The 230,686-nt window shown below is 59.6% G+C and carries 209 protein-coding genes, 3 tRNA genes, 1 other RNA gene and 3 pseudogenes (2 of these 216 running past the window's edge); 97 read left to right on the top strand and 119 right to left on the bottom strand.

Features of this window, described 5'->3' with window-relative positions:
- Positions 1-66: the start of an MFS transporter gene (locus ACEN83_RS04025; RefSeq protein WP_495579553.1), read on the bottom strand. 1,035 nt of this gene lie to the left of the window's left edge; only the first 66 of its 1,101 coding nucleotides appear in the window; it begins with the start codon at positions 64-66; its stop codon lies beyond the left edge, outside the window.
- A gap of 148 nt (positions 67-214) precedes the next feature.
- Between ACEN83_RS04025 and ACEN83_RS04020 the strand changes: the two genes are divergently transcribed.
- Both ACEN83_RS04020 and ACEN83_RS04015 read left to right on the top strand, forming a co-directional pair.
- Entirely contained in the window at positions 215-1,633 is a 1,419-nt protein-coding gene (locus ACEN83_RS04020; RefSeq protein ID WP_495579552.1) for an aminotransferase-like domain-containing protein, read from the top strand.
- A gap of 620 nt (positions 1,634-2,253) precedes the next feature.
- Positions 2,254-2,532 carry a DUF3077 domain-containing protein gene (locus ACEN83_RS04015; protein ID WP_218480042.1) on the top strand — a complete coding sequence of 93 codons (279 nt, stop codon included), beginning with the start codon at positions 2,254-2,256 and terminating at the stop codon, positions 2,530-2,532.
- Between the two features lie 278 nt (positions 2,533-2,810).
- On the opposite strand, the gene ACEN83_RS04010 is transcribed toward ACEN83_RS04015, so the two are convergent.
- The 6 genes from ACEN83_RS04010 to cyoA form a co-directional block, all read right to left on the bottom strand.
- Complete coding sequence (locus tag ACEN83_RS04010; protein ID WP_495579551.1) at positions 2,811-3,020, bottom strand: hypothetical protein; 210 nt, start codon at positions 3,018-3,020, stop codon at positions 2,811-2,813.
- Positions 3,021-3,182: 162 nt separating this feature from the next.
- Positions 3,183-4,070, bottom strand: coding sequence for a heme o synthase (gene cyoE, locus ACEN83_RS04005; protein ID WP_007970374.1), 888 nt, complete (start codon positions 4,068-4,070; stop codon positions 3,183-3,185).
- Positions 4,071-4,081: 11 nt separating this feature from the next.
- Complete coding sequence (gene cyoD / locus ACEN83_RS04000; protein WP_007970373.1) at positions 4,082-4,429, bottom strand: cytochrome o ubiquinol oxidase subunit IV; 348 nt, start codon at positions 4,427-4,429, stop codon at positions 4,082-4,084.
- On the bottom strand, positions 4,430-5,056 hold the full coding sequence (locus ACEN83_RS03995) for a cytochrome o ubiquinol oxidase subunit III (protein WP_007970372.1): 627 nt from the start codon (positions 5,054-5,056) through the stop codon (positions 4,430-4,432).
- Between the two features lie 3 nt (positions 5,057-5,059).
- Positions 5,060-7,090, bottom strand: a complete 2,031-nt coding sequence (cyoB, locus tag ACEN83_RS03990; RefSeq protein WP_008000699.1) for a cytochrome o ubiquinol oxidase subunit I — start codon at positions 7,088-7,090, stop codon at positions 5,060-5,062.
- Between the two features lie 3 nt (positions 7,091-7,093).
- Entirely contained in the window at positions 7,094-8,029 is a 936-nt protein-coding gene (gene cyoA, locus ACEN83_RS03985; protein ID WP_007970370.1) for a ubiquinol oxidase subunit II, read from the bottom strand.
- Positions 8,030-8,056: 27 nt separating this feature from the next.
- Here cyoA and ACEN83_RS03980 point away from each other — a divergent pair, with 27 nt between their 5' ends.
- A complete protein-coding gene (locus ACEN83_RS03980) occupies positions 8,057-8,317 on the top strand; it encodes a hypothetical protein (RefSeq protein ID WP_007970369.1) in 261 nt (86 codons plus the stop codon).
- A gap of 551 nt (positions 8,318-8,868) precedes the next feature.
- On the opposite strand, the gene ACEN83_RS03975 is transcribed toward ACEN83_RS03980, so the two are convergent.
- The gene (locus tag ACEN83_RS03975; RefSeq protein WP_007970367.1) at positions 8,869-9,378 is read right to left on the bottom strand and encodes a disulfide bond formation protein B; all 510 of its coding nucleotides are present in this window, start codon (positions 9,376-9,378) and stop codon (positions 8,869-8,871) included.
- 204 nt (positions 9,379-9,582) lie between these two features.
- Positions 9,583-10,764: an NO-inducible flavohemoprotein gene (gene hmpA, locus ACEN83_RS03970; protein ID WP_495579550.1), complete on the bottom strand. Its 1,182-nt coding sequence runs from the start codon at positions 10,762-10,764 to the stop codon at positions 9,583-9,585.
- A 156-nt stretch (positions 10,765-10,920) separates the two neighbouring features.
- On the opposite strand from hmpA, the gene norR reads away from it, so the two are divergent.
- From norR to ACEN83_RS03940, 6 genes are all read left to right on the top strand, one after another.
- Positions 10,921-12,471, top strand: coding sequence for a nitric oxide reductase transcriptional regulator NorR (gene norR / locus ACEN83_RS03965; RefSeq protein WP_495579549.1), 1,551 nt, complete (start codon positions 10,921-10,923; stop codon positions 12,469-12,471).
- 270 nt (positions 12,472-12,741) lie between these two features.
- Complete coding sequence (locus tag ACEN83_RS03960) at positions 12,742-13,644, top strand: chemotaxis protein CheV (protein WP_007970363.1); 903 nt, start codon at positions 12,742-12,744, stop codon at positions 13,642-13,644.
- A gap of 3 nt (positions 13,645-13,647) precedes the next feature.
- A complete protein-coding gene (locus ACEN83_RS03955) occupies positions 13,648-14,130 on the top strand; it encodes a GNAT family N-acetyltransferase (protein ID WP_007970362.1) in 483 nt (160 codons plus the stop codon).
- Positions 14,131-14,231: 101 nt separating this feature from the next.
- Positions 14,232-14,558, top strand: a complete 327-nt coding sequence (locus tag ACEN83_RS03950; protein WP_495579548.1) for a hypothetical protein — start codon at positions 14,232-14,234, stop codon at positions 14,556-14,558.
- An 83-nt stretch (positions 14,559-14,641) separates the two neighbouring features.
- Positions 14,642-15,391, top strand: a complete 750-nt coding sequence (locus ACEN83_RS03945; RefSeq protein ID WP_495579547.1) for a YkgJ family cysteine cluster protein — start codon at positions 14,642-14,644, stop codon at positions 15,389-15,391.
- Between the two features lie 256 nt (positions 15,392-15,647).
- The gene (locus tag ACEN83_RS03940) at positions 15,648-16,610 is read left to right on the top strand and encodes an IS110 family RNA-guided transposase (RefSeq protein WP_495580838.1); all 963 of its coding nucleotides are present in this window, start codon (positions 15,648-15,650) and stop codon (positions 16,608-16,610) included.
- A gap of 111 nt (positions 16,611-16,721) precedes the next feature.
- Here the strand turns inward: ACEN83_RS03940 and ACEN83_RS03935 are convergent, their stop codons facing one another.
- Complete coding sequence (locus tag ACEN83_RS03935) at positions 16,722-16,979, bottom strand: hypothetical protein (RefSeq protein ID WP_495579546.1); 258 nt, start codon at positions 16,977-16,979, stop codon at positions 16,722-16,724.
- A gap of 213 nt (positions 16,980-17,192) precedes the next feature.
- Between ACEN83_RS03935 and ACEN83_RS03930 the strand changes: the two genes are divergently transcribed.
- The gene (locus tag ACEN83_RS03930) at positions 17,193-18,167 is read left to right on the top strand and encodes a 2-hydroxyacid dehydrogenase (RefSeq protein WP_007970359.1); all 975 of its coding nucleotides are present in this window, start codon (positions 17,193-17,195) and stop codon (positions 18,165-18,167) included.
- A 178-nt stretch (positions 18,168-18,345) separates the two neighbouring features.
- Entirely contained in the window at positions 18,346-18,855 is a 510-nt protein-coding gene (locus ACEN83_RS03925) for a DUF2165 family protein (protein WP_495579545.1), read from the top strand.
- A gap of 23 nt (positions 18,856-18,878) precedes the next feature.
- Here the strand turns inward: ACEN83_RS03925 and ACEN83_RS03920 are convergent, their stop codons facing one another.
- Entirely contained in the window at positions 18,879-19,781 is a 903-nt protein-coding gene (locus ACEN83_RS03920) for a DMT family transporter (protein ID WP_495579544.1), read from the bottom strand.
- Positions 19,782-19,932: 151 nt separating this feature from the next.
- Between ACEN83_RS03920 and ACEN83_RS03915 the strand changes: the two genes are divergently transcribed.
- Positions 19,933-20,808, top strand: coding sequence for a helix-turn-helix domain-containing protein (locus tag ACEN83_RS03915; protein WP_116581010.1), 876 nt, complete (start codon positions 19,933-19,935; stop codon positions 20,806-20,808).
- A 364-nt stretch (positions 20,809-21,172) separates the two neighbouring features.
- On the opposite strand, the gene ACEN83_RS03910 is transcribed toward ACEN83_RS03915, so the two are convergent.
- From ACEN83_RS03910 to ACEN83_RS03890, 5 genes are all read right to left on the bottom strand, one after another.
- Positions 21,173-23,602, bottom strand: a complete 2,430-nt coding sequence (locus ACEN83_RS03910) for a TonB-dependent siderophore receptor (protein ID WP_495579543.1) — start codon at positions 23,600-23,602, stop codon at positions 21,173-21,175.
- Positions 23,603-23,842: 240 nt separating this feature from the next.
- Positions 23,843-24,832: a FecR family protein gene (locus tag ACEN83_RS03905; protein WP_495579542.1), complete on the bottom strand. Its 990-nt coding sequence runs from the start codon at positions 24,830-24,832 to the stop codon at positions 23,843-23,845.
- Positions 24,829-25,401, bottom strand: coding sequence for an RNA polymerase sigma factor (locus ACEN83_RS03900; protein WP_495579541.1), 573 nt, complete (start codon positions 25,399-25,401; stop codon positions 24,829-24,831). Before ACEN83_RS03900 ends, ACEN83_RS03905 begins: the two co-directional genes overlap by 4 nt.
- Before the next feature lie 226 nt (positions 25,402-25,627).
- A complete protein-coding gene (locus ACEN83_RS03895; RefSeq protein WP_007970346.1) occupies positions 25,628-26,035 on the bottom strand; it encodes an HPF/RaiA family ribosome-associated protein in 408 nt (135 codons plus the stop codon).
- Between the two features lie 214 nt (positions 26,036-26,249).
- Entirely contained in the window at positions 26,250-27,197 is a 948-nt protein-coding gene (locus tag ACEN83_RS03890; RefSeq protein WP_056728454.1) for a LysR substrate-binding domain-containing protein, read from the bottom strand.
- Positions 27,198-27,332: 135 nt separating this feature from the next.
- Here ACEN83_RS03890 and ACEN83_RS03885 point away from each other — a divergent pair, with 135 nt between their 5' ends.
- Both ACEN83_RS03885 and ACEN83_RS03880 read left to right on the top strand, forming a co-directional pair.
- Positions 27,333-28,709, top strand: coding sequence for an L-serine ammonia-lyase (locus tag ACEN83_RS03885; protein ID WP_495579540.1), 1,377 nt, complete (start codon positions 27,333-27,335; stop codon positions 28,707-28,709).
- 310 nt (positions 28,710-29,019) lie between these two features.
- Positions 29,020-29,337, top strand: a complete 318-nt coding sequence (locus ACEN83_RS03880) for a DUF3509 domain-containing protein (protein WP_007970339.1) — start codon at positions 29,020-29,022, stop codon at positions 29,335-29,337.
- On the opposite strand, the gene ACEN83_RS03875 is transcribed toward ACEN83_RS03880, so the two are convergent.
- Positions 29,334-29,834, bottom strand: a complete 501-nt coding sequence (locus tag ACEN83_RS03875; protein ID WP_007970338.1) for a phosphate-starvation-inducible protein PsiE — start codon at positions 29,832-29,834, stop codon at positions 29,334-29,336. The two genes, ACEN83_RS03880 and ACEN83_RS03875, sit on opposite strands and share 4 nt — an antisense overlap.
- 276 nt (positions 29,835-30,110) lie before the next feature.
- On the opposite strand from ACEN83_RS03875, the pseudogene ACEN83_RS03870 reads away from it, so the two are divergent.
- Positions 30,111-30,350 (top strand): annotated as a pseudogene (locus tag ACEN83_RS03870) (YebG family protein); the annotation flags it as partial.
- A gap of 246 nt (positions 30,351-30,596) precedes the next feature.
- On the opposite strand, the gene ACEN83_RS03865 reads toward ACEN83_RS03870, so the two are convergent.
- The gene (locus tag ACEN83_RS03865) at positions 30,597-31,616 is read right to left on the bottom strand and encodes a Glu/Leu/Phe/Val dehydrogenase family protein (protein ID WP_007970336.1); all 1,020 of its coding nucleotides are present in this window, start codon (positions 31,614-31,616) and stop codon (positions 30,597-30,599) included.
- Positions 31,617-31,799: 183 nt separating this feature from the next.
- Here ACEN83_RS03865 and ACEN83_RS03860 point away from each other — a divergent pair, with 183 nt between their 5' ends.
- A complete protein-coding gene (locus tag ACEN83_RS03860; RefSeq protein ID WP_495579539.1) occupies positions 31,800-32,603 on the top strand; it encodes a SirB1 family protein in 804 nt (267 codons plus the stop codon).
- Positions 32,604-32,690: 87 nt separating this feature from the next.
- Here ACEN83_RS03860 and maiA read toward each other — a convergent pair whose 3' ends face one another.
- Genes maiA through hmgA form a run of 3 tightly spaced genes read right to left on the bottom strand, consistent with a single transcriptional unit; the run spans position 32,691 to position 35,951 of the window.
- On the bottom strand, positions 32,691-33,326 hold the full coding sequence (gene maiA, locus ACEN83_RS03855) for a maleylacetoacetate isomerase (protein ID WP_495579538.1): 636 nt from the start codon (positions 33,324-33,326) through the stop codon (positions 32,691-32,693).
- A 12-nt stretch (positions 33,327-33,338) separates the two neighbouring features.
- The gene (fahA, locus tag ACEN83_RS03850) at positions 33,339-34,643 is read right to left on the bottom strand and encodes a fumarylacetoacetase (RefSeq protein WP_495579537.1); all 1,305 of its coding nucleotides are present in this window, start codon (positions 34,641-34,643) and stop codon (positions 33,339-33,341) included.
- Positions 34,644-34,646: 3 nt separating this feature from the next.
- The gene (gene hmgA, locus ACEN83_RS03845; protein WP_495579536.1) at positions 34,647-35,951 is read right to left on the bottom strand and encodes a homogentisate 1,2-dioxygenase; all 1,305 of its coding nucleotides are present in this window, start codon (positions 35,949-35,951) and stop codon (positions 34,647-34,649) included.
- Positions 35,952-36,114: 163 nt separating this feature from the next.
- Here hmgA and ACEN83_RS03840 point away from each other — a divergent pair, with 163 nt between their 5' ends.
- Positions 36,115-36,912 (top strand): IclR family transcriptional regulator, encoded by a 798-nt coding sequence (locus tag ACEN83_RS03840; protein WP_495579535.1) that lies wholly within the window; start codon positions 36,115-36,117, stop codon positions 36,910-36,912.
- Positions 36,913-36,969: 57 nt separating this feature from the next.
- Here the strand turns inward: ACEN83_RS03840 and ACEN83_RS03835 are convergent, their stop codons facing one another.
- The 5 genes from ACEN83_RS03835 to ACEN83_RS03815 form a co-directional block, all read right to left on the bottom strand.
- Complete coding sequence (locus ACEN83_RS03835) at positions 36,970-37,281, bottom strand: hypothetical protein (protein ID WP_007970328.1); 312 nt, start codon at positions 37,279-37,281, stop codon at positions 36,970-36,972.
- A gap of 64 nt (positions 37,282-37,345) precedes the next feature.
- Positions 37,346-38,035, bottom strand: coding sequence for a hypothetical protein (locus ACEN83_RS03830; RefSeq protein ID WP_495579534.1), 690 nt, complete (start codon positions 38,033-38,035; stop codon positions 37,346-37,348).
- Positions 38,036-38,204: 169 nt separating this feature from the next.
- Positions 38,205-40,751, bottom strand: coding sequence for a LuxR C-terminal-related transcriptional regulator (locus ACEN83_RS03825; protein WP_495579533.1), 2,547 nt, complete (start codon positions 40,749-40,751; stop codon positions 38,205-38,207).
- 142 nt (positions 40,752-40,893) lie between these two features.
- Complete coding sequence (locus ACEN83_RS03820; RefSeq protein WP_495579532.1) at positions 40,894-42,264, bottom strand: DUF1329 domain-containing protein; 1,371 nt, start codon at positions 42,262-42,264, stop codon at positions 40,894-40,896.
- A 23-nt stretch (positions 42,265-42,287) separates the two neighbouring features.
- Positions 42,288-44,081, bottom strand: a complete 1,794-nt coding sequence (locus ACEN83_RS03815; protein ID WP_495579531.1) for a DUF1302 domain-containing protein — start codon at positions 44,079-44,081, stop codon at positions 42,288-42,290.
- A gap of 638 nt (positions 44,082-44,719) precedes the next feature.
- Here ACEN83_RS03815 and ACEN83_RS03810 point away from each other — a divergent pair.
- Complete coding sequence (locus ACEN83_RS03810; protein WP_495579530.1) at positions 44,720-45,490, top strand: N-acetylmuramoyl-L-alanine amidase; 771 nt, start codon at positions 44,720-44,722, stop codon at positions 45,488-45,490.
- A gap of 74 nt (positions 45,491-45,564) precedes the next feature.
- Here ACEN83_RS03810 and ACEN83_RS03805 read toward each other — a convergent pair whose 3' ends face one another.
- The 4 genes from ACEN83_RS03805 to ACEN83_RS03790 all read right to left on the bottom strand — a co-directional run bounded on the left by ACEN83_RS03805 (position 45,565) and on the right by ACEN83_RS03790 (position 49,145).
- The gene (locus ACEN83_RS03805) at positions 45,565-46,476 is read right to left on the bottom strand and encodes an SDR family oxidoreductase (RefSeq protein ID WP_495579529.1); all 912 of its coding nucleotides are present in this window, start codon (positions 46,474-46,476) and stop codon (positions 45,565-45,567) included.
- A gap of 301 nt (positions 46,477-46,777) precedes the next feature.
- Positions 46,778-47,680: an alpha/beta fold hydrolase gene (locus tag ACEN83_RS03800; protein ID WP_116580989.1), complete on the bottom strand. Its 903-nt coding sequence runs from the start codon at positions 47,678-47,680 to the stop codon at positions 46,778-46,780.
- The gene (locus ACEN83_RS03795) at positions 47,680-48,462 is read right to left on the bottom strand and encodes a class II aldolase/adducin family protein (protein WP_007970317.1); all 783 of its coding nucleotides are present in this window, start codon (positions 48,460-48,462) and stop codon (positions 47,680-47,682) included. The genes ACEN83_RS03800 and ACEN83_RS03795 overlap by 1 nt, the downstream gene beginning before the upstream one ends.
- Positions 48,463-48,689: 227 nt before the next feature.
- Positions 48,690-49,145, bottom strand: coding sequence for a flavodoxin (locus ACEN83_RS03790; protein ID WP_116580988.1), 456 nt, complete (start codon positions 49,143-49,145; stop codon positions 48,690-48,692).
- 102 nt (positions 49,146-49,247) lie between these two features.
- On the opposite strand from ACEN83_RS03790, the gene ACEN83_RS03785 reads away from it, so the two are divergent.
- Positions 49,248-49,724: a PAS domain-containing protein gene (locus ACEN83_RS03785; protein WP_116580987.1), complete on the top strand. Its 477-nt coding sequence runs from the start codon at positions 49,248-49,250 to the stop codon at positions 49,722-49,724.
- Positions 49,725-49,778: 54 nt separating this feature from the next.
- Positions 49,779-50,384, top strand: coding sequence for a hypothetical protein (locus tag ACEN83_RS03780; RefSeq protein ID WP_007970311.1), 606 nt, complete (start codon positions 49,779-49,781; stop codon positions 50,382-50,384).
- 3 nt (positions 50,385-50,387) lie between these two features.
- Here the strand turns inward: ACEN83_RS03780 and ACEN83_RS03775 are convergent, their stop codons facing one another.
- Positions 50,388-51,347: a MerR family transcriptional regulator gene (locus ACEN83_RS03775; RefSeq protein WP_495579528.1), complete on the bottom strand. Its 960-nt coding sequence runs from the start codon at positions 51,345-51,347 to the stop codon at positions 50,388-50,390.
- A 223-nt stretch (positions 51,348-51,570) separates the two neighbouring features.
- Between ACEN83_RS03775 and ACEN83_RS03770 the strand changes: the two genes are divergently transcribed.
- The 7 genes from ACEN83_RS03770 to ACEN83_RS03740 all read left to right on the top strand — a co-directional run bounded on the left by ACEN83_RS03770 (position 51,571) and on the right by ACEN83_RS03740 (position 56,170).
- On the top strand, positions 51,571-52,140 hold the full coding sequence (locus ACEN83_RS03770; RefSeq protein ID WP_495579527.1) for an antibiotic biosynthesis monooxygenase: 570 nt from the start codon (positions 51,571-51,573) through the stop codon (positions 52,138-52,140).
- Between the two features lie 132 nt (positions 52,141-52,272).
- On the top strand, positions 52,273-52,983 hold the full coding sequence (gene folM / locus ACEN83_RS03765; RefSeq protein ID WP_007970306.1) for a dihydromonapterin reductase: 711 nt from the start codon (positions 52,273-52,275) through the stop codon (positions 52,981-52,983).
- A 20-nt stretch (positions 52,984-53,003) separates the two neighbouring features.
- Positions 53,004-53,564, top strand: a complete 561-nt coding sequence (gene folE, locus ACEN83_RS03760; RefSeq protein ID WP_102701473.1) for a GTP cyclohydrolase I FolE — start codon at positions 53,004-53,006, stop codon at positions 53,562-53,564.
- A 2-nt stretch (positions 53,565-53,566) separates the two neighbouring features.
- The gene (gene folX, locus ACEN83_RS03755; RefSeq protein ID WP_007970304.1) at positions 53,567-53,938 is read left to right on the top strand and encodes a dihydroneopterin triphosphate 2'-epimerase; all 372 of its coding nucleotides are present in this window, start codon (positions 53,567-53,569) and stop codon (positions 53,936-53,938) included.
- A 99-nt stretch (positions 53,939-54,037) separates the two neighbouring features.
- On the top strand, positions 54,038-54,334 hold the full coding sequence (locus tag ACEN83_RS03750) for a DUF1244 domain-containing protein (RefSeq protein WP_116580982.1): 297 nt from the start codon (positions 54,038-54,040) through the stop codon (positions 54,332-54,334).
- Entirely contained in the window at positions 54,327-54,665 is a 339-nt protein-coding gene (locus tag ACEN83_RS03745) for a HopJ type III effector protein (RefSeq protein WP_429384128.1), read from the top strand. Before ACEN83_RS03750 ends, ACEN83_RS03745 begins: the two co-directional genes overlap by 8 nt.
- A gap of 248 nt (positions 54,666-54,913) precedes the next feature.
- Positions 54,914-56,170 carry a 2-aminoadipate transaminase gene (locus ACEN83_RS03740; protein WP_495579526.1) on the top strand — a complete coding sequence of 419 codons (1,257 nt, stop codon included), beginning with the start codon at positions 54,914-54,916 and terminating at the stop codon, positions 56,168-56,170.
- A 163-nt stretch (positions 56,171-56,333) separates the two neighbouring features.
- On the opposite strand, the gene trxB is transcribed toward ACEN83_RS03740, so the two are convergent.
- Complete coding sequence (trxB, locus tag ACEN83_RS03735) at positions 56,334-57,290, bottom strand: thioredoxin-disulfide reductase (RefSeq protein WP_007970300.1); 957 nt, start codon at positions 57,288-57,290, stop codon at positions 56,334-56,336.
- 315 nt (positions 57,291-57,605) lie between these two features.
- On the opposite strand from trxB, the gene cysZ reads away from it, so the two are divergent.
- Entirely contained in the window at positions 57,606-58,361 is a 756-nt protein-coding gene (gene cysZ / locus ACEN83_RS03730; protein ID WP_116580979.1) for a sulfate transporter CysZ, read from the top strand.
- A 215-nt stretch (positions 58,362-58,576) separates the two neighbouring features.
- On the opposite strand, the gene ACEN83_RS03725 is transcribed toward cysZ, so the two are convergent.
- The gene (locus tag ACEN83_RS03725) at positions 58,577-59,374 is read right to left on the bottom strand and encodes a hypothetical protein (protein WP_495579525.1); all 798 of its coding nucleotides are present in this window, start codon (positions 59,372-59,374) and stop codon (positions 58,577-58,579) included.
- A gap of 31 nt (positions 59,375-59,405) precedes the next feature.
- On the opposite strand from ACEN83_RS03725, the gene ACEN83_RS03720 reads away from it, so the two are divergent.
- Positions 59,406-60,605 carry a glycosyltransferase family 4 protein gene (locus ACEN83_RS03720; RefSeq protein WP_495580843.1) on the top strand — a complete coding sequence of 400 codons (1,200 nt, stop codon included), beginning with the start codon at positions 59,406-59,408 and terminating at the stop codon, positions 60,603-60,605.
- 119 nt (positions 60,606-60,724) lie between these two features.
- On the opposite strand, the gene ACEN83_RS03715 is transcribed toward ACEN83_RS03720, so the two are convergent.
- The 3 genes from ACEN83_RS03715 to ACEN83_RS03705 all read right to left on the bottom strand — a co-directional run bounded on the left by ACEN83_RS03715 (position 60,725) and on the right by ACEN83_RS03705 (position 63,107).
- On the bottom strand, positions 60,725-61,828 hold the full coding sequence (locus tag ACEN83_RS03715) for an NADH:flavin oxidoreductase (RefSeq protein WP_007970295.1): 1,104 nt from the start codon (positions 61,826-61,828) through the stop codon (positions 60,725-60,727).
- A 188-nt stretch (positions 61,829-62,016) separates the two neighbouring features.
- Positions 62,017-62,499, bottom strand: a complete 483-nt coding sequence (locus ACEN83_RS03710; protein ID WP_008046206.1) for a glutathione peroxidase — start codon at positions 62,497-62,499, stop codon at positions 62,017-62,019.
- Between the two features lie 122 nt (positions 62,500-62,621).
- Positions 62,622-63,107: an FKBP-type peptidyl-prolyl cis-trans isomerase gene (locus tag ACEN83_RS03705; protein WP_007942189.1), complete on the bottom strand. Its 486-nt coding sequence runs from the start codon at positions 63,105-63,107 to the stop codon at positions 62,622-62,624.
- Between ACEN83_RS03705 and ACEN83_RS03700 the strand changes: the two genes are divergently transcribed.
- The 3 genes from ACEN83_RS03700 to yihG all read left to right on the top strand — a co-directional run bounded on the left by ACEN83_RS03700 (position 63,076) and on the right by yihG (position 66,466).
- On the top strand, positions 63,076-63,402 hold the full coding sequence (locus tag ACEN83_RS03700) for a DUF3565 domain-containing protein (RefSeq protein WP_102675406.1): 327 nt from the start codon (positions 63,076-63,078) through the stop codon (positions 63,400-63,402). The genes ACEN83_RS03705 and ACEN83_RS03700 overlap by 32 nt on opposite strands.
- Positions 63,403-63,463: 61 nt before the next feature.
- Complete coding sequence (gene pta, locus ACEN83_RS03695; RefSeq protein ID WP_007970292.1) at positions 63,464-65,563, top strand: phosphate acetyltransferase; 2,100 nt, start codon at positions 63,464-63,466, stop codon at positions 65,561-65,563.
- Positions 65,564-66,466: a 1-acylglycerol-3-phosphate O-acyltransferase, YihG family gene (gene yihG, locus ACEN83_RS03690; protein WP_495579524.1), complete on the top strand. Its 903-nt coding sequence runs from the start codon at positions 65,564-65,566 to the stop codon at positions 66,464-66,466.
- 154 nt (positions 66,467-66,620) lie between these two features.
- Here yihG and cysN read toward each other — a convergent pair whose 3' ends face one another.
- The 4 genes from cysN to ACEN83_RS03670 form a co-directional block, all read right to left on the bottom strand.
- The gene (gene cysN, locus ACEN83_RS03685) at positions 66,621-68,519 is read right to left on the bottom strand and encodes a sulfate adenylyltransferase subunit CysN (RefSeq protein ID WP_007970287.1); all 1,899 of its coding nucleotides are present in this window, start codon (positions 68,517-68,519) and stop codon (positions 66,621-66,623) included.
- A 53-nt stretch (positions 68,520-68,572) separates the two neighbouring features.
- Positions 68,573-68,914 carry a four helix bundle protein gene (locus tag ACEN83_RS03680; RefSeq protein ID WP_116580975.1) on the bottom strand — a complete coding sequence of 114 codons (342 nt, stop codon included), beginning with the start codon at positions 68,912-68,914 and terminating at the stop codon, positions 68,573-68,575.
- A 104-nt stretch (positions 68,915-69,018) separates the two neighbouring features.
- Complete coding sequence (gene cysD / locus ACEN83_RS03675) at positions 69,019-69,936, bottom strand: sulfate adenylyltransferase subunit CysD (protein WP_116580974.1); 918 nt, start codon at positions 69,934-69,936, stop codon at positions 69,019-69,021.
- Between the two features lie 258 nt (positions 69,937-70,194).
- Positions 70,195-70,953: a Nif3-like dinuclear metal center hexameric protein gene (locus tag ACEN83_RS03670; RefSeq protein ID WP_495579523.1), complete on the bottom strand. Its 759-nt coding sequence runs from the start codon at positions 70,951-70,953 to the stop codon at positions 70,195-70,197.
- Positions 70,954-71,056: 103 nt separating this feature from the next.
- Here ACEN83_RS03670 and algW point away from each other — a divergent pair, with 103 nt between their 5' ends.
- The gene (gene algW / locus ACEN83_RS03665) at positions 71,057-72,217 is read left to right on the top strand and encodes a Do family serine endopeptidase AlgW (RefSeq protein ID WP_007970284.1); all 1,161 of its coding nucleotides are present in this window, start codon (positions 71,057-71,059) and stop codon (positions 72,215-72,217) included.
- Positions 72,218-72,338: 121 nt separating this feature from the next.
- Here the strand turns inward: algW and hisC are convergent, their stop codons facing one another.
- The 10 genes from hisC to ACEN83_RS03615 form a co-directional block, all read right to left on the bottom strand.
- Complete coding sequence (hisC, locus tag ACEN83_RS03660) at positions 72,339-73,391, bottom strand: histidinol-phosphate transaminase (RefSeq protein WP_116580972.1); 1,053 nt, start codon at positions 73,389-73,391, stop codon at positions 72,339-72,341.
- Between the two features lie 2 nt (positions 73,392-73,393).
- Positions 73,394-74,719, bottom strand: coding sequence for a histidinol dehydrogenase (gene hisD / locus ACEN83_RS03655; protein ID WP_007970280.1), 1,326 nt, complete (start codon positions 74,717-74,719; stop codon positions 73,394-73,396).
- 125 nt (positions 74,720-74,844) lie between these two features.
- Positions 74,845-75,480, bottom strand: a complete 636-nt coding sequence (gene hisG, locus ACEN83_RS03650) for an ATP phosphoribosyltransferase (RefSeq protein WP_007970278.1) — start codon at positions 75,478-75,480, stop codon at positions 74,845-74,847.
- Between the two features lie 127 nt (positions 75,481-75,607).
- Entirely contained in the window at positions 75,608-76,873 is a 1,266-nt protein-coding gene (murA, locus tag ACEN83_RS03645) for a UDP-N-acetylglucosamine 1-carboxyvinyltransferase (protein WP_007970276.1), read from the bottom strand.
- 22 nt (positions 76,874-76,895) lie between these two features.
- Positions 76,896-77,135 carry a BolA family protein gene (locus ACEN83_RS03640; protein ID WP_015093504.1) on the bottom strand — a complete coding sequence of 80 codons (240 nt, stop codon included), beginning with the start codon at positions 77,133-77,135 and terminating at the stop codon, positions 76,896-76,898.
- 114 nt (positions 77,136-77,249) lie between these two features.
- A complete protein-coding gene (locus ACEN83_RS03635; protein WP_007970274.1) occupies positions 77,250-77,555 on the bottom strand; it encodes an STAS domain-containing protein in 306 nt (101 codons plus the stop codon).
- Positions 77,552-78,193, bottom strand: a complete 642-nt coding sequence (locus ACEN83_RS03630) for an MlaC/ttg2D family ABC transporter substrate-binding protein (RefSeq protein WP_116580971.1) — start codon at positions 78,191-78,193, stop codon at positions 77,552-77,554. The genes ACEN83_RS03635 and ACEN83_RS03630 overlap by 4 nt, the downstream gene beginning before the upstream one ends.
- Positions 78,194-78,204: 11 nt before the next feature.
- The gene (mlaD, locus tag ACEN83_RS03625; protein ID WP_007970271.1) at positions 78,205-78,672 is read right to left on the bottom strand and encodes an outer membrane lipid asymmetry maintenance protein MlaD; all 468 of its coding nucleotides are present in this window, start codon (positions 78,670-78,672) and stop codon (positions 78,205-78,207) included.
- Positions 78,672-79,469, bottom strand: a complete 798-nt coding sequence (gene mlaE, locus ACEN83_RS03620) for a lipid asymmetry maintenance ABC transporter permease subunit MlaE (RefSeq protein ID WP_095965888.1) — start codon at positions 79,467-79,469, stop codon at positions 78,672-78,674. The genes mlaD and mlaE overlap by 1 nt, the downstream gene beginning before the upstream one ends.
- Positions 79,469-80,278, bottom strand: a complete 810-nt coding sequence (locus ACEN83_RS03615) for an ATP-binding cassette domain-containing protein (RefSeq protein WP_116580970.1) — start codon at positions 80,276-80,278, stop codon at positions 79,469-79,471. Before ACEN83_RS03615 ends, mlaE begins: the two co-directional genes overlap by 1 nt.
- Before the next feature lie 276 nt (positions 80,279-80,554).
- On the opposite strand from ACEN83_RS03615, the gene ACEN83_RS03610 reads away from it, so the two are divergent.
- The 10 genes from ACEN83_RS03610 (at position 80,555) to ACEN83_RS03565 (ending at position 87,640) form a co-directional block, all read left to right on the top strand.
- Complete coding sequence (locus ACEN83_RS03610) at positions 80,555-81,529, top strand: KpsF/GutQ family sugar-phosphate isomerase (RefSeq protein ID WP_116580969.1); 975 nt, start codon at positions 80,555-80,557, stop codon at positions 81,527-81,529.
- Entirely contained in the window at positions 81,529-82,053 is a 525-nt protein-coding gene (locus ACEN83_RS03605) for a KdsC family phosphatase (protein ID WP_495579522.1), read from the top strand. Before ACEN83_RS03610 ends, ACEN83_RS03605 begins: the two co-directional genes overlap by 1 nt.
- Before the next feature lie 7 nt (positions 82,054-82,060).
- Positions 82,061-82,633: an LPS export ABC transporter periplasmic protein LptC gene (gene lptC / locus ACEN83_RS03600; RefSeq protein WP_104450947.1), complete on the top strand. Its 573-nt coding sequence runs from the start codon at positions 82,061-82,063 to the stop codon at positions 82,631-82,633.
- Positions 82,620-83,168 carry a lipopolysaccharide transport periplasmic protein LptA gene (lptA, locus tag ACEN83_RS03595; RefSeq protein WP_104450946.1) on the top strand — a complete coding sequence of 183 codons (549 nt, stop codon included), beginning with the start codon at positions 82,620-82,622 and terminating at the stop codon, positions 83,166-83,168. Before lptC ends, lptA begins: the two co-directional genes overlap by 14 nt.
- Complete coding sequence (lptB, locus tag ACEN83_RS03590) at positions 83,168-83,893, top strand: LPS export ABC transporter ATP-binding protein (RefSeq protein ID WP_007970262.1); 726 nt, start codon at positions 83,168-83,170, stop codon at positions 83,891-83,893. Before lptA ends, lptB begins: the two co-directional genes overlap by 1 nt.
- Positions 83,894-84,138: 245 nt before the next feature.
- The gene (locus tag ACEN83_RS03585) at positions 84,139-85,632 is read left to right on the top strand and encodes an RNA polymerase factor sigma-54 (protein WP_095944267.1); all 1,494 of its coding nucleotides are present in this window, start codon (positions 84,139-84,141) and stop codon (positions 85,630-85,632) included.
- A gap of 74 nt (positions 85,633-85,706) precedes the next feature.
- Positions 85,707-86,015 (top strand): ribosome hibernation-promoting factor, HPF/YfiA family, encoded by a 309-nt coding sequence (gene hpf / locus ACEN83_RS03580; protein ID WP_007941242.1) that lies wholly within the window; start codon positions 85,707-85,709, stop codon positions 86,013-86,015.
- A gap of 12 nt (positions 86,016-86,027) precedes the next feature.
- Positions 86,028-86,492: a PTS IIA-like nitrogen regulatory protein PtsN gene (gene ptsN / locus ACEN83_RS03575; protein ID WP_116580967.1), complete on the top strand. Its 465-nt coding sequence runs from the start codon at positions 86,028-86,030 to the stop codon at positions 86,490-86,492.
- A 2-nt stretch (positions 86,493-86,494) separates the two neighbouring features.
- Positions 86,495-87,352: an RNase adapter RapZ gene (rapZ, locus tag ACEN83_RS03570; RefSeq protein WP_116580966.1), complete on the top strand. Its 858-nt coding sequence runs from the start codon at positions 86,495-86,497 to the stop codon at positions 87,350-87,352.
- Between the two features lie 15 nt (positions 87,353-87,367).
- On the top strand, positions 87,368-87,640 hold the full coding sequence (locus tag ACEN83_RS03565; RefSeq protein ID WP_116580965.1) for an HPr family phosphocarrier protein: 273 nt from the start codon (positions 87,368-87,370) through the stop codon (positions 87,638-87,640).
- A 79-nt stretch (positions 87,641-87,719) separates the two neighbouring features.
- Here ACEN83_RS03565 and pmbA read toward each other — a convergent pair whose 3' ends face one another.
- Positions 87,720-89,066 (bottom strand): metalloprotease PmbA, encoded by a 1,347-nt coding sequence (gene pmbA / locus ACEN83_RS03560; protein WP_495579521.1) that lies wholly within the window; start codon positions 89,064-89,066, stop codon positions 87,720-87,722.
- 108 nt (positions 89,067-89,174) lie between these two features.
- Here pmbA and yjgA point away from each other — a divergent pair, with 108 nt between their 5' ends.
- Complete coding sequence (yjgA, locus tag ACEN83_RS03555) at positions 89,175-89,699, top strand: ribosome biogenesis factor YjgA (protein ID WP_007970253.1); 525 nt, start codon at positions 89,175-89,177, stop codon at positions 89,697-89,699.
- 103 nt (positions 89,700-89,802) lie between these two features.
- On the opposite strand, the gene tldD is transcribed toward yjgA, so the two are convergent.
- The 8 genes from tldD to mreB form a co-directional block, all read right to left on the bottom strand.
- Positions 89,803-91,245, bottom strand: coding sequence for a metalloprotease TldD (tldD, locus tag ACEN83_RS03550; protein ID WP_007970251.1), 1,443 nt, complete (start codon positions 91,243-91,245; stop codon positions 89,803-89,805).
- A gap of 12 nt (positions 91,246-91,257) precedes the next feature.
- A complete protein-coding gene (locus ACEN83_RS03545) occupies positions 91,258-92,112 on the bottom strand; it encodes a carbon-nitrogen hydrolase family protein (RefSeq protein ID WP_495579520.1) in 855 nt (284 codons plus the stop codon).
- Positions 92,113-92,269: 157 nt separating this feature from the next.
- Entirely contained in the window at positions 92,270-96,073 is a 3,804-nt protein-coding gene (locus ACEN83_RS03540) for a YhdP family protein (RefSeq protein ID WP_495579519.1), read from the bottom strand.
- A gap of 75 nt (positions 96,074-96,148) precedes the next feature.
- Entirely contained in the window at positions 96,149-97,606 is a 1,458-nt protein-coding gene (gene rng / locus ACEN83_RS03535; RefSeq protein WP_007970246.1) for a ribonuclease G, read from the bottom strand.
- 57 nt (positions 97,607-97,663) lie between these two features.
- On the bottom strand, positions 97,664-98,260 hold the full coding sequence (locus tag ACEN83_RS03530) for a Maf family protein (protein ID WP_495579518.1): 597 nt from the start codon (positions 98,258-98,260) through the stop codon (positions 97,664-97,666).
- 32 nt (positions 98,261-98,292) lie between these two features.
- Positions 98,293-98,784 carry a rod shape-determining protein MreD gene (gene mreD / locus ACEN83_RS03525; RefSeq protein WP_007970244.1) on the bottom strand — a complete coding sequence of 164 codons (492 nt, stop codon included), beginning with the start codon at positions 98,782-98,784 and terminating at the stop codon, positions 98,293-98,295.
- Positions 98,784-99,920, bottom strand: coding sequence for a rod shape-determining protein MreC (mreC, locus tag ACEN83_RS03520; RefSeq protein WP_116580961.1), 1,137 nt, complete (start codon positions 99,918-99,920; stop codon positions 98,784-98,786). Before mreC ends, mreD begins: the two co-directional genes overlap by 1 nt.
- Before the next feature lie 143 nt (positions 99,921-100,063).
- On the bottom strand, positions 100,064-101,101 hold the full coding sequence (gene mreB / locus ACEN83_RS03515) for a rod shape-determining protein MreB (RefSeq protein ID WP_002555108.1): 1,038 nt from the start codon (positions 101,099-101,101) through the stop codon (positions 100,064-100,066).
- A 211-nt stretch (positions 101,102-101,312) separates the two neighbouring features.
- Between mreB and gatC the strand changes: the two genes are divergently transcribed.
- The 6 genes from gatC (at position 101,313) to ACEN83_RS03485 (ending at position 106,609) form a co-directional block, all read left to right on the top strand.
- A complete protein-coding gene (gatC, locus tag ACEN83_RS03510) occupies positions 101,313-101,600 on the top strand; it encodes an Asp-tRNA(Asn)/Glu-tRNA(Gln) amidotransferase subunit GatC (protein ID WP_007976465.1) in 288 nt (95 codons plus the stop codon).
- Positions 101,601-101,616: 16 nt separating this feature from the next.
- Positions 101,617-103,068 (top strand): Asp-tRNA(Asn)/Glu-tRNA(Gln) amidotransferase subunit GatA, encoded by a 1,452-nt coding sequence (gene gatA, locus ACEN83_RS03505; protein WP_495579517.1) that lies wholly within the window; start codon positions 101,617-101,619, stop codon positions 103,066-103,068.
- A gap of 10 nt (positions 103,069-103,078) precedes the next feature.
- Entirely contained in the window at positions 103,079-104,524 is a 1,446-nt protein-coding gene (gatB, locus tag ACEN83_RS03500; RefSeq protein ID WP_116580960.1) for an Asp-tRNA(Asn)/Glu-tRNA(Gln) amidotransferase subunit GatB, read from the top strand.
- Positions 104,525-104,745: 221 nt separating this feature from the next.
- Positions 104,746-105,120, top strand: coding sequence for a septal ring lytic transglycosylase RlpA family protein (locus ACEN83_RS03495; RefSeq protein WP_218482346.1), 375 nt, complete (start codon positions 104,746-104,748; stop codon positions 105,118-105,120).
- A 50-nt stretch (positions 105,121-105,170) separates the two neighbouring features.
- Complete coding sequence (locus tag ACEN83_RS03490; RefSeq protein WP_495579516.1) at positions 105,171-106,232, top strand: calcium/sodium antiporter; 1,062 nt, start codon at positions 105,171-105,173, stop codon at positions 106,230-106,232.
- Positions 106,229-106,609: a carboxymuconolactone decarboxylase family protein gene (locus ACEN83_RS03485; RefSeq protein ID WP_007976475.1), complete on the top strand. Its 381-nt coding sequence runs from the start codon at positions 106,229-106,231 to the stop codon at positions 106,607-106,609. Before ACEN83_RS03490 ends, ACEN83_RS03485 begins: the two co-directional genes overlap by 4 nt.
- A 99-nt stretch (positions 106,610-106,708) precedes the next feature.
- On the opposite strand, the gene ACEN83_RS03480 is transcribed toward ACEN83_RS03485, so the two are convergent.
- The 9 genes from ACEN83_RS03480 to ACEN83_RS03440 form a co-directional block, all read right to left on the bottom strand.
- Positions 106,709-107,650: an AEC family transporter gene (locus ACEN83_RS03480; protein ID WP_218482343.1), complete on the bottom strand. Its 942-nt coding sequence runs from the start codon at positions 107,648-107,650 to the stop codon at positions 106,709-106,711.
- A gap of 159 nt (positions 107,651-107,809) precedes the next feature.
- A complete protein-coding gene (garD, locus tag ACEN83_RS03475) occupies positions 107,810-109,363 on the bottom strand; it encodes a galactarate dehydratase (RefSeq protein WP_429394004.1) in 1,554 nt (517 codons plus the stop codon).
- A gap of 11 nt (positions 109,364-109,374) precedes the next feature.
- Positions 109,375-110,856: an MFS transporter gene (locus ACEN83_RS03470; RefSeq protein WP_495580842.1), complete on the bottom strand. Its 1,482-nt coding sequence runs from the start codon at positions 110,854-110,856 to the stop codon at positions 109,375-109,377.
- A gap of 46 nt (positions 110,857-110,902) precedes the next feature.
- Positions 110,903-112,348 (bottom strand): aldehyde dehydrogenase family protein, encoded by a 1,446-nt coding sequence (locus ACEN83_RS03465; RefSeq protein ID WP_495579515.1) that lies wholly within the window; start codon positions 112,346-112,348, stop codon positions 110,903-110,905.
- A 61-nt stretch (positions 112,349-112,409) separates the two neighbouring features.
- On the bottom strand, positions 112,410-113,321 hold the full coding sequence (kdgD, locus tag ACEN83_RS03460) for a 5-dehydro-4-deoxyglucarate dehydratase (protein WP_007976489.1): 912 nt from the start codon (positions 113,319-113,321) through the stop codon (positions 112,410-112,412).
- A 413-nt stretch (positions 113,322-113,734) separates the two neighbouring features.
- Positions 113,735-114,484, bottom strand: coding sequence for a FadR/GntR family transcriptional regulator (locus ACEN83_RS03455; RefSeq protein ID WP_492585643.1), 750 nt, complete (start codon positions 114,482-114,484; stop codon positions 113,735-113,737).
- 183 nt (positions 114,485-114,667) lie between these two features.
- Positions 114,668-116,395 carry an ABC transporter ATP-binding protein/permease gene (locus ACEN83_RS03450; RefSeq protein WP_495579514.1) on the bottom strand — a complete coding sequence of 576 codons (1,728 nt, stop codon included), beginning with the start codon at positions 116,393-116,395 and terminating at the stop codon, positions 114,668-114,670.
- A gap of 97 nt (positions 116,396-116,492) precedes the next feature.
- Positions 116,493-117,053, bottom strand: coding sequence for a response regulator transcription factor (locus ACEN83_RS03445; protein WP_007973041.1), 561 nt, complete (start codon positions 117,051-117,053; stop codon positions 116,493-116,495).
- Positions 117,046-118,308 carry an ATP-binding protein gene (locus ACEN83_RS03440; RefSeq protein WP_102698840.1) on the bottom strand — a complete coding sequence of 421 codons (1,263 nt, stop codon included), beginning with the start codon at positions 118,306-118,308 and terminating at the stop codon, positions 117,046-117,048. Before ACEN83_RS03440 ends, ACEN83_RS03445 begins: the two co-directional genes overlap by 8 nt.
- Before the next feature lie 230 nt (positions 118,309-118,538).
- On the opposite strand from ACEN83_RS03440, the gene ACEN83_RS03435 reads away from it, so the two are divergent.
- From ACEN83_RS03435 to ACEN83_RS03390, 10 genes are all read left to right on the top strand, one after another.
- Positions 118,539-119,255 (top strand): SIMPL domain-containing protein, encoded by a 717-nt coding sequence (locus ACEN83_RS03435; RefSeq protein WP_495579513.1) that lies wholly within the window; start codon positions 118,539-118,541, stop codon positions 119,253-119,255.
- Positions 119,256-119,702: 447 nt separating this feature from the next.
- Positions 119,703-121,328, top strand: a complete 1,626-nt coding sequence (locus ACEN83_RS03430; RefSeq protein ID WP_007973045.1) for an ABC transporter substrate-binding protein — start codon at positions 119,703-119,705, stop codon at positions 121,326-121,328.
- A 303-nt stretch (positions 121,329-121,631) separates the two neighbouring features.
- Entirely contained in the window at positions 121,632-123,233 is a 1,602-nt protein-coding gene (locus tag ACEN83_RS03425; RefSeq protein WP_495579512.1) for an ABC transporter substrate-binding protein, read from the top strand.
- Between the two features lie 174 nt (positions 123,234-123,407).
- Positions 123,408-124,841 carry an OprD family porin gene (locus tag ACEN83_RS03420; RefSeq protein WP_116580950.1) on the top strand — a complete coding sequence of 478 codons (1,434 nt, stop codon included), beginning with the start codon at positions 123,408-123,410 and terminating at the stop codon, positions 124,839-124,841.
- 78 nt (positions 124,842-124,919) lie between these two features.
- A complete protein-coding gene (locus ACEN83_RS03415) occupies positions 124,920-126,515 on the top strand; it encodes an ABC transporter substrate-binding protein (RefSeq protein WP_007973048.1) in 1,596 nt (531 codons plus the stop codon).
- A gap of 73 nt (positions 126,516-126,588) precedes the next feature.
- Entirely contained in the window at positions 126,589-127,599 is a 1,011-nt protein-coding gene (locus ACEN83_RS03410; protein WP_007973049.1) for an ABC transporter permease subunit, read from the top strand.
- Positions 127,600-127,609: 10 nt separating this feature from the next.
- Positions 127,610-128,521 (top strand): ABC transporter permease subunit, encoded by a 912-nt coding sequence (locus ACEN83_RS03405; protein WP_007973050.1) that lies wholly within the window; start codon positions 127,610-127,612, stop codon positions 128,519-128,521.
- A 10-nt stretch (positions 128,522-128,531) separates the two neighbouring features.
- Complete coding sequence (locus ACEN83_RS03400; RefSeq protein WP_007973051.1) at positions 128,532-129,500, top strand: ABC transporter ATP-binding protein; 969 nt, start codon at positions 128,532-128,534, stop codon at positions 129,498-129,500.
- Positions 129,500-130,480 carry a peptide ABC transporter ATP-binding protein gene (locus ACEN83_RS03395; protein WP_007973052.1) on the top strand — a complete coding sequence of 327 codons (981 nt, stop codon included), beginning with the start codon at positions 129,500-129,502 and terminating at the stop codon, positions 130,478-130,480. The genes ACEN83_RS03400 and ACEN83_RS03395 overlap by 1 nt, the downstream gene beginning before the upstream one ends.
- Positions 130,481-130,710: 230 nt before the next feature.
- A complete protein-coding gene (locus ACEN83_RS03390; protein WP_495579511.1) occupies positions 130,711-131,898 on the top strand; it encodes a hypothetical protein in 1,188 nt (395 codons plus the stop codon).
- 166 nt (positions 131,899-132,064) lie between these two features.
- On the opposite strand, the gene ACEN83_RS03385 is transcribed toward ACEN83_RS03390, so the two are convergent.
- From ACEN83_RS03385 to ACEN83_RS03375, 3 genes are all read right to left on the bottom strand, one after another.
- Positions 132,065-132,319: a hypothetical protein gene (locus tag ACEN83_RS03385; RefSeq protein ID WP_495579510.1), complete on the bottom strand. Its 255-nt coding sequence runs from the start codon at positions 132,317-132,319 to the stop codon at positions 132,065-132,067.
- Between the two features lie 146 nt (positions 132,320-132,465).
- Entirely contained in the window at positions 132,466-133,701 is a 1,236-nt protein-coding gene (locus ACEN83_RS03380) for an MFS transporter (RefSeq protein ID WP_495579509.1), read from the bottom strand.
- A gap of 367 nt (positions 133,702-134,068) precedes the next feature.
- Positions 134,069-135,652 carry a peptide chain release factor 3 gene (locus ACEN83_RS03375; protein ID WP_007973058.1) on the bottom strand — a complete coding sequence of 528 codons (1,584 nt, stop codon included), beginning with the start codon at positions 135,650-135,652 and terminating at the stop codon, positions 134,069-134,071.
- A gap of 446 nt (positions 135,653-136,098) precedes the next feature.
- Here ACEN83_RS03375 and ACEN83_RS03370 point away from each other — a divergent pair, with 446 nt between their 5' ends.
- The 7 genes from ACEN83_RS03370 to ACEN83_RS03340 all read left to right on the top strand — a co-directional run bounded on the left by ACEN83_RS03370 (position 136,099) and on the right by ACEN83_RS03340 (position 144,130).
- Positions 136,099-136,788, top strand: a complete 690-nt coding sequence (locus ACEN83_RS03370; RefSeq protein ID WP_495580841.1) for an ABC transporter permease — start codon at positions 136,099-136,101, stop codon at positions 136,786-136,788.
- 20 nt (positions 136,789-136,808) lie between these two features.
- Positions 136,809-137,702, top strand: coding sequence for a glycine betaine ABC transporter substrate-binding protein (locus ACEN83_RS03365; protein WP_495579508.1), 894 nt, complete (start codon positions 136,809-136,811; stop codon positions 137,700-137,702).
- A 12-nt stretch (positions 137,703-137,714) separates the two neighbouring features.
- Positions 137,715-138,368: an ABC transporter permease gene (locus tag ACEN83_RS03360; protein WP_104450913.1), complete on the top strand. Its 654-nt coding sequence runs from the start codon at positions 137,715-137,717 to the stop codon at positions 138,366-138,368.
- Positions 138,365-139,522: an osmoprotectant ABC transporter ATP-binding protein OsmV gene (locus tag ACEN83_RS03355; RefSeq protein WP_495579507.1), complete on the top strand. Its 1,158-nt coding sequence runs from the start codon at positions 138,365-138,367 to the stop codon at positions 139,520-139,522. Before ACEN83_RS03360 ends, ACEN83_RS03355 begins: the two co-directional genes overlap by 4 nt.
- Positions 139,523-140,443: 921 nt before the next feature.
- Positions 140,444-141,607, top strand: a complete 1,164-nt coding sequence (locus tag ACEN83_RS03350) for a type III PLP-dependent enzyme (RefSeq protein WP_429384226.1) — start codon at positions 140,444-140,446, stop codon at positions 141,605-141,607.
- A gap of 271 nt (positions 141,608-141,878) precedes the next feature.
- Positions 141,879-143,057 (top strand): alpha-xenorhabdolysin family binary toxin subunit A, encoded by a 1,179-nt coding sequence (locus ACEN83_RS03345; protein ID WP_495579506.1) that lies wholly within the window; start codon positions 141,879-141,881, stop codon positions 143,055-143,057.
- A gap of 59 nt (positions 143,058-143,116) precedes the next feature.
- Positions 143,117-144,130: an alpha-xenorhabdolysin family binary toxin subunit B gene (locus ACEN83_RS03340; protein ID WP_495579505.1), complete on the top strand. Its 1,014-nt coding sequence runs from the start codon at positions 143,117-143,119 to the stop codon at positions 144,128-144,130.
- Positions 144,131-144,214: 84 nt separating this feature from the next.
- Here the strand turns inward: ACEN83_RS03340 and ACEN83_RS03335 are convergent, their stop codons facing one another.
- Together ACEN83_RS03335 and ACEN83_RS03330 are read right to left on the bottom strand one after the other, a co-directional pair.
- The gene (locus ACEN83_RS03335) at positions 144,215-144,985 is read right to left on the bottom strand and encodes a tetratricopeptide repeat protein (RefSeq protein WP_495579504.1); all 771 of its coding nucleotides are present in this window, start codon (positions 144,983-144,985) and stop codon (positions 144,215-144,217) included.
- The gene (locus ACEN83_RS03330; RefSeq protein ID WP_102674681.1) at positions 144,986-145,666 is read right to left on the bottom strand and encodes a Fe2+-dependent dioxygenase; all 681 of its coding nucleotides are present in this window, start codon (positions 145,664-145,666) and stop codon (positions 144,986-144,988) included.
- A 206-nt stretch (positions 145,667-145,872) separates the two neighbouring features.
- Between ACEN83_RS03330 and ACEN83_RS03325 the strand changes: the two genes are divergently transcribed.
- On the top strand, positions 145,873-148,197 hold the full coding sequence (locus tag ACEN83_RS03325; protein ID WP_495579503.1) for a TonB-dependent receptor: 2,325 nt from the start codon (positions 145,873-145,875) through the stop codon (positions 148,195-148,197).
- Between the two features lie 238 nt (positions 148,198-148,435).
- On the top strand, positions 148,436-150,964 hold the full coding sequence (locus ACEN83_RS03320) for a PepSY domain-containing protein (protein ID WP_495579502.1): 2,529 nt from the start codon (positions 148,436-148,438) through the stop codon (positions 150,962-150,964).
- 119 nt (positions 150,965-151,083) lie between these two features.
- On the opposite strand, the gene ACEN83_RS03315 is transcribed toward ACEN83_RS03320, so the two are convergent.
- From ACEN83_RS03315 to ptsP, 4 genes are all read right to left on the bottom strand, one after another.
- Complete coding sequence (locus ACEN83_RS03315; protein ID WP_495579501.1) at positions 151,084-152,625, bottom strand: alkaline phosphatase D family protein; 1,542 nt, start codon at positions 152,623-152,625, stop codon at positions 151,084-151,086.
- Positions 152,626-152,726: 101 nt separating this feature from the next.
- Complete coding sequence (locus ACEN83_RS03310) at positions 152,727-154,466, bottom strand: PTS fructose-like transporter subunit IIB (protein ID WP_495579500.1); 1,740 nt, start codon at positions 154,464-154,466, stop codon at positions 152,727-152,729.
- An 11-nt stretch (positions 154,467-154,477) separates the two neighbouring features.
- Positions 154,478-155,419, bottom strand: a complete 942-nt coding sequence (gene pfkB / locus ACEN83_RS03305; RefSeq protein WP_495579499.1) for a 1-phosphofructokinase — start codon at positions 155,417-155,419, stop codon at positions 154,478-154,480.
- Positions 155,419-158,280 carry a phosphoenolpyruvate--protein phosphotransferase gene (gene ptsP, locus ACEN83_RS03300; protein ID WP_495579498.1) on the bottom strand — a complete coding sequence of 954 codons (2,862 nt, stop codon included), beginning with the start codon at positions 158,278-158,280 and terminating at the stop codon, positions 155,419-155,421. The genes pfkB and ptsP overlap by 1 nt, the downstream gene beginning before the upstream one ends.
- Positions 158,281-158,570: 290 nt before the next feature.
- Between ptsP and cra the strand changes: the two genes are divergently transcribed.
- Together cra and ACEN83_RS03290 are read left to right on the top strand one after the other, a co-directional pair.
- Positions 158,571-159,566, top strand: a complete 996-nt coding sequence (gene cra, locus ACEN83_RS03295; protein WP_218482324.1) for a catabolite repressor/activator — start codon at positions 158,571-158,573, stop codon at positions 159,564-159,566.
- Positions 159,567-159,569: 3 nt separating this feature from the next.
- Complete coding sequence (locus tag ACEN83_RS03290) at positions 159,570-160,346, top strand: TatD family hydrolase (protein ID WP_495579497.1); 777 nt, start codon at positions 159,570-159,572, stop codon at positions 160,344-160,346.
- On the opposite strand, the gene ACEN83_RS03285 is transcribed toward ACEN83_RS03290, so the two are convergent.
- From ACEN83_RS03285 to ACEN83_RS03265, 5 genes are all read right to left on the bottom strand, one after another.
- Positions 160,347-160,736 carry a hypothetical protein gene (locus ACEN83_RS03285; RefSeq protein WP_495579496.1) on the bottom strand — a complete coding sequence of 130 codons (390 nt, stop codon included), beginning with the start codon at positions 160,734-160,736 and terminating at the stop codon, positions 160,347-160,349.
- A 244-nt stretch (positions 160,737-160,980) separates the two neighbouring features.
- Positions 160,981-161,685, bottom strand: a complete 705-nt coding sequence (locus ACEN83_RS03280) for a methyl-accepting chemotaxis protein (RefSeq protein WP_495580840.1) — start codon at positions 161,683-161,685, stop codon at positions 160,981-160,983.
- Positions 161,686-163,215: 1,530 nt separating this feature from the next.
- Positions 163,216-164,052: a regulatory signaling modulator protein AmpE gene (gene ampE, locus ACEN83_RS03275; protein ID WP_495579495.1), complete on the bottom strand. Its 837-nt coding sequence runs from the start codon at positions 164,050-164,052 to the stop codon at positions 163,216-163,218.
- On the bottom strand, positions 164,049-164,609 hold the full coding sequence (gene ampD, locus ACEN83_RS03270) for a 1,6-anhydro-N-acetylmuramyl-L-alanine amidase AmpD (RefSeq protein ID WP_495579494.1): 561 nt from the start codon (positions 164,607-164,609) through the stop codon (positions 164,049-164,051). Before ampD ends, ampE begins: the two co-directional genes overlap by 4 nt.
- Positions 164,610-164,671: 62 nt before the next feature.
- On the bottom strand, positions 164,672-166,858 hold the full coding sequence (locus ACEN83_RS03265; protein WP_495579493.1) for a DUF1631 domain-containing protein: 2,187 nt from the start codon (positions 166,856-166,858) through the stop codon (positions 164,672-164,674).
- A 263-nt stretch (positions 166,859-167,121) separates the two neighbouring features.
- Between ACEN83_RS03265 and nadC the strand changes: the two genes are divergently transcribed.
- Complete coding sequence (gene nadC / locus ACEN83_RS03260) at positions 167,122-167,970, top strand: carboxylating nicotinate-nucleotide diphosphorylase (RefSeq protein ID WP_218480126.1); 849 nt, start codon at positions 167,122-167,124, stop codon at positions 167,968-167,970.
- 83 nt (positions 167,971-168,053) lie between these two features.
- On the opposite strand, the gene ACEN83_RS03255 is transcribed toward nadC, so the two are convergent.
- On the bottom strand, positions 168,054-168,359 hold the full coding sequence (locus ACEN83_RS03255) for a DUF6388 family protein (RefSeq protein ID WP_015093442.1): 306 nt from the start codon (positions 168,357-168,359) through the stop codon (positions 168,054-168,056).
- Positions 168,360-168,661: 302 nt separating this feature from the next.
- On the opposite strand from ACEN83_RS03255, the gene ACEN83_RS03250 reads away from it, so the two are divergent.
- Positions 168,662-169,201, top strand: a complete 540-nt coding sequence (locus ACEN83_RS03250) for a hypothetical protein (RefSeq protein WP_495579492.1) — start codon at positions 168,662-168,664, stop codon at positions 169,199-169,201.
- A gap of 12 nt (positions 169,202-169,213) precedes the next feature.
- On the opposite strand, the gene ACEN83_RS03245 is transcribed toward ACEN83_RS03250, so the two are convergent.
- The 16 genes from ACEN83_RS03245 to rlmE form a co-directional block, all read right to left on the bottom strand.
- Positions 169,214-169,289, bottom strand: a tRNA-Thr gene (locus ACEN83_RS03245).
- 139 nt (positions 169,290-169,428) lie between these two features.
- Positions 169,429-171,534, bottom strand: coding sequence for a polyribonucleotide nucleotidyltransferase (pnp, locus tag ACEN83_RS03240; protein ID WP_007973102.1), 2,106 nt, complete (start codon positions 171,532-171,534; stop codon positions 169,429-169,431).
- Between the two features lie 206 nt (positions 171,535-171,740).
- A complete protein-coding gene (gene rpsO / locus ACEN83_RS03235) occupies positions 171,741-172,010 on the bottom strand; it encodes a 30S ribosomal protein S15 (protein WP_015093441.1) in 270 nt (89 codons plus the stop codon).
- 118 nt (positions 172,011-172,128) lie between these two features.
- Complete coding sequence (gene truB, locus ACEN83_RS03230) at positions 172,129-173,046, bottom strand: tRNA pseudouridine(55) synthase TruB (protein WP_007973105.1); 918 nt, start codon at positions 173,044-173,046, stop codon at positions 172,129-172,131.
- 3 nt (positions 173,047-173,049) lie between these two features.
- A complete protein-coding gene (gene rbfA, locus ACEN83_RS03225; RefSeq protein WP_007973108.1) occupies positions 173,050-173,451 on the bottom strand; it encodes a 30S ribosome-binding factor RbfA in 402 nt (133 codons plus the stop codon).
- 159 nt (positions 173,452-173,610) lie between these two features.
- The gene (gene infB, locus ACEN83_RS03220) at positions 173,611-176,136 is read right to left on the bottom strand and encodes a translation initiation factor IF-2 (protein WP_007973110.1); all 2,526 of its coding nucleotides are present in this window, start codon (positions 176,134-176,136) and stop codon (positions 173,611-173,613) included.
- A 27-nt stretch (positions 176,137-176,163) separates the two neighbouring features.
- Positions 176,164-177,645 carry a transcription termination factor NusA gene (nusA, locus tag ACEN83_RS03215; protein ID WP_007973112.1) on the bottom strand — a complete coding sequence of 494 codons (1,482 nt, stop codon included), beginning with the start codon at positions 177,643-177,645 and terminating at the stop codon, positions 176,164-176,166.
- A gap of 59 nt (positions 177,646-177,704) precedes the next feature.
- On the bottom strand, positions 177,705-178,163 hold the full coding sequence (gene rimP, locus ACEN83_RS03210) for a ribosome maturation factor RimP (protein WP_007973115.1): 459 nt from the start codon (positions 178,161-178,163) through the stop codon (positions 177,705-177,707).
- Between the two features lie 138 nt (positions 178,164-178,301).
- Positions 178,302-178,378: transfer RNA gene (locus tag ACEN83_RS03205), tRNA-Met, on the bottom strand.
- A gap of 97 nt (positions 178,379-178,475) precedes the next feature.
- A tRNA-Leu gene (locus ACEN83_RS03200) sits at positions 178,476-178,561 on the bottom strand.
- 22 nt (positions 178,562-178,583) lie between these two features.
- Complete coding sequence (gene secG, locus ACEN83_RS03195; protein ID WP_017336473.1) at positions 178,584-178,967, bottom strand: preprotein translocase subunit SecG; 384 nt, start codon at positions 178,965-178,967, stop codon at positions 178,584-178,586.
- A 4-nt stretch (positions 178,968-178,971) separates the two neighbouring features.
- Positions 178,972-179,727: a triose-phosphate isomerase gene (gene tpiA, locus ACEN83_RS03190; protein WP_007988681.1), complete on the bottom strand. Its 756-nt coding sequence runs from the start codon at positions 179,725-179,727 to the stop codon at positions 178,972-178,974.
- Positions 179,728-179,793: 66 nt separating this feature from the next.
- A complete protein-coding gene (gene glmM / locus ACEN83_RS03185; protein ID WP_495579491.1) occupies positions 179,794-181,131 on the bottom strand; it encodes a phosphoglucosamine mutase in 1,338 nt (445 codons plus the stop codon).
- A gap of 16 nt (positions 181,132-181,147) precedes the next feature.
- Positions 181,148-181,999 carry a dihydropteroate synthase gene (gene folP / locus ACEN83_RS03180; RefSeq protein ID WP_102698876.1) on the bottom strand — a complete coding sequence of 284 codons (852 nt, stop codon included), beginning with the start codon at positions 181,997-181,999 and terminating at the stop codon, positions 181,148-181,150.
- 8 nt (positions 182,000-182,007) lie between these two features.
- A complete protein-coding gene (ftsH, locus tag ACEN83_RS03175) occupies positions 182,008-183,918 on the bottom strand; it encodes an ATP-dependent zinc metalloprotease FtsH (RefSeq protein WP_033047686.1) in 1,911 nt (636 codons plus the stop codon).
- 199 nt (positions 183,919-184,117) lie between these two features.
- A complete protein-coding gene (gene rlmE / locus ACEN83_RS03170; protein ID WP_495579490.1) occupies positions 184,118-184,750 on the bottom strand; it encodes a 23S rRNA (uridine(2552)-2'-O)-methyltransferase RlmE in 633 nt (210 codons plus the stop codon).
- 105 nt (positions 184,751-184,855) lie between these two features.
- On the opposite strand from rlmE, the gene ACEN83_RS03165 reads away from it, so the two are divergent.
- Positions 184,856-185,164 carry a YhbY family RNA-binding protein gene (locus ACEN83_RS03165; RefSeq protein ID WP_007942889.1) on the top strand — a complete coding sequence of 103 codons (309 nt, stop codon included), beginning with the start codon at positions 184,856-184,858 and terminating at the stop codon, positions 185,162-185,164.
- Positions 185,165-185,173: 9 nt separating this feature from the next.
- Here ACEN83_RS03165 and ACEN83_RS03160 read toward each other — a convergent pair whose 3' ends face one another.
- The 8 genes from ACEN83_RS03160 to grpE all read right to left on the bottom strand — a co-directional run bounded on the left by ACEN83_RS03160 (position 185,174) and on the right by grpE (position 195,641).
- Positions 185,174-185,578 (bottom strand): MFS transporter, encoded by a 405-nt coding sequence (locus tag ACEN83_RS03160; RefSeq protein ID WP_407800888.1) that lies wholly within the window; start codon positions 185,576-185,578, stop codon positions 185,174-185,176.
- 28 nt (positions 185,579-185,606) lie between these two features.
- Positions 185,607-186,083, bottom strand: a complete 477-nt coding sequence (gene greA / locus ACEN83_RS03155) for a transcription elongation factor GreA (protein ID WP_093230733.1) — start codon at positions 186,081-186,083, stop codon at positions 185,607-185,609.
- Between the two features lie 2 nt (positions 186,084-186,085).
- Positions 186,086-189,307: a carbamoyl-phosphate synthase large subunit gene (gene carB / locus ACEN83_RS03150; protein ID WP_007973129.1), complete on the bottom strand. Its 3,222-nt coding sequence runs from the start codon at positions 189,305-189,307 to the stop codon at positions 186,086-186,088.
- A 117-nt stretch (positions 189,308-189,424) separates the two neighbouring features.
- On the bottom strand, positions 189,425-190,561 hold the full coding sequence (gene carA / locus ACEN83_RS03145; RefSeq protein WP_007973130.1) for a glutamine-hydrolyzing carbamoyl-phosphate synthase small subunit: 1,137 nt from the start codon (positions 190,559-190,561) through the stop codon (positions 189,425-189,427).
- Between the two features lie 259 nt (positions 190,562-190,820).
- Positions 190,821-191,624, bottom strand: coding sequence for a 4-hydroxy-tetrahydrodipicolinate reductase (gene dapB / locus ACEN83_RS03140; protein ID WP_007973131.1), 804 nt, complete (start codon positions 191,622-191,624; stop codon positions 190,821-190,823).
- A gap of 10 nt (positions 191,625-191,634) precedes the next feature.
- Positions 191,635-192,759 carry a molecular chaperone DnaJ gene (dnaJ, locus tag ACEN83_RS03135; protein ID WP_007973132.1) on the bottom strand — a complete coding sequence of 375 codons (1,125 nt, stop codon included), beginning with the start codon at positions 192,757-192,759 and terminating at the stop codon, positions 191,635-191,637.
- Positions 192,760-193,055: 296 nt separating this feature from the next.
- Positions 193,056-194,972 (bottom strand): molecular chaperone DnaK, encoded by a 1,917-nt coding sequence (gene dnaK / locus ACEN83_RS03130; protein ID WP_007973133.1) that lies wholly within the window; start codon positions 194,970-194,972, stop codon positions 193,056-193,058.
- A 102-nt stretch (positions 194,973-195,074) separates the two neighbouring features.
- Complete coding sequence (gene grpE, locus ACEN83_RS03125) at positions 195,075-195,641, bottom strand: nucleotide exchange factor GrpE (RefSeq protein WP_007973134.1); 567 nt, start codon at positions 195,639-195,641, stop codon at positions 195,075-195,077.
- 240 nt (positions 195,642-195,881) lie between these two features.
- Here grpE and recN point away from each other — a divergent pair, with 240 nt between their 5' ends.
- Positions 195,882-197,555 carry a DNA repair protein RecN gene (gene recN / locus ACEN83_RS03120; protein WP_116580922.1) on the top strand — a complete coding sequence of 558 codons (1,674 nt, stop codon included), beginning with the start codon at positions 195,882-195,884 and terminating at the stop codon, positions 197,553-197,555.
- A gap of 181 nt (positions 197,556-197,736) precedes the next feature.
- Here the strand turns inward: recN and fur are convergent, their stop codons facing one another.
- The gene (gene fur, locus ACEN83_RS03115; RefSeq protein WP_003197684.1) at positions 197,737-198,141 is read right to left on the bottom strand and encodes a ferric iron uptake transcriptional regulator; all 405 of its coding nucleotides are present in this window, start codon (positions 198,139-198,141) and stop codon (positions 197,737-197,739) included.
- A gap of 97 nt (positions 198,142-198,238) precedes the next feature.
- Between fur and ACEN83_RS03110 the strand changes: the two genes are divergently transcribed.
- Positions 198,239-198,766 carry an outer membrane protein assembly factor BamE gene (locus ACEN83_RS03110; protein WP_007973139.1) on the top strand — a complete coding sequence of 176 codons (528 nt, stop codon included), beginning with the start codon at positions 198,239-198,241 and terminating at the stop codon, positions 198,764-198,766.
- A 61-nt stretch (positions 198,767-198,827) separates the two neighbouring features.
- Here ACEN83_RS03110 and ACEN83_RS03105 read toward each other — a convergent pair whose 3' ends face one another.
- Genes ACEN83_RS03105 through ACEN83_RS03095 form a run of 3 tightly spaced genes read right to left on the bottom strand, consistent with a single transcriptional unit; the run spans position 198,828 to position 200,980 of the window.
- Positions 198,828-199,142 carry an RnfH family protein gene (locus ACEN83_RS03105; protein WP_218482313.1) on the bottom strand — a complete coding sequence of 105 codons (315 nt, stop codon included), beginning with the start codon at positions 199,140-199,142 and terminating at the stop codon, positions 198,828-198,830.
- The gene (locus ACEN83_RS03100; RefSeq protein ID WP_015093428.1) at positions 199,135-199,569 is read right to left on the bottom strand and encodes a type II toxin-antitoxin system RatA family toxin; all 435 of its coding nucleotides are present in this window, start codon (positions 199,567-199,569) and stop codon (positions 199,135-199,137) included. Before ACEN83_RS03100 ends, ACEN83_RS03105 begins: the two co-directional genes overlap by 8 nt.
- 7 nt (positions 199,570-199,576) lie before the next feature.
- Complete coding sequence (locus tag ACEN83_RS03095; RefSeq protein ID WP_495579489.1) at positions 199,577-200,980, bottom strand: sodium-dependent transporter; 1,404 nt, start codon at positions 200,978-200,980, stop codon at positions 199,577-199,579.
- Between the two features lie 118 nt (positions 200,981-201,098).
- Here ACEN83_RS03095 and smpB point away from each other — a divergent pair, with 118 nt between their 5' ends.
- Positions 201,099-201,581 carry an SsrA-binding protein SmpB gene (gene smpB, locus ACEN83_RS03090; protein ID WP_007973144.1) on the top strand — a complete coding sequence of 161 codons (483 nt, stop codon included), beginning with the start codon at positions 201,099-201,101 and terminating at the stop codon, positions 201,579-201,581.
- 116 nt (positions 201,582-201,697) lie between these two features.
- Here smpB and ACEN83_RS03085 read toward each other — a convergent pair whose 3' ends face one another.
- Entirely contained in the window at positions 201,698-202,465 is a 768-nt protein-coding gene (locus tag ACEN83_RS03085; RefSeq protein WP_007973145.1) for a GntR family transcriptional regulator, read from the bottom strand.
- A 261-nt stretch (positions 202,466-202,726) separates the two neighbouring features.
- Between ACEN83_RS03085 and ACEN83_RS03080 the strand changes: the two genes are divergently transcribed.
- The 8 genes from ACEN83_RS03080 to ssrA all read left to right on the top strand — a co-directional run bounded on the left by ACEN83_RS03080 (position 202,727) and on the right by ssrA (position 211,731).
- Complete coding sequence (locus ACEN83_RS03080) at positions 202,727-204,421, top strand: lactate permease LctP family transporter (RefSeq protein ID WP_495579488.1); 1,695 nt, start codon at positions 202,727-202,729, stop codon at positions 204,419-204,421.
- Positions 204,422-204,572: 151 nt separating this feature from the next.
- Positions 204,573-205,397 carry a (Fe-S)-binding protein gene (locus tag ACEN83_RS03075; RefSeq protein ID WP_495579487.1) on the top strand — a complete coding sequence of 275 codons (825 nt, stop codon included), beginning with the start codon at positions 204,573-204,575 and terminating at the stop codon, positions 205,395-205,397.
- Entirely contained in the window at positions 205,394-206,848 is a 1,455-nt protein-coding gene (locus ACEN83_RS03070; RefSeq protein WP_104450878.1) for a LutB/LldF family L-lactate oxidation iron-sulfur protein, read from the top strand. The genes ACEN83_RS03075 and ACEN83_RS03070 overlap by 4 nt, the downstream gene beginning before the upstream one ends.
- Complete coding sequence (locus tag ACEN83_RS03065) at positions 206,848-207,519, top strand: LutC/YkgG family protein (RefSeq protein ID WP_495579486.1); 672 nt, start codon at positions 206,848-206,850, stop codon at positions 207,517-207,519. Before ACEN83_RS03070 ends, ACEN83_RS03065 begins: the two co-directional genes overlap by 1 nt.
- Complete coding sequence (locus tag ACEN83_RS03060) at positions 207,516-210,326, top strand: FAD-binding and (Fe-S)-binding domain-containing protein (protein ID WP_495579485.1); 2,811 nt, start codon at positions 207,516-207,518, stop codon at positions 210,324-210,326. The genes ACEN83_RS03065 and ACEN83_RS03060 overlap by 4 nt, the downstream gene beginning before the upstream one ends.
- Before the next feature lie 189 nt (positions 210,327-210,515).
- Complete coding sequence (locus ACEN83_RS03055) at positions 210,516-210,791, top strand: PA2433 domain-containing protein (RefSeq protein WP_116580916.1); 276 nt, start codon at positions 210,516-210,518, stop codon at positions 210,789-210,791.
- A 173-nt stretch (positions 210,792-210,964) separates the two neighbouring features.
- A complete protein-coding gene (locus ACEN83_RS03050) occupies positions 210,965-211,243 on the top strand; it encodes a PA2433 domain-containing protein (RefSeq protein ID WP_495579484.1) in 279 nt (92 codons plus the stop codon).
- Positions 211,244-211,337: 94 nt separating this feature from the next.
- Positions 211,338-211,731, top strand: a transfer-messenger RNA (tmRNA) gene (gene ssrA / locus ACEN83_RS03045).
- Between the two features lie 238 nt (positions 211,732-211,969).
- On the opposite strand, the gene ehuA is transcribed toward ssrA, so the two are convergent.
- The 4 genes from ehuA to ehuB form a co-directional block, all read right to left on the bottom strand.
- Positions 211,970-212,845, bottom strand: coding sequence for an ectoine/hydroxyectoine ABC transporter ATP-binding protein EhuA (gene ehuA / locus ACEN83_RS03040; protein ID WP_495579483.1), 876 nt, complete (start codon positions 212,843-212,845; stop codon positions 211,970-211,972).
- A complete protein-coding gene (ehuD, locus tag ACEN83_RS03035; protein WP_495579482.1) occupies positions 212,845-213,501 on the bottom strand; it encodes an ectoine/hydroxyectoine ABC transporter permease subunit EhuD in 657 nt (218 codons plus the stop codon). The genes ehuA and ehuD overlap by 1 nt, the downstream gene beginning before the upstream one ends.
- Positions 213,498-214,157: an ectoine/hydroxyectoine ABC transporter permease subunit EhuC gene (gene ehuC / locus ACEN83_RS03030; protein ID WP_495579481.1), complete on the bottom strand. Its 660-nt coding sequence runs from the start codon at positions 214,155-214,157 to the stop codon at positions 213,498-213,500. The genes ehuD and ehuC overlap by 4 nt, the downstream gene beginning before the upstream one ends.
- Before the next feature lie 77 nt (positions 214,158-214,234).
- A complete protein-coding gene (ehuB, locus tag ACEN83_RS03025) occupies positions 214,235-215,089 on the bottom strand; it encodes an ectoine/hydroxyectoine ABC transporter substrate-binding protein EhuB (protein ID WP_495579480.1) in 855 nt (284 codons plus the stop codon).
- 292 nt (positions 215,090-215,381) lie between these two features.
- Between ehuB and ehuR the strand changes: the two genes are divergently transcribed.
- The 8 genes from ehuR to ACEN83_RS02985 all read left to right on the top strand — a co-directional run bounded on the left by ehuR (position 215,382) and on the right by ACEN83_RS02985 (position 224,759).
- Positions 215,382-216,776 carry a MocR-like ectoine utilization transcription factor EhuR gene (gene ehuR, locus ACEN83_RS03020; protein ID WP_495579479.1) on the top strand — a complete coding sequence of 465 codons (1,395 nt, stop codon included), beginning with the start codon at positions 215,382-215,384 and terminating at the stop codon, positions 216,774-216,776.
- 107 nt (positions 216,777-216,883) lie between these two features.
- Positions 216,884-217,855, top strand: a complete 972-nt coding sequence (gene eutB / locus ACEN83_RS03015; RefSeq protein WP_495579478.1) for a hydroxyectoine utilization dehydratase EutB — start codon at positions 216,884-216,886, stop codon at positions 217,853-217,855.
- Positions 217,856-217,889: 34 nt separating this feature from the next.
- Entirely contained in the window at positions 217,890-218,882 is a 993-nt protein-coding gene (gene eutC, locus ACEN83_RS03010; protein WP_495579477.1) for an ectoine utilization protein EutC, read from the top strand.
- A gap of 42 nt (positions 218,883-218,924) precedes the next feature.
- The gene (doeA, locus tag ACEN83_RS03005; RefSeq protein WP_495579476.1) at positions 218,925-220,115 is read left to right on the top strand and encodes an ectoine hydrolase DoeA; all 1,191 of its coding nucleotides are present in this window, start codon (positions 218,925-218,927) and stop codon (positions 220,113-220,115) included.
- Between the two features lie 3 nt (positions 220,116-220,118).
- A complete protein-coding gene (gene doeB / locus ACEN83_RS03000) occupies positions 220,119-221,120 on the top strand; it encodes a N(2)-acetyl-L-2,4-diaminobutanoate deacetylase DoeB (protein ID WP_495579475.1) in 1,002 nt (333 codons plus the stop codon).
- A 131-nt stretch (positions 221,121-221,251) separates the two neighbouring features.
- Positions 221,252-221,731, top strand: coding sequence for an Lrp/AsnC family transcriptional regulator (locus ACEN83_RS02995; protein ID WP_495579474.1), 480 nt, complete (start codon positions 221,252-221,254; stop codon positions 221,729-221,731).
- A gap of 146 nt (positions 221,732-221,877) precedes the next feature.
- Complete coding sequence (locus ACEN83_RS02990; protein ID WP_495579473.1) at positions 221,878-223,350, top strand: NAD-dependent succinate-semialdehyde dehydrogenase; 1,473 nt, start codon at positions 221,878-221,880, stop codon at positions 223,348-223,350.
- Positions 223,351-223,373: 23 nt separating this feature from the next.
- Positions 223,374-224,759 (top strand): aspartate aminotransferase family protein, encoded by a 1,386-nt coding sequence (locus tag ACEN83_RS02985; protein ID WP_495579472.1) that lies wholly within the window; start codon positions 223,374-223,376, stop codon positions 224,757-224,759.
- 255 nt (positions 224,760-225,014) lie between these two features.
- Here the strand turns inward: ACEN83_RS02985 and ACEN83_RS02980 are convergent.
- Positions 225,015-225,248, bottom strand: a pseudogene (locus ACEN83_RS02980) (N-acetyltransferase); the annotation flags it as partial.
- Positions 225,249-225,544: 296 nt separating this feature from the next.
- Here ACEN83_RS02980 and ACEN83_RS02975 point away from each other — a divergent pair.
- Genes ACEN83_RS02975 through ACEN83_RS02960 form a run of 4 tightly spaced genes read left to right on the top strand, consistent with a single transcriptional unit; the run spans position 225,545 to position 229,865 of the window.
- Positions 225,545-226,813, top strand: coding sequence for a 2-hydroxycarboxylate transporter family protein (locus ACEN83_RS02975; RefSeq protein ID WP_495579471.1), 1,269 nt, complete (start codon positions 225,545-225,547; stop codon positions 226,811-226,813).
- Positions 226,814-226,870: 57 nt separating this feature from the next.
- On the top strand, positions 226,871-228,076 hold the full coding sequence (locus tag ACEN83_RS02970) for a CaiB/BaiF CoA transferase family protein (protein WP_495579470.1): 1,206 nt from the start codon (positions 226,871-226,873) through the stop codon (positions 228,074-228,076).
- A complete protein-coding gene (locus ACEN83_RS02965) occupies positions 228,073-228,897 on the top strand; it encodes an HpcH/HpaI aldolase/citrate lyase family protein (RefSeq protein ID WP_495579469.1) in 825 nt (274 codons plus the stop codon). Before ACEN83_RS02970 ends, ACEN83_RS02965 begins: the two co-directional genes overlap by 4 nt.
- Before the next feature lie 29 nt (positions 228,898-228,926).
- Positions 228,927-229,865 carry a LysR substrate-binding domain-containing protein gene (locus ACEN83_RS02960; RefSeq protein ID WP_495579468.1) on the top strand — a complete coding sequence of 313 codons (939 nt, stop codon included), beginning with the start codon at positions 228,927-228,929 and terminating at the stop codon, positions 229,863-229,865.
- Between the two features lie 441 nt (positions 229,866-230,306).
- Here ACEN83_RS02960 and ACEN83_RS02955 read toward each other — a convergent pair.
- Both ACEN83_RS02955 and ACEN83_RS02950 read right to left on the bottom strand, forming a co-directional pair.
- A pseudogene (locus ACEN83_RS02955) lies at positions 230,307-230,456 on the bottom strand (transposase); the annotation flags it as partial.
- Positions 230,457-230,649: 193 nt separating this feature from the next.
- Positions 230,650-230,686 carry the 3' portion of an agmatinase gene (locus ACEN83_RS02950; protein ID WP_495579467.1) on the bottom strand. The gene runs 935 nt beyond the window's last position, so 37 of the gene's 972 nt are visible here — the last part of the coding sequence; its start codon lies beyond the right edge, outside the window; the stop codon is at positions 230,650-230,652.

Below are 230,686 nucleotides of genomic sequence, written 5' to 3'. Positions count from 1 at the left end.
CCGGATCGTGAATAACCGCAGGTTAATGACCGGCTTGGCCACCGCGACCGTTGTTTCGACACTCATGCAGCACCTCAGGAACCGGATGAACGCCCGCCAACAAAGGCCGACATTCAGAAAAGTCTGTAAGGGCATGGTAGAGAGAGAGGCTTGTCCTGATCAGGGCAAGTTCGTATAGAATCCAACGAACTTTACTGCCGGAGAGACCAGTAAAATGCAGGTTCAACGTGCAGTCATCAAAGCCATTGAATTCCAGCCCGGCGCGCCGCTGGTGCAGCAGATCGTCGATCAGCTGACCCAGGCGATCAGCACCGGTGGCCTGCCCCACGGCGCCAAGCTGCCGCCGATTCGCGAACTCTCCGACTTGATGAACGTGGGCAAGTCCACGGTGGTCGATGCGCTGGACCGCTTGCGCGCCAAGGGGCTGGTGGTGTCGCGCCAGGGCTCGGGGCATTACGTGCATCGCTCCGAAGCGGCGCTGAAAAGTGGCACCGGCCCGGACCTGCAACCCCAGGACACCCTCAGCGTGGTACGCCGCGCACTGCTGCTGGACAACGGCGCACTGCGCCCCGGCTGCGGTTTTCTGCCGACCTCCTGGCTGCCCGCCGAAGAATTGCAGAAAGCCGTGCGCGGCACCCTGCGAGCGACCTCGTTGCGCATGGGCGAGTACGGCGTGGCCGGCGGTTACGTGCCGTTGCGCCAGGCCTTGCGGGTCAAACTGGCGACCTTCGGCATCGAAGCGCCGGTGGACCAGATCATCACCACCGCCAACACCATGCAGGCCATCGACCTGCTGATGCGCCTGCTGGTCAAACCCGGCGACACCGTACTGCTCGACGATCCGTGCTACTTCAACATGCACGCCAACCTGGCGCTGCACGGGGCCAAAGTCATCACCATCGCCCGGGATTGCGACGGCATGGACCTCGACGCGCTCGAGCAACTGCTGATCGCCCACAAACCCGTGCTGTACATGACCAACAGCACACTGCATAACCCCACCGGCCACTCGTTCACCCCGGCCCAGGTCTACCGCTTGCTGGAGCTGAGCCACCGCCATGGCTTCCACATCGTCGAAGACGATCTGTACTGCGACATCCAGCAACGCCGCACCCCGCGCCTGGCGGCCAGCGGACTGGACAATGTGAGTTATGTCTCCGGCTTCTCCAAGACCCTGACTGCCAACAGCCGCGTCAGCTACACCGTGCTCTCACCACAACTGGCGGCGCGGATGATTGCACTGAAAATGGCCTGCGGCGGAGTGACGTCGGAGCTGGCAGAGCAGATCACCTGCACCATGCTCAGCGACGGCAGCTACGCCAAACATGCGCGGCGCACGGTGGACCGGTTGTATGAGTCCAACAGCCGGGTAGCGAGTTGGCTGGCGGAAGCCGGGTGTTCGCTTTCCTCGTTGCCGGGCGAAGGCGTGTTTATCTGGGCGCGGTTGCCGGAGGGCCTGCACGCCGAGAACCTGGCTCGACAAGGGCTGGAGAACAACATGGTGTTGGCGCCGGGGACCTTGCTGAGCAAAGCGCCGAATGCCAGTCAATTCCTGCGGTTCAATGTGGCGCATAGCGATAGTCTGCAGGTGCGGGAGCGGTTTTTCCGGTTGCTCAACACACAAAATAAATAACTGAGCCCCCAATCCTGTGGGAGCGGGCTTGCCCGCGATGAGGCCATCACATTCAACATTGATGTTGCCTGTCAGTCCGCCATCGCGAGCAAGCTCGCTCCCACAGGGGGCCGCGTCATGCTCGATATCAGCGATAACGCTAGTCCAATGTGGGAGCGGGCTTGCCCGCGAAGAGGCCGTCACATCCAGCATCAATGTTGCCTGGCACACCGCCTTCGCGAGCAAGCCCGCTCCCACAGGGGTTGTGGTGTCCCGGCCATCCCCCGGCCAGCAGATCGCTACGATTGCCGACTCCATCCTTGCCGGCTAACTTCGCCCGGTCGCTGCCAATTCAGCGACCGGGCCTGAGAACCCGAGTAAGATGCCACGCAGCTACGCCCCACGATTGTTGGCGTTTTTTTACGCCTGAATTTTCGTGCTATGGCGGCTGTGTGTGGGAGACCTTAGGGTCTGCCGGGTCCTGCATCTCCGGTTTCTCAGCCTGCGCACAGCTGCCACCCATTCGCCTGAGAACGAACGGGACAGCTTCACTTATGCAGGAGTTACAAATGAACGCTATCGATCCGTCTGCTACACCAGTCATGCCCCTCCACCCCCAGCCCAGCAGGAGGTGAAGCCCAATGACCAACCCTCAAGACCTGAAAACCATCGGCCTCACCCCCTTCTCCTACCACGCCAACGAACCGCTGTTCCGCATCAACGCCGGTGTCCCGGTGATCCAAGCCCTCTACCACGCCTCCGACCTGCTCCACCTCGCCAAACTGCTCGCCTCAGACGCCGCCATGGTTCGCGACTCCGACCGGCACGCCTGGGCCTCGCACTTTTTGCAGGACATGAGCAAGGCAATCATCGATGACGTGGTGAAGGTGCTCGATGCGCCGTGTAACAACCGCGCATAAACAGAAAGCCCCGCATTTCGTTTGAAACGCGGGGCTTTTCAGTGCATAGGCACGCATATCGCTAAAATCAGCGTCAAGCAAATACCCCCCTGTAGGAGCTGCCGCAGGCTGCGATCTTTTGATTTTCAGCGATCTCAATTCCGCCAAAGATCAAGATCAAAAGATCGCAGCCTGCGGCAGCTCCTACAGGGGGGGGCGTAGAACTCAAAATTGGCGGTAGCACCTGAATTACCCCCGAAAAAAAATCCCGCCCTTCTCTCAAAGGGCGGGATTTTTGCTTAACCAAAATCGTACGAATGGATCACCAAATCTTCATTGAAGTTCAGACTCACACGTTCTGGCCGTAAATCCGCCGTACCGGCGAAACCAAAACCCATTGGGCGAACAGGGCGCCCAGTGAGCTGCGACAATGCCTCACGCAGTGACTCGCTGTATGGTTTACCGATAGCGGCATTCAAGATGGTTTTGGTTTGCTCGAGATTTAACATGGTGCCTCCTGGCATCTATGGGTTATGCGCGTTGTTCCTCAATGCGCCACTCCACTATCGAGCACCCAAACAATTTAGTGCGGTACATATGTATCGCTTTTCCAAAAAGCAAAAAAAAACCGCCCTTCTCTCGAAGGACGGTTTCTTTACAGCATCCGACGCTTACGGCGCGTACGTCAGCAGCAACTCGGTCGGCACTTTGAAGTCCAGGGACATCATCACGCTCAACGCGGTAATGGTGAAGATCGAGAACACGAACAGCTTGCGTGCCCAGACCGTGTCATCCACTGCCTTGTAGCCGGTCCAGGCCATGTACAGCCAGTACATGCCCATGGCCGCGGCGACGGCGAGGTAGCTCATGCCGGCGTAGCCGCTGAAGGTCAGCATCAAGGTCGCCACGAGGAAGGCCAGGATGTAGATCAGGATGTGCTTCTTGGCCACTTCGATGCCGCGCTTCACTGGCAGCACCGGAATCGATGCGGCCAGGTAATCGTTGAAGCGGAAGATCGCGATGGCATAGGAATGCGGCATCTGCCACAGGCTGAACATCACCAGCAGGGTCAGCGCGGCCATGTCGAAAGTGTTGCTCACTGCGACGTAGCCGATGACCGGCGGCATGGCGCCCGACAGGCTGCCCACCAGCGTGCCGTGAACCGACTTGCGCTTGAGGTACAGGCTGTAGAAGCCGACGTAGATCACGAAGCCGATAACCGCGAACAGCGCAGCCAACGGGTTGGCCACCTTGTACAACAGGGCAACGCCGGCGACACCCAGGACGGTCGCATAAACCAGGGCCAGTTTCAGGGAAATCAAGCCCTGGACCAGCACCCGGTTCTTGGTGCGTTCCATCTTCAGGTCGATGTCGCGGTCGATGCAGTTGTTGAACACGCAACCGGAGGCAACCACCAGGGACGTGCCGATCATGGCGGCCAGGAAGATGGCCAGATCGACATGCCCTTTGGAGGCCAGGAAAAATCCGCCTGCCACAGAAAGCACGTTACCGAAAATGATCCCCGGTTTGGTGATTTGGATAAAGTGCTTAAGGGACATGCGGATCTACCTCACTTCGCCATCATGAACGTGTGGATGCTGAACATGATCCACAGCGACAAGCCAACCAGCAGGACAATCACGATCGCGGCAAAGACAAACGCAATCACGTTGTTACGCTGCGCGGCCGAACGGTCCAGGTGCAGGAAGTACACCAGGTGCACCAGCACCTGGATAACTGCGAACGCGACGACGATCATCAGGGTGATCGACTTCGGCAGCGTCGGGTACATCACCAGACCGAACGGGATCAGGGTCAGGATCACCGACAGGATGAAGCCGATGGCGTAGGACTTGACGCTGCCGTGACCGGCGTCGTGGCTGTCATGGCCATTGTGGGAATGAGCTGCGTTAGCCATTTACATAGTCCCCATCAGATAAACAACGGTGAATACGCAGATCCACACTACGTCCAGGAAGTGCCAGAACAGGCTCAGGCAGCTCAGACGGGTCCGGTTGGTCGCCGTCAGGCCTTTTTTCTGCACCTGGTACATCATGATCGCCATCCAGATCAGACCGCTGGTCACGTGCAGACCGTGGGTGCCGACCAGGGTGAAGAACCCGGACAGGAAGCCGCTGCGGTTCGGGCCGTAGCCTTCGGAGATCAGCATGTGGAACTCGTTGATCTCCATGCCGATGAAGCCGGCACCGAACAGGAAGGTCATGGCCAGCCAGCCCAGGACCTGCTTCTTGTTGCCACGGAAGAACGCCAGCATGGCGAAGCCGTAGGTGATCGAACTGAACAGCAGCAGAGCGGTTTCGCCCAGTACGTATGGCAGTTCGAAGATGTCGTGGCCCGACGGGCCACCCGCTACGTTGTTAACCAGTACCGCGTACGCCGCGAAGATCGACGCAAACAGAATGCAGTCGGTCATCAGGTAGAGCCAGAAACCGTATACGGTCATCTCGCCCGAGTCGTGGTGATGGTCATCATGCCCATGTCCATCGACATGGGTGTGTCCAGCATTGGTCACTAAGTTCGACATGGTTTAAGCCTGTTCCAACGAGGTTTCAACACGGGTGGCGGTGGCCGGGATTTTCCCTGCCGCAACCAGACGCTTGTGCTGCTCGGCTTCGATGCGCTCGATCACGTCGACCGGCACCATATAGCCTTGATCATCACGGGCCGCGTGGATCGCGAAGTAGATCACGGTGCCAGCCAGGCTCGCGATCGCCAGCCACCAGATGTGCCAGATCATCGCGAAACCGAACACGGTCAACAGCGCGCCCATCACCACACCGGTCGCGGTGTTGTTTGGCATGTGGATCGGCTCGTACTTGGCCGGAACCTTGTACGCGGTGCCGTTTTCCTTGGCTTCGGTGAACGGGTCGACAACGTCGGCTTTAGGCAGCACAGCGAAGTTGTAGAACGGAGGTGGCGACGAGGTCGACCATTCCAGGGTGTGTGCATTCCACGGGTCGCCGTGTTCGCACATGTTTTCCGGCTTGTTGCGGTCACGCACGCTGACGTACAGCTGGATCAGCTGGCAAGCGATACCCACGGCGATCATCACCGCACCGAACATGGCGACGTACAGGTACGGCACCCACTCAGGATTGGTGGTGGCGTTCAGACGACGGGTCATGCCCATGAAGCCCAGTGCATAGAGCGGCATGAACGCGACGAAGAAGCCCGAGATCCAGAACCAGAATGCAGCCTTGCCCCAGCCTTCGTGCAGCTTGAAGCCGAACGCTTTAGGGAAGTAGAAGCCGAAACCGGCGATGTAACCGAATACCGCACCGCCGATGATCACGTTGTGGAAGTGCGCGATCACGAACAGGCTGTTGTGCAGAACGAAGTCGGCACCCGGGATGGCCAGCAGTACGCCGGTCATGCCGCCGATGGCGAAGGTCACCATGAAGCCCAGGGTCCACAGCACCTGGCTGGTGAAACGCAGACGGCCCTGGTAGATGGTGAACAGCCAGTTGAACAGTTTCACACCCGTCGGGATGGAAATCAGCATCGTCGCCAGACCGAAGAAGGCGTTGACGCTGGCACCCGACCCCATGGTGAAGAAGTGGTGCAGCCAAACCATGAAGCCCAGGATCGAGATTGCGCCCGATGCGTAGATCATCGAGTGGTGGCCGAACAGTTTCTTGCCGGTGAAGGTCGAGATGACTTCGGAGAAGATACCGAACGCCGGCAGGATCAGGATGTACACCTCAGGGTGACCCCAGGCCCAGAACAGGTTCACGTACATCATCGGATTGCCACCAAGTTCGTTGGTGAAAATGTGGAAATCCATGTAACGGTCGAGGGTCAGCAGTGCCAGGGTAGCGGTCAGGATCGGGAACGAAGCCACGATCAGGACGTTGGCCCAGGTGCAGGTCCAGGTGAAGATCGGCATGTCCATCAGCTTCATGCCAGGGGTACGCATTTTCAGCACGGTAGCGAGGAAGTTAACCCCCGTCAGCGTTGTCCCCAAACCGGATAGCTGTAGCGCCCAGATGTAGTAGTCCATCCCCACGCCAGGGCTGTATTGCAGGCCCGACAGCGGCGGATAGGCAACCCAGCCGGTCTTGGCGAATTCGCCGACGCCCAGGGACAGGTTGATCAGCACCACGCCGGAAACCAGCAGCCAGAAGCTCAGGGAGTTCAGGAACGGGAAGGCAACGTCACGCGCGCCGATCTGCAGCGGCACTGCAAGGTTCATCAGGCCGGTGAAGAATGGCATCGCCATGAAGATGATCATGATCACACCGTGAGCGGTGAAGATCTGGTCATAGTGTTCAGGTGGCAGGTAGCCAGGCGAACCCTCGGTGGCCATGGCCAGTTGGGTACGCATCATGATGGCGTCGGCAAAGCCGCGCAGCAGCATGACCATGGCGACGATGATGTACATCACGCCGATTTTCTTGTGGTCGACCGACGTCAGCCACTCGGTCCACAGGTAGGTCCACTTCTTGAAGTAGGTGATTGCAGCGAACAACGCCAGACCACCGAGCGCGATCATGGAGATGGTCACCATGACGATCGGCTCGTGGAACGGGATCGCTTCCCAACTTAATTTACCAAACATCGTTTACTCCTCTGCCCCGGCAGCTGAATGCGAGTTCATGTCCGTAGCGGCCACTTCTTTCTCTTTCTTCTCGTGGTGCACCTTAGGCCCTGGTTTCATGCCTTCGTACTTGTCGACGATGGTCTGGAACAGGTTCGGTGTCACCGAGGAGTAGAGCTCGACTGGGTTGTTCTGGCTTGGCTTGGCAAGGGCTGCGTATTCAGCTTGTTCAAGCTGTTTAGGTGCCTTTTTGACTTCACTTACCCAGGCGTCGAAATCTTCCTGGGAAGTTGCGATCGCTTTGAATTTCATGCCGGTGAAACCAGCGCCGCTGTAGTTGGCGGAGATACCGTCCATTTCAGCGTTTTCGTTGGCGATCAGGTGCAGCTTGGTCTGCATGCCCGCCATCGCGTAGATCTGGCCACCCAGCGCAGGGATGAAGAACGAGTTCATCACGGCGTCAGAGGTAATGCGGAAGTTGATCGGGGTGTGCGCCGGGAACACGATCTTGTTGACCGTGGCGATGCCTTGTTCCGGGTAGATGAACAGCCACTTCCAGTCCAGCGCGACCACTTCGATGGTCACCGGCTTCACGTCCGATTCCAACGGCTTGTACGGGTCCAGAGCGTGGGTCGACTTGTAGGTGACGTAACCCAGGGCAATGATGATCAGCACTGGAACGGCCCACACCGCGATCTCGATCTTGGTGGAGTGGTTCCATTTCGGGGTGTAGGTGGCGTTGGTGTTGGACGCGCGGTATTTCCAGGCGAACAGGAAGGTCATGACGATGACCGGAATCACGACCAACAGCATCAGCAGCGTTGCGGTGATGATCAGGTTTCGCTCGTCCAGACCGACCTGGCCCTTGGGATTGAGCAAGGTCATGTTGCAGCCTGACAGCAGCAACGTGCCGATCAGCGGCAATAAGCCTAGTAGTCTGGGGTACCTGTTTTTACTCATCTCACGACCTCTAAAGCAGCTTGCGCAATGCAGTTGGGTTTTGATCGCCAACACTTCACCCTGCCAAGGGTTGGCATTTTTCTTGGATTGAATAAGGGCATGCCCGTCGTGCGTCAGACGCTGTACGACAAATCCCGGGCCTGCGGTGAGTTCTTATTCGAATTCGTGGTCAAAGGCCTTGTTACAGACCAATTCCATTTGGTGCGGGTAGTTGGAGGCTCCGACACCTGGGCATCGCATGAAGCCACCAGACCTCTCGACACCCTGTTCCTGCTCACACCTGGTTAAGATTTGAGCAGCGTCGGGAATTCAGTGCGGGCGATTGTAGATATGTAGCGTTTTATAAACCATGTCTCATCCCGAAATAATTTTTATCCGAACCGGCAACAATCATTCACCAATTTCGCAAAAGTGGCGCATCTTATCGAAATTGATTCTCAACAAAAACACCAAAATAAGTAGGTCTTCCACCCACAGTTCAGACAGTATCGGGTGCCTCCCTGCTGCCCTTGATCCTGCCAGAGGCCCGATATGACGGGGACTGCGGCCATTCGCCAGGCCCTGTTAAAACTGCCTGTTCGGGTTCGGAACGGGAAAAAACGGGAGCCGGCAAAACAGCCCAATTTAGTTACGATTCCATGTGCCAATCCGGCTTCCATGAACGCCCTGCGACACTGACTCTGTGACAACATGTCGCACATGTGTCGCACCCTTGGCTGCCCCACATCACGGTCTTTTTACCAGGCCTCCGGAATGCGCCCCCCAACACAAAAAAAGCCCCGCTCCTCTGTGCAAGGAACGGGGCTTTTTTGTCCGACAATGTGCGGCGGCAGATGACCTCAGCGCAGCGCTTTGCGGTTACGCGACGTCAACAGCGGCACCAGCACCACGATCAGTACGAACGCCACCAGCGCCCACTGCGCCAGCGACAAACCGAGGATCGGCGGGTATGGCGTGGAGCAGAAACCATCGACCTGGAAACCCAGCGGGAAGATCTTCGCCAGCGGCAAGTCATCGACAATCGGTTGCAGCACATCGATGCCGCAGCTGACCGCCGGGTAGAACTGCGTATAGACGTGATGCCCGGCAACGCCTGCGCCGGCCAGCGCGCAGATCACCACCAGGGTTTCGAACACCGTGATGCTGCGACGGTTGCGCATGGCCGCGCCGATGAAGGCGAAGATCGCGATCAGCAGCAACGCATAACGTTGCAGGATGCACAGCGGGCAAGGCGCCTCACCCAGGACAATTTGCATGTACAGCGCGCCGCCGATCAACGCCAGGCAAATGATGCCCAACAACACCAGGTAGCGCCGTTCACGCCCCAACCGCATGGATTCATCGCTCATCGCGTTTCCCTTCAAGATTCGAGTGCCCGCCAGTCTACACGCTGGCCCGGACCTTTGAGAGTCTGGAGCATGTCCGGGGGATTCGGGGAGGAATAGACGACAAAGCGGTTAAGGAGGGATTAACTTTTAAAAGATCGCAGCCTCCGGCAGCTCCTACATCGGAATGGATTGCATCCTGTAGGAGCTGCCGAAGGCTGCGATCTTTTACTCCAGCGCCGCTGCCGGCCCGAAGAACTCATAGCGGCTTTGCTTCTCCGGCACACCCAGTGCCTTGAGATGGCGCTTGATGGACGCCATGAAACCTTTCGGCCCCAGGAAGTAAACATCCAGGTCACGCTGCTCCGGCAGCCACGCATTCAACTGCTGCTGGCTCAACAAACCGACCTTGTGCGCCGCCGGGCTCACGCCGTCGTCCTCGGAATAGCAGTAGAAACGCTTGAGTTGCGGGTGACGTTCGGCCAGGCCATCGATCCAGTCGCGGAAAGCATGCACACTGCCGTTGCGCGCGCAGTGGATGAAATGCACCGGCCGCTGGGTCTCCAGCGCCGCTTCGAGCATCGCCAGGGTCGGGGTGATGCCGACACCGCCACTGATCAGCACCAGCGGTTTGTCGCTGGCGGTCAGGGTGAACTCGCCCGATGGCGGGAACAACTGGATGCTGTCGCCGACATGCATCTGGTCATGCAGGTAGTTGGACGCGCGACCACCGGCTTCACGCTTGACGCTGATGCGGTACTGGCCTTTGTTTGCCCGCGCCGACAGCGAGTAGTTGCGACGGATCTCTTCACCGTCGAGGATCAGTTTCATGCCGATGTACTGGCCGGGCTCTGCCTCGAGGATCGGGCCTTTGTCCGCCGGTTCGAAGTAGAACGACGTGATCTCGGCGCTCTCCTGGACCTTGTCCACCACGATGAACTCCCGCGCCCCGCGCCAGCCGCCGTGGGCCTGTTCTTTTTGGTCGTAAACGCTGGCTTCGGCGCCGATCAGGATGTCCGCCAGTTGACCGTAGGCCGCGCCCCAGGCCGCGATCACTTCCGGGGTGGCGATCTCTTCGCCCAACACTTCGGCGATGGCCCGCAGCAGGCAGCTGCCGACAATCGGATAGTGCTCAGGCAGGATCTGCAGGGCCACGTGCTTGTTGATGATCTTGGCCACCAGGTCGCCCAACTGGTCGAGCTGGTCGATATGGCGCGCGTACATCAATACGCCGTTGGCCAAGGCACGCGGCTGGTCACCGCTGGCCTGGTGGGCCTGGTTGAACAGCGGGCGGACTTGCGGGTATTCGGAGAGCATCATGCGATAGAAGTGCGTGATCAGCGCCTCGCCACCGCTTTCGAGCAACGGTACGGTGGATTTGACGATGGCACGGTCTTGAGCGCTCAGCATAAGGTGACTCCTGGTCTTCTTGGGTTGCTAACGGATTGCCCTATGCGTATCAGCTTTCATGCCAACTATTTAATCGTTAAAAATCAATACGTTAATAACTTAATAGTCATTTCGACACTGCCTGTTTTATAGTCATACCGACTACATGGAGTCACTATGACTGCAAAACCACTGCTCACCGCCTTGCTGCCCCTGGTCTCCGACCTGTCCCGCGAACTGCCCGAGGGCGAGCGTTATCGCCGCCTGCTGGAAGCCATGCGCGCCCTGCTCCCGTGCGATGCCGCCGCCCTGCTGCGCCTCGATGGCGAATGGCTGGTGCCACTGGCCGTCGACGGCTTGAGCACCGACACCCTCGGTCGGCGCTTCAAGGTCAGTGAGCACCCGCGCTTCGCAGCGCTGCTCAGTGGCTCCGGCCCGACCCGTTTCGCTGCCGACAGTGACTTGCCCGACCCCTATGACGGTCTGGTCGATGGCCTGGATGATCATCTGGAAGTCCACGACTGCATGGGTTGCCCCTTGTTCATCGACGAGCGCCCCTGGGGTCTGCTGACCCTCGACGCCCTCGATCCGGAGCGCTTCGAACCGATCGAACTGGATGCCCTGCAAGCCTTCGCCAGCCTCGCGGCCGCCACGGTCAACGCCGCCGAACGCATCGAGCGGTTGAACAACCGGGTCGAAGATGAGCATCAGCGCGCCGAGGTCTACCGCCAGGCCAGCGGCCAGCAGAACCGCGAGATGATTGGCCAGAGCAAGGCCCACAAGCGTCTGGTGGAAGAAATCAGCCTGGTCGGCGGCAGCGACCTGACCGTGCTGATCACCGGCGAAACCGGGGTCGGCAAGGAGTTGGTGGCCCAGGCCATCCATGCCGCCTCGCCCCGCGCCGACAAGCCGATCATCAGCCTCAACTGTGCCGCGTTGCCCGATACCTTGGTGGAAAGCGAGTTGTTCGGCCATGTCCGCGGCGCCTTTACCGGGGCGATGAATGACCGCCGTGGCAAGTTCGAACTGGCCAATGGCGGCACGCTGTTTCTCGATGAAGTCGGTGAGTTGTCGCTGACCGTGCAGGCCAAGCTGTTGCGCGTGTTGCAGAGCGGTCAGCTGCAGCGACTGGGCTCGGACCAGGAGCATCAGGTCGACGTGCGCCTGATCGCGGCGACCAACCGCGACCTCGCCGAGGAAGTGCGCAGCGGTCGTTACCGTGCCGACTTCTACCATCGCCTCAGTGTTTACCCACTGCTGGTGCCGGCCCTGCGCGATCGCGGGCGCGATGTGCTGCTGCTCAGCGGTTACTTCCTCGAGCAGAACCGTTCGCGCATGGGCCTCAACAGCCTACGCCTGAACAGCGACGCCCAGGCCGCACTATTGGCCTACGACTGGCCCGGCAACGTGCGCGAGCTTGAACATTTGATCGGCCGTAGCGCCTTGAAAGCCCTGGGCAATTGCAAGGAACGGCCGAAGATTCTCAGCCTGAGCGCCGCCGACCTCGACTTGCCCAACGCCAGCGTTGAAACCGCTGCCGAGCAACCAGTCGCCACCGTCATCCAAGCGCCGACCGGCGATTTGCGTGAGGCCACCGAGCGTTATCAGCGTCAAATGATCGGTGCCTGCCTGGAACGGCACAACAACAACTGGGCAAGCGCGGCCCGTGAGCTAGGCTTGGATCGGGCGAACCTTGGGCGAATGGCCAAGCGGTTGGGGATGAAATAGTGTTTTTCAGTGTCGAGTGAAATCTTGTGGCGAGGGGGCTTGCCCCCGTTGGGTCGCGAAGCGGCCCCAGCTTTCCACCAATCAAACCGAGTCGCTGGATTTACGACCGCTGCGCGACCGAACGGGGGCAAGCCCCCTCGCCACAATGGTCCTGTGTTTGGTCCCAGATAGGTATTCCCCCTAAAGACTGCCCCCGACAAGTCGATAACCCGGCATCGAAGTCATGGCGATCCCGGGATTGCCCGTCACCTTTTTCCAGAGAAGGTTCATATGTCCTCCACCAAAGCCCGCGCAGACTCACTTTCGCTTCTGCTGTTTACCCTGCGCAGCGGCAAGCTGATGGCGATCAACCTGCTCAAGGTCAGTGAGATCATTCCCTGCCCGCCGCTGACCCGGTTGCCGGAGTCACACCCCCACGTCAAAGGCATCGCCACCCTGCGCGGCGCATCCCTGTCGGTGATCGACCTCAGCCGCGCCATTGGCGAGCGCCCACTGGAAGACCCGAACGGCGGCTGCCTGATCGTCACGGATGTCAGCCGTTCAAAGCAGGGCCTGCACGTGCAGGCCGTGAGCAAGATCGTCCATTGCCTGACCACCGACATCCGCCCGCCGCCCTTCGGCTCCGGTGGTTTGCGCGCCTACATCACTGGCGTGACGTCGGTCGATGGCACCCTGGTACAGGTACTGGACATCGAAAAAGTCATCCACGGCATCGCCCCGGCACAAATCGAAATGGCGCCGACCGAACTGAGCATGGAAGACGCCGAACTGCTTGGCAATGCGCGCATCCTGGTGGTCGACGACAGCCAGGTCGCCCTGCAGCAATCGGTGCACACCTTGCGTAACCTTGGCCTGCAATGCCATACGGCCCGCAGCGCCAAGGAAGCCATCGACTGCCTGCTGGATCTGCAAGGCACCGCGCAGCAGATCAACCTGATCGTCTCGGACATCGAAATGTCCGAGATGGACGGCTACGCCTTCACCCGCACCCTGCGGGAAACCCCGGACTTCGCGCATCTTTATGTCTTGCTGCACACCTCGCTGGACAGTGCGATGAACGCCGAGAAAGCACGACTGGCGGGGGCGAACGCGGTGCTGACCAAGTTCTCTTCGCCGGAATTGACCCAGTGCCTGATCACTGCAGCCAAGGCTGTCGCCGAACAGGGATATTGAGCCTTGGCCGAGGACTTTTGCTGGCTGATGCGGCGCGACCTCACTGAAGTCGTGCCGTCACCCGATTGGCCAGCCGGCCTGCAACTGAGCGAATACCATCCCGAAATCGGCGCAGCCGTGCACCGGTTGATGGAATTCGGTTACCTCGAAGGTGGCGGTCGCGTGGCAGCGCTGGACATGTGGCAATGGCAGTTCGAGAACGACCCGGAGTATGACCCGGCGCTGTGCTTCATCGCCCGGGATGCCGAAGGCATTGTCGGCGTGTGCCAGTGCTGGACCAGCGCCTACATCAAGAACCTGGTGGTGCATCCACGGTTTCAGGGCCGAGGATTGGGACGTGCCTTGTTGTTGCAGGCGTTCAAGGTGTTCCAGCAACGTCGCGAAGGATTTGTGGACTTGAAGGTGCTGGAAGACAACCACCGGGCGCGGCGATTGTATGAAAGTGTCGGGATGCGTGCCGTTCGCCGGGAGCCGGTTCCAGACTGATACGCCGCAATCGCGAGCAGGCTCGCGATGAGGCCCACATAATCTGCGCCAAATCTTCAGGCATACTCACCTTTCGGTCACAGCCCAAGGACGCCTGAACCATGAAAGCAGCAACACTGACTTTTCTCTGCCTCACTGCCCTCGCCTCTCAGGCCCACGCCTCCAGCCCCGACGCCTGGGCCGCCTACGACAAGGCCGTACTCGCCAGTTGCACCAAGGCCAGCGGCCTGACGAACAGTAAACCGGTCGGCAACGCCGCACAGTTCGATGACCGGGTTGGCTATACCGCGCTCCTGCTCCAGGGTCAGTACCCGCAAAAGCACATGAAAGGCGCACAAGGCACCGAGCTGTGCCTCTACAACAAAAAGAGCAAGACCGCGTACGTCACCGAATGGGACTCCATCCGCACTGCCGCCAAGGCCAATTGAGTGGCGCATAACTTGCTTCGACAGCGACCTCTGCGGTGGCATTCTGTCGCCGTTTCGTGCCCTGTGATGCGAATGAACGCTCAATGAATACAAAGTTTTCCTGCGTAGGCTGCGGTAAATGCTGCAACGACCACCATGTGAGCCTGACCCTGAGCGAAACCCGGATGTGGGCCGCAGACGGCGGTCAGGTGATCGTGCTGGTTGAAGCGTTTCTGGACAACGGCCTGGGTCTGCCTATGCAACAACGGGAACACGCCGAACGCCGATCGGCAGTGGTGCGCAGCGGCGAATCCGAGGCGTACGTAGCCATCACCTTCGCCGCCTACAATGTCGGCCCCTGCCGGAATCTTGACGAAGACAACCTCTGCCGCATCTACGAACGCCGGCCGCTGGTGTGCCGTATCTATCCGATGGAAATCAACCCTCACATACCGCTCAACACCGCGGTGAAGGAATGCCCGCCCGAGTCGTGGAAAAATGGACCGGACCTGATTGTCGGTGGTGAGTTGGTCGACCGGGAGCTATCGGAACTGATCCAGCGCTCCCGTCAGGCCGATCGTGATGACATTCTGATGAAGGATGCGATTTGCGCCTTGCTGGGCATTCGCACGACGGCCCTGAAGGGCGACGGGTTCACCGCTTATCTGCCGGATATGGCGGAGCTTTCTGCGATCATTGACGAGCTGGCGGGGCAAACGTTGCCGGAGTGGGGCAGTGAATGGCAGTTTCATGTGTCGGGCGATGAAATCGCCGGGCAAGTGCTGGCCGCAGGTGCACAAGTGGCGATGGATGCGCCGGCAAATTACTCGTTTATTTCGTTGCGGGCGGATTGATCCGAGACTTGATGTGCTTGTACCGGCCCCTTCGCGAGCAGGCTCGCTTGTATGGTAGGACTTGAAGGGAGGAGGAGGGACAAGGCTCGATTCTGACTGTTGACGCAGTACAGACCGTGGGAGATATCGCCCCTCCTCCTTTCACCCAAGCGCCGATAAAGAATGCATCTGGCTAGACCGACGATAGGAACAAGCCTGCGCCTCTGGGTGAGCCCTTCAAGTGCTCAAACCTTATCCCGGAGGAAATCCTGTGGCAATGCCGGTCTCTCTATCAAAACCGATCGTGGGTGTGGATGTCGCCAAGAATGAACTGGTGATTTATCAGTCTGATGGTGATTTTCTTGAAGAGATTGCCAACACCAAAACATCCATCAAGCAGTGGCTGAAGGCGTTGTCGGGGACGGTGGCTATTGCCATTGAGGCGACCAACATCTACCACCTGGACTTCGCTGATCTGGCCTATGAGGCCGGTTGCACGATTTACATGGTGGGAGGCTATGAACTCAAACATTATCGCGAAGGCGTGAAAATCCGCGCCAAAACCGACGCGCTGGATGCCAAGCTACTGGCTCGTTACCTGAAGAACGAAGCCGAGGAGTTGCGTCCTTGGACCCCGCCCTCACCGCTGTACCGCCAGCTCCTGAGCCTTTTCCGCCGTCGCGCAGCCTTGGTCCAGGCCAGGGTCGGCCTGGTGCAGAGCTGGTCGAATGAGCCGCTGCTCAAGGCGGCTTTTGCCGAGCAAGTGAAGTCCATGCAGCAGCTTGAGACGCTGATCGAAAAGACGATCAACGATCAGCTCAAAGAAGCCGGTTTGCTCGGTCAATTGAAGCGCTGCCTGAAAGTTGAGGGTATTGGTTTTTTGACTGGGGCCCGCTTGATAACCGCATTTCAGCGAGGGGATTTTAGAAACGCGGATGCATTTATCGCCTTCCTGGGCATGGATTTACGGGTGGCGAAATCAGGACAGAAAGACGCTCGCCGCAGTTTGACCAAGCGCGGTGACCCCGAGGCCCGCCGACTTCTGCACAATGCAGCGATGTCGGCTAGCCGTACGAAAGCCTGGAAAGGGTATTACGAAGAACAAAGAACTCGGGGGTTCAGCACCACTCAGGCGTTGGTGATGCTGGCTCGCAAGCTTGCTCGGGTGGTATTCGCCTTGCTGAAAGGGCAAAGCGAATATCAACCAAAAAGCCAGTTGAGGGCTTTCCCTCAACCATAGAATCTCCCACAAGGGATCTTCAGTGAACATAAAATTTGTGCACGACATAGATCCACTGTGGGAGCGAGCCTGCTCGCGATGAGGCCAGGTCAAGCACCTCAGGGTGAAGGCCTAGCGCTTGCCCATCGACCGACGAGTCCCCGGCGGTGCCATGCCCGGCGTCTTGGTGTGGCCGTTCTTGGCGCCGTTCTTGTACCAAGGCTGGTTCGAGCCTTTGGCTGCCGTCAGTTCGCCCGGCTTGAACGGGAACTTGAATGCCGGGATTTCGGCTTTGGTTTCGCTGTCCGCGCTGGAGTCGACGCTGTCTGGCAGCTCTGCCTGCACGTCGCTCTGGGCGTCGGCGACCGGCGGTTGTTTCGGGGAAGTCATGAAAGCTCCGGGTGATGCGTGAAATGTCGGGCCCGGTGAGTGAGCCGCATGCCGCAGTATAAGAAGTACGGCAGTATAACGGAACGGCAGCGACAAGCTTCAATCGACAAGCTTCAAGTTAAAAACCATGAGGGCGGCTTTTAGACTTGCAGCTTGCCGCGTGAAACTTGTAGCTTGCTAAGCATTCTTCACCGCCCGACGAGCCCGCCTCTCATGAAAAAGACTGTCCTGGCCTTCAGCCGCGTCACTCCGGCAATGGTCGAACGCCTGCAACAGGATTTCGATGTCATCGTACCGAATCCGAAAAACGGCGATATCAACGCCCAGTTCAACGAAGCCCTGCCCCATGCCCACGGCCTGATCGGCGTTGGTCGCAAACTCGGCCGCGCCCAATTGGAAAACGCCGCCAGGCTGGAAGTGGTGTCCAGCGTCTCGGTGGGCTACGACAACTATGACCTGGCCTACTTCAACGAACGCGGGATCATGCTGACCAACACGCCGGACGTGCTCACCGAAAGCACCGCCGACCTGGCGTTCGCGCTATTGATGAGCAGCGCGCGCCGCGTCGCCGAACTGGATGCCTGGACCAAGGCCGGGCAATGGCAGGCCACTGTCGGTGCGCAGCTATTCGGTTGCGATGTGCATGGCAAGACCCTGGGCATCGTCGGCATGGGCAACATCGGTGCCGCTATCGCCCGACGCGGTCGACTGGGATTCAACATGCCGATCATCTATAGCGGTAACAGTCGCAAGACCGCGCTGGAACAGGAACTCGGAGCACAGTACCGCAGCCTTGATCAATTGCTGGCCGAAGCTGATTTCGTCTGCCTGGTGGTGCCGCTCAGCGAGAAAACCAGACACTTGATCAGCCATCGTGAACTGGCGCTGATGAAGCCGAGCGCCATACTGGTGAACATCGCCCGTGGCCCGGTGGTGGATGAACCGGCGCTGATCGAAGCGCTGCAAAACAAGCGCATTCGTGGAGCCGGGCTGGACGTCTACGAAAAAGAACCGCTGGCCGAGTCGCCGCTGTTCCAACTGAACAATGCCGTGACCTTGCCGCACATCGGCTCGGCCACCCATGAGACCCGCGATGCCATGGCCAACCGTGCCTTGGCCAACTTGCGCAGCGCCCTGTTGGGCGAGCGCCCGCAGGATCTGGTCAACCCGCAAGTCTGGAAGGGTTGAACCAAACGGGCAGGCGTTACAAGCGCCTGCCCGCTTAACTAATAACGCACACTCAATTAACTAAACAACTTTCCGAATACACACTCTGCAACTCAGTCAGCAGCCAAACAACAAAACCTCGAGATAGACTCTCCTTGTTTACCCTGACACTACGGGATCAACAACGGAGATCACCAACTTGAACCCACTCACAACCAGTCACGTCATTCGACTCAGCAAAGTCTTACTGACGCTGTTTATCAGTATCTTCGGACTACTGATGCTGTATAACAATTTCACCGACTACTCGACCAACTATGAATACATCAGCCACATCCTGAGCATGGACACTACCAATGATCAAAGCAAATACAGACACAGGGCTATTACTTCCACCCTGCTTCACCACCGCATTTACTGGCTGATCATCACACTGGAAGTGGTCTACACCCTAAGCTGTCTGCTCGGAACCTATTATCTTTACAAAAACATCAACGCCAGCCAAGAACAGTTTCACGAAGCTAAAAAACCTGCACTCATCGGATTACTGATTGCCATCTTTCTTTATTACATCGGCTTTCAAACAATCGGCACCGAATGGTTCAATATGGATGAGTCGAAAACCTGGAACTACAATGACAGGGCTGGGCACATTGTTGATTTCATCTTTCCGTTATTGATATACATCGCGATAAAAATCGAGCACTGAATTACTCAGCACTCGATTCGCCCTCAGGCCAGCTTGCCGCTTCCCAATACCTGCGGCACTTTCGGTTTGCGAAACACCAGTACGTTCCCCGACATCACCAACACCAGCCCCAATAACGCCGGTACTGTCCATTGATAGCCCTCGGCAAACGCCGACACGTTGAGCGCCACCACCGGAAACAGCACGGTGCAGTACGCCGCCCGTTCAGGCCCCATACGGCCGACCAGTGTGAGATAGGCGGTGAAACCGATCACCGACCCGGGAATCACCAGGTACAACAGTGAGCCGATGTAACGCGCGCTCATTTCAATATCGAAGGGAATGCCTTTGACCAGGCACCACACCGAGAGCATCGCCGCCCCGTAGGCCATGCCCCAGGCATTGGTGGTCAGCGGCTTGAGACCGGCCTTCTGTTGCAGGCTTGAGAGCATGTTGCCCGCCGAGAAACACAAGGTGCCGCACAAGGCCAGACCAAGGCCGAGCAAGGTTTCCGGGCTGGCGGTATGCCCGGCCAGCTCCGGCCAGAACAGCAAGCCCAGCCCAAGCAGACCCAGCGCACCGCCCATCAGCACGTTGCGGGCGATTCTTTGACCGAAGAACACTCGCGCGTTGAGGGCATTCCATAGGGTGGCAGTGGAAAACACGACGGCCACCAGACCGCTGGGGATCCACTGGCTCGCGGTGAGGAAGCACATGAAGTTGACGCAGAACAGGCACAGGCCCTGAGCCAGGCAAATCAAGTGCCCGCGACGGTTCATCACTTGCAGGCGCCGACTGAGCAACAGGATCACGAACAGCACCAGCGCGGCGAGGCCGAAGCGATAGACAATCGACACGGGAATCGCCACCACGCCCAGTTGCCATTTCAAGGCAATCCAGGTGGTGCCCCAGATCAGCACGGTCAGCAGGTACAAAGAAAGGTTCATGGCAAAGGCTCCTCGATAGGCGCCCAGTGTCCGGCGTCACGCCTTGGGGTACTTGCATAAACTTGCGCTTTTGTCTGGCGACAGGCTGGCAGGCGCACGTCTACGGAGTAGGATGCAGGGCGTTGGATGCTGGTGTTAGAGAGCAACGATCATGGCTGCACTGGATACCCTACAAGTCTTTCAAGCCCTCAACAGCTCGCCGAATGCTCGTCTGGAGCACAGCGCCGAGCTGGGTGACGGCATGTCTGCCGCCTTGTGGAGCAATCACCACGACGCCCGGGAATACGAGGCGCCCAGCCACCACACGTTGTCCTGTTACATAGCTGGCGGCACCGGCACCTTCCGTCGCGGTCAGCCCGGCAACAAGGGCGGCCCGGACAAACTGTGCATCCTGCCGGCCGACCACCAGTCAGGCTGGGTGATCAACGGCGACATCCGTCTGGCACACCTGTACTTCAGCCCCGAACAATTTGCCCTCGGCTGCGTCACCCTGCTTGATCGCGAGCCACGGGAAATGCAGCTGCACGAGCAGACCTTTCTCGATGACCCGCAGCAGGCGCTGCGCTTTCGGCAGTTGATCCGCTTGAACTGGGACGAGCCGGGCGAGCGCCTGCTGACCAGCAGCCTGGCCCACGAACTGCTCAGCCATGCCCTGCTCAGCCAGGTCAACGCCCGGCAAGGCCTGCGCCTCAAAGGTGGATTGGCCGCACATCAGCGCCGGCATCTGGTGGAGTACATCGACAGCCATCTGGACCAGGCCATCAGCCTGGGTCAATTGGCGGCTTTGTGCGCGTTGTCGGAGTACCACTTCGCGCGGATGTTCCGCGAGAGCTTCGGTTTGCCGCCCCACCAGTACCTGCTGGCGCGGCGCCTGAACCGGGCGCGGGAATTGCTGCGCACGACCTCGCAGCCACTGGGGGAGATTGCGCTGGCTTGCGGCTTCTCCAGTGCCAGCCATTTCACCAATCGCTTTCGCCAGGCATTGGGCGCAACACCCGGCGAGTATCGACAGGCGTTTTTGCGCTAGAGCATTGCAATCCCTCTGGCTGCGATCGTTCAACCCGCCACAGATCCCCTGTAGGAGCTGCCGCAGGCTGCGATCTTTACCTGCCACAGCAAGATCAAAAGATCGCAGCCTTCGGCAGCTCCTACATTAGAACACCAGCTGCGATCTTTTAACCCTCCACAGATCTCCTGTAAGAGCTGCCGCAGGCTGCGATCTTTATCTGCCACAGCAAGATCAAAAGATCGCAGCCTTCGGCAGCTCCTACATTAAAACTCCAGCTGCGATCTTTTAACCCTCCACAGATCGCCTGTAGGAGCTGCCGCAGGCTGCGATCTTTACCTGCCACAGCAAGATCAAAGGATCGCAGCCTTCGGCAGCTCCTGCATTAGAACTCCAGGGTGCTGGACAGCGTCACCTGCCGCGAATCGCCCATGGACACAAATAACCGGCTCGCCGCCGAGGTGTAGTAGGTGCGGTCGAACAGGTTCTTCACGTTGAGCTGGAACTTGACCCTCTGCCCGTCGACCTGGGTGTCGTAGGTGGCGAACGCATCGGCCACGGTGTAGCTCGGCAGGTCGAAATCGTTCACCGCGTTGCCCGCGCGCTCCCCCACATAACGCGCCCCGGCGCCGACCCGCAGCTGATCACCGCCAATGACGGTGCCGAAGTCATAGACCGCCGACAACGAGCCGCTGTTCTTCGCCACATTTTGCAGTTGATTACCCTTGTAAACCGGGTCTTCGGTGACTTCGGCATCGGTGTAGGCGTAGCTGCCGATCATGCTCCAGCGATCGGTGAGCTGACCGCTCAAGTCCACTTCCAGGCCACGGGAACGAACTTCGCCGGCGGCGCTGTAGATCGTGGTCGGGCCTTCGGCATTGGCCACCAGCACATTGCGTTTCTTGATGTCGAACAGCGCGATGTTGCCGGTGACGCGGCCCGGCAGATCAAGCTTGGCCCCCAACTCCCACGACTTGGCTTCTTCCGGCGCGATGCCGCCGTCAAGCACGGTACTGCTGCCGCTCAACGGCGCGATGGTCGAGTTGGGTTTGAACGATTCGGTGTAACTGCCGTAGAACGACAAGGCATCGGTGTACTTGTACACCAGGCCCGCGCGCGGCACCCATTTCTGCCCGTTGCCGTCGGTGTTGGCGTGGAACGGCACGCCTTTGCCGGCGTACTGGTCGTACATCTGGAAACGCGCGCCGGCCACCAGAATCCATTGCTCGTTGAGGTGGATGGAATCCTGCAGGAAGGCCGAATCGCTGCGCAGCTCATCGGTCTGCGCGCTGTCGGCCGGGCTGACAGTGGTGCCCGGCACTTCCTGGCCATAGATCGGGTTCACGTAGCTGAAGTTGGTACGGCTTTTCTGGCGGATCAGGTCTTCGCGATAGATCTTGCGGTATTCGTCGTCGATGCCGAACAGCAGGTCGTGCTGCAGGCCGAGCACATTCACGTTGCCTTCGAGGCTGGCGGTGGTGAATCGGTCGGTGCTGATCGCGTTCTGCGTGCCGTCCATGCTGCGGGTCAGGGTGCCCTTTTTAGTGTCGATGGCGGTCACGCGCACCTGGCTGGCGTCGTAGGTTTCGCGGTTCCAGCTGTAGCCGAAATGGGCTTTCCAGTTGTCGTTGAGTTCGTGATCGGCCTCGAAGTGATAGAGGTCCGAACGCCCTTCCATGTTGTTGAACGGCTCGTCGAGACGCTCGTTGCGCGAGATGTCCAGCGGGTGGTTGGTCCGTGGGTCGATCAGCGTGCCACGGTCGAACGGCGTGAGGAATTCGCGGTGCTCATAGGCGAACAACAGCTGGGTGCTTTCGCCGTACCAGGCCACCGACGGCGCAATCAGGCTTTCGCGATGCACGCCGAAGTTGCGCCAGTAATCTTCGTCTTCGTAGTCCAGCACCATGCGGTAGGCCAGCCCGGAATCGCCGAGGGCGCCGGTGCTGTCGAGAGTACCGCCGCTGCCGTTCTTGCCGTCGCCATAGCTCGAACCGCGCGCGGTCAGTGCGTTGAATTGCTCAAGTTCGGGCTTCTTGCTGACCATGTTGACCACACCGCCCGGATCCTGGATGCCATAGAGCAACGAAGCCGGGCCCTTGAGCACTTCGACCCGGTCCACACTGGCGTTGAGGCCACGGCCCTGCACGATCGGCATGCCGTCGCGCATGATCGAGCCGTTACGGTTGTCGCCAAAACCGCGGACCATCACCGAGTCCTGGGTGCTGCCCAGGGTATTGGCCTGAGTGATGCCGCTGACGTTGGCCAGGGCGTCATCGAGATTGCGCGGTGCCTGATCGCGGATCACCTGGGCCGGGACGACATTGATAGTCTGCGGGATGTCCTGAATCGGGGCCGAAGAGCGCATCACCGAAGAGGTCGGTGGCGGCTGGTAGCTCATGGACTCATCCAGCACCGAGGTGATAGTGGTCGCGCCCAGTGTCAACGCACCTTCAGTCGGTCGCGGTTCCAGCGCCATGGTATGGCCGTCGGTGCGGCGGAACGTCAATCCCGAGCCGGTGAGCAGACGTTGCAGGGCCTGTTCGGCGCTCATCTGGCCATTGACCGCCGGCGCATTGAGGCCGTACGGCGCTTCATCGGTGTAGACGACGCTGATACCGGTTACCCGGCTGAAATCGCTCAGGGCCTGGGGCAGCGGTTTGGCGGCCAGCGAGAAACTGAACTGCGCACGCGACTGACTGCTGCCCGTCTCTGCGGCCAGTGCCAGGCCCAGCGGCAACAACGCCGATGCCGAAAAGCTCAATGCAGACACACCCAACCATTGTTTGACCGAACCCGATTTTGCCCTGGACTTCATGACTCATGACCTGTGTAGAACCGCAACGGATGCGAATGACTCGCAGTTTCAGTCAATACACGGATGGCGATCGGGTTTACCTCACAACAATTTGAAAATATTTTTACTCAGGGTGATGCAGTGTTTGAACTGGCCCCTTCGCGGGCAAGCCCGCTCTCACAGGGTTCTATGTTGTCCCCCAATTTGGTGGTCGACTCAAAACCTGTGGGAGCGGGCTTGCTCGCGAAATGGCCAGTCGCTTCAACGCAAAATAATCAGATGCCCCAACACCTGATGCTGCTCAAACCCCATCACTCCCTGCAACGAACTCAACACCGCCTGCGGATTCCTGCTCGGGAAGCTGCCACTGACCCGGCGTGCCGCCAGTTCATCGTTGAGCAACACGATCCGTCCGGGGTAATAGCGCCCCAGATCCCGCACCACATCGGCCAGCGTCGCCTTGTAGTAATTGAGCCAGCCCTGGCGCCAGGCCAACTGCGCTTCGCTATCCACCGCGTGGAGCTTTTGCGCCGTGCCATCGCCGTAGGTGACTTGCTGTCCGGCGGTGAGGATTTGCTGTTCGGCGTCCTGGTCCGCCGTCACCCCGACTCGCCCGGACAGCACCGTGACCTGTGCACCGTGGGGTTGCAAACGGATTTCGAACTGCGTGCCCAGGACGCGCGCCTGGCCTTTCTCGGCGTCCACCACAAACGGCTCACCGGTGTGAGTAACGCTGAAAAACCCGGCGCCACGACGCAGTTGCACATGCCGCTCGCCGCGACTGAAATCCACGGCGATGGCACTGTCGGCATCCAGTGTCACCTGCGACTGATCGGCCAGAGTGACGGTGCGGATTTCCCCCGGTGCCGAGACGAAGTCCGCGCCCAAGTCATCGATCCAGCGCGATGGCTGCCAGCCTGTACCGACACAGACCATCAGCAGCAGACACGCCGCCATCGCCAGCGAACCGGACCAGCGCCCGACCACGCTGCGCCGAGACTTGTCCATGGCGTCGAGATAACTCTGCAAGGCCAGGGCATCTTCATCGGCCAGCGTGCGCGCCGGTCCTTCGCTCAGCTCCCACAAGACCTGCGCCCGGGCATAGGCCTCGGCATGGGCGGGATCGGCCTGCAACCAATGACTGAAAGTCGCCTGATCAGCACTGCTGGGCTGGTCATGCAACAGACTCAGCCAGGCCAGCGCTGCCTGTTCCTGAGCGGGCGTCGGGGTGACGCGTTCGAAGTGGTTCACGGTGCTTTCCCTGGCGTACGCGGTTCGGGTTCCCGAAGGCTGGCCTTGCAAGCTTCGAGGGCGCGCATCATATGTTTTTCCACGGCACTCTGGGACAAGCCCATGGCCTTGGCGATCTCGGCGTATTTACGGCCGTGAATGCGATTGAGCAGAAAGATCTGCCGCGTGCGCTGCGGTAACGCGCGCAATGCGCTTTCGACGTGGCGCAGATCATTGCCCGCCTCCAGCGCCGCTTGTGGTCCGCTGCCATGGCTGTCCGAAGATTCCACCAGCATGCCTTCGCTGGCCCGCACCCGGGTGCCTTCACTGCGCAAATGATCGATGGCGATGTTGCCGGCGCAGCGCAACAGGTAGGTACTGAGTTCCTCGACTTGCACCAACGGCCGCCGCCAGAAACGCAGGAACAAGTCCTGAACCAGGTCCGCCGCCGTCGCGCTGCAGCCGACACGCCGACTTACCAGCGCTTCCATTTGCGAACGCTGGGAGAGAAACACCTGGAGAAAATGCGCGCGGTCGCCGCGCTGTTGATCACGCTCGATATCGTGGGAGTCGGGTGGGAGAGTCATCATCGTTCATGTTTCGACCTGAAAACCGGGGAGGCCACGACAGCGTCAGGGGTCCGGCAAGGCCGCAATATTAATGATAAATATTCTCATATGCAAAAAGATTGGCTCATCGCAAACCTGGCTGTCCCATAGCCCATGCCAATGACCATGGCATCCAAAAGCCACCTAAACAAAAACGGGCCTGCAATGCAGGCCCGTTCTGATGGGAAGGTAAAAAGTGAATCAGGTATCAGCCGTTAAGCGCCGCCTGTTCGTTTTCCAGAAACTCTTCTTCCAGCAGCTGGTCGGCATGGGCGCCACTCTCGATGGGCACCACATTTGCTCGTTTGCCGCGTAATTTGCCGAACATATGCTCCAGCGCATGTTCAAGTTTGGTGGCTGCTCCGTCGATCGCCTGCTCCATGGTGGAGGCCTTATGGGTGACGGAAACCGGTTGATGGCCTTTTGGCCGCGCCTCCAGCTGGCAGCGCATGTCGTGGGGACCCGGCTTGTCGCCGTTCTCGTCCCGCAGGTGAACCTCGACGCGTGTCAGGTCCTCTTCGTAGCGTTCGAGCGTGCTCTCAATGGTCGTACGTACCCACTCCTCCAGTCGTTTACTGCCTTGAATATGGTTATCGCTATTGACTTGGATTTGCATAGTTCATCCCTTATTTCAGCTAGCTCGCGAGAGGCCGGTCAGCTAAGCCCTTGGGCGTCATCACCGTGACCTCTTGGTTACACAATCGGTCTGTACGCTGAACAATTCAACCCCTAAAAAAAGATAAATTTTCAATCGCAAAAAAAGCCGGACAACGGGTAAAAGCGCTGTTAAGGTCGGGAGTTGGGTCGCCCTGCTCTTGCGTAACAATTGCTCACATTTGCTGCTCCCCCAACGGGTGCAGGCTGCGAAAAGCCCCCGCCTCCTCCACCAACCAATCGTGCACCGCGCGCACACCCGGATGGCTCAATGCCCCCGGTGCGTAAAGCAGCATGTAGCGCTTGTGATTGGGCACCGCCAGGCCAAACGGCACGATCAACGCCCCCCGTTCCAGTTCATCATTGAGCAGCGTTCGTCGGGCAATCGCCACGCCCATCCCGGCGATGGCCGCTTCGATGGTCAGGTGATTGCGATTGAAGGTATGCCCGCGTCGAACATCCGCCCCTTCGAAGCCGATGGCGTTGAGATAAAACTCCCATTCCGCATATTCGTAGCTGCCGCGCCAGGCGGTGATGTCGTGCAACAACGGAAAATGCATCAGGTCTGCCGGACCGTGCAGCGGCGGACGGCCACGCAACAGGCTCGGCGCACACACCGGAAAAATCTGTTCATCGAGCAAGGCTGTGGATAACAGGCCCGGGTAGCTGCCGTCGTTCAGGTCGATTGCCAGGTCGAAGTCGCCTTCATGCAACGGCACGCTGCTGTCCTCGGCCACCAGGCGCAACTGGATGTCCGGAAAGCGCTGCTGCAAGCGCGGCAGGCGCGGCGTCAGCCATTTACTCAGGAATGACGGAATCGAACGCACCCGCAGAATCCCGCTGATCATGCCCGCATCCAGTCGCCGCAACTCCGCGTCGATGCTGCCAAAGGCCTCGTTGACGGTAATGGCCAGGCGCTGGCCCTCGGCGCTCAGCTCCACGCCACGGGCACGGCGGTGAAACAGGCGAAAGCCCAGGCGCTCTTCCAGCTGGCGGATCTGCTGGCTGACCGCCCCCGGTGTGATGTGCAGTTCTTCAGCGCAGCGGGTGAACGACAGGTGCCGCGCGGCACAGGCAAACACGTTCAGCCAGACATAGGTCTGGGCATGTAATTGACGGCTCATCGTTTAGTCCTGCTAAAGGATGTCTTAGGAAATTTCGTTGGTCACGTAGAACCTTGGCGGGCAGTATCGCCGACATAGCGCTTGTCCTACAAAAATGGCGGCGATTCCTCTTCCATTGCTTGTACAGGCTTTAGCATGGCTATCAGTGTTTTCGATCTCTTCAAAGTCGGCATCGGCCCGTCCAGCTCCCATACCGTCGGTCCGATGCGCGCCGCCGCGACCTTCGCTCAACAACTGCTCGAACAGGGTTTTCTGACGGACGTGCGACGCGTGGAGATTCGCCTTTACGGCTCTCTGTCGGCGACCGGCGTCGGTCACGCGACGGACCGCGCCTGCATCATGGGCCTGATGGGCGAATGGCCCGACAGCATCGATCCGACCACCATCGACAGTCGCATTCACACCCTGCGCGAAACCGGAAATTTGAGTCTGGCAGGCGTTGTGGACATTGCCTTCGACTGGCGACGCGATCTCCTGCTGCTTGACGAGAGCCTGCCCTACCACCCCAATGCCATGTCCCTGACGGCATTCAGTGAAACCGGCGAGCTGTTCGAGCAAACCTATTACTCGGTGGGCGGCGGTTTCATCATCGAAGCGGCCGAAGCCGAGTCCGGGATCGCACCGGCCGGCGATGTGGTGCTGCCTTACGATTTCTCCAGCGCCGCCGAACTGCTCAAGCTGTGCAACAAACACGGGCTGCGGGTCAGTGAACTGATGATGGCCAACGAACGGGCATGGCGTGGGGATGCCGAGATCCGCGAGGGCCTGTTGCACATCTGGTCGGTGATGCGCGAATGCGTCGAGCAGGGCTTGCGTCACGAAGGCATCCTGCCCGGCGGCCTGAATGTTCCACGTCGAGCAGCGAAACTGCATCGCAGCCTGCAGGAAATCGGCAAGCCGAATGTCATCACCTCCACCTTGTCGGCGATGGAATGGGTCAACCTGTACGCCCTTGCCGTGAACGAAGAAAACGCGGCAGGCGGGCGCATGGTCACGGCGCCGACCAACGGCGCAGCGGGCATCATCCCGGCGGTGCTGCACTACTACATGAAATTCAATGCCGATGCGTCTGACGACGACGTGGTCGCGTTCTTCCTGGGTGCAGCCGCTGTTGGCATCCTGTGCAAGAAAAACGCATCGATCTCGGGGGCCGAAGTCGGTTGCCAGGGCGAAGTCGGTTCCGCCTGCGCCATGGCCGCCGCGGGCCTGGCAGAGGTACTGGGCGCCAGCCCGGAACAGTTGGAAAACGCCGCTGAAATCGGTCTGGAACACAACCTTGGCCTCACTTGCGACCCGGTGGGCGGACTGGTGCAAGTGCCGTGCATCGAACGCAACGCCATCGCCGCCGTGAAAGCCATCAACGCCACGCAAATGGCCCTGCGCGGTGACGGCAAGCACTTCATTTCCCTGGACCGGGTGATCCGCACCATGCGCGATACCGGAGCCGACATGCACGACAAGTACAAGGAGACGTCACGGGGCGGTCTGGCGGTGAACTGGGTGGAGTGTTGACCCTTTTGGTTGCACGCCCGCCGTTATTGCCCTGAAACGTGCAGAAAACGCGGCTCCCTGTAGGAGCGAGCTTGCTCGCGAAAAACCAAAAGGCACCGTGGGGTGTCTGGGTTTACGCGTTATCGTTGACGACCATCGCGAGCAGGCTCGCTCCTACAGAACCTGTTTTTTGTCCGACAATTTTTCCGGCATGGGCCTTGCTACTTCCCTGCTGGAACAATGATGGCGAGATGGCCGATGGTCTGGCAGTGCGAACCAACCTGATCACGGCCGGTCAACAACTGCACGTTCAATCAGGCGGTGACGCATCATGGACAACCCTTTCCAGCTCATAACCGATGCCTTTGCAGCGGATTACCAGATCAACCTGAGCATTCAGGGCCTGGACGGCAGCATCATGCTGACCCTATCCAACAATGGCCGCGTGGTGGCCAAACGCATGATCAGCGCCGAACAACGCAATGACCCCCAGCGCCTCAAGCGCCTGGTTCAAAGCATTCAGTTCGGCATTGCCATCGAACAGGGCGACAGCGCCGTGGCCATCCTCGAAGCCATGACCACCGGCAGCGGACCGGCCTTGCCGCCCCCTCCCCTCAAAGGGCGGCTGCGCCCCACGCTCGGGCTCTAGATTTCGCCCTTCTCGACCTCTGGATGTTCACTGGAACCCGCGCCGGTCTTGCGTTGCGGGTTTTCGATCTTCACCGAGGGAAACTGCGACGAAGCGTAACGCACCACCAGAATCGCAAACGCCAACAGCAGGATCCCGCCGCACAGGTAAATAATCCCCAGGTCCGGCGGGTTGTGGTGCGAAACGTTGGAAATCAGCAACCGCGTCAGCGCGGTGATCGCCACGTAGATCAGGAAGCGCACGGGCATGTGGTTGGTCTTGAAGTAAATCCCGACCATCGCCCCCAGCTCCAGGTAGATGAACAGCAGCAGGATGTCATCGATCTTGATGTGCCCCTCTTCGATCATCCCGAGAAATTCCATCACCGCCGCCCACGCGGTCACCGCACCGATGGCGAACAGCGCCAGGTAATGAAAGGTCTCGACGAACAGATTGCCCAGGGACTCGGCCAGTTCATGCACGCTCTGCCGCAGTTTTTCGGCCCAGTTGATTTTCACGATGATGCTTCCTTAGGTCGGTTCGACCGGATGATGCGGGTTGGACGTGACGGTTTTTCTGCATGCAGAAAAAAGGCCAGCCCATGATGGCTAGCCGTTCCGGATTACGCGCCGTGGCGTTTGGTCGCACCTGTGCGGGGGCTCGCCTGACAAATGTCGAAACCGGTCTACATTAAAAAGCCACTACCCAAAAGACAGGGTTTCGCTTATCCTTTAGCTGTATATAGATACAGTAGTCGAAACCGACAACCAATGTGAAGGCATGTGAGGTGGTGAATGGCCGTCGAAGTGGTATACCGCAGCAGCCGAGATCTGGAGCGCTTGTTCATGGATAAAGCCGAAGCTGACCGTCATGACAAAATGCTCGAACTGGCCGAATTGCTGGCTGAAGTGTTGCAAAAAGCCGTTCCGTCCCTGACCGAGCAGCAAGTGGAAGAAGCCGGGATCTACATGGCGAAGAATCGCGATGTGTTCGCCAAGGCGTTCAAGAGCCAGCCGGACGCCCTGTCCGAACTGCTTGTGGCACCTGTTGAAGTCGCCGCGCCGGTTGCAGTGGCCGCTCCTGTGGAAGAGGCAAACGCTGAGCCGGTTGCCCCGGCCAAGCCAGCCAAGGCTGCGAAAACAGCAAAATAAGCGACACCCGAATTGAATAGGCCCTGAGTCCGATGGAGTCAGGGCCTTTTTCATGTCCGAAGATCAAAAGATCGCAGCCTTCGGCAGCTCCTACAGGGAGCTGCCGAAGGCTGCGATCTTTTGATCTTATTATCGATACAGCACCTTTTCCGCCAACTCGTCCGCCACCCGAGCCGGCGAACGTTTTTCCGCCTGGGCGTGGGCAAACACCTCGGTCAGGCGCGAGCTGATTTTCGACAGGTGTGCGGTGATGGTCGACAGTTCTTCGCCACGGTGCTTGAGCGACACGTAGATCAGCCCGCCAGCGTTGATCACGTAATCCGGAGCGTACAGGATGCCGCGACGTTCCAATTGGTCGGCAACATCCAGATGCGTCAGCTGATTGTTCGCCGAGCCGGCCACTGCCGAGCAGCGCAATTGCGTCACGCTGTGGCTGTTCAGCACCCCGCCCAACCCGCATGGCGCCAGAATATCGCAAGGCGTGCTGAGCAGTGCGTCGTTGGCAATGGGGTGAGCCCCGAGTTGTTCCATCGCCAGTTGTACCTTGCCGTGATCGATATCGCTGACCAGTAGTTCGGCCCCAGCGGCGTGCAACTGTTCTGCCAGGGCATAACCGACGTTGCCCAGGCCTTGAATGGCGACGCGCAGGCCTTCGAGGTTATCGCTGCCCAGTCTCGCCATCGCAGTGGCGCGAATGCCGGTGAATACGCCCATCGCCGCGTGCGGCGCCGGGTCACCTGCCGAGGTGGTGCTGGTGACGTGTTGGGTCTGTTGGGCGATGCAATCCATGTCCGCCACTGAGGTGCCGCTGTCGATGGCCGTGATGTAGCGCCCGTCCAGCTGATTGATACAGCGCCCGAAGGCTTCGAACAGTGCGGCGCGGTTGGCCACATGAACGGGGCGAATGATCACCGCCACGCCGCCGCCCTGGGCCAGGCCGGCCAGTGCCGCCTTGTAACTCATGCCTTGGGCCAGGCGCACCGCATCCTCGACCGCAGACTCGTCGCTGGGATAGGCAAGATAACGACAACCACCCAGGGCAGGCCCCAGTCGGCTGTTATGAATGGCAATGACCGCCTTTAACCCGGTGACCGGGTCAACGCTCAGATGCAGCGATTCAAGGCGAGTGCTTTGCATGAGAGCGAACATCGTAAGGCTCCCGAATCACTTCTTGTAGACGCCAGTATAGGCTTGCGCCCGAAAATTGCAGAAGCGCACCGGAATAAGCGCGACCGCAATGCAGGCTTTCGGAAATAACCGGAATTCGCGCTTGTACGGCACTGGACGAATGCCGGAGAGGGGACTAAAACGAGGCATTGCCCGGAGATTTTGATGACCCCGCGCCAATCGTTCTTCGCCTGCCTGCAACGTTCACCGCCCGCGCTGTTCGAGGCGGCGCTATGGATTGCGGTCGAGCATGACGGCGAAGTGAACCCACAAGCGGTACTGGCCGATTTCCAGGAGTTGCAGCAACGGATCAGCGCTGGCTTGCCGATGCTGCCGGTCAGTGAACTGGCCCAACCGCTATTGCGGCGCATGAACGACCTGGGCTTTGCCCAGGACGACTTCACACCCTTGCGCCCGCAGGTGGCACTGCTCGACAAGGTACTGGAACGCCGACGAGGGCAACCCTTGACGCTGGGGTTGATTGCACTGGAGTTGGCCAGGGGCCTGGAGATCCCCATGGTCGGGGTCAACTTTCCCGGGCATTTCCTGCTGCGGGTGCCGGGCGCCGATCATTTGCTCGATCCCTGCGGCGGTCGTCGACTTTATCCGAACGATTGCCGAGAGTTGTTGCACCGCCAGTATGGCCCGAACATGAAGCTCAGCGCCGACCATCTGGTCACCGCCGAACCGGTGCAGATGCTGCAACGGCTGTCGCGCAACCTGCGCCAGTTGTACCTGTCCCACGACGACTTCATCAATGCCCTGATCGACGCCGGGCGCGTCCTGGAACTGGGCAATGCCAGTAGCGCCGACTATCTGGCCCGGGCCAGCCTGTATCAACGGCTGGACTGCCCCAACGCCGAGCGTTTTGACCTGGAACACGCACTGCTGCTCAGCGACGATCCCATCCAGCGGATTCGCCTCACGGAACGGCTGGGGCATCTGCCGCCGAATGCCGTCGTCCATTAAACGCAAAAGATCGCAGCCTGCGGCAGCTCCTACGAGGATCGGGGTAGGAGCTGCCGCAGGCTGCGATCTTTTAACGCCGCTTCTGATTCAAGGCGTGTCTGGCTGATTCGCCGGATGCGCCTGGATGAACGCCGGGTGCGTCGCCGCCAACGCCGCCACGCGACGAATCCGAGGATAAGCCTCAAGAGAAACATTGAAACGCTCGGCCGCGTACAACTGCGGGATCAGGTAGACGTCCGCCAGCCCCGGCTCGTGGCCGAAGCAGTAACCGTCATCGCCGATCAACTGCTCTACCGTGGCCAGGCCCTGGCCGACCCAGTGACCGATCCACTCCACCACCTGCGGTTCGTCGTGGCCCGACTGGCGCAGCCGGTTGAGCACGCTGACGTTGTGCAGCGGGTGAACATCGCAGCCGATCACTGCCGCCACGCCACGCTCATGTGCGCGGGTGACGAGGTCTTTGGACAGCAGTGGTACCTGTGGATAACGTTCCTCCAGGTATTCGATGATCGCGGGAGACTGGATCAGCAACTCGCCTTCATCGGTACGCAAGGCCGGCACGCGGCCCTGTGGGTTGATGCCCAGATAAGGCTGCTGTCGATGTTCACCGCCCTGGGGTGCGATCAGGTTGACCGGCAAGGATTGATAATCCAGGCCCTTGAGCGCCAGCGCGATACGCACCCGGTACGAGGACGTCGAACGGTAGTAAGTATAGAGTTCCATGCCCCGCTCCTCTCAGCGCGCCGGCAGCACTTTGCCGCGGCACTCACCGAAACCGATGGACGCGAAACCGTCGCGACGGCAACGGCCACGCAGGATGATTTCGTCACCGTCTTCAAGGAACTTGCGTACCTCGCCCGAGGCCAGTTCGATCGGTTTCTTACCGCCTTCGGTGATTTCCAGCAGGCTGCCGAACTGACCGTTCTCCGGCCCCGACAAGGTGCCCGAACCGAACAGGTCACCGGCCTGCAATTGGCAGCCGTTGACGCTGTGGTGCGCAACCATTTGCGCCACGGTCCAGTACATGTGCTGTGTGTTGCTCAGGGTCAGGCGATGGGCCGGCAGGTTCTGCTCGCGCATGGCCTCGGTGAGCAGCAGCACTTCCAGCTCGATGTCGAACCCGCCGGCGGCCTGATCGCGCTTGTCGAGCAGGTACGGCAGCGGCTGCGGATCGCCTTGCGGACGCGCAGGCTGGGCACGACGGAACGGCTCCAGCGCTTCGGCGGTGACGACCCACGGCGAGATGCTGGTGATGAAGCTTTTCGACAGGAACGGCCCCAAAGGCTGGTATTCCCAGGCCTGGATGTCCCGTGCCGACCAGTCGTTGAGCAGGCAGAAACCGGCGATGTGATCGGCGGCGTCGCCGATGGCAATCGAGTCGCCCATGTCGTTGCCCTGGCCGATCCAGATGCCCAGCTCCAGTTCGTAGTCCAGGCGCGCACAAGGGCCGAACGTCGGCTCGCTCTGACCGGCCGGCAAAGTCTGGCCTTTCGGGCGGCGGACGTCGGTACCGGACGGGCGAATGGTCGACGCACGACCGTGGTAGCCGATTGGCACGTATTTGTAGTTCGGCAGCAAGGGGTTGTCGGGACGGAACAGTTTGCCGACGTTCTGCGCGTGCTCGATGCCGACGTAGAAGTCGGTGTAATCATTGATTTTTGCCGGCAGGTGCATCTCGCAATCCGCCGCCAGCGGCAGCAGTCTTGCGCCCTGGGCTTCGATCTTGCCGTGCAGGGTGCTGCCCTCGGCGAACAGTTCCAGCAAACGCTCGCGCAACGCGACGCGAGCCTCACGCCCCAGTTCGAAGAAGGCATTCAACTGACCGCCAAGGGTCGCTTCGACCGCAGCTTTCGCAGCGCCATCGAACAACCCGGCCTCCAGGGCCGCTTGCAGGTCAAAGATGTGTTCGCCGATGGCCACGCCACTGCGCGGTGCCGAGCCGTTGAGGCTGAACACGCCCAGCGGCAGGTTTTGCAGGGGGAAATCCGCATGGTCGTTGGCGGATGCAACCCAGCTGCGAGTGATGGAAGTCTGCGTCATGGGTTATCTCCGGGTCGGGTCGAAAGTGGCGGGCAGCGTTGCCCAGCAGGCATCGTAAGTGTTTTGCAGTTGTGGGCAATCGAGGGCGAAACGGCTCGGACGCAATACCTGGCTGGTCTCGAACATGAATGCCATGGTGTTGTCGATTTTCGCCGGTTTGAGGTCTGCGTTGACGGCTTTGGTGCACGTCTCTCCGTCGGGACCGTGGGCGCTCATGCAGCTGTGCAAGGACGCACCGCCGGGCACAAAGCCTTCGGCCTTGGCGTCGTATTCGCCCTGGATCAAACCCATGAATTCGTTCATCAGGTTGCGGTGGAACCACGGTGGACGGAAGGTTTTCTCGGCCACCATCCAGCGCGGCGGGAAGATCACGAAGTCGAGGTTGGCCAGGCCATGGACGCTGGTCGGCGAAGTCAGCACGGTGAAGATCGACGGATCGGGGTGATCGAAACTGACGGTGCCAATGGTGTTGAAACGGCGCAGGTCATATTTGTACGGCACGTTGTTACCGTGCCAGGCAACCACGTTGAGCGGCGAATGATTGAGCTCGCACGCCCACATCTGGCCAAGGAATTTCTGCACCAGCGTGGTGGGTTGTTGCAGGTTCTCGTAGGCCGCCACCGGGGTCAGGAAGTCCCGCGGATTGGCCAGGCCATTGCTGCCAATCGGCCCCAGGTCCGGCAGACGCAGCGGCGCGCCATGGTTTTCGGCGACATAACCACGGGCCTGCGGGTCGAGCAGTTCGATGCGGAATTTAAGACCGCGTGGCAGCACGGCAATTTCCAGCGGTTCCAGTTCAAGCACGCCCAGTTCGGTGGCAATGCGCAGGCGCCCCAGTTCAGGCACCAGCAACATCTCGCCGTCGGCATTGAAGAACACACGCTCCATGGAACGGTTCGCACGGTAATTGTAGATGCTGATACCGGCCGGTTTTTCCGCGCCTGAGTTGGCGGCCATGCTCACCAGGCCGTCGATGAAATCGGTCGGCTCGGCGGGAATGTCCAGCGGGTTCCAGCGCAGGCGGTTGGGGGTTACCTCACCCAGCGGGCCGCCGGCCAGTTGCCGGTCCAGCTTGACGAATGCCGGGTGATTGGCCGACGGCTGAATGCGGTACATCCACGTCCGCCGCGCCTCGCTGCGCGGCATGGTGAACGCCGTGCCGGAGAACAGTTCGGTGTAGAGACCGTACGGGGCTTTTTGCGGGGAGTTCTGGCCAACAGGCAGTGCGCCGGGCAAGGCTTCGCTGCTGAATTCGTTGCCGAAGCCTGACAGGTAGGCCAGCGCTGGCATCGTTGAATCGGGGTTCATGGAGCCTCCTGAACAGGGAGTCGGCAGTGGCCGCTCACTCTGTTGCAGAGGTCGAGGCACGCCTGGGTTATTTTTATCGTAATTTGATTACGCATAACGTAATTTGATTGGTATTGACCGTCAAGCTATAAAGACGCCCATTCGTCCCGGGATCCCAGCCACCATGGAAAAAACCAGCGACAACAACGGTAAACAGAAAGTCCGCTCGGCCGAGGTGGGCACTGACATCCTCAAGGCTCTTGCCGAGTTGTCGCCTTCGACTTCGCTGTCGCGCCTGGCCGAACACGTGCAGATGCCGGCGAGCAAGGTCCATCGCTATTTGCAGGCGCTGATCGCCAGCGGGTTTGCCGAACAGAATGCAGCGACCAACCATTACGGCCTGGGCCGTGAAGCCTTGCGCGTGGGGTTGGCAGCACTCAACAGTATGGACGTGTTGAAAGTCGCCGCCCTGCCCCTGGCCGAGCTGCGCGATGACTTGAACGAAACCTGCTTTCTGGCGGTATGGGGCAATCAGGGCGCGACCGTGGTGCACATCGAACCGGCAGTGCGTGCGGTGACGGTGGTGACACAGCTGGGCTCGGTGTTGCCGCTGCTCAGCTCTTCGACAGGACTGGTATTTGGCGCCTACCTGCCGAAACGCGAGACCGAGGATCTGCGCGTGCAGGAATTGCAGGCCCACGCAGCCCATGTGCTGGCAGACGATCAGGCCTACGCAGCCCAGTGCGAGCAGATCCGCGCACGCGGTTTGCACCATGTACACGGTTTGCTGCTGCCAGGGGTGGATGCCTTGTCGGCACCGGTGTTCAACGCGATGGGCAGAGTGGTTGCCGTGCTGACGGTGGTGGGGCCGACATCCTTGTTCCATGCCGATGAAAACGGGCCGGCGGCGCGACGCCTGTTATCCGCCAGCCGTGCGGTCAGCTGGCGCATGGGGTATGAACCCGCCACCTCCGCAACCTGACTGCCAAAGCTGTGCCAACCAAGCGGGGGGTTGGCACAACTGCTTTTATGAAAACAATCAGCTCAAAAAGTCCCGGGCAATGGCTGCACCCATTTCATTGAGCTCATCAATTTTTACACCATCGAATCGATATTCCTGGTCAAACGTATACGGCTCGGAAAAGATCCCCAAATCCTCACTGTCAAACTTTGGAACTTCCCCATCCTGCAACTTAAGAAAAAACGCCGACACCAGTGACTCAGAGTAAATAACCGTCAAATCCTCAGCTGACACAACGGCATTTATATAGACCTTATCGACATCAATACCACGACCACTGAGCCTTGCGTGCAGCTTGGCCCGAACCAATTCTTTTGTCAGTTGTTCCATATCCTAAAACTCCATAATTAATAATTATAATTTTTTTGCCATAGCCAGCGCTTTTACCAAACACTCAGACCAGAAAGTCCGGGGCGATTTCGATCACCAGATCACTGACATCCTTGATTGTAAGCTGCGGATGCAAATCAGATTCCTGGGCACTGTAAGCGACCGTATAAACACCAACTCCTTCACCGTGATAGTAAGGAATCTCATTCTTTTGAAAATGAGCAAAGACATCTTCGGCCAGGCTTCGGGATTGAAGTATCTTTCGCCCGCCCGCGTCTGCGACAAAGTGGGTCAAGTACAGGGTATCGATATTGATTTCCGGGAGCTGATACTTCAACGCCGCATGGACCTCTTCGAAGCCGGATACTTTGATCGAACGTTTTGAAAGGTTGATTGAGGGCGCTTCGGTCAACCAACGGACAACATCAATTACGATGCGTTCAAACGCTATCAGGTCCAACCCTTCAGCCCGATGCTCCGGTTCGAAAGAATACTGCCGATTGAAAATCCCGGTGATACCCTGGATATAATTAGGCAGTGCCTCTTTTTCAACCCACTCCAGTGTCTCATCGAATAACGTCCTGGATTCGCTGACGTCAGTGCCAACAATATCAACCAACGTATTCAAATAGGTCTTGAACGGGTTGACCCCGAGTTCCCCCAAGCGCGAAACCAACAGCACTTTGACTGCGAAATCCGCGCGAATGCGCTTCAAAAGCAAAATCTTACTGTAAGAAAAAAAACTGTCGCCCATACAGACTTCCTGTCTTGAATAGCCGAACATCCTGCTCGGCGAATCGAATCAATGTACTGACAGCACAACCAACTTCCAACCTGTCAGCGCCGGCAATCATACTAATCAACACGATTATTTATGCACGCGACAGTATGTTTTAATTCATGTCCAGACTAAAAACCAACCCTTACAAAACTTGCATTATCAATCCCAACTTCTTCGCCATGGCAACTGCCTGCGTGCGTCGTTCCACACCCAACTTGCTGTGAATGCGCCGGGCATGGGTTTTCACCGTATGCAACGAAATGAACAGTTGTTCGGCGATTTGCTGATTGGAGTTGCCTTGGGCAATCAGGTCCAGTACTTCAAGCTCTCGCCCACTCAGCAAACTGACATCGGTGTCCCTGGCGACCACTGCCGCCGCTCCCTGTAGACGACAGATCAGACTTGGCTGGCGCAAACTCAAATCACGCAATGCCTGTTGCCCATGACAACGCTTCACCAAGGCCAGGCCGGCATCCAGTGCGGCATGAGCCATGTCCGGCTCGCCCGTCAGGTCCGCCACTTCGCAGATTGCCAATTGCAACTCCGTTTCCAGCGCCAGCATGGCCTTTTGTTGCGCCTGCTTGAGTAACACCTTGAGACGATCCAATGGACTTTGCGCCAATTGAAGTTGAGTCTCGGCCAACACCAACTGGTATTCGATACGCGCAATCAGTTGCAGTGTGGCGGGTGGTGCCTGGCGTGCATGAGCCCCCCGATAATGACGCAAGACTCGGGTCAGCGCTTCCCGGACCAACTCCGGGCGCCCTTGTTGCAGCCAGAAATGACTGCTGATTTGCAGCAGTACGCTGCGATAAACCGTGTCAGGGATCTGCCGTTGCTGCATCAACCGCTCGGCTTCGCGCAGACGATCAAACGCATGGGCATAATCGCGTTGGTTGGCGGCCATCTGCGCTTGCCCGAGAAAGCCATACAGCACGTGCTTGTCCTGGCTTTGCAGGCAGTCCTCCAGGCCGGACTGGAAGAAACCGGCGGCCAGCTCATCTTGTCCCTGACAGAGGGCCAACCGTCCTCGCCGCAGGGCAATTCGCCCCAATAGCGGCGTCGGTCGATCAGCCTCTTGAGACAACAGCGCAACAGTATCAGCCAACAAGCTCTCGGCACGTCGGGGCGCTCCGCGCATCTCCAGCAACTGTGCGTGATCGAGTTCAAGCAGTCCTTCGAACAATAGCGAGCCATGGGCGCGCGCCAGGCACAGCGCCTCACGATTTAACGTCTGTGCCACATCGAGTTCGCCGTTGAGCAACGCCTGCTGGGTCAGCCCTGACAGGCACAACACGCGCGCCGGCCAGGCATCGACGCCCAGCTCGGCCAGCGCATCGAGAAAGTGCGTACGGGCCGCCTCCATACGGCCTTGCAAATGCAGCAGGCAGCCCTGTTGCGCCTGCCAGCGTGCCAGCAGTTGCCGTTGCAGCGCCTGCGTGGGCTGCGGGGTAAAACGCGCCAGTTGCTCGATGCACGCGGCGGCCGAATCGAAACGTCCGGCAAACAACAACGCCGCACTGACCAGCCCCACCACTTGCGGTGTAACAAGAGTCAGCTCAGCCTGTTGACGCTCATGGAGCTTCAACAACAGACAGATATTTTCACGCCGGAACAAATGTTCGAGGCTGAAGTGCTGCAACAGACTGACCGCCACTTCGAACTCCTGCGCCAACAGCGCCTGCTCGAACGCACCTTGCCAGTCCTCTTCGGCGCTGAACCATTGGCACGCGCGGCGATGCCAGGATCGCCCGGCCGGGGTCGGCTCTTCAGCCATTGCCCGGGCCAGTGGCTCGAAGATCCGCAACCACTCGACGGAGTCCTCCCAAGGCTCAATGAAGCAGCCCATGTCCTGCAACGCGTGCAGCCACTGCGCGCCCTCTCCCGCACCGAAAAGATGCTCGCACAAGCTGGCGTTGAAGCGTGGCAGATGAACCAACACCTGCCAGACCTCAATCAACTCCGGCGGCAAGGTGTTGAACAACTCGTGCTGCAGATAATCAAGCAACGTTGCCGAACGCCCCTGCTCACTCGACCACGGGCAACCATTGAGTAAAGCGATCCGCACACCCGCGCACCAGCCACCACTGCGCTCAACCACCCTCTTGGCCGTCTGGGCCGCCAGGGTCGGCTCGACATGACCGAGCAACTGCCCGACCTCGGCCTCGGTAAACGCCAGCGCCCGGCCTTCGCACTCGTACACTTCATCATCGAGCAGCAGCCGCGGCCAGTTGCAGGAGGGTCGACGACGGGTACCCAGCCACCAGGTCAGCACCGGGTTGGCGACGGCCAACAGGCGATCGAGCATGCGGTCGAGTTCCGGGTTGGGTGCGCGGCAGTAATCATCCAGAAACAGCCAGGTCGGCGTCTGTAATCGGGCCAGATGCGCCAGCAGCCCGGACTCATCCGCCGAGGGCAGATCCAGCGCTTGCGTCAGGCGCAACAGAAAATCGGCAGCACTCAACGACGCCCCCGCCAGCGGCAGCCAACAGACCCGACAGTGCTCCGGCGCCCGCAACAGGCACTCAGTGAGCAACGCGCTCTTGCCACTGCCAGGCGGTGCGCAAAGCAACTTCACCCTCGCGGTCGATACCAGCATGGGCTCGATCAACCGCTCGCGTGACAGATGATGGGACGACAGTCGGGGCACAAGGCCTGGGCGGTCCGGACAGTGCGTCATTGCAGTCATTGTGATGCGCCTTTTTTTATAATTCTGGCGCCACCCTAGACCCCTCCCGAGCGCTTGTTGAAGAAGTATTCAACACACTGATCGCCCCCTATAAAAAAGGTGACCGCAAAGTCACCCTTTTGTGTAGGAACCTGTAGGAAACCTACCTGACCCCCGTGCTGCGCAAGGCTGCTGGTGTGTAGTCCCCCGCTTTTGCATCGATGTTGAATTCGAAGCTGCGCTTTTCTTCGTTCTTCATGCCCAGTGCGATGTAGCGACCGGCAATCAGGTCATACAGCGCTTCGACGGTATAGGCCGGCACCTGGTGATCGTAGTAGAACTGGGCATGCCCTTCGGCGACGCGCCAAAGCTGGCCACGCCCATCGTAGTGGTCGGCCAGTGCCACTTGCCAGCTGTCTTCGTCGATGTACATGTGGCGCTTGGCGTACACGTGCCGTTCGCTCGGCTTGACCGTGGCGACGACTTCCCAGACCCGGTGCAGCTCATAGCGAGTCAGGTCCTGGTTGATGTGCCCGGCCTTGATCACATCCGTGTACTTGAGGTCTGGCGAGTCGAGCTTGTAGCTGTTGTAGGGAATGTACATCTCCTTCTTGCCGATCAGTTTCCAGTCGTAGCGATCCGGCGCACCGGAAAACATGTCGAAGTTGTCGGTGGTGCGCAGGCCATCGGATGAGGTGCCGACACCGTCATAGGCGACCTGCGGCGCACGCCGTACCCGACGCTGGCCGGCGTTGTAGATCCAGGCCTTGCGCGGCTCCTTGACTTGATCGAGCGTCTCGTGGACCAGCAGCACGTTGCCCGCCAGCCGCGCCGGCGCGGTCACTTCCTGCTTGAAGTAGTTGAGGACGTTATCGTCGCTGCCCGGTTTCAGATCACTGAGCAACGACGGCACGGCGACTTCGTCCTTGAAGCGGATCACCGTGAAATCACCATTGGATTGCGGTGTCGCCTGGGTGATGGTGCGACGCAGATTGCCGCCGTGGTAACGGGTGACGTGGTTCCAGATCACTTCCACGCCATTCTTCGGAATCGGGAACGCGTAATAGCGATTGCCGGTAAAATTGGCCAGACCGTTACCGTCGTTGATCGGTGTTACGTTCAGTGCACTGCGCTTGGCCGACTCATAGATTTCTGCCGGTAACGCCACGGTACGATGGCTGGGATAGACCGGAATCCTGTAAGTCTCGGGGTAACGCTTGAACATCGCTATCTGGCCGTCGGAAAGCTTGTCCTTGTACTTGTCGACGGTCGCTGCGGTGATCACGAACAAGGGCTTTTCGTTGGCGAACGGATCGGCCAGGAAACCCTTGCTGTCCACCGCGCCAGCGTTTTTCGGGATGCCACCGGTCCAGGCCGGAATCGAACCATCGGCATTGCCGGCTTTCTCGCCACCGAGTGGGGTCAGGCTGGTGCCAAGCTTGTTGGCTTCCTCTGGCGACACCGCGGCCATCACGTTGGCGGCCAGCAGACTCAGAGCCAGAACGGTGCCCAATTGCAGAATCATCTTGCGCATTGAATTCATCCTTTTCAGCCAGATCAGAAGTTCACACCAAAGCTCAACGCCACGAAGTCACGGTCGGTGAGGACGTTGTAGTCGCCGCCGAAAAAATCGGTGTAACTGAGGCTTGCGGTATAGGTGTTGCGATAGTCCGCATCGACACCGAGGCTGATGGCCTTGGCGCCTTCGTTGAACAGGCCGTTGGGGCCATAACCGGAGACGTCGTGGGACCACGAGAGATTGGGCCTGACGTTGATCCCGGCGATGAGGTTGTTGTAGTCGAGGATGGCCCGAGCGCGATAACCCCATGAAGTCGAGGTCACGAAGCCGTCGGTATCGCCGCCGAAACCATACTGGCCATATACCGAGTCGCGGCCGTAGCGCAACTTCGTACGTGCTTCCAGGCCACCGACCCGAACCACCGCCGCCTCACCCACCAGCGTCAGGCGATCCGCACCGGCGACCTGATCGATGAAGTGCGTCAGGGTGCTCTGGATCTGCGTCACTTCCTTGCGGCGGTAACCCTTGTTGTCAGCCCCCGGTGACGTGGCGATGGGCGATGCCGCACCGCCTGCTATCGGATTGAGCATGGCCAGGGTCAGGTCATTGGTGTTGACCTGCACCGGGAGGTTGGGGCGGTAGCTGATTTCCCCGCTCCACGCAGTGCCGGTAGACAAGGTGGTGGCGAAGCTGGCGCCGTAGAGGCGGATGTCCTCCGGGTATTCGAGGTAATACTGGCCGCGACCGAGCATCACACTCTGGGCCAGGCCTGAACCGCTACCGGGGGCGATTCGGTTGGCGGCGGCTACGATTCCCGGAAGGCTTGCCAGCGTGCTGAGCCCGGCGGTGGTGGTCCCGACGTTGGGGCCGCGGCTGTGGTAGTTCATGAAGTACAGGCCGTACTCGGTGTCGTCCCCCAGCCAGCGCAACGCCGTACCCCACTGTCCGGAATCCCGGGCATCACGGTCGCCGCCACGGGGAACGATCACCCCCTCTTTGCTGACCTCGAAGCCCTGGCCAAAGGCAGCCGCAATCGGTTGCAAGGGTGCAATGGCCGGGTTGGCGACGGTGTAGCCCTTGTTGCAGCCATCGGCCACCACATCGACTCCAAAGAAGGTGCCGCAGTTATCGACGACCGTCTGGTCCCATTCCAGTTGATAGAAGCCTTCCACGGTCAACTTCTCCGTCAGGCCCTGGGAGGCGAACAGCATGTTGACCGGGATCAGGCCCTCCTTGATCTCCGCTCCAGGGCGACGGAACGCGGACACGTCGACCGGATTGATGCTGTTGATCGAGTTGCCGATGAAGGTGCTCTCGCCCCAACTGACCACCTGCTTGCCGGCACGCACCGTGCCCGGCAAATCGGCGAGGGAGTAGTTGTGATAAACGAACGCGTCGAGGATTTGTCCACCTGAAGACTTGGCGCCTTCTTTGCGATTGTGATCGCTGATGTCCTTGAATGGGCGGCTCTCATCCTTGAGCTCGAAGTCGTACCAGTACTTGCCACGCACAAACGCGCCGGTGTCGCCGTACTTCAGTTCGAGGTCGTGAATACCCTTGAAGATCTTCGAGAAGGTTTCGCCTTTCTTGAAATTCAGGCGCCCGTCGTCACCGGTCGAAGACTGACCGGAACCGCCATTGACGGTGCCTACCAGGGCATCATCCGCATCCCGCATGCCCCAACTCGCGCCGACCGACAATGAGGAGTCGAACGTCCCCTCGATTTCCCCGATGCTGAACGAAATGGCCTGAGCCTGGGCACAGCAGCCCAATGCGACCGCGGCCGCCAGCGCCTGCGGCGTGAAGATGGCGCGCATTGTTGTTTTTGTCATGCGTCTTCCCCGGTGAGTGACAGAAGGCGTCACCCTACTGCCGGGGCACCGGGATCGATAAGCGCACCAAAGAGGTATTCGTGGTGTACCTCTAAAGGATGACTGGCACAGGGTCATCACCCGGACGTCGAGCAGCCGAATCCTGACTGTTGCCGGAGCTGCAACAGTGCATGTCGGGAATTGGTATTTTTCCTACAGCACAGAGGGCTTACTCTTATCTGGCTGCCACGGAGCCTGCACCGTGACTGAAAGATTTCAGATGAATCGAGGATTCGGTTCATTACCCCCTGTTCACTGACGTTGATTTGTAGCTCCTGATCCAACGTCTTACTTTGGCCGCTGCGTTTGCAGCGGCCTTTTTTATGGGCCTCATTTTCAGCGTGGACACGGTCCGCTGCAGGAGCTGGCTTGTCGGGTCGCCGCATCGCAGCGATGGTCGCTAACGATAACGCGTGTAACCTGGATAAACGCGGCGCACTTGAGTCCATCGCCAGCAAGCTGGCTCCTACATTTCTTTCAGAAAGCACCTACAAACATAGGTAAACACCTATCGCACTTGGGCCATTAAGTTGACCAGCACGTCGGCGAACAACCTTGATCTTCGTCCGACTGCATACTTACTTAATGCGAGTGCGACCATGAAGCCCATCAACTACAACCAGTATCGCTCAGCCAGAAGCTTCAACAGCCGAATACGCTTTCTGGTTCTTCACTACACCGCCACTAACTTTTCAAGTTCTGTCAGTGCCCTGACCGGCCCGAATGTCAGCGCGCACTATCTGATTCCGGATATCACTGATCCCAGTTACCTGAAAGCCGGTTATTCCGGGCAGGAAGTGTTCAACCTGGTGGATGAAGGCCAGCGCGCGTGGCACGCGGGTGTCAGTCAGTGGGGCAACCGCGGCAATTTGAATGACACGTCAATCGGCATTGAGGTGGTCAACCTGGCGACTGACAACAACGGCGAGTTCACCTTCCCGCCGTATCACCCCGAGCAGATTGCTGCGATTGAACAACTGGCGCTGAACATCCTCAAGCGCTACCCGGATATCACGCCGACGCAGGTGTTGGGCCACTCCGATATTTCAATCGGCCGCAAAAGCGACCCGGGGCCGATGTTTCCCTGGCAGGCGCTGTACCTGAAAGGCGTCGGCGCCTGGTTCGATGAAGCCACTCGGGACCAGTATCTGAGCCAATACACCACATCGGGCGTTCCAGGCCGAAGCGAATTGCTGGGGCTGTTCAAGTCCTATGGATACGATGTTTCGGGCGCCTCGACGGAGGGTGGTTTTCAACAGTTGGTGCGGGCATTCCAGATGCACTTTCGCCCGGAGAAATTCGACGGAAAAATGGATGCGCAGACAGCCGCCAATCTGAAGGCACTGGTATTCAAATACTTTTCCGGCTGATCGATGGCATACGATTTCCAATCCGAGAAATGCAGCAACCGGCAAGGTCAGTCAATGTGACCTTGCCGGCAATTTCAGAGTGAATACTTCTGCAAATTCCCCATCATTTCCTTCAGCGCTTCGATATTGTCCTTCGGATGCGCCGCACCCTCGAAGTCGCAAATCTGCTGCCAGTGCGCCGCCACGTCTTCCGGTGAGAAGCCGGCCCGTGGATCGAACCCGACGCCGAGGCTGCGCTCCCAGCGGACCTTGCCCATCCAGCCACCGCCGACTTCAAACAGACCGGAGGTTTCCTCGCAGTTCTCGCTGGCCAGGTACACCACCAGCGGGCTCACCAGTTCCGGCTTGAGCTGCTCGAAGACTTGTGGCGGGATCAGCCCTTCGGTCATGCGCGTGCCGCCGGTGGGGGCGATGGCGTTGACCAGGATGTTGTTCTTGCGGCCTTCGATGGCCAGGGTGCGGGTCAGGCCATAGAGGCCGAGCTTGGCCATGCCGTAGTTGGACTGGCCGAAATTGCCATAGATACCCGAGGTCGACGCGGTGAAAATCACCCGGCCGTAATTCTGCTCGCGCATGTGTGGCCAGGCGGCACGGGTGACTTTGTAGGCACCTTCGACGTGGACGCGGTAAACCAGGTCCCAGTCGGCGTCTTCCATTTTGTGGAAAGTCTTGTCACGCAGGATCCCGGCGTTGTTGACCACCACGTCGACGCGACCGAAGACGTCCAGGGCGTGCTGGACCAGTTTGTCACCGTCAATGACCGAATCGTGGTTGGCCTCGGCGATGCCGCCGGCCTCGCGAATGTCCGCTACCACGCGGGCGGCGGCCGAAGCGTTGGCGCCTTCGCCCTGGGTCGAGCCGCCCAGGTCGTTGACCAGGACCCTGGCGCCCTGTTTGGCGAACAGCAGTGCATGCGCCCGTCCCAGGCCGCCACCGGCACCGGTGATGATCACGACTTTATCTTCGAAGCGCACAGACTCATTCATGGGGGGGACTCCAGCAGGCCAAGGGACGATGAGTCAGAGTGTCCGGTACGGCGCAGCGGGTCACAATCAACACGGGGGAGGCTGAATGGTGCGCGATAAGGCTGGGGGATGATTGATAGAGAAATAGACACGAACCCTGTGGCGAGGGGGCTTGTCGGACCGCCGCACCGCCCCGTTCGGCTGCGAAGCAGTCGTAAACCTGCTGAACGCGTTATACCTGAATCACTGCGCTGTATGGTTTGGGGCCGCTGCGCAGCCCAACGGGGGCAAGCCCCCTCGCCACAACAATTCACATTAAGGTTCAGGAGCAGGCGACTTTGCGCGGAGGGGAAAGCAGTTGATCGCGAAACGCCAGGTAATGCCTGAGGACCTCGCAGGGTGCCTCGATCTGCGGGTAGTGACCGATGTCGGGCAACACCACGGTGTCCGCGTCCGGGATCAGTTCCCGGTAACGCTCGACCATATGCGCACCGGAGATCGGATCGACCCCGCCATCGATCACTCGCAGCGGCACTTCACCGCGCTGCATCGCGCTCACCCAGCGGTTGCGCCAGACCCGTCGCTCCGGAATGTAGGCGATCAATTTGTGCATGATGCGTGGCCCGCGATGGCTTTCGACCAGGCTCCAGAAGTCATCCATCTGGCTTTCACTGGGACGGGTTTGCGGGCCGAAAATCTGCCGAAAGCTTCTCACCAGGCCATCACGGCTGAAGGCGCGGCCAATCATCCAGCCCAAAGGGCTGAGCAAGAGTTTTTGCATCAATACCGGGCGGTGGGTTTCCGGAAACAACCCGCCGTTGAGAAACACACAACTGGCCAGTTCCACCCGCGACTCGTAATGCCGGGCCAGCAGTTCCTGGGCCACGCTGTCGCCATAGTCGTGTGCGAACAGGTGCACCGGCTGCTCGACATTCAGGTGCTCAAGCAGTGCCTGTTGCAGATCCGCTTGCTCCAGCAGGCTGTATTCGTGATTCGCCGGTTTGACCGAATCGCCGAAGCCGAGCATGTCGCAAGCGATCACGCGAAAGCGCTGGGTCAATGGCTGCCACAGGTAATGCCAGTCCCAACTGGCGGACGGAAAACCGTGAATCAGCAACAGTGGCTCACCCTGACCCGCCGTCCAGTAACGGATGCTGTGGCCACGGAATACGAACGTCTGGCTGCGTTTGCGCCAGACACACAGAGGAATCTCGGCGAGTGCCATTAGAGTTTATAACCCGGGTCCAGTTTATCGAGCTTGCGCAGCAGCGCCGGCCACGCCAGCGCTCCGCCCATTCCTTGAGCACTTCTGGTGACACCCGCGATCATGGCTTTGGCACCGGCCAGAATCTGCGGTTCGATGGCAATCAGTTCAGCCGCACCGTTTTGCGCCATGACTTGAATGTCGCAGGCACGTTGAAAGGTAAACATCATCAGGAACGTATCGGCGATGGTGCTGCCGCAGGTCAGCAGACCGTGGTTATGCAGCATCAGGAAATTGTTTTCACCGAGGTCGGCCTGCAGCCGCACCTTCTCTTCATGGTTGAGCGCCACACCTTCGTAGGCATGGTAGGCCAGGCTGGAAAGCACGAACAACGATTGTTGGCTGATCGGCAGAACGCCCTGCTTCTGTGCCGAGACCGCCACCCCTGAAGCCGTGTGGGTGTGCAGCACACAAACAACATCGTGACGCACTTCATGCACGGCGCTGTGGATGGTGTAACCCGCCGGATTGATCTCGTACGGACTGTCCATCAGCTTGTTGCCGGCCTGATCCACCTTGACCAGGCTCGACGCGGTCATTTCGTGAAACATCAAACCGAATGGGTTGATCAGGAAATCTTCGGTGCCGGGTACCTTGGCGGAGATGTGGGTAAAGATCAGGTCATCCCAACCGTGTTGGGCGACCAGGCGATAACAGGCCGCCAGGTCAACGCGAGTCTGCCACTCGGCAGCACTGACCAGGTCTTTGACACTGTGTGGCGATTGGACGGGAGCGACAGTCACGGCAAGGAGCCTCGGTGTTTTTTTATTATGGAGTGTTTCCTATGTTTACCGAGTCTAGTCAGCCCTTGAGGTTCGTGTAGTTGCATTGGCAGCCAGCTTGATGTCCCAGCGAGTCAGTCGCCCTGCTGCTCTGGATCAATGTCAAACGACCGGCGCCAGCAAGGGGCTGACAGGCCGCTTTTGCCGCACTGTCAGAACCCTGACTGGTGTTGATGGCGGGTTATCCGTCACTCGCGCAATGCGCTGATCAGCTCCGCCAGCCAAGGCTCGGCGTCCGTTTCGGGGGTCACGCTTTCGCTGGCATCCAGGCGTAGCATTGGCAGTACTTCGCGAATGCCCAGTTCACCGAACAATTCACGCATCTGCTCGCCGCCGCCACAAAAAGTATCGCCATAACTCGCATCGCCCAATCCGATCACTGCCCCCGGCAAACCGCGCCAGGCCGCTGGCAATTGATCACGAATGGTCGAATACAGCGGTTGCAGGTTGTCCGGCAACTCGCCCATGCCGGTGGTCGAGGTCACCGCCAGAAAGGCTTCGGGGCCAAACGCCTGGACGTCGGCGAGGGTCGCACGCGGGTTGTGCCAGGTTTCAAAACCGGCGGCTTTCAACAGGCTGGCGGCGTGGCGGGCAACTTCTTCGGCCGTGCCGTACACCGAGCCGGAAATGATGGCGACTTTCATCAATCTGATCCTGAATCCGAGTAAAAGACCCGGATATTAACACCACAGTCGTGATTATTCTTTTAGAATGCAATTGACAATCAATCAGGAAAGGATGCTTCGATGATTAATGCTCAACTGCTGCAAATGGTGATCAACGCCTCTAACGACGGCATCGTGATTGCCGAAAAGGAAGGCGATCAGGACAAAATCCTCATCTACGTCAACCCCGCGTTCGAACGCCTGACGGGCTACTCCAGCGAAGAGATCCTCTATCAGGATTGTCGTTTCCTGCAGTCGGGGGATCGTGACCAGGAAGCCCTGCCGTTGATTCGCGACGCCTTGAACCGAGAAGGTTCCTGCCGGGAAATACTGCGCAACTACCGCAAGGACGGCACACCGTTCTGGAATGAGCTGTCCCTTTCAACGGTGAAAAATCCAGCGGACGGGCAAACCTACTTTGTCGGTGTGCAGAAAGACGTCACGGTGCAAGTCAAGGCGCAACAACGCGTGGCACAACTGGAGGGGCAAGTCGCTGAACTCCAGGCCGAGCTTGCCGCGCTCAAGGCGACGAACGGCAAAAACAAAACTCAGAATTAATGGTCAGTAACTACAATCACCAATGACTTTGTAATTATATCTTTCGAGCTGGCCATGCAACGCGACGCGCTCCTGACCCAGGATGAGCTGGATTTCATCCAGACCATGCAACACAACCCGCAACTCAATGTACGGGATGCGACGTCGAGCCTGCTCGTCAACGGTGGATCGCAAATCCGTGACCTGCTCACCCGCCTGGCGGCCCATGAGCAGGTCACCATTCAAGCCAGCTTCGAAAACCAGCAAATAACCTTCCCCCTGCACCTGGTGGAAGACGAGTTCCATGCGATGCATTTGCGTCTCGGCGTGCCGAGCATCTATGAAGACGGGCCCATGGTCCGGCCTTGGCGCCTGGTACTGGACGAGCCGGTAGCGCTGGAAAACGCCCAGGGTCAACCCGGCACCCTGTGGGTACACGAAGTCTCGTGCAAAGGGGTTTTGCTGGAGGTTCGCAACAAGACCAAGCCACCGAAGCATTTCGCCTTGTGGTTCAGCCCTTCAGGCTATGAGCGGATTGCCTTGCGCGGCACCTTCGAGAAAGAAAACGAACAGGGCTTCTACGCCTATCAACTGAACCAGAGCGATACGGACGAAGCCGAGCGTCTGCGCCAGTTCATCCTGCAACAGCATCGCTTGACCCACCCAACGCTGCATCTCTGAACTTCAAGTATCCAGATTTCCCGCCAGGAACTGCTTCAGACGCTGGCTCATGACCTTCCCTTCATTGCCCAGGCAACCGATCGATGACCCGGCCAGGCTTTCCTGCGCCAGGTCGGAAGCATCTCCAGCCAACAACAATCGACACTCCAGGCCCAAGGCAAGGCGATTCAAGCGCCGTGGCAACTCGGCATTCGGCACCTGATTGGAAAACAACACCAGTGCCATGGGCTTGATCCTTTCACACATCAGCGCCAGTTCCTCGAATGGCTGGCCTATGTTCAATACGCGAATGGCTGATGGCCCGGAACTCAGGAACAGGGCGGCAACCAACAGCTCCAGCTCCCGGCAGTGACCATCCAGGGCACAGATGACCACGCGACGCGGCTGCTTCTCGCGCGTCAACAGCAAGCGCTGCACGACCCGCGAACGCAGAAAACCATCCAGAAACAGCCACTCGCTGGTTACGCCGAACTGGTCCTGGCGTTGCAACAACTGCTTCCAGACGGGGATCAGAATGTCCTGAAATACCACCGGCAGGGCGTAGCTGGAAAAGATTTGCCCGTAGACCTGCTCCAGCTGAAGGTCGTCAAACCCGTTGACCGCAGCAAGAACCTGCTGCTGCCACTGTACGTAATCGGCTTCCACGAGGCTGCTGGGAATGATGTGCGATAACGTTTGGAGCGGCTCGGTCCTGGCCAGGATCTTGCCGACCCTGCTGACCGCAACACCGCGCTCTATCCAGCCGAGGATACTGCGGACACGCTCAATATCGGCCATCGAATACAGTCGATGCCCGCTATCGGTGCGTGTTGGAACAATGAGGCCATAACGTCGCTCCCAGGCGCGAAGCGTGACCGGGTTGACACCTGTCAGTCGCGCCACCTCGCGAATGGGAAAAAGCTCTTCCTGTTCGAGCGCGACGGCCTGCGTGGATACTGAAGCGACGTCTGTAAGTATGGGCATCCTGTTGAAACATCCCTGTATCGTTCGTCCGATATTCTAACGCCCCCGCCCCGTAAAGTTTCCGTAAAAAATCGATACTGCGAAGGAACGGGTAAACGTCACAGACGCCACGGGCAGAATCAGGAATAATCCTTGCTTGTTTCAAGTCGCAGCCCACCACCCCGGCGCTGCGCCTGGCGAAGCGCCTATCCGGAGCGACGCAAATGCCTTATGGAGATACACAATGTCTACCCCACCCGTCACGCTGATGGTTGCGCGCCGCGTTGCCAATGGACGTTATCAGGACCTGATCGCCTGGCTGCGCGAAGGCGAGCAATTGGCCACCGACTTTCCCGGCTACCTCGGCTCCGGCGTACTCGCACCGCCGCCCGACGATGACGAATTCCAGATCATTTTCCGCTTCGCCGACGAACAGACTCTGCACGCCTGGGAACATTCCGTCTCTCGCAGCGCCTGGCTCGGACGCGGCAGCGACCTGTTCGCCCACCCGACAGAACACCGGGTCAGCGGTATCGAAGGCTGGTTTGGCGTCGCCGGTCAACGCCCGCCGCGCTGGAAACAGGCCGTGGCGATCTGGCTGGCGTTCTTTCCGGTCTCGCTGCTGTTCAACTTTGTGCTGGGGCCGCTGCTGGGCGAGATGGCGCTACTGCCCCGCGTGCTGGTCAGTACCCTGTGCCTGACGCCGTTGATGGTGTATTTCTTCATTCCCTTGTCGACCCGACTGCTTGCCACCTGGCTGAACAGCACGCCGGTACGCGCGTTGCCCACCGAGTCAGCCTCTCAAAACCACTAAAGCATCGCAGGCTCCTGCAAAAGCGGTACGTTAACGCGCCCTGTAGGAGCTGCCGCAGGCTGCGATCTTTTCAGAGGCATCGCACGGCTCGTCGCTGGTATAGTTTTGCTCTCACCGCGACGCGAGCCGTTCATGACTTCTTCCGCAGCCCCTATCCTGATTACCGGCGCCGGCCAGCGTGTCGGCCTGCACTGCGCCCGGCGATTGCTGGAAGACGGCCATCGCGTGATTTTCAGCTACCGCAGCGAGCGGCCCGGCGTACAAGCCCTGCGCGATCTGGGGGCCACCGCCGTGTTTGCCGACTTCGCCAGCGAGGCCGGGATCCTCGCCTTCATCAGTGAACTGAAAACCCACACCGACTGTTTGCGGGCGATTGTCCACAATGCCTCCGAATGGCTGGCCGAAACACCGGACACTGACGCCGCCGCATTCACCCGCATGTTCAGCGTGCACATGCTGGCGCCCTACCTGATCAACCTGCATTGCGCCGACCTGCTGCAACGTTCAAGTCCCGCAGACATCGTGCACATCAGCGATGACGTGACCCGCAAGGGCAGCAGCAAGCACATCGGCTATTGCGCCAGCAAAGCCGGACTCGACAGCCTGACCCTGTCCTTCGCCGCCAGGTACGCGCCGGACATCAAGGTCAACGGGATTGCGCCGGCCCTGCTACTGTTCAACCCTGAAGACGACGCGGCCTACCGCGCCAAGGCGCTGGCCAAGTCCGCGCTGGGCATCGAACCCGGGTGCGAAGTGATCTACCAGAGCCTGCGCTATCTGCTCGACAACCCTTATGTCACTGGCACCACCCTGACCGTCAACGGCGGAAGGCACATCAAATAAGTGTCCCGCGAGGATTTTCCATGACGTTATCCCTGCCCCAGAATTATCGAGAGATCCTTATCGGCCTCGGTGAGAATCCCGACCGCGAAGGCCTGCTCGACACCCCGGTGCGCGCAGCCAAAGCCATGCAGTACCTTTGCCATGGTTACGAACAAAGTGTCGAAGAGATCGTCAATGGCGCGCTGTTCGCCTCCGACAACGATGAAATGGTGATCGTCGACAACATCGAGCTGTATTCGCTTTGCGAACACCACATGCTGCCCTTCATCGGCAAGGCGCATGTGGCTTATATTCCAACCGGCAAGGTGCTGGGGCTGTCAAAGATCGCGCGGTTGGTGGACATGTTCGCCCGGCGCCTGCAAATCCAGGAAAACCTCACCCGGCAAATCGCCGATGCCGTGCAACAGGTGACCGGTGCGGCAGGCGTCGCAGTGGTCATCGAAGCGCAGCACATGTGCATGATGATGCGCGGCGTCGAAAAACAGAATTCGACCATGAACACCTCCGTGATGCTCGGCGCCTTCCGCGAATCGAGCAACACCCGCCAGGAGTTCCTGCAATTGATTGGACGGAGCAAGTAGCAATGCCACAACTTCAGCCAGGCATGGCACGTATCCGGGTCAAAGACCTGTGCCTGCGTACCTTCATCGGCATCAATGAGGATGAAATCCTCAACAAGCAGGATGTGCTGATCAACCTCACCATTCTGTACGCGGCCCAGGAAGCGGTACGTGACAACGACATCGATCACGCGCTGAACTACCGCACGATCACCAAGGCGATCATCGCCCACGTGGAAGGCAACCGCTTTGCGCTGCTCGAACGCCTGACCCAGGAAATTCTCGACCTGGTGATGGCCAACGCCTCGGTGCTCTACGCCGAAGTCGAGGTCGACAAGCCCCACGCGCTGCGATTCGCCGAGTCGGTGTCGATAACACTCGCGGCAAGCCGCTAAGCTTCAAGCTTCAAGCTTCAAGCGGTAAGCTAGAAGCCACCGCAATCCAAATCTTGCAGCTTGAAGCTTGCCGCTCAAAGCTGTCTCCCAGAGACCCCCATGAACGATCAACAACGCCTGGAACTCGAAGCCGCCGCCTTTCGTCGGCTGGTGGCCCACCTGGACAGCCGCAAGGATGTACAGAACATCGACCTGATGAACCTCTCGGGCTTCTGCCGCAACTGCCTGTCCAAGTGGTACAAGGCAGCGGCGGATGAGCGCCAGATCGACGTCAGCCTCGACGAAGCCCGCGAAGTGGTTTACGGCATGCCGTACGCCGAATGGAAAGCCCAATATCAGCAAGAAGCCAGCGCCGAACAACAGGCGGCGTTCGCCAAAGGAAAACCCAATGAGTGATTTGAACACCTTGCGCGCCAGCCTCAACAGCGGCGAACACGCCTTTGCCGATACCCTGGCGTTCATTGCCGGCGGCTACGACTACCAGCCTCAGGCCTTCAACAACGGCGGTGTGGAAAACGCGGCCGGGCAGAACGAAGGCTCGTGCAAGACCCTGGGCCTGGCGCTGCTCGAAGGCTTGAGCGATGAAGAAGCCCTGTTGGCGTTCGGCGAGCATTACCGCTCGGTGCTGGCAACGCCAGAAGGCAGCGACCACGGCAACATCCGCGCGCTGATTGCCCACGGCCTGGCGGGTGTGAAGTTCACCCAACAGCCGCTGACTCGCCGCTGATTTGATTTGTAGGAGCGAGCCCGCTCGCGATGGACTGAAGAACGCCACGGGGTGTCAGGCTCCCAGCGTCATCGTTCACCACCATCGCGAGCAAGCTCGCTCCTACAGGTTTTGCGTTCATGGCGCGGAATTGATCACAAGCACAACCCGACTTTTAAGATTGACCCGGCAACTTTATTTCGTTTGCCCCGCAGCACCGCTCCCGGCTTAGATAAATAGAAGCCCTCCTTCTTCCGAGCCGGTCATTCATGCGCAGCGAAACCATCAGCCAGTCGATCAACATCGTTCACCCTGTCACCCTCAGCCACGGCAAGAATGCCGAGGTCTGGGACACCGATGGCAAACGCTACATCGACTTTGTCGGCGGCATCGGCGTGTTGAACCTCGGCCATTGCCATCCGCGCATCGTCGAGGCCATTCGCGAACAAGCCACGCGGCTGACCCACTATGCGTTCAACGCGGCGCCCCATGTGCCTTACCTCGAACTGATGGACCGCCTCAGTGCGTTCATGCCGGTGGGTTACCCGGTCAGCGGCATGCTCACCAACAGCGGCGCGGAAGCGGCGGAAAACGCCCTGAAGATCGTCCGTGGCGCCACCGGTCGCAGCGCGGTCATCGCCTTCGACGGCGCATTCCACGGCCGCACACTGGCAACGCTCAACCTCAATGGCAAGGTGGCGCCCTACAAACAGAAAATCGGCGTGCTGCCGGGCCCGGTATATCACCTGCCCTTCCCCAGCCAGGACAACGGCGTCACCTGCGCCGAAGCCCTCAAAGCCATGGAGCGCCTGTTCAGCGTCGAGATCGATGTCGAAGACGTCGCCTGCTTTATCGTTGAACCGGTGCAGGGCGAAGCGGGCTTCCTGGCCATGGACGTCGAGTTCGCCCAAGCGCTGCGCAAGTTCTGCGACGACAAGGGCATTGTGCTGATCGCCGATGAAATCCAGTCCGGCTTCGGCCGCACCGGCCAGCGCTTCGCGTTCTCACGGCTGGGCATCGAGCCGGATCTGGTCCTGCTCGGCAAAAGCATCGCCGGCGGCGTGCCGCTGGGGGCGGTGGTCGGGCGCAAATCGCTGTTGGATAACCTGCCCAAGGGCGGACTCGGTGGCACTTACTCGGGCAATCCTATCGCCTGCGCCGCCGCGCTGGCGACGCTGGATGAAATGACCGATGCCAACCTGCACGCCTGGGGCACACAACAGGAAGAAGCGATTGTCGGCCGCTATGAAACCTGGCGTTTGAACAACCTGACGCTGTATCTGGGCCGACTGACCGGTGTAGGTGCGATGCGCGGCATCGAGTTGATCAACGCCGATGGCTCGCCTGCGCCGGCTCAATTGACCCAACTGCTGGCGCTGGCGCGGGATGCGGGCCTGCTGCTGATGCCCAGCGGCAAATCGCGGCACATCATTCGCTTGCTGGCGCCATTGACCATCGAGGCTGCGGTGCTGGAAGAAGGGCTGGATATTCTTGAAGCCTGCCTGGCAAAACTGACTCAAGCATAAAGCCCCTGTAGGAGCTGCCGAAGGCTGCGATCTTTTGATTTTGATTTTTACAAACAAGATCAAAAGATCGCAGCCTTCGGCAGCTCCTACAGGGTTGGGTGCATTTGTCTTCACAATAAAAAAACCGGCCGAAGCCGGTTTTTTCATTTCGACGAAAGCAGAATCAAGCGTTCTGCAGATTGTCGAGGTAACGCTCGGCATCCAGTGCCGCCATGCAACCGGCGCCAGCCGAGGTGATGGCTTGACGGTACACGTGATCAGCCACGTCACCGGCGGCGAAGATGCCTTCGAGATTGGTGGCGGTGGCGTTGCCGTCACGGCCGCCCTGCACAACCAGGTAACCGTCTTTCAACGTCAGCTGACCTTCGAACAGCGAAGTGTTCGGGGTGTGGCCAATGGCGATGAACACGCCGTCGACTTTGACTTCGTCGAAGCTGCCGTCGTTGTTCTTCAGGCGGGCACCGGTCACGCCCATGTTGTCGCCCAGCACTTCATCCAGGGTCGCGTTCAGCTTCAGCTCGATCTTGCCTTCGGCAACACGGGCGTTCAGCTTGTCGATCAGGATCTTCTCGGCGCGGAAGGTTTCGCGACGGTGGATCAGGGTGACTTTGCTGGCGATGTTGGCCAGGTACAGGGCTTCTTCGACAGCGGTGTTGCCACCGCCGACCACAGCCACCGGCTTGTTGCGATAGAAGAAACCGTCGCAGGTTGCGCAGGCGGAGACGCCTTTGCCCATGAACGCTTCTTCCGATGGCAGGCCCAGGTAACGGGCGCTGGCGCCGGTGGCGATGATCAGGGCGTCGCAGGTGTAGGTCGCGCTGTCGCCAGTCAGGGTGTATGGCTTGGCAGCGAAGTCCACGGCATTGATGTGATCGAAAACGATCTCGGTTTCAAAGCGCTCGGCGTGCTCGCGCATCCGCTCCATCAGCGCCGGGCCGGTCAGGCCGTGGACGTCGCCCGGCCAGTTGTCGACTTCGGTAGTGGTGGTCAATTGACCGCCGGCCTGCATGCCGGTGATCAGCAGCGGCTTGAGGTTGGCACGGGCGGCATAGACCGCAGCGCTGTAACCGGCAGGGCCGGAACCGAGAATAATCACTCGCGAATGACGGACTTCAGACATGACCTGCTCCTGTTGACCGGCCCGGAACACCTGGCGCGGAACGCCGGATTGCCGGCTGGAATAAAAAAGAACGGTTGAAAGCACTTGGGGAAGGCTTGAACCCGACCGTCCTGTAAAAAGATTGGGTGCAGCGTATCGAGGGGGCGAAGATTAAGGAAATACGGTTTAACAATCCAGCTCATAGGTGGTCTCTATGCAATCTGCCCGACGATATCGACGTCTTTGTTACAGTGAATGTCGATACCGCCACCGCGCTTTCGCCTGTGAAGCAAAGCCGGTAAGGTCGGCGCGTTTTCCCTCTGCCCGGAGCACCTTATGCCCGCCCCTGTTCTGTCCGGCCCGCAATACCTGCGCGAAGGCCTCAAGCTGGTGCTGAGCCCCAGCCTGCGTTTGTTTGTGTTGCTGCCGCTGGCGATCAACCTGGTGCTGTTCGTCGGATTGATCTACCTGGCCGGCCATCAATTCAGCCTGTGGGTCGACACACTGATGCCGTCCCTGCCCGACTGGCTGAGTTTTCTCAGCTACATCCTCTGGCCACTGTTCGTGGTGCTCGTCGTGCTGATGGTGTTCTTCACCTTTACCCTGCTCGCCAACGTCATTGCCGCGCCATTCAACGGCTTCCTCGCGGAAAAAGTCGAAGTGGTTGTCCGCGGCACCGATGATTTTCCGGCCTTCAGCTGGGGCGAACTGATTGCGATGATCCCGCGCACCCTGGCCCGGGAAATGCGCAAGCTCGGCTACTTCCTGCCGCGGGCGATCGGGCTGTTCATCCTCTCGTTCATCCCGGTGGTGAACATCATCGCCGCACCGCTGTGGCTGTTGTTCGGGGTGTGGATGATGGCGATCCAGTACATCGACTACCCGGCGGACAACCACAAGCTGGGCTGGAACGAGATGCTTGGCTGGCTGCGCGAGAAGCGCTGGCAGAGCATGAGTTTTGGCGGGATTGTTTATCTGGTGTTGCTGATTCCGGTGGTCAACATCCTGATGATGCCGGCGGCAGTGGCCGGGGCTACGCTGTTCTGGGTGCGTGAGCGGGGTGCCGAGGCGCGGGGGATTCCTGCCCGATGACAGACGTCATGCAGGCAGCAAACTGGCAGAACCAGTTGAAGACCCTTCATCAGCGGACCTGATTCTCCCAGAGACGTTTGGTAAAAAACCTGCGGTAAGGACGCTTGATCCTTGCCGCAGATTCCTCAGGAGGGGCCGTACTCCGTCACCTTCGAATTTGACAGCCTGCAGCGGGGAGATGAAAACAGTTTCGCGAATTGCCCTCTCCGACTCGATTATTCAACTTGAAACATAATCATCCCGCTAGGCGAAGACATGCCGTTCACAAACGCTACCGCTTTGACGCCCTTGAGACCGCGGTCCCACGAACGGGTGAAACGCCAAAGACCAGGCATTAATTTTGTGGCCTCGCCCAGGAAACTACCGTCATAGTTCTGTATCTGAACAGCGCTCGCTGCAGGGTCACAGCCCACGACAATTGGCACAGGGCCTTGCCGGTATCGGCTATCGTCCACGGGTGCCGCAATCAATGGCGCATCGCTTTTTACGGACACAGTGAACCTTCGCTCTACGCTTGGATAGGAGGGCACTCCATTCACAATCTGTCCAGTCCTGACGGACCACTGACCTTCGACCCACTTATGGAGGTATCGCCACTTTTTGCCTTCAACGATAGCCTCGGCCCAGATGGTGTTATCCGGATTCAAAATGTGAACCTTGGCGCCTTGTAAACAGTCCCCCGCTAACATCACGTATCCTGGGGCATGTTGACTGTCTTGTGGGGGGTAAAGAGTCGTTGGCGGATCCACCGCGACTGCGTCAGTTCCTTCTGCCACCTCTGACGAAAGTAGTAATTGATATGGATTTTTTGTCTGGTCGGTCATGATATTAGTGCTCCAGTTCGCGGCGAAATTGCCGGTAAGCGGAACCTTTTTAGCGCTGCGACAGCGTGCAAACAACCTCTCAAAACTGACAGCCCAGGCGCGCGGTGCGCTGTTTCCTGAATCGGATTCTGCGTAACCGGCCTCGGTTTCAACTGCCCAGGATTGATGAACACAAGTTTGCATCGTCACAAATCCATCATCCCGACGTCACACTGACGACATCGCCCCAGCCGACACTGGGGTCATGACGACAGCTCTGCATATCACCCTGATCACCGAAACCTTCCCTCCGGAAATCAACGGCGTGGCCAACACCCTGGGTCGCTTGTGCGACGGTTTGCGCGCGCGCGGGCATCAGGTGGAACTGGTGCGACCACGCCAGGGCTGCGACCAGCAGTTGGGCAGCGACGATGAATTGCTGCTGTGCCGCGGCTGGCCGCTACCGGGCTATCCCGGTCTGCAATGGGGTCAGTCGTCGATGCACAAGCTGCTGCGGCGCTGGACGCGTCACCGCCCGGACGTGCTCTACATCGCCACCGAGGGCCCGTTGGGCCTGTCGGCCTTGCGTGCGGCACGGCGTCTGGGGATTTCCGTGGTCAGCGGTTTCCACACCAATTTCCAGCAGTACTCCAACCAGTACGGCCTGGGTTTGCTCACGCGCCTGCTGACTCACTACCTGCGCTGGTTCCACAACCGCTCGACCATGACCCTGGTGCCCAGCGTCAGTCAGCGCATGGAGCTGGAACGACGGCATTTCGAACGGCTGGCGTTGCTCTCCCGAGGGGTCGACAGTGAGTTGTTTCACCCGGCCAAACGACTCAGTGCCCTGCGTGAGCAATGGGGACTGACCGAGGAAGACATCGCCGTCATTCACGTCGGACGCCTGGCCCCGGAAAAGAATCTTGGCTTGCTCAAACGCACCTTCAATACCCTCAAGGCCAGTTATCCCCAGCGCACCCTGAAACTGATCGTGGTCGGCGACGGTCCGCAGCGCCAGGAACTGCAAAACGAAATGCCCGAGGCGATTTTCTGCGGCACCCAGCGGGGTGAGGCCCTGGCTTGTCACTACGCGTCGGGCGACGTATTTCTGTTTCCGAGCCTGACTGAAACCTTCGGCAATGTGGTGCTTGAAGCGCTGGCCTCAGGGCTCGGCGTGGTGGCCTACGACCAGGCAGCGGCCGCCCAGCATATTCGTCATGGCTACAACGGTGTGTTGGCGATGCCGGGGGATGAAGAAGCGTTCTGCGATGCAGCGGCATGGCTGCTGGAGGACAGGGAGGCCTTGCGCAATGTGCGGCTCAATGCACGCCAGCATGCCAGTCGCCAGGGTTGGGCGACGATCATCGAGCAGTTCGAGGGACAGTTGCGGGGGGCTTGTGCCGGGGAGATGGTGGTGCCGAATGCACCGATTGTTCCCTGATTTTGTAGTGCTCTTTAGTCAGTCTTCGCGAGCAAGCCCGCTCCCACATTGGTTCTGTGTCGTACACAAATCCCTTGTGGGAGCGGGCTTGCTCGCGAAAGCGTAAGGCCAGACGCCGCTTAAACCAGCGTCATCAACGCCTCACGACTGAACGGCAGGATGTCTTCCTCACGACCGTCGCGCACTTTCTGCGCCCAGTCCGGGTCCACCAGCAACGCACGACCGACCGCCACCAGGTCGAACTCGTCGTTGTTCAGGCGCTCCAGCAGTTTTTCCAGGCTGGCCGGTTGTGCCACCTTGTCGGTGTTGACCATGAACTGCAGGAACTCGCCATCCAGGCCGACGCTGCCCACGGTGATGGTCGGCTTGCCGGTGAGTTGGCGGGTCCAGCCAGCCAGGTTCAGCTCGGAACCGTCGAACTCCGGCTCCCAGAAGCGGCGGGTCGAGCAGTGGAAAATATCCACGCCGGCATCGGCCAACGGCTTGAGGAACTCGCCCAGCGCCTCCGGGGTTTGCACCAGACGCGCGGTGTAGTCCTGCTGCTTCCACTGGGAGAAGCGGAAGATGATCGGGAAACCTTCACCGACCGCGGCACGCACGGCCTGAATCAATTCAATGGCGAAGCGCGAACGGTTGGCCAGGCTGCCGCCGTATTCGTCGGTACGCTGGTTGCTGCCTTCCCAGAAGAACTGGTCGACCAGGTAACCGTGGGCGCCGTGGATTTCCACGCCGTCCATGCCGATGCTCTGGGCATCCTTGGCAGCCTGGGCGAACGCGGCGATCACGTCCTGGATATCCTGTTGGGTCATGCCGTGCACAACGACCTGGCCGTCCTTGATTTTTTCCGACGGGCCATAGCCTGGCACGCTGGCGTCAGGCTCGGTGCCGATACGACGTACGCTGCCCACGTGCCACAACTGCGGAACGATCTTGCCGCCTTCGGCGTGAACGGCGTCGACGACTTTCTTCCAGCCGGCCAGCGCCGCTTCACCATAGAAGTGCGGAACGTTCGGGTAGCCGTTGGAAGCCTTGTGACCGACCGTGGTGCCTTCGGTGATGATCAGGCCAACGCCTGCTGCGGCGCGACGACGGTAGTATTCGATCACTTTGGAATTCGGCACGCCGCCCGGAGAAAAGGAGCGGGTCATCGGCGCCATGACGACACGGGTCGGCAATTCGAGGGTGCCGAGGTGGAACGGTTTGAACAGGGCTTTTACGGGCATGGGACGCTCCACGGAAGAATGACTTTATGACGGTGATAATATGGAGAGCCCAACACATTGAACAGCATTATTGATTTCGGTGATTAACAGTCAAAAGACAGAAAGCAAAAGATCGCAGCCTTCGGCAGCTCCTACACCGGATCGTAGGAGCTGCCGAAGGCTGCGATCTTTTGATCTTGATCTATGGCTTAACTCAGCGCTTTTTCAATCGCATGAACAATGGTCGGATCATCCGGTGCCGTACGTGGCGAGAACCGCGCCAGTACGCGGCCATCCTTGCCCAGCAGGAACTTCTCGAAGTTCCAGGTGATATCGCCGGGGAATTCCGCGCCCTCGCCCGCCAGCAAGCGGTACAACTGATGACGGTCATGCCCGTTGACTTCCAGCTTGCTGGACAACGGGAAGGTCACACCATAGTTGAGGCTGCAGAAATCCTTGATCTCCTGCTCGGTCCCCGGTTCCTGCCCGGCAAACTGGTTGCACGGCAGGCCCAACACGCTGAAGCCTTTGCCCTTGTATTGTTGGTAGAGGTTTTCCAGCGCCGCGTATTGCGGGGTCAGGCCGCATTTGGAGGCGACGTTGACCACCAATACGACTTGGCCTTTGAAAGGCGCCAGAGGTAGCTCCTGTCCATCCAGGGCTGTCAATTTAAGGTCGTGAAAAGCACTCATGGCGTACTCCAGATTCCCGTGTTCTTCTCGAAACAGCCACTTGGCGGTGTCGTCAGGGACAGCCGCAGACTAAAAAGGCGCCCTCGGGGCGCCTCTCCAGTTATCTGAGCTTAGCGCAGAAATCAGTGGTGATGGCCACCTTCGCCATGGACGTGGCCATGAGCGATTTCTTCCTGGCTGGCGTCACGGATGGCAACGATCTTGACCTGGAAATTCAGGCGCTGACCGGCCAACGGGTGGTTGCCGTCAACGGTCACGTCGTCGCCGTCCAGATCACGGATGGTCACGATCTGCATCTGGCCGTCCGGAGCGGAAGCGTGGAACTGCATGCCCACTTCCAGCTCGTCGACGCCTTCGAACATGCTGCGACTCAGGGTGCTGACCAGTTCGGCCGCGTATTCGCCGTAAGCGTCTTCAGGTTCAACGGCTACGGTCAGCTCGTCGCCGACAGCCTTGCCTTCCAGAGCCTTTTCCAGGCCCGGGATGATGTTGCCTGCGCCTTGCAGGTAGACCAGCGGCGCGCCGCCGGCGGAGCTGTCGATGACCTCACCAGCGTCGTTGGTCAGGGTATAGTCGATGGAGACAGCCTTATTGGCGGCGATCAGCATGGGGCGAGACCTTTTGCATAAGAAGATTGAAAGGCCAAGTTTAGCGAAGCAATCGACCGAAAGCGAACACAACCCGGACAAACGGGATTCGACGGTCACAGGCTTCCATCAGGACGAGGACGGCCACTGGGTGGCCGAGCTTTCCTGCGGCCACACCCAACACCTGCGGCACCAGCCGCCATGGCAATCCCGTGCCTGGGTCATGGACCCTGTGTTGCGCCAGGAAAAAATAGGCCAGCCCTTTGATTGCGGTTGGTGCGCACAAGGCACGGTTAGCGATAACCTTGGCGACTGAATTTCGGTAATCGACCAGCCATAGGTCGTGACCATTGCCATGCACCTTCCAGAGAATCCGCATGCAAACTTTTTTTATCGCGCCCACCGATTTTGGTGTGGGTCTGACCTCCATCAGCCTCGGGCTGGTGCGCACCCTTGAGCGCGCCGGGCTCAAGGTCGGCTTTTTCAAACCGATTGCCCAGCCGCATCCGGGCGACACTGGCCCGGAACGTTCCACCGAACTGGTGGCGCGTACCCACGGCTTGAAACCGCCTCAGCCACTGGGCCTGGCCCATGTCGAGCGCATGCTCGGCGACGGCCAGCTCGATGAGTTGCTCGAGGAAATCATCACCCTGTATCAACAGGCCGCCATCGGCAAGGACGTGTTGATCGTCGAGGGCATGGTGCCGACCCGCAGCGCCAGTTACGCCGCGCGGGTCAACCTGCACCTGGCCAAGAGCCTCGACGCCGAGGTGATCCTGGTCTCCGCACCGGAAAACGAAGTGCTGACCGAACTCTCCGGTCGCGTCGAGTTGCAGGCGCAATTGTTCGGCGGCCCGAAAGATCCGAAAGTCCTCGGCGTGATCCTCAACAAGGTCAAGACCGAGGAAAGCATGGAGGCCTTCGCCACGCGCCTGAAGGAGCATTCGCCGTTGCTGCGCAGTGGTGATTTCCGCTTGCTCGGCTGCATTCCGTTCCAGCCGGAACTGAACGCGCCGCGCACCCGCGACGTCGCCGACCTGATGGGCGCGCAAGTGCTCAACGCCGGTGATTATGAAACCCGGCGCATGACCAAGATCATCATTTGCGCCCGCACCATGCGCAACACCGTGGAGTTGCTCAAGCCCGGCGTGCTGGTGGTGACCCCCGGCGACCGCGACGACATCATCCTTGCCGTCAGCCTCGCGGCCTTGAACGGCGTGCCGCTGGCCGGCCTGCTGCTGACCAGCGACACCCTGCCCGACCCACGCATCATGGACCTGTGCCGCGGCGCCCTGCAGGCCGGGCTGCCGGTGCTGTCGGTGAGTACCGGCTCCTATGACACCGCCAACCTGCTCAATGGCCTGAACAAGGAAATCCCCATCGACGACCGCGAGCGCGCCGAAATCATCACCGATTTCATCGCTGGCCATCTCGATGCCAACTGGTTGCACCAGCGCTGCGGGACACCGCGCGAGATGCGCCTGTCGCCAGCGGTGTTCCGCTATCAATTGATCCAGCGCGCCCAGGCGGCCAACAAGCGCATCGTGCTGCCCGAAGGCAGCGAGCCGCTGACCGTGCAGGCCGCGGCGATCTGCCAGGCCCGAGGCATTGCTCGCTGCGTGTTGCTGGCCAAGCCCGAAGACGTGCAGGCCGTCGCCCGCGCCCAGGGCATCGAGTTGCCACCCGGCCTGGAAATCATCGATCCGGACTTGATCCGCGAACGCTATGTCGAGCCAATGGTCGCGCTGCGCAAAAGCAAAAGCCTCAACGCGCCGATGGCCGAGCAACAACTGGAAGACACCGTGGTGATCGGCACCATGATGCTGGCCCTGGATGAAGTCGACGGCCTCGTATCGGGCGTGATCAACACCACTGCCAACACCATCCGCCCGGCCCTGCAGCTGATTAAAACCGCGCCGGGCTGCACCCTGGTGTCTTCGGTGTTCTTCATGCTGTTTCCCGAAGAAGTGCTGGTCTACGGCGACTGCGTGATGAACCCGCACCCGAGCGCCAGCGAACTGGCCGAGATCGCCCTGCAAAGCGCCGACTCGGCCGCCGCATTCGGCATCACGCCACGGGTGGCGATGATCAGTTACTCCAGCGGCGAATCGGCCAGCGGCGAGGAAGTCGAGAAGGTCCGCGAGGCCACCCTGCTCGCCCACGAACAACAGCACTCGCTGCTGATCGACGGCCCCTTGCAGTACGACGCCGCGGCCAACGAAAGCGTGGCCCGGCAGCTGGCGCCGAACAGCCAGGTGGCCGGTCGTGCCACGGTGTACGTGTTCCCCGATCTCAACACCGGCAACACCACCCACAAAGCCGTGCAGCGCAGCGCCGACTGCGTCAGCCTCGGGCCGATGCTGCAAGGCCTGCGCAAACCGGTGAACGATTTGCCGCGCGGCGCGCAGGTCGACGACATCGTCTACACCATCGCCCTGACCGCGATTCAAGCCGCCAACCGACCTATGGATGTGTAAATGCTGGACTTCCTACCCGCCCCGTTGCGCGGCGTGATCGCCTCGCTGCTGCTGGCATTGAACACGATTTTGCTCTGCTCGTTCCTGTTCTGCGTGGCGCTCGTCAAGGCATTGCCGTTCGCCCTCACCCAACGCATTGCGGGCTGGCTGATGAGCCATACCCATGAAGCCTGGATCAGCCTCAACAAAGGCTGGATGAACCTGGTGCGCCGCACGCGCTGGCACGTCAGCGGCCTGCAAGGCCTCGACTACCGGCACTCGTACCTGATCACCAGCAACCACCAGAGCTGGGTCGACATCCTGGTGCTGCAATACGTGCTCAACCGACGCATCCAACCGTTGAAGTTCTTTCTCAAGCAGGAGCTGATCTGGGTCCCGGTGATTGGTCTGGCCTGGTGGGCGCTGGGCTTTCCGTTCATGAAGCGCTACTCCAAGGCCTATCTGGAGAAGCACCCGGAGAAAAAAGGCAAGGACCTGGAAACCACCCGCAAGACCTGCGCGAAATTTCGCGACAACCCGGTGGGCATCTTCAACTTCGTCGAAGGCACGCGCTTCACCGAGGGCAAGCATGCCCAGCAAAAATCGCCTTTCAAGTACCTGCTCAAGCCCAAGGCCGGAGGCATTGCCTTTGTGCTGGATGCGATGGGTGAGCAACTGGAGTCCATCGTCAACGTGACCATCCACTACCCCGCCGGGCGTCCTGGTTTCTGGGACTTGTTGTGCGGGAACATTGCGGATGTGGTGGTGCATTTTGAAGAGCTGAACATTCCGCCGCAGTTCATCGGCAAGAACTACGACCAGGATGGTGAGTATCGATTGCAGTTCCAGGGCTGGATCAATCAGATGTGGCAGGACAAGGATGCGCTGCTTGCGCAGATGCATCGGGAATTCCCGGGAGCTTAAGATCAAAAGATCGCAGCCTTCGGCAGCTCCTGCACAAAGGTGCGCGTTTACCCTGTAGGAGCTGCCGAAGGCTGCGATCCTTTGACAATCTCCAGACCACAAAAAAACCCGCCGATGATCACTCATCGGCGGGTTTTTCATTTCTGGCTAGCGCTTAAATCGCACCGCGCTCGCGCAGCAGACCCAGCACTTGCTTGACGCCCTCTTCCAGCGACACGGACTGGGTGTCGATCACCAGATCGGCATCCAGCGGCACGTCGTACGGGAAGGACTCACCCGGAATGTTATCCCCGGCCGCCGCGTACAGGCCTTGCGGATCACGCTCGGCACAGACAGTCGGCGAAGCCTGGACGTAGACCGTCAGCAGACGATCCTTGCCGATCAGTTCCCGGGCCTGTTCACGACCTTCGGCGCTCGGTGCAACGAACGCTGCCAGGGTCAGCAGACCGGCTTCGTTGAACTGACGCGCAACGTGTGCGGCACGACGCCAGTTCTCGGTACGCCCGGCGCGATCCTGTGGCAGACCTTTGTTCAGGTCGTGACGCAGGTTCTGGCCATCGAGTACGAACACCGCACGGCCAAGGTCGAACAGCTTGCGTTCAACGGCATACGCCAGAGTGCTCTTGCCCGCGCCCGACAAGCCGCTGAACAACACGGTGGCCGGTTGCTGACCGAAGCGCTGTGCGCGCTCTTCGGTGGCGACGTGGGCCAGTTTGCCGTGGTGGGTACTGGTGCCATGGGCCAAAGGCTGGGCAACGATCATGCCGGCGCCGACGGTGCCATTGGTCAGGCGGTCGATGATGATGAAGGCACCGGTGGTGCGGTTGCTGTCGTAACCGTCGAGGGCAATCGGCGCGTCGAGCGCGATCTTGACCTTGCCGATTTCGTTCAACTGCAACGCGCTGGCCGGACCTTCTTCCAGGGTGTTCACGTCGACCTTGTTGACGATGCTGGCGATGGAGCCCGGCACGTAACTGGTGGCGCGCTTGATGTCGTATTTCTTGCCCGGCAGCATCGGCTCTTCAGCCATCCACACCAGCATGGCTTCGAAGCTGTCGGTCACCGGCGGCACGTTGTCGGCGTGAACCAACAGGTCACCACGGGAGATGTCGATTTCGTCTTCCATGGTCAGCGTGACTGCCTGACCTGGACCTGCGTGTTCCAGCTCACCTTCGAAGGTGACGATGGACTTCACACGGCTGCTCTTGCCCGACGGCAGCACCACGACTTCGTCGCCTTTCTTGACGATGCCGCTGGCCAGCGTACCGGCGAAGCCACGGAAGTTCAGGTTCGGACGGTTGACGTACTGCACCGGGAAACGCAGGTCGGTGAAGTTGCGATCGCCCGCTACTTCCACGGTCTCGAGGATTTCCATCAGCGACTGGCCGGTGTACCACGGCGAGCGCTCGGACTTGTTCACCACGTTGTCGCCCTTCAATGCCGACATCGGCACGAAGTGCATGCTGGTGGGCTTCATCTTCAGGCCTTCGGCGAACTGCAGGTAGTCGGCCTTGATCGACTCGAACACGCCTTGGTCGAAGTCCTTGAGGTCCATCTTGTTGATGGCCACGACTATGTGCTTGATGCCCAGCAATGAGGCGATGAAGCTGTGGCGACGGGTCTGGGTCTGCACGCCATAGCGGGCGTCGACCAGGATGATCGCCAGGTCACAGGTGGACGCACCGGTGGCCATGTTGCGGGTGTACTGCTCATGGCCGGGGGTGTCGGCGATGATGAATTTGCGCTTGGCGGTGGAGAAATAGCGGTACGCGACATCGATGGTGATGCCTTGTTCACGCTCGGCCTGCAGGCCGTCGACCAGCAACGCCAGGTCGATGTCTTCGCCGGTGGTGCCGACTTTTTTCGAATCGCGGGTGATCGCTTCCAGGTGATCTTCGTAGATCATCTTGGAGTCGTGCAGCAGGCGCCCGATCAGGGTGCTCTTGCCGTCGTCGACGTTACCGCAGGTCAGAAAGCGCAGCAGCTCTTTACGTTCGTGCTGGCCCAGGTAGGCGAGGATGTCCTCGCTGATCAAATCAGATTGGTGGCTCATTGCATTCAAGCTCCAAGCTGTAAGCTTCAAGCGGCAAGCTTGTCGGCGTACAGCTAGTCAGAAATTTTGTCGATCAACCCGCACAGCATTTTTGAAAGCTCGCGAGTTTCCATAATCCAATTTTCAGCCAGCGGGTCTGCGATGTAAGCAATGTCTCGACCGATGATGATCTGCGTGCGTAACTCCGCGTTGGAGGCCTTTGCAATCCAGAGAAATCGAACTTTTTCTCTGTTGCTTCGCCGCTCCATGCCTTCAGCAATATTGGAAGGCACCGAAAGTGCGGAGCGGGTAATTTGATCTTTGAAACCAAAATCCCCACATCGCGCAAATTCTCTATAGATTCCCACCGCTAAATACTTGCTACGCTGCCAAACAATCAGCTTCTCGAAATCCATTACGAGTCATCCGATGACGGCTCGCAACAACCGGCTGCAAGCACCAAACTGCAACGTTACGCATACCGCCTTTAACTTGCAGCTTGCCGCTTGTAACTCGAAGCTTAAAAATACCCTTGACGTTTTTTGTCTTCCATCGAGCCTGCGCCATCGTGGTCGATGACACGGCCCTGGCGCTCGGAAGTTCGCGTCAGGAGCATTTCCTGAATGATGTCCGTGAGGCTTTCGGCCTCGGACTCCACCGCGCCCGTCAACGGGTAGCAACCAAGGGTGCGGAAACGCACTTTCTTTTTGACGATGCGCGCTTTGTCTTCATCGCTCAGGTGCTCGAGGATGCGCTCGTCGTCGATCATGATCAGCGTACCGTTCTTCTCGATGACTTCACGCTCGGCGGCGAAGTACAGCGGGACGATGGGGATGCCTTCAAGGTAGATGTACTGCCAGATGTCCAGTTCGGTCCAGTTCGACAGCGGGAAGACGCGGATCGACTCGCCCTTGTTGACCTTGCCGTTGTAGACGTTCCACAGCTCGGGACGCTGGTTCTTCGGGTCCCAGCGGTGCTTGCTGTCGCGGAACGAGTACACGCGCTCCTTGGCGCGGGACTTCTCTTCATCGCGACGGGCGCCGCCGAACGCTGCGTCGAAACCATGCTTGTCGAGTGCCTGCTTCAGGCCCTCGGTCTTCATGATGTCGGTGTGCTTGGCGCTGCCGTGGGTGAACGGGTTGATGTTCTGCGCCACGCCGTCCGGGTTGATATGGGTGATCAGGTCGAGGCCCAGCTCGGCGACCATCTTGTCACGGAAGGCGTACATCTCCTGGAATTTCCAGCGAGTGTCGACGTGCATCACCGGAAACGGCAGCTTGCCCGGGAAGAACGCCTTGCGTGCCAGATGCAGCATCACGGCGGAGTCTTTACCGATGGAGTACAGCATCACCGGGTTGTCGAACTCGGCGGCCACCTCGCGGATGATGTGGATGCTTTCCGCCTCCAGCTGTTTCAGATGCGTCAGTTTGTCGACCATGGCTACTCACGAAAGCTTTCTTATGAACGGCCAGCGGGCCGTGTTCGAGCGGGGATCCTAGCACAGCGACCTCTTCTAATCAGGACGCCAACTAGATCGAAAGAGCATATGAATATGCCTGCCCGTTTGGGCTATTGAACCGCGAACACATCTCTGTAGGAGCTGCCGAAGGCTGCGATCTTTTGATTTTGACTTTGATTTTTACAAGCAAGATCAAAAGATCGCAGCCTGCGGCAGCTCCTACACAGGTTGACCAGGTCAAATCGGGTTCGGGCAATCGATGAAGATGTGCTCCAGCGCAAAGCGCCGCGCCAGATAATCCCCCAGCGCCTGAACGCCGTAGCGCTCGGTGGCATGATGACCGGCGGCGATGAAGCTGATGTCGTTTTCCCGTGCACTGTGGAAGGTCTGCTCGGAAGCTTCGCCGCTGAGGTACAGGTCGACGCCGGCCGAAATGGCCTGATCGATGTATCCCTGGCCGCCACCGGTGCACCAGCCGACGCGGCGGATCATGGCGCTGCCTTCGATCAACAGCGGCTCACGACCCATGACTTCCTGTACGCGGCGGGCGAAATCCCGGGGCGTCATCGGCTCGTTCAGCGAGCCGACCAGGCCGACGATCTTCAGGTTATCCGGGTCCAGCGGACCTTCGACGGTGATGTCGAGCTGCCGCGCAAGCTGCACGTTATTGCCGACGTCCGGGTGCAGATCCAGCGGCAGGTGATAGGCCAACAGGCTGATATCGTGCTTGAGCAGGGTCTTCAAACGGCGCTGCTTCATGCCGGTGATGCACGGGTTTTCGCCCTTCCAGAAGTAGCCGTGGTGCACCAGCACCAGATCGGCATTGGCCTCTACCGCGGCATCCAGCAACGCCTGGCTGGCAGTGACGCCACTGACAATGCGCATCACTTGCGGACGGCCTTCGACTTGCAAGCCATTGGGGCAGTAATCGGCGATTTTGGCGCTGTTGAGGTAACGGTCGGCTTCTTCGACCAGGGTGCTCAGGGCGACGGCCATGAAAGACTCCTAAATATCCCGTTCAGAGGCGCGTGCGGCCTCGTATAATGCGCGTCATTATGAGCGGTCTCTTACCGCCTGCAACTCTCTCAGGAACTGCTTAATGCTCAAGGCGCTGCGTTTTTCCGGCTGGCCGCTGTTGGCCGGCGTGCTTGTCGCTCTTTTGATAATCCAGCGTTACCCGCAGTGGGTCGGGCTCCCGAGCCTCGACGTCAATCTGCAGCAAGCGCCGCAAACCACCAGCATGCAACAGGGCCCGGTGTCTTATGCCGACGCGGTCACCACCGCAGCGCCGTCGGTGGTGAACCTGTACACCACCAAAGTCATCAACAAACCCAACCATCCGTTGTTCGAAGATCCGCAGTTCCGCCGTTTCTTCGGCGATAACTCGCCCAAGCAGAAACGCATGGAATCGAGCCTCGGTTCCGGCGTGATCATGAGCCCGGAAGGCTACATCCTGACCAACAACCACGTGACCAGCGGCGCCGACCAGATCGTCGTGGCGCTCAAGGACGGCCGGGAAACCCTGGCCCGGGTGATCGGCAGCGACCCGGAGACTGACCTCGCGGTGCTGAAGATCGACCTGAAAAACCTGCCGTCGATCACCGTCGGGCGCTCCGACAACATCCGCATCGGCGACGTGGCGCTGGCCATCGGCAACCCGTTCGGCGTCGGCCAGACCGTGACCATGGGCATCATCAGTGCCACCGGGCGCAATCAACTGGGCCTGAACAACTACGAAGACTTCATCCAGACCGATGCCGCGATCAACCCCGGCAACTCGGGCGGTGCACTAGTGGACGCCATTGGCAACCTGACCGGCATCAACACGGCGATCTTCTCCAAGTCCGGCGGCTCCCAGGGCATTGGCTTCGCGATCCCGGTAAAGCTGGCGATGGAAGTCATGAAGTCGATCATCGAGCACGGCCAGGTGATTCGTGGCTGGCTGGGTATCGAAGTGCAGCCATTGACCCAGGAACTGGCCGAATCCTTCGGTTTGTCCGGGCGTCCGGGGATTGTCGTGGCGGGGATTTTCCGCGATGGTCCGGCACAGAAGGCCGGCCTGCAACTGGGTGACGTGATTCTTGCCATCGATGGCGAACCGGCCGGTGATGGCCGTCGCTCGATGAATCAAGTGGCGCGGATCAAGCCGACCGACAAGGTCACGATCCAGGTGATGCGCAACGGCAAGGAACTCAAGCTGACCGCGGAAATCGGTTTGCGTCCGCCGCCGGCACCGGTCAAAGAGAAAGAAGAAGAGTAAGCGGCATCCAAAACCAATGTGGGAGCGGGCTTGCTCGCGAAAGCGGTGTGTCAGTCGACGCAGAAGTTAACTGACACACCGCTTTCGCGAGCAAGCCCGCTCCCACAGGGTTGGCGGCGTTTCAGAGGTCGCCCAGACCGTCGATCAGCGCCTGGTTCTGCTCTGGCGTGCCGATGGAGATCCGCAGGAACTGGGCAATCCGCTCCTGCTTGAAGTGCCGGACGATTACGCCCTGCTCACGCAACTTCGCCGCCAGCCCCGCCGCATCGTGTTGTGGGTGACGGGCGAAAATGAAGTTCGCCGCTGATGGCAGCACTTCAAATCCCTTGGCCTGCAATTGCCCGACGACCTTCTCGCGATTCTCGATCACCAACCGGCAGGTCTTGTCGAAGTACTCGCGATCTTCGAATGCGGCGGCTGCGCCGACATTCGCCATGCGATCCAGCGGATAGGAGTTGAAGCTGTTCTTGATCCGCTCCAGCGCCTCGATCAGGTCCGGATGCCCCACCGCCAGGCCAACCCGCAGACCGGCCAGGGAGCGGGACTTGGACAGGGTCTGGGTCACCAGCAGGTTGGGATAACGATCGACCAGAGTGATTGCCGTCTCGCCGCCGAAATCGATGTAGGCCTCGTCCACCACGACCACCGAATCCGGGCTGGCCTTGAGAATCTGCTCCACCGCTTCCAGCGCCAGCAGGCAGCCGGTCGGTGCGTTCGGGTTGGGGAAGATGATCCCGCCGTTCGGCCTGGCGTAGTCCGCCGGGTTGATCCGGAATTGCTCGTCCAGCGGCACCGCGTCGAAATTGATGCCATACAGTCCGCAGTAGACCGGATAGAAGCTGTAGCTGATGTCCGGGAACAGCAGCGGCTGATCGTGCTGCAGCAACCCGTGGAAGATGTGCGCCAGGACTTCGTCGGAACCGTTGCCGAGGAATACCTGATTGCCTTGCACGCCGTAGTACCTGGCGACGGCGTTCTTCAGCAGGTCGCTGTTCGGGTCCGGGTACAGGCGCAGGTTGTCGTTCAGTTCGGTCTGCATCGCGGCCAAGGCCTTGGGCGATGGACCATACGGGTTTTCATTGGTGTTGAGCTTCACCAGCTTTGCCAGTTTCGGCTGCTCGCCCGGCACGTAAGGCACCAGGTTCTTGACGAACGGGCTCCAGAATTTACTCATCTTCATTTCACCTGCTTGTCGTCAACGATGCGGTATTCGGCGCTACGCGCGTGCGCGGTCAGCGACTCGCCACGGGCCAGCACGGATGCGGTCTTGCCCAGTTCCGATGCGCCCTGCTCGGAGCAGAAGATGATCGACGAGCGTTTCTGGAAGTCATACACACCCAGCGGCGAAGAGAAGCGCGCGGTGCCGGAGGTCGGCAACACGTGGTTCGGGCCTGCGCAGTAGTCGCCCAGGGCTTCGGAAGTGTGACGCCCCATGAAGATCGCGCCGGCGTGGCGGATCTGCGGCAGCCAGGCTTGCGGATCGGCAACGGACAACTCGAGGTGCTCCGGCGCGATGCGGTTGGCCACTTCGATGGCCTGTTCCATGTCGCGAACCTTGATCAGTGCACCACGGCCATTGATCGAGGTTTCGATGATTGCGGCACGCTCCATGGTCGGCATCAATTTGGCGATGCTGGCGGCGACCTTGTCGAGGAACCCGGCATCGGGGCTGACCAGAATGGCCTGGGCGTCTTCGTCGTGCTCGGCCTGGGAGAACAGGTCCATGGCGATCCAGTCCGGATCGGTCTGGCCGTCGCACACCACGAGGATTTCCGAAGGGCCGGCGATCATGTCGATGCCGACCTGGCCAAATACGTGGCGTTTGGCGGTAGCCACATAGATGTTGCCCGGGCCGACGACCTTGTCGACCTTCGGCACGCTTTCGGTACCGTAAGCCAGCGCAGCAACGGCCTGGGCGCCGCCGATGGTGAACACGCGGTCGACACCGGCGATGCAGGCCGCAGCCAATACCAGCTCGTTGATTTCACCACGCGGGGTCGGTACGACCATGACCACTTCGGTCACGCCGGCCACCTTGGCCGGAATCGCGTTCATCAGCACCGACGACGGGTACGACGCCTTGCCGCCCGGCACATACAGACCGGCACGATCCAACGGCGTGACTTTCTGGCCCAGTACGGTGCCGTCCGCCTCGGTGTAACTCCAGGAGTCCTGCTTCTGCTTCTCGTGGTAGCTGCGCACGCGGGCTGCGGCGACTTCCAGTGCTTCGCGCTGGGCCACGGAAATACGGGTCAGTGCCAACTCCAGACGCTCTCGCGGCAGGATCAGGTCGGCCATGGACTTCACGTCCAGGCCGTCGAACTGACGGGTGAAGTCCACCAGCGCCGCGTCACCGCGCTCGCGCACGGCCTTGATGATGTCCAGCACCCGCTGATTGACCGAGTCGTCAGACACACTTTCCCAGCTCAGCAGATGATCCAGATGATGCGCGAAATCCGGGTCAGCAGCGTTGAGTCGGCGAATTGCAGTCAGTGCGGTCATAGCGAGAGCCTCATAGGAATGGCAAAAAACTCAGGCGCCCGAAGCTAACATTCGATCCGCTTGGGCACCTGAGAATTCTGGCTATGAGGCGGATAGACGGCGCGCCTTGCGGTCGCGCAGGTGAATCAGCCGCGGTGTCGAGACTCCACTGCCTTGCGCAGGGTGTCGATCAACGCCTGGATACGGGCGTGCTGCATTTTCATCGAAGCCTTGTTGACGATCAGGCGGGAGCTGATGGCCGCGATGAAATCCTGTGGCTCCAGGCCGTTGGCCCGTAGCGTGTTACCGGTGTCGACCACGTCGATGATCTTGTCCGCCAGACCGATCAGCGGCGCCAGTTCCATCGAACCGTAAAGCTTGATGATGTCGACCTGACGACCCTGTTCGGCGTAGTAGCGCTTGGCAACATTGACGAACTTGGTGGCGATGCGCAGACGGCCCTTGGGCTCGACTGCACCGACTTTACCGGCGGTCATCAGCTTGCACTGGGCAATTTGCAGGTCCAGCGGCTCGTACAGGCCCTGGCCGCCGTATTCCATCAGCACATCTTTACCGGCGACGCCGAGGTCGGCAGCACCATGTTCGACATAGGTCGGCACATCGGTGGCACGCACGATCAGCAGACGGACATCGTCCTGGGTCGTGGGGATGATCAGCTTGCGGCTCTTGTCCGGATTCTCGGTCGGCACGATGCCCGCTTCAGCCAGAAGCGGCAAGGTGTCGTCAAGGATGCGGCCCTTGGACAGTGCGATAGTCAGCATGGGAAACGTCAGCCCTTAATCAGGAATCTTATGCCCGGTCGCAATCGGCGCCGGACACGCGTCGAGCCGGAAACCGGCTCGACCTACAACAATCCAACGGGCACCTCCCTGTGCCCATGCAGCAGTACTAGCCCGGAACGCGACGGATCTTGGCGCCCAGCATCTGCAGTTTTTCCTCGATGCACTCGTAGCCACGGTCTATGTGGTAGATGCGGTCGATCAGGGTATCGCCCTCGGCAACCAGGGCCGAGATCACCAGGCTGGCCGAAGCACGCAGATCGGTGGCCATCACTGGTGCGCCCTTGAGCTTCTCGGTGCCGGTGACGATGGCAGTGTTGCCCTCGACCTGGATCTTGGCGCCCATGCGGTGCAGTTCGTAGACGTGCATGAAGCGGTTTTCGAAGATCGTCTCGATCACAGCACCCGTGCCTTCGGCAATGGCGTTGAGGGAGATGAACTGCGCTTGCATGTCGGTCGGGAACGCCGGGTACGGAGCGGTCCGCACGTTGACGGCTTTCGGACGTTTGCCGTGCATGTTCAGCTCGATCCAGTCTTCGCCGCAGGTGATTTCGGCACCGGACTCACGGAGTTTTTCCAGAACGGCTTCGAGGATGGTCGGATCCGTGTCCTTGACCTTAACGCGACCGCCGGTCACAGCCGCCGCCACCAGATAGGTGCCGGTTTCGATACGGTCGGGCATCACTTTGTAAGTCGTGGTATGCAGACGCTCGACGCCATCGATGGTGATGGTGTCGGTGCCGGCGCCGGAAACCTTGGCGCCCATGGCGTTCAGGAAGTTCGCCAGGTCGACCACTTCAGGTTCGCGCGCGGCGTTGGCCAGGACGCTACGACCCTTGGCCAGTGCAGCGGCCATCATGATGTTTTCGGTACCGGTCACACTGACGGTATCGAAGAAGAAGTGCGCACCGCGCAAGCCGCCCTCAGGCGCCTTGGCCTTGATGTAGCCGCCTTCGACGTCGATGACCGCGCCCATGGCTTCCAGGCCCCGGATGTGCAGGTCAACCGGACGCGAACCGATGGCGCAACCGCCAGGCAGCGCGACTTCGGCTTCGCCGAAACGGGCAACCATCGGGCCCAGCACCAGGATCGACGCACGCATGGTTTTAACCAGTTCGTACGGTGCGACCAGGGTCTTGATGGTGCGCGGGTCGATTTCGACGGCGAGTTTTTCGTCGATCACCGGCTCGATCCCCATGCGACCGAACAGTTCGATCATGGTGGTGATGTCGTGCAGGTGCGGCAGGTTGGCAACGGTCACCGGACCATCGCACAGCAGCGTGGCAGCAAGGATCGGCAGGGCAGAGTTCTTTGCCCCGGAGATGCGGATTTCGCCGTCAAGACGAGCACCGCCAGTAATAATCAATTTATCCATAAGAATCTCGACGCCCTTGGGCTCAGGTGCGCTCGGCCCAGGCCGCGCTGCTGAAAAATTTCATTGTGACCGCATGGATGCTGCCATCGGTGATCCATGGGTTCAAATGGGCATAGATCTGCTGCTGACGCTTCACCGGGCTCATCGCCGCCAGTTCATCGCTAATCACATTCAGCTGGAAATTGCAGCCTTCGCCCTCGACTTCTACCAACGTTCCGGGCAGCTTTCCTTCAAGGAAGCTCTTCACTTCTACGGCCTGCATGCTCAACCTCAATCGGCGCCCTGTGCGCGCGGGTCGGACATCATACAAAAAAGCCCCGCGCCTGCGAACCCCGCGAAGCAGGACTCTGACGGGGGGCTTCTTTATAGATGCGGGTTAGGGATGCGCCAACAACTCGGTCAGCTCGCTGACCTGAGCGATTTCACGCATGTCTTCCGGCATTCCACGGATGCTCAACGCCTTGCCGGCTGCCTGAGCATCGCGGATGAAGCACAGCAGCAATGACAAACCGACACTGCTGGACTTGGTCACCGCCGAACAATCGACCACCAGCGCAGCAGCCTTGCTGGCCTTGATCAGTGCCTTGCCCTGCTCACGCAGGCCAGGGCCGGTGCGGTAATCCAGCACGCCACTGAGTCGCAGCTCACCCGCTTCGTCCATCTGGACTGCCGACTCACTCATTGGGTCTGTTTCTCGGTGGATTCCTTGGCCTTGGCGACTTCCCCGGCCCAACCATTGATGGTCTTGTCCAGGTCGTTGCCATTGCGCTGCATCGCATCGGCGAACTGATCGCGGAACAGCTTGCCGATATTGATGCCATTGATGATGACGTTACGCAGTTTCCACTCGCCGTTGATCTTTTCCAGTGTGTAGGACACTGGATAGATCGCGCCGCTGCTGCCTTTGACAGTCATGCCAACGCTGGTACGGTCGCCCGACTCGTCCTTGGCCGGTTCAACGGTGATGCCCTGGTTGTTGTACTCCAGCAAGGCATTGCCATAGAACTGGAACAGGCCCTTCTTGAAGTTTTCTTCGAAGGTCTTCATCTGCTCAGGCGTAGCTTTGCGCGAGTACTTGACCGTCATGATGCTCTTGGAAATACCCTCGGCATCCACGACCGGCCCGACGATGGTGTTCAGCGCCGTATAAAAGTCTTGCGGATCCTGCTTGTACTTCTCTTTGTTTGCCGCCAGGTCCGCGAGCATACGGTTGGTTGTGTCCTGCACCAGATCGTGCGCCGAAGGCGCCGCTACGGCGTGGGACACCAACGGAAACACCGCGAGCATTACCAACAGGCCACGTCGCAAGGTAGAGATCATTTAACAGTTCCTCATTTAGCTTCTTTGCTAACGGTATTGAGCAGGAATTTACCGATCAGGTCCTCGAGCACCAGCGATGACTGCGTGTCATGGATGGTTCCACCATCCTTGAGCAGGGTGTCTTCCCCGCCCACGCTGATACCGATGTACTTCTCACCCAACAACCCAGCAGTCAGGATAGATGCAGTGGAGTCCGCCGGCAGATTATCGATGCGTTTTTCCAGCTGCATGGTCACCCGACCGGTAAAGCTGTCGCGATCCAGATCGATGGCCGTGACCTTGCCGATGGTCACACCGGCCATGGTCACCTTTGCTCTGACAGTCAAACCGGCGATATTGTCGAAGTAGGCGTAAAGTTTATAGGTGTCGGTGCTCGGAGTCGGGGACAGCCCACTGACCCGCAACGCCAACAAGAGCAAAGCCAGGATGCCAGCCAGCAAGAAAAGGCCGACACCGATTTCCAGGGTGCGGTTTTGCATCAGAAATCTCCAAACATCAAGGCGGTCAGAATAAAGTCCAGGCCGAGCACTGCCAACGAGGCATAGACAACGGTCTTGGTAGTGGCACGACTGATCCCCTCGGAAGTGGGTTCGCAGTCATAGCCTTGGAATACGGCGATCCAGGTCACGACAAAGGCAAAGACGATGCTTTTGATGATCCCGTTGAGCACATCCTCAGTGAACGTCACGCTGTTCTGCATGTTCGACCAGTAGGAACCTTCATAGACCCCCAGCCAGTCGACAGCGACCCACGAGCCGCCCCAGATGCCCACCACGCTGAAAATCATCGCCAGCACCGGCAGGGAAATGAAGCCGGCCCACAAGCGTGGCGCGATGATGTACTTGAGCGGGTCAACCCCGATCATTTCCAGGCTGGACAACTGCTCGGTGGACTTCATGTTGCCGATTTCCGCGGTCAACGCCGAACCTGCGCGCCCGGCGAACAGCAAGGCGGTCACCACCGGCCCCAGTTCTCGCAGCAGCGTCAGCGCAACCATCTGCCCGACAGCCTGCTCCGAACCATAGCTGGAAAGGATGTTGAAGCCCTGCAGCGCCAGCACCATGCCGATGAACACCCCGGAGACCACGATGATCACCAGGGACATCACGCCCACCGAATGCAGTTGCTTGACCAGCAGCCCGAAGCCGCCACCGATACCACCGCGACCAAGCAGGGCATGAAACAGGAACAAGGCCGAACGCCCGAACACCGCCAGCACATCGATGCCGGCCTGGCCGAAGCGGCGAACGCGCTCTATCAATGAAATTCTGCGCATCAGCGCTTCCCCAGAATATCTGCGCGGTAATCCGTCGCTGGAAAGTGGTACGGAACCGGCCCATCGGGGTCACCGGTCATGAACTGACGAATGCGCGGTTCATCCGAGTTCATCAATTCGTCCGGGGTCCCCTGCCCCAACACCTGGCCATCGCCCACCACATAAATGTAATCGGCAATGCTCGCGGTCTCGGCCAGGTCGTGGGAAACCACGATGCTGGTGATGCCCAGCGCATCGTTGAGCAAGCGAATCAGGCGCACCAGAACGCCCATGGCAATGGGGTCCTGGCCGACAAAGGGTTCGTCGTACATGAGGATCTGTGGGTCGAGCGCAATCGCCCGGGCCAGCGCAACACGGCGCTTCATGCCGCCGGACAGCTCGTCGGGCATCAGGTCGATGGCTCCGCGCAAACCGACGGCCTGCAATTTGAGCAGGACGATGTCACGGATCATTTCTTCCGGCAGTTGCGTATGAACCCGCAACGGAAACGCGACATTCTCGAAGACATCGAGGTCGGTAAACAGCGCGCCGCTCTGAAACAGCACGCCCATATGCTTGCGCGCATCGAACAGGTCGCTGCGCGACAGCTTCGGCAGGTTCTGGCCGTTGACCCAGACTTCGCCCTTGGTGGGCCGCAGCTGGGCGCCCATCAGGCGCAGAAGCGTAGTCTTGCCGCACCCGGAAGGCCCCATGATGCCGGTGACCTTGCCACGCGGGATACGGATATCGACATTATTGAAAATGCTGCGCGCACCGCGCTTGAAGGACAGTCCCTTCAGCTCGACCGCGTAGGCGTTATCGGCACTCATCTAAACTCCTTGCGATGCAGCCTCTCACTCGGACGCCTGGCTTTCTGACGAAAGCACATACCTCCCGGGCAGGCCGAACTGGCGGCGAACTATATCACTGCAAAGGCTGCACGCCCAAGGCCAAAGCCGAGTCATGTGCAACGGCAGGAGTGGTTCAAAGCCCCGTCTAGAGGGTTTCAGGTAACAAGGAATGACAATGCACGACGAACTTGCGTGAGGGATTCGATCATAACCGCTATAATCGCCGCCTTTTCATCAGGCTATACGATTTCTGACATGAGCCAATCCAGCGACCTGATTCAATCAGCACAACGCACCATCCGCCTCGAAGTAGAAGCCGTGCAAGGCCTGCTACCGCAAATCGACGCAGATTTCGTACGCGCTTGCGAGATGATTCTGGCCAGCAAAGGCCGCGTGGTCGTGGTCGGCATGGGCAAGTCGGGGCACATCGGCAACAAGATCGCCGCGACCCTGGCCAGCACCGGCACCACGGCATTTTTTGTGCACCCGGCGGAAGCCAGCCATGGTGACATGGGCATGATTACCCGCGACGACATCATTCTGGCGCTCTCGAATTCCGGCTCCACCAATGAAATCGTTACCCTGCTGCCACTGATCAAGCGCCTGGGCATACAGTTGATCAGCATGACCGGCAATCCTGATTCGCCGCTGGCCAAGGCCGCCGAGGTCAACCTGAATGTTCACGTCGAACACGAAGCCTGCCCGCTGAACCTGGCACCCACCTCGTCGACCACCGCCGCACTGGTCATGGGCGACGCCCTGGCGGTCGCGCTGCTGGAAGCCCGTGGCTTTACCGCCGAAGACTTCGCCTTTTCCCACCCCGGCGGCGCCCTGGGCCGACGCCTGCTGCTGAAAGTGGAAAATGTCATGCACGCCGGCCAGGAACTGCCGCAGGTCCAGCGCGGCACCCTGCTCAAGGACGCCTTGATGGAAATGACCCGCAAGGGCCTGGGCATGACCGTCGTCCTCGAGGCCGACGGCAAGCTGGCCGGAATCTTCACCGACGGTGATTTGCGCCGCACACTGGACCGCAGCATCGACATCCACAGCGCTGTCATCGACCAGGTCATGACGGCCCATGGCAAGACCGCCCGCGCCGAAATGCTGGCCGCCGAAGCGCTGAAAATCATGGAAGACCATAAAATCAACGCGCTGGTCGTGGTCGACAGCGAAGACCGCCCGGTCGGCGCCTTGAACATGCACGACTTGCTGCGTGCAGGAGTAATGTAATGAGTGCAGACCTGCTGCAACGCGGCACACAGATCAAACTGGCGGTGTTCGATGTCGACGGCGTGCTGACCGATGGACGCCTGTACTTCCTCGAAGACGGCAGCGAATTCAAGACGTTCAACACGCTCGACGGCCAGGGCATCAAGATGCTGATGGCCGCTGGCGTGCAGACTGCGATCATCAGTGGCCGCAAGACCCCGGTGGTCGAGCGCCGAGCCAAAAACCTCGGCATCCCGCACCTGTATCAGGGCCGCGAGGACAAACTGGTGGTACTCGACGAACTGCTGGCTCAACTGAATTTGAGCTATGAACAGGTGGCCTACCTCGGCGACGACCTGCCGGACCTGCCGGTGATTCGCCGCGTCGGCCTGGGCATGGCGGTGGCCAATGCCGCCAGTTTCGTGCGCGAACATGCTCACGGCATCACCCTCGCCCGTGGCGGCGAAGGTGCCGCTCGCGAGTTCTGCGAATTGATCCTGCGCGCCCAGGACCGCCTCGATGCGGCCAATGCGGCGTACCTGTGAGCCCGATATGCTGAGCAAAAAGTTTCGCAACACCCTGCTGTACAGTTGCATCGCGGCGATATTCGCCGCGGTTGGCTACTGGAACATCAGCCCGGAACGCTTCCTCGACAAGCCGGTAACGCCGGTCGATGAAAGCGCGATCGACTATTACGCCATCAACGCCCACAGCGTGCAGTACCTGCCGGACGGCAAGCTGCAATATGATCTGGTGTCCGACAAGGTCGAGCACCTGAAGGCGACCGAGGTGACGCTGCTGACCAACCCCGACCTGAACGTGTTCCGCGGCACCGAGTTCCCGTGGCACGTCCAGAGCCTGCGCGGCGAGGTCAACCCTGACGGCACGCAGGTCGAGCTGATCGATGATGTGCGCATCACGCGCTTCGACGAGAAAAACCGCAAGACCCTGATCACCAGCACCCGCATGACCGTGTTCCCGCAGCAGCAATATGCGCAGACCGAGCAAGACGTTAGAATCGACGGCGCTGGCGGTGTATCGACTGGCAAGGGAATGAAAGCGTATTTGAAAGAAAGCAGGATACACCTGCTATCGAACGTAAGAGGACAGTATGAGGCTCGTTAAAACCCTCCCGATTTTGCTCAGTCTGGGCGCAGCACTGGGAAGCGTGAGCGCCTGGGCTCTGCCGGAAGACCAACAGCAGCCTATCCGCATTCAGGCCGACGACGCCCAACTGGACGACAAGCAAGGTATTGCTACCTATAAGGGTGACGTGATCATCACCCAAGGCTCGATGAAGGTGACAGGCAACACCGTTACCATCACCCGCACCCCGACTGGCGACATTGACGTAGTGACCTCGGTGGGCAACCTGGCGTACTTCGAGCAATTGCAGACTGCTGGCGATACCAAGCCTGTTCAGGGTTGGGGCGTGACCATCCAGTATCACGCCACACAAAATCGCGTCGTGTTGATCGACAAGGCCAAGGTTGTCGACAAGGACAACAACGTCACCCAAGGCGAGAAAATCGTCTACGACACCGAGAAGAAGCTGGCCAGCGCCGGGCGCGCCACCGGCAGCAAGGTGACCGAGTCGCGTCCGCGCATCGACATGGTGATCCAGCCGAAGAAGAAAACCGACGAGAAAAAGGCCCAGTAATGGCAACTCTGAAAGCTCAGCATCTGGCCAAGAGCTACAAGAGCCGCCAGGTCGTGCGCGATGTCAGCCTGTCCATCGACAGCGGTCAGATCGTCGGCCTGCTTGGCCCGAACGGCGCAGGCAAGACCACCTGCTTCTACATGATCGTGGGCCTGGTGCAAGCCGACCAGGGCCGCGTGCTGATCGATGACCTGGACGTCAGCCACCAGCCGATGCACGGCCGCGCAAAAGCCGGTATCGGCTATTTGCCGCAAGAAGCATCGATCTTCCGCAAGTTGTCGGTGGCCGACAACATCATGGCCATCCTCGAGACCCGCAAGGAGCTTGACAAGGCCGGTCGCCGCAAGGAACTGGAAAGCCTGCTGCAGGAATTCCACATCAGCCACATCCGCGACAACCTCGGCATGAGCCTGTCCGGTGGTGAGCGCCGCCGCGTGGAAATCGCCCGCGCCCTGGCCACCAACCCGAAATTCATCCTCCTCGATGAACCGTTCGCCGGCGTGGACCCGATTTCGGTCGGCGACATCAAGCAGATCATCTACCACCTCAAGGCCAAAGGCATTGGCGTGCTGATCACGGACCACAACGTTCGTGAAACCCTGGATATCTGTGAAACCGCCTATATCGTCAATGACGGCCAACTGATTGCCGAAGGTGACGCAGAGACCATCCTGGCCAATGATCTGGTGAAGGAAGTGTACCTGGGCCATGAGTTCCGCCTGTAAACGCTGAGCTGTGCCCAGGCGGTCGCCCGGGCACCGGCCTCGCGATTCATCGGCTCTTCATGCAAAGCAGGACGTTCAGCCCCCAACAAGGGCAGCACCGCAACACAAATTTATAGTTTTTTATTGTTACAGCGCTCTAGGCAAATCCTTCAGTTTCAGGCATATAATTTGCTTATGTTTGGCGCCCCGGCGCCCTGTAGTGGATGGCGCATGTGCGCCGGCGAATAAGGTGTTAAGCCCCTGCCATGAAACCATCGCTAGTCTTGAGAATGGGCCAGCAGCTGACGATGACACCTCAGCTGCAACAGGCCATCCGCCTGCTCCAATTGTCGACCCTGGACCTGCAACAGGAAATCCAGGAGGCCCTGGAGTCCAATCCGATGCTCGAACGCCAGGAAGAAGGCGACGACTTCGACAATTCCGACCCCTTGGCCGACAACGCCGAACAAAAACCCAACACCGACATCCAGGAACCCTCCTACCAGGAAAGCGCCCCGACGGTTGATAACCTCGAAGAGGGTGACTGGAACGAGCGCATCCCCAATGAACTCCCCGTCGACACTGCGTGGGAAGACGTTTACCAGACCAGCGCCAGCAGCCTGCCCAGCAATGACGATGACGAGTGGGACTTCACCACCCGCACCTCGGCCGGTGAAAGCCTGCAAAGCCACTTGCTGTGGCAACTGAACCTGGCCCCGATGTCCGACACCGATCGCCTGATCGCCGTGACCCTGATCGACTGCATCAACAATCAGGGCTATCTGGACGAAACCCTCGAGGAAATCCTCGAAGCCTTCGACCCGGAACTGGACATCGAACTGGACGAAATCGAAGCCGTCCTGCACCGCATCCAGCAGTTCGAGCCTGCGGGCATCGGCGCACGCAACCTGGGCGAATGCCTGCTGCTGCAATTGCGCCAGCTGCCCGCCAAGACCCCTTGGCTGGCTGAAGCCAAGCGTCTTGTCACCGATTACATCGACCTGCTTGGCAGCCGCGACTACAGCCAGTTGATGCGCCGCATGAAGCTCAAGGAAGATGAGCTGCGCCAGGTCATAGAGCTGGTCCAGAGCCTCAACCCGCGCCCGGGCTCGCAAATCGAGTCCACCGAAGCCGAGTACGTCGTTCCTGACGTTATCGTCCGCAAGGACAACGAGCGCTGGCTGGTGGAGCTGAATCAGGAGTCGGTGCCACGACTGCGGGTCAACGCCCAGTACGCCGGTTTTGTGCGCCGCGCCGATACCAGCGCCGACAACACGTTCATGCGCAATCAGTTGCAGGAGGCCCGCTGGTTCATCAAGAGCCTGCAGAGCCGCAATGAAACCCTGATGAAGGTTGCCACCCAGATCGTGGAGCATCAGCGCGGGTTCCTCGAATATGGCGACGAAGCCATGAAGCCGCTGGTCCTGCATGACATCGCCGAAGCGGTCGGCATGCATGAGTCGACGATTTCACGGGTGACTACCCAGAAGTTCATGCACACCCCCCGGGGCATCTATGAGCTGAAATACTTTTTCTCCAGTCACGTAAGCACCTCCGAAGGCGGCGAATGCTCGTCCACGGCGATCCGGGCGATCATCAAAAAACTGGTTGCCGCGGAAAATCAGAAAAAGCCGTTGAGTGACAGCAAGATCGCTGGTTTACTGGAGGCACAAGGCATTCAGGTGGCTCGCCGCACCGTCGCCAAGTACCGCGAATCCCTCGGGATCGCGCCTTCGAGCGAACGCAAGCGGTTGATGTAGAGCCACGCCACAGCGTTCCAGTGGTAGATCATCTGATCTACCGCTTTATGCACTGGCAACGAAGGAGAAGCTGTATGCAAGTCAACATCAGTGGACACCAACTGGAAGTGACCGAACCTCTTCGCACCTACATCGGCGAAAAACTCGAACGATTGGAGCGACATTTCGACAAGATCACTAACGTGCAGGTCACGATGACCGTCGAGAAGCTGAAGCAGAAAATCGAAGCCACGCTGCATATTCCCGGGAATGAAGTGGTCGCCAATGCGGAACATACCGATATGTACGCTGCGATCGATGCACTCACCGACAAGCTGGATAAACAACTCAAAAAGCATAAGGAAAAGACCCAGAGCCTCCTTCAGGGCGCAACCGGTCGTTAACACTCCCAACCCATGATCCGACTTGAAAGTATCCTGACCCCCGGCCGTTCACTCGTGAACGTGCCGGGCGGCAGTAAAAAGAAAGCCCTCGAACAAATTGCCAATCTGATCGCCCGCGAAGTGCCGGCCCTGGAGATGCAAGATGTCTTCGAGGCGCTGATTGCTCGTGAAAAACTCGGTTCCACCGGTTTTGGCAACGGCATCGCTATTCCACACTGCCGTCTCAAGGGTTGTGTATCGCCCATCAGTGCATTGATGCACCTGGACGCCCCTATCGATTTCGACGCCATCGACGGCGCGCCGGTTGACCTGCTGTTCGTTCTGCTGGTCCCGCAAGCCGCTACCGATGCGCACCTTGAGCTGCTGCGACAGATCGCCAGCATGCTCGACCGCAAGGACGTTCGCGAAAAACTGCGTAATGCCGCAAGCAACGAAGCCCTGTATCAGGTTGTCCTGGACGAGCAAAACGGTCAGTAATCATGCGCTTGATCATCGTCAGTGGCCGTTCCGGCTCGGGTAAAAGCACCGCCCTCAATGTTCTTGAGGACAACGGCTACTACTGCATCGACAATCTGCCTGCCGGCCTGCTGCCGGAACTGGCCGAACGAGCGTTGATTCATACCGAGCTGATGCAGCCGCTGGTGGCCGTTTCCATTGACGCCCGCAACCTGCCCAGCCACCTGTCACGCTTCCCCGACCTGCTCGAAGAGGTCCGCAGCCGCCACATCCAGTGCGATGTCCTGTACCTGGATGCCGACGAAGAAACCTTGCTCAAGCGCTTCTCGGAAACCCGTCGGCGTCACCCCCTGAGCAACGCCAACCGCTCGCTGGCCGAAGCCATCAACGTCGAAAGCGTCCTGCTCGGGCCGATTGCCGACCTCGCCGATCTCAAGATCAACACCACCAGCCTGAACCTCTATCAGCTGCGCGACACCATCAAGCTGCGCCTGTTGAACCAGCCAGAACCCGGTACTGCGTTCCTGGTGGAATCCTTCGGATTCAAGCGTGGCATGCCGGTGGACGCCGACCTGGTGTTCGATGTGCGCTGCTTGCCCAACCCTTACTGGAAACCGGAATTGCGCGAGCAGTCCGGGCTCGATCAACCGGTTGCCGATTACCTGGCGGCACAGCCGGATGTGGAAGAGATGTTCCAGGACATTTCCACATACCTGCTAAAGTGGCTGCCTCGTTTTGCCGCCAGCAACCGCGCCTACGTCACCATTGCCATTGGCTGCACGGGCGGACATCACCGCTCCGTCTACCTGACTGAGCGTCTGGGGCAGCTGCTGCAAAAAACCCTGAAGAACGTCCAGGTTCGCCACCGCGACCTCAGCTAAAGGATTCACATCGCGATGCCTGCTCTGGAAATCGAAATCATCAATAAACTGGGCCTGCACGCCCGCGCTTCTGCAAAATTCGTTGGGGTCGCAGGTCAGTTCCCGTGCCAGATCCGGGCCGGTCGCACACCAGAGTCCATGGTCGATGGCAAAAGCATCATGGCGATGATGATGCTGGCCGCCGGCAAAGGCACCAAGATCCACTTGAGCACAGAGGGCGAGCAGGAACAGGAAGCCCTGGATGCGCTGGTGGCGTTGATCAACAACTTCTTCGACGAAGGCGAATAAAGATCAAAAGATCGCAGCCTGCGGCAGCTCCTACAGTGGTTTGCGCCGAAGGCTGCGATCTTTTGTGTAACGGGGAGGCTTAGCTACCCGCTACGGTCATCCGCTCGATCAGCACCGAGCCTGTACGAATGTTGCTACGCAACTCAAGATCATTACCCACGGCCACGATCTGCTTGAACATATCGCGCATGCTGCCGGCGATGGTCACTTCCTGGACCGCGAACTGGATTTCGCCGTTCTCGACCCAGTAACCCGCCGCGCCGCGGGAATAGTCACCGGTTACCATGTTCAGGCCCTGCCCCATCAGCTCGGTCACCAACAGCCCGCGTCCCATGCGCCGCAGCAAGGCCGCCTGGTCTTCTTCGCCATGGGTGACGAACAGGTTATGCACCCCGCCGGCATTGGCGGTGCTCGGCATGCCGAGCTTGCGGCCGGAGTAGGTGCCGAGGATGTACGACACCAACTCGCCTTTTTCGACGAACGGCTTGGCGTAGGTTGCCAGACCATCACCATCGAACGCCGCGCTGCCCATGGCACGCATCAAGTGTGGGCGCTCGTCGATGGTCAGCCACTCCGGAAAGAGCTTCTGGCCCAGCGTACCTTCAAGGAACGACGACTTGCGATACAGGCTGCCGCCGGAAATCGCCGACAGGAAACTGCCGAACAGGCCACCCGCCAACTCTGCGGAAAACAGCACCGGCACCTCGCAGGTCGGCACCGGACGCGCGCCCAGACGGCTCGCCGCCCGTTGCGCGGCACGCTGGCCGATGCTTACCGGATCGGCCAGCAAGTTGCCCTGACGGTTCACGTCGTACCAGTAATCACGCTGCATCTGGCCGTCCGCTTCAGCAATCATCACGCAGCTGAGACTGTGGCGAGTCGACGCATAACCACCGATAAACCCGTGACTGTTGCCATAAACGCGGCAGCCCTGATGGGTGCTGAGGGTGGTACCGTCGGCGTTCTTGATCCGGCTGTCGGCGGCAAACGCCGCGGCTTCACAGGTCAGGGCCTGCTCGATGGCTTGCTCCGGCGTGATGTCCCACTGGTGAAAGAGGTCGAAATCCTGAAGATCCCGCGCCATCAACGCGGCATCGGCCAGGCCCGAGGCTTCATCTTCCGAGGTGTGTTTGGCGATAGCCAGAGCAGCGGCTACCGTTTCGCGAATCGCTTCCGGACCGCTGGCCGACGTGCTGGCCGAGCCCTTGCGCTGGCCTACGTACAGGGTGATGCCAAAACCCTGATCGCGGTTGAACTCGACCGTTTCGACTTCACGCTGGCGCACCGACGTCGAAAGGCCCTGCTCCAGGGAGACGGCCACTTCACAGGCGCTGGCTCCCTGGCGCCTGGCTTCAGCGATGATCTGCTCGACCTGTTCCTGCAGTGCCGGCAATGCTTGTGGGCCGACGCTTTCAACTGCACTCATGCTGTTCTCCACTCAAATTCTGCTTTCGGTAACGGTCATCGAGCGACCGGGCCGGACAAGCGGCCCCCGACTGGTTATCATGGCGACGTTTCTTTGCGGACTGCCACCATGGTTGATTCTTACGACGACTCCCTCGATACGGGAGAAAAAAGCAAATCCCAGGTCAAACGCGAGCTGCATGCTCTGGTTGACCTCGGCGAGCGCCTTACAACGCTCAAGCCTGACTTGCTCAACAAACTGCCATTGACCGACGGATTGCGCCGGGCCCTGGCCGATGCGCCCAAGCACACCGCGAATATCGCGCGTAAACGGCACCTTCAGTTCATCGGCAAACTGATGCGCGATCAGGACACTGACGCGATTCTGGTTCTGCTCGATCAACTCGATGCCTCCACCCGTCAATACAACGAACGCTTCCATAACCTGGAACGCTGGCGCGATCGTCTGATTGCCGGTGACGACGCCGTACTGGAAAAATTCGTCGTCGAATACCCCGACGCGGATCGCCAGCAACTGCGCTCCCTGATCCGTCAGGCCCAGCATGAGGTTGCGCAAAACAAGCCTCCTGCTTCCAGCCGTAAAATCTTCAAATACATCCGTGAGCTGGACGAGACTCAACGCGGACTGCGTTGAGTCATCGCAGCCCTTGTAGGAGCTGCCGAAGGCTGCGATCTTTGCTTTTTAAAGATCAAAAGATCGCAGCCTTCGGCAGCTCCTACAAAGGCGGTGTATCTCCTTACGACCCCGTGCCACCCACGGTGATCGCATCAATCTTCAGCGTTGGCTGGCCGACACCCACCGGCACCGACTGCCCATCCTTGCCACATGTGCCCACGCCGCTGTCCAGCGACAGATCATTACCGACCATCGACACCTTGCTCATGGCTTCCGGCCCGTTGCCGATCAGGGTCGCGCCCTTGACTGGAGCTGTGATCTTGCCGTCCTCGATCAGGTACGCCTCGCTGGTGGAGAACACGAACTTGCCACTGGTGATGTCCACCTGCCCGCCGCCGAGGTTGGCGCAATAGATGCCGCGTTTCACCGAGGCGATGATTTCTTGCGGATCACTTTCGCCGGCGAGCATGTAGGTGTTGGTCATGCGCGGCATCGGCAGGTGCGCGTAAGACTCGCGACGACCGTTGCCGGTGCGTGCCACACCCATCAGACGGGCGTTGAGCTTGTCCTGCATGTAGCCCTTGAGTACGCCGTTTTCGATCAGCGTGGTGCACTCGGTCGGCGTGCCTTCGTCATCGACGCTCAACGAACCGCGACGGCCGGCCAGGGTGCCGTCATCGACGATGGTGCACAGTTTGGAGGCAACCATCTCGCCCATGCGCCCGCTATAAGCCGAGCTGCCCTTGCGGTTGAAGTCGCCTTCCAGACCATGCCCGACGGCTTCGTGCAGCAGCACGCCCGACCAGCCGGAGCCGAGTACCACCGGCAAGGTACCGGCAGGCGCCGGAATGGCTTCAAGGTTGACCAGCGCCTGGCGCAACGCTTCACGGGCATAGCCCATGGCGCGGTCTTCACCGAGGAAATAGCGGTAATCGGTGCGACCGCCACCGCCATGACCACCACGCTCGCGGCGACCGTTCTGCTCGACGATCACACTGACATTGAATCGCACCAGCGGGCGTACATCCGCCGCCAGGCCGCCGTCGGTGGACGCCACCAGAATCCGCTCCCAGACACCGGCCATGCTCACGGTAACCTGCTGGATACGTGGGTCGAGGGCGCGGGTCGCGGCGTCGACGCGCTTGAGCAAATCGACCTTTTCGGCACGGGTCAGCACTTCCAGGGGGTTGTCCGGCGCATACAACTGCGCGACATCCTGGCTGGTAAAGGCCTGTACGGTACCGTGCTGCCCGGCCCGGGAAATCGAACGGGCGGCACGCGCCGCCGCCCCCAGGGCTTCAAGGGTGATGGCATTGCTGTAGGCAAAACCGGTTTTCTCACCCGATTGCGCACGTACGCCGACACCCTGGTCAAGGTTGAAGCTGCCTTCCTTGACGATGCCGTCTTCCAGCGCCCAGGACTCGGAGATCTGCCCCTGGAAATACAGGTCGGCGGCATCGATGCCCGGCCCGGCCAGGTCGCCGAGCACGCCTTGCAGGCTCTCGATCGTGACGCCACCGGGCGCCAGCAGGTGTTCACTGACTGAGGACAACAACTCGCTCATATGCTTTACGCCTTAAATTCGTGTTTCTGATGCAGGCCGCTGGGCGCCCTGCGAGAAAAAGCGCCGGTGACTGGACACCGGCATCCGCGCCCGGATGGACGCCTGTTCGCTGCTGTCGCGTTCGGCCAGCAGCACGGCCTCGCCTTGATCCTGTTGTGCCAGCACCCGCCCCCACGGGTCGACGATGGCGGCATGCCCGAAGGTTTCCCGCGGCCCCGGATGCGTGCCGCCCTGGGCAGCCGCAAGCACATAACATTGGGTCTCGATGGCCCGCGCACGAATCAGCACATCCCAATGCGCCGCGCCGGTCACCGCGGTGAAGGCCGAGGGAGCGGTAATCAGCTCCGCGCCGGCAGCCCGCAGTTCGCTGTACAGTTCGGGAAAGCGCAGGTCATAGCAGACCGTCAGGCCGACCCGGCCAACCGGGGTATCCGCCACGACCACACCGCTGCCATAAGCATAGTCATCGGACTCACGGTAACGGCCACGATTGTCCGCCACGTCCACGTCGAACAGGTGCAGCTTGTCGTAGCGCGCCACCGTTTCGCCCTGGTCATCGACCAGCAACGAACAGGCATGCGCCTTGGCCGCCGGCTGATCCACCGGCGGCAACGGCAACGTGCCGGCCACTATCCATAACCTGAGGTCGCGTGCGGTCTGTTTCAACCAGGGCAGGATCGGGCCTTCGCCCAGGGCTTCGGCGCGCCCGATGTCGGCAACGTCGCGCCGGCCCATGGCGGCGAAATTTTCCGGCAATACCGCGAGTTTCGCGCCGCCGGCGGCCGCTTGCTCGAGCAGTCGACGAGCCTGGGCCAGATTGGCCAGCACATCGCTCTGGCTGACCATTTGAATCACCGCTACAGACATGGCCTTTTCCCTATTGAAACAATGCGTTCCTGTAGGAGCTGCCGCAGGCTGCGATCTTTTGATCTTGAAAAATAAAGGTAAAAAGATCGCAGCCTGCGGCAGCTCCTACAGGTGAACCGTACAGCCATGCTACTCCATAGGTCTGGAAAATGGTTTTTCAAAAAGCCTTGTCGAAGGTGATTTTCGGTTCTTTCCACGGCCCTTTGACGGTGTACTTCACACTGGCGAAACGGGAGACCCGGTCACCGATCAGCTTGTCGATCAGGAACAGCGCCCCGCCAACCGCCGGTGCGCCGACGATCAGCGCGGCAATCGGCAGGTTATTGGTCACCGGCAGGGTCACCATCAGTTTCGCATCGATCTGATCGGCCACCATGTTCAGCGTGCCGTCGAGTTCGATGGTGCTCGACGGGCCAGTCAGCTGGATTGGCTGACGGGTGACATACACACCATTCGTCCCGACCAGCAGCCCCTTGACCCGGTCGTAGCTCAGGCCTTTGCCGAACAGGTCGGAGAAGTCCAGGCGCAGGCGCCGGCCGATGGAGTTGAAGTTGAGCAAACCAAATACCCGCAGCGCCTGGGCACTGCCTTCGACTTCGACGAACTGGCCCTGATTGAGTGTCGCATCGAGCGATCCGGAGAAACGCTTGGTCGCCACCCACGCCGGCGAGCCGGGCCAGCGGCCATCGACATCCATATAAAAGTCCCGGCTGGTGACACTCGGCGCAAACCCCCAGCCCTTGAGCACATCGGCGAGGTTCTTGCCGCTCATGCGGCCCTTGTACCAGCTGTTGCTGGCGCCGGGTACGCCTTCCCAGCCACCACTGCCCACCAGCAGCATGCCCTTGAGTCCCAGATCCAGCGAGTTGAACACAATCCCCCTGGCCGTCGGGCGAACCTTCAGCGACCAGGTACCGACCAGATCCTGGCCCTGGAATAACTGATTGATCGTGATGTCCATTGCCGGGATTTTCGTCGGGTCCACCGACGCCAACGGATCCGGCGAGTTCTCATCGGCCAGCACGGTCGGGTCCGGTGCAGGCAAGCGCACGGTTTGCAGATTGATCGTGACTGGCGTGGCCTTCGAATCGGGCAGGTTGGCGCTGCCCTTGATCTGCTGGCTGTCGAGTTGCAGCGCCCAGGCGGAGGGTTTGCGCGCCAGCTGAATCGAAGCCTGATCAAGCGTGGTGCCGATACCGCTGAGTTTGCCTACCTTGAAGTCCGCACCGCTGAGCAATTGCTTGGCGCTCCCGCCGGGGTCCTGCCCGGCGTATTTATCCACCAGATCCTTCCACGGGCCTACGTCCAGCTCGGACAACACGCCCCGTACCCGCAGGCCTTTGGTGTCCGGCAACACCGCCTCGCCGCCACCGAGGAACAAGTCCCCGCGACCCTCGGCGAAATTGCCGGCCGGGGCCGCAAACGTGAAATTCGCCAGATCCCCGTAATTGACCCAATAGCGCCGCTCGTCGCCCTGTAACGTCATGCGAAACGTCGTGTCGCGCCCGACATCGGCGGCCATGCCGAAGGGCGCAGGCAAATCGACCGCCACGCCCTTGAGGTTGGAGTTGACCCGCAATTGGCTGTCGGGGCCATTGAGGGTCAGTTGCAGTTGATAAGGGATCACGCCACTCACCGGCAGAGGCTGGGTCACCTTCAGCCAGTCGGTCAGTTTCTTGACCTCGACCTGGCCCGACGCGGTTACCCGAGTATTGAGCTTACCCGGGCTGCCATCGGCAAAAATCTGTGCAGTGACCGGTTTGTCGAATGCCCGGGCGCCGATGTTCTGCCCGCTCAGGCCTTTGGCGCTGTCGAAACGGAAGTCACCTTTGAGCTGGGTCAGCTCCAGCACCGGCTCGGCCAGCTTCAAGCGTGCCCTGGCGGTCTTGAAATCGACGAGGATCTTCGGTTCCTCGCCTTTTGCCAGCGGAATATCCAGCTTCAACTTGCCGCTCAGTTCACCCTCGCCTTCCCAGCCGGCAAAGGTCGCCCCGGTGCCGATCGGCGCCTCCTGGAGGATTTTCAGGCCATCGCCCAAACCGCCGGCAAATCCGCCATCGAGGAACAAATGAACGTTCTGCCCCGCAGGCACATGGGGAATGTTGACGTAAACATCGCTGACCTGGGTGTCGAGCAACTGGCCTTTGCTGGCCAGGATCCGCACGCCGCTGTCTTCGACAAACACATCGCCGCTGACCTTGCTGACATGGGGCCAGCCCGGCTGGAAGGCCAGTTCGGCATCGTGAACCTTGAAGTACAGGCTGATGCTGCGATCGACGTCCGCGGCACCGTGGTTGAGCGACCCTTGATACTGGAAGAAGCCCTGGTCCACCGCGCCCTTGAGAATCGCCGTGCGCAGCCATTCGTCCAGCGCCGGGCTGAGGACCGTCGGCAAGTACTTGGCGGTGTAGCGACCGTCGCCGTCCACCATGCCCACCCGCAGGTCCATGTAGTCTTCCTGGGTGTGATCGAAATGCAGGCGAATCAGGAAGTCGCCGGCAATCTTGCCCTCCTCGCCCAGCACCTTCAGATAGGGCGCAATCAGGGTGAAACCTTCTTTATCGAGTTTCCAGGTCAGCCGCGCGTTGGCCTGAATGTACTGCCATGGCTTGGCGAAAATCGGGTCCAGGTGCAGCATGAAATCCTTGCTGTCCATGCGCAGTTCGCCGTGCCCCAGGTCACCGCTGATGCTGCCGCTGACATTTCGCGCCGCCGGCGCACCGTGATAGGCATCGAAGCCCACCTGGTCGAGGTTGGCGGCAAAGCTGAACTTGCTGTCATCGGTGGCGTTGGGTCGCACGTCGATCAACACATTGCGCAGTCCGCCCTGCACCTTGAGCCGCTCGACAACGGTGGCAAAGCCTTGCGGAAACGGCGCCAGGGCATTGAGCAGCGGCGTGAGCGGGGTCAGGTCGACGCGGTCGGCCTGTAGATGCCAGAGTTCTTCGGTCTTGTCGGTGGCAGCGCTTTGCTTGAGCTGCAAATGCGTTTCCCAGCGGACGTCGCCCAGGTTCATTGCCAGGGAATCCAGGGTCACCTGAATGCCTTCGGCACTGCGTTCGAAGTAGCCATTGAGTGCCAGGTTGTTGATCTGGATCGGCTTGCGCTCGGCGTAGGCGCCCTTGAGTTGTGGCGCGTTCAAGCGCACTGCAGCGCTTTGCAAGAGGCCTTTGCCCCAGGTCAGCCACAGCTCGCCGCCGGCCTTGATCTCGGAGAAATTCCATTGCTGGCTGACGCGCTCGGGCAGCCACTTCGACCAGTCGCTTTGCGGCAGGCTCAGGTAGACCTCGGCTTCACCGTCCTGCCATTGACTGGCTCGAATGCGGGTACGCAAGCTCATGGCCACGGGCTGGCCGTCGGGCAGGGTCAGGCGGGCGTCGAGACGCTGCCGCGACGCACCGGTTTTCAGATTCAGGCCGACGTAGGTCAGGGTCAGCGGTGAATGTGCAAAGGGCTGCAAGGTCACCTGGCTGTCGAGCACCGACAGTTGCTGGATCATCTGCATGCGATTGAGCAATTGTTCCGGATCGGTCGGCTGGTCCTGTTGCACCGGCAAACCTTCCAGCGCCCATTGACCGTCGTCGCCCTCCTTGACGCTGACCTTCAGGCCGCTGAGTTCCAGATGAGCGACGCGCACCTGACGCGCCAGCAGACTGGCCCAAAGGTCCGGCACCGCGCGCACCTGATCCAGGTGCAGGGCATTGGCGCCCTCGCCGACGGTCACGTCGCGCGCCATCAATACGGGGGCGAATCCACTCCAGTTGCCTTCCAGCTCGCCGATTTGCAGCGGCATGCCCAAGGCATCGCTGGCTTTGGTTTCGATATCGGCACGGTACTCGGCGACCAGCGGCGTCAGCTCCCGGCCAAGGCTGACGTAGAGCGCCATCAACACCAAAACCAACGCGCACAGGCCTAGACCCCAGCGGGTCAGTGCGGCCAAAATGCGTGTCAGACGGTCCATGTCAGATGGCCCCCATGGCAAAAGTTTTGCAAAAAGCTGAGGCCAGCCATTCTCGAATAATCAAAACGAAACGCTTCAGAGCAGCACCACGTCGTATTGTTCCTGGGAATACATGGTTTCGACCTGGAAACGGATGGTGCGCCCGATAAACCCTTCCAGCTCGGCGACGTTGCCCGACTCCTCGTCGAGCAGACGGTCGACAACTTTCTGGTTGGCCAATACACGATAGCCCTCTGCCTGATAGGCGCGAGCCTCACGCAGGATTTCGCGAAAGATTTCGTAGCAAACGGTTTCCGGCGTCTTGAGCTTGCCGCGCCCCTGACAGGCGTTGCACGGCTCGCACAAGACCTGTTCAAGGCTTTCGCGGGTGCGCTTGCGGGTCATCTGCACCAGGCCCAGCTCGGTGATACCGATGATGTTGGTCTTGGCGTGATCGCGTTCCAACTGCTTCTCGAGCGTGCGCAGCACCTGGCGCTGGTGCTCTTCATCTTCCATGTCGATGAAGTCGATGATGATGATTCCGCCGAGGTTGCGCAGGCGCAATTGACGGGCGATGGCCGTCGCAGCTTCGAGGTTGGTCTTGAAGATGGTTTCTTCGAGGTTGCGATGACCGACGAACGCCCCGGTATTGACGTCGATGGTGCTCATGGCTTCCGCCGGGTCGACCACCAGATATCCGCCGGACTTGAGCGGGACCTTGCGCTCGAGGGCCTTCTGGATTTCGTCTTCGACGCCATACAGGTCGAAAATCGGCCGCTCGCCCGGATAATGCTCCAGACGGTCGGCAATCTCCGGCATCAATTCGGCGACGAATTGCGTGGTCTTCTGGAAGGTTTCCCGGGAGTCGATGCGGATCTTCTCGATTTTCGGGCTTACCAGGTCACGCAGGGTGCGCAGCGCCAGACCGAGGTCTTCGTAGATCACGCTGGGCGCGCTGATGGTTTTGATCTGGGCGCTGATCTGATCCCAGAGCCTGCGCAGGTAGCGGATGTCCATGAGGATTTCATCGGCGCCGGCGCCTTCGGCTGCCGTACGCAGGATGAAACCGCCGGCCTCCTTGATACCTTCCTTGGCCACGCAATCGGTGACCACTTGCTTGAGACGTTCGCGCTCGGCTTCGTCTTCGATCTTCAGGGAAATCCCGACATGGGCCGTGCGCGGCATGTACACCAGGTAGCGTGAAGGGATCGACAGCTGGGTGGTCAGGCGTGCGCCTTTGGAACCGATCGGGTCCTTGGTCACCTGCACCACCAGGCTCTGGCCTTCGTGCACCAGTGCGCTGATGCTCTCGACCGCCGGGCCTTCGCGCAGGGAAATTTCCGACGCGTGAATGAACGCCGCACGATCCAGGCCGATATCGACGAATGCCGCCTGCATCCCCGGCAATACCCGCACGACTTTGCCTTTATAGATGTTGCCGACGATCCCGCGCTTTTGCGTACGCTCGACGTGGACCTCTTGCAGGACACCGTTTTCGACCACCGCCACGCGCGACTCCATCGGCGTGATGTTGATCAGGATCTCTTCACTCATGGCAGGGTCTCGTTCAGGCATGTTCACGATAATGGCCGCATCTGTTCAGAACGTTGCTTAGCGTGCGTTCCGGGTTTGCCAACAGGGTATGCCGAAATGGCCGAGCAGTTCCGCGGTTTCGCAAAGCGGCAGTCCGACCACCGCTGAATAACTTCCATTGAGCCCGGCGACAAACACCGCACCCAGTCCTTGAATGCCATAACCGCCCGCCTTGTCCTGTGGTTCACCGCTGGCCCAGTAGGCCACGGCTTCATCACGACTGATATCCCGAAAACGCACGCGACTGGTGACAACCCGGGACTCGCAGCATTCGCCATCCAGCAGCGCAATCGCGGTCAGGACTTCATGCTCGCACCCCGACAACATCATCAGCATGGCGCAGGCATCCGCTTGATCAACCGGTTTGCCGAGAATTTTTCCATCGAGCACCACGGCGGTATCGGCACCGAGCACGCAGAACGGCTCGTCAGACACGACGCTGCCGCGCCCGGCCTCGGCCTTGCCGCGCGCCAGACGCTCGACATAGGCCGACGGGGACTCTTGATCTATAGGAGTTTCATCGATGTCCGCACTGACGGCGGAGAACGGAACGCCGATCTGCGTGAGCAATTCACGCCGGCGTGGCGAGCCAGAGGCGAGGTACAACCGTTTCATCAAGACCTCTCCCTGTCTAATGCCTGAGCGAATTAATTGATTTTGTAGCGTCGACGCAATCCGCGCAAACCGAAACTGATCCAGGGCCAGAGCAATGCACTGACCAGTGCCGGCAGCACCAGCGCCAGCGTCGGCTGACGATTGCCGGTCAAGGCACTGAGCCAGAGTTGTACCAGTTGGGCGAGACCGAAGATCACCAGGATCACCAGGCTCTGCTGCCACATCGGGAACATCCGCAGGCGTTGTTGCAGCGCCAGCACCAGATAGGTGATGAGCGTCAGGATCAAGGCATTCTGCCCCAGCAAGGTACCGTAGAGCACGTCTTCAGCCAGCCCCAGGCAAAACGCCGTCACCATCCCGACCGTCTGCGGCAGGTTCAACGCCCAGAATGCCAGCAACAAGGCCAGCCATAGCGGGCGCAGGATTTCCATGAATTGCGGCAATGGCGAAACGCTGAGCAGTAGACCGACGGCGAACGTCAGCCAGACTATCCAGCCGTTTCGGGATGCTTTTACACCGCCCATTATTCTCTCCCCACTGGAGTGGCCGGCGCGGAGACTGGCGGTTTGGCGGCAGGCTTCGCGGCAGCGGGTTGCGCCGCCGGCGGTTTAGCCGCCGCAGGATGCGTGGCCGCAGGCTTGGCGGGCGTGGTGGCTGGCTTGACGGGTGCGGTGGCCGCAGGCGCCGCCGTGGCAGGTATCGCCGGTGCGGCGGCCGGTGCGGCGGGGACCGCGGGGCTGACCAGTTTCGGAACCGTCGCCGGAATGGTCGGCCCACCACCCTGTGCATCCAGGCTTTCCTGGGCCTGGGCGGCAGCGTTGGCGCGTTCTTCCGGGGTACGGGTGTCGCTGAACACCAGCAACAGGTAGCGGCTGCGGTTCAAGGCGGCGGTCGGAATGGCGCGGACAATGGCAAACGGCTGGCCGGAGTCGTGAATCACTTCCTTGACCGTCGCCACCGGATAACCGGCCGGGAAACGTTGGCCGAGACCAGAGCTGACCAGCAAGTCGCCTTCCTTGATGTCGGCGGTATCGGCCACATGACGCAATTCGAGGCGCTCCGGGTTGCCGGTGCCGCTGGCAATCGCCCGCAATCCGTTACGGTTCACCTGCACCGGAATGCTGTGGGTGGTGTCGGTCAGCAACAGGACGCGGGAGGTGTAGGGCATCAACTCGACCACTTGGCCCATCAGGCCACGGGCATCGAGCACCGGCTGACCGAGGACCACGCCGTCGCGCTCACCTTTGTTGATGATGATGCGATGGGTGAAGGGGTTGGGGTCCATGCCGATCAACTCGGCCACTTCGACCTTCTCGTTGACCAGTGCCGAAGAGTTGAGCAGCTCGCGCAGCCGAACGTTCTGCTCGGTCAGGGCGGCAAGCTTCTGCATGCGCCCCTGCAACAGCAGGTTCTCGGTCTTGAGTTTTTCGTTTTCGGCGACGAGTTCGGTCCGGCTGCCAAACTGACTGGCAACGCCTTCCCAGAGTCGTCCGGGCAGGTCGGTGATCCAGTAGGCGTCCATCAGCACCAGCGACATCTGGCTGCGTGCAGGCTTGAGCAGACTGAAACGGGCATCGACCACCATCAGCGCGACCGAAAGCACGACCAGCACCAACAGGCGCACGCCCAGTGAAGGGCCCTTGGTGAAAAGCGGTTTAATAAGCCGCTCCTCCCAGGCAAATGTTCTGTTTATTCATACGGCAGCAATCCGGCCTGGATGCAGACTGACAGAAGATAAACGCGAACAGGCAGCACTGCAAAGTGCCGCCTGCGCGCTCAACAGCATAGAAGCGATCCGGCGACTTATTCGCTGGAAAGCAGGTCCATGGTGTGTTTATCCATCATTTCCAATGCACGGCCACCGCCGCGAGCAACGCAGGTCAGCGGGTCTTCGGCAACGATCACCGGCAGACCGGTTTCCTGGGCCAGCAACTTGTCCAGGTCACGCAGCAAGGCGCCACCACCGGTCAGCACCAGGCCGCGCTCGGCGATGTCGGAAGCCAGTTCCGGAGGCGATTGCTCCAGGGCGCTTTTCACGGCCTGAACGATGGTTGCCAGGGACTCTTGCAGAGCTTCCAGCACTTCATTGGAGTTCAGGGTGAATGCGCGTGGAACGCCTTCAGCCAGGTTACGGCCACGAACGTCGACTTCGCGAACTTCGCCGCCCGGGTAGGCCGTGCCGATTTCCTGCTTGATGCGCTCGGCGGTGGATTCACCGATCAGGCTGCCGTAGTTGCGACGCACGTAGGTGATGATCGCTTCGTCGAAGCGGTCGCCGCCAACGCGAACGGATTCGGCGTAAACCACACCGTTCAGGGAGATCAGCGCAATTTCGGTGGTACCGCCACCGATATCCACGACCATCGAACCGCGAGCTTCTTCAACCGGCAGACCGGCACCGATCGCAGCCGCCATTGGCTCTTCGATCAGGAACACTTCACGGGCACCGGCGCCAAGGGCCGATTCACGGATGGCGCGACGCTCAACCTGGGTGGATTTGCATGGAACGCAGATCAACACGCGCGGGCTAGGCTGCAGAAAGCTGTTTTCGTGAACCTTGTTGATAAAATACTGCAGCATTTTTTCGCACACGCTGAAGTCGGCGATCACACCGTCCTTCATCGGACGAATGGCAGCAATGTTGCCCGGAGTACGGCCGAGCATGCGCTTGGCTTCGGTGCCGACAGCAACGACACTTTTCTGGTTACCGTGTGTCCGAATGGCCACAACGGAGGGCTCATTCAGGACGATACCGCGCTCGCGCACGTAAATAAGGGTGTTGGCAGTGCCCAGGTCAATGGAAAGATCGCTGGAAAACATGCCACGCAGTTTCTTGAACATGGGAAAGGGACCCTAGGCAACGCGTGGGTAAAAAAGTGCGGCAAACTCTAACAACGACAGGGATTTTGGGCAAGGCGCCAATATGTTAAATTGGCCGCTTTTCTGTGCACCAAGCCCCACAATCGCGGCCTTATGACCGTAGAAGTGCGGTAGTGTTCCGACAATCTAACACACGGACGCCGTCCGTTTTGTTTTCCACTGGAGAATCCCAATGGCGCTAGAACGCTCCGACGTGGAAAAAATCGCTCATCTGGCCTGTCTGGGCCTCAATGATGCCGATCTTCCACATATCACTTCGGCCCTCAACAGCATTCTCGGGCTGGTCGACGAAATGCAGGCGGTCAATACCGACGGTATCGAACCGCTGGCCCACCCGCTGGAAGCCAGCCAGCGCCTGCGCGCGGACGTCGTGACCGAGACCAATAACCGCGAGGCCTACCAGTCCATCGCACCAGCGGTCGAAAACGGCCTGTACCTGGTTCCGAAAGTCATCGACTAAAGGGAAAGAGCCTGCAATGCATCAATTGACTCTGGCCGAGATCGCCCGCGGACTCGCCGATAAAAAGTTTTCCTCCGAAGAGCTGACCAAAGTCCTGCTGGCGCGCATCGCCCAGCTCGATCCACAGCTCAACAGTTTCATCAGCCTCACCGAAGACCTGGCGCTGACGCAGGCGAAAGCCGCTGACGCCCGCCGGGCCAATGGTGAGAGCGGCGCCCTGCTCGGCGCGCCGATCGCCCACAAGGACCTGTTCTGCACCCAGGGCATTCGCACCAGTTGCGGCTCGAAGATGCTCGACAACTTTAAAGCACCGTACGACGCCACTGTCGTAGCCAAGCTGGCTGCCGCCGGGGCCGTGACCCTGGGCAAGACCAACATGGACGAATTCGCCATGGGTTCGGCCAACGAGTCGAGCTACTACGGCGCGGTGAAAAACCCGTGGAACCTGGAACACGTGCCGGGCGGTTCGTCCGGTGGTTCGGCGGCGGCGGTGGCCGCTCGTCTGTTGCCGGCAGCCACCGGCACCGACACCGGCGGCTCGATCCGTCAGCCGGCGGCCCTGACCAACCTCACCGGCCTGAAACCGACGTACGGTCGCGTTTCGCGCTGGGGCATGATCGCCTACGCCTCCAGCCTCGATCAGGGCGGCCCGTTGGCGCGCACGGCCGAAGACTGCGCGATTTTGTTGCAAGGTATGGCCGGCTTCGATCCGAACGACTCCACCAGCATCGATGAACCCGTGCCGGACTACAGCGCCAGCCTCAACGGCTCGCTGCAAGGCCTGCGCATCGGTGTGCCGAAGGAATACTTCAGCGCCGGTCTCGACCCGCGCATTGCCGAACTGATCCACAACAGCATCAAGGAGCTGGAAAAACTCGGCGCCGTGATCAAGGAAATCAGCCTGCCGAACATGCAGCACGCGATTCCTGCGTACTACGTGATCGCCCCGGCGGAAGCCTCTTCCAACCTGTCGCGTTTCGACGGCGTACGCTTCGGCTATCGCTGCGAAGACCCGAAAAACCTGGAAGACTTGTACAAGCGTTCCCGTGGCGAAGGTTTCGGCGCGGAAGTGCAGCGCCGGATCATGGTCGGTGCCTACGCGCTGTCCGCCGGTTACTACGATGCCTACTACCTCAAGGCGCAGAAGATCCGTCGTTTGATCAAGAACGACTTCATGGCGGCCTTTAATGAGGTCGACATCATCCTCGGCCCAACCACGCCGAACCCGGCCTGGAAGCTCGACGCCAAGAACAGCGACCCGGTCGCTGCGTACCTGGAGGACGTCTACACCATCACCGCCAACCTCGCCGGCCTGCCAGGCCTGTCGATGCCGGCCGGTTTTGTCGACGGTCTGCCGGTCGGCGTGCAACTGCTCGCCCCGTATTTCCAGGAAGGTCGCCTGTTGAACGTTGCCCACCAGTATCAGCTCAACACTGACTGGCACACCCGCACCCCAACCGGCTTCTGAGGAGACACACATGCAATGGGAAGTCGTGATCGGGCTGGAGATTCACACCCAGCTCACCACCCGGTCGAAAATCTTTTCCGGTAGTTCCACCCAGTTCGGCTCCGAACCGAACACCCAGGCCAGCCTGATCGACCTGGGCATGCCCGGCGTGTTGCCGGTGCTGAACCAGGAAGCGGTGCGCATGGCGGTGATGTTCGGTCTGGCGATTGACGCCGAGATCGGCCAGCACAACGTGTTCGCCCGTAAAAACTACTTCTACCCGGACCTGCCCAAGGGCTACCAGATCAGCCAGATGGAATTGCCGATCGTCGGCAAGGGCCACCTGGACATCGCCCTGGAAGACGGCACGGTCAAACGCGTCGGCATCACCCGCGCGCACCTTGAAGAAGACGCCGGCAAGAGCCTGCACGAAGAATTCAGCGGCGCCAGCGGCATCGACCTGAACCGTGCCGGCACGCCGCTGCTGGAAATCGTTTCCGAACCGGACATGCGCAGCGCCAAGGAAGCCGTGGCTTACGTCAAGGCGATCCACGCGCTGGTGCGCTATCTGGGCATCTGCGACGGCAACATGGCCGAAGGCTCGCTGCGTTGCGACTGCAACGTATCGATCCGTCCGAAAGGCCAGGTCGAGTTCGGCACCCGCTGCGAGATCAAGAACGTCAACTCGTTCCGCTTCATCGAGAAAGCGATCAACAGCGAAATCCAGCGTCAGATCGAGCTGATCGAAGACGGCGGCAAGGTGATCCAGCAGACCCGCCTGTACGATCCGAACAAGGACGAAACCCGTCCGATGCGCAGCAAAGAGGAAGCCAACGACTACCGTTACTTCCCCGATCCGGACCTGCTGCCAGTCGTGATCGAAAACACCTTCCTCGACGACGTGCGCGCCACCCTGCCGGAATTGCCGCCGCAGAAGCGCGAGCGCTTCCAGGCGCAGTTCGGTCTGTCGGCGTACGACGCCAACGTGCTGGCCACCAGCCGCGAGCAGGCGGACTACTTCGAGAAGGTCGCGAGCATCAGCGGCGACGCCAAGCTGGCGGCGAACTGGGTGATGGTCGAGTTGGGCAGCCTGCTCAACAAACAGGGCCTGGATATCGAACAGTCGCCGGTTTCCGCCGAGCTTCTGGGCGGCATGCTGCTGCGCATCAAGGACAACACCATCTCCGGCAAGATCGCCAAGGTCGTGTTTGAAGCGATGGCCAACGGCGAAGGCAGCGCGGACGAGATCATCGACAAGCGCGGCCTCAAGCAAGTGACCGACACTGGCGCGATCTCGGCGGTGCTGGATGAAATGCTCGCGGCCAACGCCGAGCAAGTCGAACAATACCGCGCGGCAGACGAAGCCAAGCGCGGCAAGATGTTCGGCTTCTTCGTCGGCCAGGCCATGAAAGCTTCCAAAGGCAAGGCTAACCCGCAACAAGTGAACGAATTGCTGAAAAGCAAGCTCGAAGGCTGATAGAAATGGAGCCAGCATTCATTACTGGCTCCGTCCTTGTGGAAGCGAGATTGTGGCGAGGGGGCTTGCCCCCGTTGGACTGCGCAGCAGTCCCGATACCTGAAAACGCGGTGTGCCAGATGGAACCCGAATTCAGATATGGGGGTCGCTTCGCAACCCAACGGGGGCAAGCCCCCTCGCCACAAAAGCCCGCCCCCACATTTGTTTCGGGAAACCTTCGAATGAAACGTCTGCTCGGCGCCTGCGCCCTCCTCTCGCTCCTGGCCGGTTGCGCCAGCACCGACACCGTTGACCCGCACGGCTATGACAAAACCGGCGTGGCGTCGTACTACGGTTCCAAACACCAAGGCAAACGCACCGCCAGCGGCGAGCGTTTCGACAAGAATTCCATGACCGCCGCCCATCGCCAGCTACCCTTCGGTACGCGGGTGAAGGTCACCAACCTGAATAACGACAAGTCCTGCGTGGTTCGCATCAATGATCGCGGGCCGCACACCCGTGGCCGCCTGATCGACCTGTCCCAGGAAGCCGCCGAGCGCCTGGGCATGCTGCGCAGCGGCACCGCGCGGGTTCGTGTGCAAGCCCTCGACGACTGACCGATGGAGCCCCGACCATTTTCGGACTAGCCGACTTACCCCTGATCAGCGTGATCGAATTGCTCAGCGGATTGTTCCTGCTGATTGTCGGCGCCGAATTGATGGTGCGCGCCGCCGTACGCATCGCCGCGCGGTTACACATACGCCCCCTGATCATCGGCCTGACCATCGTCGCCCTCGGCAGCAGCGCACCGCAGATGGCGGTCAGCCTGCAGGCGACCCTGGCGCAGAATGCCGACATCGCCGTCGGCAGCGTGATCGGCAGCAGCATTTTCAACATCCTCGTCACCCTCGGGCTGTCCGCCCTGATCATTCCTTTACGGGTTTCCCGGCAACTGGTACGCCTGGATATTCCACTGATGATCGGTGCCAGCCTGCTGGTGTTCGTACTCGCCTGGAATGAAGAACTGACCCGTGTCGACGGCGTGATGCTGCTGACGGCACTGGCGATATACCTGGGCTTGCTGCTGCGCCAGTCGCGGCACTCGGCACGCCCGGTATCGAGCCATGACCATCATGCGCAAGCGCCATGGCTGAGCAGCCTGCTGATGATCGTCGCCGGACTGGCCATGCTGGTGTACGCGGGGCACTTGCTGCTGGGCGCCGCGGTTGCGGTCGCCACCGATCTAGGGTTGTCGGAGCGGATCATCGGCCTGACCATCGTCGCCGTCAGCACCTCACTGCCTGAGCTCGCCACTTCGTTGATTGCGGCAATGCGCGGTGAACGTGATATCGCCGTGGCCAACGTGATCGGCAGCAACCTGTTCAACCTCCTGGGCGTGCTCGGCTTTACTGCCCTGGTGGCGCCATCGCCGCTGTCGGTGTCGCCCAACGCCCTGGAGTTCGACCTGCCGGTGATGCTCGGCGTCGCGGCGCTGTGCCTGCCGGTGTTCTATTCCGGTTACCGCGTGACCCGCGCCGAAGGCCTGCTGTTTCTGGGTCTGTACCTGGCGTATGGGCTGCACGTGGTGTCGTTCACCACCGGCATGCCACTGGCCGGCAAGCTGGAACACCTGATGCTGTTTTTCGTCCTGCCGGCGCTGGTGGCGTTCTTGCTGTTCACGTCGCTACGCGCCTGGCATCGCCAACACCATAAGAAGGAAGTCCCATGACCGAGAATAAGAAAACCGGCGTTGAAGTTCGTCGCCAAGTAATGGGCGACGCCTTCGTCGACCGCGCACTGGGCAACGCCACCGAGTTCACCCAGCCGCTGCAGGACTTTGTCAATGAACACGCCTGGGGCGGCGTGTGGAATCGCGAAGGCCTGCCGCTGAAAACCCGCAGCCTGATCACCCTCGCCGCGCTGACCGCGCTCAAGTGCCCGCAGGAATTGAAAGGCCACGTGCGCGGGGCCTTGAACAACGGCTGCACCGTAGAGGAAATTCGCGAGGCGTTGCTGCATTGCGCGGTGTATGCCGGCGTGCCGGCGGCGATCGATGCGTTCAGGGCGGCGCAGGAAGTGATCGACAGTTACCAGAAGCCGGAATAATTTTCCTGCTTTAAAAGATCGCAGCCTGCGGCAGCTCCTACATTGGAGGGCGCGCTCCCGTAGGAGCTGCCGCAGGCTGCGATCTTTTGACCTTTACCGCTAAATCCACCCACCCCACTGCAAAAAGAAGATCCCCACATTGGTGGTGACCGCCGCCATCAGCGTGGTGATCACGATAATCGCCGCCGCCAGTTCATGATTGCCCTCGGCCGCTCGCGCCATCACAAAACTGGCAGCGGCGGTCGGGCTGCCGAAGTACAGAAACAGAATCCCCAATTCCGCGCCGCGAAAACCCCACAACCACGCACCCAGCGTCGCCAGTACCGGCAAGCCGATCATCTTCACCAGGCTTGAACTCAGCGCCATGTTGCCGCTTTTACGCAGCGCCGCCATGGACAAGGTGCCACCGATGCAGATCAGCGCCAGTGGCAAGGTGGTTTGTGCCAGATACTGGCCGGAGGTCTCCAGCCATCCTGGCAAGCCGATCTTGAAATAGGCGAAGGGCGCCGCCGCCATCACGCTGATGATCAACGGATTGCTGAACACGCTTTTGCAGATGCTCCACGGATCGGACTTGATCACCGGGCTGTACACCGCCAGGACAATGGTCGACAGCGTGTTGTAGAACAGGATCACCAGCGCCGCGAGGATCGCCCCGAGGGAAATCCCGTAGTCGCCGTACATGCTGGCCGCCAGCGCCAGGCCGATCACCCCGTTGTTACCGCGAAAGGCGCCTTGGGTGTAGATCCCCCGATCTTCCCGCGGACACTTCCAGATCGCCCAACCCCAGGCGATGGCAAAGCCCACCAGGGTCGCGAGGGAGAAATAGATCAGCAGCGCCGGCTGCAACGCCGCGTGCAGGTCGGCATGCAGGATGCCCAGAAACAGCAGCGCCGGCATGGTGACATTGAACACCAGGGCCGACGCCGTGTGGATGAAGTTGTCGTTGATCCAGTCGATGCGCTTGAGCAGCACACCCAGAAACAGCATGGCGAATACCGGCGCGGTGATGTTCAGGGTTTCGAGGAAAATTGCCAGCATGCCGGAGAGGACCTTGGGGTGGGCGTCGTTAGGGGGCTAATGATAAGCCACACCGGGCACATTAAGATCAAAAGATCGCAGCCTGCGGCAGCTCCTACATGGGAACGCGTGTTCTGTAGGAGCTGCCGCAGGCTGCGATCTTTTCCAGGCAACGCGGTCTCAGGTGATCGGCGCGGGGTTGAACAGGGTGATGTCGTTATGCAACTTGTGCTGCTCGGCCCACGTCTGCTTCTTGCCGCTCGCCACATCCAGGTAGTAGTGGAACAGCTCCCAGCCCAGCTCTTCAATGGAAGCGCGGCCAGTGGCAATACGCCCAGCGTCGATGTCGATCAGGTCCGGCCAGCGCTGAGCCAGTTCGGTCCGGGTCGACACCTTCACCACCGGTGCCATGGCCAGCCCGTAAGGCGTGCCGCGACCGGTGGTGAACACATGCAGGTTCATCCCCGCCGCCAGTTGCAGCGTCCCGCAGACAAAGTCGCTGGCCGGGGTCGCGCAGAAGATCAGGCCTTTGCGCTTGAAACGCTCGCCAGGGCCAAGCACGCCGTTGATCGCGCTGCTGCCGGACTTGACGATCGAGCCCAGGGACTTCTCGACAATGTTCGACAGCCCGCCCTTCTTGTTACCCGGCGTGGTGTTGGCGCTGCGGTCCGCTTCGCCCTTGGCCAGGTAACGGTCGTACCAGTCCATTTCCCGCACCAGCTCCTGGGCGACGTCCTGGTTTTCCGCGCGAGAGGTGAGCAGATAGATGGCATCGCGTACTTCGGTGACTTCGGAAAACATCACCGTCGCACCGGCCCGCAGCAACAGGTCCGAAGCATAACCGAGCGCCGGGTTGGCGGTGATGCCAGAGAACGCATCACTGCCGCCACACTGCATGCCGAGAATCAGCTCGGACGCCGGCACGGTTTCCCGGCGACGTTGATCGAGTTTCTTCAAACGGGTTTCGGCCAGCGCCATGATCTGTTCGATCATCTCGGTGAAGCCGTGGCTGGAGTCCTGCAAGCGGTACAGCCATGGCTCGCTCAAATCCACCGAACTGTCGTTCTCGTGCATCACCTGCCCGGCCTGCAATTTCTCGCAGCCCAGGCTGATCACCAGCGCTTCGCCGCCCAGGTTCGGGTTGCGTGCCAGGTTGCGCACCGTGCGAATCGGGATGTACGCGTCGGTCGCGGTGATCGCCACGCCACAGCCGTAGCTGTGGGTCAGCGCCACCACGTCATCGACGTGCGGGTACTTGGGCAGCAACTCGGCCTTGATGCGCTTGACCGCATGATCGAGCACGCCGGTCACACATTGCACGGTGGTGGTGATGCCAAGAATGTTGCGCGTGCCGACGGTGCCGTCAGCGTTGCGATAGCCCTCGAAAGTGAAGCCTTCCAGCGGTGCTTGCGCGGCGGGCACGTCGGTGGACAGCGGCAGGCTGTCCAGCGGTGGCGCAGTCGGCATGCGCAGTTGATCTTCCTTGACCCAGCTGCCGCGGGGAATCGGCTGCAAGGCATAGCCGATGACCTGGCCGTAACGAATCACCTGGCCGCCCTCGGGAATGTCTTCCAGGGTGACCTTGTGGCTCTGTGGCACGAAGTCCACGGTGACTAGGCCGTCCGCAAATTCGGTACCGGCCGGTACGCCCTGATCGTTGACCACGATCACTACGTTATCCCGCTCGTGCAGGCGGATGTAGCGCGGCGAGTCGGAATGTTCAATCAACTGCATGACGCCGCTCCTCAGGAATGCGCTTGAGATAATTTGCCAGGGGCTTCAGTACCATTCGCGGGAGGCTCTTTGAGCACCACACGCTTGATCGGACCCACGATCACCAGGTAGCTGAACACCGCGACCAGCGCGTTGCAACCGACGAACACCAGCGCCCACTTGAACGAACCGGTGGAGCTGATGATGTAGCCGATGACGATCGGGGTGGTGATCGAAGCCAGGTTACCGAAGGTGTTGAACAGGCCGCCGCTCAGACCGGCGATCTGCTTGGGCGAAGTATCGGACACCACGGCCCAGCCCAGTGCGCCAACGCCTTTGCCGAAAAACGCCAGGGCCATGAAGCCGACGACCATCCATTCTATGTCGACGTAGTTGCACGCCACGATGCTGCTGGAAACCAGCAGGCCCGCAATGATCGGCGCCTTGCGGGCGAAGGTCAGGGAATGGCCTTTGCGCAACAGGTAATCGGAAATCACCCCGCCGAGCACGCCACCGATGAAGCCGCAGATCGCTGGCAAGGACGCGATGAAACCGGCCTTGAGGATGGTCATGCCACGCTCTTGCACCAGGTACACCGGGAACCAGGTCAGGAAGAAGTAAGTGATGCCATTGATGCAGTACTGGCCCAGGTACACGCCGAGCATCATGCGATTGGTCAGCAACTGACGGATGTAGTCCCATTTCGGGCCGTCGGTCTTCTTGCCTTTGCCCTTGTCCTGGTCCATGTCGACCATGCCGCCGTTGTCGGCGATGTGCTTGAACTCGGCATCGTTGATCATCGGGTGTTGGCGCGGGCTGTGGATAACCTTCAGCCAGATCCCGGAGAAGATGATGCCGATCACGCCCATGACGATGAACACATGCTGCCAGCCGAAGCTGTAGACGATCCAGCCCATCAGCGGTGCGAACAACACGGTGGCAAAGTATTGCGCCGAGTTGAAGATCGCCGAAGCGGTGCCGCGTTCAGCGGTCGGAAACCAGGCCGCGACGATGCGCGCGTTGCCGGGGAAGGATGGCGCTTCGGCCAGGCCGACCAGAAAGCGCAGCATGAACAGCGCAACCACCGCCGTGGACATGCCGAACTCGCCGACATACCCCTGAAGGACGGTGAACAGCGACCAGGTGAAGATGCTCAAGGCATAGATTTTTTTCGAACCGAAGCGGTCCAGCAACCAGCCACCGGGGATTTGCCCGGCCACGTAGGCCCAACCGAATGCGGAGAAGATATAACCGAGGGTGACCGCGTCGATGCCGAGGTCTTTTTGCAGGCTCGAGCCGGCGATGGCGATGGTCGCGCGGTCGGCGTAGTTGATCGTGGTCACCAGAAACAGCATGAGCAGGATCAAATAGCGGACGTGAGTCGGCTTGGTCGATTGCATGTTGATGTACTCCCACTGATTATTTTTATGCGCGGGTGAAGCTTGTGTCCTGTAGGAGCTGCCGCAGGCTGCGATCTTTTGATCTTTAGCGTCTTGGAGACCGCCGAAAATCAAGATCAAAAGATCGCAGCCTGCGGCAGCTCCTACAGGGGTATTGCGTTTAAGAACCGATGTAGCTGGTTTTCACGACCGTGTAGAACTCTTGCGCATAGCGACCTTGCTCACGTGATCCATAGGATGAACCTTTACGCCCACCGAACGGAACGTGGTAATCCACACCGGCGGTCGGCAGGTTGACCATCACCATCCCGGCCTGGGAGTGGCGCTTGAAGTGGTTGGCATATTTCAGCGAGGTGGTGGCGATACCCGCCGACAGCCCGAACTCGGTGTCGTTGGACATGGCCAGCGCGGCTTCGTAATCGGCGACGCGGACGATGTTGGCCACCGGGCCGAAGATCTCTTCGCGGCTGATGCGCATCGATGCTTCGCTGTCGGCAAACAGGGTCGGCGCGAGGAAGTAGCCCTCGGTCTCGCAGGTCACCAGACCACCACCGCTGACCAGACGTGCACCTTCGGACTGGCCGATGTCGATGTACTTCATGTCCTGTTCAAGCTGCGCTTGCGAGACCACCGGACCGATGTCGGTGCCAGCCTTCAATGCATGGCCGACCTTGATCGACTTCATGCGCTCGGCCATGGCTTCGACGAACTTGTCGTGGATGCCAGCGGTGACGATGAAGCGGCTGGATGCGGTGCAACGCTGGCCGGTGGAGTAGAACGCGCTCTGTACCGAGAGCTCGACCGCTTGTTTGAGGTCGGCATCGTCGAGAATGATCTGCGGGTTCTTGCCGCCCATTTCCAGCTGGACCTTGGCCTGACGCGACACGCAGTTCACAGCGATCTGACGACCCACGCCCACCGAACCGGTGAAGCTGATGCCATCGACTTTCGGGCTGTTGACCAGCGCTTCGCCGACTACGCGACCGCTGCCCATCACCAGGTTGAACACGCCGGCCGGGAAACCGGCGCGGGAGATGATTTCCGCCAGGGCCCAGGCGCAACCCGGCACCAGATCCGCCGGTTTGAGCACCACGCAGTTGCCATAGGCCAGGGCCGGGGCGATTTTCCACGACGGGATCGCGATCGGGAAGTTCCACGGGGTGATCAGACCGACCACGCCCAAGGCTTCGCGAGTGACTTCAACGTTGACGCCCGGACGTACGGACGGCAGGTAGTCGCCGGACAGACGCAGGCATTCACCGGCGAAGAACTTGAAGATGTTGCCGGCGCGGGTCACTTCGCCGATGGCTTCGGGCAGGGTCTTGCCCTCTTCCCGGGCCAGCAGGGTGCCGAGTTCTTCGCGACGGGCGAGGATTTCAGTACCGACTTTATCCAGGGAATCGTGGCGCGCCTGGATGCCGGAAGTGGACCACGCCGGGAACGCGGCACGGGCGGCGTCGATGGCTGCGTTGACCTGGGCCAGGTCAGCCTTGGCGTAATCGCCGATGGCATCGGTCAGTTCGGACGGGTTGATGTTGGTCGAGTAATCGCCGCCGGAAACCCACTCGCCGTTGATGTAGTTATCGAAACGCTTTGCATCTGCCACTTTAAGATCTCCTCACGCAAAAAGCCGCTGATTGCTCAGCGGCCTTACTTAATCGGATGTGTTACTGCGCACCCTGCTTGTCGATCAGCGCGGCGAGCATTTCATACTCTTCGCCGGTCAGATCGGTCAGCGGTGCACGAACAGGACCCGCGTCGTAGCCGGCAATTTTTGCCCCGGCCTTGACGATGCTCACGGCATAACCGGCCTTGCGGTTACGGATGTCCAGGTACGGCAGGAAGAAGTCGTCGATGATCTTGCCGACGGTGGCGTGATCTTCGCGAGCGATCGCGTGGTAGAAGTCCATCGCGGTTTTCGGGATGAAGTTGAACACCGCCGAGGAGTAGACCGGCACGCCCAGCGCCTTGTAGGCCGCGGCGTAGACTTCGGCGGTCGGCAGACCACCCAGGTAGCTGAAGCGATCACCGAGGCGACGACGGATCGACACCATCAACTCGATATCCCCCAGGCCATCCTTGTAGCCGATCAGGTTCGGGCAGCGCTCGGCCAGGCGTTCCAGCAGCGGCGCGGTCAGGCGGCAGACGTTACGGTTGTAGACCACCACGCCGATGTTGACCGATTTGCACACGGCTTCAACGTGGGCGGCAACGCCGTCCTGGCTGGCTTCAGTCAGGTAGTGCGGCAGCAGCAACAGGCCCTTGGCACCCAGACGCTCGGCTTCCTGTGCGTACTCGATGGCCTGGCGGGTCGAACCGCCCACGCCGGCCAGGATTGGCACGCTGGTGGCGCACGTGTCGACCGCCGTCTTGATGATTTCCGAATATTCGCTGGCCGCCAGAGAGAAGAACTCACCGGTGCCGCCCGCGGCGAACAGCGCCGAGGCGCCGTATGGGGCCAGCCATTCGAGACGCTTGATATAACCCGCGCGATTGAAGTCGCCCTGAGCATTGAAATCGGTGACCGGGAAAGACAGCAGACCGGAAGAGAGGATGGACTTCAGTTCTTGTGGATTCATTATTCGAACACCCTGGATAGCGACGTTGTGTGAGAAAACCGTTCAGCCTGCGCTGAAGTTGTAGGTCATCGTACAACTTAAAATGCAACCGTCAACTGCATTTCATCGCTGGGGGTGGAAATTGTTCGACACGAAAATGCAAAACCCTTGTTTTAAAGGGCTTACGCTGAAGGGAACAGGGATGATCACACCTCGAAAAACAGGTGCTCAGGAGATACGTTGTCGGAAGATTGTGGTGAGGGATAGAGGCTGACTGTAGGTTTTGTGGGATGGCTTACGGCCTCTTCGCGAGCAAGCCCGCTCCCACATTTGAATTTCTGCGAACTCACAATTTGTGAACGACACCGATCAAGTGTGGGAGCGGGCTTGCTCGCGAAGGGGCCGTAAGCCAATACCGCCTTGGATCAGAACACTCAGCCCCGCTGCGCCTCAGCCTCTTCATGGGCATGGCGCAACCGTTCACGACTGTTGGTCAGGTGCAAACGCATGGCGGCCCGGGCCGCATCGGAATCCTGACGGGCAATGGCGTCGTAGATTTCCTCGTGCTCACGGCTCAGGCGCCCCATGTAGTGCTGCTGGTCGTCATGGGCCAGGCGCGCGGAATTCAACCGTGTGCGAGGGATAATGCTGGTGCCCAGGTGGGTCATGATGTCGGTGAAATAACGGTTGCCGGTGGACAGCGCTATTTCGAGGTGGAAGGCGAAATCCGAAGCCACGGCATCACTGGCATGGGCGGCGCTTTCATTCAACGCATCGAGGGCGGCGCGCATGTTGGCCAGTTGTTCCGGACTGCGACGTTGCGCCGCCAGCCCGGCAGACTCCACTTCCAGGCTGATCCGCAGCTCCAGGATCGCCAGCACATCGCGCAAGGTCACCACGGTCGCCGGGTCGATACGAAAGCCACTCGGGCTCGGTGTGTCGAGCACGAAGGTGCCGATGCCATGGCGGGTTTCCACCTGGCCGGCCGCCTGCAGACGGGATATCGCTTCGCGCACCACCGTGCGGCTGACACCATGGGCATCCATGATGGCCGACTCGGTGGGCAACTTGTCGCCACGCTTGAGATGACCGTCGCGGATCTGCTCGGACAGCACCGTCACCAGTTCCTGAGCGAGGCTGCGGCGCTTGCGTGGGAGGCGTGGTGTGTCGATCAGGTTTTCCATGGTGTACGTCGGTCTCGAAAAGTTCGGCGGCTGAAAGCGCATCATAGCGCAACGCGGTTGTACGATCACCCATCCCCCTGAACCCCTGTAGGAGCTGCCGCAGGCTGCGATCTTTTGATCTTGCTTCTTTAAAATCAAGATCAAAAGATCGCAGCCTGCGGCAGCTCCTACAGGGGCGGGTGTTTATGCGGTCACGGCCTGATCCACCAGATGGCCATTCTCGATACGAACATGCCGCGGATGGAAGCGCTTGAGGCTGCTGCGATGGCCGACGCTGACAATGCTCAGCCCCGGCAATTCATCGATCAGCACCTGGTACAGCGTGGCCTCGTCTTCTTCGTCCATCGCCGAAGTCGCTTCGTCCATGTACAGCCATTGCGGTGCATAAAGCAGCGCACGGGCAAAGGCCAGGCGCTGCTGCTCACCCGGAGACAACATGCGCTGCCAGTGGTTGGCTTCGTCGAGACGGGCAATCAGGTGCGGCAAACGACAGGTTTCCAGCACCTGCACGTAGCGCTCGTTCGGATAGGTATCACCGGGCTGTGGATAACTGAGGACATCACGCAGGGTGCCAATCGGCAGATACGGCTTTTGCGGCAGGAACAGGTAACGCGCCGATGGCAGGCGAATACTGCCGTGGCCGGCCGGCCACAGGTGTCCCATCGCCCGCAGCAGGGTCGACTTGCCGCTGCCGGAGCGACCGCTGAGCATCACACGCTCGCCCTCCTCCACGGTCATCTCGGCGTTGGTCAGCAGGTGACGACCTTCCGCCAGGTCGAGGCCGAGGTTGTGCACCTTCAGGACGGAGCCCGAATTCTGCACGTCGATGGCGGGAGCACGCTCTTCGTTGTCACGCATGGCCTGGTGGAAGCTCAGCAGACGATCGCAGGTGGCGCGCCAGGAAGCGAGGCTCTGGTAGGCGCTGATGAACCAGCTGAAGCTTTCCTGCACATTGCCGAACGCCGAGCTGATCTGCATCAGTTCGCCCAGCTCGATCTTGCCGGAGAGGTAACGCGGCGAGGCCACGATGAACGGGAAGATGATGGCTGCCTGGCTGTAACCGGCGGTGAAGAACGTCAGGCGCTTGGACACCTTCATGATGTCCCAGAAGTTATGCCAGACCATCCCGAAGCGACTGCTCAAGCGACGATTTTCGTTCGGTTCGCCGTTGTACAACGCGATGCTTTCGGCATTCTCGCGAATCCGCACCATGGAGAAACGCAGGTCGGCTTCAAAGCGTTGTTGTTGGTTGTTCAGACCGATCAGGCGTCGACCGATCAAATGCGTCAGCCAACTGCCCACCACGGCGTAAACCAGCACGCACCAGAACATGTAGCCGGGAATGGTGATGCCGAACACTTCGATACTGCCCGACACGCCCCACAGAATGATCGAGAACGACACCAGGCTGACGATATTGCGCAACAGCCCGATACCCAGTTCAAGGGTGTTGGAGGTGAAGTTGTTGAGGTCTTCGGAAATCCGCTGGTCCGGGTTATCGGTGTAACCGCCCTGCTCCAGCTGGTAGTAGTTTTTGTCCGCCAGCCAACGGCTGAAATGCTTTTCGGTGAGCCACGCCCGCCAGCGGATCGTCAGCATCTGCGTCAGGTAGAGCCGATACACCGCGCCGACGATCGCCACCGCCGCAATCGCACAGAAATACAGGATCAGTTGCCAGAATGCTGCCTCGTCCTTCTTTTGCAGGGCGTTGTAGAAGTCCTTGTACCAGGTGTTGAACCACACCGAGATCCCCACGCTGATCAGCGACAGCGCAATCACTGCGATCAGCAGCGTCCAGGCCTTGACCTTCTCTTCACTGCGCCAGTAAGGCGTGATCATTGCCCACACTTTGCGAAAAAAATGCCCGCGCACGGCGTCGTTGACCGCGGAATACTCAGCGTTCTGATTCATGGATAAGGCTCGATAAAGAAAAGAACACGCACGAACCGATCATAGATGATCGGTCCGGTTTGTCGCGAGAAACGGCCCGCATTCGTTCAGCGCAGGTTCAGCGGCGAACGGGACGCTTCTGCAGTTTGCGCTGCAGGGTGCGGCGGTGCATGCCCAGGGCGCGGGCAGTGGCGGAGATGTTGCCTTCGTGCTCGGTCAGCACGCGCTGGATGTGCTCCCACTGCAGGCGGTCCACGGACATCGGGTTTTCCGGCACAAGGCTGTCGAGGTCGGCGTGTTCGGACAGCAGCGCCGCCAACACGTCGTCGGCGTCAGCCGGTTTGCACAGGTAGTTGCAGGCACCGCGCTTGATCGCCTCGACGGCGGTGGCAATGCTCGAATAACCGGTGAGGATCACCACGCGCATTTCCGGGTCCATTTCCAGCAACTTGGGCAACAGCACCAGGCCCGAATCGCCGTCCATTTTCAGGTCCAGGGCGGCGTAATCCGGCAGATCGGCCTTGGCCAGTTCCAGGCCTTCTTCGGCGGAACCGGCGGTGCTGACGCGAAAACCGCGGCGGGCCATGGCGCGGGCCATGACGCGGGTGAATGTGGCGTCGTCATCGACCAGCAACAAATGCGGCAGTTCTTCGCCTTCGACTTGGATCTCTTCACTCATGTTCGTCTCCTCGGGCGACACGGGGAAGGCGCAGCTCGGTGAGCGTGCCGCCTTCCTCATGACTGTAGAGTTTCACTGAGCCGCCGGCGCGTGTCACGCTGGCCTTGCTCAAAAACAGGCCCAGGCCGAAACCTTTGCCCTTGGTGGTAAAAAACGGCTTGCCGATTTGCTCGGCGATGGCCAGCGGCACCCCGGCGCCATGGTCACGGATGCTGATGGTGAGGTTTTCCCAATCCCAGTCCAGCGTCACCTGCAGCCCTTCGGGGCAGGCGTCGGCCGCGTTGTTCAGCAGATTGAGCAACGCCTGGGTCAAGTCCGGCGGCGGCGCCATGCGGGGTACCGGGCCCTGGCCGAGGCGCTGGAAGCGATAGCTGGCTTCCGGGCGCATCAGGTGCCAGCGATTGAGGGCTTCATCAAGCCAGTCGGTGACGTCCTGCATCTCCACCGCCAACCGACGATTGGCCTCCGCGGCGCGCACCAGATGCTGCAAGGTCTCTTTACACAGCTTGACCTGATCCTGCAGCACGCTCAGGTCATCCTGCAACATCGGGTCAGGGTGGTCCTGACGCATTTCCTTGAGTAACACACTCATGGTCGCAAGTGGCGTGCCCAGTTCATGGGCGGCACCAGCGGCCTGGGTGGCGACGGCCAACAGTTGCTGATCGCGCAGGCCTTCTTCGCGGCGAATGGCGCGCAGCTCTTCCTGACGACGCAGTTCTTCGGCCATGCGTGCGGCGAAGAACGTGATGACCGCTGCCGCGAGGGCAAAGCTCAACCACATCCCGTACACCTGCAGGTTTTCCCTGGCGATGGGGAAGGTTTGCAGCGGATAGAACTGCGCCAGCAACAGTGTGTACATCGTCAGCGCAATCCCCGAGAGGATCACCGAATAACGCCATGGCAACGTCACGGCGGCAATGGTCAGCGGCACCAGGTAATAGGAGACGAAGGGGTTGGTCGAGCCACCGGAGAAATACAGCAATGCGCTGTGGATAAACAGGTCGCAAGCCAGTTGCACGGCGTATTCGAGCTCGGTCACCGGCCACGAGGTGCGCAGGCGAATCGCTGTGAACACGCACAACAGCATCGAACAGGCGAGGGTCGCAGCCAGTTGAAACCAGGGCAGGGGCAACAGTTCGAGCCAGTAGGCCAGGCCCACGGAACCGGCCTGGGCGGCCAGCACCAATGTGCGAATGAATGTCAGCCGCCAGAGGTTCTGGCGAGTGGCGGAAGTGATTTGAACGGGGGCGAGCATGAGCTCTCCTGATGAGCGCTCCAGGCGGATCGCAGGGAGTATAACCAAGCGCGGGGGCTGACAGGCAAAAGTGCGGCAAAAGGACACAGAGAAGCAGCTACAAGTTTCAAGCTGCAAGCCACAAGATAAAAGCTTGTAGCTTGTAGCTTGAAACTTGCCGCTGCTCCATAGAGTCTGATGGTTTCACGCAGGTCCGGACCATACCCCTGCGCACCTTTCAAGGAGCCTTCATGCACACATTCCGCCGCAGCGCCGCCCTCCTCGCCCTGAGTCTCGGCACCGTCGCCAGCCTCCCGGCCCTGGCCGCCGATGAGTTGCATTACAACCAGATTTCCCTGCGCGCCGAAGTCAGTCAGGAAGTGGCCCGCGATCTGATGATCGTGACGCTCTACACCGAAGAACAGAACAGCGACCCGGCCAAACTCGCCGCCGACGTCAGCACCACCATGAACAAGGCGCTGGCCCAGGCCAAGCAGGTCAAGGACATCACCCTGCGCCAGGGCAGTCGCAACAGCTACCCGATCTACGACACCAAGGGCCAGAAAATCACCGGCTGGCGCGAGCGCGCCGAATTGCGCCTGGAAAGTTCGGACTTCGCCGCGCTGTCGAAGCTGACTGGCGAGCTGCTCACTGACCTGAAAATGGGCGGCATGGACTTCGCCATCGCCACTCCGACCCGCAAGGCCAGTGAAGACGCCTTGCTCAAGGACGCCGTGAGCGCCTTCAAGGCCCGCGCCCAACTGGCCACCGATGCCCTTGGCGGCAAGAGCTACAAAATCGTCAACCTGAACCTCAACAGCAACGGTTATCCACAGCCGTACCTGCGCGCACCAATGATGATGAAAGCCGCCGCCATGGACAGCGCCCCGGTGACGCCGGATGTCGAGGCCGGCACCAGCCAGGTCGGCATGACCGCCGATGGCTCGATTGAAGTGCTGATGCCTTGAATCGATAGCCCGTAGACAAAAACGGCGATCATCAAAATGATCGCCGTTTTTTTTGGCAGTTTTCCGGCATGAGCTATAACTGGATAGGTCCACCCGAGAAATGCCGTCGATTGGCCACTATCGGTGCAACAATAACCACTCTTATTCACGCCATGCCCACCCCACAATCCGGGGTATGAATAAGTAACACCCCCGCCCCACGCGGGAGCAACCCGAGTCAGGCGCGCACTGTAAAAGTGCGTCACTTGCACCGTAAAAACGCCGCGCAAACGGTCAAATGCGTCAGGAATTATACAAATGCGACATTAAGGTACGTTCGTGCCACCGTTTAAGGCTTGTAGTCACTCTGGATCTTGCATTGGGTATGGCCCCTGCATAAGTATCCGCAGGCACGACTCACGAGGTCGTCCTCTAATTCCAAAAATGACAACAAATCATGAGGCCACCATGCTTAAACAAGCGGTCATTCCGTTTTTAGTCGGCGCCAGCCTGTTGGCTAGTGCACCGTTCGCTCAAGCTGCGACTAACCTGGTGTTCTGCTCCGAAGGGAGCCCGGCCGGTTTCGATCCAGGTCAATACACCACCGGAACCGACTTCGACGCCTCTGCAGAAACCATGTTCAACCGCCTCACCCAGTTCGAGCGCGGCGGCACCGCTGTCATTCCAGGTCTGGCGACCAGCTGGGACGTCTCCGATGACGGCCTGACCTACACCTTCCATCTGCGTGAAGGTGTGAAGTTCCACACGACCCCGTACTTCAAGCCGACTCGTGAGTTCAACGCCGACGACGTGCTGTTCACCTTCAATCGCATGATTAACAAGGATGACCCGTTCCGCAAAGCGTACCCGACCGAATTCCCGTACTTCACCGACATGGGGATGGATACCAACATCACCAAGATCGATAAAGTCGACGACAAAACTGTCAAGTTCACCCTCAAGGACGTTGATGCCGCGTTCATCCAGAACATGGCCATGAGCTTCGCCTCGATCCAGTCCGCCGAGTACGCTGCCCAGCTGCTCAAGGAAGGCAAGGCCGCCGACATCAACCAGAAGCCGGTCGGCACTGGCCCGTTCGTGTTCAAGAGCTACCAGAAAGACTCCAACATCCGCTACACCGGGAACAAGGACTACTGGAAGCCTGACGACGTGAAGATCGACAACCTGATCTTCGCCATCACTACCGACCCGTCGGTACGTATCCAGAAGCTGAAGAAGAACGAGTGCCAGGTCACCCTGTTCCCTCGTCCGGCCGACCTGAAGGCGCTGAAAGAAGACAAGGACCTGAAGCTGCCTGACCAGGCCGGTTTCAACCTGGGTTACATCGCCTACAACGTGATGCCCAAGGTCAAGGGTCAAACCGATGCCAACCCGCTGGCCGAGCTGAAGGTTCGCCAGGCACTGGACATGGCAGTCAACAAGCAACAGATCATCGACTCCGTGTACCAGGGCGCCGGCCAACTGGCCGTCAACGCCATGCCACCGACCCAGTGGTCCTACGACACCACCATCAAGGATGCGCCGTACAACCCTGAGAAAGCCAAAGAGCTGCTCAAGGAAGCCGGCGTGAAAGATGGCACCGAAATCGTGCTCTGGGCGATGCCGGTACAGCGTCCATACAACCCGAACGCCAAACTGATGGCAGAAATGCTGCAGTCCGACTGGTCCAAGATCGGCCTCAAGGTCAAGATCCAGAGCTACGAGTGGGGCGAGTACATCAAGCGTTCCAAAGGTGGCGAGAACCAGGCAATGCTGATTGGCTGGAGCGGTGACAATGGTGATCCGGACAACTGGCTGAACGTGCTGTTCGGCTGCGACTCGCTGGAAGGCAACAACTTCTCCAAGTGGTGCGACAAGAAGTTCGACGACATCGTCAAGCAGGCCAAGCGCACTTCCGACCAGGCCAAGCGCACCGAACTGTACAAGCAGGCGCAACACGTCCTCAAAGATGCAGTCCCAATGACACCTATCGCTCACTCGACGGTGTTCCAACCTATGCGCGCCAACGTGCAGGACTTCAAGATCAGCCCATTTGGCTTGAACTCCTTCTACGGCGTCAGCGTCAGCAAATAAGGTTTTGCAACGGCGACGTTTCTGACGTCGCCGTTGCTTTATCTACCGAGCAAGCAGGAATTTGCCTACATCCAAATCCGCAGCTGACTACAGCATCGGGTGAGGACGCGTCGCCATTTCCTACGAGTCTTTAGGACTCTACGCATTTACTGCCGGACCCGTGGCTCATACCGTCGGGATCCGACCAGTACACGCGTGGGTCATCGGTTACTGCTGCGTGCATGGCTTGAAATCAGTGACGCCTCCACGTCTACGGACGGGGCGACCGCTCATTGACAACACTTTGAGAGAAAAGGGAGCGTTATGCGCCATACCTTGGTTTTATCCGCATTGCTGGGCACCGGCCTGTTGGCCGCCACCTCCATCAGCCAGGCCGCCAACAACAGCCTGGTATTCTGCTCCGAAGGCAGCCCCGCCGGTTTCGACACGGCGCAGTACACCACTGCGACCGACAACGACGCCGCCGAACCGCTGTACAACCGGCTGGCAGAGTTTGAAAAAGGCGCGACCAACGTCGTACCGGGCCTGGCCACGAGCTGGGACATCTCCGAGGACGGCCTCAAATATACGTTTCACCTGCGCGAAGGAGTGAAGTTTCATACCACCAAATACTTCACGCCAACCCGCGACTTCAACGCCGACGACGTGCTGTTCACCTTCAATCGCATGCTCGATCCGCAACAACCATTCCGTAAGGCTTATCCGACAGAGTTTCCGTACTTCAACGGCATGAGCCTGAACAAGAACATCGCCAGGGTCGAAAAGACCGGGCCACTGACCGTGGTCTTCACGCTCAACAGCGTGGACGCCGCGTTCATCCAGAACATCGCCATGAGCTTCGCCGCCATCCTGTCGGCTGAATACGCCGACAAGCTATTGGCCGAAGGCAAGCCGAGCGACATCAACCAGAAGCCGGTCGGCACCGGGCCGTTCGTGTTCAAGAGCTATCAGAAAGACTCGAACATCCGTTACACCGGCAACAAGCACTACTGGGCTCCTGACCGGGTCAAGCTCGACAACCTGATTTTCGCCATCAACACCGACGCTTCGGTTCGCGTGCAGAAACTCAAGGCCGGCGAGTGCCAGATCACCCTGCACCCGCGCCCTGCCGATGTGCCCGCACTGAAGAACGACACGGCCCTGCAACTGATCGAGAAGCCTGGTTTCAACCTCGGCTACATCGCCTACAACGTGCGTCACAAGCCGTTCGACCAGCTCGAAGTGCGCCAGGCGCTGGACATGGCGGTGAACAAACAGGGCATTCTCAACGCCGTTTACCAGGGTGCGGGGCAACTGGCGGTCAACGCCATGCCGCCGACCCAATGGTCCTACGACGACACCATCAAGGACGCCGCCTACAACCCGGAAAAAGCCAGGGAACTGCTCAAGGCCGCCGGCGTCAAGGAAGGCACTGAAATCACCCTCTGGGCCATGCCGGTCCAGCGTCCGTACAACCCCAACGCCAAGTTGATGGCCGAAATGCTCCAGGCTGACTGGGCGAAGATCGGCCTCAAGGTCAAGATCGTCAGCTATGAGTGGGGCGAGTACATCAAGCGCACCAAGAATGGCGAGCACGACATCAGCCTGATCGGCTGGACCGGTGACAATGGGGATCCGGACAACTGGCTGGGCACGCTCTACAGCTGCGACGCCATTGGCGGCAACAACTATTCGATGTGGTGCGATCCGGCCTACGACAAGCTGATCAAGCAGGCCAAGGTCGTCACCGACCGTGACCAGCGCACCCTGCTCTACAAACAGGCGCAGCAGTACCTCAAGCAGCAGGTGCCGATCACGCCAGTCGCCCACTCAACGGTCAACCAGCCGCTGAGCGCCAAAATCGAAGGGTTCAAGGTGAGCCCGTTCGGTCGCAACGTGTTCTCGGGTGTCAGCATAGAAAAATAACCGATTAGCCAGAAATGCCGGGGGGCGGATTTTCCGCCCTCACGCAGACGCTTTGCCGTCTTTTGCCCATTTGGCTGACAGCAAACGTTTGCGATGCCGTGAATGAGTTCTAAACCAATAGCCGGATCACAAAAAAAAGACCGGTATAAAAAAAGAAAGTAAGGAGCTTTACCCATGAAACTGAGCAGCACCGCGTTATTGGCCTTGGCCATAAGCAGCGTAACCGCCACGGCTTACGCAGAAACTCAAAGCCAGGCTTTCACCCCGGTTACCGTGAACGAGAAGAACGCCCAAAGCGAAGCCACCGGATTTGTCGAAGGCCAGTCGATCACCGGCACCACGCGTAACTGGTACGCCAATGAACAACTGAAACGTGGTGCAAAATTCAAATACAACGATCACGGCACGCTGGCCGAGACCGATCGTCGTATCAACTGGGTCCAGGGCACTATCGTCAAGTACAACTCGGGCTTCACCGAAGGGACTGTCGGTTTCAGCACCGAAGTGGCGGCCTACAACGCCATCGCACTGGACCGGGACCGCAAAGACCTGGCCTCCGGCAACGGTGGCGCACCGGGCTCTCGTCCAAACGCGGGCAACAACCGTACCCTGACCAAAGAGGGCGGCGACGCTCAAGGCCAGTGGAGCAAAGTGGGCCTGGCCAACGTCAAGGCCCGTGTCTCCAACACCACCCTGACCGCCGGCCGCATGAACTTCAGCAGCCCGATGGTCGACGTGATCGGCAACCGCGCACTGCCTTCGAGTTTCGAAGGTGTGGCCATCCACAGCGAAGAGCTGAACAACCTGGCCTTCGACCTGGCCACCTTCGACCGCAACTCACCGCGTACCGAAGAAAGCCAGCGTAAATTTCGCACCGAATACGCCAACGGCATCGTCGAGACCGATCACGTCTACACCGGCGGCCTGACCTACACCCCATTTGCCAGCCTGACCACCAGCCTCTGGGCGACCCAGGCGGAAGACATCTGGAACCAGTACTACTTCGGCGCGTCCCACGTTCTGGGCGACAGCCAGGTACTGAGCCTGACCACCGGCCTGAACTACTACAAGACCCAGGACACCGGAAAGGCCCTGATCGGCACTATCGACAACGACACCTATTCCCTGTCGTTCGGCCTGACCCACCAGGCCCACACCCTGACCCTCTCGTACCAGGAAGTGAACGGCAACGAGTACTTCGACTACCTGCACGAAACCAACGGCATCTACCTGGCCAACTCCCTGCTGTCGGACTTCAACGGCCCGAACGAAAAATCGTTCCAGGTTGCCTACGGTCTGAACATGGCCGAATACGGCGTGCCAGGCCTGAAGTTCAACATTTACCAGGCGCGCGGCTGGGGTATCGACGGCACTCACTACACCGGCAACGGCGGCGTGCCTGGCAAGGGTTACGACGGCATCCAGTCCCAGGATGGCGAACACCACTATGAATACGGCATCGGCGCAACCTACGCCGTGCAGAGTGGCCCGCTCAAGGCCACCACGATCCGCGGTACCTACACCGCTCACCGTGCCAGCGAAAACCAGGCTGACGGCAGCATCAACGAGTTCCGTCTCGTGACCACGGTTCCGTTCAACATCCTGTAATGCTCGCGCCTGACGGCTGATTCAATGACGAATCGGCCGTTCGGCTTTTGTCCTTTAACTGATTGCAGAGGGTTCTTGATGAAAATGCTTCCCCTACGTGCGGCCATCGCGGCCGCGTTGCTCAGTGTCGCTGTCGGCGTCTCGGCCAAACCCTTGGTGGTTTGCACCGAAAACAGCCCCGAAGGCTTCGACATGGTCCAGTACACGACTGCAGTCACAGCCGACGCCGTGGCCGAAACCATCTTCAATCGCCTGGCGGACTTCAAGCCCGGCACCACTGATGTGATTCCGGCACTGGCCGAATCCTGGGACATCAGCGAGGACGGTCTGACGTACACGTTCCACCTGCGTAAAGGCGTCAAGTTCCACACCACCGAATACTTCAAGCCGACCCGCGACATGAATGCCGACGACGTGGTCTGGAGCTTCCAGCGTCAGCTGGACCCGAACCACCCATGGCACAAGCTGTCGAGCGTAGGCTTCCCGTACTTTGAAAGCATGGGCTTCAAGGAACTGCTGAAAAGCGTCGAGAAAGTCGACGACAACACGGTCAAGTTCACCCTGACTCGCCGCGAAGCGCCGTTCCTGGCCGACATCGCCATGGCGTTTTCTTCGATTTACTCCGCCGAATACGCCGACCAATTGCTCAAGGCCGGCAAGACCGGCGATCTGAACAACAAGCCGGTCGGCACCGGTCCATTCGTCTTCCAGCGCTACAACAAGGATGCCCAGGTTCGTTTCAAGGCCAACCCGGACTACTTCCGTGGCAAGGCACCGGCTGACTCATTGATCTTCGCCATCGCCACCGACAACAACGTGCGCCTGCAGAAGCTCAAGGCCAACGAATGCCAGGTCGCGCTGTACCCGAAACCGGACGACATCCAGAGCATCAGGAAAGACACCAAGCTCAAAGTCGACGAACTGAACGCGATGACCGTTGCGTACATCGCCATCAACACCACTCACAAATACCTGAGCGACGTGCGTGTGCGTAAAGCCATCGACATCGCCTTCGACAAGGAAGCAGCCGTCAACGCGCTGTTCGGCAAAGGCAATGCGACCGCGGCGGTCAACCCGTTCCCGGACACCCTGCTGGGCTACAACCACGACCTGAAGAACCCGCCCCGTGACCTGGACAAGGCCCGCGCCCTGCTCAAGGAAGCCGGCGTACCGGAAGGCACGGTATTCACCCTGTTCACCCGTAACGGCGGTGGTGCCACCAACCCGAACCCGATGCTCGGCGCGCAGATGATGCAAGCCGACCTGGCCAAGGTCGGGATCAAGATCGACATCCGCGTGATGGAATGGGGCGAAATGCTCAAACGCGCCAAAAACGGCGAGCACGACATGGTTTCCGCCGGATGGGCGGGCGATAACGGCGACCCGGATAACTTCCTTACGCCTATGCTCAGTTGTGAAGCGGCCAAGAACGGAGAAAACTACGCACGCTGGTGCAATGACAAGTTCCAGGCGCTGATCGATCAGGCCCGGGAAAAAACCGATCCGGCCGAACGTGCAGCGCTCTACGAGCAGGCCCAGGTTATTTTTAACCAGGACCAGCCATGGATCAGCATGGCGCACACTAGAATGTTTACCGCAATGCGCAACAACGTAGAGGGCTATCACATTAGCCCCCTCACCACGAACAACTTCGCCACCACCCAGGTGAAGTAGATAAGAAAACTCCCGGCATTCCTGACACAGGGATGCCGGGCACGCCTAACCGGCTGATGAGGTACACCTTACGATGTTTAGTTTTATTGCCCGCCGACTGGGGTTACTGATCCCCACGTTTTTCGGCATCACCTTGCTGACATTCGCGTTGATTCGCATGATCCCTGGCGACCCCGTGGAAGTCATGATGGGCGAACGCAGAGTCGACCCGGAAATGCACGCTCAGGCAATGGAACGCCTAGGTCTGAACAAACCCCTGTATGCCCAGTACCTGGATTACATCGGCAAACTGGCCCACGGCGACCTCGGGGAATCCCTGCGTACCCGTGAAAGCGTCTGGAACGAATTCACTTCCCTGTTCCCCGCGACCCTGGAGCTGTCCATGGCCGCCCTGTTGTTCGCCGGCATCCTGGGCCTTCTGGCCGGGGTGATCGCGGCACTCAAGCGAGGGTCCCTGTTCGACCATGGGGTGATGGGTGTCTCCCTGGCGGGATACTCGATGCCGATCTTCTGGTGGGGCCTGATCCTGATCATGTTCTTCTCGGTGAGCCTGGGCTGGACCCCGGTATCCGGACGGATCGACCTGCTCTACGACATCGAGCCACGCACCGGCTTCATGCTGATCGATACGCTGCTGGCCAACGAGCCGGACGCCTTCTTCGACGCCCTGCACCACCTGATCCTGCCGGCCATCGTGCTGGGGACCATCCCGCTGGCGGTGATCGCGCGGATGACCCGCTCCTCGATGCTCGAAGTACTGCGTGAAGACTACATCCGCACCGCCAAGGCGAAGGGCCTGTCGCCGTCGCGCGTGGTGTTCGTGCACGGCCTGCGTAACGCGCTGATTCCGGTACTGACCGTGGTCGGCCTGCAAGTCGGCACCCTGCTGGCCGGTGCGGTCCTGACCGAAACCATCTTCTCGTGGCCCGGCATCGGCAAATGGCTGATCGAAGCCATTGGCGCCCGAGACTATCCCGTCGTGCAAAACGGCATCCTGTTAATCGCCTGCCTGGTGATTCTGGTCAACTTCGTAGTGGACATCCTCTACGGCTTTGCCAACCCACGCATCCGTCATCAGCGCTGAGATCATGACCATGACCACTCCAATTCCATCGGTAGCAGTCGATCAAAGCCTGCTGTACCCGTCTCCGTACAAAGAATTCTGGCAAGCGTTCTCCAAGAACAAAGGCGCCGTCGCCGGCCTGATGTTCATGCTGCTGGTGATTTTCTGCGCCATCTTCGCCCCGTGGGTCGCCCCCCACAACCCAAGCGAGCAGTACCGCGATTTCCTGCTGACCCCGCCGGCCTGGCTGGAAGGTGGGCAACTGCAGTTCCTGCTCGGTACCGATGAACTGGGTCGCGACCTGCTGTCGCGCCTGATTACCGGCTCGCGCCTGTCGCTGCTGATCGGCTTGTCGTCGGTGGTGATGTCGCTGATCCCGGGGATCCTGCTGGGTCTGTTCGCCGGGTTCTTCCCGCGCGTGCTCGGCCCGACCATCATGCGCCTGATGGACATCATGCTGGCCCTGCCGTCCCTGCTGCTGGCCGTGGCGATCGTCGCCATCCTCGGCCCTGGCCTGATCAACACCGTGATCGCCATCGCCGTGGTGTCCCTGCCGTCCTACGTTCGTCTGACCCGCGCCGCGGTGATGGGCGAACTGAACCGCGACTACGTGACCGCTGCGCGCCTGGCCGGTGCCGGCCTGCCACGCCTGATGTTCGTCACAGTGCTGCCCAACTGCATGGCGCCGCTGATCGTTCAGGCCACCCTGAGTTTCTCTTCGGCGATCCTCGATGCCGCCGCACTGGGCTTCCTCGGCCTTGGCGTACAACCGCCAACCCCTGAGTGGGGCACCATGCTGGCTTCGGCCCGCGACTACATCGAACGCGCCTGGTGGGTGGTGAGCCTGCCTGGTTTGACCATTTTGCTCAGCGTGCTGGCAATCAACTTGATGGGTGACGGCCTGCGCGACGCGCTGGACCCGAAACTCAAGAACGCCGCCTGAGGAGATTCCCATGTCACTGTTAGAAATCAAGAATCTCAACGTTCGCTTCGGCGACAAGAACGCCACGCCAGTCGTCGACGGCCTCGACCTGAAAGTGGACAAGGGCGAAGTGCTGGCCATCGTTGGCGAGTCCGGTTCCGGCAAGTCCGTGACCATGATGGCGCTGATGGGCCTGATCGAGCACCCCGGCATCGTTACCGCCGACTCGCTCAGCTTTGACGGCAAGGACATGCTCAAGCTGAACAATCGCCAGCGTCGGCAGATCGTCGGCAAAGACCTGTCCATGGTCTTCCAGGATCCGATGACCGCGCTGAACCCGAGCTACACCGTCGGTTTCCAGATCGAAGAAGTGCTGCGCCTGCACCTGAAAATGTCCGGCAAGGCGGCCCGCAAGCGTGCCATCGAACTGCTGGAAAAAGTTGAAATCCCGGGCGCCGCCAGCCGTATGGACGCCTACCCGCATCAACTGTCCGGCGGTATGAGCCAGCGTGTCGCGATTGCCATGGCGATTGCCGGCGAACCGAAACTGCTGATCGCCGACGAACCGACCACGGCACTCGACGTGACGATTCAGGCGCAGATCATGGACCTGCTGCTGGCGCTGCAGAAAGAGCAGAACATGGGCCTGGTGCTGATCACCCACGACCTCGCGGTCGTGGCCGAAACCGCCCAGCGCGTGTGCGTGATGTACGCCGGCCAGGCGGTCGAAGTCGGTCAGGTGCCACAACTGTTCGACATTCCGGCCCACCCGTACAGCGAAGCGCTGCTCAAGGCGATTCCGGAACACAGCCTGGGTGCCTCGCGCCTGTCGACCCTGCCGGGCATCGTTCCCGGTCGCTACGACCGTCCGCAGGGTTGCCTGCTGTCGCCACGCTGCCCGTACGTGAAAGACAACTGCCGTCAACAACGTCCGGCCCTTGACCAGAAAAGCAACAGCCTCGCTCGCTGCTTCTACCCGCTGAACCAGGAGGTGGCGTAATGGCCGTCGTTCTTACCGCCCGCGACCTGACCCGTCATTACGAGGTGTCCCGAGGCCTGTTCAAGGGTCACGCCACCGTGCGCGCCCTCAACGGCGTGTCGTTCGAACTGGAAGCCGGCAAGACCCTCGCTGTCGTCGGTGAATCCGGTTGCGGCAAATCCACCCTGGCCCGTGCCCTGACCCTGATCGAAGAGCCGTCCTCGGGTTCCTTGAAAATCGCCGGCCAGGAAGTGGCAGGCGCCGACAAGGCCCAGCGCAAGCAACTGCGCAAAGACGTGCAGATGGTGTTCCAGAGCCCGTACGCCTCGTTGAACCCTCGGCAGAAAGTCGGTGATCAGCTGGCCGAGCCACTGTTGATCAACACCAACCTGAGCGCTGCGGAACGTCGTGAGAAAGTCCAGGCGATGATGAAGCAGGTGGGCTTGCGTCCCGAGCACTACCAGCGTTATCCGCACATGTTCTCCGGCGGTCAGCGCCAGCGGATCGCCCTGGCCCGGGCGATGATGCTGCAACCCAAAGTGCTGGTGGCAGACGAACCGACCTCGGCGCTGGACGTGTCGATTCAGGCACAGGTGCTCAACCTGTTCATGGATCTGCAGCAAGAGTTCAACACCGCCTACGTGTTCATCTCCCACAACCTGGCGGTGGTTCGCCACGTGGCCGACCATGTGATGGTGATGTACCTGGGTCGCCCGGTGGAAATGGGCACGAAAGAGGACATCTACTCCCGTCCCCTGCACCCCTACACCCAGGCACTGTTGTCGGCGACGCCCGCCATCCACCCGGATCCGGACAAGCCGAAAATCAAGATCGTCGGCGAGTTGCCTAACCCGCTGAACCCGCCACCGGGCTGCGCCTTCCACAAGCGCTGCCCGTATGCCACTGCGCGTTGCAGCACTGAAGAGCCGGCCCTGCGCCTGCTCGACAATCGCCAGGTGGCCTGCCACTACGCCGAGCAATTCCTCGACGGCGCGGCGTAAAAAAGCGCCTCAGTCATTGGGGCGCGCTTGAATCAGGCAAACCCCTTCTCTTGCGATTGCGCATCAATCGACGGAGGAGGGGTTTTCTTTTGTTTGCACAAGCGCACGGCCATTTCTGACAGTTACGCACGCCCAGCTGCTTTGTTTGAATCCTGTCGGAGAGTCTTGTGTCACGTGACACAAGGCGTAGACCCGGAAACATTCAAACTACAGGGACAGGTGCAAGCATCATGAAAATTCAAGCAACAGACGAAAACGCTGGTCAACTAGACCCGGCATTTGGTGTTTTTGGACAGATCAGACCTGACTTTCTGGCGGGCTCGGTCAGGGCCGTTGTGTTGTCGGCTGAAGGCTCCCTGACCTACGCCACTCGGCAGGGAGAGGGTTTCACTCTGTACCGCACCGATTCTGACGGTATCAAGGACAAGGCGTTTGGCAAAGACGGGAACACCAGTGAGTGGCAATTCGTCAGCGGTAAAAAGGCAAGTCCGTCGCGTTTGCTACTGCAAGAGGATCGCAAGATCCTGGTAATCGGAGATACCCGAGAACCCGACGGTATTGGCCGGGCAGCACTGAGACGCTTTCATGCCAACGGCAGCCCTGACCTGGACTTCGGCAGTGTCGTCGTTCCTGTAGCACAGCATGATTATTCCCAAGTGGCATTGATCGACGGTTGCCTGCAGGGTGATGGAAAAATACTTGTGGCGTTCAGCTATTTCATCAGTGAGTCCGAAGGGTCACTGCTGGCTCGCCTGCACAATAATGGCGAACTCGATACCGGTTTCGGCAAAAGCGGTTTTGTCGAGATCGAAACCGGGGGCGACTTCATCCGGCTTTGCAGTGTTGTGATTCAAGACGGAAAAATCGTTGTTGGCGGAACCACCACATCCGGTCAGCTCGTTCTTGCACGTTATGATCTGCTGGGGCAGATCGATAGCCAATTTGGTGTCGATGGTTTTACTTTCCTGGCAACAACCGATGGCTCACTCAAAATGAGTCAACTCATTCTGCAGGCTGATGGCAAGCTGGTATGCGCCGGCGGTCTCAAGGAGAGCATGGGCATGGCGATGAGGTTTACCGCGGACGGTCACCCCGATAAGGAGTGGAATGGCGGGCTTCCTGTACTCACCAACACCGGTCCTGAAACAGTCTGGCGATCCCTGGCCCAGCAGCCGGATGGCAAGATTGTCGTGGTCGGTAACAACCGGGCACTCCATATCATCGCTGGCAGGTTGTTGCCCAATGGAGACTATGACACCCGCTTCGGCGGGACTGGGTCCGGGTGGGTTTCTTTCGGTCCTTCAGGAGGATTGCCGTGGGATGTGAAGGTCCAGAGCGGTGCTCGCATTATCGTTGGCGGCGAGGCTTTCATCGAAATGGGGAATCGCGGCCCGGTCGTCTACGGGCTTCAGGCCTGATCCCGTTCTCGACGGCGCGGCATAAAAACAGTGGGAGCGGGCTTGCTCGCGAAGGCGTCATGCCAGTCGGTATCAATATCGACTGACAGACTGCTTTCGCGAGCAAGCCCGCTCCCACAGGGGCGGCGTTTTAACCCAACCCCTTCTACCGCTCGCCATCGAGCGATTACGTCTGGCTATCGCCCTCTTCTTCATCGGAGTCCGGCTCGTCGGTGGTCGAGTCATCGTCGTTGTCAGCACCACCCTGCCCCTGATCTCCCGGTTCCGATTCGGATTTGGCGAGCATCAACCCCGCGTATCCCGCTTGCCCGCTCGAAGCCTGTTCCCCGTGATCGATGCACTCGGCCCACGCCGTCGACGTCCCGAGCGATAGCATTACCAACACCTTCACCAGCAGTAAAACGCGAAACAACCTGTTCATAGCCGATTCCTTCCTTTCGTGGAGTGCCTGTCTGGCGCTGAGTGAAATCTAGTTCCGATCAGCCGGGTTCTCCAGATTGGACGCTGACGAGCGAGCAGAAATGCACTCGGCAGAAAGACCGGTTTCAAATATACCCAATAGCCGGATCAACTAAGCGAAACCGTTCGGCCAGGTTGCCCCTCAAGCTTGTCTGGAGCGCGAGGACAGGTGGCCTGATAAATCATGGGTATGGACAGCAGCGCCAGTGCCGCACTGGCCAGCCACACACTGTGCCCGCCAAAGTGACCGTACAACTGACCGCCAAGCATGGGCGACAACAGTGCACTCGCACTCCAGCTCATGAAAAACACGCCAAAGTACTGCCCGCTTTTTCCACGTTGCGCATGCTGCATGACCCGTGCATTCAGTGGCGGCATGAACAGCGCCTCGCCCAATGTCCAGACCACCGTCGACAGACAGGCATAGAGCAGCCCGGAACCCAACGGCAACATACCGAGCCCACAGGCCAGCAACAGACTGCCCGCCACCAGTTGGCGACGCGTACCCCAGCGTTCGCCCCAATGGGTCAACGGAATCTGTAACGACACCACCAATACGGCATTCAATGCGAACTGCCAGCCGATCGCTTCGGTGCCCAGGCGATAGTAGTCACGCAGGTAGTTACCCAGCGTGCTGTAGACCGTGTCGAATGCCATCCCGAGCAAGACCGTCGTCGCCAATAACCAGAGAAAGGGTTTGTCGCGATACGGCACGCATGTGCCTGAGCCGGTATCAGGCCTTTCATCAGGCACCAGTACCGGTCGGCGCCATGTCGTGCGGACAAACCAGAGCAAGGCCAGCAGGGTCATGGCTGCGCTGGCGAAGAACACCCAGCGAAAATCGGTCTGCGCCAAAACGCCGCCTGCCACCCCGGCAACGGCCATTCCGAGGTTCCGGGCTACCCGGCTCAAGGCCTGTGCCCGAGAACGCTGCGCAACCTCGCAATACTCCATGATCAGCCGCTGATGCAGCGTACGGATCGCCCCGTCGACGGCCCCGCTGAGCAACAGCAGCCCGGCCAGCAACGGCACCTGCGTGACCAGCCCGAGCAGGATCAGCACCCACATCGACACAAAGAACAGCGCCGCGGTGAGCCGTGCCGTGCGCACATGGTCACTGAGCAAACCACCGAGCATCGAGCCGATCAGCAATCCAGCGCCATAGGCTGACAACAGCCAGCCAACGGTTTCAATCGCCAGCCCCAGTTCCTGACGCAGGTACAGCGCCATGAACAACTTGACCATGCTGCTCAATCGATTGATGAACAACAGCGCCGCGAGAACCCAGGCCATCACGCCGAAATAGCCGTCCAGCCTAAGCAGATGAGTCAGCCGATGCGTCATTCCCTTGATCATCAAGATGGCCGCTGATTGCGAAATGTGTCTCGGACACTAAACGCCAACGACTGACTTGTCGCGGGCAAATCTCCCCATAGGGAAAAAACAGAGGCAGGCTACAAACGCGAAGGAAAAGACCTACGCAATCGCCTCCAGCGCAAAATCAATCCAAAAAAAGGTTCATCACGCAATCCCGGGAAACTGTAAGAGCCAGCTTGCTGGCGATGGGCTCAAGTGCGCCACGTTTATCCAGTTTACGCGTCATCGTTAAAGTCCATCGCGAGCAATCGAGCGTCGACCGGCTGCTCCCACAGAACAGCAAAAAAAAGCCCGCTGTTTTCACAGCGGGCTTTCGGGTGTCGCCATTGAGCGCTTAGTGATGCTCGCGGGTCGCACGGAATTTCACGTCCGGCCAACGCTCTTCCATCAGTGCCAGGTTGACCCGCGTAGGCGCGAGGTAGGTCAGGTGACCGCCGCCGTCCAGTGCCAGGTTTTCCACAGCCTTGTTGGAGAATTCCTCAAGCTTCTTCTTGTCGCTGCATTCGATCCAGCGCGCGGAATAAACAGTGATCGGCTCGTAGGAGCACTCGACCTTGTATTCCTCTTTCAAACGGCTGGCGACCACATCGAACTGCAGCACACCGACGGCGCCGAGGATGATGTCGTTACTGCGTTCCGGGAAGAACACCTGGGTCGCGCCTTCTTCGGCCAGCTGCTGCAAGCCCTGGCGCAATTGCTTGGATTTCAGCGGATCCTTCAGGCGCACGCGGCGGAACAGTTCCGGGGCGAAGTGCGGGATGCCGGTGAAGCCCAGGACTTCGCCTTCGCTGAAGGTGTCGCCGATCTGGATGGTACCGTGGTTGTGCAGGCCGATGATGTCGCCGGCAAAGGCCTCTTCCAGTTGCTCACGCTCGGAGGAGAAGAAAGTCAGCGCGTCGCCGATCCGCACGTCCTTGCCGGTGCGCACATGGCGCATCTTCATGCCTTTTTCGTACTTGCCGGAGCAAATACGCATGAAGGCGATGCGGTCGCGGTGTTTCGGGTCCATGTTCGCCTGGATCTTGAAGATGAAGCCCGAGAACTTCTCTTCCACCGGCTCCACGGTGCGCTCGTTGGCCACCCGGGCCAGCGGGCGCGGAGCCCAATCAACCACGGCGTCGAGGACATGGTCGACACCGAAGTTGCCCAGCGCCGTACCGAAGAACACCGGGGTCAACTGGCCGTCGAGGAATTCCTGCTGGTTGAACTCGTGGCAGGCGCCCTGCACCAGCTCAAGCTGTTCGAGGAAACGCTCGTACTCGTCACCCAGGTGCGCACGAGCTTCATCGGAGTCGAGCTTCTCGATGATCTTGGTTTCGGTGCGCTCATGGCCGTGTCCGGCGGTGTACACGATGATGTAGTCGTCGGCGAGGTGATACACGCCTTTGAAGTCACGGTAGCAACCGATCGGCCAGGTGATCGGCGCGGCCTTGATCTTGAGGACGGCTTCGATTTCGTCGAGCAGTTCGATCGGGTCGCGGATGTCACGGTCGAGTTTGTTGATGAAGCTGACGATCGGCGTGTCACGCAGACGGCAGACGTCCATCAGGGCGATGGTCCGTGGCTCTACACCTTTACCGCCGTCGAGGACCATCAATGCCGAGTCCACCGCAGTCAGGGTGCGGTAGGTATCTTCGGAGAAGTCTTCGTGGCCCGGGGTGTCGAGCAGGTTGATCATGTGCTCACGATACGGGAACTGCATGACCGACGTGGTAATGGAAATACCACGCTGCTTTTCCATTTCCATCCAGTCGGAGGTGGCATGGCGGTCGGATTTACGAGATTTCACCGTACCGGCTACCGCGATCGCCTTGCCCATCAGCAAGAGTTTCTCGGTGATGGTGGTCTTACCGGCATCGGGGTGGGAAATAATGGCGAAAGTGCGGCGTTTCGCGACTTCGGCGGCCTGTTTGGTCATGGGAAATCGCCTGGCAGGTGATTCAAAAAAGGGCGGCGAGTATAGCTTAAAAAGTGATCGACGGACCACCGTCCATACACCCCGATCCCCCTGTAGGAGCTGCCGAAGGCTGCGATCTTTTGATCTTCGGCGTCATTGAAAACGCCAAAAGATCGCAGCCTTCGGCAGCTCCTACAGGTGGCCACATGGCATTTAATGTGGGAACCTTTTAAAGCACGGAGACGTCCACTCCCCCGTAACGACCACTCGTCGGGGGCCTGAAACACCTGCGATTCGGCCTGACGAGGCTGTGCTCATGGCTCGATTGCATGCCGTTTTACCGGTCTGTACGAGCTGCTTCTCGCGATCATTTTTTCGGCAGCCAAGCAAGGCATTGCCACACGAAAATGTGTTCGCCGACTGAAAAAAGGAGTCCGCCTGTGGCTATCCGCTATGGCAAAGGGCTGATGGGAGGCGCGTTGGTAATCGCCCTTCTGGCCCTGCTGATCCAATGGATCGGCATCAACACGATCGAACACTACCGCGACGATTTGCTGTTTTACCTGCAAGCTCATCTGATTCTCGTCCTCGCTTCCATGCTGGCCGCCCTTGTCGTGGGCCTCCCCGCCGGTATCTTGCTCAGCCGCCCGTCGATGGTCGGTCGCGCTGAACGCTTCATGCAGTTCTTCAACATTGGCAACACCGTTCCGCCCCTGGCCGTCCTGGCCATTGCCCTGGGCATCCTCGGCATCGGCAGCGGCCCGGCCATCTTCGCCCTGTTCCTCGCCTCCTTGCTGCCTATCGTGCGCAACACTTATGAGGGTTTGAAAAACGTTCAGGGCTCGCTCAAGGAAGCCGCCGTCGGCATCGGCATGACCCCGCGCCAAGTGCTGTGGAAAGTCGAGCTGCCGAATGCCGTGCCGATCATCATCGGTGGCGTGCGCGTGGCGTTGGCGATCAACGTCGGGACGGCGCCGCTGGCGTTCCTGATCGGTGCCAACAGTCTTGGCAGCCTGATATTCCCCGGCATTGCCCTGAACAATCAGTCGCAGTTGCTGCTCGGTGCCGCCTGCACCGCGTTGCTGGCCCTGTTGCTGGACGGCATGGTCACACTGGGCAGTCGCCTCTGGCTCGAACGCGGCCTGCGCCCGTCTTAAGCCTCGGTAAAGGAACTCTCATGAAAACAACAAGCTTTTTACTAGGCTGCGTTCTGCTGTGCGCAGGATTTGCCCAAGCCGCGGAAAAACCCTTGATCCGCATCGGCGCACGGGTATTCACCGAACAGACCCTGCTGGCGGAAATCACCGCGCAATACCTGCGCGCCAAGGGTTACGACGTGCAAGTGACCGGCGGTCTCGGCAGCAACCTCGCCCGCAGCGCCCACGAAAGCGGTCAACTGGACATGCTCTGGGAATACACCGGTGTGTCGCTGGTGGCCTACAACCATGTGACGGAAAAACTCGACAGCGAACAGTCCTACGCCCGGGTGAAAGAACTCGATGCGAAAAAAGGCCTGGTCTGGCTCACTCCGTCGAAATTCAGCAATACCTACGCCCTCGCCCTGCCGAAGAACGTTGCCGATGAATACCCGCAGATCAACACCATCAGCGAACTGAACGCGGTATTGCAGGACGAAGCGAAGAGCAATCATCTGGTGGCTTTGGACACCGAGTTCGCCAATAGATCCGACGGCCTGGGCGGCATGGTCCAGCTGTACGACATGAACCTGACCCGCAACAACATCCGGCAGATGGATGCCGGGCTGGTCTATACCGCGCTGCGCAATGGCCAGGTGTTTGCCGGCCTGGTCTACACCACTGATGGTCGCCTCAATGCCTTCAAGCTGAAATTGCTCGAAGACGACAAGCACTACTTCCCCGACTACACCGCCGCGCCCGTGGTGCGTCAGGCCTATCTCGATGCGCATCCGCAACTGGCCGCACAGCTCAAGCCACTGGCGGAACTGTTCGACGACAACACCATGCGCGAGCTCAACGCGCGGGTGGATGTCGATCACCAGAGTCCTTCAGCCGTGGCCGCCGATTTCCTGCGCCAGCATCCATTGAACTGAGAAGGAGAAGTCATGGAATTCTTGAACGCCTTTTCCCATCTCGACTGGCAGCAGGTGATGCATCTGACCGGGCAACACATCACGCTGGTCGGCATCGCCGTGACCCTGGCGATTCTGGTCGGCGTGCCACTGGGCATCCTGATGACGCGTTTCCCGAGTCTCGCCGGGCCCTTGCAGGCCAGTGCCACGGTGCTGCTGACAGTACCGTCGATTGCCCTGTTCGGCCTGTTGTTGCCGTTCTACTCCAAATTCGGCCAGGGCCTCGGCCCGATGCCGGCGATCACCGCAGTGTTTCTCTATTCACTGCTACCGATCATGCGTAACACCTACCTGGCCCTGACCAGCGTCGAACCGGGCATCCGCGAAGCAGCGCGAGGCATCGGCATGACGTTCGGCCAGCGCCTGCGCATGGTTGAGCTGCCCATCGCCGTGCCAGTGATCCTTGCCGGCGTGCGCACCGCCGTGGTCATGAACATCGGCGTCATGACCATCGCCGCCACCATCGGTGCCGGTGGCCTCGGTGTACTCATCCTCGCTTCCATCAGCCGCAGCGATATGTCGATGCTGATCGTCGGCGCCGTGCTGGTCAGTGTGCTGGCGATCATCGCTGACCTGATCCTGCAAGTACTGCAACGCTCGCTGACTCCAAAAGGACTCCTGAAATGATCGAACTTCAAAACCTCAGCAAGACCTTCCAAAGCAACGGCAAGGACGTGAAAGCCGTGGACTCGGTGAGCCTGACCGTCAATGAAGGCGAAATCTGCGTATTTCTCGGGCCATCGGGTTGCGGCAAAAGCACCACGCTGAAGATGATCAACCGCCTGATCAATCCCACCTCGGGCAAGATCCTGATCAACGGCGAAGACACCACCGGCCTCGACGAAGTGACGCTGCGCCGCAACATCGGCTACGTGATCCAGCAGATCGGCCTGTTCCCGAACATGACCATCGAAGAAAACATCGTGGTCGTGCCGAAACTGCTCGGTTGGGACAAACAGAAATGCCACGACCGCGCCCGCGAGTTGATGAGCATGATCAAGCTCGAACCCAAGCAGTACTTGCATCGCTATCCACGGGAGTTGTCCGGTGGCCAGCAACAACGGATCGGCGTGATTCGCGCCCTGGCGGCAGATGCGCCATTACTGTTGATGGACGAACCGTTCGGCGCGGTCGACCCGATCAACCGCGAGATGATCCAGAACGAATTCTTCGAGATGCAGCGGGCATTGAACAAGACCGTGATCATGGTCAGCCATGACATCGACGAGGCGATCAAACTCGGCGACAAGATCGCGATCTTCCGCGCCGGCAAGCTTTTGCAGATCGATCACCCGGACACCTTGCTCGCGCACCCGGCGGATGAGTTTGTCAGCAACTTCGTCGGCCAGGACAGCACGCTCAAGCGCCTGCTGCTGGTGAAAGCCGAAGACGCGGCGGACAACGCGCCCTCCGTCAGCCCGCAAACCCCGGTGGCCGAGGCGCTGGAATTGATGGACGAGCATGACCGTCGCTACGTGGTGGTGACCTGCACAGAGAACAAGGCCCTGGGTTACGTAAGACGTCGCGACTTGCACCGTCAGACTGGCACCTGCGCGCAGTACCAACGCGAGTTCAACGCCACGGCGGCGTACGACGAGCATTTACGTATCCTGCTGTCGCGCATGTACGAGTTCAATCGTTCATGGTTGCCGGTGATGGATGCCGAGCGGGTGTTTTTGGGTGAGGTGACGCAGGAGTCGATTGCGGCCTACCTGAGTTCGGGACGTTCGCGGGGAATGAAAACCAATATCGTCTCGCCGGCCGAGGCAGTAGTCGCCTGATCAATAAATAGTCAAAACCGAACTTGTGGCGAGGGAGCTTGCTCCCGCTGAGTCGCGAAGCGGCCCCTCTTTTCAAAAAAGAGCGGGGACTGCTGCGCAGTCCAGCGGGAGCAAGCTCTCTCGCCACAGATTTTTTACGGTTTCAAAGGCTGGAAAAAAATATCAACATCACGGTATTCAACAGTCCTGCAAAAGCGCCCGCTGCATCATCCAAAATCCCCCTCAGACCACTCTCTCGCCCCTAACGTCGCCGATGTTGACGCCATCACACTTATCTATGACTTGGCGCACAACAGCATCGAACGTGCAGGTATTTTTAACACTTCGCAATTCTTCGGGAACATCCGACTGTCATCTGAGTCGGTTACAAAGAGTGATGCCCGCAACGCGCGTCAGAAGAGTGCAAAAACGCGACATTTTTTGTTGATCTCAGGCCCCTCACGCCCTAAAGTTCGCGCCGAACGTCCATGCTGGAAACGATCCATCCGGCTCAAGTACTGACGACGAGACAGCAAGGCCAAGGGAAAGCTGCACTTCCCATGGCCTTTTTGCTTTCGGCGACATGCCTTGGGAAGTAGGCGAACCAAAGTGGGGATACGGAGGACGTTCAGGAGGGTGTGTCATCAATGAATTCACGAGTGCGCCGGAGCCTGCTTTTGCGCAGGGCAAGGCGCGAGGACCGCAGTTTGGTTGTTCCAAATAAGGGACGAGCAACGCAGCCCTGCGCAAAAGCAGGCCCGGCCCTTCGGGTTGTGCCTGAGCGCGCGCCATGCTGCGTTGCAAGCCTTGCGAAGGGAATGACCATTAGCGGCGGCCTGCGCCTTGCCTGGCACGCGCTCAGGCGCAACGCACTCGCGAATTCATTGATGACACACCCTCGCACCCATTGATAATTTTAGTTTGCCAGTAGGAGTTCCCAGCATGTCGATCCAGGTCGAAGACTATTTCGCGCGTGAAACCTTTCAGAAAATGAAGGCGTTCGCCGACAAACAGGAAACCCCGTTCGTGGTGATCGACACCGCGATGATCGCCCAGGCCTATGACGACCTGCGCGCCGGTTTCGAATTCGCCAAGGTCTACTACGCGGTCAAGGCCAACCCGGCCGTCGAGATCATCGACCTGCTCAAAGAGAAAGGCTCGAGCTTCGACATCGCCTCGATCTATGAGCTGGACAAAGTGCTGGGCCGTGGCGTCAGCGCCGACCACATCAGCTACGGCAACACCATCAAGAAATCCAAGGACATCCGCTACTTCTACGAGAAGGGCGTGCGCCTGTTTGCCACCGACTCCGAAGCCGACCTGCGCAACATCGCCAAGGCCGCCCCGGGTTCGAAAGTCTACGTGCGCATCCTGACCGAAGGCTCGACCACCGCCGACTGGCCTTTGTCGCGCAAATTCGGCTGCCAGACCGACATGGCCATGGACCTGTTGATCCTCGCTCGCGACCTGGGCCTGGTGCCTTACGGCATTTCGTTCCACGTCGGCTCGCAGCAGCGCGACATCAGCGTCTGGGACGCGGCGATCGCCAAGGTCAAAGTGATCTTCGAGCGCCTGAAAGAAGAAGACGGCATCCACCTGAAGCTGATCAACATGGGCGGCGGCTTCCCGGCCAACTACATCACCCGCACCAACAGCCTGGAAACCTACGCAGAAGAAATCATCCGCTTCCTCAAGGAAGACTTCGGTGATGACCTGCCGGAAATCATCCTGGAACCGGGTCGTTCGCTGATCGCCAACGCCGGCATCCTGGTCAGCGAAGTGGTGCTGGTCGCACGTAAATCCCGTACCGCGGTCGAGCGTTGGGTGTACACGGACGTGGGCAAGTTCTCCGGCCTGATCGAAACCATGGACGAAGCCATCAAGTTCCCGATCTGGACCGAGAAAAAGGGCGAGATGGAAGAAGTGGTCATCGCCGGCCCTACCTGCGACAGCGCTGACATCATGTACGAAAACTACAAGTACGGCCTGCCGTTGAACCTGGCCATCGGTGATCGCCTGTACTGGCTGTCGACCGGTGCGTACACCACCAGTTACAGCGCTGTTGAGTTCAATGGTTTCCCGCCGCTGAAGTCGTTCTACGTATAAATCCCGCCCGTTATATAAAAAAGGCCTGTGAGTAATCACAGGCCTTTTTTATTTTCACCGTCTCAAACGGACTCAGCGCCAACTCTCAACACATTAAGTTTCGATATCGGAACGTCGAACCTTATCCCGCAGAAACAGTAAATCGCCAATTTACCTCCATCATCAGACACACACTGAAACCCTTCACAACTTAACTTTAACCACAGCCACCATTACTTTTCAGTGACGACAACAAGCGCCTCCATGACGCGATAACATAAAAGGGATTTTCATGTTAGCCACTGAAGAACAGGTCATTACCGCAGAACAACTCAATTCATTGACATCGGATTTCATGGGGGCCGTTTCCGGCACTCTCGAGGGTGTCGAGCGTGAAAAAGGATTATTGATCACAAATGACGACATCAGAAAAATCAAACGCTACGTCAATGCCGGGCTTAAACTCCCTATCGAAACTAATGAAATAGAACAGATATACAAGTTCGACCAAGTGAGTATTACGGGACTCAAATCTGCCGATATGCAAATCCTGTTCCTGCCCATGAGAAGCCATGCGGCCTCTTGGTCACCACTGGAATCCAACATGAAGAAAGTCGGCTCGGACCTTCATGTGTTTGCCGACAATTTCACTTCAAATAGCCAATCCATTATTAAGTATCTGGAGGGCCTTCCCAGTTACATTAGCGGAACCGGAAAAGTCGGTGACCTGAGTCCGGAGGAAATCGACAATCTTCCGGAAATCCGATTGACTGAAGGTGAAAAGCAAAAAATCCCGGCACTACTGGAGTTGGTTGAAGAGCTTAAAACCGTTATTACCGAACACAGCGCAAGCACAAAGACCACCAAAGACCAGATCAGCGAATTCAAATTGGAAATCGATGCACTGAAGTCGAAACTGGGGTTAAAAGTAGCCCTGTGCAACAGCCATAGTTTCGATAAAAAGATAGAACAACTCAATGATGATCTGAAACTTCACAATGACCGTATCGACCAAAAACTCGCAGAAATCGGAGAATATTCCAAAAACAAATGGTGGGGTGTTATCGGTGGCGTATTTGGCTTTCTCGTTTCTTCTACAATATATGGAGCCAAAGCCAACAAGGCCCGTAACGAACTGGAGCAGCTAACAACCAAACGACGCGAAATCGAATCAGAGATCGCAACCACCAATACGGTCCTCGCGTCGTTGCTGGCATTCGAAACCAGTCTCCAGGACCTGCACCTCAGGATTGAAGATGCTGCTGGCAGTTCATCCAACCTCGAAAGCCTCTGGCAGTTGATACAAGCTTATATCGAATCCTCGAGCAAAAGACTGGATGGCATTACCAATGCCATGTACCTGGTGTCTTTTGTCTCCAGGCTAACCACGATGATGGATAACTGGTCAGCGATAAAAAAGCAGGCGGGCGATTTACTGACTGCCTTCAACAATGCCACAAGCGACTCCTGACATCCCGGCTTGTGCTCCCATGCCAAACCCGAAATTTATTCTTTAAAAACGGAAAAATCATGACCCTACATACTCTCGGCTCGCAATTTCAATACCCCTCTCCCGACATGAAGAAAATCAAGCAAAACAGGGATGAGATCCACTATAAAATCCGCACATTGAGCACTGTCTATCTACCGGTACTCGGGGAGCAATTGGCATCGTTAGAGGAGGAATTGAAAGCCATCGACAAGCAAGCACTTAGCACCCTGACTCTGCTGCCTAACGCATTACCCATTGGCGAAATTCAACGTTTTCACACCATCATCGAGAAGATGAAACTCGAGCCCTCCACCCCCGACCAACAGGAGGCCATAGACAGTTTTTACGAAGAGATAAATTCGTCAATTAAAATCGGCACGTCCGAAGCCCTAAAACACTCAACAACGCTGAACAACAATCTGGCGAACTTCAAAGCAGTGACCCTCAGCGACAATCAATACCGCATCAAGGAACTGGAAGATTCCATCGCCAACATCAGCCCGCATATAGCAGAACTGGAAAGCGACATTGAGAAACTGACAACTGAAGAATCAGAGCTGAACGGTGCCATTAAACTCATTGAAGCAACGGACACCTTCTCACTGATCAAGGAGCTGTTTCTCACGGCGGAAAAACTTGCAGGGCTTAATCTCTCCGCCCCTCAAGTTGAACTCGTCAAGACTGGCATTGCCGCCGCCGGCAAGATTCTCAACTTAATCAGTGACAGAATCAAATATGACCACCTGATTGAAGCCCGGCGCCAGATTCAGGCGCGCCTCGATGATCGTCGTCGAAACCTGATCGGTATCAAACAGGATGTAAAGATCTTGCAGGATCGAAAAAGTCAGTTGGTGGAATTCGACTCCGTGCAAACCCCGAGAGAGGCTTACACGAATGAGATAAACACCCTCGCCGACGCCATTGATAAATTCCTGGAGATTAATGAACATGACGCTACCGACGATTTCAGTGCGGTTGTTAAACGATTCATCGAACAGTCGAACATCTTCATCAAACATATGAAGAATCTTCGCCAGGAATGGAAAAGCTAAACCGGGTCGCATCCTGATCAGCGCGAGCGAAGGCAACCACAACGCCATTTCGCTCGCGGCGATGACTGCTGCAGTTCTCGGTATCTAGGCCCCCTGCGCCTGATTTTGCAATTGTTCGGCACGCTGCTGAAAGCGCGAGGCCAATGCCCGCAGATCGGGGTGGGAAGCCTGCAGCAGTGCCTGGCCGCTCACCCGCAGGAAGTTCAGGCTGCCAGCCTCCAATGCCCGATGAAGCCAGACCAAGGCCTCTTCGACTTTCCCGCCCTGCGCCAGAACCGCCGCATAACTGAACTGCCCGCGAAAATCCCCGCCCTCCGCAGAACGTCTATACCACTCGAAAGCGGCATCCGGATCGGCCCGGCAAAATCGGCCCTCCTCCAGATAGCGCCCCAGCAGGTTCATCGACTTCGCATGGCCGAGGTCCGTCGCACGCCGGTACCAGCCCAGCGCCAATGCCTGATCTTCGGCCACACCGCGCCCGGTGGCCAACAGATTGGCGAGGTTGTACATCGCCCAATCCAGCCCACCCTGCGCTGCAATCCGGTAATGCCGCGCCGCAATCGAGGCGTCGGCAACACAACCCCAACCATGCTCATGACAACGGCCGAGCATATTGCGTGACATCAGGTGCCCCTGGCGCGCAGCGATGCCAAACCAGCGCAACGCCAGCGGTTGGTCCTGCGCGATTCCATGGCCGTCGAGCAGAATCTGCCCGAGCAAGGCCTGGGCCTCGACTTCACCTTCACGTGCGGCGATCAGGATGGCCTGGGCTGCGCGGGCCGGACTTTCGTCAAGCATGGAGCGCAGGCGCTCGCCATCGAGCATTTCCTCGCGGCGTAAACGAAAATCCGCCACTTACACCTCGACCCAGCGACGCAACAGATTGTGATAGGCGCCGGTCAGGCGGATCAGCGATGGATGATCAGGGACATCGCGGGTCAGTTGCTGGATGGCCCCGTCCATCTCGAACAACAGGGCGCGCTGACTGTCTTCGCGCACCAGGCTTTGCGTCCAGAAAAACGAGGCGAGTCGCGTTCCGCGTGTCACCGCGTTGACCTTGTGCAGGCTGGTGCCGGGGTACAGCACCATGTCGCCGGCGGGCAGCTTCACTCGCTGGGTGCCGAAGGTGTCCTGGATTTCCAGCTCGCCGCCGTCGTAGTCCTCGGGTTCGCTGAAGAACAGCGTGGCGGACAAATCCGTGCGCACCCGCTCGATGCTGCCTTTGGGCTGACGCACCGCGTTGTCGATATGGAAATCGAAACTGCCACCGGCGGTGTAACAGTTCACCAGCGGAGGAAAGACTTTGTGCGGCAGTGCAGCCGACATGAACAGCGGATTTTTCCACAGCCGCTCCAGCATCGCCGCGCCGATCTCCTTGGCCAACGGGTGGCCTTCCGGCAGTTGCAAATTGTGCTTGGCCTTGGCCGACTGGAAGCCGGCGGTGATCTTGCCATCGGCCCAATCGGCCTGTTCCAGAGCCTCGCGAATGCGCTGCACCTCGTCTTTCTCGAACAGGCCGGGAATGTGCAGCAGCATGACAAGACACCTGAATACAAAGGGGTGCCAATGGTATTGATTCTTATTGCCTGTGTAAAACACATCTGACGAATGAGTCAGCAGAAACCGTAAGGTTAAATTGTAAAGATTGTAAATTCAGTGCGAATAGTAATGTTTCGCAATTGTTACGAATACCTATTTACCCTATATTCCGCGGCCTCAAATCCTTGGGGAGGGGAATTCAAATGTCGCGTCAGCAACCACAAGTACCGGTCAGTTCACCACGCCTGCTCGCATCGGCCATCGGCATGGCGATTACTGCCGGCTCTGCGGGCCACATGGTTTTCGCGGCGGAAAAAACCGACGGGAAAACACCGGACAATGTGATTTCGCTGGGCGCCACCGCCATCACCGGCGAAGCCCAGGACGAGACAACCTACAACGTAGAGAAAGCCTCCTCGCCCAAGTACACCGCGCCGCTGATCGACACGCCGCGCTCGGTGACCGTTGTTCCGCAACAAGTCTTAAAAGACACCGGTTCGCTCAACCTGCAGGACGCGCTGCGCACGGTTCCAGGCATCACCTTCGGTGCCGGTGAAGGCGGCAACCCGCAAGGCGACCGTCCGTTCATCCGTGGCTTCGACGCCCAGGGTGACACCTATCTGGACGGCGTGCGCGATACCGGTTCCCAGAGCCGCGAGATCTTCGCCGTTGAATCGATTGAAGTCAGCAAAGGCCCGAACTCCGCGATCGGCGGCCGTGGCGCAGCCGGCGGCAGCATCAACCTGGTGAGCAAGAAAGCGCACCTGGGCGATTCGCTCGACGGTGGTTTCACCTGGGGTTCCGACCAGACCCAGCGCTACACCTTCGACGGCAACTACCAGTTCACCGACACCGCCGCTGGCCGTCTGAACCTGCTGAGCCACGAGAGCAACGTCGCCGGGCGTGACAGCGTCAACTACGACCGCTGGGGTGTTGCACCGTCCCTGGCCTTCGGCCTGGGTACGGAAACTCGCGTCAACCTCGACTACTACCACCTGGAAAGCAACGACACGCCGGATTCGGGCATTCCGTATTCGATCCCGGCCGGTGGCTCGGCTGCGCGTACCAAAGCCAATCCGGACAAGCCGAATGACGGCGGCGACAGCAGCAACTTCTATGGCCTGAACGACCGCGACTTCCGCAAGACCCGTGTCGATACGGCGACCTTCGCCATCGAGCACGACCTGAGCGACGCGCTGACCATCAAGAACACCCTGCGTCACGGTACCAGCATGCAGGACTACATCCTGACCCAGCCGGATGACAGTAAAGGCAACGTCAACAATGGCAGCGTCTGGCGTCGCGCCAACACCCGCGTGAGTAACACCGAAACCACCACCAACCAGACCGACCTGTTTGGTGATGTCTACATCGCCGGGTTCAAGAACAGCTTCTCCACCGGTGTCGAGTACACCCATGAGGAAAACGAAAAATCCTCGTACAACGTCAACACCGACACCACCCCGGGAACAGCCGCGGTAACCACCAACTGCTCGCCGGCCCTGATCGGCGCGCCAAGTGGCTACAACTGCACCTCGCTGTCCAACCCGAACCCGAATGATCCGTGGAACGGTGCCATCTCGCGTAACTACGCCGGCACCGACACCAAGGCCGACACCTACGCACTGTATGTGTTCGACACCCTGACGTTGTCCGAGCAGTGGTTGGTGAACATGGGCCTGCGCTACGACCATTTCGACACCAGCTACAAAACCTTCAACGGTTCCAGCGTGACCACGTCCAAGGGCGATGACACCAGCGAATTCGTCACCGGTCAGTTCGGCGTGGTGTACAAACCAGCGGAAAACGGCAGCATCTATGCGTCCTACGCGACGTCCGCCACGCCACCGGGTAACACCCTGGGCGAAGGTTCGGAAGGCAACCCGTTGGGTGGCACGCCGGATCGCAACGGCAACCTGCTGAAAAGCGACATGGAGCCGGAAACCACCAAGAACTACGAAATCGGTACCAAGTGGGACCTGTTGAACGATCGCCTGTCCGTGACCGCCGATATCTTCCGCACCGAAAAAGACAACGCTCGTGTGCAGACCAACACCACCACTTATGAGAACGTCGGCAAAACCCGCGTTCAAGGTATCGAACTGTCGGCCAGCGGCAAGCTCACCGACAAATGGCAAGTGTTCGCCGGGTACGCCTACATGGACAGCGAGCAAGTCGATGGCGGCGACCTGCCGGCCAACAAAGCCAACGATGGCAACGAGCTGCCTAACACGCCGAAAAACAGCGCCAGCCTGTGGACGACTTATCAGGTCACGCCGAAGCTGACCATCGGCGGCGGTGCGTTCTATGTCGATGACGTGTTCGGCAACGTAGCCAACACCACCATGGTTGACTCCTACGTTCGTTACGACGCAATGGCAGCCTACAAGCTGAGCAAAAACGTCGACCTGCAACTGAACGTGCAGAACCTGACCGATGAAACCTACTACGACAAGGCGTTCTCGACTCACTTCGCCAACCAGGCGGCCGGGCGCACCGCTTTGCTGAGCACTAACTTCCACTTCTGATCGACGGCTCCTGTAGGAGCTGCCGCAGGCTGCGATCTTTTGATCTTGATTTTTGCGCATCCAAAATCGACAACAGATCAAAAGATCGCAGCCTGCGGCAGCTCCTACGGAGGCACTGGCGCAGGCCCCGTTCATCCAGGTGAACGGGGCCTTTGTGCGTAAAAAAGAATGCTTCTCGACAACCCCACGGCATAATGCGCGCCGTGCTGAATCAATTTGAACGAACAAGGCGAGCGACGTGTTGAAGAAAACCCTGTTCCAGTTGCACTGGTTTTTCGGCATCAGCGCCGGGCTGGTCCTGGCCCTGATGGGCATCACCGGGGCGATGGTGTCGTTTCAGGATGAAATCCTGAGCACACTCAACCCTTCTGTGTTGCAGGTCGAAAAACAGGTCGCCGGCGTGTTGCCGCCTGCCGAACTGGTGGAGCACATCGAAGCCGCGTCGGGCAAAAAAGTCTCGATGCTCACCGTGGAAACCGACAGCGGCAACGCCGCCAAAGTGTGGTTCACGCCGCCGCCGGGCGAACGCCGTGGCGAGATGCGCTACTTCGATCCGTACACCGCCGAGTTCCTCGGCGATGCCTCCGGCCAGGGTTTCTTTGGCCTGATGCTGCAACTGCACCGCTTCCTCGCCATGGGCGACACAGGTCGGCAGATCACCGGCGCGTGCACCTTGATCCTGGTGTTCTTCTGCCTGTCCGGCCTGTACCTGCGCTGGCCGCGCCAGTGGAGAAGCTGGCGCGCCTGGCTGACCCTGGACTGGAAGAAAAAGGGTCGCAGCTTCAACTGGGACCTGCACTCGGTGGCCGGCACCTGGTGCCTGGTGTTTTACCTCCTGGCAGCGCTGACCGGGTTGTCCTGGTCCTACGAGTGGTACAACAAGGGCCTGACCCGGTTGCTCTCCGACTCACCGCAGAACGAACGCGTTCGTGGCGGACGTGGCCCTGCGCCGCAAGGTCCGGCACCGACGGCCGATTACGCGGCGATGTGGAGCAGCATCTACAGCGCGGCCGGCCCGCAACTCAGCTCCTATAACGTGCGCATGCCGCCAGTGGCCGGTCAGCCTGCGACCGTTTATTTCCTGCTGAAAACTTCGCCTCACGACCGGGCGTTGAACCAGATCACCCTCGACCCGGCCACCGGCGTGGTCAAGCGCGTTGACCGCTACAGCGACAAGAGCCTCAAGGCGCAACTACTGACCAGTATCTATGCGCTGCACGTCGGCAGTTACTTCGGCATCGTCGGGCGCATCATCCTGACCCTCACTGCGCTGAGCATGCCGCTGTTCTTCGTCACCGGCTGGATGCTGTACCTGGATCGTCGCCGCAAAAAACGCCAGATCAAGGACGCTCGCCAAGGCCTCGTGACACCAGCTGATGATGCACCGGCCTGGCTGATCGGCTTCGCCAGCCAGAGCGGGTTCGCCGAACAACTGGCCTGGCAGACCGCCGGGCAATTGCAGGCCGCGGGCCTGCCGGTGAAGGTGCAACCGCTGGCGGACGTCAGCGAACGGGATTTGCAGGACTCGAACAACGCGCTGTTCGTCGTCAGTACCTTCGGTGATGGCGAAGCGCCGGACAGCGCCCGGGGTTTCGAACGCAAGGTACTGGGCCGCACGCCGAGCCTGGAGCGCCTGAACTATGCAGTCCTCGGCCTCGGCGACCGGCAATATCAACACTTCTGCGGATTCGCCAAACGCCTGCACACCTGGCTCGGCGAACACGGCGGCACGACCTTGTTCGCCCCGGTGGAAGTCGACAGCGGCGATCCTTACGCCTTGCGCCACTGGCAACAGCAACTGGGCCTGCTGACCGGCCACGCACCGGTGGACACCTGGCAAGCGCCGAGCTACGACAACTGGACCCTGACCCATCGCGAGTTGCTCAACCCGGACAGCAGCGGTTCCCCGGTGTACTTGCTGGGGCTCAAGCCACCCACCACCAGCAGCTGGCTGGCCGGTGACCTGGTGGAAGTCTTGCCGCGCAATTGCCCATGGGCGATCGAGCATTTCCTCGATGGCCTGGGGATTCACGGTGAGACCAAGGTGCAACTCAACGGCCTGCAGGAAACCCTCGAACAGGCCCTGGCCAGCCGCCAGTTGCCGCAGAACCGCGCCCATCTGGTCGGCCTGCATGCGCAGGCGTTGGCAGAAGCCCTCGTGCCGCTGGCCATGCGCGAGTACTCCATTGCGTCGATTCCGGCCGATGGTGTGCTGGAACTGATCGTGCGCCAGGAAGTGCATGCCGATGGCAACCTCGGCGTCGGTTCCGGCTGGTTGACCGAACACGCCCCTGTGGGCAGTTCCATCAGCCTGCGCGTGCGGCGCAACAGTGGTTTCCACCTGCCAGCCCAACCGGTGCCGATGATCCTGCTGGGCAATGGCACGGGGCTGGCCGGGTTGCGCAGCCTGCTCAAGGCACGGATTGCCGACGGCCAGCAACGTCACTGGCTGCTGTTTGGCGAGCGCAATCGCGAGCACGACTACCTGTGCCGAAAGGAGCTGGAGGAGTGGCTGATCAATGGCGACCTGGCGCGACTGGACCTGGCGTTTTCACGTGATCAGGCCGAAAAGATCTACGTACAGGATCGCCTGCGCGAATCGGCGGCCGAACTGAAGCAGTGGCTGGCGGACGGTGCGGTGATCTACATCTGCGGCAGCCTTCAAGGCATGGCTTCGGGTGTGGACCAGGTACTCAACGAGGTGCTGGGCGCCGCCGCAGTGGAGCGCCTGATCGAACAGGGCCGCTACCGCCGCGACGTGTACTGATTCACCACATCCCCATGTGGGAGCGGGCTTGCTCGCGAAGGCGTCGTGTCAGTCGAAATCATCTGTGCTGACACTCCGCTTTCGCGAGCAAGCCCGCTCCCACATGGGTTCAGTGCCGATCAAACCGGCTGCAACTTCTGCTCGAACACCGACTCGCCATCCAGATCGCGCAACACCACGCTCAACTCCCCGCTCTGCCCATCGATGTTCACCTCGCCAAAAAACTGAAACCCGGCAAACGGCGAGAGGTTCTGCGCCGGTGGAGCCTTTTCGAACACCGCTTCAGGACCAAAGGTTTTATCCAGCGGATTCGGTCCGTAGCTGCCGGCATTCAAAGGCCCGGCGACGAACTCCCAGAACGGTTCGAAATCCTGAAACGCCGCCCGATCCGGATGGTAATGATGGGCCGCGCAGTAATGCACATCCGCAGTCAGGAACAGGAAATTGCGCACCTGCTGCGCCCGCAGAAAACCGAGCAATTCGGCGATTTCCAGTTCGCGTCCCTGGGCCGGGCCGGGGTCACCGTTGGCCACCGCGTCCCACCGCGTGACACCGGGTCTGACTTCGCCGTCCCCTTCGCCGAGGCCGATGGGCATGTCGGCGGCGATCACTTTCCATTGCGCATTCGAGGCCTGCATTTCGCGCTTGAGCCAGTCCAGTTGCTCGCGACCGAGGAATGGCTTGGCCTCGCCCAGATTGTCGTCATTGGCCCCGCGATAACTGCGCATGTCCACCACGAACACATCGAGCATGGGCCCGTAACCGAGCTTGCGATAGATGCGCCCGCCGCCATCGGCGCTCTGCCAGCGCATCGGCGCGTATTCGAGCCAGGCCTGGCGTGCGCGGTCCACCAGGCTGTGGATATCTTTGCTCTGGTAACGCGCACCCAGCTGCTTGCCGGGCGACCAGTTGTCCACCACTTCGTGGTCGTCCCACTGCCAGATCTGCGGGACCTCGGCGTTGAAGCGACGGATGTTTTCGTCCATAAGGTTGTAGCGGTAATTACCACGGAACTCATCGAGGGTCTCGGCGCTTTTGCTCTTGGCCTCGGTGGTGATGTTGCGCCATACCCGGCCGCTTTCTGTGGTGAGCTGCGCCCGGATCGGGATATCGGCATAAATGATGTCGCCGCTGTGGATAAAGAAGTCCGGCAGCCGCCGGCGCATCGCCTCGTAGATGCGCATGCCGCCAAAGTCCGGGTTGATGCCGAAGCCCTGGCCGGCGGAGTCGCCGCTCCAGACAAAACGGATGTCGCGCCGGGTCTGCGGCACGCTGCGCAAGTGACCGAACCAGGGCTCGCTGGCAACGCCACTCTGAGCGTCTTCAAATTGCACTCGATAGAAAATCGCCTGGTCGGCGGGCAGCCCGTTAAGTTCGACCCGGGCGGTGAAATCGGTACGCGCGTCGGCCAGGGGCGAGACGAATCGCCGAGGGTTGGGAAACAGGCTACGGGTGTCCCATTCCACCACCATCCGTGCGGGGCGGTCGCAGCGGCTCCAGATGATCGCCCGGTCACCCAGCAAGTCGCCGGACTGCACGCCGTCGGTGAGTTGCGGCCGATCCTTGACCGAAGCGATCACCGCCGGCGCCAGCCCCGGCAGCAGCAATCCGACACCGACCGCTTGCATGACACGACGGCGCCCGAGGTTGAAATCGCTCATGGTGGTCTCCCTGGAATGGAAAAGATCGCAGCCTGCGGCAGCTCCTACATGGGAAGATTGTGAACACCTGTAGGAGCTGCCGAAGGCTGCGATCCTTTGATCTACGCCTTGGCCGGCTCCAGTGCCAACTCCACAGCCTCCGACCGCTTGACCAACGCATACACCACCGCCGTCAACAAACTCCCCGCGACAATCGCCAGCAGATACAACAGCGCATGGTTGATCGCATTCGGGATCGCCAGCACGAACAAACCGCCGTGGGGCGCCATCAATTTACAGCCGAAATACATCGACAGCGCACCGGTCAGCGCACCGCCGGCGATGCTCGCCGGAATCACCCGCAACGGATCTTTCGCCGCAAACGGAATCGCCCCTTCGGAGATAAAGCATAGCCCCAGCACCAGCGCTGCTTTACCGGCTTCGCGTTCAGTTTGCGCAAACTTGCGCCGGGCAATCAACGTGGCGATGCCCAGGCCGATCGGCGGCACCATGCCGGCGGCCATGGTCGCCGCCATCGGCGCGTAACTCTGCGACGCCAGCAACCCGACCGAGAACGCATAGGCCGCTTTATTGATCGGCCCGCCGAGGTCGACGCACATCATGCCGCCCAGCAGTACACCGAGCAGGATCGCGTTGGTGGTGCCCATGCTGTCGAGGAAATGGGTGAGCCCGGCAAGCATCCCGGCCACCGGTTTGCCGACCACGTAGATCATCACCAGACCGGTGAACAGACTCGCCAGCAACGGAATGATCAGGATCGGTTTCAACGCCTCAAGGCTCTGGGGCAAACGCGCGTATTTATTGATCGCCCTGGCCGCATAACCGGCGAGGAAACCGGCAACGATACCGCCAATGAAACCGGCACCCAGGGTGCTCGCCAGCAGACCGCCGATCATCCCCGGCGCGAGGCCCGGACGGTCGGCGATGGAGTAGGCGATATAGCCTGCCAGCAGCGGCACCATCAACTTGAACGCAGTGTCGCCGCCGATCTGCATCAACGCCGCCGCCAGCGTGCCCTCCTCCTTGAACGCGGTGATGCCGAACACGAACGACAAGGCGATCATCAAGCCGCCGGCGACCACCATCGGCAACATGAACGACACGCCAGTCAACAGGTGTTTATAGACGCCCGTCTTCTCCTGTTTGGCCGTTGTTTGGGCAGCGTTCGCTGCACTTTCCTGCTGCCCTTCGGCCAAGGCTTTTTTCAAGGTTGCTTCGGCTTGCTTGAGGGCAATGCCGGTGCCACAGCGATAGATTTTCTTGCCGGCGAAACGCTCGGTGGCGACTTCGATATCGGCCGCCAACAGCACCACATCGGCCTCGGCAATCGCCGCTGCGCTCAGTGGATTGCGCGCACCGACCGAGCCTTGGGTTTCCACCTGCAAGTCATAACCCAGGCGCTTGGCCGCTTGCTGCAAAGCCTCGGCGGCCATGAACGTGTGAGCGACGCCCGTCGGGCATGCGGTAACGGCCACCAGTCGCGGTGCGTTCCGGGCTACAGCCGCTGGCTCGATGACCGCTTCGGAAGCGGCGTAAATCTGCGCTTCCTGCGCACCACGTCGCAGCACGGCTTCCACGTCTTGCAGGGCCTGGGCCGGGGTGCTCTGGAACACTCGCTTGCCGACAAACCGCGCCATGTCCACGGGCGCGCTGGTCACCAGCAGCACCCACTCGGCCGCGTCGAGGGTAGCCGCCGACAGTTGCTTTTCCGGATGTGCGGCGTCGGTGATTTCGACACTGGTGCTCCACCCCTGACGCTGGGCCGCGGCGTCGAGCAGGCGGGCACACAGCACACTGGTGACCATGCCGTTCGGGCAGGCCGTAACGATGGCTAACTTCATGACAAACCCTCTTATTGTTCTGTCAGGGGACGCACGCGCACACCCTGTTCGAGCTGCGCCAGTTGCGCTGCATCGCCAATGCCGAATCCGATCTGGGTCACTGCCATCGCGGCAATCGCCGTGGCAGTGCGCAAGGTTTGCTCCGGCGTATCGGCACTGAGCAAACCATGGAGCATCCCCGCCAGCAACGAATCACCCGCGCCCACCGTGCTGGCGACACTGACCCTGGGTGGCGTGGCATGCAGCGCCGAGCCGACGCTGAACCAGTTCACGCCTTCGGCGCCGTGGGAAATCACCACATGCTCGATGCCCTGGGCGTGCAAACGCTCCGCCGCCTCAGCCTGGGCAGTGACCGACACGACCTCGCAGTCCAACACCTCGGCCAGCTCTTCAGTGTTGGGTTTGATCAGCCAGGGTCCCGCTTTGAGCCCTGCACGCAATGCCTCACCGCTGGTGTCGAGGGCAACGTTCAGCCCCAGCGTCTTCAAGCGCAAAATCAGTGCCTGCAACCACTGCGCACTGACGCCCAACGGCAAGCTTCCGGCGACCACCACCGCATCGTGGCCCGGGGCAATTTGCTCCAGTCGATCGATCAAGGCCTGCTGCGCCGCTTCGCTGACCTGGGGCCCCGGTCCGTTGATGTCGGTGATGCGTCCGTCGCTTTCCGCCAGCTTGATGTTGCTGCGGGTTTCACCGGGAACGCGGATGAAGGCGTCGACAAAACCGCGTTTGGCGAACAGCGTTTCAAAGGCTTGCAGGTTGTCTTCGCCAAGAAAACCACTGACGGTCAACTGATGCCCGAGGTCGGCCAGCACTTGCGCCACATTCACGCCTTTACCGGCGGCGTGGGTGTGCATGACATCGCTGCGATTGACCTGACCGGCTTCAAGGCGCGGCAACTGTACGGTCAGGTCCAGCGCCGGGTTGAGGGTCAGGGTGAGAATCCGTGCCATTACAAGGCCTCCACGAGTGCGCGCACTTCATTCGCGCTGCCCACGGCCAGGGCCTGACGGGCAAGGGTTTGAGTCTGAGTGAAGCCCAGTTCGCGAATCCGCGCCTTGACCTCGGCAATACTGCGCGCACCGACACTGAGCTCATCCACCCCGAGGCCGACCAGCACCGGCACCGCCAACGGGTCGGCTGCCAGCTCGCCGCACACGCCGACCCATTTGCCGTGGGCATGGGCCGCACGCACGGTGATGTCGATCAGTTGCAGCACCGCCGGGTGCAACCCATCGGCCTGGGCCGACAGCGTCGGATGGCCACGGTCGATGGCCAGAGTGTATTGGGTCAGGTCGTTGGTACCGACGCTGAAAAAGTCGACCTCCCTGGCCAGCACCGGCGCCAGCAAGGCCGCCGACGGCACTTCGATCATGATCCCCAGTTGCAGGTCGGCAACCGGGATTTCCAGGCGCAGACGTTCGGTCATGTCACGGGCCTGACGCCATTCATCAACGCTGCCGACCATCGGGAACATGATCCGCAGCGGACGGTTGTCGGCAGCCCGCAGCAAGGCACGCAGTTGCGCCTCCATGATCTGTGGGCGCTGCAAGGTCAGGCGAATGCCGCGCACGCCGAGGAACGGGTTTTCTTCCTTCGCAATCGGCCAGTATGGCAGCGGTTTGTCACCACCGACATCGAGGGTACGCACCACCAGCGGCCGCCCGGCCAAGCCGTCGAGGACGCGGCGGTACTCGGCTTCCTGGGTCGCCTCGTCGGGCGCTTGCGGGTGGGCCATGAAAATCAGTTCGGTGCGCAACAGGCCGATACCTTCGGCGCCCTGCTCCACCGCACTGGTGACGCCAGCACTTTCGCCGATATTGGCGAACACTTCGACGGCATGGCCGTCGGTCGTCAGTGCCGGCTGGTGGCGTTGCTCGGCGGCTGCCTTCAAGCGCTGCTCGCGGGTATCGCGTTCGGCCGTGGCGCGCTGCAAGGTCGTCGCGTCAGCGTCCACATGCAGACGCCCACGCTGGCCATCGAGCAGCAATGGCGTACCCGACACCAGCAGCAACACGCCAGGGCCGGCGCCGACCAATGCCGGAATGCCCAGGGCCCGGGCAACAATTGCACTGTGCGCCGTAGCGCCGCCCCGTGCGGTGAGAATCCCGGCCACGCGAGCCGGGTCAAGTCGCGCGACGTCGGACGGGCCGACCTCGTCCATCACCAGAATGTACGGCTGATCCGGTTCGCTCGGGGTTTCGATACCACTGAGTTGCAGCAATACCCGACGCCCGATGTCGCGCAAGTCGGCAGCGCGCTCGGCGAGCAAGGCATCCTGCAATGCTTCCTGCTGCCGGGCCGCCGCTTCAATCACGACCATCCACGCGGCCTCCGCGCTTTCGCCCTGCTTGAGGCGCGTATCGACCTCATCGGTCAGTTCCGGGTCGTCGAGCATCTCCTGGTGGGTGATGAAGATTTCGCGAATGGCTTTGCTTTTGCTGCGCTCGATCAATCCCAGGATGTCACGGCGCACCTGCGCCAGCGCCTGCTGGAGACGTTCGCGCTCGATGACGGCAGACTCACCGCGCAACGGGTAATCGATGGTTTGCAAGACTTGAATATGCGCCGGGCCGATGGCGATGCCCGGTGCGGCGGCAATGGCCTGGACCACGCTGCCGGATGTCGGGGCGAGGATCACTTCGGCCATATCGGCAATGACTTCCCGTGCCTGGCTGACTGGCGGCAGCGGCTCGACTTCTTCACCGAGTCCTTCTTCGATGGCGGCCAACAAGGCCGGCAACGCATCCGCCGCGATGCCCGGTTCGGCAATGAATTCCAGGACCTGCCCGCGACGGGCGCCGAGGCTGAGCAGTTTGCTCAGGCTCTTCACCGACACCGCGCTGTCGTGGCCGTCGACGATCCGCACGCGGATCTCGCCCTCAAAACTTTTTGCCAGTTGCGCGAGAATCTTCGCCGGCCGCGCATGCAAACCGTGAGCATTGGCCAAGGCAATGCGCGCACTGGGCCAGTCGGCGGGCACTTCACCACCGAGCACTTCGAGGACTTTGCGGCTGCTGGTGGCGCGCCCCAATTCATGGCCACGTCCTTCGATCAACAACGCGCACAGGCGCTCGAGCAGGGCCTGATGGGCTTCACCGAGGCTGGCCAGGCAGAACAGTCCATTGAGTGGCTGGCCGAGATAACGCAGCGGTTTGTCCGGGGTGACGAAGGCCAGGCCGGGGCGTTTCACCGTTTGCTCGCTGTGCAGCCACCACAGGCCATCACCCAACGGCAGCGCTTCGACCTGTTGCAGCACGGCGGAGAAACCATTGCTCACGCAGTCGGCCTGGCGCAACAAACGTGCGCCGCGCCAGACCAGTTCTTCGAAGTCTTCGGCTGTCACACCGAGGCCAATCATCTGCGCATCCAGCGCCAGCTCTTGGGGCGCACCCTGCAGCAACTTCAGCAATGCTTCAGCAGAGCCGGCGCGACGCAAGGCCTGGCCCAGATCAGTCTCGCCGAGGGCGCGGGTGAGCAATTGCAACAGGCGCAGATGCTCATCGGACTTGGCGGCGATACCGATCGCCAGGTAAACGATATGACCGTCGCCCCAGTCCACCCCCTCAGGGAACTGCATCAGGCGCACACCGGTGGTGAACACCTGGTCGCGGGTTTCGGGGGTCCCATGGGGGATGGCAATACCTTGACCGAGAAAGGTCGAGCCCTGGGCCTCCCGCGCCTGCAAACCGGCCAGATAGCCCTCGGCAACCAGGCCGTCGGTGACCAGATGCCGGGCCAGCAATTGCAGCGCTGCGGACTTATCCACGGCCGACTGGCCCATGGAAATCTGCTCTACAGTGAGCTCGAGCATGCTTTCTCCTTTTTGGCGCCTTGGGGCACCAGGTATTGTTTTGAATGAGTCAGCTCAGGCGCTTGGTCGTCACTTTTGGCGGTTTCACGGCAGAACCGGCCAAAGGCGCCTTTAACGTAGAAAATACGCTTGCTGAAACGTTTAATCTAGAATGAATGGCACGTTACTCGATAATGTCCCATCCTTGAAGCTCAACTTGTCGGATGCGTTGCGACAATGGTCAGCTGCCTTAATCGGTTAGGATTGACGAAAATGTCGAGGCAATCTCGAAAAAACAAGGAAACAGCGGGTTGAAACTCAGTGATATTGCCCAGTTGGCCGGTGTGTCCGTCACCACCGCCAGCTATGTCATCAATGGCAAGGCCGAACAACAGCGCATCAGCAGCGCCACCGTCGAACGCGTGCGCGCGGTCGTCGAACAACATGGCTTCACGCCTAATCCACAGGCCGCCGGCTTGCGCAGTCGACACACGCGCACCTTGGGGTTCATTCTGCCGGATCTGGAAAACCCCAGTTACGCGCGAATCGCCAAATTGCTGGAACAAGGCGCCCGCGCCCGCGGTTATCAGTTGCTGATCGCCAGTTCCGACGATGCCCCGGACAGCGAACGGCAATTGCTGCAACTGTTCCGCGCCCGGCGCTGCGACGCGCTGATCGTTGCCAGTTGCCTGCCGGCCGGCGACGACAGCTATCGCCAATTGCAGGCCAAGGGCATACCGATCATTGCCATCGACCGGGTCATGGACCCCGAGCACTTCTGCTCCGTGATCAGCGACGACCGCGAGGCCAGCCTGCAACTGACCCGCAGCCTGCTGGAGCCGTTGCCCAAACAGATCGCCCTGATCGGTGCCCGCCCGGAACTGAGCATCAGCCGGGAACGTGCCGCAGGTTTCAAAGAGGCCCTCACCGGGTTCAACGGCGAAGTACTGATCGAAGAGGGCGAATCCTTCAGCCGCGAGTGCGGCAAACAATTGATGGAAGAGTTGCTGCTGCGCCTGGGCCATTTACCCGATGCGCTGGTGACCACCTCCTATGTACTGCTTCAGGGCGTGTTCGATGCGCTGCACGACTTCCCGTTGAAAAACCGCCCGCTGCGCCTCGGCACATTCGGCGACACCCAGCTGCTGGACTTCCTGCCGCTGCCGGTCAACGCCATGGCCCAGCAACACCAGTTGATCGCCGACAAAGCCCTCGCGCTCGCTCTGACGGCCATCGAGCAGTCGGATTACCGGCCCGGCGTGCAAGCCATCCCGCGCACGTTCAAGCAGCGTATTCTTCAGGACTGAGCCGTGGAGTTGATCGACACCCATACCCACCTGGATTTTCCGGACTTCGACGCCGATCGCCAGGCGCTGCTGGCCGAAAGCCGCGCCCTCGGGGTGCGGCGGATCGTGGTGCTGGGGGTTTACCAGGCCAACTGGCAGCGGGTCTGGGAGCTGGTGCAAAACGATCCCGACCTGCATGCGGCGTTCGGTTTGCATCCGGTGTACCTGGACGATCATCGCCCTGAAGACTTGAGCGAACTCGGCGATTGGCTGACCCGCCTGGCCGGCCATCGGCAACTCTGTGCGGTGGGCGAAATCGGCCTGGACTACTTCATCGAATCCCTCGATCGCGACCGCCAACAGGCGTTGTTCGAGGCGCAATTGCAACTGGCGGCAGACTTCAATCTTCCCGCATTGATCCATGTGCGGCGTAGCCATGCGGCGGTGATTGCCACACTCAAACGGTTTCGCCTGAAACGTGCCGGGATTATCCACGCCTTCGCCGGCAGCAAGGAGGAGGCGCGGGAATACATCAAGCTCGGTTTCAAGCTCGGCCTTGGCGGCGCCCCGACCTGGCCACAGGCGCTGCGCATGCACCGCGTGCTCGCCGAACTGCCGCTGGATTCGGTGGTGCTGGAAACCGACTCGCCGGACATGGCGCCCGCCATGTTCCCCGGCCAGCGCAACAGCCCGGCACACTTGCCGGCGATCTGCGCGGCACTGGCGCCATGGATGGCAATCAGCCCGGAACGACTGGCGGCTGCCAGCACCGCCAACAGCTGCAAAGTATTCGGCTGGTAATCAGTCCGCGTGAGCCCTGGCAGCTTCCAGGATCAGTGTCAGATGCTGACGCCGGCGGAAGTAAAGAACCACCGCGAAATACACGAACAAGACGATCAGCGAAGCATTCAGCTGTTCGATGACACTGAGCATTCCCACCCACTCCATCACCAGTGCCACCAGCAAGGCCGTGCAGACCATTACCCGCAGGCTGGCGCGCAACAGCGAAAAAGAGTCGAGAGACTTGAAGCGCTTGATCTGCTCCGGACAACGTAACTCAACATGTTTCTGGCAGTGGGCACAGGCAAACGCTTCATTGATCGCAATGGCGTTGAGTTGCCAGGGTTGAAGCAGCAATGTGCGCTGACAGTGCGCAGAGCGCCCCTGGACTCCTGTTGTTGCAGCAGACATGACGAAGCTCCTCCATGGGGTAAGCCGCGTAACTCTTCCTTGATTGAAATCCAATAGCCAGATGACGGACAGAATCAGGAAGATTCTCACCGAGAAAGGGAAAAAGTATTACGAAACTTACCGACAGTACACCAAAACCGTGGGAGCAGGCTTGCCCGAGAAAGCGATCGTCCAGTCACATTAATGTTGGATGTGCCGCCGTCTTCGCGGGCAAGCCCGCTCCCACAGAGTCCCGAGGAAACCTTCAAACCCGGAATGCACTGATCAACTGTTTCAACTCCACGACCTGAGCCGACAACGCCCGGCTGGCGTCTTCGGTCTGGTGCGCACCTACAGCGGTACGCTCACCGGCGCGATTGATCTCGACGATGTTCTGGTCGATGTCGTGGGCCACGGCGGTTTGTTGCTCCACGGCGGCGGCGATCTGCTGGTTCTGGTCGACGATCATGCCGACCGCTCCCAGAATATTTTCCAATGCCCGCTGGACCTTTTCCGACTGCCCCACCGTGCCATTGGCCATTTCATGGCTGGTGCCCATAGCCTTGACCGCCGCGCCGACACCGCCATGGAGCTTGGCGATCATCTGCTCGATTTCTTCGGTCGATTGCTGGGTACGCTTGGCCAGGGTCCGGACTTCATCGGCGACCACGGCGAAACCGCGCCCCTGCTCACCGGCGCGTGCAGCTTCAATAGCGGCATTGAGCGCCAACAGGTTGGTCTGCTCGGCGATACTCTTGATCACTTCCAGAACGCGGCTGATGGACTGGCTGTCGCTGGCCAGTTGATTGATCACCAGCACCGACTGATCGATTTCGCTGGCCAGTGCGGCGATGCTGCCTTGCTGCGACTCCACCAGGCCGCGACCGCTAATGGTTTCGTCGTTGACACTGTGGGCGCTGCTCACCGCCGCTGCAGCACTGCGCGCGACCTCCTGGGAAGTGGCCGACATCTGGTTCATCGCCGTGGCCACTTGTTCGATCTGTGTGCGCTGCCCGGCGACGGCCTGGTTGCTTTGCGCGGAAACGCTTTGCACCTGACCGGCCTGGCGCTCGACTTCGCTGACGGTCTGGCCCACCCGCTCGATCAGGTCATGGATTTTCTTCACGGTGCCGTTGAACACCTCGCCCAACTCGCCCAGCTCGTCACGGCTGTGGGCGCTGAAGGTTACCGTCATGTCGCCGGCCGCCACCTTGTCCATCACCGCTCCCAGGCGCTTGAGCGTGGTGCGGGTCGAGGCATAGAAAGCGCCGTAGAGATAAAAGATCAACACGAACACGACGGATAACGCCACGGCCTGCAAGACCATGTGCGTGCGGTTCTGGTCCAGGCGTTGCTGCAACTGCGGCCCCAGATACTTGAGGGTTGCTTCGTTGAGTTGGTAAGTCTGGTCCATCAGGGCGCTGACCTGATCGTAAAAGCCCTGCCACGGCGCATCGAGGGTATCGGCCATGACCACTTGCTCTTCGAACAGCTCGCTGGCTTTCTTCAAGGATGCCCGGCTGCTATCGGCCTGAGCGGCCAGGGTATCGCGGGCGGCTTTGCTGGAACCCAAGGCGTCCTGCAACTTCAGGCCATATTCGGCCTGGAGCTTTTCAATCTGCGCCAGCAATTCATCGAAACGGGTACTCGACGCCGAGTTGATGAAACCCTGCCCCAACGAGTAAGACCCCATTGCCCGACCTTCGCCCAGAATCTGGGTGACACGGGGTGTGACGAGGGTGACGAGCTCACTCAACTGGCGCATGTCGCTCTGATTGTCGCGACTGAGGCCGGACTGGCTGGTGATGAGCTGGCCGAAAATCTGCGCACTGCCCACCAGCTTGCCGATCAGGGCACTTTTGCTTTGCAGGGAGTTTTCCGTTTGCTGGGCCTTGAACGCGGCGATCATCTCATCGCGCTTGCCATCAAACACCGCGACCTGCTCCGGGTCGCTGGTCATCGCCGTCAGCCCTTGCAGGCGAGTCAGAATATTCTGCTCGAGGGTGCTGATCTTCGATTCGACATTGCCGGCCTTGCCGGATTGGCCGAGGCTGACATTGATCTGCACCAGATTGTTCAGGGTTTCCAGATCGCGCCTTAACGTCAGGCTGCTGCCCAACAGGTCGAGACTTTGCAGTTCGATGCGCGTGCCCTGGAATTCGCGGTAGGAGTCACGCACCAGATAGAAGTTGGTCACCAGCATCGGTACCAGGAACAGTACGCTGATCAGGCTGAACTTCATGCCGAAGCTCAGGCGATTCATCAGTGCAACAGCGGGATAGAGCAAGCTCTTCACTGGATGTCTCCCTTCAATTTCTTATTTTTTTTATTGGCAGGCGCAGACAGACAGCAGATAGCCACTATGCGGCGCTATCTCTGTATAACTTAAATCGGCAGGAAGTTTTGTAACTTAAGGTTAACGACAGGGTTCATCCGCACTGGCGGATGAACCATTGTGGTGAGGGGCTTGCCCCTCACCACAAGAGCATCGACTGCTGGCCTAATGCAGGACCGTCCACAACGCAAACCCGGCATACCAGAGCACTGCGGCACGCAGCAGCAGGTCCCAGATGCGATCCAGGTTGTTGATACCTTCTGCGCCAGCCACCGGTGCCGGAATTTCACCGGCCACCAGCCCGACTTTCACGATCAATTGCGCGGCGCTGATGTTCCAGTTCAGCAGTTCATGCAGCATCACCCGACTGACCGCGACAAAATTGCCGACCAACGCCAGGCTCGCCGCCAGCAGACGCACCGGCAACCAGTCGAAGGCGTGACGCAGCTGCCCGGCGCGCTCGACCAGCGCCGGGTTTTTCCCGTGCTCTTCGGCCAGCGCCAGCAGCCGATAACTCAGCGCCGCGACCGGGCCCAACAGGAAGTACCAGAAAATCACCGCGAAAAAGCTCTGGTAGGCCTCCCACAGCAAATGCCCTTCGACCTGCTCCAGCAACTGCTCGCCACTGTCTGCACAGATATCCAGATCGCGCTTGGCGACAAGGGCCGCGGCTTGCAGGTCCTCCCTGCGCCAGGCATCGCGGAACGGCCCGAGATCGCCCAGCAGATCACCGCGCCCCAGGCTGTAGATCACGACCAGCAAATGGATCGGCAACGCGAGCAACCCGTAGGCCACCGGTTCGATGACGACCAGCAGCAAACCCAGCAATGCCACCGGCAACAAGACCACGACCGACAACACCAGCCATGGCCGGCCCGAAAACCGCGGGCTGGCCTCAAGCTTGTTCAGCTCGTGTGTCCAGACACTGTCACGCTGAACCCGATGGCGCAGGGCCGAGAACTTTTCGATCCACACCGCCAACAGCAACACCAGAAAACTCATTGCCCATCCTCTTGTGCCAGAGCGGCGCGATAACGTGCCCAGTCGAACGCCGGTCCCGGATCGGTTTTGCGCCCGGGTGCAATGTCGCTGTGCCCGCAGATACGCTCTGTAGTGATCGCCGTGAACGTCCGTTGCAACTGACGGGTCAGGGCCGTCAACGCGCCGTATTGCGCGTCGGTGAATGGCAGATCATCCGTGCCTTCAAGCTCGATGCCCACGGAAAAATCGTTACAGGTTTCCCGCCCATCGAAGCACGAGACCCCTGCATGCCACGCACGCTCAAGGCATGAAACAAACTGGGTGATCGTTCCGTCACGCTCGATCAGAAAGTGTGCGGACACCCGCAAATCCGCAATCCCTTCAAAATAGGGGTGTTCGGTGACATCCAGGCGATTCTGGAAAAATTCCTGCACCTTGCCAGTGGCGAACTGCGCCGGTGGCAGGCTGATGTTGTGAATCACCAGCAGGGAAATCTCGTCTGTGGCGCGCGCATTGAAGTTGGGTGAGGGGCAGACATGCACACCCTGAATCCAACCGCTCGCGGGGTCCAACTGCATACCGATTCCTTCAACGTCGACTGTGTTGGCACAGTATGCCGCGATATTCCCCCAAGGCGCGATCACTTGCCGCGCTTGAGGCGCTTGAGGTTGCCGATCACCCGTTCGAGAGCTCGCTCGAACAGCAAGGTGTCGTCAAGCACTCGCGCCCTGCCATTGCGCAGCTCCAGGGCCAGGTCAGGGCGACTGCGCTCGAGCACTTTCATGCCGGTGCGGTTGACGAAGATGTATTTGCCGGTGGCTGTAATGATGGCCACCAGTTTGCAGCGAAGGCTGTTTTCCGGGTCTTCCTGAAACTCGACCCAACAGCCCGGAAGCATTTTATCGACCTGGCGCAAACCCGCATCGTCCGCCAGCAAACGTATCGGCTCACTGTGCACCTGACTTTCCTCGGCCAAGTGCAGGACGACAGGCGTCAGCACCTCGATCATCAGCGACGCACTGGCGGGTGAGCCCCCCGCTGCCTGAACGTGCAAGCTCTCCAGCTCGCTGAAAAACTCGCTGGCGGCAAACGGATCGAAAGCCGACGAATTCAGCCCGTCGCGCAACGACTTGAGCAAATCCGGTACCAGGGCCAACATCCTGGTCGCATCGGACTCGTGGTGGTGCTGAACGCTCCAGACCAATTGCTCCAGGGTACGCACATCGGCATGCCACTCAGCCGACCGATCGCCATGTTTGAGGTAAGTCAGCAGCAGTACTTTGCTCCAGGCCTCCTGGACAAACCCCAGTACGCCTTGCGGCAGGTACTTGCCAAACAACGCCTGATTCAACACCTGCTCGACACGCTGGCGGGCCAGCCCGGTCTTGGCTCGTCCTTCCTCGGCATCACGAATGCGTTGCTCGAGCAACTCGCTGCGACGGCGCTCGTCCTGGGTAAACGCAAGAAAGTCGGCCAGCAGTTCGGAAAAAATCGCGGGCTCATAGACAAAGTCATTCAACAAACGCTGTACGACCTGATCGATGCGCACGTACAGGCTGTCACGCTGATGATCGTCACAGGTGTCCCACCCCATTGCCGCGTTGGCGATTTCGTTGAGAAGGCGTCGTGCCGGATGACTGCTGCGACTGAAGAAACTCTTGTCGAGCAGCGCCACCTTGACCAGTGGAATCTGCAATCGGCCGATCAGCGCCTTGAGCGGATCCGGCAGATTGTGATCATCAAGCATGCACTCGAACAGCATGGCGACCAGGTTGATCACATCTTCATCGGCCACCTCGAAAACCCGCGACCTGCCGCTTTTGACGCTGACCCGGGTCAGTAACTGTTCGAGCTGGTTGCGCAGGTCAAAATCGTCCACGACTGCCGGGGCCGGCACGTATTGCTGCAAATGCGACAGCAGACGCAACAGATCGCGCGTGGAAATCGGCAGCGCAGTGGCACTGACTTCCAGCGTTGGCGACAGGCTGCCGCGAACGTTGAACAGCAGGGCCTGCAGCGCGGCGAAAACCGCCTGGACATTGTCATCGATGGGCAAGCAGACCGGGGTGGCGCCCTCATCGGTCGATTCGACGGGGGTACTCTCGGGCCGGTCCGTGGTACGGCGCACCGGGGCCGGTTTAAGGTCGGGCAACACACCGGTAGCGAGCAGCAGTTGATTGGCTTCGGCGTAAAGCTGATCGGCCTCGCTGAGGACATAACGCTCGAACAACCCGAGGATAATCAACTTGACCTTGATCTCCAGCCCCAGCTGGCGCGCAGCCTGCAAGAAGTATTCGCAGAGCATCGCCGGACTCAGGGGGTTGTGCAGATCGCCCAACCCCTTGCCCGACAAAGCGCAGAGTCGGGCCGTCAGTTGATCCAGGGCGAAACCGTCGCGGTCCATCACCCGGCTGACCATCGCATCCACTGCGACCGTACGCTCGCGCTCGTCATCGGTTTGCGCCAAGGATGCATCGGCCGCCAAGGCCTGGGGCATGGCCGCAATGGCAGGTTCGTATTGGGCAAGCCGGATGAATGCGCCGAAAAACTGCTCGAGAAACACCCGCTCGATGCTTTTGTGCTTGAGACGCAAATCGCGCATCGCTTGAAAGAAGATGTTCTGCTCGACGTCACAATGGGCTTGGTCGGCCATTTCGAAGAGGGTGTCGTCGGCGTTGTCGAATAACGCCTGCAATCCGTGTCGCAGCTGTTGCGCGGCCTTGTCGCGAACCTGGAGAAGAATCGCCGGCAGTCGGGCGAGTGGCGAGTGAGCCACCTGGTCGGTAGTTGCCTTGTGCAAAGGCACTACATTCCCGTCGTTGTGCATTCGGCCTCCCTGGAACGGTGATGCTTCAAATCGTCAAACTGATGACGTCAAATACAAGGCGAATTATCTTGTAAAAGCTCACCTTTGCGCCAGAAGACTCTGCACCTCATCTCAAACAGGCGTTTGCTCGGTAGCGATGACCCGCACCGACACCCCAGGGATTCGACCAAATGCAGTCACCATTGCCAACGTAACGCTCTGATGCCTTGGGTTGGTCCTCGCCATGGCCCTATAATCGAGCCACTTTGTTTGTGGAGTCCGTTATGCCGAATCTACGTCTCGCCGATCTGACCGCCGAAATCGAAGCCAACGTGCGCCGTGCGTTGCTTGAAGACATCGGCAGCGGCGACATCACCGCGCAGTTGATCCCGGCTGAACGCCTGGCCAAAGCCACCATCATTACCCGCGATGCGGCCGTCATCAGCGGTACCGCCTGGGTGGATAACGTGTTTCGGCAACTGGACCCACGGGTGGCGGTGCACTGGCAGGTTGCCGACGGTGAACGGGTGACGCCCAATCAGGTGCTGTTCCACCTCGAAGGCCCGGCGCGCTCACTGCTGACCGGCGAACGCAGCGCCCTGAACTTCCTGCAACTGCTCTCCGGCGTGGCGACTCGCGCGCAATACCTGGCGGACTTCGTGGCCGAGACCCAGGTCAAGCTGCTCGACACCCGCAAGACACTGCCGGGGCTGCGCCTTGCGCAAAAGTACGCGGTGACCTGCGGCGGTTGCCACAACCACCGCATCGGCCTGTATGACGCCTTCCTGATCAAGGAAAACCACATCGCCGCCAGCGGCGGCATCGCGCAGGCCATCGCCGCCGCGCACAAGATCGCCCCGGGCAAACCGGTCGAGATTGAAGTGGAAAGCCTGGATGAACTGAAGGAAGCGCTGGCGGCCGGTGCCGACATCATCATGCTCGACGAATTGAGCCTGGACGACATGCGCGAAGCCGTGCGCCTGAACGCTGGCAAGGCCAAGCTGGAAGCCAGCGGCGGGATCAACGAGAGTACGTTGCTGCCGATTGCCCGGACCGGGGTGGATTACATTTCGATCGGTGCAATGACCAAGGATGTGAAGGCGGTCGATCTGTCGATGCGATTGAGTATTTGAGAAGCAGTTAATAGCGACAAGCTGCAAGCTTCAAGCGGATCTGCCTTGACTTGTAGCTTGCCGCTTGAAGCTTCAAGCTGCCCTCAAACCACCAGATTGTTCATCTCGCAGTACTCTTCCCACTCGACGCCCAGCACCTCGGCCGCTTCTTTGTGCAACTTCAGGCGTTCTGTCTCGTACTCCTCCGGAGTCGAGGTGTACTTGAGCGTCAATTCCCACGGCTGCAAGCCCTGGGCTTCGGCTTCATCCTCGAAGGCCCATTGAATCTGGTCTTTCTGATCGTCCGGACTCAAGTCCTTGATCTCGTCCATCAATTCGGGCGCGTCCAGCACGTACTTCTTGAGGGCTTCTTCGTGTCTTTCTTCTTGGCTCAATTCTTTTACGGTCATGTTGTTCTCGTTGATCTGGGGAATGGAAGATGGATCTGGATCATCAAGGATCTCTCTGACGCAGAAGAACCGCTTGTAGCCCGGTCTGTCTGGCCTTCAGAACCATTCGGGATCATCTGAAAACTGCTGGGCGAAGCTCATGCAGGCTCCGAATATAGGATGTTTGTCGGACGATTTGCACGTCTCTTTACATCTCCCCACAAAAAGTTGTGCACAGGATGTGCTGATGGCGGCGGGAACATAAATGCAAATCCCCAGTCATAGCGATGTGCCATACCGGCATTTCACAAGGAACCTCAGTGATGCGCAGCATTTCCAAATCTTCGTCTGTTGTACTTACAACCGCATTGTTCGCCAGCCTGGCACTACCGTTTCCGGCGCTGGCCGCTATCGAAGTGAGCAGCGGCCCCTCCTCGTTTGGCGACAAGATCCCGGTTCTGCACTACGAGTACGACAAATACACCCTCGTCAAAACCGGGATCAGTGCCGATGACCTGCAAAGCATGCAAAAGTCGTTGAAGGACACCTCGGGGAATGTCGAAGACCTGAAGAAAACCGTCAGCGAACAACAACGCACGATTGAGGATCTCAAGCGCGGCAACGGTTCCAGCTCAAGCTCCAGCAGCAGGGAAATCGACGACCTCAAGCGCAAGGTGGCCGAGCAGGAGCGCGACATCAACAACCTCGGCAAGCAGGTTGAAGAACTCAAACGCAATAGCGGCTCCAGCTCCAGTTCAAACAGCAGCGAGATTTCCAGCCTGAAACGGGAAGTCAGCGATCAGGACCGCGAACTCGACAACCTCAAGCGGACCGTCGAGGACTTGAGCAGAAAGGTGAAATAACCAGAGGGGAGATGGTGCCCGAGACAGGAATCGAACCTGCGACCTTCGCGTTACGAGTGCGCTGCTCTACCGGCTGAGCTACACGGGCGGTGGGCTAAACCTAGCACTGCTATCGAGGTCCGGCAACTTCGCGCAATGTCTCGATGTTTTGCAGACAAAAAAATGCCCCGCCGTTTTCACGGCGGGGCATTTTTTACAACGTTGAAGCGGTCAGACGTAAGGCGAGATTAAACGCCCGAAGCCTTGGCAGCTGCCACGTCTTTGATGGACAGTTTGATACGGCCGCGGTTGTCCACGTCCAGTACCAGCACTTCCACTTCCTGGCCTTCTTTCAGGATGTCGGTCACTTTCTCTACGCGAGCGTCGCTCAGCATCGAGATGTGAACCAGACCGTCCTTGCCCGGCAGGATGTTGACGAATGCGCCGAAGTCGACGATGCGCTCAACCTTGCCGACGTAGATCTTGCCGATCTCGGCTTCAGCGGTGATACCCAGAACGCGCTGACGTGCTGCTTCAGCGGCTTCCTTGGTTTCGCCGAAGATCTTGATCGAACCGTCGTCTTCGATGTCGATCGAAGCCTTGGTTTCTTCGCAGATCGCACGGATGGTCGCGCCGCCTTTACCGATGACATCACGGATCTTGTCGGTGTCGATCTTCATCGCGATCATGGTCGGAGCGTTGGCCGACAGTTCGGTACGCGACTGGCCAATGATCTGGTTCATCTGGCCGAGGATGTTCAGGCGCGCTTCCAGGGCTTGGCCCAGAGCGATCTCCATGATTTCTTCGGTGATGCCCTTGATCTTGATGTCCATCTGCAGCGCGGTGACGCCTTTGGCGGTACCGGCTACCTTGAAGTCCATGTCGCCCAGGTGGTCTTCGTCACCCAGGATGTCGGTCAGGACGGCGAACTTCTCGCCTTCTTTAACCAGACCCATGGCGATACCGGCAACCGGAGCCTTCATTGGAACGCCAGCGTCCATCAGGGCCAGGGAAGCACCGCAAACGGAAGCCATCGAGCTCGAACCGTTGGATTCGGTGATTTCCGAAACCACGCGGATGGTGTACGGGAACACGTCAGCGGCTGGCAGCATGGCCGAAACCGAACGACGGGCCAGACGGCCGTGACCGATTTCACGACGACCAGCGCCACCCATGCGACCACACTCGCCCACCGAGAACGGAGGGAAGTTGTAGTGCAGCATGAACGGGTCTTTTTTCTCGCCTTCCAGGGTGTCCAGCAGCTGTGCATCACGGGCAGTACCCAGCGTTGCAACGACCAGGGCCTGGGTTTCGCCACGGGTGAACAGGGCCGAACCGTGGGTCTTTGGCAGAACACCGACTTCGATGTTCAGCGGACGTACGGTGCGGGTGTCGCGACCGTCGATACGTGGCTTGCCGTTTACGATGTTTTCGCGAACGGTGCGGTATTCGATTTCACCGAAAGCCGCTTTGACGTCGGAAGCGGAAGGCTGGCCTTCTTCACCGGACAGCTTGGCAACAACCTGGTCCTTCAGTTCGCCCAGGCGAGCGTAACGGTCGGCCTTGACGGTGATGGTGTAGGCCTGGGAGATCGCTTCGCCGAACTCGGCACGGATAGCGCCCAGCAGTTCGGTGGCTTCTGGCGCAGGAGCCCAGGTCCAGGTTGGCTTGGCAGCTTCGGCAGCCAGTTCTTTGACCGCGTTGATCACAACCTGGAACTCGTCGTGAGCAAACAGTACCGCGCCCAGCATCTGGTCTTCGGTCAGCTCTTTGGCTTCCGATTCAACCATCAGCACGGCGTCCGAAGTACCGGCAACGACCATGTCCAGGCTCGAAGCAGCTTGTTGCTCGTAAGTCGGGTTCAGCAGGTAGCCGGTGCTTTCGTGGAACGCAACGCGGGCAGCGCCGATCGGGCCATCGAAAGGAATGCCGGAGATGGCCAGGGCAGCCGAGGTACCGATCATCGCAGCGATGTCCGGATCGGTCTTCTTGCTGGTGGAAACGACGGTGCAGACAACCTGCACTTCGTTCATGAAGCCTTCAGGGAACAGCGGACGGATCGGACGGTCGATCAGTCGGGAAGTCAGGGTTTCTTTCTCGGAAGGACGGCCTTCGCGCTTGAAGAAACCGCCAGGGATCTTGCCGGCAGCGTAAGTCTTTTCCTGGTAGTGAACAGACAGAGGGAAGAAGCCCTTGCCTGGATCGGCTTGCTTGGCACCGACTACGGTCACCAATACGCTGACGTCATCGTCAACGGTGACCAATACTGCGCCGGAGGCCTGACGGGCGATGCGGCCAGTCTCGAGGGTAACGGTCGACTGACCGAACTGGAATTTTTTGATTACCGGGTTCACGGTGTCCTACCTTCTTTGTGGCTCTTGGGGGAACTGGTTTCTTGCGAAATTCTTGGGCAATGTCGGGAATCGGCCCGAGCGGTTTGTCCAGGTGTTACTCAGGCAAAGCAGGTATCCAGATAAAACTTGAGGCTGGGAGCCTGCCATGCGCCGGCGGGAAACCCGCTGGTGCACGACAGACAACCAACCTCTAGCGCAATCGCTTATTAGCGACGCAGACCCAGGCGACCGATCAGAGTCTGATAGCGACCCAGATCCTTGCCTTTCAGGTAGTCCAGCAGCTTACGACGCTGGTTAACCATGCGGATCAGACCACGACGGGAGTGGTGGTCTTTACCGTTGGCCTTGAAGTGACCTTGCAGCTTGTTGATGTTGGCGGTCAGCAGTGCAACTTGCACTTCTGGCGAACCAGTGTCACCAACAGCTTGCTGGTAGTCAGCAACGATTTGAGCTTTTTCTTGAACGTCGAGAGCCATGAGGCAATCCTTTTATCAGGAAACTGTTTGTCGAAAAACAGTTTCAACAGGCCAGGGACAAATCCCTGTATCTAAAAATGAGTAGTGACCGTGCCTGTTAACAGCCACCCTCGTTCGGTCATTCTGACCGAATCAGTCGACGCGGCGCGATGCGCCCGTCTTCGCTCACTTCACCGATACCGATGAAGCGACCATTGTGATCCTGTACCCGCACCATGCCGAACTTCGGAGCATCCGGGGCACGTACCGGCTGGCCGTTGAGCCAGTAGAACGCACTCGCTTCCGAGAACTGCAACAGTGGCCAATCCAGCAGGCCGCTGTCCGATGGCATCAGGAAGCGATCGACCGCTTCGTTGCCGCCTTCGGCATGTACCGCTTCCAGCTCTTCGAGAGTAACCGTCTGCGCCAGGGTGAATGGCCCGGCCTGGGTACGTCGCAGTTCCGCAACGTAAGCGCCACAACCGAGTTGCTCACCGATATCCTCTACCAGGGTACGGATATAGGTGCCTTTGCTGCAATCCACCGCCAGCCGCGCAGTATCTCCTTCGAAGGCCAGCAATTCCAAGCGCGTAATAGTAACAGAACGCGGTTCGCGCTCCACTACTTCGCCTGCACGAGCCAGCTTGTACAGCGGCTGGCCATCACGCTTGAGCGCCGAGTACATCGGCGGTATCTGACTGATTTGCCCACGAAATTTCGGCAGTACAGCCTCGATATCGGAGCGACCAACGGTCACCGGGCGTTCCTGCAAAACTTCACCTTCGGCATCCGCCGTGGTGGTGGTCTTGCCCAGTTGCGCCAGAGTTTCGTAACCCTTGTCGGAATCGAGCAGGTATTGCGAGAACTTGGTGGCCTCGCCGAAGCACAGCGGCAACACGCCGGAAGCCAAGGGATCGAGACTGCCGGTATGACCTGCCTTTTCGGCGTTGAGCAACCAGCGAACCTTCTGCAAGGCCGCGTTGGAGGTGAACCCCAGCGGCTTGTCGAGAAGGATAATGCCGCTGACGTTGCGACGGATACGTTTGACCTGAGCCACCGATTACTCCTTGGTGTCTTCGGCTTCTGCCGCAACCGGATGCTGATTGTCTTCAGCCACTGCGCGCTCGATCAATGCCGACAGATGCGCACCACGCACGACGCTTTCGTCGTAGTGGAAGTGCAGCTGTGGAACGCTGCGCAGCTTCATCTCGCGAGCCAGCTGCATGCGCAGGAAACCGGCGGCGGAGTTCAGCACCTTGATGCTTTGTGCGATTTCTTCGGCGCTGTCCTGCCCCATCACGGTGATGAAGATCTTGGCGTGACCGACGTCACGGCTGACTTCCACTGCGGTGATGGTGACCAGGCCGACGCGCGGGTCTTTGACTTCACGACGGATCAGTTGTGCCAGCTCACGCTGCATCTGATCGCCGATACGTTGGGTACGGCTGTATTCTTTTGCCATGTCTTGTTACCTGTAACTGCCCCACGGTGAAACCCGCAAGGTCTGAAAGCGGCAAACGCCCGGCCTGACAAAAGCCAGACCGGGCGTTGCGTTTAGAGTCCTGGTGACGAATTGCGCATTTGCATGCGGCTACCCGTCACGGCTCCTGAAGTGCGCGAATTAGAGGCTGCGAGCAACCTGCACCTTCTCGAAGACTTCGATCTTGTCACCGACCTTGACGTCGTTGTAGCTCTTCACGCCGATACCGCATTCCATGCCGGCACGTACTTCGGAAGCGTCATCCTTGAAGCGGCGCAGGGATTCCAGCTCGCCTTCGAAGATAACGATGTCTTCACGCAGTACACGGATTGGACGGTTACGGTGCACAACACCTTCGATAACCATGCAACCGGCGATCGCGCCAAACTTCGGCGAACGGAACACGTCACGCACTTCGGCGATGCCCAGGATGTTCTCGCGAACATCGCTGCCGAGCATACCGGTCAAGGCTTTCTTGACGTCTTCGATGATGTCGTAGATCACGTTGTAGTAACGCATATCCAGACCTTCCTGCTCGACGATCTTGCGCGCGCCGGCATCGGCACGCACGTTGAAGCCGAACAGTACAGCGTTGGAGGCCAGTGCCAGGTTGGCATCGGATTCGGTGATACCACCGACGCCGCCACCGACCACACGCACTTGCACTTCGTCGTTACCCAGGCCGTTCAAGGCGCCGTTCAACGCTTCCAGCGAACCACGGACGTCGGATTTGAGGACGATGTTGAGCGTCTTCTTCTCTTCCTGACCCATGCTTTCGAAGATGTTTTCCAGCTTGCCGGCGTGAGCGCGAGCCAGTTTGACTTCGCGGAACTTGCCTTGACGGAACAGAGCCACTTCACGGGCTTTCTTCTCGTCGGCAACCACGCTCATCTCGTCGCCAGCGTCCGGGGTACCGTCCAGGCCGAGGATCTCGACAGGGATGGCCGGACCGGCTTCCTTGATTGGCTTGCCGTTCTCGTCGAGCATGGCACGCACGCGGCCATAGTTCGAACCGACCAGGACCATGTCGCCCTGACGCAGGGTACCGTCTTGAACCAGCACCGTAGCCACCGGGCCACGGCCCTTGTCCAGGCGGGATTCAACCACGACACCACGGCCAGGAGCCGATGGGGTTGCAGTCAGTTCCAGGACTTCGGCTTGCAGCAGAACGGCTTCGAGCAGTTCATCTACACCGGTACCCATCTTCGCCGAAACCGGTACGAACGGAGTATCGCCACCCCACTCTTCCGAGGTCACGCCGTGTACCGACAGTTCGCTACGGATGCGATCGAGGTCAGCACCTGGCTTGTCGATCTTGTTCACAGCGACAACCAGCGGAACGCCAGCAGCCTGAGCGTGCTGAACAGCTTCGATGGTTTGCGGCATTACGCCGTCGTCCGCTGCAACCACCAGGATCACGATGTCGGTCGCCTTGGCACCACGGGCACGCATCGCGGTAAACGCGGCGTGACCAGGGGTGTCGAGGAACGTCACCATGCCACGGTCGGTTTCAACGTGGTACGCACCGATGTGCTGGGTAATACCACCGGCTTCGCCAGCAGCAACCTTGGCACGACGGATGTAGTCGAGCAGGGAAGTCTTACCGTGGTCAACGTGGCCCATTACGGTCACGACCGGCGCACGGGAAACTGCCTCGCCTTCAAACTTCAGGGACTCGGCCAGGGAATCTTCCAGGGCGGTGTCGCTGACCAGGGTCACTTTGTGGCCCAGCTCTTCAGCTACCAGCTGGGCAGTTTCCTGATCCAGTACCTGGTTGATGGTCGCTGGAGTACCCAGTTTGAACATGAACTTGATGATTTCAGCAGCCTTGACCGACATCTGCTGGGCCAGATCGCCCACAGTGATGGTCTCGCCGATCTTCACTTCGCGCACGACAGGGCCGGTCGGGCTCTGGAAACCGTGGGCGTTGCGCTTCTTCAGCTTGGCCTTGCCGCGACCACCACGACGGAAGCCATCGCTTTCTTCGTCGGTAGTACGTGGGGCAACGCGTGGCGCTGGCGCCTTTTCCTTGACCGAAGCACGATGCGGAGCGTTTTTGCGCTCGCCATCGCCACCACCGCGACGATTGTTGTCGTCGGCACGTGGTTTGTCCGGACGACGCTGTTCGTCGCGCTTGCGAGTGTCTGCCGCAGGTGCCGGAGCAGCGGCCACAACCGGTGCGCTTTCACGCACTGGCTCGGCGACCACAGCAGGCGCTGCAACAGGTTCGGCTGGAGCGGTCGGCGCAGCAGCAGGCTGGCGACGCGCTTCTTCTTCGGCGCGACGCTTGGCTTCTTCTTCAGCCTTCTGACGTGCAGCATTTTCTACTGCGCGACGTTCATCCAGTTCACGCTTGCGCTCGGCTTCGATTTCTTCCGGGCTGCGCTGTACGAAGACTTTCTTCTTGCGTACTTCAACGCTGATGCTTTTGCTGCCGGCAACCCGCAGGGTGCTGGTGGTTTTACGCTGCAGCGTAATCTTGCGTGGTTCTTCCACTTTCGCCTTGTGGCTGCTTTTCAAGTGAGTCAGCAACGATTGCTTCTCACTGTCAGTCACACTTTCTTCGGCGGCGGTGTGCGGCAGACCTGCCTCACGCATCTGCTGCAACAGGCGCTCTACCGGTGTTTTGACCTCATCGGCCAGTTGTTTCACCGTGACTTGCGTCATGCACTTCTCTCCTCAGGCCGCGCCTAATTACTCGAACCAGTGGGCTCGGGCGGCCATGATCAACTTGCCGGCACGATCATCGTCAATGCCGTCGATGTCGAGCAGGTCGTCAATAGACTGCTCGGCCAGGTCTTCGCGGGTAACTACGCCGCGCACCGCCAGTTCCATCGCCAAATCCTTGTCCATACCCTCAAGCGAGAGCAGGTCTTCGGCCGGATGGGCGTCTGCCAGCTTTTCCTCAGTAGCGATGGCTTTGGTCAACAAGCGATCCTTGGCACGAGCACGAAGCTCGTTGACGATTTCCTCGTCAAAGCCGTCGATGTTGAGCATTTCTTCCAGCGGTACGTAGGCAATCTCTTCCAGGCTGGTGAAGCCTTCATCTACCAGCACCTGAGCCAGCTCTTCGTCGACTTCCAGCTCGTCGATGAAGTTGCGCAGGATGTCGCCGGTTTCTGCTTGCTGCTTAGCCTGGATGTCCGATTCGGTCATCACGTTCAGGGTCCAGCCAGTCAACTGGCTGGCCAGACGCACGTTCTGACCACCACGACCAATGGCCTGAGCCAGATTGTCTGCGCCAACGGCGATGTCCATTGCGTGGGCATCTTCGTCAACGATAATTGCCGCAACCTCGGCCGGGGACATGGCGTTGATCACGAACTGAGCCGGGTTGTCGTCCCACAGAACGATGTCAACACGCTCACCACCCAACTCACCCGACACTGCCTGGACGCGCGAACCGCGCATACCGATGCAAGCGCCTTGCGGGTCGATGCGTTTGTCCTTGGAGCGGACGGCGATCTTGGCGCGGGATCCCGGATCACGGGACGCAGCCATCACTTCGATCAGGCCTTCGGCAATTTCCGGCACTTCGATGCGGAACAACTCGATCAGCATTTCCGGCGCGGTACGCGACAGGATCAGCTGCGGGCCGCGGTTCTCGGTGCGGATTTCCTTGAGCAACGCACGCAGACGCACGCCAACCCGGAAAGTTTCGCGAGAAATGATGTCCTCACGGGCCAGCAACGCTTCAGCGTTGTTGCCCAGATCAACGATCACGTTGTCGCGGGTGACTTTTTTCACGGTGCCGGAGATGATTTCACCCAGGCGCTCGCGATAAGCGTCAACAACCTGAGCGCGCTCGGCTTCGCGAACTTTCTGCACGATGACTTGCTTGGCAGTCTGTGCAGCAATGCGGCCGAATTCGATGGACTCGATTTTCTCTTCGACAACGTCACCGACCTTGGCGCCAGGATGCGTTTCGGCAACCTTGCTCGGCCAGGTTTCGATGGCCGGATCGTCCAGGTCTGCCTCTTCGACGACCGTCCAGCGACGGAAAGTCTCGTAGGCACCCGTGTGGCGGTTGATTTCCACACGCAGATCAACTTCGTCTTCGAAACGCTTTTTGGTCGCAGTGGCCAGGGCCAGCTCCAGCGCTTCAAAAATCACGTTTGCCGGTACACCCTTTTCGTTGGATACCGACTCAACAACCAGCAGTACTTCTTTGCTCATCGTACGCCTCGCCTTTCGCAAGCCATTGGATCCGCGGGATCCGCAGTATCTGGCACGCCTCAGTCAAAACTGGGAATAATGTTGGCCTTGTCGATCATATCGATCGGCAACAGGAACTCATGGTCTTCTACCTGCACCACGACATCCTGCTCTTCTACGCCGCGCAGAAGGCCCTGAAAGTTGCGTCGTCCTTCAAAAGGCGAGCGCAGCTTGATCTTCACTTGTTCACCGGCAAATTTTGCAAACTGCTCAAGAGTGAACAGAGGGCGTTCCATGCCAGGCGAGGAAACTTCAAGGGTGTATTCAACGGAGATCGGATCTTCAACATCCAGCACACCGCTGATCTGACGGCTGACGATGGCACAATCGTCCACCAGCACGCCGCCTTCTTTATCGATATAAACGCGCAACATCGAGTGACGACCCTGAGCCGAAAACTCGATACCCCAGCATTCATAGCCTAGGGCCACGACCACCGGGGCCAGCAAGGCCTGCAACTCTTCTAGCTTGCTCGACACCTGAACCCCCTAGTGCATGTATGTGCATGCTATGCAAAATAAAAAAATGGGCGAAACGCCCATCCTTGAAACGCCGTCGAACAGCGGCGTAGAAAGTGTCCAGCTAACAAAAAGCCCCTTAAAAGGGGCTCCTTAAACTGGTTGCGGGGGCCGGATTTGAACCGACGACCTTCGGGTTATGAGCCCGACGAGCTACCAGACTGCTCCACCCCGCGACAAAGCTGGGGCGGAAGTATACGACCGATCCCCTACAGGGTCAATGTAACCTTCCACCTGCAAGAAAGCCCGCAACAGCGGGCTCTCCTGACTAATTGGTACCGAGAAGGGGACTCGAACCCCTACACCCTATGGGCACAACCACCTCAAGGTTGCGTGTCTACCAATTCCACCACCTCGGCAATACTACGTTTGAAACCCTTCTTACTTCTGCTCTTGAGCTGGAGGTACGTCAGTCGCTGGAGTAGCCGACTTTTGCTCTTGAAGCACCGGGACATCATCAGAAGCCGGTTGTTGCTTTGGAACTTCCAGAACCGCTGGATTTGGGAGACCTACTTGAGTCAGCTGGTGAGCCTTCTCTTTAGCAAAGTAACCTAACCCCAAGCTGGTTATGAAGAAACCTGCGGCAAGTATAGCAGTAAACTTACTAAGAAAGGTAGAGGAACCTTGGCTTCCGAACACAGTATTTGAAGCACCTGCTCCGAAAGACGCGCCAGCGTCCGCACCTTTACCCTGCTGCAGCAAAACCAGAGCTACTACGCCCAATGCACCCAGCAGATGAAAAACGACTACGACTGTTTCCAGCATTTTTTCAGTTTCCCGCGGCGCGACAAATCGCACCGAACTCATCTGCATTCAGGGAAGCCCCACCAATGAGGCCCCCATCGATATCCGGCATGCCGAACAGTTCGACCGCATTGGCCGCCTTCACGCTGCCGCCGTATAGAAGCCGCACACCTTGTGCGACTTCAGAATTCTCTGCCGCCAACTGGGCGCGAATGGCTGCGTGCACATCCTGCGCCTGTTGCGGCGTTGCAGTCAGCCCGGTGCCAATGGCCCAGACCGGCTCGTAAGCGATCACTGCCTTGGCAAAGGCACCGACACCCAGCTCCTCAATGATACTGCCCAGCTGACGCGAGACAACCTCAAGAGTCTTTCCGGCTTCACGCTGCTCAAGGGTTTCCCCTATGCACAACACCGGAATCAAGCCACATGCCTGTGCCGCTGCGAACTTGCGGATCAGCATTCCGTCCTGCTCGCCCATGATCTGGCGGCGTTCGGAGTGCCCGACAAGCACCAGGGAACAACCTGCATCCACCAACTGACTCGGTGCTACTTCACCGGTCAACGCACCTTGCCCGGACTCCACCGCAGAATTCTGCGCACCGACCGAAATCGACTTTCCTTTCAAGCCATCAATCACTTGATTGATATGCAAAAAAGGCGGGAATACCGCGACATCAACATCGCTCGGCAAGGCCAAGTCACGAAGGCCGTTGATCAGCTCAGCGACGCTGGCGCGGGTACCGTGCATCTTCCAGTTACCAGCTACCATAGGGCGACGCATGCTGTACCTCGTCGGTCAAAGTGGGCGCAGATGTTACCCAACACAATCAAGGCTGGCAAGCCGAATTCAGGCAGAAACTTCAGTAACCAGTTTTGCCAGCTCTTCGGCATAGCCGCGAACCAGGGTTTCGTCTTCACCTTCGACCATCACACGCACCAGCGGCTCGGTTCCGGACTTGCGCAAAAGCACACGCCCCCGACCTGCCATGGCCTTGGTCACACGTGCGCTGGCTTCCTTGACCGATGGATGCTCCAGGGGATTTGCACCACCGCCGAAACGCACATTGATCAGCACCTGAGGGCACTTGCGCAGCGCCTGACGAGCCTGCGCCAGACTTTCATCCCGCGCGCGCAGCCCCATCAGCACCTGCAGCGCAGCAATGATTGCATCACCGGTGGTGGTGTGACTGAAGCACACAACGTGTCCGGAGTTTTCACCGCCCACGATCCAGTTGCGCTCCAGCAATTCGGCAATCACATAGCGGTCACCGACATTGGCACGCACGAAGGGAACACCGAGATCAGCCAGGGCCAGCTCCAGCCCCAGGTTACTCATCAGGGTTCCAACGACGCCGCCCTGCAGCTTGTCGCGCTCATGCAGGTCACGGGCAATGATGAACAGCAACTCGTCGCCATCGACCACCGCACCCGTGTGGTCGACCATCTGAACACGATCGCCGTCACCATCGAAGGCGATGCCCAGATCGGCATGCTCAGCCACAACGGCAGCCTGCAGCGGCCCCATGTGAGTCGAACCGCAATTGTCGTTGATGTTCAACCCGTTCGGCTGCGCCGACAGCACGACGACTTCCGCGCCCAGCTCACGGAACACACTCGGCGCCACTTTATAAGTCGCACCGTGAGCGCAATCGATCACGATCTTCATGCCGGTGAAGCTGGTGCCGGTGGGCACACTGCTCTTGCAGAATTCGATATAGCGTCCCGAAGCGTCGTTGATTCGCGATACCTTGCCGATCTTGCTCGACTCCACCACGGTCATTGGCGTATCGAGCAATTCTTCGATCATCAGCTCAACCTCATCCGGAAGCTTGGTGCCTTTGCCGGAGAAGAACTTGATGCCATTGTCATCATGGGGATTGTGCGACGCACTGATCACGATGCCGGCCTCGGCATGAAAGGTGCGCGTCAGGTAGGCAATCGCCGGGGTCGGCATTGGACCCAGGAGCATCACATCGGCACCCGCGGAAGTGAGCCCCGCCTCAAGTGCAGACTCGAACATGTAGCCGGAAATCCGGGTGTCCTTGCCTACCAATACCTTGCAGGCGCCCATCTTGCGGAACGCCATGCCGGCAGCCCAGCCGAGCTTGAGCATGAAATCAGGAGTAATCGGGTACTCGCCGACACGCCCACGAATACCATCGGTGCCAAAATATTTTTTGCTCATAAGTGCTCCATCATTCTTATTCGGCTGATTCCACTGCGGCGATCATCCGCACCACATCCACTGTTTCGGCTACATCATGGACGCGCAATATACGCGCACCTTTCGCCGAAGCCAGCGCCGCGAGCGCCAAACCGCCATACAGCCGGTCTCCCACCGGACGATTCAATGCCTGGCCAATCATGCTCTTTCGCGAAACCCCGACCAACAGGGGGCGCCCCAGGGCATGCAGGGCTTCCATATGTTTGAACAAGCTCAGGTTGTGCTGCAAGGTCTTGGCGAAACCAAAGCCGGGGTCAAGAATGATCCGCTCCGCTGGAATACCCACCAACGAACACTGAACCATGCGCTCGGCGAGAAACTCACCGACTTCCCTTGTAACGTTCTGATACTGCGGATTGTCCTGCATATCGCCTGGCTCGCCCAGCATATGCATCAGACAAACCGGCAGACCAGTGGCCGCCGCCGCATCCAGCGCACCATCGCGACGCAACGAACGCACGTCATTGATCAACCCGGCACCCAGACGCGCCGTTTCACGCATGACGGCTGGCGTCGAGGTGTCGACCGAGATGATGACGTCCAGCTCGCGAGCAATGCGCTCGACAATCGGCGCTACGCGCTCCAGCTCCTCCAGCGGCGACACCGCCCTGGCACCAGGACGCGTGGATTCGCCACCGACATCGATCAGCGTCGCGCCGGCCGCCACCATGGCTTCGGCGTGACGCATGGCCGCGTCGAGCTGGCTGTATTGGCCACCATCGGAGAACGAATCTGGAGTGACATTGAGGATACCCATGACATGCGTCTGGGCCAAATCAAGAACCCGGTTGCCGCAAGGCAACCGGGTCGAGGACTGAACAGAAGTCATTTCAAACCTTATACGTCAGCAGCAGGACCGCCGATCGGTGTTTCCGGACGCTCATCCTGTACCACCGGCGGGGTGCCGGAAGTACCCGTGCCACCCGACCAATCCCGCGGCTCGCGAGGCGTACGACCCGCCATGATGTCGTCGATCTGCTCGGCATCGATGGTTTCGTACTTCATCAAGGCATCAGCCATGGCATCGAGCTTGTCACGGTTGTCGGTGAGAATCTGCTTCGCCGTGCCGTAGCACTGATCGATGATGCTACGCACTTCGGAGTCGATCAGCTTGGCTGTCTCACCGGAGAAGCTTGCATTTTGACCGCCACCGCCGCGACCGAGGAACACTTCACCCTCTTCTTCGGCATACATCAACGGACCGAGTTTTTCCGAAAGACCCCACTTGGTCACCATGTTCCGCGCAATCTGGCTGGCACGCATGATGTCGTTGGAAGCACCGGTGGTCACGCCATCGAAGCCCAGGGTCATTTCTTCAGCGATACGACCGCCATACAACGAGCAGATCTGGCTGATCAATGCACGCTTGGACAGGCTGTAACGATCCTCTTCCGGCAGGAACATGGTCACACCCAACGCACGACCGCGCGGGATGATCGACACCTTGTACACCGGATCATGCTCAGGCACGACGCGCCCCACAATGGCGTGGCCCGCTTCGTGATAAGCCGTGTTCTGCTTTTCTTTCTCGGACATGACCATGGACTTGCGCTCGGCGCCCATCATGATCTTGTCTTTCGCCAGTTCGAATTCTTTCATTTCGACGATGCGCTTGCCGGCACGGGCAGCGAACAGCGACGCCTCGTTCACCAGGTTGGCCAGATCGGCACCGGAGAAGCCCGGGGTACCACGAGCGATCACGGCCGGAGCAACGTCGTCACCCATTGGCACTTTGCGCATGTGAACCTTGAGAATCTGTTCGCGGCCACGAATGTCCGGCAGACCGACCACAACCTGACGGTCGAAACGGCCTGGACGCAGCAACGCAGGGTCCAGCACGTCAGGACGGTTGGTTGCGGCAATGACGATGATGCCATCATTCATTTCGAAGCCGTCCATCTCGACCAGCAACTGGTTGAGCGTCTGCTCGCGTTCGTCGTGACCACCACCCATGCCAGCGCCACGATGGCGACCGACCGCATCGATTTCGTCGATGAAGATGATGCATGGAGCGTGTTTCTTGGCCTGTTCGAACATGTCGCGAACACGGCTGGCGCCCACACCGACGAACATCTCGACGAAGTCGGAACCGGAAATGGTGAAGAAAGGTACTTTGGCTTCGCCGGCGATAGCCTTGGCCAGCAGGGTTTTACCGGTACCCGGAGGACCGACCATCAGCACACCGCGAGGAATGCGGCCACCCAGGCGCTGGAACTTGCCCGGATCGCGCAGGAACTCGACCAGCTCGCCGACCTCTTCCTTGGCTTCGTCGCAACCGGCAACGTCAGCCAGGGTAGTTTTCACCTGATCCTCGGAGAGCAGGCGCGCCTTGCTCTTGCCAAAGCTCATCGGCCCGCCCTTGCCACCGGCACCGCCCTGCATCTGCCGCATGAAGAACATGAACACGGCGATGATCACCAGGATCGGGAAGCTCGCGACCAGGAGTTGGGTCCAGATGCTTTGCTGCTCAGGCTGCTTGCCTTCAACCACGACGTGGTTGTCCACCAGGTCGCCGATCAGGCCGTTGTCCTGGATCGCCGGGCGAATGGTCTTGAAGCTGTCGCCATCGTTGCGCTTGCCGGTAATCACGTAGCCATCAACCGCCACGCGCTCGACCTTGCCATCCTTGACCTGCTGGATGAAGTCGGAATAGTTGAGGGTCTGCGGCTCGTTAGGGCTGGAGAAGTTGTTCATCACCGTCACCAGGACAGCCGCGATGATCAACCACAGGATCAGATTCTTTGCCATATCGTTCAATTAACTACCCTCTGAAGCAAGCTCCGCTACTGGCGCGCGCTTCGCATGATATTCACCGGCCTAACTTACTACATTACCTACAACTTGGCAGGCGCCGTCTGTAACCCTTTGTGAAACACTTCCTACACAATATTCGCTAATTCTGACAAGGCGTAATACAAAAATCCTATCACCCCGATCGAAAATTCACTCATTCCTCACTGCGACCGCGGAAACCGCGACCCAGCAGGTACTGCTCGCGAGAACGGTCGCGCGACGAGGTCGGCTTGCGCATCTGCACCTTCTCGAACTGCTGGCGAACGCTCTTGTGGAACTCGTCGAAACCTTCGCCCTGGAAAATCTTGATCAAAAAATCACCACCGGGCTTGAGCACCCGCATCGACAGATCCAGCGCCAGTTCGCACAGGAACATCGCGCGCGGCATATCAACGGCCGGCAATCCACTCATATTGGGGGCCATGTCGGAAATCACAAGGTCTACTTCTTTATTTCCGACGGCGTCGAGGATCTGGGCCAGCACGGCATCCTCGGTAAAGTCGCCTTGAATGAAGGTGACGTCGGGGATGCTGTCCATTTCAAGAATGTCAGAAGCGATCAGTGTGCCCTGCCCGCCAATCAGACGACTGGTCACCTGCGACCAGCCACCCGGAGCCGCACCCAGGTCGATTACGCTCATGCCAGGGCGGATCAAACGGTCCTTTTCCTGGATCTCCAGCAGCTTGTAGCTGGCGCGGGAACGGTACCCGTCTTTCTGTGCCATTTTGACGAATGGGTCGTTGAAATGTTCTTGCAGCCACTTAAGGCTTGTCTTGGAACGGGCCACGGGATACCTCGGAATTAAAACGGGTCGTGATTAACTGGGCGGTCCCGGACTCGCTCGGGTAAACTGGCCGCCGCTTTTTACAAGATCAGACGCAGGGGTCAGATTATGCCGCTCACTCAAGAGCAGAAGAAACAGTACAAATCCATTGGCCACCATCTGAAACCGGTTTTGATTGTGGCAGACAATGGCTTGACTGAAGGTGTGTTAGCCGAACTCGAACGCGCTTTGGCGGATCACGAGCTGATCAAGATCAAGCTCAACATCCTCGATCGCGAATCGCGCCTGGCGTCCATTGCAGAGCTCTGCAAGGTCGGCAAAGCGGATCTGGTTCAGGTCATCGGCAAGATGGCGCTGATCTACCGCAAGAACTTCAGCGTCAACAAGCAGCTGTCGAACGTCCATCGCTTCAAGTGATGGCAAGGGTCAAGGGTGTGCTTCGCGCACCCTGCCACTCCATCCCGGCACCGGCTGCAACACCAGCACCAGCCCGGAAAAGCCCAGAACAAGATAGCTGAACGCCTGCCAACGCAGCGCATCCGGCCAACCGAAGCGCACCACGAAGTACATCGCGCACGCATACAGTGCCATCAACAGCAGTTGCCCGCGTATATCCCGCCATAGACTGACAAGGCCCTCGGCCTTAATCAGCACCAAAGCCTGAAAAATCAAACACGCCGTAGCGAATCCCACTACCAACGCATTGAGCGTGCCTGCTATTTCGTCGATCAGTAGCGGCGCCAGGCCAATTCGGCCCAGCACCGGCAACAGACCCACTTGTAACAGCCACAAGCCACCGACCCACAACATCTGGGTCAGTTGCCAAAGCATGGCGCCCGCACGAAACGGGCGCCGGCCTTCAGATGTGGCGAACTTCGACAATCTCGTACTCGATAACACCGCCAGGCGTTTTCACGGCGACCACATCCCCCTCTTCCTTGGCAATCAAGGCGCGAGCGATTGGCGAACCGACGGAAATCTTGCCGAGCTTGATGTCAGCCTCGTCCTCACCAACGATCTGGTAAGTCACGCTTTCATCGGTTTCGACGTTGGCGATTTCGACGGTGGTGCCGAAAATCACCTTGCCGGTGTGAGGGATGGTCGTCACATCGATGATCACCGCGTTCTGCATGCGGCCTTCGATGTCACGGATCCGCGCCTCGACCATACCCTGCTGCTCGCGGGCAGCGTGGTATTCGGCGTTTTCCTTCAAGTCACCCAACTCGCGGGCCGTACCGATGTCCTGGCTGAGCTTCGGACGAACGACCTTGGTCAGGTGAGTGTGCTCTTCTTCCAGGGCGCGAGCGCCCTGAACGGTCATTGGGTACTTCGTTATGCTCATGCCTTCAATCCTGCGTGTAGATCCTGCAAGCGGCGCACGGTCTTCTCGGGACCGAACTTCAGCGCTTCGCAGATGGCTTCGCCAGCAGCAATGGTGGTGGTGCAGTAAATCTTGTGCTGCAGGGCATTACGACGAATGGAGTACGAATCAGCGATCGACTGACGACCTTCGGTGGTGTTGATGATCAGCGTGACTTCGTCATTCTTGATCATGTCGACCACGTGCGGACGACCCTCGGTCACCTTGTTCACACGGCGCACTTTCAGGCCTGCAGCCTCGATCAGCTTGGCAGTCCCGGCAGTGGCAACCACTTCGAAGCCCAAGTTGATCAGATCACGGGCCACGCCCGCAACCAGTGGCTTGTCGTCATCACGTACGCTGATGAACGCAGTACCGCCGGTCGGCAACACTTCGCTGGCACCCATCTGGGCCTTGGCGAACGCTTCACCGAAGGTGTCGCCCACGCCCATCACTTCACCGGTCGACTTCATCTCTGGGCCGAGGATCGGGTCAACGCCAGGGAATTTGGCGAACGGGAACACCGCCTCTTTCACGCTGTAGAAGTTCGGGATGATTTCCTTGGTGAAACCCAGTTCTTTCAGGGTTTTACCGGCCATCACGCGTGCTGCGATCATCGCCAGGGAAACACCGATGCACTTGGACACGAACGGTACGGTACGGGAAGCACGCGGGTTGACTTCGATGACGTAGATGTCTTCGCCTTGCAGCGCCAACTGCACGTTCATCAGGCCGACCACGCCCAGTTCCAGGGCCATTTTCTTGACCTGCTCGCGCATCTCGTCCTGGATGTGCGCCGGCAGCGAGTACGGCGGCAGCGAGCACGCGGAGTCACCGGAGTGAACGCCAGCCTGCTCGATGTGCTGCATGATTGCGCCGATCACCACGTCCTTGCCGTCGCAGACCGCATCCACGTCCATCTCGATGGCGCAGTTGAGGAAGTGGTCCAGCAGCACCGGGCTGTCGTTGGACACTTGAACCGCTTCACGCAGGTAGCGCTTGAGTTCTTCTTCTTCGTAGACGATTTCCATCGCACGACCGCCCAGTACGTAGGACGGGCGCACCACCAGCGGGTAACCGATCTTGGCCGCGGCACGAATGGCTTCGTCTTCGCTGCGCACGGTGGCGTTTGGCGGCTGACGCAGGTTCAGGCGCTGGACCATTTGCTGGAAGCGCTCGCGGTCTTCGGCACGGTCGATGGCGTCAGGGCTGGTGCCGATGATCGGCACGCCAGCAGCTTCCAGGGCGCGGGCCAGTTTCAGCGGGGTCTGGCCGCCGTACTGGACGATCACGCCTTTCGGCTTCTCGACGCGAACGATTTCCAGCACGTCTTCCAGGGTCACTGGCTCGAAGTACAGGCGATCGGAGGTGTCGTAGTCGGTGGAAACGGTTTCCGGGTTGCAGTTGACCATGATGGTCTCGTAACCGTCATCGCGCAGGGCCAGTGCCGCGTGTACGCAGCAGTAGTCGAACTCGATGCCCTGGCCGATACGGTTCGGACCGCCACCCAGGATCATGATCTTGTCGCGACCCGATGGCGCCGCTTCGCACTCTTCTTCATACGTCGAGTACAGGTAAGCGGTGTCAGTGGCGAACTCGGCAGCGCAGGTGTCAACGCGCTTGTAGACCGGGAAGATTTCCAGCTTGTGACGGTGAGCACGCAGGGCCTTCTCGGTCACGCCCAGCAGCTTGGCCAGACGCATGTCGGAGAAGCCCTTGCGCTTGAGACGGAACATCAGGTCACGGTCGATGCTGGTCAGACCCAGGGTCTTGACCTTCTCTTCGTCCTTGATCAGGTCTTCCATCTGCACCAGGAACCAAGGATCGATCATGGTCATGCCGAAGATGTCTTCAACACTCATGCCGGCGCGCATGGCGTCCGCCACGTACCAGATACGCTCGGCGCCCGGCACGGTCAGCTCGCGCTTGAGCACGCTCATGCTTTCCGGATTGGCCAGATCAACCTTCTCGTCCAGGCCGCAAACACCAACTTCCAGGCCGCGCAGGGCTTTCTGCAGGGATTCCTGGAAGGTACGGCCGATGGCCATGACTTCACCGACCGACTTCATTTGAGTGGTCAGGCGCGCGTCAGCCTTGGAGAACTTCTCGAAGGCGAAACGTGGCAACTTGGTCACGACGTAGTCGATGGACGGTTCGAAGGACGCCGGGGTCTTGCCGCCGGTGATGTCGTTCGACAGCTCGTCGAGGGTGTAGCCCACAGCCAGCTTGGCCGCGACCTTGGCGATCGGGAAGCCGGTGGCTTTCGAAGCCAGCGCCGAGGAGCGGGATACGCGCGGGTTCATTTCGATCACGACCATGCGGCCGGTGTTCGGGCAGATACCGAACTGAACGTTGGAACCACCGGTTTCCACGCCGATCTCGCGCAGCACCGCCAGGGAGGCGTTACGCAGGATCTGGTATTCCTTGTCGGTCAGGGTCTGTGCCGGAGCCACGGTGATCGAGTCACCGGTGTGCACGCCCATCGGGTCGAAGTTTTCGATGGAGCAGACGATGATGCAGTTGTCCTTCTTATCGCGGACAACCTCCATCTCGTACTCTTTCCAGCCGATCAGCGATTCGTCGATCAGCAGCTCTTTGGTCGGCGACAGGTCCAGACCACGGGCGCAGATTTCTTCGAACTCTTCACGGTTGTAAGCGATACCGCCACCGGTGCCGCCCATGGTGAAGGACGGACGGATGATGCACGGGAAGCCAAGCTTCTCGAGGACCGCGTTGGCCTCTTCCATGCTGTGGGCGATACCGGAACGCGGGCACGCCAGGCCGATGGACTTCATCGCCTTGTCGAAACGCGAACGGTCTTCAGCCTTGTCGATGGTATCGGCGTTGGCACCGATCATCTCTACGCCGAACTTCTCCAGAACGCCTTCGCGCTCCAGGTCCAGGGCGCAGTTCAGGGCGGTCTGGCCACCCATGGTCGGCAGCAGCGCGTCCGGACGCTCTTTCTCGATGATCTTGGCAACGGTCTGCCACTTGATCGGCTCGATGTAGGTGGCGTCGGCCATGGCCGGGTCGGTCATGATGGTGGCCGGGTTGGAGTTCACCAGGATGACGCGGTAACCCTCCTCGCGCAGGGCTTTACAGGCCTGGGCGCCGGAGTAGTCGAATTCGCAGGCCTGGCCGATCACGATCGGGCCAGCGCCGAGAATCAGGATGCTTTTAATGTCTGTACGTTTTGGCATGGGTTTGTCACTCAAATCCGCAGGTCAGTCGGCAAGCCGTCTTGTTCAATCTCTGAAGCCTTGAGGGGGCCGCCGGTGCGGGGCCACCCTCAAGCTTTGCTACATCAAGGCGAGCGATCAGCGTCGCTTGGCCATCTCGTTGATGAAGCGATCGAACAATGGCGCTACGTCGTTCGGGCCAGGGCTGGCTTCCGGGTGCCCCTGGAAGCTGAAGGCGCTCTTGTCGGTACGCTCGATCCCTTGCAGGGTGCCGTCGAACAGCGATTTGTGGATCGCGCGAACGTTGGCTGGCAGGGTGGCTTCGTCCACGGCAAAACCGTGGTTCTGGCTGGTGATCATCACCACACCGGTGTCCAGGTCCTGGACCGGATGGTTCGCACCGTGGTGACCGTGACCCATCTTCAGGGTCTTGGCACCGGAAGCCAGGGCCAGCAGTTGGTGACCGAGGCAGATACCGAAGACCGGGATCTCGGTTTCCAGCACGTCCTTGATCGCCTGGATCGCGTAGTCGCAAGGCTCCGGATCACCAGGGCCGTTGGACAGGAACACGCCGTCCGGCTTCAGCGCCAGCACATCGGCAGCTGGCGTCTGGGCAGGCACCACGGTCACGCGGCAACCGCGCTCGACCAGCATGCGCAGAATGTTCACCTTGACGCCGTAGTCGTAGGCAACCACGTGGTACGGCAGCTCGGACGCGTCGATGGTCGCGTGGCTGTCGGTTTTCAGATCCCAGACAGTCGAACGCCATTCGTAGCTGTCCTTGGTGCTGACAACCTTCGCCAGATCCATGCCTTTCAGGCCAGGAAAACCCTGGGCGGCGGCGATGGCGGCTTCTTCGGAAATGTTGTCACCGGCCATGATGCAGCCGTTCTGCGCGCCTTTTTCACGCAGGATGCGCGTCAGGCGGCGGGTGTCGATACCGGCGATGGCCACAACATTGTTGGCCTTCAGGTAGTCGGACAGGGACATCGTGTTACGCCAGTTGCTCGCCACCAGAGGCAGGTCACGGATGACCAGGCCAGCGGACCAGACGCGGTTGGACTCGGCGTCTTCCGGCGTGGTGCCGGTGTTGCCGATGTGCGGATAAGTCAGGGTAACGATCTGTTGGGCGTAGGAAGGATCGGTAAGGATTTCCTGATAGCCGGTCATTGCGGTGTTGAACACCACCTCACCAACGGTCTGACCGTCGGCTCCAATGGCTTCGCCGCGAAAAATGCTGCCATCAGCAAGGGCGAGTATGGCTGGCTTAGTCAAGAAGACCTCCCGTAAATAAAGCCTGAAAGGGCGATCGCAGGTTGTAAAAAAGCGGAGTGACGTATGGACACGTCACCCCGCTTCTTCACTGAATTATTCTGCGCGCTTTTAGTGGACACACTAAAGCTGTAGCTTACAGAAAAAGGGCTTTTTGGTCTACCGCCAATGAGCCTTAAAGGCTGGAGAATGCGACAGGACGTCGCTTGGCGGAACAAAACCGGGCTCAAACGCGGTGCGCGAGCCCGATTTCGGGTGCATCTTAACGCAGATCGAGCACGTCTTGCATGTCGTAAAGGCCAGGCTCGCGCCCGTCCAGCCACAATGCAGCACGTACCGCACCCTTGGCGAAGGTCATGCGACTGGACGCCTTGTGGGTAATCTCGACACGCTCGCCGTCGGCGGCGAACAGCACGGTGTGATCACCGACGATGTCGCCGGCACGCACAGTGGCGAAACCGATGGTTTCACGATCACGCGCACCGGTCTGGCCTTCACGGCCATACACCGCCACTTTCTTCAGGTCACGACCCAACGCATCGGCAATCACCTCACCCATGCGCACGGCAGTGCCGGACGGCGCGTCGACTTTATGCCGATGGTGAGCCTCGGTGATTTCGATATCGACATCGTCACCCAATACGCGAGCGGCCGTGTCGAGCAGCTTCAGGCACAGGTTGACCCCGACACTGAAGTTGGCCGCGAAGACAATCGGAATGTCCTTGCCCGCTTCCGCCAACAACTGCTTTTCTTCAACACTGAAGCCCGTGGTCCCGATGATCATGGCCTTGCCGTGTTTACGGCAGAAAGCCAGGTTCTTCAGGGTCACCGTCGGGTGCGTAAAGTCGATCAGCACGTCGAACTCGTCGACCACCCGATCCAGATCGCCGGACAGCGGCACGCCGATGCGACCGATAGCCGCCAGCTCACCGGCATCCGCACCGACCAGCGTGCTGTCAGGACGATCCACTGCCGCCGTCAACCCAGCGCCTGGCGCCTGCTGCACTGCTTCAATCAGGGTCTTGCCCATGCGCCCGGCGGCGCCCATCACTGCAATACGTCGCATGCCTGTCTCCTTACAAATCGCCGAAGAAGCGTTTCACGCCTTCGAACCAGCCAGTGGTTTTCGGCGAATGGCTGTTGTCGTCCGCCAGCGAACTGCGGAATTCCTCGAGCATTTCGCGCTGGCGACGGCTCAGGTTGACCGGCGTCTCGACCGCCACACGGCACATCAAGTCGCCCGCACCACCGCCACGCACAGGCGCGACACCCTTGCCACGCACTCGGAACTGCTTGCCGGTCTGGGTGCCCTCGGGGATCTTCAACTTGACCCGACCATCAAGGGTCGGAATTTCCAGCTCGCCACCCAGCGCCGCATCGACGAAGCTGATCGGCACTTCGCAGAACAGGTGCTTGCCATCACGCTGGAAGATCGAGTGCTCGCGCACGTTGATCACCACGTACAGGTCGCCGGTCGGGCCACCCTGGGCACCCGCCTCGCCTTCGCCGGACAGACGAATGCGGTCACCGGTATCGACGCCGGCCGGCACTTTCACCGACAGGGTCTTGTACTCTTCGACGCGACCTTCGCCGTGGCAGGAATCGCACGGATCGGAAATGATCTTGCCCTGGCCATGGCAGCGCGGGCAGGTCTGCTGTACCGAGAAGAAGCCTTGCTGCATGCGCACCTGGCCGATACCGCCGCAGGTCGGGCAAGTCACCGGCGAAGAACCTTTCTTGGCACCGGAGCCATCGCACGGCTTGCAATTGACCAGCGTCGGAACGCGGATATTCACGGTCGTGCCGCGAACCGCTTCTTCCAGGTCCAGTTCCAGGGTGTAGCGCAAGTCACTGCCGCGCTGAGCGCCGCCACGGGAACCGCCGCGACCTCCACCGAAGAAGTCACTGAAGACATCGCCAAAGATGTCGGAGAAGTTCTGGCCACCGAAACCGGCACCGCCGCCACCCATGCTCGGGTCGACACCGGCATGGCCGTACTGGTCGTAGGCCGCGCGCTTGCTGGAATCCGACAGCACTTCGTAGGCCTCGTTGGCCTCCTTGAACATCTCTTCCGACGCTTTGTCATCGGGATTACGGTCCGGGTGGTGCTTCATCGCCAGGCGACGGTAAGCCTTTTTCAGGTCCGCTTCGCTTGAGCCACGCTCAACACCCAACACTTCGTAATAGTCACGCTTTGCCATAAGTCTTTGCACTCTTGAGGACGTCCGGCAAAACCCTCCTGAGTCTGCCGAACTCGTTGAGCCCCAATACAGGCCCGGACCCAACTCACGTCAATTCAACGATCCTGGTCTTTGATTCGATGCGGTACTTTCAGCTCGAAAAGCAGGAGCATTTCCGGCCATACCGCCAGCACGCGAACGCTGTCGCATGCTGTAAAAATTCGCGTATTCCAGATACGCCAACGCGGGAGCAAGCTCCCGCGCGGCGACATCCTACCAGTCACCGCCTAAAGGCAGTCAACCGGCCGACCAACAACTTACTTGTGGTCTTTGACTTCTTCGAACTCGGCATCGACAACGTCGTCAGCCTTCTCAGCCGATTCGCCCTGCGGTGCAGCGCCTTCAGCAGGCTGAGCCTGTTCGGCGTACATCTTCTGCGCCACTGGAGCGGAGACTTTCGACAGCTCTTCAACCTTGGCGTCGATAGCAGCCTTGTCGTCGCCTTTGACGGCGGCTTCCAGGGCAACTACGGCAGCTTCGATTGCAGTCTTCTCTTCTGCAGTCACTTTATCGCCGGCATCGGTCACCATTTTGCGCGTCGAGTGAACCAGCGCGTCGCCCTGGTTACGGGCAGCGGCCAGCTCTTCGAACTTGCGGTCTTCCTCGGCGTTAGCCTCGGCGTCACGCACCATGCGCTCGATTTCCTCGTCGGACAGACCGGAGTTGGCCTTGATCACGATCGACTGAGTCTTGCCGGTGGCCTTGTCCTTCGCACCTACGTGCAGGATGCCGTTGGCGTCGATGTCGAAGGTCACTTCGATCTGAGGCACGCCACGTGGAGCTGGTGGAATGTCGGCCAGGTCGAACTTGCCCAGGGACTTGTTCTGTGCGGCTTGCTTACGCTCACCCTGCAGCACGTGAATGGTCACGGCGCCCTGGTTGTCGTCGGCGGTCGAGAACACTTGCGATTTCTTGGTAGGAATCGTGGTGTTTTTCTCGATCAGCGCAGTCATCACGCCACCCATGGTTTCGATACCCAGGGTCAGCGGGCTGACGTCGAGCAGCAGAACGTCTTTCACGTCACCGGCCAGTACCGCGCCCTGGATGGCAGCACCCATGGCAACCGCTTCGTCCGGGTTGACGTCTTTACGTGCTTCTTTGCCGAAGAACTCGGTGACCAGCTTCTGAACCAGTGGCATACGGGTCTGACCGCCCACCAGAATCACGTCGTTGATCGCGCCAACGTCGATACCAGCATCTTTCATTGCGATGCGGCAAGGTTCGATGGTGCGCTGAACCAGGTCTTCCACCAATGCTTCCAGCTTGGCGCGGGAGATCTTCACGTTCAGGTGCTTAGGACCGGTGGCGTCTGCAGTGATGTACGGCAGGTTCACGTCGGTCGACTGGCTCGAGGACAGTTCGATCTTGGCTTTTTCAGCAGCTTCTTTCAGGCGCTGCATGGCCAGCGGGTCACCCTTGAGGTTCATGCCGCTTTCTTTCTTGAATTCGTCGACGAGGTAGTCGATCAGACGAATGTCGAAGTCTTCACCGCCCAGGAACGTGTCACCGTTGGTGGCCAGTACTTCGAACTGGTGCTCGCCATCGACTTCAGCGATCTCGATCACCGAAACGTCGAAAGTACCACCACCCAGGTCGTAAACGATCACGGTGTGATCGCCCTTGGCCTTGTCCATACCGTAAGCCAGAGCAGCAGCGGTCGGTTCGTTGATGATACGTTTTACGTCCAGACCGGCGATGCGGCCGGCGTCCTTGGTCGCCTGACGCTGGCTGTCGTTGAAGTAGGCCGGAACGGTGATCACCGCTTCAGTCACGGTCTCGCCGAGGTAGTCTTCGGCGGTCTTCTTCATTTTCTTCAGGATTTCAGCCGAGATTTGTGGCGGCGCCATTTTCTGGCCGTTCACTTCAACCCAGGCGTCGCTGTTGTCAGCCTTGACGATCTTGTAAGGGACCATCTGGATGTCTTTCTGCACGACTTCTTCGTCAAAACGACGACCGATCAGACGCTTCACCGCATACAGGGTGTTGTGCGGATTGGTCACAGCCTGACGCTTGGCCGACTGGCCAACCAGGATTTCGCCATCGTTGGCGTAAGCGATGATCGACGGCGTGGTACGCGCGCCTTCAGCGTTTTCAATAACTTTGGCCTTGCCGTTTTCCAGCACGGAGACGCAGGAGTTGGTAGTCCCCAGGTCGATACCGATAATTTTGCCCATGTTCACTCTCCCGAAACTTTGGATTTGGTTGCCGCAGCAGTGGTGGCTAACTGCGGTAGCACTTAAACGCTTGACTTATAAATGGGGGCCTTGCGGCGGATTTCAAGCCTGCTCGTCAATCGAAGGCGAAACCGGCGCAGGCGCCTTGCTGACCACGACCATCGCCGGGCGCAGCAGGCGTCCATTGAGCTGATAGCCCTTCTGGAACACCTTCAGAACGCTGTTCGGCTCGACATCGGCGCTTTCCTGCATGGCCATCGCCTGATGGTGAACGGCGTTGAACGGTTCGCCATGCGGGTCGATCGCTTCAAGCTGATAACGCTTGAGGGTGTCGTGGAACATTTTCAGGGTCAGTTCGATGCCTTCGCGCATCGGACGGATGCTTTCATCATCCGGGCTGGACAGCTCCAGGCCGCGTTCCAGACTGTCGACGATCGGCAGCAGGTCGCCGGCGAATTTTTCCAGCGCGAACTTGTGAGCCTTCTCCACATCCTGCTCGGCGCGACGGCGGACGTTCTGCAGATCGGCGGCTACACGCAAAGCCTGATCCTGAGCGCCTGCCAGTTGCTCTTCGAGCACTTGTACACGAGCCGCCAGGTCTTCACCCGAAGCCTCGGGCGCCTGGTTGGCGTCTGGGTTTTGCGTATCCACTGTCTGTTCGTCAGCCATAGATTTCTCCTTTCAATATCGTCCGCGAGCTCAACTCGCGCTTCTGCCCAGCTATATGGGGCCGCAAAATCCGGCTTCAAGGGGCGCCGATGATTAACCCTACAAAAAACAATCGCATTGTCATGCCGGCTCGCGATAAGGGATTGGTCGGACCGATCGAATCGAGCTAACGAGGGGCATTGTCAGCCAGAAACAAAACACTGTATAAATAACCAGACCTAACACCTGGGAGCGGCCCATATGCTGGTGCACCTGTCCGTACACAACTACGCCATCGTTGAACATCTCGATCTCGAACTCGATCGCGGGATGAGCGTGATCACCGGGGAAACCGGCGCGGGCAAGTCGATCATGCTCGACGCGCTGGGCCTGACCCTGGGCGATCGTGCCGACAGCGGCGTGGTCCGCCCGGGCGCCGACAAGGCCGATATCCTGGCCACCTTCGATCTGGCCGACATTCCGGAAGCCAGCGCCTGGCTGGCAGAACGCGACCTCGAAAACGACGGCCCGTGCATCCTGCGCCGGGTGATCACATCCGAAGGTCGTTCGCGTGGCTACATCAACGGCACGCCCTGCCCGCTTGGCGATCTCAAGGCGCTGGGCGAGCTGCTGATCGACATTCACAGCCAGCACGAACACCAATCCCTGCTCAAGACCGATACCCACCGTCGCCTGCTCGATGAATATGCCGGCGCGACGGATCTGGCCCGCCAGGTTCAACTGGCCGCCCAACGCTGGCGTCAGACCCGCCAGGAACTGGAGCGGCTCTCCAACTCCGGCGACGAGCAACGTGCACGTCATCAACTGCTCAGCTATCAACTCGAAGAACTGGAAAACCTTGGCCTCGGTGACAATGAGCTCGAGCAGCTGGAACAGGAACACAAGAACCTGACCAACGCCGAAACCCTGCTGGGCATTTGCCGGCAAGTCGTCGAACAATGCAGCGAAAGTGATTCCGGGAATGTCCTCAACGCCCTCACCGCCAGCCTCAACCGCCTGTCGAGCGTGAACAGCTCGATCGGCGCCCTGGGCGAAGCCAGCAGTTTGCTGACCAGCGCACAGATCCAGGTTGAGGAGGCCGTGGGCGAACTGAACCGCTTCCTCGACAATTTCGATGCCGATCCATCGCGCCTTCAATACCTCGAAGAACGCCTCGATGCGATCTATACCCTGGCGCGCAAACACCGCATCCAGCCGACTGAAGTGGCCGAGATGCAGCAGAAACTGTTGGATGAAATCGAGACCCTGAACGCCAACGACGAATCCATCGAGCGCCTGAGCGATGAGCTGTCGTCCTATGCCCGGCACTATCAGGAAAAGGCCCGGGAGCTGAGCGATCTAAGGCATCAAGCTTCGAACAGCCTGGCCAGCGCCGTGGAGCAGGAAATCCAGCGACTGGGCATGCCAGGCGGGCGCTTCACCATTGAACTGCGCCCGAACAGCGGCAACGAACTGCTGCCAAACGGGCTCGAACAGGTAGAACTGCTGGTCAGCGCCAACCCCGGCCAGCCGCTGAAGGCCCTGGCGAAAGTGGCATCCGGCGGCGAACTGTCGCGGATCAGCCTGGCGATTCAGGTGATCACCGCACAGACCTCCCGTGTACCGACCCTGGTGTTCGACGAAGTCGACGTCGGCATTGGCGGCCCGACCGCAGAAATCGTCGGCCAGTTACTGCGCAGGCTCGGCGAGCGTGGGCAGGTGCTGACCGTGACCCACCTGCCGCAAGTGGCAGCGCAAGGTCATCAGCATTTATTTGTGCATAAAGTACGCGGCGAAGATGCCACCCGCACGGCGGTTTCCAAACTGAGCAAAAACGAGCGCGTCGAAGAAGTCGCGCGGATGCTGGGCGGCATCGATCTGACCAAGGAATCCCTGGCGCACGCCAAGAAAATGGTCGTCACCGCAAAAATCTGAAGCGAATCCTGTAGGAGCTGCCGCAGGCTGCGATCTTTTGACTTTGCCCTTTCTAAAAGCACAGATCAAAAGATCGCAGCCTGCGGCAGCTCCTACAGGAACCATGCGCACAGCAGAAAGCACGAAGGCGACCCTGGGGTCGCCTTCGCTCGTTTCGCGAACGGATGTTCGCGCGACATGCTTACTTTTTCTTGCGCACGTACAGCACCAGATTGTGATCAACCATCTCGAAGCCATACTTGTCGACGATTGCTTTCTGAAGCCGCTCGATTTCTTCGTCGAAGAATTCGATCACTTCGCTGGTTTCGACGTTGACCATATGGTCGTGATGCTTGCCGTCGTCCAGTTCGAAGACCGCGTGGCCTCCGTCGAAGTTGTGCCGCACCACAAGGCCAGCTGCCTCGAACTGGGTCAGAACACGGTAAACCGTGGCCAGACCGACGTCCTCACCAGCCTCCATAAGGGCCTTGTAGACATCCTCGGCACTCATGTGGCGTTGCTCGGCGGAGTCGAGCATTTGCAGAATTTTGACCCGTGGCAGGGTCACTTTGAGGCCGGCTTTGCGTAGTTCGCTATTTTCAACCATGGTCAGCTTTCTCGCGATGCTGCTTCGCAGCTTCTCTTAATGCGGGTATGATCGGCGTTTACGTTGTCCCAGCCAAGATAGTGGAAGTCGCCCACCGATGCAAAACACCAAGCTCTTGCTAACCAGTTTCACCTTTGTGGGACTGCTCGCACTCGCCGGTTGTTCATTCCCCGGGGTTTACAAAATCGACATCCAGCAGGGCAATGTCGTCACGCAGGACATGATAGACCAGTTACGCCCGGGAATGACCCGCAAGCAAGTACGGTTTATCATGGGCAACCCTCTGCTGACTGACACGTTCCATGCCGATCGCTGGGATTATCTGTACAGCTTGCAACCGGGTGGCGGTGAACGCCAACAGGAACGCATCAGCGTTATCTTCAACCCAAATGATCAGCTTGTCAGCCTCTCTGGTGATTTCATGCCAGGCGTGAGCCGTGACGAAGCCATTCTCGGCAAGGACAGCGGCACGACAGTGGCTGCCCCAGCAGAAAACGTCGAGAAGCCAAAACCGGAAAAGCCGGTCAAGCCAGGTTCGTTGCTGGACCAGATCCAGAAGGACGTCGACGGCGTAGAAACCGTGCCGGTCCCGACGCCGCAACCACTGGACACCTCGCCGCAATAATTTGCGACGCAATAAAAAGCCCGGCATGCCCGGGCTTTTTATTGTCTGGCGTTCAAGCCACTCACTGATTCCGCGCTTTGGCCTCGGCCGCTTTTGCCGCACGCAGTCGGCGTACCTCTTTCGGGTCGGCCAACAGGGGTCGGTAGACCTCGATACGATCTCCTGCCTGAACAGGCCGACGCTCTGGATCGGCTACAACCTTGCCGAAGATCCCTACGGGACAATTGGCCAGATCCAGCTCCGGAAACTCCCCAGCCAGGGCGGACCCAAGCAAGGCTGCCCGCACGCTCGTCCCGACCGGCACCGTCAGCGTCAGCAGCACCTGACGGTCCACGGCCGCGTAGACCACCTCGATTTCAATCATGACCTCAACCATGTATCTGCTTGGCACGCTGGCAGAACGCATCCACCAGGGTGTTGGCCGCCTGATTGAACAGCGGCCCCAAGGTGGCACGAACCAGTGGCCCGGCATAATCGAACGACAGATCGAGGCTGATCTTGCAGGCCTTGTCGGTCAGCGCCTTGAATACCCAGATGCCATGCAATTGGGTGAAAGGGCCCTCTTCGAGGTTCATTTCGATCGACTGCCCGGGAACCAGGGTGTTGCGCGTGACGAAATGCTGGCTGAGGCCGCCCTTGGCCACTCCAACGCTCGCCCGCATATGCTCAAGGGAGCTCTCCAGGACTTCGGCCGACGAGCACCACGGCAGAAACTCCGGGTAGCGCGCCACGTCGTTGACCAGGTCATACAGCGCTTGTGCCGGGTATGGCAGCAAGGCCGAACGTGAAATATGTGTCGTCATGTCAGCGTCACTTCCACAGCTGGGCGGCAAACACTACGAGGATGCCGATGGGCGCCACATAGCGCATCAAGAACAAGGACAGACCAAACAGCGCAGGGTTGCGAATCGACAACTCGTCGCGCACCGCTTCACGCCCCATGATCCAGCCCGCAAACACCACGAAACACAAACCGCCAAGCGGCAACATGAGTCGCGAGGTGAAGAAATCGATCACGCCAAAGAAGTCGAGACCACCGGCTGCTCCCCATTGGTAGAGATGGAACATCCCGCCTTCGTTCACGAAGAACTTGGCCTCCTTCCAGATATTGAAGGAGAACACCGTGCCCAGGCCGACGAACCAGCAGCTGAAAGCCAGCCAGAAGGTGACCCAGGCACGACTCACTTTAGTGCGCTCGACCAGATAGGCCACCATCGGTTCAAGCAGGGAAATCGCCGAACTCCAGGCAGCGACCGCCACCAGCACGAAGAACACCACCCCCATCAACTGCCCGAACGCCACGTTGCCGAAGGCAAACGGCAGGCTGACGAACATCAGCCCCGGCCCTTCGCTCGGGTTCAGGCCCGCCGCGAAAACAATCGGAAACAATGCCAGGCCGGCCACCAGGGAAACGAAGGTGTCGAGCAGCGCCACACCAACGACAGTCCCCGATATCGACGAGCTCTTCGGCATGTAGGCGCCATAGATCATGATCGAGCCGACGCCCACGCTCAGGGAAAAGAACGCATGCCCCATCGCGGGCAACAAGCCGTCCAGAACCTTTTCCGGGTGGAAGTCGAACATGAAATGCACGCCTTCCATGAAATGACCGGTGGTCATGCTGTAGCCCAGCAGCACCAGGACCATCACGAACAACAACGGCATCATGATGCGCAAACTGCGCTCAAGCCCGGCGACCACGCCCTTTGCGATCACCACCGCCGACAGCAGCATGAAAATCGTGTGCCAAAGTGTCAGGCGCCAGGGGTCGGCAATGACATTGCCGAAGTAAGCCCCCACCTGATCCGCCGTCACACCCTGAAAATCGCCACGCCCCATGTCGATGATGTAATCCAGCGACCAGCCGCCCACCACACTGTAGAACGACAGGATCAGCAACGCCGTGATCATTCCGGCAAATGCGCCCCAGGACCATTTGCCCGAGTGCCCCGCCTCGACCGCCAGCGCCTTCAAGGCATTGGCCGGGCTCTGTCGTGCACGCCGGCCGATCAGCGTTTCGGCCAGCATGACCGGCACGCCAATCAGCGCGATGCAGGCCAGGAACATCAGCACGAAGGCACCGCCGCCATAGACGCCGACCATGTACGGGAATTTCCAGATACTACCCAGCCCCACGGCCGAACCGGTCGCGGCGAGTATGAAGACCCAGCGGCTAGCCCAACTGCCGTGGACAGAAACCTTGTCTGTCGACATCGTTATCACGCCCAAGCGTTCAAAAAAGAGGCCGCATTGTCCGGGATTCAATCAACCTGCTCAAGCACGTAGCAACCCCGTAGCCGACTCTGTTGTAACTCCCTATAATGCCGCCCCTATGGCTAAACAGAAGAAACACCCAACAGGGACCATCGCGCAAAATAAAAAGGCGCGACACGATTACTTCATCGAGCACAAGTTCGAGGCTGGTCTGGTCCTGGCCGGCTGGGAAGTAAAAAGTCTGCGGGCAAGCAAGCTGCAACTGGTTGACAGTTATGTCCTGCTCAAGGATGGCGAAGCCTGGCTGCTCGGCAGCCACATTACGCCCCTGACGACCGCCAGCACCCACGTCATCGCCGACCCGGTGCGCAGCCGCAAGCTGCTGCTCAACCGTCGCGAGCTGGACAAGCTGTCCGCTGCGGTGCAGCAAAAGGGTTACGCCTGCGTGTGCCTGTCCTGGTACTGGAGCAAGCACATGGTCAAGTGCGAGATCGCTCTGGGCAAGGGCAAGAAGGAATACGACAAGCGCGATACCGAGCGCGAACGCGACGCGGGTCGCGAGTTGCAGCGTGCGGTGCGCAACAAGGGCAAGGAAGACTGATTTTTCTGCCTGAGTTTCGCGGTGTCAGCGAAAAGATCGCAGCCTTCGGCAGCTCCTACAGGGAACGCATTCCAATGTAGGAGCTGCCGAAGGCTGCGATCTTTTGCTTCAAAAGGTCACATCCCCTTGCGCCGTTCCGCCCGAGCCACACGCTGCACTTCCTGACGCACTTCTTCCAGCACCTCCTGCACGTACAGAATGTGCCGGCTGGAAACTTCCCGCGCCTGCTCCGCGCGCCCTTCGATAATCGCCTGGTACAACTCCCGATGCTGCGTGATCAGCATGTCGCGGGTTTCAGTGCGCTGCTTGTACATGCCGCCGATGTTGGTCACCACGTTGCGCTTGAGCAAGTCGAACAGCCCGCGAATGGTATGCAGCAGCACGGCATTGTGGCTGGCCTCGGCGATCGCCAGGTGAAAGCTTGCGTCCGCGGCCCCCTCTTCGGCACGGCTCACCTCTTCGTGGCGCGAATAGCAGTCCTGCAACTTGTTGAATGCCGCGGTCAGCCGCTCGCGATCCACATCAGTGGCGCGCAACGCCGCGTAGTAGGCGCAGGACGCTTCCAGCGTATGGCGAAACTCGAGCAGGTCGCGCTGCGCCTCGGGGTTGCTTTCCAGCAGCTGCAACAAGGGGTCACTGAAGGTGGTACCCAGTGATTCCACCACATAGTTGCCGCCGCCCTGGCGACTGACCAGCAACCCCTTGGCGGTCAGCTTCTGAATGGCTTCACGCAACGAAGGGCGGGACACGCCAAATTGTTCGGCCAATGCGCGCTCGGCCGGCAAGCGCTCTCCGGCCTTCAGTGTGCCCTCGAGGATCATGCCCTCAAGCTGCTCGACAATATCGTCAGACAAACGGCGCTGACGAATCTGATCAAACCCCATAACTCGATTTCTCCACGATCCGACGACTCGCCGGGGCTCTATTCTGGCCTATCGGCGCCGCGCCAGCACCTGCCACAACGCATTTGGTCATACCAGACGGACGATCTGCGCACTTTGCATTCGACAAAAGTTTTAGGGCGGCAAATTGACACACCACCTACAAGGCTTTTACCCTAGCCAACAGCGATTGTAAATTGGTCTTACCAATTATCCAAGAACGCTGATCAGTGCCTGACCAACAACAATTAGGGGCCACCCCATATGCAAACCTGGCAACAGCTCTATACCCCGCTCGGCAGCCTCGGCCTGTCCGCACTCGCCGCCATCATCCCCATCGTGTTTTTCTTCCTGGCCCTGGCCGTGTTCCGCCTCAAAGGGCACGTGGCCGGCAGCATCACCCTGGCGTTGTCGATCCTGGTGGCGATCTTCGCTTTCCAGATGCCGGTCGATATGGCGCTCGCCGCCGCCGGGTATGGCTTCGCTTATGGCCTGTGGCCGATTGCCTGGATCATCGTGGCAGCGGTATTCCTCTACAAACTGACGGTCAAGAGCGGTCAGTTTGAAGTCATCCGCAGTTCGGTCCTGTCGATCACCGATGACCAGCGCTTGCAGGTGCTGCTGATCGGCTTCTGCTTCGGCGCATTTCTGGAAGGTGCTGCCGGTTTCGGCGCGCCAGTGGCGATTACCGCCGCGCTTCTTGTAGGACTGGGCTTCAACCCGCTGTACGCCGCCGGCTTGTGCCTGATCGCCAACACCGCACCCGTAGCCTTCGGCGCCCTGGGCATTCCGATCATCGTGGCAGGGCAAGTGACCGGTATCGACGCCTTCAAGATCGGCGCCATGACCGGCCGCCAACTGCCGCTGCTGTCGCTGTTCGTGCCGTTCTGGCTGGTGTTCATGATGGACGGCCTGCGCGGCGTGCGGGAAACCTGGCCAGCCGCGCTGGTGGCCGGTTTGAGCTTTGCCGTGACCCAGTACTTCACTTCGAACTTCATCGGCCCGGAACTGCCGGACATCACCTCGGCCCTGGCCGCACTGATCTCCCTGACCCTGTTCCTGAAAGTCTGGCAACCAAAACGCGCCGCCGGCCAACACATCGTCGGTGCTGTTTCGGCCTCCGTGGTGAGCGCCAGCGTCGGTGGTTTCGGCCAGAAGCGCACAACCGTGGCTTCGCCCTACAGCCTTGGGGAAATCTTCAAGGCCTGGTCGCCGTTCCTGATTCTCACCGTACTGGTCACGATCTGGACCCTGAAGCCGTTCAAGGCCATGTTTGCCGCCGGCGGTTCGATGTACAGCTTCGTGCTCAACTTTGCGATCCCGCATCTTGATCAAATGGTGATCAAGGTCGCGCCGATCGTGGCTGCACCAACGGCTATTCCGGCAGTGTTCAAACTCGACCCGATTTCCGCCACCGGTACAGCGATCTTCTTCTCGGCGCTGATCTCGATGCTGGTGCTGAAGATCAACGTCAAAACTGGTCTTACCACTTTGAAGGAGACCTTCTACGAACTGCGCTGGCCGATCCTGTCCATCGGCATGGTGCTGGCGTTCGCCTTCGTCACCAACTACTCGGGTATGTCCTCGACCATGGCCCTGGTACTGGCGGCGACGGGTGCGGCGTTCCCGTTCTTCTCGCCATTCCTCGGCTGGCTGGGCGTGTTCCTCACCGGCTCCGATACTTCGTCCAACGCCCTGTTCAGTTCGCTGCAAGCGACCACCGCGCACCAGATCGGCGTCAACGACACCTTGCTGGTGGCGGCGAACACCAGCGGCGGCGTGACCGGCAAGATGATCTCGCCACAATCGATCGCCGTGGCCTGCGCCGCGACCGGCCTGGTGGGCAAGGAATCGGATCTGTTCCGCTTCACCCTCAAGCACAGCCTATTCTTTGCAACGATTGTCGGCTTGATCACCCTGGCTCAGGCCTACTGGTTCACCGGCATGCTGGTGCACTAAGGACTACAAGCAAAACGGTAAAAACCGACGCCGGGCCACGCCCCCGGCGTCCGCAATTCACACCCCGGTCTGTAAGGCTGCTGAAAGCTTCCGGCTCTATATTCAGCGGCCTCAACAGACGAATAACCGGGACCACCCGGAGACACGCCTGATGAGCGAGCTTTTTTACAACGCTGTGCCGAATGCGACCCGTGTCGCCCCGCCACTGCCCGAGCCTCGGCAATACCCCAGCGAGAAACCGTCACGGGTCTACCTGTTCGGGACCTGCGTGGTCGATTTGTTCTACCCCGAAGCCGGGATGGATGCGATCCACCTGCTGGAACGCGAAGGCATTCGTGTCGAGTACCCGCAAGGGCAAAGCTGCTGCGGACAACCGGCCTACACCTCGGGTTACACCGAACAGGCACGGACCGTGGCGCGCTCACAACTGGCGCTGTTCGCCGGGGATTATCCGGTGGTGGTGCCGTCAGGCTCTTGTGCCGGGATGTTGCGCGAACACTATGCCGACTTGTTCAAGGACGAGCCGCACACGTTGAAACAGGTTCAGGCGCTGGCTGCCAGAACCTATGAACTGGCCGAGTTCCTGCTGTTTGTCTGCAAGGTGCAGTTCAAGGACAGCGGTGAGCCGGTGAAAGTGGCGCTGCACACTTCGTGTTCGGCACGCCGCGAAATGAACACCCACCTGCACGGCCGCGAATTGTTGTCGCAGTTGAGCAATGTGGAGCGGGTCAATCACGATCACGAAAGTGAGTGCTGTGGCTTTGGCGGAACATTCAGCGTCCGTATGCCAGACATTTCCGGCGCGATGGTGGCTGACAAGACCCGGGCGTTGAAGGAATCCGGCGCGCACAAGGTATTGAGTGCCGATTGCGGCTGCTTGATGAACATCAACGGCTCATTGGAAAAACAGCAGGAAGCGTTGCGCGGTCAGCATCTGGCCAGCTTCCTCTGGCAGCGTACCGGAGGTGCGAAATGAGCACCTCGACGATTATTCCTACGGTTGCCGTAGAAGAGGATTTCCGCACCCGCGCCCACAACGCGCTGGGTGACGCGCAATTGCGAGGCAACTTTCGCAAGGCGATGGATTCACTGATGACCAAACGGGCAGCGGCGTTCAGCGATGCCCATGAAAGAGAACACTTGCGCGCACTGGGCAATGCAATCCGTGCCCGCGCGCTCTCCAAGTTGCCCGACCTGCTCGAGCAACTGGAACAGAACCTGACCCGCAACGGTGTGACAGTGCACTGGGCGGAAACGGTGGACGAGGCCAATGGCATCGTCCTCTCGATCATCCGCGCTCACGAGGGGCGGCAAGTGATCAAGGGCAAATCGATGGTCAGCGAAGAAATGGAGATGAACCATTTCCTGGCTGACCGGGGCATTGAATGCCTGGAATCGGACATGGGCGAGTACATCGTCCAGCTCGACCACGAGAAGCCTTCACACATAATCATGCCGGCGATCCACAAGAATGCCGGTCAGGTCGCGTCCTTGTTCCACGACAAACTTGGGGTGGAATACACCAAGGACGTTGACCAACTCATTCAGATCGGTCGCAAGGTCTTGCGGCAGAAATTCTTCGAAGCGGACATCGGCGTCTCCGGCGTCAACTTCGCCGTGGCCGAAACCGGCACCCTGCTGCTGGTGGAAAACGAAGGCAACGGTCGCATGACCACCACCGTACCGCCCGTGCACATCGCCGTTACCGGCATCGAAAAAGTCGTGGAAAACCTGCGCGACGTGGTGCCGTTGCTGTCGCTGCTGACCCGCTCGGCCCTGGGCATCCCGATCACGACCTACGTCAACATGATCTCCGGCCCGCGCAAGGAGCATGAACTCGACGGCCCGCAGGAAGTGCACCTGGTACTGCTCGACAATGGTCGCAGCCAGGCCTTTGCCGACAGCGAATTGCGCCAGACCCTGAACTGCATTCGCTGCGGTGCCTGTATGAATCATTGCCCGGTGTATACCCGAATCGGCGGCCATGCCTATGGGGAGGTTTACCCCGGCCCTATCGGAAAAATCGTCACCCCGCACATGGTCGGCCTGGCGAAAGTCCCGGATCACCCGAGCGCCTCTTCGTTGTGCGGTGCCTGCGGCGAAGTCTGCCCGGTAAAAATCCCGATCCCTGCGTTGCTGCGACGCCTGCGCGAAGAAAACGTCAAGGCCCCGGACAGCCCCCATCAAGTGATGCGCGGCCAGGGCAGCAAGTATTCGCGCAAGGAGCGGTTCCTCTGGAACGCCTGGGCGAAGCTCAACAGTTCGCCAACGCTGTATCGCCTGTTCGGCTTCTTCGCCACCCGTTTGCGCGCCCTCACGCCGAGTAATGTCGGCCCGTGGACGCAAAACCACAGCGCACCGAAACCCGCCGCCCGCTCACTGCATGACATGGCCCGCGAGCACTTGGCCAAACAGGGAGACCGCTGATGAGCGCCAAGCAAAATATCCTCGCCAAACTGCGTAAAAGTCTGACAGGCACCACACCGGTGGCCGACAACTTTGATGTCGATCTGGTGACCCTGCCTTACTCCTACGCGCCAGAGCAACGCATTCCACAACTGCGCAAACTGATGGAAGCGGTGCACACGGAAATCCACCTGACCTCCGGTGAAGACTGGCCGGCGCTGTTAGCGCAATTGCTACGGGATCGCCAGTTGCCGAGCCTGCTGATCGCACCGACAACGCCCCACGGTCAACGCATCACACAGCACTGGGCGAATAATCCCGATCTGCCGACGCTCAAGGCCTACGACCGCCCGGTCGAAGAATGGAAAGCCGAGCTGTTCAACGACACCCCGGCGAGCCTGACCGGCAGCCTCGGCGCCATCGCGGCAACCGGTAGCCTGATCATCTGGCCGACCCGGGAAGAACCGCGCTTGATGAGCCTGGCGCCACCTGTGCATTTCGCCCTGCTCAAGGCCAGCGAAATCCGCGACAACTTCTATCAGGTGCAGCAGGAGTTCGAATGGGCCCAGGGCATGCCGACCAACGCGTTGCTGGTGTCCGGCCCGTCGAAGACCGCCGACATCGAACAAGTGCTGGCGTACGGCGCCCACGGTCCGAAAGACCTGGTGGTGTTGATCCTGGAGGACCAATGAGTCTACCGGCCGCTTTCCTGCGAGATGCACAGCAACTGATTCCACAAGAGCGACGTTTCGACGACCCGCTGTCGACCCTGGCCTTCGGCACCGATGCCAGTTTCTATCGATTGATTCCGCAACTGGTGATCCGCGTCGAGTCCGAAGACGAAGTGGTGGCGCTGCTGCAACTGGCGCAACGCGATCAGGTGCCGGTGACCTTCCGCGCCGCCGGTACCAGTTTGTCCGGCCAGGCGATCAGCGACTCGGTGCTGATCGTGCTGGGGGACAACTGGAACGCGCGCGAGATCCGCGACCAGGGCACGCAAATCCGCCTGCAACCGGGAGTGATCGGCGCACAGGCCAACGCCTGGCTGGCGCCGTTCGGACGCAAGATCGGCCCGGACCCGGCCTCGATCAATGCCTGCAAGATCGGCGGTATCGTCGCCAACAACGCCAGCGGCATGTGCTGTGGCACGGCGCAAAACACCTATCACACTTTGGCCGGCATTCGTCTGGTGCTGGCCGACGGCAGTCGTCTCGACACTGAAGATGCCGCCAGCGTCGCGGCGTTTCGCCAAAGCCATGCCGCGTTGCTGGAGCGCCTGGCGACTCTGGGTCGCGAGACCCGCGCCAACGCTGATCTGGCTGCGAGAATCCGCCACAAATACCGTCTGAAAAATACCACCGGCCTGTCGCTCAATGCCCTGGTGGATTTCGACGAGCCTGTGGATATCTTGAGCCACTTGCTGGTGGGCTCCGAGGGCACGCTCGGGTTCATCAGCGCGGTGACCTACGACACGGTGATCGACCACCCGAACAAGGCCTCGGCCCTGATTGTCTTCCCGGATGTCGAGACCTGCTGCAACGCGGTCACCGTACTGAAAAGCCAACCGGTGTCGGCCGTGGAACTGCTGGACCGGCGCAGCCTGCGCTCAGTGCAGGACAAACCCGGCATGCCGCCTTTCGTACAGCATCTGTCGAACAATGCCTGCGCCTTGCTGATCGAATCCCGCGCCGCCTCGTCCGCCCTGCTGCATGAACAACTGGCGCAGATCATGGCGTCGCTGCAGACGTTCCCGGTGGAAAAACAGGTCGACTTCACCGAGGACCCACGGGAAAACGCCCGTCTCTGGGCCATTCGCAAAGACACCTTCCCCGCCGTCGGCGCGGTGCGCAAGACCGGCACCACGGTGATCATCGAAGACGTCACCTTCCCGGTCGAACAACTGGCCATCGGCGTCAATCGCCTGATCGAGCTATTCGACAAACATCACTACGATGAAGCGATCCTTTTCGGACACGCACTGGAAGGCAATCTGCACTTCGTTTTCACCCAAGGCTTCAACAACACGGAAGAAGTCGCACGCTATCAGGCGTTCATGGACGACGTGGCGCAACTGGTGGCAGTGGAGTTCGGCGGTTCGCTGAAAGCCGAACACGGCACCGGGCGCAACATGGCGCCCTTCGTCGAACTGGAATGGGGCAGCGATGCCTACCAGCTGATGTGGCAACTCAAGCGCCTGCTCGATCCCAACGGGATTCTCAACCCGGACGTGGTGCTCAGCGAAGATCCGCAGATCCACCTCAAGCACCTCAAGCCCTTGCCGGCCGCCGACGAGATTGTGGACAAGTGCATCGAATGCGGCTTCTGCGAACCGGTCTGCCCATCGAAAGGCCTGACCCTGAGCCCACGCCAACGCATCGTGATCTGGCGCGATATTCAGGCAAAAAAACGCGCCGGCATCGATACCACCGAACTCGAAGCCGCGTACGAATACCAAGGCATCGACACCTGCGCCGCCACCGGCCTGTGCGCGCAACGTTGCCCGGTCGGCATCAACACCGGCGAGCTGGTGAAAAAGCTGCGCAGCCGCACGGCCACCCATACGAAAACCGCCAACTGGCTTGAAGGAAATTTCGCCACTGCGCTACAAGGGGCGCGGTTCACCCTGCACGTCGCCAATGGCGCACGGATGTTGTTGGGCGCGCCACGCCTGGCAAAACTCTCGGCGACACTGACGAAGCTGTCCAAAGGTCAGGTCCCGCAATGGACCAACGCCATGCCGCAGCCGGAAAAAGCCATCCGTTTCAGTCCCGCCGTGTCGGACGAACGCCCTCGGGTGGTGTACCTGGCGGCGTGTGTGTCGCGGGTCATGGGGCCAGCGGCGGGGGATAAAGAGCAGGTGTCGTTGTACGACAAAACCCGCGGGCTGCTGGAAAAGGCCGGTTACCAGGTAGTCTTCCCGGACAATCTGGACAACCTCTGCTGCGGCCAGCCATTCGCCTCCAAAGGCTACGCCGAACAAGCCGAACACAAGCGCCAGGAACTGATCGGCGCCTTGCTGCACGCCAGTCGCGGCGGGCTCGACCCGATTTATTGCGACACCAGTCCCTGTACGTTACGGCTCACTCAAGACCTTGGCGACGTTCGACTGGACCTCTACGACCCGGTGCGTTTCATCCGCACGCACCTGATGGATCGCCTCGACTTCACACCACAGGAAGCACCGATTGCGGTGCACGTCACCTGCAGCACCCAGCACCTTGGCGAAAGTCAGGCACTGATCGATCTGGCGCGCAAATGCAGCAAAAACGTGGTCATTCCTGAGGGCATTCACTGCTGCGGCTTCGCCGGCGACAAGGGTTTCACCACACCGCAATTGAATGCCCATTCGCTGCGCACGCTCAAGGATGCGGTGCAACAATGCAGCGAAGGCATCTCCACCAGCCGCACCTGTGAGATCGGTTTGACGCAACATGGCGGCATTGATTACCACGGTCTAGTCTATCTGGTGGACCGCGTTACCCAGGCTAGGGTGCCCTGATAGAAGGACCCAAGGAAGGTGCATAGATGTACCTACTTGCCGGAATCGATAGCTCCACAGTAAAAAACAGAACCCTGAGGTGCCACCGCAGTCCACTGATCAAGTCCCGCCAATGCGGGACTCTCCCAACACTCGGTAGCTCGATTTGATGGCCAGCAATGCCTGGCCCTTCAGCTCAAGGAGATACACATGAATCGTTCTGTGCTGTTAGGTTTGTTTATTACTGCCTCTATGCTCGCCTCCCCCTCGTTTGCCGCAGAAAAAGATCAGTGCGCGGTCAATCTGCAAACCATCGAAAACGCAAAGGCACAGATTCCTCCGGAAATGGTTGACCAGGTAAAAGCCTCCGTCGAGCAAGCCGAAGCCGACCATGCAAAAGGCACCAAGCAGGGCACTGATGATTGCGTCGCCGAGACCAACGACGTCATCAAGGCCCTCACCGACGCGAAAAAAGGCGGGAAGTAATCCGATACGAAGCAAAACAAAACCCGCCAACGGCGGGTTTTTTTGCATCCGGGGTCTGGGAATGTGTAACCGCCCGCATCGAGGGAAAAGCTTGGCACGCTGTCTGAAAAAACCGAATTCTTGCGTTGAATCGTAGTCTTTGAGGTAGGCCCCATCCGTTCAAGGTGATACCCATGAAGCGCACCACACTCGCTGGTCTGTTCATTTCCGCTGCAATGTTGGCCTCTACTGCATTGGCGGCGGACAACAACCTGTGTACGAGCAAGCTGCAAGAGCTCAAAGGCAAAGTGAACGCGCTGCCGGCGACCTCCGGAAGCACCGCCATGGAGATCAAGAGACTGATGTCCAGCGCCGAAGCCTCACAAGCCTCCGGAGACGACACAAAATGCGTCACCGAAGCCACCCAGGCATTGGCACTCGCTGACAGACAGAGCAACCAGCCAAACCCATGATGTGTGGTGGCCTACCTTCGGGTTGGCCTTCTGAGTCGCGTTGACGTACACTGTGCAGGCTTGTTGCTCACTTGATTCACAGAGCACCAGGCTCGGGGCCGTTTAGGATTCGACGCCGGTTGCGAAACTTTAGGTGCATGCCGAGTTGGTAACAGAACTCGTAAATCCACTGTTGCAACTTCCTATAGTTGCCAATGACGAAACCTACGGGGAATACGCTCTCGCTGCGTAAGCAGCCTTAGCCCTTCCCTCCTGGTACCTTCGGGTCCAGCAATCATCAGGGGATGTCTGTAAACCCAAAGTGATTGTCATATAGAACAGAATCGCCGTGCAGTACGTTGTGGACGAAGCGGCTAAAACTTACACAACTCGCCCAAAGCACCCTGCCCGTCGGGTCGCTGAGGGTTAACTTAATAGACACGGCTACGCATGTAGTACCGACAGCGGAGTACTGGCGGACGGGGGTTCAAATCCCCCCGGCTCCACCAACACAACATCTAAAGACGTCCAAGGACGTCTTTTTTTGTGCCTGAAATCCAGTGAATACGGGATTTTCAGGGCTGCGGGGGGGTGCCAGAAAAGCGGCAAAGACGAGTCTGCCGGTCACACCTTTGCAACCGGACACCCAATGCCGTGTTTTTTCGATGATCTCAAGCGCGCGGCTGCCAGCTTCGTACTCAAGCAAAACGACAGCTTCATCGAAGCCAGTCGTTCGCTCGGTGTCGGTTAGTTGGCTTCTTTCACTGCACTGAGAAACGCGCAGGTTCGTTCTTGTTGCGGGTGTTCAAAGATCTGCGCGGGCGTGCCCTGTTCGTGAATCTGCCCCTTGTAAAAGAAGCACACGCGATCGGCAAACTCCCGGGCGAAACCCATCTGGTGCGTGACCATCAGCATGGTCAGGTTGTGTTCAGTGCCGAGCTTGCGGATCACGTTGAGTACTTCGCCGCACAGTTCCGGGTCCAGCGCCGAGGTCACTTCGTCGAATAGCATGACTTTCGGGCGCATTGCCAGTGCCCGGGCAATGGCCACTCGTTGTTGCTGGCCACCGGACAACTGCGAAGGGTAATGCCCGAGTTTACTACCCAGCCCTACCAGTTCCAGCAAGTCCGCTGCACGTTCACGTGCCTCGGCTGGCTTCATGCCGAGGACTTGGACGGGGGCCTCGATGACGTTTTGCAAAGCCGTCATGTGGGGGAACAGGTTAAAGCTCTGGAACACCATGCCGATTTTGCCGCGCACCCGACGGATGTGCCGGTCATTGGCTGGCACCAATACACCGTTGCGATTGGGCATGTGGGTCAGTAAGTCATCCTCAATGCGGATCAACCCATCATCGATGCCTTCGAGCGTCATCAATACTCGCAGCAGGGTGGATTTGCCCGAGCCGCTGGGGCCGATGATCGCGACTTTCTCACCCGGGGTGACGTCCAGATTCAAGTGGTCGAGCACAGTGAAGTTGCCATAGCTCTTGGTGACGTCCTGAAAGCTGACGATCGGCTTGACCGGATTGGGTTTCTGCATGCCTGTAGCCTCCTGCGGGTGCAGTGGGGTCGGGTTGCCGTGCCGGGAAAGGTCGCTGGGTGTCGAGAGTGGAGAAGTCATTAGCGTAGCTCCAGGCGCAATTCAAGGCGCCGTACCAGATATGCCAAAGCGATGCTCAGGGCGAGGAAAAACAGACCGACCATGGTGATCGGTTCCAGGTAGCGGAAGTTCTCGGAGCCGATGTTCTTGGCTTGCTGCATGATCTCGACCACGGTAATGGCCGACAGCACCGGCGTGTCCTTGAGCATTGCCACCAGGTAGTTGCCCAGCGGCGGCAGGATTGGCCGCAGGGCCTGGGGCAGGATGATGTTGCGGTAGGCGCTGTACGGCGCGATGTTCAGCGCCGTAACAGCTTCCCACTGCGCGCGCGGCACGGCGTCGAGGCCGCCGCGATACACTTCGGCGATGTAGCAGGCGTAGTGCACACCGATGCCGATCACCCCCACTTGCATGGCAGTCATGCTCACGCCGTAATTGGGTAGCACGTAATAGAGGAAATACACCTGGATCAGCAGTGGCGTGCTGCGGATGAATTCGATCACCCCGGCGATCGGCCACGATAGCCAGAACAGGCGACTGCGTCGGCCGATGGCCAGAAACAATCCCAGCACAATGGCGATCAGGAACCCGAGCAGGGTAATGCCTACGGTGTTCAGCGATGCCCGGAGCAAATCGGGCAGGATCTGCCAGGCATATGTCCAATCGAACAGGGTCATGACAGACCTCCACGCATCCGGCCGCGAGCCAAACGTCGCTCAACGCTGCGCATGCCGAGGTTGATCGCTTGAGCCAGCACGAAATACATCACCAGCGCCAGGCTGAAGATTTCCAGGGTCTGGAAAGTGGCCTGGTCCAATTGCCGGGCCCGGAAGCTGAGGTCCGACAGGGTGATCAGCGAGACCAGAGAGGTATTTTTCAGCAACTCGATCAGCAGGTTCGTGCCCGGTGGAATGGCCGCCAGCAACGCCTGGGGCAGAATGATTCGCCGAAAGCGCTTGTAGCCGCTGAAGTTGAGTGCTGTGGACGCCTCGTACTGACCCTTGGCAACGGAGCTGATCGCACCACGCATCACCTCCGCACCGTAAGCGCCGATGTGCAAACCGAGGCCGACAATGGCCACGCTGTAGGGGCTCAGTTCGAGGTTGAACGGTGGCAGTGGCAACACGAAAAACAGCCAGAACAATTGCACCAGCAACGACGTGCCGCGGAACACTTCAATGTAGGCGACCGAGAACCAGCTCAGCGGCCGCCACGGCGACATGCGCCCCAGCGCCGCCAGAATGGCCGCGACAATCGCCAGGATCGAACCGAAGAAGGTCACCTGGAGCGTGACCCAGGCGCCTTGTATCAAAAGCGGAAGTAATTCACCCATTGTTCACACCTGCGTGGTTCAACATCCGGAGTCAGCAGGGAAATAGGCATCGCGCCGCAGCGCCATGCCCGCTTCGACTATTGAGCGCAGAGCTCGGCAGCCGTTTTGCTGGTCACGTTGGATTTGTCAAAACCGAACGGGGCGACCGTCTTTAGGTGCTCTTCTGAGCCCAGCCACTTTTTCAGTTCGGCGTTGACCGCATCCCGCAGATCCTTGTCTTCCGGGCGGAATGCGAGGGCGCCGTAACCGGTATGCGACGGGTCATCCTTGAATTCGGTGACTGCTTCGACCTTTTCACCCCCCTTGGCGGCCAGGCCTTTCATGGTCAGCTGGGTGCCGACGGCGGCATCGGCACGTCCGGCGCGCACGGCCTGCAACTGCGCGGTGGTGTCCGGCACCTGGAGGATTTGTGCGTCCTTCATCCCGGAATCCCGCGCGTATTTCAGGTTGACCGTGCCAGCCATGACCGCCAGTTTCACATCCGGGTTTTTGGCGATGTCTTCATAGCTGTGCAGATTCTTCGGGTTGCCTTTGGCGGTCAGGAGTGCGTCGGGCAACTGGTATTGCGGATCGGTGAAGATGACCTGCTTGCAGCGCTCGGGGGTGATGTACATGCCCGCGGCAATCACGTCGAAACGCCCGGCGCGCAGGCCGGGGATCAACGAGCCCCATTCGGTCAGCACACCGTCGACTTTCTTGATGCCCATTTTTTCAAAGATGACCTTGGCGATTTCCGGTGATTCACCGGTGACCCTGCCGTCGGTTTCAGTGAAGGCGAACGGGGTTTCGTTCGCGTAACCGATGCGGATGCTGCTGTTTTTCGTAATGGTTTCCAGCGTCGAGGCGTAGGCGCTGGTGGCCAGGCCGAACAACGCGCAAGCGACAAACAGGTGACGCAAGACATGGGGAGTGCGGGGAATGGAATTGCTCATCGATAAAATCTCCTGTTTCTTGTGGATCCGTCTTTGACGGCTCTGTGGTAGGAGGCAGTGTGACAAGAGCAAAGCGTACGAGGGCTGGTCCACCTGTTGAGCCTAAGCGTGGAGAGGCAGCTCCAGTACAGATCGATTGATTGTTGTGGGCGGCTGGTTCAGCAGCCTGTGCATCGACCTTGTACCGAGCATACAAAAGCACTGTGCAGGATTGCATTGCACTAGGACAATTGCTTTGCATGGATTCTCGCGGGATGCTGTCGGCACTGGCAAACATGTGGGTTCGGCGCCGATGGACAAGTGGAAGGCAGCATTGGAAATCGCCCGCAGCGGTGAGTCGAAATACAAGATTCTGGTCCAGGCGATTGCCGACGATATCGAGCAGGGTGTACTGGCCAATGATCAGCGGCTGCCACCGCAACGTAATGTCGCCGATGCCATGGGCATCAGCGTGCAAACTGTCACCAATGCCTACAAGGAGCTCGAACGCCAGGGCCTGGTGAGGTGCGAGGTCGGGCGCGGCAGTTTTGTCTCGCGGCGAATGAGCGACCGGGTCGCCACTTACATTCTCGACAGCCCTGAACGGGCGCTGGTGGACTTTTCCATCACGCGGATCATGCACACCCGTGAACATGACCAGTTCTGGCGCGAAACCTGTCGCGAACTCAGCACCGAAGAAGATCAGCCCTGGATTCATGCGTTTCGCCCGATTGCCGGTTTCGAGTCGCACCGTGAAGCGGCGATGCACTGGATCGCGCGGCAAGGCCTGCGGGTCGAGCGCGACGACATCCTGATCACCAACGGCGCTGCCCACGCAATCTTTCTGGCCTTGGCATCCCTTGCCGGCCCGGATGATGTGGTGCTTTGCGAAGGGCTGACCGATCACGGTGTGATCGGCAATTCCCAGGTGCTCGGGTTTACCCTCAAGGGTCTAGAGATGGACCGGCATGGTATCGACCCCGAGCATTTCGAGGACATGTGCAGCAACGAGCGCATCACCGCACTGGTCTGTACGCCAAACCTGAATAACCCGACCACCAGCCTGATGCCGGACAGCCGTCGACGGGAAATTGCCGAGATCGCCCGGCGTTTTGGCGTGCACATTATCGAAGACGATGTGTACGGGCCTTTGCTGGACGAGCGCCGGGCGCCGCCGATCAGCCACTATTTGCCGGAACTGTCGTTCTATTGCACCAGCATGACCAAATCGGTGCTCACCGGTTTGCGCGTCGGATATCTGGTGATGCCAAAGCGGCTGGCGTTGCGCACCGAAAGTATTTTGCGGGTCAACAGCTGGATGGCAACACCCATGGTCGCGGAGATTGCCACGCGCTGGATTCGCGACGGGCGCGCCGACACCCTGGTCGACCTGCAACGCAGACTCCTGTCCGGTCGGCAAGCGATGGTTAGCGAGTACCTGGACGAGTACCTGCTCGGCCAGCATCCCTATGCATTGAATGCCTGGATCGGCATTCCCCCTCATTGGGAAGTCGACAGCCTGGTGCGGGCACTACGCCACAAGCACATTGCGGTCACTTCGCCTGACCCGTTTACGGTGCGTGGCACGCCCAGGCCCCGGGCAGTCCGTGTGTGTGTCGGTGCCGAATGCAGCGACGACGAAATGCGCGATGCGTTGATGGGCATGCGCGAAATCTTCGGTCAGTACCCGCAGATCCATGATTTTTGAGCGGGCAACCGGTGCAAAAAAGTTTGTCGACGAAATTGCCCTAGTACATTCATCGCGACAATCCAGCCCTCTTAGACTGCGCCCAACACCTCACTTGGGACGCGGTCATGTCAGTTCTGCTGCTAAACGATATCTACCTCGCCCGCCAACGTATTAAATCGCTGGTCCGGTGCACGCCCATGGAACACTCGCCCAGCCTGTCCCGGCGGTTGGGGGTGCCGGTTTACTTCAAGCTCGAATCCCAGCAAATCACCGGCAGCTTCAAGTTACGCGGCGCGAGCAATGCCGTGGCACAACTCAATGCCGAGCAAAAGGCGTGTGGCGTCGTCGCCGCGTCGACAGGCAATCATGGGCGGGCGCTTGCCTATGCCGCATCGCAGCAAGGCGTGAAGGCGACGATTTGTCTATCGCATCTGGTGCCGGGAAATAAAGTTCAGGCCATTCGCGATCTCGGTGCGCAAGTGCGCATCGTCGGCCAGTCTCAGGACGACGCCCAGCGTGAAGCCGAGCGTATTGCCCGCGAGCAGGGCGCCACTCTGCTGCCTCCATTCGATCACCCTGCCGTCATCGCCGGCCAAGGCACGCTGGGGCTGGAGATCCTTGAACAACTGCCGGATGTCGCCCAAGTGCTGGTGCCATTGTCCGGCGGCGGTCTGTTTGCCGGCGTGGCGCTGGCACTCAAAAGCGCCAACCCGCAGATCGTCACTCATGGCATCAGCATGCAGCGCGGCGCGGCCATGCACGCCAGCCTGGCCGCCGGACATCCCGTGGAAGTCGAAGAACTGCCGACCCTCGCCGACTCCCTCGGCGGCGGCATCGGCCTGGACAACCGTTACACCTTCAACATGACCCGCGACACCTGCGACCACCTGCATCTGCTCAGCGAAGCCTCCATCGCCCATGCCTTGCGCCATGCCTATCGCGAAGAGCGCCTGGTGCTCGAAGGCGCGGCAGCGGTGGGGATCGGCGCTTTGCTTGATGGTTTGATCGAGCCGCGTGGGCCGATCGTGGTGGTGGTCAGCGGTCGCAATGTCGACGTCGATCAGCATCTGCGTGTGCTGGCCGGCGCTGATGCGTGAACTCAATCAAAAATCAGACTGGAGTACCGCGTTGATGAGTGCAATCACCCTGTTGAGCGAAGCGGATCTGCGTGCTTGCGTGGCGCTGGACCTGCCGAGCATCGAAGCCATCGAACAAGCCTTCGTGCTGCTGGCCACGGCCGCGGTGGCAATGCCGCCGATTCTGCGCCTGGACATTCCCGAGCATAACGGCGAAGTGGACGTGAAGACGGCGTACCTGCCAGGTCTGGAACGCTTTGCGATCAAGGTCAGTCCGGGTTTTTTCGACAACCCGAAACTCGGGCTGCCGAGCCTCAACGGCATGATGATGTTGCTGTCGGCACGCACCGGTTTGCTGGACGCCTTGTTGCTCGATAACGGTTACCTGACCGCTGTACGCACGGCGGCGGCGGGCGCAGTGGCTGCTCGCGCTCTGTCACGGGCCGACAGTCGCAGCGTGGCGCTGATCGGAGCCGGCGAGCAGGCGGCGTTACAGCTTCAGGCCTTGCGGCTGGTGCGGCCGATCGACAGCGTACGGGTCTGGGCGCGGGACTACGCCAAGGCCGAAGCCTTCAGTGTCGAACTGGCGCGTCACAGCGGACTGGCGGTCAGGCCGTGCGCAAGTATCGACGAGGCCATGGATGGCGTGGACATCGCCATCACCTGCACGCCGAGCCGCGAGCCGTTGATTGACGCACGGCATCTGCAGCCCGGCCTGCACATCACGGCCATGGGTTCGGATGCCGAACACAAAAACGAAATTGCCCCCAAGGCGCTGGCACAGGTCGATTGCTACGTGGCGGATCGCTTGAGCCAGACCCGCATCCTCGGCGAATTGCATCATGCCCTTGCAGCTGGCGTCGTCAGCGACGAAAGCAACTTCGCAGAGTTGGGGCAGGTGCTGGCCGGGCAGCGTTCCGGTCGCACAAATGAAAAGCAAATCACCCTATGCGACCTCACCGGTACCGGTGCCCAGGACACGGCCATGGCCAACCTGGCATTCGAGCGCGCGCGTTCGGCAGGCAAGGGTTTTCAGTTCGGCAGTTAACCGGTTTTTTCATCCGCGTGTCATTTATCAGAGGGCAGGTGCATGTCTCAGATAGTCGTCAATCTCCCGTTTGAACGGGGGGAATATGCCCAGCGTCTGGCCAAGGTTCGAGCGGCCATGCAGACGCAAGGCATCGAGCTGTTGCTGGTCACCGATCCGTCGAACATGGCCTGGCTGACCGGCTACGACGGTTGGTCGTTTTATGTCCATCAGTGCGTGCTGCTGGCGCTCGACGGCGAGCCCGTGTGGTTCGGTCGCGGTCAGGATGCCAACGGCGCCAAGCGCACGGTGTTCATGCAGCAGGAAAATATCGTCGGTTATCCGGACATCTACGTGCAGTCCCGGGAACGTCACCCGATGGATTACCTGTCGCGGGAAGTCATCAGCGCCCGCGGTTGGGACGCGCTGACCATTGGCGTGGAAATGGACAACTATTACTTCAGCGCCGCCGCTTACCTGTCGCTGAAAAACAACCTGCCGAATGCCACTTTGGTGGACGCGGTCGGCCTGGTGAACTGGCAGCGGGCGATCAAGTCGCCGCAGGAAATCGCCTACATGCGCATCGCCGCGCGAATCGTTGAAAACATGCACGGACGGATCCTCGAACGGATCGAGCCGGGCATGCGCAAGAATGAATTGGTGGCCGAGATCTACAGCAGCGGCATCCTCGGCGCCGACGGTCATGGCGGTGATTACCCGGCCATCGTGCCGCTGTTGCCGACCGGTGCCGACGCCAGCGCGCCGCATCTGACATGGGACGATACGCCGTTCGAAAAGGGCGCCGGCACCTTCTTTGAAATCGCCGGTTGCTACAAGCGTTACCACTGCCCGTTGTCGCGCACCATTTACCTGGGCAAGCCGCCGCAGCACTTTCTCGACGGCGAAAAAGCCGTGGTCGAAGGCATCGCGGCCGGACTGGATGCGGCTAGGCCGGGCAACACCACGGGTGACATTGCCGTGGCGTTTTTCAAAGTGCTGGAGAAGTTTGGCATCCACAAAGACAGCCGCTGCGGCTACCCGATCGGGATCAGTTATCCGCCGGACTGGGGCGAGCGCACCATGAGCCTGCGTCCTGGCGACACCAGCGTGTTGCAACCGGGCATGACTTTTCACTTCATGCCAGGCCTTTGGATGGACGATTGGGGGCTGGAAATCACCGAAAGCATTCTGATCACCGAGACCGGCGTCGAGACGCTGTGCAACGTGCCACGCCAACTGTTCGTGAAGGATTGAGCCATGAGCGACCTGCCTGACAACCCGATCAGCGCCACGGTGGACTTCACCTGCGAAGGCGTGCAGCACGGCTTCCTCAAATTGCCGTACTCCCGAGACGATTCGGCCTGGGGCGCGGTGATGATTCCAGTCACCGTGATTCAGCGCGGTCAGGGGCCGACTGCGCTGCTTACCGGTGGTAACCACGGTGACGAATACGAAGGCCCGGTGGCCCTGAGCAAACTAGCCCAGGGCCTGACGGCCGCCGATGTCACGGGGCGGGTGATTATTGTCCCGTTCATGAATACCCCGGCGTTCCATGCTGGTCGGCGCACGTCGCCGATTGACAAGGGCAACCTCAATCGCAGTTTCCCCGGAAAGCCGGACGGTACGGTGACCGAGAAAATCGCCGACTACTTCAATCGGACGTTATTGCCCCTGGCAGACATCGTGCTGGACATCCACTCCGGTGGTCGCACCCTGGACTTCCTGCCGTTCGCTGCGTGTCATGTGCTGCCCGACAAAAACCAGCAGGCGCAATGCGAAGCCGGAATGCGCGCTTTCAATGCACCTTACAGTATGCGCATGCTGGAGCTGGATGCCGGGGCAATGTACGACACCGCCGCAGAACGTCAGGGCAAAGTCTTTGTCACGACCGAGTTGGGCGGCGGCGGCTCGTCCACGGCGCGCAGTGTGGCGATTGCCGAGCGCGGGGTGCGTAATCTGCTGGTACATGCGGGGATTCTTGAAGGTGAGATCCAGACCACGGAATCAATCATGCTCGACATGCCCGATGCCAATTGCTTTATCGCCAGCGAACATGACGGCTTGCTGGAAATGTGCCGCGATCTGGGCGACAACGTGAGCAAGGGCGAAGTGATCGCCCGCGTTTACGACACGTCCCGCAGCGGCGTCGCCCCGGTGGAGTATTGCGCGGCCCGTAGCGGCCTGCTCGCGGCGCGCCACATTCCGGGCCTGGTGCAGTGCGGCGATACCATTGCAGTCATCGCCGATGTACTGACCTGACCTACCCCCCTGTGGGAGCGAGCTTGCTCGCGAATGCGATGTGTCAGTCACATCTGGGCTGGATGTGCCGCCGTCATCGCGAGCTAGCTCGCTCCCACAGGGTCTCCTAAATATTCACGAGATTGTCACCCATGCACAAACTCGATCGCTATGACCTGAAAATCCTGCGAATCCTCGCTGACGACGGGCGTATCACCAAATCGAGCCTGGCCGAGGCGATCAACCTGTCGGTAACGCCTGCGTGGGAACGGGTGCGCAAACTCGAAAGCCTGGGCTTGATCAAGGGCTACCGAGCGCAGATCGACTGGAACGCTGTGTTCAAAAGCCAGCAGGTGCTGGTGGAAATCACCTTGGCCCGGCACACCGCCCAGGACATGCGGCGGTTCGAACAACGCATGAACGAGGCTGCCGAAGTAGCGTTCTGTTACGCCACCGGTGGCGGCGTTGACTACATGGCGATGATCCAGGCGCCGGACATAGACCATTACCAGCGGTTTATCGACCAGTTGTTGCTCGATGACCTGGGCATCGAGCGCTACTTCACTTACATCGTGACCAAGACCATCAAGACGTCGGGAGCGCTGCCGGCCGAGCTGGCGCAAGAGCCTTGAACCGAGGCAAAACCTTCACCGCAAAAAGCACCTGTTTACCGACGCTCAATCAGAAAAAACCTGTGGTTTCACCCCCCTCAAACGCCAAATCACTTGGGCTGTGCTGCCCTAGCATGGATTCACGCACACGGTTTGGAGTGAACGCCATGACATACAAACATCCGTTGTTGTTCAAAGCACTTTGCTACGTCGATGGGCATTGGGTCCACAGCGAGAGCGGCCACAGCGTCGCCGTGCATAACCCGGCCGATCAGACGTTGATCGGTCATGTACCGTTGCTCGATCAACCGCAGATCATCGCCGCCGTCGATGCCGCACACCGGGCGTTTACCGCTTGGCGTGAGCAAAGCCTGGAGGCCCGCGGGATGATTCTGCGGCGCTGGGCAGCGTTGATCCTTGAACATCAGGAGGACCTGGCGCGGATCCTCAGCCAGGAACAAGGCAAGCCCCTGGCCGAATCCCGCGGCGAAATCGCCTACGCCGCCAGCTTCATTCCCTGGTTTGCCGAAGAAGCGCGGCGTCTTTACGGGCAGAACATCCCCAGCCATATCCCTGGAGCACACCTGGGTACCATCAAGGAACCAGTCGGTGTCTGTGCACTGCTGACCCCATGGAATTTCCCTTCGGCGATGAACACCCGCAAAGCCGCCGCCGCACTGGCTGCCGGTTGCACCGTGGTAATCAAACCGGCCCATGAAACGCCGTTTTCCGCATTGGCCCTGGCGCAACTGGCAGAGGAAGCGGGCTTCCCGGCTGGCGTGTTCAACGTGGTGCTGGGCGAACCGCAAATGACCATGCAAACCCTGGTGCAAGACACTCGTGTGCGTTCAGTCAGCTTCACCGGCTCGACCCGCGTCGGTAAGTTGGTCCTGCAAGCGGCAGCCCAGGATGTGAAGAAGGTATCGCTGGAACTGGGCGGCAACGCGCCATTCATCGTCTGCGCCGATGCCGATCTGGAACTGGCGGTGAAAGTCGCAGTGGAGGCCAAGTTTCAGACCTCCGGCCAGGATTGCTGTGCGGCCAACCGCATCATGGTCGAGCGCTCGATCTATCCGGAATTTCTCAAGCGCTTTACCGCCGCCGTTCGCGCGCTGCGGGTTGGCCCGGCGCTAGCGGGTGATCAGGAGCAAAGCGTCGACATCGGCCCGCTAATGCACCAGGCCGCCTTCGACGTGACGGCCGAGCGCGTGGCTGATGCCCTGCAACTGGGTGCCCAGCGTCTGGTGGGTGGCGAAGCGCATGCCTTGGGCGGGTTGTTTTATCAGCCGACGGTACTGGCCGACGTTACACCGCAGATGCGTATCTACCGCGAAGAGAATTTCGCACCGATCGCCGGCGTCATGCCTTTCGACACCCTCGAGCAAGCTATCGAAATGGCCAATGACACCGAATACGGTCTGGCGGCCTACATTTGTTCCAATCGCCTGGACCTGATCTATCCCCTGATTCGCCGCCTCGACCATGCGATGGTCGCAGTCAACGGCGTCAAGTTCACTGGCCACCCGATCCCGTTCGGTGGCATGAAAGCCTCGGGGTTAGGCCGTGAAGGCGGCACCGAGGGCTTCGAAGCCTTTGTCGAAACCAAATACTTTTGCCTGCACCATCAAGGCCAGTTCTAAGGCCCGTTCTCAGGAGACATGCCATGAACCAAGAACTCGATACGCTGTTCGAACAAGACCGTGCGCACTTCATGCACCCTTCGACTCACGCCCATGACCACGCCAGCGGCACGCTCAAAGGACGCATCATCCAAGGCGGCTCGGGTATCCGCATCCGCGACCACGAAGGCCGTGAACTCATCGACGCCTTCGCCGGACTGTACTGCGTGAACATCGGCTATGGCCGCACCGAAGTAGCCGACGCGATCTACAAGCAAGCCAAGGAACTGGCCTATTACCACACCTACATGGGGCATTCGACCGAAGCGATCATCGAGCTGTCGAGCCGCATCATCGACTGGGCGCCGGAGGGCATGAAGAAGGTCTACTACGGACTCTCCGGTTCCGACGCCAACGAAACCCAGATCAAACTGGTGCGCTATTACAACAACGTGCTGGGTCGCCCGCAGAAGAAGAAAATCATCTCTCGTGATCGCGGTTATCACGGCTCTGGCATCATGACCGGCAGCCTGACCGGCCTGCCGACCTTCCATCAGCATTTCGACCTGCCGGCAGAAGGCGTCAAACATACCGTTTGCCCGCACTGGTACCGCAAGGCACCCGCTGGCATGGATGAAACAGCGTTCGTGCGCTATTGCGCCGACGAACTGGAAAAAATGATTCTGGCCGAAGGACCGGACACCGTGGCTGCGTTCATCGGCGAACCGCTGATGGGCACCGGCGGCATCATCGTTCCGCCAGCCGGTTACTGGGCCGCCATACAAGCGGTGTTGAACAAGTACGATGTGTTGTTGATCGCCGACGAAGTGGTCTGCGCCTTCGGTCGTCTGGGTTCGAAGATGGGTAGTCAACGCTACGGCATGCGCCCGGACTTGATCACCACGGCAAAAGGCTTGACCAGCGCCTACGCGCCTTTGTCGGCAGTGATCGTCGGTGAAAAGGTGTGGGGCGTGATCGAAAAAGCCTCCGAATCCCAAGGCGCCATGGGGCATGGCTGGACTTATTCCGGGCATCCGGTTTGCGCGGCGGCGGCCTTGGCCAACCTCGACATCCTGGAACGGGAAAACCTGACTGCCAACGCCGAAAAGGTTGGCAGCTACCTGAATCGTCGTTTGCGCGAAACCCTGGAAGGCCATCCGCTGGTGGGCGAAGTACGGGGTGATGGAATGCTGGCGGCTGTCGAGTTTATGGCAAATCGTGAGCAACGAACCGCGTTCGATCCGGCCTTGAAGGTCGGGCCGAAGGTATCGGCGGCCTGCCTGGAGCGTGGCATGATTGCGCGGGCGATGCCCCATGGTGACATTCTAGGTTTTGCACCGCCCTTGATCCTGACTGAGGATGAAGCCAACCTGATCGTCGACATCACCAAAAGTGCGATCGACCAAGTGGCCAATGAGGTATTGGGCTAATTCCATCGGGTCTGAACATGTGACCGCCAACAAAGAGCCTGCCCGATCAGTGATCGGGCAGGCTTTTCTCCAGCGGACCTCTTTGCACTTTTCGTAGCCCCAATTGCCTTGTGACAATCTTTATTGTTTCGTCGCATCAGGCACTGATCACCATTGGAAGCCAGCTGGTGAACCTCGACAGTAGCGATGCATTACGTGCTCTGAAAGTCCGCAACGCGGCTCATGGGCAGCCAGGATCAGGTGGTGAGCGTATTTTCAGCACATTTGAGGATAGGGTTTGTAGTGTCCCTGGAGATACAGCGACCAGAACTCCTGATCGAAGCTCTTCCCATAGGCCTTTTGCCCAGGCACCACCTCAGTCATTCGGAAGTCGAGACACCCATAAAGTGCCTGTGCGTCGACAAGACAGCTATAGGTTTCTAACTGCATCTGCTTAAACGAGTGCGTACGCGCATGATCAAGAGCGAGTTTCATCATCGCAGACCCAGCACCTTTACCCCTGTTTCAACTCTGTAGCCGTCACTCGAATCCTCCGTTCTGTTTACGCTGGCTAAATCCAGTTTACGCTGCATTCCACCTCAACTGCGCGATGCATTTGGCTATAGGAACAACTTATACCCGGTATTCACAAGCCGTATTTCAGGCTACGTGAGCGCTCTTTATAAGATATCCGCACAACATCACAATAAAAGGGTATTCCAATGCCTCACGAACACACCCCTTCCTCGCCAGTGCGCGGCCTCTACGAGTCATCCTCATCATTACGCAATGTCTGGTGGAGGTTAATGGACATCCGCGTGGGATTCGTGCCGCTGCCGGTATTGGTCGTGCTTTCAGTCGTGTTGACCCTCACGGCGTCGAGCAGTGAATTGTCTTCGCAACTATCCCCCATGATCGCGCTGCTGGGCATCTGCAGCTGTGTGTGCTTCGAGATTGGCAATCGTATTCCGGTGTTTCGCAGTATCGGCGGGCCGGTGATCATGGCGATGTTCCTGCCGTCCTACCTTGTCTTTGCCAAGATTCTTCCGGAGTCGGTAGTTACGCCCATCGTAACTTTTTGGAAAACCACGAATTTTCTCTATCTTTTCATTCCTTGCATCATCGTTGGCAGCATCCTCAGCATGGATCGAACGATTCTACTGGCTGGATTCTTTCGCCTGTTCGTTCCCTTGGCTGCAGGCTCCATCGCGGCAGGGCTTGTTGGCACGGCTGTCGGTGTCTCCTTGGGGATGAGTGTTTTTCATACCGTGTTTTTTGTTGTTATTCCGGTGATGTCTGGCGGCCTCGGTGAAGGGGTTATCCCTCTCACGGTCGGCTATTCGAGCATTCTTGGTCAGCCTCATGGCGATCTGCTTGCTCAAGCGTTGCCCGCTGTAATGATGGGTAATGTCTGCGCAATCGTGTTCTCGGCGCTGCTCAATACCGCTGGCAAACGCTGGCCGCAATACACTGGCAACGGAACACTGATGAAAAGTGCAGCCGGCAATTTGGATCATGGCAACGCCGAGTCACAGCCTTACAACTTCGATGTGAAGCATGTGGCGGCTGCAGGCATGGTTGCTGTGTGCCTCTATGCTGTTGGCATGTACGCCGATCACACCTTCGGGCTGCCCGGCCCTGTAGTGATGCTGGCGTTGGCAGTGCTGGGTAAGGTTGCCTTTGTCTTCAGTCCGTCAATTGAGCAAGGGGCGGGTACGGTTTATCGCTTCTTTGCCACTGCCGTCACCTACCCATTACTGTTCGCCATCGGCATCGTGGTAACGCCATGGCAGAAAGTGGCCGACGCCTTTAACTTTCCAACCATCATGACCATTGTCGCTACCGTTGCGACGCTGATGACTGTGGCCTTTTTCGTAGGTCGTAAAGTCAATATGTACCCTATCGAAGCAGCCATTGTAGTGGGCACCCATAGCGGGATGGGCGGCACTGGCGACGTAGCCATTCTGACGGCATCCAATCGCATGCAACTGATGCCCTTTGCCCAAATTGCAACGCGCATAGGTGGTGCCATTACCATCTCGGGTGCACTACTGGTGATGTCCTGGATTTACTGATTTCGCCCCACCGTCCGCGTGACCTCATTGATTGTGAACAATAAGGGATCCAGAACCATGGATAACAAACATATGCCTGCACGTCCGCTGGATGGCATCACGGTGGTCAGCCTGGAGCACGCCATTGCTGCACCATTCTGTAGCCGGCAACTGGCTGATCTGGGCGCCCGTGTCATCAAGATCGAACGGCCAGCTGTTGGCGATTTTGCACGAGCCTATGACGCTCGCACGAATGGTTTGGCTTCACATTTTGTATGGGCAAACCGTTCCAAGGAAAGCTTGACCCTGGATGTAAAAAAACCAGGGGGCGATGCGGTTCTTGAGGCGTTGCTATCCAAGGCAGACGTGCTGATCCAGAACCTCGCGCCCGGAGCGGCAGCGCGTATGGGTCTGTCGTTCCAGGCTTTGCACGAGCGTTACCCGCAGTTGATCGTCTGCGATATCTCGGGTTACGGCACAGGTGGGCCATACGAGCATAAAAAAGCCTATGACCTGCTGATTCAGAGTGAGGGCGGCTTTCTTTCTGTTACCGGAGGGGCTGGCGAGGATGAATTGGCCAAAGCAGGCTGCTCCATCGCCGATATATCTGCCGGCATGTATGCGTACAGCGGCATACTTTCGGCATTGTTGCTGCGTGGCAAAACCGGACAGGGCAGTCACGTGGAAGTCAGCATGCTGGAAAGCCTCGTAGAATGGATGGGTTATCCGCTGTACTACGCATATGAAGGTGCGCCACCTCCTCCACGTGCAGGCGCAGCACACTCCACGATCTACCCCTATGGACCCTTCCCGGCCAGTGAAGGTGACGTGGTCATGCTCGGTTTACAGAACGAGCGCGAGTGGGCGCTGTTTTGTAATTGTGTACTGGAGCAACCGCACTTGCTGGAAGATGAACGCTTCAGCTCCAACGCTCAACGCTCTACCCATCGCCAGGCGCTGCGGCAAATAATTGTTGAAGCCTTCGCCAGACTGGGGACCGCCGAGGTCATCGCCCGGCTTGATGCCGCGCCTATCGCTAATGCCAAGGTCAATGACATGCAAGCGGTCTGGCGGCATCCGCAATTACAGGCACGCCAGCGCTGGGTACAAGTGGGAAGTCCAAACGGTAACTTGCCGGCGCTCCTTCCACCCGCTGCGAACAGTGCGTTCACCCCCCGCATGGATCCGATTCCCGGTTTGGGGGAGCACAACGAGACGATACTCACCGAGCTTGGGTATTCGGATTCCGGTATCGACGAGCTGAGGGCGTGGGGGGCGATATGAAGATGAACGAGCTACCTTCGGTTAAAAGTGCACTGTTTGTTCCTGGCAATCGTCCCGAGCGCTTTAGTAAAGCCTTCGCGACGGGCGCGGATCGAATCATTGTCGACTTCGAGGACGCTGTAGAAGAAGGACTCAAGCGTCAGGCCAGACACAATCTGCAAGCGTGGCTTGAGCTGAATCCGACTGCCCGGCTGATGGTGCGTATCAATGCGTTCGACCATCCTGAGTTTTGCGCAGACCTGGACTTTTGCAACGCACACTCGGGGGTGGTTGCCGTCCTATTGCCCAAGACCGAGAGCCGCGAGCAGATCGAACAGGTGACGGCCCGGGGCATGCACGTCTGGCCGTTGATTGAAAGCGCCAAGGGAATGGAAGCGATCGCCGAGATCGCCCAGGCTACGAACGTCGAACGTCTTACCTTTGGAGCGCTGGATTTGGGCCTGGATCTGGGCCTGCGTAGCAACACCGCCGGAGCAACGCGAATGTTGGATCAGGTGCGCTACAAATTGCTGTTGCATACCTCGCTAGCCTCTCTGGCGCGGCCAGTGGAAACCGTTTATCCCACCATCGACGACCTTGAGGGGCTAGAGGCGTTTGCCAGCAGCGCGTTGCAGATGGGCTTTGGAGGCATGCTGTGCATTCATCCAAGTCAGGTCAGTATTGCTGATCGTATTTTCAGCCCAACAGATCACGAGATTGAGTGGGCACGAAAAGTACTGGCCGCGACACAGCAGAATAGTGGTGCATTCCGGCTGGATGGGCGGATGGTTGATGCTCCGGTATTGTCGCAAGCACGCAGGTTGCTCAGCGGTGTACGCTAGACGTTCGGATTTTTACGGAACCGCTTTCTATGGACGTGCGCCATCTAAAATATTTCGTCGCGATCGTAGAGTGCGGGAGCCTTTCCAAGGCTGCAAGGCAGTTGTTTGTCTCGCAGCCCTCCCTGAGCCAACATCTTTCCAACCTTGAGAGCGAGCTCGACACCGCCTTGCTACTGCGAAGTCCGCTGGGGGTGAGACCGACCGAAGCCGGCACGCTGCTTTACCGGGATGCGCAACAAATACTGCGACAAATGGACGATCTGCGTCGGCAGGTCACCACGGGCGTTAAAACCGTTTCCGGCTCGGTAACCATCGGTTTGCCTACAACGATCGCCGCCGTGCTGGCCGCCCCTTTGTTCGAGCGTACTCTCGCCCTATATCCGGGTATACGCTTGCATATCATCGAAAGCATGAGTGGGTACATTAGTGAGCTGTTGGCCAATAGCCGGGTGGATTTGGCGGTACTGTTTCGCGACACCGAAACCCGCGGCGTGTCGGTTCAGCCATTGTTTGACGAAGACCTCTATGTGATTGGCAGTGCCGGTCTTACCTTGAGTGCCGAACAGCTTGACTGCCCTCTGGTCGAGCTGGCTGGTGTGCCATTGGTGGCGCCTGGTGGCGGGGTGGGGTTAAGACTGCTGATCGAGCGTACATTTGCGAGGGAAGATATTGCGTTGAACATTATCGCCGATGTCGACTCACTGCCGACCATGATCGAAATAGCGCGTCGTGGTAGTGCCTGCACCATCCTGCCGGCCTCATCTCTGATGACCAAAGCCCGGGACTCGTGGCCGCTCGTACGTAAAATCAGCAAGCCAGGCATCACCAGACCCGCTAGCCTTTGCTGGCCCACATCGCTGCCCACAACCGCCGCCAACCTGGCAATCAGACAATTGATTCCCACGCTGATAACGCAGCTGCAGACCAGCGGTGAATGGATCGGCATTACTTTGCGTGAAGCGCCTTGACCCTGGGGAAATTGCAAAACACTCAGCCGATCTAATGCTCAGCCAGAGTATTGGAAAAACTACCAAACGCGCCCCCGTCGTGTTCGGTCTCTCCAAAAACATACGCCTTCACTCATTTAACGAGGGGGCCGGCCTGAACGATCTCCGCTCAGGCCGTTAGACACGGGTTCAATTTGGTCACGGCTCAGGTTGACCGGTGTTTAGATTCGGAGATTCTCGTAATCCACTGGAGCCTTACAGAACAGGGACTGCAAGGTCTTTCAGCAAACAACCATAGGTAAGGATTTAAAAGCGTATATCGATGAGTGCCAGGCTGTATCGGCAGTCCAAACCTCTGCTGCATAGGACCAAAATCTACATCGCGACTGACAGCAATCGGCCAATTCTGTTGAAAAAGTCGGTCTGCCCAAATCGGTGATCGCCCTCCTGAATGCGCTACTCCTGGGGCTTGATGTAGCGCTTAATCCAGGCATAGAGGCTGTGCACGGACACACCCAATCGCGCATCCACCTCCGAGACAGAAAGCTGCTTTTCGGTCACTTGGTTGACCGCCTGGATTTTGAATTCTTCGGGATAACGCTGAGTGCTCATGGCACCTCCTGATGGGCCTCATTTTAAGGCTTGGAGGTATCTACGAAACCAGGGGCGATTCAGGGGGCGGAAGCGGCCCATTGCAAAAGAGCCAGCAAGAAATTGAATGTTTCGCCTTGGCTATTCCTATCCTGCGCGAGAAAAGCAAAAAGCGGCGGATAACCCGCCGCTTTTATACCGCTAGATGCGTACTTTATTCGGCGGGTGGTGCATCGAAATAGTCAGCACGT

This window comes from Pseudomonas sp. Pseusp49 (assembly GCF_059491875.1).
The sequence above is the reverse complement of the archived record's forward strand: the minus strand, read 5'-3'. Positions and strand labels throughout refer to the sequence as shown.

Excerpts from the sequence above, each read along its gene's own strand:
- hisC (WP_116580972.1), bottom strand. The coding sequence starts at position 73,391 with ATGAGTAAATTCTGGAGCCCGTTCGTCAAGAACCTGGTGCCTTACGTG.
- dnaJ (WP_007973132.1), bottom strand. The coding sequence starts at position 192,759 with ATGGCAAAGCGTGACTATTACGAAGTGTTGGGTGTTGAGCGTGGCTCA.
- garD (WP_429394004.1), bottom strand. The coding sequence starts at position 109,363 with ATGCAGTTGATTGAACATTCCGACTCGCCGCGCTACATCCGCCTGCAC.
- ACEN83_RS03480 (WP_218482343.1), bottom strand. The coding sequence starts at position 107,650 with ATGCTGGCAATTTTCCTCGAAACCCTGAACATCACCGCGCCGGTATTC.
- ACEN83_RS03945 (WP_495579547.1), top strand. The coding sequence starts at position 14,642 with ATGAATACAAAGTTTTCCTGCGTAGGCTGCGGTAAATGCTGCAACGAC.
- ACEN83_RS03710 (WP_008046206.1), bottom strand. The coding sequence starts at position 62,499 with ATGAGTGCTTTTCACGACCTTAAATTGACAGCCCTGGATGGACAGGAG.
- ACEN83_RS03635 (WP_007970274.1), bottom strand. The coding sequence starts at position 77,555 with ATGAGTGAGTCGGCAGTCCAGATGGACGAAGCGGGTGAGCTGCGACTC.
- ACEN83_RS04020 (WP_495579552.1), top strand. The coding sequence starts at position 215 with ATGCAGGTTCAACGTGCAGTCATCAAAGCCATTGAATTCCAGCCCGGC.
- mlaD (WP_007970271.1), bottom strand. The coding sequence starts at position 78,672 with ATGCAAAACCGCACCCTGGAAATCGGTGTCGGCCTTTTCTTGCTGGCT.
- ACEN83_RS03885 (WP_495579540.1), top strand. The coding sequence starts at position 27,333 with ATGGCTATCAGTGTTTTCGATCTCTTCAAAGTCGGCATCGGCCCGTCC.
- ACEN83_RS03255 (WP_015093442.1), bottom strand. The coding sequence starts at position 168,359 with ATGACCGTAAAAGAATTGAGCCAAGAAGAAAGACACGAAGAAGCCCTC.
- ACEN83_RS03440 (WP_102698840.1), bottom strand. The coding sequence starts at position 118,308 with ATGCTCGCCCCCGTTCAAATCACTTCCGCCACTCGCCAGAACCTCTGG.
- ACEN83_RS03495 (WP_218482346.1), top strand. The coding sequence starts at position 104,746 with ATGAAACGTCTGCTCGGCGCCTGCGCCCTCCTCTCGCTCCTGGCCGGT.
- ACEN83_RS03835 (WP_007970328.1), bottom strand. The coding sequence starts at position 37,281 with ATGGAACAACTGACAAAAGAATTGGTTCGGGCCAAGCTGCACGCAAGG.
- ACEN83_RS03430 (WP_007973045.1), top strand. The coding sequence starts at position 119,703 with ATGCTTAAACAAGCGGTCATTCCGTTTTTAGTCGGCGCCAGCCTGTTG.
- doeB (WP_495579475.1), top strand. The coding sequence starts at position 220,119 with ATGAGCGACCTGCCTGACAACCCGATCAGCGCCACGGTGGACTTCACC.
- pmbA (WP_495579521.1), bottom strand. The coding sequence starts at position 89,066 with ATGAGTGCAGTTGAAAGCGTCGGCCCACAAGCATTGCCGGCACTGCAG.
- rbfA (WP_007973108.1), bottom strand. The coding sequence starts at position 173,451 with ATGGCAAAAGAATACAGCCGTACCCAACGTATCGGCGATCAGATGCAG.
- ehuD (WP_495579482.1), bottom strand. The coding sequence starts at position 213,501 with ATGACCCTGTTCGATTGGACATATGCCTGGCAGATCCTGCCCGATTTG.
- ACEN83_RS03700 (WP_102675406.1), top strand. The coding sequence starts at position 63,076 with ATGGAGACAGCCTTATTGGCGGCGATCAGCATGGGGCGAGACCTTTTG.
- ACEN83_RS03050 (WP_495579484.1), top strand. The coding sequence starts at position 210,965 with ATGAAGCGCACCACACTCGCTGGTCTGTTCATTTCCGCTGCAATGTTG.
- rpsO (WP_015093441.1), bottom strand. The coding sequence starts at position 172,010 with ATGGCTCTCGACGTTCAAGAAAAAGCTCAAATCGTTGCTGACTACCAG.
- dnaK (WP_007973133.1), bottom strand. The coding sequence starts at position 194,972 with ATGGGCAAAATTATCGGTATCGACCTGGGGACTACCAACTCCTGCGTC.
- ehuA (WP_495579483.1), bottom strand. The coding sequence starts at position 212,845 with ATGACTTCTCCACTCTCGACACCCAGCGACCTTTCCCGGCACGGCAAC.
- ACEN83_RS03770 (WP_495579527.1), top strand. The coding sequence starts at position 51,571 with ATGTCTACCCCACCCGTCACGCTGATGGTTGCGCGCCGCGTTGCCAAT.
- cyoA (WP_007970370.1), bottom strand. The coding sequence starts at position 8,029 with ATGAGTAAAAACAGGTACCCCAGACTACTAGGCTTATTGCCGCTGATC.
- hmpA (WP_495579550.1), bottom strand. The coding sequence starts at position 10,764 with ATGCTGAGCGCTCAAGACCGTGCCATCGTCAAATCCACCGTACCGTTG.
- ACEN83_RS03110 (WP_007973139.1), top strand. The coding sequence starts at position 198,239 with ATGCAAAACACCAAGCTCTTGCTAACCAGTTTCACCTTTGTGGGACTG.
- ACEN83_RS03080 (WP_495579488.1), top strand. The coding sequence starts at position 202,727 with ATGCAAACCTGGCAACAGCTCTATACCCCGCTCGGCAGCCTCGGCCTG.
- ACEN83_RS03160 (WP_407800888.1), bottom strand. The coding sequence starts at position 185,578 with ATGCTTTGGCAACTGACCCAGATGTTGTGGGTCGGTGGCTTGTGGCTG.
- ACEN83_RS03840 (WP_495579535.1), top strand. The coding sequence starts at position 36,115 with ATGGAAAAAACCAGCGACAACAACGGTAAACAGAAAGTCCGCTCGGCC.
- ACEN83_RS03085 (WP_007973145.1), bottom strand. The coding sequence starts at position 202,465 with ATGGGGTTTGATCAGATTCGTCAGCGCCGTTTGTCTGACGATATTGTC.
- cysN (WP_007970287.1), bottom strand. The coding sequence starts at position 68,519 with ATGAGCCACCAATCTGATTTGATCAGCGAGGACATCCTCGCCTACCTG.
- ACEN83_RS03530 (WP_495579518.1), bottom strand. The coding sequence starts at position 98,260 with ATGAAACGGTTGTACCTCGCCTCTGGCTCGCCACGCCGGCGTGAATTG.
- ACEN83_RS03900 (WP_495579541.1), bottom strand. The coding sequence starts at position 25,401 with ATGATGACTCTCCCACCCGACTCCCACGATATCGAGCGTGATCAACAG.
- ACEN83_RS03860 (WP_495579539.1), top strand. The coding sequence starts at position 31,800 with ATGACCCCGCGCCAATCGTTCTTCGCCTGCCTGCAACGTTCACCGCCC.
- ACEN83_RS03800 (WP_116580989.1), bottom strand. The coding sequence starts at position 47,680 with ATGGCACTCGCCGAGATTCCTCTGTGTGTCTGGCGCAAACGCAGCCAG.
- tldD (WP_007970251.1), bottom strand. The coding sequence starts at position 91,245 with ATGAGCGAGTTGTTGTCCTCAGTCAGTGAACACCTGCTGGCGCCCGGT.
- lptB (WP_007970262.1), top strand. The coding sequence starts at position 83,168 with ATGGCAACTCTGAAAGCTCAGCATCTGGCCAAGAGCTACAAGAGCCGC.
- ACEN83_RS03345 (WP_495579506.1), top strand. The coding sequence starts at position 141,879 with ATGTTAGCCACTGAAGAACAGGTCATTACCGCAGAACAACTCAATTCA.
- ACEN83_RS03980 (WP_007970369.1), top strand. The coding sequence starts at position 8,057 with ATGCAGTTGGGTTTTGATCGCCAACACTTCACCCTGCCAAGGGTTGGC.
- ACEN83_RS03365 (WP_495579508.1), top strand. The coding sequence starts at position 136,809 with ATGAAAACAACAAGCTTTTTACTAGGCTGCGTTCTGCTGTGCGCAGGA.
- ACEN83_RS03920 (WP_495579544.1), bottom strand. The coding sequence starts at position 19,781 with ATGAACCTTTCTTTGTACCTGCTGACCGTGCTGATCTGGGGCACCACC.
- glmM (WP_495579491.1), bottom strand. The coding sequence starts at position 181,131 with ATGAGCAAAAAATATTTTGGCACCGATGGTATTCGTGGGCGTGTCGGC.
- ampD (WP_495579494.1), bottom strand. The coding sequence starts at position 164,609 with ATGCAGTTGGACCCCGCGAGCGGTTGGATTCAGGGTGTGCATGTCTGC.
- ACEN83_RS02995 (WP_495579474.1), top strand. The coding sequence starts at position 221,252 with ATGCACAAACTCGATCGCTATGACCTGAAAATCCTGCGAATCCTCGCT.
- kdgD (WP_007976489.1), bottom strand. The coding sequence starts at position 113,321 with ATGAATCCACAAGAACTGAAGTCCATCCTCTCTTCCGGTCTGCTGTCT.
- ACEN83_RS03095 (WP_495579489.1), bottom strand. The coding sequence starts at position 200,980 with ATGTCGACAGACAAGGTTTCTGTCCACGGCAGTTGGGCTAGCCGCTGG.
- ACEN83_RS03285 (WP_495579496.1), bottom strand. The coding sequence starts at position 160,736 with ATGTCTGCTGCAACAACAGGAGTCCAGGGGCGCTCTGCGCACTGTCAG.
- ACEN83_RS03910 (WP_495579543.1), bottom strand. The coding sequence starts at position 23,602 with ATGAAGTCCAGGGCAAAATCGGGTTCGGTCAAACAATGGTTGGGTGTG.
- ACEN83_RS03395 (WP_007973052.1), top strand. The coding sequence starts at position 129,500 with ATGGCCGTCGTTCTTACCGCCCGCGACCTGACCCGTCATTACGAGGTG.
- ACEN83_RS03585 (WP_095944267.1), top strand. The coding sequence starts at position 84,139 with ATGAAACCATCGCTAGTCTTGAGAATGGGCCAGCAGCTGACGATGACA.
- eutC (WP_495579477.1), top strand. The coding sequence starts at position 217,890 with ATGAGTGCAATCACCCTGTTGAGCGAAGCGGATCTGCGTGCTTGCGTG.
- ACEN83_RS02975 (WP_495579471.1), top strand. The coding sequence starts at position 225,545 with ATGGACATCCGCGTGGGATTCGTGCCGCTGCCGGTATTGGTCGTGCTT.
- pta (WP_007970292.1), top strand. The coding sequence starts at position 63,464 with ATGCAAACTTTTTTTATCGCGCCCACCGATTTTGGTGTGGGTCTGACC.
- ACEN83_RS02965 (WP_495579469.1), top strand. The coding sequence starts at position 228,073 with ATGAAGATGAACGAGCTACCTTCGGTTAAAAGTGCACTGTTTGTTCCT.
- ACEN83_RS03940 (WP_495580838.1), top strand. The coding sequence starts at position 15,648 with ATGCCGGTCTCTCTATCAAAACCGATCGTGGGTGTGGATGTCGCCAAG.
- carB (WP_007973129.1), bottom strand. The coding sequence starts at position 189,307 with ATGCCAAAACGTACAGACATTAAAAGCATCCTGATTCTCGGCGCTGGC.
- ACEN83_RS03405 (WP_007973050.1), top strand. The coding sequence starts at position 127,610 with ATGACCACTCCAATTCCATCGGTAGCAGTCGATCAAAGCCTGCTGTAC.
- ACEN83_RS02990 (WP_495579473.1), top strand. The coding sequence starts at position 221,878 with ATGACATACAAACATCCGTTGTTGTTCAAAGCACTTTGCTACGTCGAT.
- folM (WP_007970306.1), top strand. The coding sequence starts at position 52,273 with ATGACTTCTTCCGCAGCCCCTATCCTGATTACCGGCGCCGGCCAGCGT.
- ACEN83_RS03565 (WP_116580965.1), top strand. The coding sequence starts at position 87,368 with ATGCCTGCTCTGGAAATCGAAATCATCAATAAACTGGGCCTGCACGCC.
- ACEN83_RS03100 (WP_015093428.1), bottom strand. The coding sequence starts at position 199,569 with ATGACGACACATATTTCACGTTCGGCCTTGCTGCCATACCCGGCACAA.
- gatB (WP_116580960.1), top strand. The coding sequence starts at position 103,079 with ATGCAATGGGAAGTCGTGATCGGGCTGGAGATTCACACCCAGCTCACC.
- trxB (WP_007970300.1), bottom strand. The coding sequence starts at position 57,290 with ATGTCTGAAGTCCGTCATTCGCGAGTGATTATTCTCGGTTCCGGCCCT.
- ACEN83_RS03540 (WP_495579519.1), bottom strand. The coding sequence starts at position 96,073 with ATGGACCGTCTGACACGCATTTTGGCCGCACTGACCCGCTGGGGTCTA.
- hisG (WP_007970278.1), bottom strand. The coding sequence starts at position 75,480 with ATGCTGACTATCGCACTGTCCAAGGGCCGCATCCTTGACGACACCTTG.
- ACEN83_RS03340 (WP_495579505.1), top strand. The coding sequence starts at position 143,117 with ATGACCCTACATACTCTCGGCTCGCAATTTCAATACCCCTCTCCCGAC.
- ACEN83_RS03330 (WP_102674681.1), bottom strand. The coding sequence starts at position 145,666 with ATGCTGCTGCACATTCCCGGCCTGTTCGAGAAAGACGAGGTGCAGCGC.
- tpiA (WP_007988681.1), bottom strand. The coding sequence starts at position 179,727 with ATGCGTCGCCCTATGGTAGCTGGTAACTGGAAGATGCACGGTACCCGC.
- ACEN83_RS03280 (WP_495580840.1), bottom strand. The coding sequence starts at position 161,685 with ATGTCGGCCACTTCCCAGGAGGTCGCGCGCAGTGCTGCAGCGGCGGTG.
- ACEN83_RS02970 (WP_495579470.1), top strand. The coding sequence starts at position 226,871 with ATGGATAACAAACATATGCCTGCACGTCCGCTGGATGGCATCACGGTG.
- maiA (WP_495579538.1), bottom strand. The coding sequence starts at position 33,326 with ATGGAACTCTATACTTACTACCGTTCGACGTCCTCGTACCGGGTGCGT.
- ACEN83_RS03615 (WP_116580970.1), bottom strand. The coding sequence starts at position 80,278 with ATGAGTGCCGATAACGCCTACGCGGTCGAGCTGAAGGGACTGTCCTTC.
- ACEN83_RS03065 (WP_495579486.1), top strand. The coding sequence starts at position 206,848 with ATGAGCGCCAAGCAAAATATCCTCGCCAAACTGCGTAAAAGTCTGACA.
- algW (WP_007970284.1), top strand. The coding sequence starts at position 71,057 with ATGCTCAAGGCGCTGCGTTTTTCCGGCTGGCCGCTGTTGGCCGGCGTG.
- secG (WP_017336473.1), bottom strand. The coding sequence starts at position 178,967 with ATGCTGGAAACAGTCGTAGTCGTTTTTCATCTGCTGGGTGCATTGGGC.
- ACEN83_RS03785 (WP_116580987.1), top strand. The coding sequence starts at position 49,248 with ATGATTAATGCTCAACTGCTGCAAATGGTGATCAACGCCTCTAACGAC.
- ACEN83_RS03350 (WP_429384226.1), top strand. The coding sequence starts at position 140,444 with ATGTCGATCCAGGTCGAAGACTATTTCGCGCGTGAAACCTTTCAGAAA.
- ACEN83_RS03820 (WP_495579532.1), bottom strand. The coding sequence starts at position 42,264 with ATGCGCAAGATGATTCTGCAATTGGGCACCGTTCTGGCTCTGAGTCTG.
- ACEN83_RS03425 (WP_495579512.1), top strand. The coding sequence starts at position 121,632 with ATGCGCCATACCTTGGTTTTATCCGCATTGCTGGGCACCGGCCTGTTG.
- mreB (WP_002555108.1), bottom strand. The coding sequence starts at position 101,101 with ATGTTCAAGAAACTGCGTGGCATGTTTTCCAGCGATCTTTCCATTGAC.
- gatC (WP_007976465.1), top strand. The coding sequence starts at position 101,313 with ATGGCGCTAGAACGCTCCGACGTGGAAAAAATCGCTCATCTGGCCTGT.
- ACEN83_RS03250 (WP_495579492.1), top strand. The coding sequence starts at position 168,662 with ATGCGCAGCATTTCCAAATCTTCGTCTGTTGTACTTACAACCGCATTG.
- ACEN83_RS03055 (WP_116580916.1), top strand. The coding sequence starts at position 210,516 with ATGAATCGTTCTGTGCTGTTAGGTTTGTTTATTACTGCCTCTATGCTC.
- ftsH (WP_033047686.1), bottom strand. The coding sequence starts at position 183,918 with ATGGCAAAGAATCTGATCCTGTGGTTGATCATCGCGGCTGTCCTGGTG.
- ACEN83_RS03805 (WP_495579529.1), bottom strand. The coding sequence starts at position 46,476 with ATGAATGAGTCTGTGCGCTTCGAAGATAAAGTCGTGATCATCACCGGT.
- ACEN83_RS03670 (WP_495579523.1), bottom strand. The coding sequence starts at position 70,953 with ATGGCCGTCGCCCTGAGCACCCTGGTCGAAGAAGCCGACCGTTACCTC.
- smpB (WP_007973144.1), top strand. The coding sequence starts at position 201,099 with ATGGCTAAACAGAAGAAACACCCAACAGGGACCATCGCGCAAAATAAA.
- ehuB (WP_495579480.1), bottom strand. The coding sequence starts at position 215,089 with ATGAGCAATTCCATTCCCCGCACTCCCCATGTCTTGCGTCACCTGTTT.
- rapZ (WP_116580966.1), top strand. The coding sequence starts at position 86,495 with ATGCGCTTGATCATCGTCAGTGGCCGTTCCGGCTCGGGTAAAAGCACC.
- grpE (WP_007973134.1), bottom strand. The coding sequence starts at position 195,641 with ATGGCTGACGAACAGACAGTGGATACGCAAAACCCAGACGCCAACCAG.
- ACEN83_RS03325 (WP_495579503.1), top strand. The coding sequence starts at position 145,873 with ATGTCGCGTCAGCAACCACAAGTACCGGTCAGTTCACCACGCCTGCTC.
- ACEN83_RS03435 (WP_495579513.1), top strand. The coding sequence starts at position 118,539 with ATGCACACATTCCGCCGCAGCGCCGCCCTCCTCGCCCTGAGTCTCGGC.
- folP (WP_102698876.1), bottom strand. The coding sequence starts at position 181,999 with ATGACTTCTGTTCAGTCCTCGACCCGGTTGCCTTGCGGCAACCGGGTT.
- ACEN83_RS03975 (WP_007970367.1), bottom strand. The coding sequence starts at position 9,378 with ATGAGCGATGAATCCATGCGGTTGGGGCGTGAACGGCGCTACCTGGTG.
- ACEN83_RS03380 (WP_495579509.1), bottom strand. The coding sequence starts at position 133,701 with ATGACGCATCGGCTGACTCATCTGCTTAGGCTGGACGGCTATTTCGGC.
- ehuR (WP_495579479.1), top strand. The coding sequence starts at position 215,382 with ATGGACAAGTGGAAGGCAGCATTGGAAATCGCCCGCAGCGGTGAGTCG.
- ACEN83_RS03815 (WP_495579531.1), bottom strand. The coding sequence starts at position 44,081 with ATGACAAAAACAACAATGCGCGCCATCTTCACGCCGCAGGCGCTGGCG.
- ACEN83_RS03865 (WP_007970336.1), bottom strand. The coding sequence starts at position 31,616 with ATGTTCGCTCTCATGCAAAGCACTCGCCTTGAATCGCTGCATCTGAGC.
- ACEN83_RS03485 (WP_007976475.1), top strand. The coding sequence starts at position 106,229 with ATGACCGAGAATAAGAAAACCGGCGTTGAAGTTCGTCGCCAAGTAATG.
- recN (WP_116580922.1), top strand. The coding sequence starts at position 195,882 with ATGCTGGTGCACCTGTCCGTACACAACTACGCCATCGTTGAACATCTC.
- ACEN83_RS03420 (WP_116580950.1), top strand. The coding sequence starts at position 123,408 with ATGAAACTGAGCAGCACCGCGTTATTGGCCTTGGCCATAAGCAGCGTA.
- norR (WP_495579549.1), top strand. The coding sequence starts at position 10,921 with ATGACTGCAAAACCACTGCTCACCGCCTTGCTGCCCCTGGTCTCCGAC.
- infB (WP_007973110.1), bottom strand. The coding sequence starts at position 176,136 with ATGACGCAAGTCACGGTGAAACAACTGGCCGATGAGGTCAAAACACCG.
- ACEN83_RS03310 (WP_495579500.1), bottom strand. The coding sequence starts at position 154,466 with ATGAAGTTAGCCATCGTTACGGCCTGCCCGAACGGCATGGTCACCAGT.
- ACEN83_RS03315 (WP_495579501.1), bottom strand. The coding sequence starts at position 152,625 with ATGAGCGATTTCAACCTCGGGCGCCGTCGTGTCATGCAAGCGGTCGGT.
- ACEN83_RS03265 (WP_495579493.1), bottom strand. The coding sequence starts at position 166,858 with ATGCACAACGACGGGAATGTAGTGCCTTTGCACAAGGCAACTACCGAC.
- mreD (WP_007970244.1), bottom strand. The coding sequence starts at position 98,784 with ATGGGCGGTGTAAAAGCATCCCGAAACGGCTGGATAGTCTGGCTGACG.
- ACEN83_RS03810 (WP_495579530.1), top strand. The coding sequence starts at position 44,720 with ATGAAGCCCATCAACTACAACCAGTATCGCTCAGCCAGAAGCTTCAAC.
- ACEN83_RS03950 (WP_495579548.1), top strand. The coding sequence starts at position 14,232 with ATGAAAGCAGCAACACTGACTTTTCTCTGCCTCACTGCCCTCGCCTCT.
- ACEN83_RS03070 (WP_104450878.1), top strand. The coding sequence starts at position 205,394 with ATGAGCACCTCGACGATTATTCCTACGGTTGCCGTAGAAGAGGATTTC.
- ACEN83_RS03960 (WP_007970363.1), top strand. The coding sequence starts at position 12,742 with ATGTCCTCCACCAAAGCCCGCGCAGACTCACTTTCGCTTCTGCTGTTT.
- doeA (WP_495579476.1), top strand. The coding sequence starts at position 218,925 with ATGTCTCAGATAGTCGTCAATCTCCCGTTTGAACGGGGGGAATATGCC.
- nadC (WP_218480126.1), top strand. The coding sequence starts at position 167,122 with ATGCCGAATCTACGTCTCGCCGATCTGACCGCCGAAATCGAAGCCAAC.
- ACEN83_RS03630 (WP_116580971.1), bottom strand. The coding sequence starts at position 78,193 with ATGATCTCTACCTTGCGACGTGGCCTGTTGGTAATGCTCGCGGTGTTT.
- ACEN83_RS02960 (WP_495579468.1), top strand. The coding sequence starts at position 228,927 with ATGGACGTGCGCCATCTAAAATATTTCGTCGCGATCGTAGAGTGCGGG.
- dapB (WP_007973131.1), bottom strand. The coding sequence starts at position 191,624 with ATGCGACGTATTGCAGTGATGGGCGCCGCCGGGCGCATGGGCAAGACC.
- ACEN83_RS03450 (WP_495579514.1), bottom strand. The coding sequence starts at position 116,395 with ATGAATCAGAACGCTGAGTATTCCGCGGTCAACGACGCCGTGCGCGGG.
- ACEN83_RS02985 (WP_495579472.1), top strand. The coding sequence starts at position 223,374 with ATGAACCAAGAACTCGATACGCTGTTCGAACAAGACCGTGCGCACTTC.
- ACEN83_RS03830 (WP_495579534.1), bottom strand. The coding sequence starts at position 38,035 with ATGGGCGACAGTTTTTTTTCTTACAGTAAGATTTTGCTTTTGAAGCGC.
- ACEN83_RS03455 (WP_492585643.1), bottom strand. The coding sequence starts at position 114,484 with ATGGAAAACCTGATCGACACACCACGCCTCCCACGCAAGCGCCGCAGC.
- ACEN83_RS03880 (WP_007970339.1), top strand. The coding sequence starts at position 29,020 with ATGGACAACCCTTTCCAGCTCATAACCGATGCCTTTGCAGCGGATTAC.
- ACEN83_RS03390 (WP_495579511.1), top strand. The coding sequence starts at position 130,711 with ATGAAAATTCAAGCAACAGACGAAAACGCTGGTCAACTAGACCCGGCA.
- fahA (WP_495579537.1), bottom strand. The coding sequence starts at position 34,643 with ATGACGCAGACTTCCATCACTCGCAGCTGGGTTGCATCCGCCAACGAC.
- pfkB (WP_495579499.1), bottom strand. The coding sequence starts at position 155,419 with ATGGCACGGATTCTCACCCTGACCCTCAACCCGGCGCTGGACCTGACC.
- ptsP (WP_495579498.1), bottom strand. The coding sequence starts at position 158,280 with ATGCTCGAGCTCACTGTAGAGCAGATTTCCATGGGCCAGTCGGCCGTG.
- ACEN83_RS03895 (WP_007970346.1), bottom strand. The coding sequence starts at position 26,035 with ATGCAAATCCAAGTCAATAGCGATAACCATATTCAAGGCAGTAAACGA.
- folE (WP_102701473.1), top strand. The coding sequence starts at position 53,004 with ATGACGTTATCCCTGCCCCAGAATTATCGAGAGATCCTTATCGGCCTC.
- ACEN83_RS03750 (WP_116580982.1), top strand. The coding sequence starts at position 54,038 with ATGAACGATCAACAACGCCTGGAACTCGAAGCCGCCGCCTTTCGTCGG.
- ACEN83_RS03715 (WP_007970295.1), bottom strand. The coding sequence starts at position 61,828 with ATGCCCGTAAAAGCCCTGTTCAAACCGTTCCACCTCGGCACCCTCGAA.
- ACEN83_RS03060 (WP_495579485.1), top strand. The coding sequence starts at position 207,516 with ATGAGTCTACCGGCCGCTTTCCTGCGAGATGCACAGCAACTGATTCCA.
- folX (WP_007970304.1), top strand. The coding sequence starts at position 53,567 with ATGCCACAACTTCAGCCAGGCATGGCACGTATCCGGGTCAAAGACCTG.
- gatA (WP_495579517.1), top strand. The coding sequence starts at position 101,617 with ATGCATCAATTGACTCTGGCCGAGATCGCCCGCGGACTCGCCGATAAA.
- yihG (WP_495579524.1), top strand. The coding sequence starts at position 65,564 with ATGCTGGACTTCCTACCCGCCCCGTTGCGCGGCGTGATCGCCTCGCTG.
- cyoD (WP_007970373.1), bottom strand. The coding sequence starts at position 4,429 with ATGGCTAACGCAGCTCATTCCCACAATGGCCATGACAGCCACGACGCC.
- ACEN83_RS03360 (WP_104450913.1), top strand. The coding sequence starts at position 137,715 with ATGGAATTCTTGAACGCCTTTTCCCATCTCGACTGGCAGCAGGTGATG.
- nusA (WP_007973112.1), bottom strand. The coding sequence starts at position 177,645 with ATGAGCAAAGAAGTACTGCTGGTTGTTGAGTCGGTATCCAACGAAAAG.
- cyoB (WP_008000699.1), bottom strand. The coding sequence starts at position 7,090 with ATGTTTGGTAAATTAAGTTGGGAAGCGATCCCGTTCCACGAGCCGATC.
- lptA (WP_104450946.1), top strand. The coding sequence starts at position 82,620 with ATGAGGCTCGTTAAAACCCTCCCGATTTTGCTCAGTCTGGGCGCAGCA.
- cyoE (WP_007970374.1), bottom strand. The coding sequence starts at position 4,070 with ATGTCCCTTAAGCACTTTATCCAAATCACCAAACCGGGGATCATTTTC.
- ehuC (WP_495579481.1), bottom strand. The coding sequence starts at position 214,157 with ATGGGTGAATTACTTCCGCTTTTGATACAAGGCGCCTGGGTCACGCTC.
- ACEN83_RS03640 (WP_015093504.1), bottom strand. The coding sequence starts at position 77,135 with ATGCAGGCCGTAGAAGTGAAGAGCTTCCTTGAAGGAAAGCTGCCCGGA.
- ptsN (WP_116580967.1), top strand. The coding sequence starts at position 86,028 with ATGATCCGACTTGAAAGTATCCTGACCCCCGGCCGTTCACTCGTGAAC.
- ACEN83_RS03930 (WP_007970359.1), top strand. The coding sequence starts at position 17,193 with ATGAAAAAGACTGTCCTGGCCTTCAGCCGCGTCACTCCGGCAATGGTC.
- ACEN83_RS03890 (WP_056728454.1), bottom strand. The coding sequence starts at position 27,197 with ATGAGCCGTCAATTACATGCCCAGACCTATGTCTGGCTGAACGTGTTT.
- ACEN83_RS03370 (WP_495580841.1), top strand. The coding sequence starts at position 136,099 with ATGGGAGGCGCGTTGGTAATCGCCCTTCTGGCCCTGCTGATCCAATGG.
- ACEN83_RS04015 (WP_218480042.1), top strand. The coding sequence starts at position 2,254 with ATGACCAACCCTCAAGACCTGAAAACCATCGGCCTCACCCCCTTCTCC.
- hisD (WP_007970280.1), bottom strand. The coding sequence starts at position 74,719 with ATGACCGCACTGACTGCAATTCGCCGACTCAACGCTGCTGACCCGGAT.
- murA (WP_007970276.1), bottom strand. The coding sequence starts at position 76,873 with ATGGATAAATTGATTATTACTGGCGGTGCTCGTCTTGACGGCGAAATC.
- ACEN83_RS03995 (WP_007970372.1), bottom strand. The coding sequence starts at position 5,056 with ATGTCGAACTTAGTGACCAATGCTGGACACACCCATGTCGATGGACAT.
- ACEN83_RS03075 (WP_495579487.1), top strand. The coding sequence starts at position 204,573 with ATGAGCGAGCTTTTTTACAACGCTGTGCCGAATGCGACCCGTGTCGCC.
- ACEN83_RS03915 (WP_116581010.1), top strand. The coding sequence starts at position 19,933 with ATGGCTGCACTGGATACCCTACAAGTCTTTCAAGCCCTCAACAGCTCG.
- ACEN83_RS03375 (WP_007973058.1), bottom strand. The coding sequence starts at position 135,652 with ATGACCAAACAGGCCGCCGAAGTCGCGAAACGCCGCACTTTCGCCATT.
- ACEN83_RS03605 (WP_495579522.1), top strand. The coding sequence starts at position 81,529 with ATGAGTGCAGACCTGCTGCAACGCGGCACACAGATCAAACTGGCGGTG.
- rng (WP_007970246.1), bottom strand. The coding sequence starts at position 97,606 with ATGAGTGAAGAGATCCTGATCAACATCACGCCGATGGAGTCGCGCGTG.
- cysD (WP_116580974.1), bottom strand. The coding sequence starts at position 69,936 with ATGGTCGACAAACTGACGCATCTGAAACAGCTGGAGGCGGAAAGCATC.
- ACEN83_RS03400 (WP_007973051.1), top strand. The coding sequence starts at position 128,532 with ATGTCACTGTTAGAAATCAAGAATCTCAACGTTCGCTTCGGCGACAAG.
- ACEN83_RS03415 (WP_007973048.1), top strand. The coding sequence starts at position 124,920 with ATGAAAATGCTTCCCCTACGTGCGGCCATCGCGGCCGCGTTGCTCAGT.
- ampE (WP_495579495.1), bottom strand. The coding sequence starts at position 164,052 with ATGAGTTTTCTGGTGTTGCTGTTGGCGGTGTGGATCGAAAAGTTCTCG.
- ACEN83_RS03790 (WP_116580988.1), bottom strand. The coding sequence starts at position 49,145 with ATGAAAGTCGCCATCATTTCCGGCTCGGTGTACGGCACGGCCGAAGAA.
- ACEN83_RS03385 (WP_495579510.1), bottom strand. The coding sequence starts at position 132,319 with ATGAACAGGTTGTTTCGCGTTTTACTGCTGGTGAAGGTGTTGGTAATG.
- cysZ (WP_116580979.1), top strand. The coding sequence starts at position 57,606 with ATGCCCGCCCCTGTTCTGTCCGGCCCGCAATACCTGCGCGAAGGCCTC.
- ACEN83_RS03410 (WP_007973049.1), top strand. The coding sequence starts at position 126,589 with ATGTTTAGTTTTATTGCCCGCCGACTGGGGTTACTGATCCCCACGTTT.
- ACEN83_RS03705 (WP_007942189.1), bottom strand. The coding sequence starts at position 63,107 with ATGCTGATCGCCGCCAATAAGGCTGTCTCCATCGACTATACCCTGACC.
- ACEN83_RS03680 (WP_116580975.1), bottom strand. The coding sequence starts at position 68,914 with ATGGATTTCGAGAAGCTGATTGTTTGGCAGCGTAGCAAGTATTTAGCG.
- ACEN83_RS03545 (WP_495579520.1), bottom strand. The coding sequence starts at position 92,112 with ATGTCTGTAGCGGTGATTCAAATGGTCAGCCAGAGCGATGTGCTGGCC.
- fur (WP_003197684.1), bottom strand. The coding sequence starts at position 198,141 with ATGGTTGAAAATAGCGAACTACGCAAAGCCGGCCTCAAAGTGACCCTG.
- mlaE (WP_095965888.1), bottom strand. The coding sequence starts at position 79,469 with ATGCGCAGAATTTCATTGATAGAGCGCGTTCGCCGCTTCGGCCAGGCC.
- ACEN83_RS03165 (WP_007942889.1), top strand. The coding sequence starts at position 184,856 with ATGCCGCTCACTCAAGAGCAGAAGAAACAGTACAAATCCATTGGCCAC.
- ACEN83_RS03355 (WP_495579507.1), top strand. The coding sequence starts at position 138,365 with ATGATCGAACTTCAAAACCTCAGCAAGACCTTCCAAAGCAACGGCAAG.
- ACEN83_RS03740 (WP_495579526.1), top strand. The coding sequence starts at position 54,914 with ATGCGCAGCGAAACCATCAGCCAGTCGATCAACATCGTTCACCCTGTC.
- ACEN83_RS03775 (WP_495579528.1), bottom strand. The coding sequence starts at position 51,347 with ATGCCCATACTTACAGACGTCGCTTCAGTATCCACGCAGGCCGTCGCG.
- ACEN83_RS03445 (WP_007973041.1), bottom strand. The coding sequence starts at position 117,053 with ATGAGTGAAGAGATCCAAGTCGAAGGCGAAGAACTGCCGCATTTGTTG.
- eutB (WP_495579478.1), top strand. The coding sequence starts at position 216,884 with ATGTCAGTTCTGCTGCTAAACGATATCTACCTCGCCCGCCAACGTATT.
- hmgA (WP_495579536.1), bottom strand. The coding sequence starts at position 35,951 with ATGAACCCCGATTCAACGATGCCAGCGCTGGCCTACCTGTCAGGCTTC.
- ACEN83_RS03745 (WP_429384128.1), top strand. The coding sequence starts at position 54,327 with ATGAGTGATTTGAACACCTTGCGCGCCAGCCTCAACAGCGGCGAACAC.
- ACEN83_RS03105 (WP_218482313.1), bottom strand. The coding sequence starts at position 199,142 with ATGGTTGAGGTCATGATTGAAATCGAGGTGGTCTACGCGGCCGTGGAC.
- ACEN83_RS03935 (WP_495579546.1), bottom strand. The coding sequence starts at position 16,979 with ATGACTTCCCCGAAACAACCGCCGGTCGCCGACGCCCAGAGCGACGTG.
- ACEN83_RS03780 (WP_007970311.1), top strand. The coding sequence starts at position 49,779 with ATGCAACGCGACGCGCTCCTGACCCAGGATGAGCTGGATTTCATCCAG.
- yjgA (WP_007970253.1), top strand. The coding sequence starts at position 89,175 with ATGGTTGATTCTTACGACGACTCCCTCGATACGGGAGAAAAAAGCAAA.
- hpf (WP_007941242.1), top strand. The coding sequence starts at position 85,707 with ATGCAAGTCAACATCAGTGGACACCAACTGGAAGTGACCGAACCTCTT.
- ACEN83_RS03825 (WP_495579533.1), bottom strand. The coding sequence starts at position 40,751 with ATGACTGCAATGACGCACTGTCCGGACCGCCCAGGCCTTGTGCCCCGA.
- lptC (WP_104450947.1), top strand. The coding sequence starts at position 82,061 with ATGCTGAGCAAAAAGTTTCGCAACACCCTGCTGTACAGTTGCATCGCG.
- ACEN83_RS03610 (WP_116580969.1), top strand. The coding sequence starts at position 80,555 with ATGAGCCAATCCAGCGACCTGATTCAATCAGCACAACGCACCATCCGC.
- ACEN83_RS04010 (WP_495579551.1), bottom strand. The coding sequence starts at position 3,020 with ATGTTAAATCTCGAGCAAACCAAAACCATCTTGAATGCCGCTATCGGT.